Below are 226,502 nucleotides of genomic sequence, written 5' to 3' on the forward strand. Positions count from 1 at the left end.
CTCACCATCGAGTACAACACGAAGCCGAACACGCCGAGCGGCATCACGATCACGAGTCCCACGCGCGCCTGTGGCACGAGTGACGCCAACAGCGCGTTCGTCAACAACGCAGCCCAGCCCATCACGTTGCAGGTCAAGGCCAGTGATCCCGATGGTGGACTCGTGCGCACGACCTTCCACGTCATGCGCTCCGACGACCCGGACACGATCGCCTGGTCGGACGGCGTCGACCTGACGAGCGCAGGGCCCCAGAGCGTCCAGATCCCGAAGGGCGCCCTCGCTGACGGCCACTACATGTTCCGTGCGAAGAGCAACGACGGTACCGACTGGGGCGGCTGGACGGGCTGGTGCTACTTCTCCTCCGACAGCACCGTGCCGAACCCTCCGACCGTCTCCGGGCTGCCCGCCTCGTACAGGGTGGGCACGAAGGTGACCGCCACGGTGACCGCCAGCACCAAGGACAAGGACATCCGCGGGTTCCAGTACTGGCTCTCCGACGGCGGCAGCCTCCAGCCGGTCCAGCCGGTTTCGGAAGCGGTGTCCACCGCGACCGGGTACCACTCGTGCGACCTCCGTGACGGCATCGTCGTCTACGTCTGCGCAGATGCCAGCGGTACGGCGAAGATCAGCTTCACACCGTCCGACAGCACGAGTCGACTGTGGGTGAAGAGCATCGACAAGGCCGCCAACGTCTCGACCGCGTACGCCGGGAGCGGCAGAGACGGCCTGGTGGTCCCCGGCAACAGCGTGGCCGCAGATGACGATCCCCGTGTCGGTACCGGTCCCTCGAACGCAGGACACGCCTGGTCGGGCCAGCAGGGCGAATCAGTGTCGGGTCGCGGAACCGTCGCCTCGCCGACCGTGATCGGCGACGACAGCTCGTACGCCGGCACCGGTGCACGTGCCGCGCAAGCGCTGACGCTCGACCCCACCACGAGCACGACGCCACTCGACGTCGGGGCGATCCCGTTGGGGGCCCCCTCCATCGAGCAGGACGACGTCGTTCGCGTCAACCGCTACAAGGGTGGGGGTGCGCACTCGACGTCTGCGACCGGCAAGACCTACGAGATGGGGCTCGGCGGACTGCAGGTCTACGGGCGGTCGGCTGACGTCCCGTCGAACATGATCCAGGTCAAGACCTGCACGAGTGGCATCTACACGGCCACGGTCACCGGCGCGTGCCCATCTGGTTTCACCATGCAGGTCGGCGCGGACGGGAAGCCCAAGGCGCTCGGGTACGCCTGGAAGACGGCAGCGGACGTCCCGACCAAGTGGAACGGGTCAGCCGAGGTCTTCCAGTGCCTGTCCGGTGAGGACTACTTCCTGTCGCGCGACACCGCGTGTGAGGGCAAGACGAAGAAGTGGAGCCTCGGCTACTGGGCTGCCCTCTCCGGCTTCAACCGCACCGCCTCAGCGCCGATCGACACGACGAAGAGCTACACGGTGTCCGCCTGGATGAAACCGTCGGCGGCGCAGGAGGGTCGGTACGGAACTGCCGTGTCGATGGACGGACCGACCGGGTCGGTCTTCTACCTGCAGTGGGCGGGAGACGACTACCGCTTCTGCGTGAAGTCGCAGCCCGACCTGACGAGCGGCACGTGCGTGTCACCAGCGCGGACTCGGGGGCTGACGGACCAGTGGACGTTCGTCACCGGCGTCTGGGACGCGGACAACCAGCAGATCCGGATCGTGGTCAACCACGACGCTGCCGGCGAAGGCGTCGCCTACCACTCCCTGGGCGCCGACGAGCAGGCGAGCACCGGGGGGCTCCGCGTCGGTGGCGCAGTCAGCAGCGGCGGCCCGTCGGACACCTGGACCGGCGCGATCGCGATGCCGACGATCAGCCAGGGTGTCGCAACGATGACCCAGCTCCGGGTGTACTCCGTGCAGGGCACCTACGCGTACTGAAGCGGGGCACGATCACCTGATCGACAGATCGATCGCGACGACGCCGAGCACGAAGGTCAGGACGATGACCACGAGGCCGATCGCTGGCGTCACTACCCGTCGCCGCACCGTGGGAACACCGGACGCTCCGATGACCCAGGTCGTGATCGTGACGATGAGTGCGACCAGCGGTACGAGGAACTGCGCGGTCTCCCCGACGGCGTACGAACACTGCAACGTCACGTCGGAAGCGCAGGGCGTGTACTGCTCCAGTTGCGCGGCGACCATCCCCGGCAGCGAGCCGATCGTCGCGAACACCTCGAGGAACACGAGGGAACAGAGCGCGAGCCCCAGTCCCCACGAACCACGCGGACGGCGCTGCCCCTCGTCGTGCACGGATGACCGCTTCATGTGGCCTGACCGTAGCGCAGGGGTGACACGGAGCACGGACTCGTAGGGTCGAGTCGTACCGACCGCACACCCGGGTGGGTCCGTGCCCCACAGCGGACCTGACGACGGGAACAGATCGTCCCTGTTGCCGGTTGCACCACACGGTGTCGCAGCCAGTGACACGAGAGCCCAGGAGGCCACCATGACCACCACCGAGACCGCCATCCTCGCCGGCGGATGCTTCTGGGGAGCGCAGCAGCTCCTCCGTCGTCGTCCCGGCATCGTCAGCACCCGCGTCGGCTACTCCGGCGGCGACGTGCCGAACGCGACGTACCGCAACCACGGCGACCACGCCGAGTCGGTCGAGATCGTCTTCGACCCGTCCCAGATCTCGTACCGGGACCTGCTGGAGTTCTTCTTCCAGATCCACGACCCGTCGACGAAGGACCGCCAGGGCAACGACATCGGTCGCAGCTACCGTTCGGCCGTCTTCTACACGACCGACGAGCAAAAGCAGGTCGCGCTCGACACCATCGCGGACGTCGATGCGTCGGGCATCTGGCCCGGCAAGGTCGTCACCGAGGTCACCGCGGCCGGCCCGTTCTGGGAGGCCGAGGACGAGCACCAGGACTACCTCGAGAAGAACCCGCACGGCTACACCTGCCACTTCGTGCGTCCGGGCTGGAAGCTCCCGCACCGCGATGAGGCGACCGCGGCCGTCTGACCTGACGAACGCGGCGGATCAGCGTGATCCGCCGAGCAGTTCCAACCAGTCCCCGGGACGGCGATCCGCCGACCCGGGGACTGTCTGCATCACGGGGTGACCGGCCGGCCATGGCTCCGCCATGCCTGTGAAGGACCACATGCGGACGGGAGGCACGGGGCGGGCCCGCACCGCGCCTCCAGGCCGTCGTCGGGTCGCGTCCAGGGCGAGGCGTGGGGCGGTCGTGCGGGTGGCCGGGCCAGGATGGTTCTGGGGCCGACAGCCGATCGGCTCGCAGAGGGAGGACACCGTGGACACAGCGCCGTACTCGCAGCCGTTGCGGGAGTACATCGAACAGCTGCGGACCGAGGGGTACAGCGTCGCGGGCGGCCAGACGGCCGACCCGGACCTGATCGACCCGCACGGCAACCCGGTGCTGACCTGGCAGGACGACTACCCGTACTCGGAACGCCTGCCGCGGGACGAGTACGAGTACCAGAAGTACCTGCTGCAGATCGAGCTGCTGAAGTGCCAGTACTGGCTCGAGGACACCGGGCAGAAGGTCGTCGTGCTGTTCGAGGGGCGTGACGCCGCGGGCAAGGGCGGCACGATCAAGCGGTTCACGGAGCACCTCAACCCCCGGACCTCGCGGGTGGTCGCGCTGAGCAAGCCGACCGAGCGCGAACGCGGTGAGTGGTACTTCCAGCGGTACGTGCAGCACCTGCCGGCCGCCGGTGAGATGGTCCTGTTCGACCGCTCCTGGTACAACCGTGCCGGCGTCGAACGGGTGATGGGGTTCTGCGACGACGACGAGTACGAGTCCTTCATGACCCAGGTGCCGCAGTTCGAGCGGATGCTCGTCGACTCCGGCATCCACCTGACGAAGTTCTGGTTCTCGGTGACCCGGCGCGAGCAGCGGACCCGGTTCGCGATGCGGCAGCTCGACCCGGTGCGGCGGTGGAAGCTGTCCGACATCGACCTGCTGTCGCTCGACCGGTGGGAGGACTACACCGAGGCGAAGATGGCGATGTTCACCCGGACGAGCAAGCGGTACGCGCCGTGGACGATCGTGCGGTCGAACGACAAGAAGCGCGCACGGCTCAACGCGATGCGGTACTTCCTGACGCAGTTCGACTACCCGGACAAGGACGCCGACGTGATCGGCAAGCCGGACCCGCTCATCGTCCGCCGGGGCAAGCGGGACGTCGACATCGAGTGATCCCCCGCGGCGGCTGAACCGCCCGCCGACTCGGAACGTTTACACGCCGCCGCTTCCCGTCACGCACTCGAAACAGACGGGCAACGGCGCCGACACAGGGCCGCAAGACACTTGTCGCACTACCTGTCACCCGACAGGTACTCCGCGAAAGGTCTGCAGTCATGCGTTCTCCGCAAGCACCGCTCCACGCACCGCGCGCCACGTCCGACGTCGACACGCAGGGGCTCGCCCGCCTCGGCTACGAGCAGGAGCTCCACCGCGGGGTCGGCTCGTTCTCCTCCTTCGCGGCGGGCTTCTCCTTCGTCTCGATCCTCACCACGGTCTTCCAGCTGTTCGGACTCGGCTTCGGGCTGGGCGGTGCCGCGTTCTTCTGGGCGTGGCCGCTGGTCTTCGGCGGCCAGCTGCTGGTGGCGGTGAACTTCGCGCAGCTCGCGGCCCGCTGGCCCATCTCGGGCGCGATCTTCCAGTGGTCGAGCCGTCTGGCCGGAGCCCGCTTCGGGTGGTTCACCGGCTGGACGATGATCATCGGCCAGATCCTCACCGTCGCGGTGGCGGCCATCGCCGTGCAGGCCGTGCTCCCCGCGATCTGGGACGGGTTCCAGATCGTCGGCGGTCCGGGCGCCGACCCGTCCGTCGCGTCGCCGACCGGTGCGGCGAACGCGGTGGTCCTCGGGCTGGTGATGCTCACCGTGACCACGATCGTGAACATCACGAGCGTCCGGCTGATGGCCCGCGTGACGAGCTTCGGCGTGCTCATCGAGATCGTCGGCGTGGTCGTGCTCATCGGCGCCCTGTTCCTGCTGCCGCACCGCAGTGCCTCCGTGGTGTTCACGACCGCCGGCTCGACGAGCACCGAGCCCTACGTGTGGGCGTTCCTGGCGTCCTCGCTGATGGCCGCGTACGTGATGGTCGGCTTCGACTCCGCCGGTGAGCTCGCGGAGGAGACCCACAACCCGCGCCGGACCACCCCGAAGACGATCGTCCGGGCGCTGACGGTCTCCGGCCTCGGCGGCGGGCTGCTCATCATCGGCGCCCTGGTCGCCGCGCCGAGCCTGACCGACGGCAAGCTCGCCTCGCAGGGCCTGGCGTGGGTGATCACCTCGACCCTCGGCGACGTCTTCGGTCGGCTCCTGCTCTGCACCGTCGCAGTCGCCGTCTTCGCCTGCACCCTGGCCGTGCAGACCGCCGGCGCCCGGATGGTCTACTCGATGGCCCGCGAGAAGGCGCTGCCCTTCCACCGCACCCTCGCCCGGGTCTCGCCCCGCACCGGCACCCCGATCGCCGCGTCGATCGTCGTCGGGGTCGGCGCCGGGCTGGCCCTCGCCGTCAACATCGGGCAGTCCGCGATCTTCACCGCCCTGTCGAGCCTGTGCATCGCGATGCTCTACCTGGCCTACCTCGGGGTCACCGGGCCGCTGCTGGTCCAGCGCATCACGCTCCGCCGCACGGGCCTGCCGACCGGGGTGGACGAGGACGGCAAGCCGCTGTTCACGCTCGGCCGCTGGGGCATCCCGCTCAACGCCCTGGCCGTGGCGTTCCAGATCGGCATGGCGATCAACCTCATCTGGCCCCGGCCGGAGATCTACGACCTGACCGGCACCTCGTGGTGGCTGCAGTACAGCGCCCTGCTGTTCATCGGCGGCGTGCTGCTCGTCGGCTGGGCGTGGTCGAGCTGGCGGCACCGGGTGCACGGCCCGATCACCCTGGCCGAGGTCCCCACCACCGCGGCGGTGCCCGTCCCCGCAGCCGCGGCTGCCGCGAACCCGGTGGCCGAGGCCCCGGCGTCCGCCTCCGCCTCCGCCTCCGTCGAAGCCTGACCCGGAAGGAACCCCATGCGCGACCTCCACCAGACCGACAGCGTGCTCGCCTCCCGGTCCGACGCACGTGCCCAGGCCGGCTCGCAGTCCGAGTACATGCCGTACCTGCCGGCGTCGTCGTCGCCGTTCGCCCCCGCGGGCGTCGACCCCGCGCAGCTCGTGTGGGCGGAGACGGTGGCACCCGGCGGGTACACGCACAAGGTGCTGGCCCGCGGGTCACGGCTGCGGTTCGACGACCCGACGGGTGACGCCTGCGCCAACGTCCTGGTGTGCAACGCGCTCGAACCGTGGGAGCGGCTCAACGTCGCCGACACCCAGAAGATCCCGTGGCAGGCGTACCTGGGCCAGGGGTCGCCGCTGCTGAGCGGGGACGGCCGGGCACTGGCGACCGTGCTCGAGGACACCTCCGGGCACCACGACGCCTTCTGCGGCACCTCGACCGACGCGTGGAACGAACGGAAGTACGGCGACGCCGCACCCGAGGGACGCTCCCCGAGCGGTCGGTCGCTCTTCGCGAAGGCCGCCGCCAAGCACGGACTCACCAAGCGTGACCTGCCACCGAGCGTCTCGTTCTTCCAGGGCGTGCGGATCGACGACGAGGGGGCGATGACCTTCACCGGTTCGGCCGGAGCGGGCACCCACGTCACGCTCGTCGCCGAGCTGCCGCTGCTCGTGCTGGTCGCCGACGTCGCGCACCCGATCGACCCGCGACCGGACTACGTCGTCGGACCGCTCCGGGTGCACGCCTGGCGCGGGACCCCGACGACCGCGGCCGACGAACGGTTCACCGCGACGCCGGAGCTCACCCGCGCCTACCTGAACTCGATCGACTACGCGGAAGCCCGAGGCCTGTGATGACCGGTACGACGACCCACACCCACATCCGCACCTCCACCGTCCCCGTCGGGGCCGTCCACGACCCGGACGTCGCCCTCGACTGGAGCGAGTCCCTGGTGCCCGGCGCGGTGGTCCGCGACGACCGGGTCGCCCCGCTCGCACCGTGGTCCGCCGTGGTCCGTGCCGGCCAGGTGCTCACCATCGTCGACGTCGGCGGCAACCAGAGCGCCGACTGCCTGCTCTACGACGCCCACGACCCCGACGAGCGGTACAGCGTGCCGGACACCCTCGCCGCACAGGGCAACGCGTACGTCCGGACCGGCACGGTGCTGATGTCGAACGAGGGCCGTCCGCTGATGACCGTCGTCGCGAACGAGATCGACCGGCAGGACACCATCGGCGGCGCGTGCTCGAAGGAGTCGAACACCCTGCGGTACGGGCACCACACCCAGTACCAGCACGGCTGCCGCGAGAACTTCCTGGCCGAGGCCGGCCGCCACGGACTCGGTGCCCGCGACATCGTGTCGAACCTCAACTGGTTCATGAACGTGCCGGTCGAGGCCGACGGCGCCCTCGGGATCGTCGACGGCATGAGCGCCCCCGGCAAGCGGGTCGCGATCCGTGCCGAGCGGGACGTGCTCGTCGTCGTCTCGAACTGCCCGCAGATGAACAACCCCTGCAACGACTTCTCCTGCACACCGCTGCGCATGATCGTGGTCCAGCCGTGACCGCCGCGCCCGACCCCACCGGGACCGCCACCGTGAACCAGACCCCTGCCCTCAGCACCGACACCGTCCTCGTCGCGAACCGCGGTGAGATCGCCCGTCGCATCATCCGGTCCGCCAAGGCACTCGGCATGCGCACCGTCGCCGTCTACTCCGACGCCGACCGCGCGGCACCCCACGTCCGCGAGGCCGACACCGCCGTCCGGCTCGGTCCCGCACCCGCCCGCGACTCGTACCTGCGCATCGACGCCGTGGTGCAGGCCGCGAAGGACACCGGCGCCGGACTCGTGCACCCCGGCTACGGGTTCCTGTCCGAGAACACCGAGTTCGCCCGCGCCTGCGAGGACGCCGGCATCCGGTTCGTCGGACCGACCGCCGACCAGATCGTCCGGTTCGGCGCGAAGCACACCGCCCGCGAGCTCGCCGCGGCCGCCGGGGTCCCGATGCTCGCCGGCACCGGGCTGCTCGCCAGCGTCGACGACGCCGTGACCGAGGCCGAGCGCATCGGTCTGCCCGTCATGCTCAAGGCCACCGGGGGTGGTGGTGGGATCGGCATGCAGGCCTGCTCGACGCTCGACGAGGTCCGCGAGGCGTACACGAGCGTCGTCCGGCTGGCGACGGCGAACTTCGGGTCGGCCGGCATCTTCCTCGAACGGCTCGTGCGGCCGGCCCGGCACGTCGAGGTCCAGCTCTTCGGCGACGGCGAGGGCCGCGTCGCGGTGATCGGCGACCGCGACTGCTCCCTGCAGCGCCGCAACCAGAAGGTCATCGAGGAGGCCCCGGCACCGGCGCTGCCCGAGCACGTCCGCGCCGAGCTGCACGCGTCCGCCCGCCGCCTGGCCGAGAGCGTCGGGTACCGGAGCGCCGGCACCGTCGAGTTCGTCTACGACCCGGTGCGCGAAGAGGCGTCGTTCCTCGAGGTGAACACCCGCCTGCAGGTCGAGCACCCGGTCACCGAGGAAGTGTTCGGCGTCGACCTCGTCGAGCTCATGCTCCGCCTGGCCCGCGACGGTGCCGCCGGCATCGACCCCGACGTGTTCGACCGCACCTGGAACCCGAACGGCCACGCCGTCGAGGCCCGCGTCTACGCCGAGGACCCCGCGAAGGGCTCGCTGCCCTCCAGCGGCCTCGTCACCCAGGCGGTGTTCCCGAGCGCGACCACCGCATCCGGCGAGCGCACCGGCATCCGCGTCGACGGCTGGGTCGAGACCGGCTCCGAGGTGTCCGCGTTCTACGACCCGATGCTCGCGAAGGTGATCGCGACCGGGGAGACCCGCGACGACGCCCTCGACCTGCTGCGCGACGGGCTCGCGACCACCCGCATCGACGGCATCGTCACGAACGCCGGGCTCCTCCGCGCGCTGACCGACGACCTCGAGCTCCGCACCGCCACGCACTCCACCTCGACGCTCGACGCGACCGAGGACCCGGACCCGCGCATCGACGTCGTCGCGCCGGGCACCATGACGATGATCCAGGACCTGCCCGGCCGGGTGGGGTACTGGCAGGTGGGTGTGCCGCCGAGCGGCCCGTTCGACGCGGCGTCCTTCGCCGAGGCGAACCGCGCGGTGGGCAACCCGGACGGCGCCCCCGCGCTCGAGGTCACCGCCACCGGCCCGACGCTCCGGTTCTCGGCCGCCTCGGTGGTCGCGCTCACGGGTGCCCCGGCCCCGGTCACCCTCGACGGCGAACCCGTGGCGCTGTGGGAGCCGGTCGAGGTCGGCGCCGGCCAGACCCTGGCGATCGGCACGGCCCCCGGTCCGGGCCTCCGCACCTACCTGGCGGTCCGCGGCGGCTTCGACGTGCCGACGTACCTCGGGTCGACCGCGACCTTCACGCTCGGTGGCTTCGGTGGCCACGCCGGTCGGGCACTGCTCGCCGGCGACGTCCTGCGCCCGGGCTCCCCGGACTCGGACGCCCCGCACCCGGCGTTCCCGTCCGGTACCCGTCTGGGTCTGGTGGGCGGGCCGACCCCGGCCGACCGTCGCACCGCCCTGACCGACGCGTGGGAGATCGGCGTCACCGAAGGCCCGCACGCGGCCCCGGACTTCTTCACCCGCGCCGACCTCGACGTCTTCTACGCCACCGACTACGCCGTCCACCACAACTCGGCGCGCACCGGCATCCGGCTCATCGGCCCCCGACCCGAGTGGGCGCGGACCGACGGCGGCGAGGCCGGTCTGCACCCGTCGAACATCCACGACACCCCGTACGCGGTCGGTGCGATCGACTTCACCGGGGACACCCCGATCATCCTGGGGCCGGACGGGCCGTCGCTCGGCGGCTTCGTCTGCCCCGCCGTGGTGGCCAGCGGCGACCTGTGGAAGCTGGGCCAGCTCCGACCCGGTGACACGGTCCGGTTCGTCCCCGTCCGCGAAGCCGACGCCGCCGCGCTCGACGCACACCGGGCCTCCAGGACGGTGCCGCGCACCGGGAGCGACGGCAGCACCGGAGGCGACGGCGACGACGGCGTGATCGCCCGCCTGGACGCGACCGACGTGCGGCCGAGCGTCGCGTACCGACGCGACGGCGACGACAACGTGCTCGTCGAGTACGGCGACATGACCCTCGACATCGCGCTGCGGATGCGCGTGCACGCGCTCATGACGAAGCTGCAGGAGCACACGCCGAAGGGGATCCTCGACATCACGCCGGGCATCCGGTCGCTGCAGGTGCACACCGACGCGTCCGTGCTCAAGGCGCGCGACGTGGCGGGGCTGCTCCGCGAGCTCGAGGACGAGATCCCGCCGACCGACCAGCTCGTCGTGCCGTCGCGCACCGTCAAGCTGCCGCTGTCGTGGGACGACCCGGCCACCCGCCTGGCGATCGAGCGGTACATGAACGGCGTCCGGAACGACGCCCCGTGGACGCCGTGGAACATCGAGTTCATCCGTCGGATCAACGGGCTCGAGAGCGTCGACGACGTCTTCCGCACCGTGTTCGACGCGAGCTACCTGGTGCTCGGGCTCGGTGACGTGTACCTCGGCGCCCCGGTCGCGACGCCGCTCGACCCCCGGCACCGGCTGGTCACGACGAAGTACAACCCGGCCCGCACCTGGACCGCCGAGAACTCCGTCGGCATCGGTGGCGCGTACCTGTGCATCTACGGCATGGAGGGTCCTGGCGGCTACCAGTTCGTCGGCCGCACCGTGCAGATCTGGAACCGGTTCCGCCGCGGTGGGCTGTTCCAGGAGGACCCGTGGGCGCTGCGGTTCTTCGACCGGATCGAGTGGTACCCGGTCGGCGCCGACGAGCTGCTCGAGCTGCGGGCCGAGACGGACGCCGGGCGGGGCTCGTTCGAGACCGTCGAGGGCGAGTTCTCGATCGCGTCGTACAACCGGTTCCTCGCCGACAACGCCGGGTCCATCGCCGACTTCCGGGCGCAGCAGGCGCAGGCGTTCGGTGAGGAGAAGGAGCGGTGGCGGGCATCGGGCGAGTTCGACGTCCGTGACGAGCCGGCCGCCGTGGTGGCCGACGCCGTGACCGTGCCCGAGGGGTCGACCGCCGTGTACGCCCCGTTCACCTCGACCGTGTGGCAGGTGGACGTCCGACCGGGCGACCGGGTGGACGAGGGGCAGAAGCTGCTGGCCGTGGAGGCGATGAAGATGGAGTCGATGGTGCACGCACCGGTGCCGGGCCACGTGCTCGAGGTGTACATCAAGCCGGGCGACCAGGTCGCGCCGGGGCAGGTCCTCGCGGCGATCGGAGCGGCAGCGTGAGCGGGACCGCCGCCGCGGCCGCCACGACGTCCGCCGCGGCCCGCGTCCGCGACGCCTTCGCCCGCATCGACGCCGTCGACCGCCCCGAGGTCTGGATCACCCTGCGCGACCGCACCGACGTCCTGGCCGAGGCCCTCGCCGTCGACCCGTCCCTGCCCCTGGCGGGCCTGCTGTTCGCCGTGAAGGACAACATCGACGTCGCCGGCCTGCCCACGACCGCCGCCGCCCGCTCCTACGCCCACGACCCCGCCGCCGACGCGACCGCCGTCGCCCGGCTCCGCGCCGCCGGCGCCGTCGTCGTCGGCAAGACGAACCTCGACCAGTTCGCCACCGGCCTGGTCGGCACCCGCTCGCCCTTCGGCGCGGTCCGGAACGCCTGGGACCCGACGCGGATCTCCGGCGGCTCGTCGAGCGGTTCCGCCACGGCGGTCGCCCTGGGCATCGTCGACTTCGCGCTCGGCACCGACACCGCCGGGTCCGGCCGGGTGCCCGCCGCGCTCGGCAACCTGGTCGGGGTGAAGCCGACGAAGGGGCTCGTGCCGAACACCGGGGTCGTCCCCGCCTGCCGCTCGCAGGACTGCGTCACGGTGTTCGCCCGGTCGCTCGACCTGGCGCGCACGGCGGCCGAGCTGATGGCCGGTCCGGACGGCGTCGACCCGCTCGCACGGCCCGACCTGGCCCTCGCCGACCTGCCCGCCGTCCCGCGCATCGCGGTACCGCTGCCGTCGCAGCTCGAGGGGCTCGCACCCGGCTGGGCCGAGGCGTTCGCCGCCGCCGTCGAACGGTTCCGCGCGCTCGGACACCAGGTGGTCGAGGTCGACATCGCACGCCTGCTCGACGCCGCGTCGCTGCTCTACGACGGCGCGTTCGTCGCCGAGCGGTACGCGGCCGTCGGCGCCCACATCGAGGCCCACCGCGACGAGGTCGGTGCCGACCTCGACCCGTCCGTCGCCGCGATCGTGCTCGGCGGTGCACGACCGACCGCCGCGGAGCTCTTCGCCGACCAGGAACGACTCGACGCGTTCGGGGCAGCGGGTCGCGCCGCACTCGAGGGCACGACCGCCCTGCTCACCCCGACGACGACGTGGCACCCGACGCTCGAGCAGGTCGCGACCGACCCGATCGGCGCGAACAGCCGGATGGGTCGGTACACGAACTTCGCGAACCTGCTCGACATGGCCTCGCTCGCCGTACCCGCCGGCTTCGTCGACGGGCTGCCGTTCGGCGTGATGCTCACCGGTCCGGCGTTCAGCGACCGCCGCCTGGCGGCGTTGGCGACCGCGTTCGCCGCCCCGACCCTCGACCTGCTGGTCGTCGGGGCGCACCTGCGCGATCAGCCGCTGAACGGACAGCTGGTCGCGTCCGGCGGATCGTTCGTCCGGGAGGCCCGCACCGCGTCCGACTACCGGCTGTACGCCCTCGACACGATGCCGCCCAAGCCCGGGCTGGTCCGCGTGGGTCCGGTCGCGTCCGGCGCTGCTGCACCGGGCTCCGGCATCGTCGGGGAGGTCTGGCGCCTGCCCGCCGCCGGCTTCGGCACCTTCGTCGCAGCCCTGCCAGCACCGATGGCGATCGGCACCGTGGCGCTCGACGACGGCACCGAGGTCACCGGGTTCCTGGTCGAGCCGTTCGCGGTCGAGGGCGCCGAGGACATCACCCACCACGGTGGCTGGCGCGCGTACCGGGAGCAGTCGTGACGGACGCCGGCTGCCAGGATGGGGGCATGACCCCCGACGACCGGCCCGTGCGCCCCGGCCGACCTCGGGCCGTGCCGAACGCCGACTCCGCGCTGAGCCCCCGCGACCAGATCCTCGACGCCGCCGCCGCGCTGTTCGTCGAGAACGGCATCAGCGCGACCTCGACCCGGGCGATCGCTGAACGGGTCGGGATCCGGCAGGCCTCGCTGTACTACCACTTCGCCGGCAAGGACGACATGCTCGTCGAGCTGCTCACGACCTCGGTGCGTCCGAGCCTCGAGCTGGTCCGCGGCCTCGAGCAGCTCGTGCCGGAGTCGGCCTCGGCAGCCGCTGCCCTGGCCGCGCTGGTCGTCGCCGACGTGGACACCCTCGCCCGCACGCCGCACAACATCGGCACGCTGTACCTGCTGCCCGAGGTGCAGGGCGAGCGCTACGACGGCTTCCGGGCCGAGCGCGTGGAGCTGCAGGAGGCCTACGGGCGCCTCGGCTCGCGCGCCGCCACCGCGGAGGTCGCAACCGGCGTCTCCCCGTCGCGCCTCGGTGCCGTGCTCATCCAGATCGCCGAGACCGTCATCCAGCTCCGCCGGTCCGGGCCCGTGCAGGACGCCGACCGCGACGCCCTCGTCGCGACCTGCCTGCGCGCCTGCGGCCTCGACGCCGCCGCGGTGGCCGGGGCCCGGCGGGACGCCGAGTCCCTGCTGGCCGCCGTCGCGGTCTGACCGCTGCTCCCGCAGCTCCTGCTCCCCCGACCTCTTTCTTCCCCAGCGAGGAACACCATGACCACGATCACCCCCGCCGCACACCGTCCGCTCGCCGACGCACTGCTCCCCCGCACCGCGGTCGTCAGCACCGCCCTGGTCCTCGGTGGCGCACTGCTGACCGCCGGAGCCGCGCAGGTGTCCGTCCCGATCTGGCCCGTCCCGATCACCGGGCAGACCCTGGCCGTGCTGCTCGTCGGCAGTGCCCTCGGTGCTCGCCGCGGTGCCATGTCGATGCTCGTCTACGCGCTGCTCGGCGTCGTCGGGCTGCCGGTCTTCGCGGACGGTTCGGCCGGGGTCGGCGTGCTCGTCGGTCCCTCGGGCGGGTACATCGTCGGCTTCGTCGCCGCCGCGGCCCTGGTCGGCTGGGTCGCCGAGCGCTTCGGCGACCGCCCGCTGCGGAACGCGCTGCTGTCCTTCGCCCTGGGCACCGTCGTCACCTTCGCCGCCGGGATGGCGTGGCTCGCGGTGGCACTCGGCCTCGACCTGCAGCAGACCCTGCAGTACGGGCTGTACCCGTTCGTCCTCGGTGGCGTGGTGAAGACCCTGATCGGTGCCGGCGTGATCTCCCTCGGGTGGACCGCAGCGCTGCGCTCGGCCCCCCGCCGGTGAGCACTCCGTCAGGACTCCGCCGCCGGCCGTAGGGGTTCCGTCAGGAGCCCTTCCGCGCCGTTCGAGCGCGCGAGAGCGTGTGGTCGTGACACTGACTGCGATCATGCCGACGCTCCGCGCGTCGCTCCCCGATCCGATGGACCCGTCCCTCTGGCCGGCCCACACCGTCGCGACCACCGACGACCTGCTCGTCTCGGCCATCTCGATGGTCCGGCTCGCCGACCTCACCGGCACCCCGACGGTGCACACCGCCGAGCAGTCCCCGCCGCGGTACCGGCCGCGCGGCTGGGTGGCCCGCGACGTGAGCGTCGCCGTGGCGTCGGTCACCCGCGTGCGGCGACCGCGCCCCGGCGTGGTGCTCCTGGAACTGGACGCGGTCCTGCCGACCTGCGCCGTGCTCGACCAGGTGCGCCTGATCGGACGCCGGAGCACCGCTCCCCTCTCCCCGATGTACGTCGTCACCCGCTGTGACGGTCAGGCCGACGGTCCGTTCCACCGCCTCCCGGCTCCGTTGCCCGCCGACGTCCGCGAAGGTGACCTGGTCTGCTTCCCGTGCCTGGCGACCGTCCGGCACCGCGACGTCGTCGAACCGGTCCGGGCGGAACTCGCGCCGGTGCGCGCGGAACTCGCGCCCGCCCGGACCGAACTCGCGCCGGTCGACCGATGACGACCGCGCTGCCGGTCCGCACCCGGCTGCTCGACGGCACCCACCTGTGGGGCCGGTACACGATCCGGCCCGTCGGCCGGACGCTGTGGAGCTCGCGGACCCTGGTCGTGTTCCCGCCCGGCACGAACACCGGCGAGCGCCTGCTGCTGCGCGCCTGGCACGTCTGGCCAGCCGTCGGGGCGCTCGTCGCCCTCGCCGCCCTGGTGCTCGCCGTCTCGGTCCCCGCCGTCGGCACGACCACCGCGCTGCTCGTCTACGGCGGAGGCTTCGCGGTCCTCGCCCGTGCCACCCGCGCGCTCCGCCCACGGGTGCGGTCCGTCACCGTGACGACGTTCCTGGGCGACGGCCGCCGCGAGGTCCACGGCGACGAACGCCTGCTCACCGGCTCCCTCGACGCCCTGTCGATCCTGGAGCAGGCGCTCCGGTCGGACCGCATCAGCGCCGTCGACTTCGAGCTCGTCTGGGCGGACGTGTGGAACGCCCTGGAGTCCCCGGACCCGGACCACCGCGCGCAGCGGTCATCCTGAAGCCGGTTCCCGCGCCCCGCGTTTGTATGGGTCCGGGAAGGAGTACGCGATGAAGCACATCCACTACGACGCCACCACGATCCTGGTCGGTGACGACGTCGCCGACGCCGTGATCGAGTACGCCGCGGCCCTCGCCGGAGGCGACCGGGCCGACACCGTCGACGTGCCGGCCGTGGCCGACGACGGCACCATGACGACCACGAAGGTCCTGATCGGGCCCGCGAGCGAGATCGTCGTCGCGGACGCGGAAGAGGACGAACTCGAGATGGACAACCGGGAGTTCGTCGGGCGGCTGCGCGCCGCCGCGAAGACCTTCGGGCACAGCGAGCCGATCCACGCGAACACGCGGACGGACCTGGCGGACGCGGCGGAGGCTACCGAGGAGTCCTGACGCCTGGGCGTCGCGCTGCAGCGTCGAAACGGAGAGGGTCTCCTGTACTGTGGTGATTCCGGAGAGCCTCTCCGGTACTCGACGCCACAGCCTGGAGGCCCGCCATGCCCGAGCAGACCGCTCCCGCCGGGCGCGCGCCGCGTTCACTGCACTCCCCGCGTCCCGCGCGGGCTGACGCGCTGCGGAACCGGGACCACATCCTGCGGGTCGCCGAGCGCGCGTTCACCGAGCACGGCGCCACCGCATCGCTCGACGCGATCGCCAAGCAGGCCGGCGTCGGCGCCGGCACCCTCTACCGGCACTTCCCCACGCGCGAGGCCCTGCTCGCCGAGCTCCTCGCCGCGCGCGACGAACACCTGGTGGCCCGTCGCGAAGCCCTGCGCGACGGCTCCCTCGACGCCGCCGACGCCCTGCACGGCTGGCTCGACGCCGTCACCGAGTGGGCGGGCACGTTCTACGGACTGCCCGAACCGCTCCGTGCCGCCGCGTCGTCCGACTCGTCGCCGCTCGCCATGACCTGCCAGGGGTTCATCACCACCACGGACGAGTTCCTCAGTGCCGCGCAGCGTTCCGGTCGCGCGCGTGCCGACGTCCGCGCAAGGGACCTGTTCCTCGCCGCGTTGGCGACCAGCTGGGTCCGGGGTGCCGCGATGGCCGACGACTCGTCGTCCGCTGCCCTCTCCGCCCTGTCGCGGCGCGGGTGGGAAGCCCCCGCTCTCCCCTGACCTCCCCACTGTTGAAAGGGCACCACATGAACCGCATCGGCATCATCGGCAGCGGAGCCATCGGCACCGCGATCGCACGCCTGGCCGTCGCCGCCGACCTCGACGTCCTCATCGCGAACTCGCGCGGCCCCGAGTCGCTGCAGGACCTCGTCGCCGAGCTCGGCCCGCGCGCCCAGGCCGGCACCGTGCGACAGGCCGTCGAGTTCGGCGACGTGCCCGTCCTCGCCATCCCGCTCACCGCCTACCCGGCACTCGCACCCGACCTCGATGCCTTCGCCGGGCGGACCGTGCTGTCGACGGGCAACTACTACCCCGGTCGCGACGGGCGGATCGAGCAGCTCGACAGCCTCGCGACGACCACGGCGGAGTGCGAGCAGACGCTCCTGCCCGGCACCCGGATCGTCAAGGCGTTCAACAACATCGTCGCGCACCACATCCCGAACCTCGCCGACTCCGCGCCCCGCACCGCACTGCCGATCGCGGGCGACGACGAGCAGGCCAAGGCCGTGGTCGCCGAGCTCGTGCAGCTGCTCGGATTCGACACCGTGGACGCCGGGACCCTGGCCGAGTCGTGGCGCTTCGAGCCGGAGTCCGGGGCGTACACGGGGATCTACGCGGCGAGTGCCGAGGGGTTCGCGGCGGACTACCTGGCGGATCAGGGAGCACCGTTGCCGGCGGAGCGGCTGCGGGACGTCCTGGCGGTGTCGCACCGGGCGGATGTGGCGAACCGGCAGTTCTGAGTCGTCGCCCCTGCGCATGACCGCGTGCAGCGGCCTCGCGCACAGGGGGTGCACGCGAGGCCGTCCGCCTGCCTGATCCGATCAGGCGGTCTTGACACGCCCCCGGAGGAAGAGCGCGACGGCGACGGCGGCGGCGATGCAGATCCCGCCGTTCACCCAGATCGCGGTCGTGACGCCGGTCAGCACGGCCTCGGCCTGCGGCGCGGTGCTCGCGAGGGCCACTGCCGTGAAGACGGCACTCATGATCGGGGTGCCCATCGTGATGCCGACTTGCTGACTCATGGTCGTGAGCCCCGTCGCCATGCCCTGCTCGCTTTCCGGGAGCCCGGACGTCGCGGTGACCATGAACCCGACGATGACGACGAGGTTCGCGACTCCTCCGACGAACGTGGCCGCGAGGACCAGCCAGATCGACGATGCGTCGTCGGAGATCAGCACGAGCGTGAGCGTCGCGATCCCCTGGACGACGAAGCCCCCGACGATGGCCGCCTTGTTCCCGAACCGGCCGATGACCCGCGGACCGACGAGACCACCGAGGACCGTCCCGATGCCGAGCACGGCGAAGGACAGCCCCGCTGCCAGTGGCGTGTACCCGAGCACCTTCTGCAGGTACAGCGTCAGCAGGAAGACCAACGAGGTCTCGGTGACGAACGCGAGCATCCCGGCGATGTTGCCCCAGGACACGCTGGAGCGCCGGAGGACACCGAGCGGCACCAAGGGGAACGACGCACGCCGTTCGATGAACGCGAAGGCGATGAGCAGCACCACTGCGGCAGCGAACGACACGATGACGACCGGGTCGATCCAGGACGTCTCAGCAGCGGTGGTCAGCCCGAACACCAGGGCGAGCAGGCCGAGCGTGACCGTGATGGCGCCCGGGACGTCGAGGCGCGTCCGCTGGGCGGCTCGACTGTCCTGCAGCACCATCGGTGCCACGACGAGCACCGCGACCGCGACCGGGACGTTGATCAGGAACGCCCACCGCCAGGACAGCAGGTCGGTGAGCAGCCCGCCGAGGATCGCGCCGGTGGTGAACCCGGCGGCCATCAGCGAGCCGTTCAACCCGAGCGCCTTGTCCCGGGCGGCGCCTTCGGGGAAGGCGCTGAGCAGGAGTGCGAGGGCAGCGGGAACGACGATCGCGGTGGCGAAGCCCTGTGCGATTCGGGCGACGAGCAGGAGTTCCGGAGTCGTCGCGAGCCCGCCCGCCAACGAGCCCGAGCCGAGGAGCACCATCCCGATCAGGAACATGCGGCGACGACCTGCGATGTCGGCCACTCGACCCATCAGGAGGGTGAATCCGGCGGCGCACAGTGCGAACGCCGTCGCGATCCACTGCAGGTTCTCGATCGCGAACCCGACGTCGGCCCCGATGGTCGGCAGTGCGACGTTGAGGATCGAGAAGTCGACGGCGAGTGTGAAGCTCGCGGTGAGGAGCACGGTCAGTGCGACCCGCTGCTTCGTCGTCATCGCCCTGCCGTCGCCCGTCGTCGACGTGGTCGACGTGACGTCCGTTGCGTGTTCAGTGGTCACGGTGGCCTCTCTTCGTGCCCGGTGGATCAGGTTCGCCAGGGTTCTGACGTGTTCCAACCATCGCCACCACCCGATCCACCAGCCACACCCCGCCGTGCCTGTCACTGACAGTGACAGGACAGATCGGTCTATCCGGCAGCAGAATGAGCAGATGAACGGTCCGAACGAACTGGGGAACTTCCTTCGCGTCCGTCGCGCCGCCCTGCAGCCCGAAGACGTCGGGCTGCAGGGCTACGGTGTGCGCCGGGTTCCGGGACTCCGCCGCGAAGAGCTCGCCATGCTCGCCGGTGTCAGCCCGACCTACTACTCGAGGCTCGAGCAGGGTCTGAGCACGAACGCGTCAGAGGCGGTGATCGCTTCGATCGCCCGTGCACTCAACCTGAATGACGACGAGCGTGCACACCTCTTCAACCTCGCGCGTCCCGAGCACTCGACGCCGAAACGGCGATCTGCCGCGAAGCCGGACCACGCCCGGCCGGGCACCGTCCGGCTGATCACCTCGCTGGCATCGACGCCGGCGGTCATCATCGGCAAACGCAGTGAAGTACTCGGCTGGAACGCCCTCGGGCACCGCCTGGTCGCCGGGCACCTCGACTTCGAGAGCCCCGAGCGGATGGGTGAGCGGCCGAACATGACGCGCATGCTCTTCCTCGATGCCCACACCCGCGAGCTGTACACGCGGTGGCAGGAAGAAGCTGTCCGGGCGGTGTCGTCCCTCCGGGTCCTCGGCGGGAAGAGCCCCGAAGACACGCAGCTGACCGCGCTCGTCGGGGAATTGACCGTGAAGAGCCCGGAGTTCGGCACGCTGTGGGCGAAGCACCCCGTGGAGAACTGCGTGTCCGGCCTGAAGTCGTTCCGCCATCCGGAGGTCGGCGACTTCGACCTCAACTTCGAGGTGCTCACACCGCCGGACGACTCCGGCCACCGCGTCCTGATGTACACGCCGGACGCCGGATCAGCTGCAGCCGGTGCGCTCGAGCTGCTCGGACGCGGAGTGGAGGAACGGGTCACGAACGCTGCTCCGGCTGTGCGCTGAGCGCGCAGCGAGAAGGCCCGACCCCGCTGGGGTCGGGCCTTCTCGCTGCTCACACCGTCGGCGTCGCCACTGCCGGCTCGGGCGCCGGGAGTAACTTCCGACGAGGCCGTGCGAACCGATCCATCATGGGTTTCTCGACGAGCGCGTAGAGCGCCCAGCCGCCGAGGATCGTCAGACCGAAGAACGCCGCGATGAGCAACAGCGCCACCGGCGTCGAGAAGGTCGCGTTCTGCATCATCTGGCGGACCCAGAAGATGACGACGCCCTGACACAGGTAGAACCCGAACGACGTGTCACCGAGCCACTGCATCGGCCGAGACCGCAGGAAGGTCGGCCTACCGGCCGCGTCACCGCTGGCCGCCGTCGCGATGAGCATCGCGATGGGGACGATCGTCGCCACGTTGAACGTCCACACGAAGGGCACCACGTTGGCGAGCGCGTAGCCAGCGGCGCACGCGAGCAGTGCCTGCCACATGCGCACGGCGGGCCAGCGGTGCTCCATGACGATACGGGCGAGGAGCGATCCGAGGATGAACTCGAACAGGCGTGCCGGCGGGAAGATGTAACCGAACCAGAACTGGAACGAGGACACGGGGGTGAGCGCGGATCTCGGGCTGTCCGGCACGACCGTGAGGTTGATGATCTGCACCAGGATCATCCCGACGACCATCATCGCCGCCCAGAACCACAACCGGTTCCCCGGGATCTTCCGCAGCCCGATGATGATGAGCGGGAAGAGCATGTAGAACAACAACTCGCTGCAGAGTGTCCAGGATGGTGGGTTCACGGCGACGTTCACGGCGCCGTCAGGAGAGTACGAGTTGAGCAGGAAGAAGTTTAGGACGACTGCGTGGGCGGGCGTGATCGAAGCGGCGAACAACACCATGGCGAGCACCCACATCACCAGGTGGTTCGGGAAGATCTTCACGAGCCGGCGCCGCCAGAAGGACGTCATCCGTTCGCCGGGCTTCGCGGCCCACGCGAGCAGGAACCCGCTGAGGACGAAGAAGAACGAGACGCCGATGTAGCCCGTGGTGACGAAGATCCTCTCGGCGGTGTCCGCGACCCGCTCGTCCGCGAAGAGGTTGATCGGATCGTTCGGCGGTATCGGAGACGCGGACAGCGTGATGTGGAACCCGAAGACCAGCAGCGCGGCGAAGAACCGCAGACCGGTGAGCGACGGCAGCTTCGGTGGCCGCTTCGTGGTGGGGGCTTCGATGGTCATCGGTTCCCGTCCTTCCTCGGCGGGAGCTCGACACCGAGCTTGTGCGTGAAGTGATTGGCGGGGTCCCATCGTCGCTTCGCGCGCTGCAGCCGCGGGTAGTTGCCCTTGTAGTACAAGGTCGACCACGGCACACCCGACCGGTTGCGCTTCGGATCCGCCATGTCGTTGTCTGGGTAGTTGATGTAGCAACCGTCCATCTGATCGCCGGGAACCGGCGCACCACCGGTCTCCGGGAAGAGCCCCTCGAAGGTCTCCCGTTCCCAGCCGAGGTAGAAGGCGTCGTCCTTCTCGTCCTGCCAGAAGGTCTGCAGGCAGATCTTGAAGATCGTGTCGCGTTGCGCGTTCGCGGTGGCGTCCTCGGCGACGGCGTTCACTTGGCCCCCGAAGGAGAACAAGACCATCATCGTGTCCGGGTTGGTGAAGTCGGTCCGCGTCATCTGTTTCCACATGACGCCGAGCTGTCGGTCCGTGAACCCCTTCTTGAAGTAGGCGCTCTTGTGCGCGCCGCGACTGGTCGGGTTCGTGATGGTGGGATTGTTCGTGCCGACCGTCCGAGTTGCCTGCATCCATGAGATCTGCTTGGTCTCGTAGAAGTCCGGGAGCGCAGGGAGCTCACCGCTGGGAGCGGTCATCGGCTCCGAGCTGACATCGACGCCGGCGGTGATGGCAGCGATGAACCGATGCAGCACACCAGCGGCGTCCGGCGCATCCGCGTCGATCTGGGTGAACATCCCCAGGCTGCCGTGTGCCCGGTGGTTCAGGTTGAACAGGCTCGACAGGTTCGATTCCGGCGTGCCGGGGTCCTTGTACCGTTCGTGCCAGGTGTTCCAGTTGGTCATGAGCCGTCGGAAGGCGGTCTCGTCCACCTGGTCCCAAGGGAACGACAGCGCACTCACGAGCACGCGGGACGGTGCCTTCACGAGCAGGTCCGACGGGTTCGTCCCCGTCGCGCCGGGGGATCGGAACCAGTACTTCGTGACGATGCCGAAGTTCCCCCCACCACCGCCGGTGTGCGCCCACCAGAGGTCGCCGAGCGCCCCCTTGGACTCACGAGTGGCCACGTGCGTCGAGACCGTGCCGTGCTCGTCGACGGTCACGACCTCGACCGCGTGGAGGTGATCGACCACCAGGCCGTGTGCACGGGTGAGCAGGCCGTACCCACCACCGGCGATGTGGCCGCCAGCGCCGACGCTGTAACAGATGCCTCCCGGGATCGTGACACCCCATCCCTTGAAGAGCTTCTCGTACACGTTCAGCAGCCGTGCACCGGGCTCGACGGCGAACGCGCGCATCGCGGGGTCGTAGTACACGTCCGTCATCGTGGAGAGGTCGAGGATGACCTCGACCTCCGGGTTGCACACGAAGTCGGCGAAGCAGTGGCCGCCGCTGCGGACGGAGAGCTTCTTGCCGGCGCGGACTGCCGATCGGACCGCACTCTCCGCGTCCTTCGCCGAACCGATGAGCCGGATGTAGTCGGGCCGAGCGACGAATCGCACGTTGTTGCCCGTCATCATGTCCAGGTACCGGGAATCACTCGCCGTGATCGTGGCCCCTGCCACCGTGCGCGCATCGTGGTTCGTCTCGGACGCCATCGCTGCGAGCGGGTTGCCGTTCTCGAGCGCCATCATCGCCCCGGCCGCGGCTGTGCCGGCAGAGCCGAACAGGAACCCCCGTCGGCCGACCCTGTTCTTCGGGGGAGGTACTTCGGTGCTGGTCTTCGCCTGCATGGTTCAGCCTTCCTGGGGCGTGCGGTTGCGGTGGAGGGTGATCTCGGCCTTCGGCGCGACGAAGTAGTGCGGCACCGAGTACGAGATGGTGGCGAAGTCGTCGATCCCGCGGCCTTCGAAGTCACCGGCGACGATGCGGGCGATGGATTCGCTGGACACCTTCCACTTCACGAACAGCCCCTTCTCCAAGTCGACTGCCTTGTAGTAGTAGGCGCCCTGCCAGGGATCCGGCCCGCGGAGGCCGATCAGGAACTCGTCGTCGCCGTCACCGTCGAAGTCACGACACATCACCGTGTGGCCGGGGCCCTCACCGTTCTCGTTCGGGTCGCCGTAGATGTCGAGGAGGTGCCGCTGCCACGTCGACGCCGTGGCGTCGGCGGTGGTCCGCGTGTACACCGCGACCGTGTTGCCGTGGAACGGTTCGATCGCGGCGACGTACGCCAGGGGGTCGTCCCCGATCCGGCCCCCGTCGACGTCGCCGGAGCCCTTGAACGTCGTCTGCTCGAACTGGCTCGACTCACCGTCGCCGATGTGTTCCCAGGCGAACCGTCCGGTCACATCGTCGTAGTAGAGCCAAGTGACGCCTTCGTCGGACGCCATCAGGATGGTGTCCAGAGCGGAACCGGGGATGAGACCGGGTTTGCTGGCGACGCCGTGGATCATCCGGAAATCGGTGCGGCTGATCACTTCGGCGTCCCATTCCGCAGTGGGGTCGTCGGGTTGGGTGAACAGCATCACCGGGAGGACCGCGTGCACGTCCTCGACCGCGACGATCGGGAACCCGATGATCTGGACGCGGTCCGTCCGGGAGAAGTGCCCGACACGGAGGCGATGCATGCCGGTCGCCCGGCCGACGTAGTGTCGCTTCCAGTTCTCGGTGGCCGTGGCCGGGTCACCGGGGTTCTCCAGCCAGTCGATCTTGCCGCCGCCGCCGTCGGCGTGGTGGATGGTTCCGCCCGGACCGTACAGCTGGTAGCAGACGACCAGGTCGGGCAGCCCGTTGCCGGTGATGTCGCCCGTGTCGGCACCGACCGGTTCCTTGATCCGGTCGACGATGAGGTGCTTCTCCCACGTCGGGGACTTGTACCAGTAGATCTCCCCGACGGTCAGGCCGTAGCCGATGAGGTCGAGGTTGCCGTCGCCGTCGACGTCGGCTGCTTCGAGCCAGTAGCCGTCCCGGAGGAAGTCGGTGACGGTCTCCGAGTCGAACGACGGCGGGGTGAGCGCCAGGGCCGGCGACGCGGGGCGGAGTGCTTCGAGTGTCATGAGTGTGCCTTCCGGTTCAGGAGGGGATGGTGACGGGGCGTGGAGCCGCTGTGGGAGACGATGCGGAGCGGCGCCGATGCGCGCTCGCTGCCGCGATCATGAGGATGAGCGCCGTGGTGGCGAGCGCAGCGCCGACGATGATCGGCGACCGGTAGCCCAGACCAGCGGTGATCGTGAGACCGCCCAACCAGGCGCCGATGGCGTTCCCCGCGTTGAAGGCGGAGATGTTGACGCCCGATGCCAGGGTCGGGGCCGCAGAGGCGAACTCGAGGACGCGCATCTGCATCCCCGGTACGGACGCGAAGCCGACGGCACCGAGCAGGAAGAGTGCGAGGCCTGCTGCCCACGGTGTGCCCGCGACGATCGCGAAGCCGACGAGGACGACGATCAGTGCGCCGAGCAGCACGAGGAGCGTCCGGTCGAGCTGCACGTCCGCGGCGCGTCCACCGACGATGTTGCCGACGAACAGTCCGCCACCGAACAGCACGAGCATCCACGGAACCGCTGCGTCAGGGAAACCAGCGACGTCGGTGAGGATCGGTGCGACGTAGGTGAACGTGCCGAACATCGCGCCGAAGCCGAAGACCGTCACGAGGATCGACAGCCACACTTGCCCGTTGCGGAACGCCGAGAGCTCTCGGCGGAACTGTCCTGCCGGTCGCTGTTCCGCGGCCCGCGTCGGGATGAACGCCAGCAGGCCGAGGAGCGCGATGATGCCGATCGCCGTGATGGTCCAGAACGTCGACCGCCAGCCGTACGACTGTCCCAGGAACGTGCCGAGCGGAACCCCGAGCACGTTGGCGATCGTGAGTCCGAGGAACATGATCGAGATCGCTCGCGCCCGTCGGTCCGCCGGGACGAGCGAGGCGGCGAGCACCGAACCGATCCCGAAGAACGCGCCGTGGCACAGGGCCGCGATGATCCGGCCCACGAGCATCACTCCGAACCCGCTCGCCACGGCGGAGACGAGGTTGCCGACGATGAAGAGCACCATCAGGGTGCACAGCACCGTCTTCGGTCGCATCGACGCCGTGACCGCCGTGACGAAGACACCGCCGAATGCGACGCTGACGGCGTAGCCGGACACGAGGTACCCCGCCTGGGGGATGGAGACGGCGAAGTCCGTCGCGACCTCGGGGAGCAATCCGAGGATGACGAACTCGGTCAGGCCGATGCCGAACCCACCGATCGCGAGCGCGACGAGACCGGCGGGCACCCTCGCCGTCGAAGGCGTGGTCATGCGAGCGAGGGCACCACGTCGGCGCCGGGGACGAAGGGCATGACGGCCGGCCCCATGCCGAAGTAGTTTGCGATGGCCGCGATGGTCCGGTCGGTCGCGCGTCCGTCACCGTACGGGTTGATCGCGTTCGACATCTCCGCGTAGGCCTCCGGGTCGTTCAGGAGGCGCTGCACCTCAGCGACGATCTGGCCACGATGCCGGCTGACGAGGCGGGACGAGCCGGTGAGGATCGACTCGCTGCGTTCCGTGACCTCACGGAGCACGAGCGTCGGCTTCCCCAGGGCGGGGCCTTCTTCCTCAGCCCCCGAGCTGTCCGACAGGATGACGTCACTCCGACGGAGCAGTCGGCAGAACGACAGGTACGGCAGCGGGTCGACGAGGTCCACGTTGTCGATGCCCGACAAGACCGGGACCAGCACCGAGCGGACCTTCGGGTTCAGGTGCAACGGCACGACGATGCGGACGTCGTCGCGGGTCGCGATGTCCGCGAGGGCCTCAGCGATCTCGAGCATCGGCTGTCCGTGGCTCTCTCGGCGGTGCGTGGTCGCGAGGATGACGCGTCGGGGATCCGTGTCGAGGTCCTCGAGACGGGGGTCGCCGTAGGAGCGGAGGTTCTGCATCCCCCAGGCGAGAGCGTCGACGATGGTGTTGCCCGTGACCGTGATCGCGCTCTCTCGGATTCCTTCTCGGATGAGGTTCGCGTGGTTCCCCGGTGTCGGCGCGAGATGGAGCGCGGCGATCTGACCGACGAGCTTGCGGTTCGCCTCCTCTGGGAACGGTGACGAGTTGTTGCCGGAGCGGAGACCCGCTTCGACGTGGATGACGGGGACCTGCGCGTGCAGTCCGGCGAGCGCGCCGGCGAGGGTCGTCGCGGTGTCTCCGTGCACGAGCACTGCGTCAAGGCCGTCGAGGTGGTTCCCCGAGCACAGACCTTCGAGGATCCGGTGCGTGACCTCGGACAGGCTCTGCCCGTCCTTCATGACCGCGAGGTCGACGTCCGGCGTGATGCCGAACTCGTCGAGCGTGCTGGTGAGCATCTCCCGGTGCTGACCGGTGGAGATGAGCACGGTGCGGAAACGCTCGTCGCCTCGGAGTGCGTGGATGAGCGGTGCGTACTTGACGGCTTCGGGGCGAGTGCCGAAGACGATGCCGATGGTCTTCATGGTGGAGCTCCTGCCTGGTTTCGGGGACGCCGGACGAACCGGTGACGAACCGGTCGGCGTCGGTGGTGGTGGGCGGTGCTGGATCAGGCCGCGTGGAACTCGAGTGCGAGCCAGAGACAGTCCGAGTCGGCTCGGTACTGGTGCCACGGGTAGGTGAAGGTGCCCTCGACGTCGACACAGAACGGGATCGGGTTCGTGGTGCCCGGACTCAGCATCTGGTCCTCGTACAGGGATCGATGGGTCTTCTCGTCGAACTTCTGCATTCGCCCGAGTCCGCTGATCTGTGTGTGCACTTCGATGAACGGATGGACGTTGTGGATGCCGCAGTCCGTGCCGGCCGGGCTGAACCACAGGTTCGCCTTGACCGTGAACCGTTCGGGCCGCGACGGAAGCGCCGGCTGGTGGAGCACCGTGCGCCGGTCGATGAGCACCGTTCCGATCACTGCTTGCGGCGACTTCAGCAGAACCGGCCCGCCCTCACCGTAGAAGTCGTGCCAGCCGATGGCGCGCGCACGCCGCTCCTGTTCATCCTCGGATGCCGCCGCGACGGCGAGGATGAGCTCGCCGGTGACGACCCCTTTGACGAGGATCGTCGAACTCAGCGGAGGAAGAGGAGCGAGCTGCGTCGTACCGGTGAATGCATCGGTCTGCGCCAGGTTCACGATCACTGTGCGTTCGGTGATCGGAAAATCGACGGCATCCCGGATGAGCGCGACCGTCGCGAGTTCGCTGTCGAAGTTCAGTTTCTCGGCGATGGTGTTTTCCATGCTGACCCCCCTGAGTCATTTGATGCCAGGCAAGGGCGCTCCTGCCGAACCCCCACTCTGAACAGGAAAAACTGCGGGATGAAGAAGCCGGTTGACTGACCGTGTGGCACTTCCTCGTTCCGCAGTGAGGCAATGACAGCAGTTGCTCAGCCAAAGCATCCACTCCCTGACAGTGACAGGCTGCTTCCGCGTTTCTCTTGACCTAGGTGAGATCTGCGCGCTAGGGACGCGCGCGTTGCACCGCCGTTCTCGCTGCACGACGAGCGCGACGTAACAAATCGATTTCCAGATGATGAAGATTGCCGGAATCTTGTTCCGCAGGATCAACACCGTGCGGCGCATCCTCATGGAGTCGCCTAACGTGAGCGAACCGATCGCAATTCTTTGGGGGAACCTTGCGGGGACGAAACCATCAGCTCCTCACCGCAGCGGCGGGCGTGGTCTGCATCGCAGTGGTCACCGGATTGTCCGCATGTGCCACGCCTGGGGCTGCCTCTGGGCCGGAGCCCGATGCGCTGAGCGCGGCGCGAGCGGAGAACATCCTCGACGCGAACGCCGATCAGGCATGGCAGCTGGTCGCGTCACGCCATCCGGGGCTCGAGCGGCCGGTGGTCGGCCGCGTTCGGACCGTCTCGCACGCCGACTGGGCCCCGACGCAGGAACGGTGCATGACCGCCGCGGGATTCCCGCAGGCGAAGGCGATGCCCGACGCGAGCCTCGCCTCCGGACAAGTCCCGGCGGAACAGTCCGAGCCGTTCGCGGTCGCCGAGTACACGTGCGGGGTCGAGTACCCCATGGCCGCGAAGTACCAGACTGCCTTCAACGAGTTACAGCTGGAGTGGCTCTACCGCTACTCCACGGGCGAGCTCACGAAGTGCCTGCAGGACCACGGCATCGCGGTGAAGCGCGGCCCGAGCGAGCAGGAGTTCGTCGACAGCGACGGGGCGTGGTCGCCGTACCGGTCGGTCGATCTGCCGCAGTCCCAGTACTACGAGCTCGTCACCGCCTGCCCGGAGATCCCGGACTCGATCTACGGCTGAGCGGCTCGGAAGAAGGGCCCCGAGACCCCGCTTGTCCGAGCTGCCCACCCAGGGAGCCGAGGAGTGCGACGACGAAGCCGACGATCTGCAGCGGCGACAGCGCCTGGCCGAGGACGACCCACCCGAGCACCGCAGCGGTCAACGGACTGAGGACGCCCAACAACGCGATCCGGGCCGACGGCAGCGCCCGTGCGCCTCGGAACCAGACGCTGTAGGCCAGGGCCCCACCGACCAGCGTGAGCCAGGCGTACCCCGCGTACCCGGCGGCGGTCGGCTGCCACGGCCCGCTGTCGACGATCGGGATGAGCGGGGCGATCACCACGCCCCCGACGATGAGTTGCCATGCGGTCGAGGTCAGGGGGCGTGTGCCCTCCGGGGTGCCCCACCGACGAGTGAGCAGGAGCCCCAACGCCATGGACACCGTTCCGAGCGCCGCCGCCGCGAGCCCGAGCACGTCGAACACGGCACCTCCGCTGAGGGAGACGAGCGCGACGCCCACCAGGGCCACGACTCCCCACGCCACGTGGGTGATCGCGGGCCGCCCCCACCGCAGCGCCAGGGTCAGGGCCACGACGACGAGCGGCTGGAGCGCACCGACGATGGCCGCCAGGCCTCCCGGCAGTCGGTCGGCCGCGACGAAGAGCAGCGGGAAGAAGCACCCGATGTTGAGCATGCCGAGCACGAACGTCCGGAGGCGCCAGCCCCGCGGTGGGACTCCCGGCCGGAGCGCGAGCAGCAGCAGACCGGCGGGGAGTGCACGCAGGACGCTCGCCGTCATCGGGTGATCAGCGGGCAGGAGCTCCGTGGTGACCACGTAGGTGGATCCCCAGACGATCGGCGCCACGGCCGCGGTGAGCGTGATGCCGGCCGACGCGGACGTGGATCGGGAGCGGTCGGTCATCTGCACACCGTGTTTCCTTCAGGCTGAACTTCTCAACGTTGAGACATTATGGCCCCGATAGGCTCGTGTCAAACAGTTCAGCGTGAAGGAGTGCTCCGATGGAGGATGCCGTCGATCGAGTCCTGGCCCAGTGGAGCCGGGAGCGACCAGACCTCGACGTCCGCGCGATGGCCGTCATCGGGCGGATCGGGCGCGCCGAAGCGATCCTCGACCGCAGGGTCGGTGCCGTCCTCGCCGAGCACGACCTGCTGCCGGGCGAGTTCGACCTCCTCGCGACCCTCCGACGTGCGGGATCACCGCACCGACTGGCCGTCGGACAGATGCTCGCCTCGACGATGGTGACCTCCGGGGCCGTCACGAACCGCTTGAACCGGCTCGTCGCGAAGGGCTTCGTCACGCGGCAGACCGACCCCGCGAACCGACGCAGCGTGCTGGTCACGTTGACCGATCACGGGCTGACGGTGGTGGACGCAGCGTTGGCCCGGCACGTCGAGAACGAACGGGAGCTCCTCGGCACGCTGAGCAGCGACGAGGAGCAGCAGCTGGCCGGGCTCCTCCGGAAGCTGCTGCTCGGCCTCGGCGACGGGGCGGACTGAGCACAGCCCGCCGTGGCCACCGGCCCCGGAGAGTCGCCTGACGCGCTCCGTCTCAGGCGGCGCCGTGGCCCCGGCCGTGGCCGTGCTTCGTCGCGTTGGCGTTGACGAGGTGCAGTTCGTTGCCGTGGCGCTCCAACACGGGCTTGTACCCGGCGGGCAGGCCGGCGACGCGGACCCTGCTGAAGCTCGAGCCCTTCGCGATCCGGTCCGCCGTGATCAGGACCACGTCGTTGGACACGGCCGTGCCCTTGGCGACGTGCACCCGCAGCGTCCCGCCGAACGACGCCGTGCCGTCGACGCGCATGGCTGGACGGGGCCCGGAGACGCTCAGCGACAGTGCAGCGTGCGAGCGCTGCGTCAGGTTGCCGCCGATTCGGATCACCCTGGTGCTGGCATCGGCGAGCGTGCCGGAGACAGTGGCCACCGACCCCTTGCCCAGGGCAGCAGCGGAGTCCGCCGTCAGCGTCCCACCGCGGACGATGGTGCCCCCGGTGTAGCGGTTCGAGCCGGCGAGGGCGAGGCTGCCGGTACCCCGCTTGGTCAGTGACCCGTTCCCGCCGATGTTGTTGCGCCAGGTGTCGGCGGCGTCCAGGCCCTTCTCGGCGGCGTTCATCGACACCGACACCGCGCTGTCGAACGCTCCGTAGCCGGACGCTGCCGAGAACAGATCGAGTCGCCCCCACCCTTCCGCATCGTCCAGCAGGGGGTAGCCCGACGGCAGCGCGGTCGTCCGGAGCACCTCTCGGATCTGGGCGTCGCTGAGGTACGGCAGGCGGGTCCGCAGGAGCGCTTCAGCACCCTTCGGCACCGTGGCCGGGGTGGTCTTTGCGCCGGTGCGCGCGAACCCGTACGTCAGACGTTTGCGGTAGTTCTTCTTGTCCGCTGCGTAGTCCGCGTACCGATCGACCGCGCTCGGGCCGGCTGCGGCGAGGACCTTCTCCGCCTGCTGGTGCGCCTGCTGCTCGAGCTGCGTGTTGGCCGGGTCGTTCAGGACGGCCGCTGCCAGCGCAGTCGCCAGGACCCGTCCGCCCATGACGTCGAGCGGCGAGTGCATCCCCGCGACGATCCGACTGTTGCCGATCTCCGAGCCGTTGGTGAGGAGCTCGGTGTACTTCTCCGGGTACGCGTACGCGAAGGCCAGAGATGCCAGGTAGCCGGCGTTGGTGTGTCCGCTGGGGAAGCCGCCGTCCGTGGCGGGCGTCGGGGACTTCTCGGGGACGAGCTGCGGCAGCACCTTGACGTCCTGGCTCTGCCGGTACGGCCGCGGGTACTGGTAGTACTTCTTCGCGTTGCTGGCAGAGGAGTAGTCGCCCCGCAGCGTGTTCACCAGCTGGACGACGTCGCCGAGCTCCGAATCGGTGTCCGCCCACGCGCCCTTCGCGTTGCCCTGGTCGGCGTACTGCTTCGTCGTGGCGTCCGCCGGGATCTCGTCGGGGATCGTCGTGCCCGCGTTCGTCGCGGTCCGCACCGCGTCGGACAGGTCACCGAAACCCGCGATGGCCGAGTAACTCTGGTTCCGTCGGTCGATCAGGTACGCCTCGTGCCCCTGCGCATCCGTCCGGGTCTGCGTGGTCCGCGCTGCCTGCGCGATGTTCGAGTCCAGGATCCGCTGCGCTGCAGCGCTGGTGGCGACCCCGTTGTCCCACGACGATCCCGGGCGCCACAGGGTGCCGAACTGCGACAGCACCCCGGTCGCGGCGTTCGTCTCCGGCGTCGTGGCGGCAGGGGTGTTCGTCTTGTAGGTGTCCACGAAGTACCCGTAGGCGCCTGGACGCGGCGCGGTCCGGGATGTCGCCGCAGATGCGCCCGCCGGAGCGATCAAGGACACGGCGCACGCCACCGCCAGGACCCCCATCACCGTGCGGGCCCGACGTCTCGGAACAGCGATCAGGAACCGGCGCATGGCGTTCTCTCCACTCGAAGCGTGGTCACACGATTCGGTGACACAGAGCAGAAGCGTGGCGCAGGCGCGTGAACCGGAAGTGGCACCTGCGTGAACCGCTGCCGTACTCGCTGCTGCTGCTCACCACGGACCCCGCCGGGTGCAACAGCGACGCCACGAGAGCGCGGCCTTCGCCTCCCCCGAGGGGCCGGTCACGTGCCTGAGACGGCTGACGAGACGGACTGGAGGCGCGGTGCGGGCTGGCACCGCGCCTCCAGTCCGTCGGTCGACCGTCACGGGCGGGAGGGGCGGGAGGGGCGGGGTACCCGATCCCGCCCCTCCCGCCCGTCGATCCACCCGCGCCGTGCGGCGCAGGGCGCTCCACCAGACCCGAAACTGGTGAAGTCCTCAGCGGCGCAGGGTGTCGCGCGCCAGGACGGCGAAGTCGCGCAGGAGAGAACGGCGCTGGCGCGTCCGATGGGACCGCCATCACCCAAAGCGTTCGGTCACCGCGTCGCATCCGATGCGGTCCCGTGGGGTCGAGCTTGATGGTTTCGTGCGTGCGCCGGGCATCGAGAGTGTGAGTGGCCATGACCTCGTCAGATGCGGCGAATCAGAGCTATTGCGCGAAGTTGTACCAGAGAATTGCGTTGCCGACAGCAGCGGCGGCAAGCATCAACGCGAGAGCATCGTGCAGCGTAAAGAACTCCCGGTGCGCCTTGATACTGCAGCGCTCCGCAATACCGGAACGCCAGTTCCCGCACAACCGCCCCGTTCTCGTGTGCTTGGACCGGCACTTCGCCACATACCCGCCGGCAGTCACCAGCGGCAACCCAACACCCGCAGCCAGCGCGACGAGGAGACCGATGCCTTCTGGCTGGCCAAGCCACTGGACAAGAGCCACGACGCCGGAGACCACAACGACGATGAACGCGAAGACCGTCGCACGAGCACGTTGGACCTGCATTCGCGGAGGAAGTTGGCCGGGGAAAGACTGATAAGACACTCGACAGAGTCTCACATAGAGTGCGAGCGCCCCTGTCCTCTCGACATACCCCCGAACAGGGTGCGACGGGATGCCGACCACGCCCGAGCACCTACGCTCACGGTGTCCGCTGGCGACGTCGCCACGTCGATCGTCTTCCCGTGGCCGGCGGCGGCGCCGTGTATCCGGTCGTGAAGGTCCTCGAGGTTGCATTGTTCCCCGTCCCCGCGGAGGCCGCGGCGTCCAGACAGGCGCACCTTCGCGGGACCCGTCAGACCATTTCAGTCTCATCCCACCCGGTGAGAAGGCCACCTCCGGTTTGGAACCTCAACGAACCAAGTGTGGACATTCGAGCGGTGAGACCTGTGAGGTCCCCGAAACGGAGCAGATGCGTTGGTCCGCTTCCGCGCGAGTAATCCGAACCCTGATAGCGCTTCGGTGCGACGAGTTGCGCTCGCACATCAGGGTGAAGTTCGCAGAACAACGCCGCGGCCAGAGTTTGCATCTTCGACCCGAACGGAATCACAGTCAGGCGTTGCTTCCCGAACCCCTCGTTGTAAGCCTTCTCGAGCCGGTCCAGCGTCTCCATGTAGTGCAGAGTGGACGCGTCGTGGAAGTCGAACGCCGCCGGCTCCTCCGGATACGCATTAATCTGTTTCATCACCGTCAGCCGCCAGGCCAGATCCTTCGCTGGCGGTTCACCAGCAATGTAGGTCACACCGCGGTGCGGGACATCGGCATTGAAGGCGGGGTCTACCGCGTCCAGAGCAACGCGGACCCGGTTCGCGTTGAAGCCGCAGATCACCACCGCGTGCTCCGGTAACCCTTCGGCTGACTGTCCGATGTACTCAACATCTGCGCCACTGGAATCTGCGTCGTAGTCCGGACCAACCGCAATAGGCGCGGATGGCGAGACGCCCTTCAGCAGCTCGGCTCGTGCTCGAAGCTGATTGAGGATGTTCTCTGCGTCAGCCTGCGTGGGCGCGTACTCGGTCGCTTCGGTGTAGGCGACCGTCAAGTTAATCGAAATACCCTCACGGGCCAACTCGAAGAGACACCGCATCACGCGCAGAATGATCCGACCGCTTGCACCGCTTACGTCGAAGGTTAGTCTCAGGCGCCCGCCATCGTTCTCGGACCGCTCGGCGGCAGCGCGCACAGAGGGCGCAAGCTTCGACGAAAGGTCCGCGACGTCGATCGTCGTCATCCGCGTACTCAATTGCTGTAATGACACCGTCAGGTCCGTCATCTGCGCTTCGTTGTCATCACGGTTTGTTGCGAATTTCAGGACGACTGCCTCAACGACGTTCGCGCTCCCGCCTGCCAGAAGTGATGCGTACCTGGTGCTGCGTTCCTCGAATCCGTTCACCACGATCAGGAGATCGGTTACCGGAGCGACGGTGAGCGGTTCCAATTTGGGGAACGCATCGTGCATGTCAACGAGCTCGACCCTTCGGAACCTCACGAGTTGAGCCCCTCACCGTCGAACAGCGTCAGCTGCACATCCGAAGGTTGCTCCTGCGCTGGGTCAACCACCGCCCGTCGTCGCTTCTCCAACTCCGGCTCGAGAATCAGCTTCGGCTGCTCGAGCATGAGTTGGAATTGTTGGGGGCTGATCTTCACTGCATCGTTCTTGTACAGTCCGGCCCGGAATACTGGGAGGTAGATGCGTCGGAAGTGCCAGCGTAGCGTGGACAACCGTGAATGACGGCTGCGCCCCAGAGTGAGTTCAATGAACACTGAACGTCGGAGCAGTTCCTTGATCAATTCAAACTCCCCGCCGGGAAGTTCCTGCTCCATGCCGAGATTGCTTTCCACCTCGATGCGGGGAATCTCGACCGGAACAATCTGACTGTGCTCCCGGATACCCTTCCCGTCCTGCAATGCAGCTCCGACGAACGTTCCGAATTCGCGCGCGAACATGAGCAGTCGATCCCCGAGAGGACGATGATGCACTACGGCATTCAGGAGGAGGCGGCTCACTTCCTCCACCGCATTGTGCTGCGCCCGTGCCGCTATTACTTTTCGTGACGTTTTGTTGCTCTTCGAGAGGATGCGCCGATAGAGCATGAGTAGGGCGGCGATGTCCCCGCTGCACAACATTGCCAGCACGTCAAGGCCATAGTACGTTGCCTTCAGCTTCCCGCTTGCACGCAGGTTCGCATTCATCGCCTTGTGATCGAGTGAGTCCCCGATCAATTCCTGCGCAGTGCCGACCCAGCCTGCCGCCTTCAGGCGCCGGTCGAGGAGATTCTGAATGAACCTCTTATTCGGTGCACCATACCCGGCCTTGGTGTCGTCGAGGAATTCCGCACCGCAATCGATCTCGATTCGTTCGCGGTCCGGGTCGGAGGTGAGCCCTGACCAAGAGTTCACTGTTCCGTATTTCTCACTCGACACCTTGAAGTGATGGCTTGGCTGACGTCCCCAGACAATGTTGAAGACGAGTTCCTGGACAGCCTCGCTGACACGATGCGTGCTGAAGTCGTCGAGGAGAAAAGCGATCGGGTGGGCCTGAAAGAACGGCATGATCTGCACGAGGTCCGCTGTTACGTCGCCGATCAACGTGACAGGTGCCGATGGCGCGCTCTTGCGCTCGTGAAGTCGCCGCTGGCTTCGGAAGAGTTCCCGTTCAACCAGGTGCGTTGCCGACGCGAGCGGGTTCGGGTTGAATCGGACGGTCGGCGCCGCCGGAGTCAGGTGCTTCTCAATCAGCTCATAGATGCGCGCCGCTTCGTCCTTACCGAGCCCGAACACTTCCTGCGCATCGCCCCGCTGCGCAACGACGCCGAGCGTGCGAACCAATTCAAGGATATGCAGCAGATTGAAGAAGAAGACGATTTCCTCCTCCATGCCGTCGACGTCGTCGCGTGTTTGGAAGGCACTGAGCCGGGTCTGCACGTCGCTTGCGCAGCTGACGTAGATGCCACTCACGTGAAGATCTTCCATCGGTACGCGGCGGTCAACGCTCGCATGCGTCCGCAGCGCCAGCCACCGCAGCACCATGCTCTTTCCGCAGCCGCGAGGCCCAGTCAGGAGGACGGCGTCACCCGAGGTGAGCTGACTCAGCCAAGTCGTCTCCGCGAAGAGGTCCAGGAGGAGTTCGTCGTTGCGAATCTGCTCCGCGTTGATCAGTTCGAATGGCTCCTTCAACTCCTGACGTCCGCCGAGGGACAACGTTGCGTCCCGCGCGACGACACGGAGCGCTTCACGGATCTCTGCGCCGGTGCGGATGCTGCGGCCGGCATCATCGTCGGTCATCTGATTGAGCAACGGCTCCAGCAGGTGCAACAATCGCCGATCGTCGAGGCTCAGGTCTCGTCGCCGTCGAACGACGTTGTGCATGACCGCGATGTGATGCGCGATGTGGTCGACGTCCGAAAGCTTCTTCTTCGTCGCCGATGTGGGCTTCAAGCTTCCCGTATCGACCACGACAAGCTGGAAACCGGCCCCGGCGGGGTCGTGCGCTGCGACCTCTCCCGGTCGAGACGGGCGCAGCATGATGTTACGGGCGTGCAGATCATCGTGCTCGAGCTGTTCTCGCTCGAGCGCGTCCAGCACATCAGTCATCTGCAGCGCGAAGCTCATGATGGTTGCTGTGGTGATTTCGTCGGAGCGCTTCTCCACCAGGTCCTGCAACGTGAACCCGTCATCCACCCACTGCTCGACGATGACAACGAACGCTTCGGGCATGCCCTCAGCGGTGAAGGCACCGACGTCCTCGCATGTCGTAAACAGCGGCGGTTGCAGGCCGAGACGCAGCCGGAACTCGTCCTCAATCCCACGATCCGGTGATGCATAGTCCTCGGCCAGCGCGATCTTCGCCGCGTACCGGCGTCCGCGCCGGTCGACGACCTGCCACACCACCGCTTTTCGGCCGTTCGCGACACAGCTGACCGGGATAAAGGTCCGATCGGTCGTCTGCAGCACGCCACCGGAAAAAATCGACGAGTCACGCAGCAGCGCGAGCTGCTCCTCTGAGAGGTCGCCGGAACCCGGTTGAGGACTATTCACCCTCTATGTATAGCCGGTCGAGGCCCACTCCGGGGACGCTGAAGCCGGACGCGGAGACGTGAATAGGCCAGCGACGTCCTAAGCGACAGATAGCTCCAGACGGTCGATCGGCAGCTCCACCTGCCCACCATGGGTACGAATGCCAACATACGAATGCACTGTCTCCAAGAGCGTTGCAAGTTCTGCCTCAGCGCCCAGGAGCCGTCGTTCGTCCGTGGACGAGTGGCTACGCCGTGCACCTTGTAACGCCGCTGTGACAGCGCGCTTCCGTTCGATCAGCACGTTCACCAGAGTCTCAAGCGTGGAAGCGTCGAACGCGTCGGCCCGTCGAGCGAACCCCATCCGTTCCAGCACCTGAGCTTGATGCTCCGCCAGCAACGTCGCCGGCGTCGCGACGTTCGCCGACCGAGGATCCACATCGAACGACTCTCCACACGAGCAGGTGTAGGTACTCGTGCCGTGCTCCTGCCGCCAACCAGTGGCGCTCACCAACCGGTGCGAGTGCAGCGCCGACGTGATCTCTGCCTGAATCAAAGCTGCCATGACAAGTTTTCGTCTCAATCTCTCCCGGAACGAACGCTGTCGTTCTCAGATGCGGCGAACCGCCCGGCGCGTCGCTCCCCCGAGCCACGCACCAGCGTGATAGTAGAGGACCATCCTACGGCGCGACGCGTCCCGCGTCGACGAACGCCCGGTGGGTGATCGGCATGAGTTGCGCAAACTGCGTCTCCAGCTGCGTGGCGACCATGTGAATCTCGCGCTGCGGCGCGCTCGGGAACAGCGCATCTGGCGCCTGGACCCGGAGCGACAGGAACGCCATCAACGAACGAGCGTTACAGGTGGCATACATCGAGGAGTACGTCGCGACGGGAAGGACACCACGAGCGACCTCCCGGGCAACTCCAGCGTCGAGCATGCGGGCGTACGCGTCGTAGGCGACAGTCACCGACCGCCGGGTCTCGTCCACAACGACCGCGTGCTGCTCCGGACTCCCGGGAGTGAACTCGTAGTGGCCGGCTTTCCCGGTCTGCAACAATGGCCGGTCATCGTCCGGGAGGTAGAACACGGGAGCCAACCGCCGATACCGCCCAGACTCCTCGTTGTACGACCAGCCAATCCGATGCCGGTGGAACTCGCGGAAGACGAAGATCGGTGCCTGGATGTAGAACGTCAGCGAGTTGTGTTCGAAGGGAGTGCCGTGCCGGTTCCGCATGAGGTACCGGATCAGGCCTTCAGAGCGAGCCGGGTCCTCATCGAAAGCGGCTCGGGACTGCTCTCCGACGGTGGACACGCGAGCAGCCCAAACCACATCGGCATCAGACGCCTGGCTGCGGACCAGTTCCGCCGTCACATCACTGCGAAATGTTGGGGCAAGAGCCGCTTCGGACTCGTCACCGTCTGACGGGTGCACCGTTGACGGACGGTTCGGATCTCTCATCAGTGCGCGTCTTCCCGTGCTCGCTGCTGCGACTCGCTGGTTCGGTTCAGCGTACTGAGCAACCGTTCGGCGGAGCAAGACCGCCCGTCATCGTCGTTCATTCGGCTCCGTAGAGCTGCCAGCTCTCGGCGCGGAAGTCGCGCCAGCTGGTCTCCCGTCCAGCACGCGGGACCGCCCAGCGGTGCTTCCACCATTCAGCGAGTTCGTCAACCGTATTACCTGCTCTCCCACCCAAGGTGCCTGCCTCCCCGCGAAGGAATTCCTCGGAGTTCTCGGCAGTCGCTCCGAGGAACAGCTGTCGTTGCACCCCGTGCGCGCGCAAGCGCCGGCCGTCTAACCCCAATTCCAGCAGCGCGCGTTGAACAACCTCACGTCTGTTACGGAAACTCGTTCCACCCCACTGCTGGTGACGTTGCGTCGCCTTGCCATCCAGTGCCGCTGCCGCCACTTCGACCAACCGCTCATAGATGCCGCCGGTGAAATGAAAGTCGCCGGTACCAGAGGAGTACCCGACCGGACGCATCGAAAGCGAGCCGTCCTGCCGCCGAAGACGGTTGTAAACAGACGAGCGCCCCAGAGCAGACGACGTCGTCACCGCAGCGAGCTGGGCATGGCGTGAAACGCCGGAGATACGACTCGTCGCCGTCCGATACTTCTGCTCGAACACGGAACGAACATCGTTGCTGGTGGCGAGCAGCGCCATCAATTTCCCGGCAAGGATCCCCCGATACGGGGGCACCGCGCCGAGCACGAATGCGTCCATCAGGTGGATCAGGCCGTCCCGGCGCTGCTGCGCGTCCCAGCCGATGGCGCCGTCCCTGGCCCGCATTGCAAAAACCGGATCGGTCAGGCCGACCAGTCCCATCAGCCGCCCGTCGTGACCGTCGTCGACGACAAGGAAACGAAGACGGCGACCGTATCCGCTCGATACGGGAATGGACCAGTGCAGCGTAGCCCAGCGCCACAGCAGCCCGTCCTCGCTTCGGGGCGAAGTCACCTCAACCAGGCGAGGCCTGATGCGCTCTGGGACGACGCTGGCACCGTCAGCAAGACGGGCGACGAACCGATTCTCATAGCGGGCGAGCGACGGCAACGCGTGGGCGACCTTCGCTCGCACTGCTTCACGATGCAACGACCGCAATGCGGACTTGTCGTCGACGTGCGGCGCAGCGAGGCCACCGTCTACAAACTGGAACCCCTGCCGGTGAAGGTGCTCCAACACATCTCTGCGTACTTCGCGTGCGAACGCGGTCAACGGTTCCCCGCGAGAGTTCACGTCCGGGAGGCCAGACACCATCACTTGGTTCGAGGTGTCGCTGGATGCTCCGTTCGTCGCCTCGACGACGAGATGCGTCACCGGGGCGGAGGTCATCCAACGAGTATCGCAGGGGGCCACCGCGCCCGGAGCGCCGTGCGCCGTCGACGGCCAATCAGTCAACGGGAAGCGGGCCCCATCCAGAATCACGCTCCGGGATCGCACCACTTCACCCAGGGGCAACGCTGGACGCAGCGCCATCGCAGATGCCATGTAACCCCAAATGATGGGAGCTCCACCGCGGCATCCAGCGCGCCGACGGGTGGCCTCGAGCCGAGGCGCGCCCCTTGTCACACTTGCGGGCCGGGTGGGTGCTACGCCTGCAAGCCGGGCGGGCGCGGCCATCGATATCTGTTTCATCGTGTGGCCTATGCGCGGAGCACCCTCAGCCGAGGTTCCCGCTGCGCAGGGCCGCCGAAGTCATCACCGCGTGCCGTCTCGCGCCGTGGGAGGGCGCGGCTCTGCCGTAGGCTCCGATCAAAGATGAGGGGATGTCCAATGCCGAAGTGGCTGCTCGTGCCGATTCTCGCCGTCGCGAGTACCAGCGTCGCCATCGCCATGGTGGTCTCCGCGATTTGGCCGAAGTGGTCCCTGCCGGATGTGCCAACGTCAACGCTGATAGCCGTCGGTGCCGTCGCACTCCTCGCCATTTACGCCGTCGGCCAGCTCCTCAGCCGCACCCGACCGATCAGCCTGGGCTCGCGGCCTTCCCCACTAGCAGACGTCTCCTCCGCCGATGTCGACGCGCTGGCGAGGAACATGGCGGGGACCGGCGCGCAGTATCAGTTCTTCCTCAAGGCCCTCCTTCTGCCCAACGACGTGTTCTCTCGCATCAGTGAACGAGTCGAGCACGCATCACGCAGCGTGAAGACAACAGGGTCGTACTCAGTTGTCATCCCACCCCCACCGAAACCCACGCGACGGCAGCGCAAGGAGGCAGCCGCAGCACCAAGTGACTACCTGCTTCCGCTGTTCGTGCCTTCCAGGCACGAGATAACGAGCGGCCTGCGCATTGCTGATGGCGGCGGCAAGCGACTCTCAACGGTCGACTCCCGGCGGGTCGCTCTGTACATCGCGCTCTGCCTCCGCCACCTGCTTCGACCGCTCGGAAGGCGAACGCTCGAGCAGTACACGGACCCGTCCCATGGGTTGGAAAATGACCTACTCCGCACGCTCACCCGCACCGGCACCATCGAAGAGTCTGAAATCGACCGGCTCCGGACGGCTCTCGCGGCGCTCTGCGGTCGAGACGACACACTCGCGGACGTCGCGGCGAACGTTGTCGAGCTTGTGCTGCGACAGCAGGTGATCGCCGTTCCAGTTCCCCATGAAGACGTCGATGAGCGAGCGTGGCCGTGGACGCATCGGTTCACGGTGGAGTCCAGCGTCGTTGCAGTCAACGAGCTCCCCTCCCCTGGCACGCCGCGCCTTCAGCAGCGTCTCGTGCGACTACTCGACATGCTGCGACTCGGGCTCGGTGTCCCTCCCCTGAGGCTCTATCTCCTGCCGACGAACGCAGTCCGCACCCCGAGCTACCACGCGGAGCTCGCCGGTCCGGAAGGCACGTACTTCACAGACTTCAGCATCTACTCAGCGGACGCAACGAACGCCACCGGAGCCGACATCACCTACCAGGACCGTCGAGGCCAGCGACGGACGCATATCTACATCAGAAGTGTCGCGTGGGACCGAACACCCACGCTGGTCACCAGCTTCACCGAACGCGCTCCCGGAAGCTTCGCCAGCACCAGCATCACAAGCATTGTCGCCGCGATCATCCTTGGGCTGCTCAGCCACCACGAGCTTGAGCTCGCCGGCAAGGCGCTGCAACAAGCGTGGTTGCTCCCGTCCCTCCTTGCCGTGCCGGTCGCCGCCGTCGGCCTCGCCGGACTCGACGGTGGACGTGCTTCACGCCACCCGTCGCTGCTCTCGCGAGCGCTGAACCTCGGCACGGTCATGCTCTGCCTGACCGGTTTCGTCGCAGCGACACTGAACACTGGCTCGTTCACCACCCCTGATGTAGTGTGGGTCCTCCTTCGGGAAGCTATCGCCGCATTGGCGGTCGTGAGTACGCTGACGTTTGTCATGCGCCTCATCGTTGAGTTTTACTTCACGCGCAAGAGCGGCGAGAAGCGTTGAACAACCTGCAGGACATCGGAAGGAGCGACACCATGACGACGTTCTCCGTACGACGAGGTGAACCGATCAAGCAGAGCCGAGTCTGGGGACTGGGTGTGATCGTCGGCGACCGGCAAAAGACGGTCGTGCGCAACGAGGACCGCCCGCGAGTTCGCGCTGCCCTCGAGCAGGCTGCCGCATACAGCCGCCAACACGGTGAGGCCAGCAAGAAGCGATAGACGACACGCCGCTACCCCGCCTGACGGCAGTCGCATGCAACGCGGAGCATGACCTGCTGGATTGTGAGCTCACTAGGCGCCGGCCCGCTCGCAGTGCCGAAAAGATCGCGGGGCGCTGGCCCCGAGGCGCTGGCCGATTCCGGTCTTCGTCGCCTTCCGGTGCTCGGGACGCGGCCGTCGACACCGGCATCGGATCGAGGACGCTTCGGCGATGACGCGGCTCAGACGTGGCATGAGTCGTTGAGAATGCCGCACGACGTCTCGTTCGTGCAACACCGTGCGGCGAAGGCTCATTGGGCCTCGCAGCAAGGCATGCGCGGTAGAGCAGGGTCGCGTTCGCCAACCCGGTTCGGCTTCGCGCTGACCTCGACACGGACCAGCTCCGACCGCGAGTGGCTTGTCCCGGACAGGAACACGTCATGTCAGCCGATGCGGCCGCTCGTCCGTCGGAACCAGCCGACCGCAAAGTTCACGCAGGTCGCGGCACCGACCACGACAGCGACGACAGACCCGATGAATTTCCAGTCCGCTGTCGCGAGAAGACCCACTGACACTGGGGAGCTGAGGACCCCAATAGTGGCAGTGGCGACGGTCAGTCCCCACAGCCCGAGAAGCGGAATACGGAGAAGCGGGTCCGGCACCGCCGAGGAGTCCGCTCCCACGGCATCTTCGGCTGGTAGTGATGCTGTCGTGAGTACTAGCGCGGATGCTGTTTCGACCCAATCGGTGAACCAGGCTGTAGGCGGCGTTCCGTCGGAGGCAAGAAGTCGCTGGGCCCGCGCCTTCAGTAATGGCAGCAGGCGCACATCCCATGTACGCGCGGCGATCCGCTCTGATGCGCCGACCGGCTGCACCTCGAACCGGTTGCGGAGCAGTCGCTCGAGCCTGCGGGACGCCGTCATAACACGCTTTTCGAGGACCTCCGCTTCGACAGCGTCCCGCCGGCTGCGGCGGATGAGGTTCATATGAGCTCCGACTTGCAGGGTGAACTGCCACTCGAACGGCGCCCGCCGCCTCCATGCGCGCTGCTGCAACGCGACCGTGGATGCGAACCGGCTCGGCACTGGCGAGAAGCTCGGCACGGCACGGTGTACGGGCGCCGCGATGCGCCTCTGTGGAGCCGCGACGTGCGGCGAGTTACTCCGTTGTCAGAGGTGAATCATAGAGTTAGAATCTGATTCACAAGGAGGAACTGATGACCGTCAACGTCGCCAAAAGGATCGAACAACATCGCGCCGCACTCGGATGGAACCAGCGCGCAGCTGCCGGCCGTGCCGACATCTCACAGGCGACGTGGTCTCGCATCGAGAGCGGTGAGAAAGAACCAACGCTCGGACAGCTGTCCGCAATCGCCATCGCACTTGGCGTCACACTCGAGTCCCTGACCGATGCGAACCCGGTGCGGGAGCGGCTCCACCACGCTGCGCGCCTGAACAAGCGGAACCTCAGCGAAGAAGACCGCACCCAGCTCGAAGCGGCACAGGAGCGACTTCGATTCGTCATGGAGGTGAACGCGCACCTCCGTTACATCGGGGTGGGCATCCACCATGCTTGAGTGGGAAAGGCCAACCTCCCTCCGACGGGAGGACGCCACCGAGGCGGCCGGCCGCACCGCCGCTGAAGCCTTCCGCACGGAACATCAGCTCGGAGTCGCGCCCATCAAGGATGTGTCCGACCTCGTGGAGACGACGGTGAACGCTGATGTGACCATCGTCGAACTCCCCGCGTTCGTTGACGGCCTGATGCTCGTCGACGACGTCGCGAAGGCAACACTCATCGCCGTTGCCACGTCACACAACCCCGAGCGTCAACGGTTCTCCATCGCCCACGAACTTGGTCACAAAGTGTTCGGGGAGTTCACCGATCACACAGCCTCGAGCGACGACAGGGACCCTGAGGCCCGAGCACACGCGTTCGCCCGAAACCTGCTCCTCCCCGAAGCCGGGATTCCGGAGTTCTTCCAAACGACGACCGTGCGCGCGGGATCGGTCACCGAACGGGACTTGTCGAACCTTGTTGCCTTCTTCGAAGTGTCGGTCCAGGTCGCTGTTCTCCAGCTGCTTCTCACCTCATGGATCGACGAGGACACCGCGGACAGTTGGTGGCCCACCGAAGCGAGCTATCTCGCTCGACGGTACGGCTGGTCTGCGGAGCGTTCTGCCCGCGTCGTCGAATCATCCACTCAGCGTCCAGCGCGGCGAATGCTCGACAACGCCACGGAGGCATACGTAGACGATCTCCTCAGCATCGAAACGCTGGCGCATGTGGACGGCACAACCACTCCGGAACTCCTCCGAGCCGACCTCCAAGCCGCCGGCGTGCTCCGCCGTGACGTCACGCCCAGCCCGTTCGACCTCGACAGTCTTGACTGACGCAGCAACCCCGAAACCGTTCAACGCCTCCATCCTGGACACAGGCGCCAGCTTGAACTTCTTCGCAACAGGTCAAGCGGACCTGCTCATCAACGTGCTCGGGTCCCTGAGCGTGCAACTCCAGATGCCGGAAGACGTCATCCAGGAGATCCTGGACAAGGAGAGCGAAGACGCGCGGTTCCGTCGAGTGGACCGTCCGTTGAACTGGGCGCTACGTTCCGGCCACATTGAACGGCTCGACTCCCGATCAGGCATCGATCCGGACCTCGACCGGAACGTCGCCCGACTCACCGGCGTGCCCTGGGAACAACGTCAGGCTCGAGCGAAAGACCAGGGCGAACGGATGGTCATCGCACACGCCCGGACACGAGCAGGACGCGGCGAACAGATCATTGCGTTCATCGACGACAAGCCTGCGCAAGCGCTCGCTCATCGAAATGGTGTCAACTACACCGACACCCCTTCGATCCTCCGTCAGGGAGCTCGCCTCGGATTCATCGAGAACTGGGGCATCATGCGCGCCATGTACCTTCGAATGCGTCCCGAGGACGGAAGCAGGCAGCCGACGATCGACCACGGCCTACCGCGCCTGGACAACCCAGACCTTCAACGCAAACTGCGCGACCCAGCCATCTACGAAGAAGGCGCCGCCCGTCGCGCTGCACGACCCGGACCGCACACCGAAACCACCGGGTGACGTGCCGTTGCAACGGGTGCAACACGTCGGCTGACCCGTCGATGTGATCACTGCAGGCGCGACAGTCCGAAGTTCTTCTCGGAGACGCTCGCCCCAGCTACTCCTTCGGTGCGTTGTTCACCGGCCGAGCAACCGGTGCCGGCGAGATACCCGACGGCGCGGTCGGACCAGTCGGAAGCACGACACGCGCCTGCGGCGCGGCCGCACCCCGCGCCCCCTCAGACACCCGCCCCGTTCGCGCACCGAAGTGCCCTGTCGCACCAGCGCCATGGGTAAGCGAATTCGAGCCGTCGTTTTCAGCCATCTTGCTTCTCCTGCAGTTCAGTTGCTGTGTAAGAAGGTTCCAGAAACTCAACGATGTGCTCGTCGCTGATCCTCAACCACAATCCTGCCGTACCAGGCAGCGGACCAGCGAACGAACCGTCATCCTTCATCTCGTACTGGTGACTCAGGTAGAGGTCTCGGGGCTCCGGATAGGTGCTTACGTACGACCCCGGACCGAAGAACCCGCCGACGAAGCGCCCGTCCGTGAGCCGCACACGGACGAGCCGCTGCGACGGATTCGTCGCTGCCCAGTCCCACGCCGTTGGAACGGAGTCGTAGTACACCATTCGGTGGAGCCGTACAGGCATCCGCCGTCTGATCTGTTGCAGACGTCGGGTCACGCGCCCTACTTGCGCGCCCGCACCCTCGCGGAACGCTTCGTTTCGTTGAAGCCGCAACGGGCTGTAGCGAAGCGCGGCTAGGAAAGCGGGCACACAGATCGCCCCAACGAGAACAGCAAGTCCAACCGGAATTGGCGCTCCGATGACAACCTCGGAACCCGAGATCGTCACCACTGAGGTGAGCCAGGTACCGACGGCAACAAGGTAGACGGCGTCGAGTGAAACGCTAATGACAAGGGCTTGCGCGATACGCGCATCAAGAGTCAGGTCGTCGTACTGAAAGCCTCGCAGGCCGCGACGAACCAGGCCGTACACCAGCCCCGGTATGAGCATCACGACGATGACTGCCACACCGAACGCGGAAGTCGGCAAAGGCATTACGGACCCCCTCCCCCGACGACATGACGCCGAACCACCAGACTACTGGGAAGCCCAACGGCGCCGAACCCGTCCGCAGTTCAGCTGCGACGGTTACGGAGTTGCTGCAGTCCCAACATCCGTGACCTCCCGGCGTCGCCGCATCGACATGAGCATGACCGGCGGGGCAACACTCACGAAAGCCCTCTGGGAATCCCGAGGGCCTTCAGCGACAGGTTCAAGGGCCTGCCCCCTGTCAGTAGGTGGCCGAGATGGCAAACTCCGGACCACCCAGTCACGGTCATCTGATCGCGTTGCGTTCGTGGCACGGCGACGACAGGTTGGAACGTTGGGCGCGCACAGGCGCCGTCGAATGCTGACACTGCCAACGAAGGCCCCCGGGGAATCCCCGGGGGCCTTCGTTGCGGGCTTCACGAGTTCCGTGAATCTCTTCATCTAGTTCCGTGAATCGCCCTGTGGCGGTACCGGTGGGATTTGAACCCACGGTGGAGTTGCCCCCACACATGTTTTCGAGACATGATCCTTCGGCCGCTCGGACACGGTACCGGGAAAGAGTTTACACGATCCGGGAGGCCCGTGATGACACCCCGGGTCGGATCGCCCTCCACAGGCGGTCACCTGCAGGGCTCTCCCCACACCCACAGGTCCTCCTCGTCTCCGGCAAGACCGGCGGGCGTACCGTCCACGGCATGAGATCCCGCACGCTCATCGCACTCCTCACCTCCGTCATCGGCAGCCTCGGCGTCGTCGGTGCCGCAGCCGTCGGTGCCCGCGCTGGCGTGAAGGGCCAACGGGCAGCGGCGCAACGGGTCGTCGACATGCTCCCGATCCACGCCGACTGGTGGCGGGAACGACAGCAGCACGAGGGGCAGCTGCTCTACGTGGCGATCGGTGATTCGGCGGCACAGGGCGTCGGCGCGACCGCCCCCGGCCGCGGCTACGTCGGGCTCCTGACCCGGCGCATCCGGCACCGCTCGCACATGTCCGTGCGGGTGGTGAACCTCAGCGTCTCCGGTTCGACCACGTGGGGCGCGAAGCGTGACCAGCTGCCGAAGCTCCGGCACTACGCGCCCGACATCTGCACGGTGTCGATCGGGGCGAACGACATCGCCGACTTCGACCCGGACAAGTTCGAGCGGAACATCCGGGCGATCTACGGGGCGGTCCCCTCGCACGCAGTGGTGGCCGAGTTGCCGTGCATGTTCGTGCCGGACCGGGAGCGCAAGGTGGCGGTGGCGAACGAGATCGTGCACCGCGTGGCCGACGAGTTCGGGCTGACGGTGGCGCCGCTGCACACCATCACGAAGCGCGTCGGTGTCCGCCGCACCTTCTTCAACAGCTACGGCGACCTCTTCCACCCGAACGACCGCGGCTACGAGGTCTGGGCGAGCGCGTTCGAGCCGGCGGTCGACGCCCGGGTCGACACCGTGGCGGCGATCCGGCACTACCTGTCCGTGCGCGAGGCTGAGAACCTCGGTCGTGAAGCCGGGGCGGTGGCGAACGCCCGCGCCGAGCAGGACACCGACGGCGCCGAGGCGCTCGACCACGCCTCACGGCAGGCTCCGGGACCGGTCGAGCGCCTGCGCCACCGGATGACGGGGTCGATCGCGGTCCCCGACGACGGCGACGAGTCGGGCGGACACGGCGGACCGGACGAGCCGGGCGACCGCGCCGGTGATGTCGGCCGTACGGCCTAGCCTCGACGACATGGCGCGCCCGCAGTCCCTCTACCGTTGCACCGAGTGCGGCTGGACCAGCATCAAGTGGGTCGGCCGGTGCGGTGAGTGCCAGACCTGGGGCACCGTCGAGGACAGCTCTGCGGCGTCGGCGAGCACACGGGGCACGTCCGCGGTCGCCGTCACCGGCGCCCGGGCCGCACGACCGATCACCGAAGCCCGCGGCACCTCGGTGCAGCGTTGGCAGACCGGCATCGGCGAGTTCGACCGCGTCCTCGGCGGCGGCGTGGTGCCGGGTGCGGCCGTCCTGCTGAGCGGCGAGCCGGGTGTCGGCAAGTCGACCCTGCTGCTCGAGGTCGCCTCGCGAGCCGCGGCCTCGGGCAAACGCGTCCTCTACGTCAGCGCCGAAGAGTCCGTCGACCAGGTCCGGCTCCGTGCCGAACGCACCGGGGCGATGCACGACGACCTGTACCTGGCGAGCGAAGTGGACCTCGGCGTCATCATCGGCCAGATCGACCAGGTGCAGCCCGACCTGCTCATCGCCGACTCCGTGCAGACCATCTCGTCGAGCTCGATCGACGGCATCGCGGGCGGCACGTCCCAGGTGCGCGAGGTCGCCTCGACCCTGATCCGCATCGCGAAGGACCGCGCCCTGCCCGTCCTCATCGTCGGCCACGTCACGAAGGACGGCACGATCGCCGGCCCGCGGCTGCTCGAGCACCTGGTCGACGTCGTCTGCCACTTCGAGGGCGACCGGCAGACCGCCCTGCGCTTCGTCCGGGCGCTCAAGAACCGCTTCGGCCCCACGGACGAGGTCGGGTGCTTCGACATGGGCGGCGACGGCATCCACGAGGTCCCCGACCCCAGCGGCCTGTTCATGTCGAAGAACACCACCCCGGTGTCCGGCACCTGCGTCACCGTCGCACTCGAAGGGCGTCGAGCACTGCCGGTCGAGGTGCAGGCCCTCATCGTCCCGAGTTCCGCGCCGCAGCCACGCCGGGTCGTGAACGGTGTCGATGCCTCCCGTGTGGCGATGCTGCTCGCGGTCCTCGAACGACGCGCCGGCCTGAAGCTGTCCGACGCCGATGTCTACGTGTCCACGGTGGGCGGCATGAAGCTCACGGAGCCCGGCGCCGACCTGGCGATCGCGCTGGCCCTCGCGAGCGCCGCACGAGACCGTCCGTACCCGCACACGCTCGCAGCCGTGGGCGAGATCAGCCTCGCCGGCGAGATCCGTCCGGCCACGGGCACGAAGCAACGCGTGAACGAGGCCACCCGCCTCGGGTTCACCACGGTGCTCGGCTCGGACTCCGGGCACCTGCGCGAGGCCCTGCGGGTGGCCTTCTCGATGACGCAGTCCCCGCGCGAACGCGAGCTCGACCGCGCGTTCTGAGGCGCTACGCGCGCAAAGCGGCCAGCAGGTCCGCCGGTGCAGCCTGCATGGTGTGCGGGCCGGCGATGTCGAAGAACACGCCCTCGAGCATGTCGAGGTGGGCGGCCAGGAACTCCTCCAGCCGCGGTCCGTCGTAGACCATCACCTGCCGGATCTTCTCGTCCGGCACCATCGCCGTGTAGGCGTCCGCCGACGAGAACAGCAGCAGGATGCGCTTGTCCGACCCTTCACGGCCGAACACCCGCACCTGCATGTCCTTCTTGCCGGTGACGAGCCGGGGGACGATCACGATGTCGTGGCGGAGCGCGAACGCCACCGCGGCGACGTCCTGCTTCGCGAGGGCTTCCTCGAGCTGTTCGCTGCGGAAGCGCTGTTCCTTGTCTGCCATCAGCTCAATTCCACCAGATTTTCGACGTTCCGGGACGCACGGGTAGCCAGTCGGCCCAGAGCACGCTAGCCTGATGGAACCGCTTCGGCGGCGCTCAACGTCCGGGCGAGGTGGTTTGCCCCTCAACCCGGGCCCCAGGGTCACTGGCCGACAGGCCTGACCCCGAACCCGTCCCGCCGGCACCTGCCCGCGTGGCGCATTACCCCCGTCGACGTACGTCGGGGTCTCCGTCGGTGCATCTGCACCTTGGCGGAAGCAAGAAAGCTAAGGAAACGCCATCATGGCATCTACCGGTACCGTCAAGTGGTTCAACAACGAAAAGGGCTTCGGCTTCATCGCCCCGGACGACGGCAGCGCTGACGTCTTCGCGCACTTCTCTGCGATTGCTGGCAACGGCTACAAGTCGCTCGAGGAGAACCAGAAGGTGGAGTTCGACATCACCGAGGGCCGCAAGGGCCCGCAGGCGGAGAACATCACCGTCCTCGGCTGATCACATCAGCTTGAACAGGCCCCGTCGTCTTCGGACGACGGGGCCTGTTGCTGTTCCCGGCGCCCCTGATCGGCACAGCGCAGCGGAAGGGAACGGATCGCGAACCGCGTACCGCGAACCGCGAACCCGCCGCCTACTGCAGGATGAACTGCGCCGAGGTCTTCGACACGAGGTTCCCGACGGCGACCTGCAGGTGGTAGCTCGCTCCCCCGGCGGTGACGGCCGGCCGTGACGAGTCGCACGTCGACGTGGACGAGCGGGTGCGGTCCCACGCGATCGCGGGGGTCGTGAGCGTCTGCCCGGACTTGATCGTGACGTCCTGGTTCGTGCCGCCGGTCTGGCAGTCCTTCGACGACCAGTACTGCTCCTGGCCGGAGCTGATCGTCAGCACCTGCTGCGCCGACCCGAGGTCCAGGTGGCAGGAGTTCGTGCCCGAGTTCTTGATCGACATCGCGATCTTCGGGTCCTCGGTGGGGCCGTACGCCGACTTGTCGAGCACCGGGGTCAGGACGATCTGGTCCTTCGTGCAGGTCGAGCCGTCGGCAGCAGCGGGCTTCGTCGCAGCAGCCGAGGCGGACGACTTCGGCGCCGCAGACCGCGAGGACCCAGAACCGGAACCGGCAGACCCGGCAGACGACGCACCGGCACCAGACCCGGCACCGGCAGAGGCCGACGCACTCGGCGCCGCCGAAGTGGCCCCGCTCCCCCGCCCGACGACGATGAGCACCACGACCAGGACGACGACCAGCAGCGCCCCGAGCACGAGCGCCCGGCGACGCCAGTAGACGACCGGCTTCTCGGGTCCGACGGGGTGACGCAACGACGACATGCGCACAGGGTAGACAACGGCGCGGGCCACGCACGGCCACCCCGCCGGGCGGCACGAGAAAGCGTCAGAGGTTCTTCAGCATCCGGGTGTTGCCGAGGGTGTTCGGCTTGACCCGGGCGAGGTCGAGGAACTCCGCGACCCCTTCGTCCGACGAGCGGACCAGTTCGGCGTAGACCTCGGGCGGGACGACGCTCTCGCCGATCTCCAGGTACCCGTGCTTCGTGAAGAAGTCGACCTCGAAGGTCAGGCAGAAGATCCGGGCGACGCCGAGTTCGCGGGCGTCGTGTTCGAGCGCCTCGAGCATCCGGTGCCCGACGCGCTTGTGGATCCACTGCTCGTCGAGGGCCAGGGTGCGGACCTCGGCGATGTCGTCCCAGAAGACGGCGAGCGCGCCGCACCCGATGGGGGTGCCGTCGGGACCCTCGGCGATCCGGAACTGCTGGATCGAGCCGTACAGGGCGACGTTCTCCTTGCCGAGCAGGATGCGCCGGTCGACGTAGGGGGCGATGAGTCGCTGGATGTGCGGGACGTCCGACGCGAGCGCCGGACGCACGAGGATCCCGTGGTCGTCGCGCTCGTGGAACGCGTGCTTCCCGTGCTCTGTCATCCGCCCCACACTACTGGTGTCGCAGGGGGACAGCGCTGCTGAGTGCCGCCCAGGTCGATCGGCCTACCGTCCGGTACATGCCTCAGATCATCGAAACCGTCGACGTCAACGTCCCCGTCCGCCCGGCCTACGACCAGTGGACCCGCTTCGAGGAGTTCCCGCACTTCCTCGACGAGGTCGAGAAGATCGTCCAGGTGGACGACAAGACCACCGACTGGACCGTGAAGGTCGCCGGCCAGGAGCGCGAGTTCCGTGCCGTGATCACCGAGCAGCACCCCGACGAGCGTGTCGCGTGGACCGTGAAGGACGGCGAGACCGACCACGCCGGTGTCGTCACCTTCCACAAGCTCTCGGACGACGAGACGCGCGTCACCGTGCAGATCGACTGGGAGCCGTCCGGCTTCCTCGAGAAGCTCGGCTCCGCCGTGGGCGTCGGCGGCCACGCCGTCAAGAAGGACCTGCAGAACTACAAGGAGCGCGTCGAGAACGCGCCGACCCAGCCGGGCTGGCGCGGCGACGTGCAGGCGTAGTCCGCACCACACGACGAACGGGAGGCGCGGTGCCAGCTGGCACCGCGCCTCCCGTTCGTCGTCCCCCGTTCGGCATCCCCCCATCGAAATGCCGACCTGACGAGCGAGCGCGAGCCTGGCAGAGTGGTGACACCGGCTGACGCGCTGGATCAGTTTTATCATGTCTGAGACAGATGTGAGAGTGGGGACACGTGATCGAGTACAACGACGACGACGCACACCGTCGGGAACTGTCGCGCAAACTGCAGCTCCTGATGGACGTCGTCGAGGCCAACTCGGGTCAGCGACCCCCGTACAAGGAGATCGCCGCCGAGATCGAGGCGCAGGGTGCGTCGATGAGTCGACCGCGCTGGGGCTACATGCTCGGCGGCAACGGTCCGGCCGTCCGTGACCAGCGACTCCTGGCGGCCCTGGCGGCCTACTTCGGCGTCCCGGCGGAGTACCTGACCGACGCCGCCGGCAACACGGACGTGCCCGAGCGGGTGCAGGCGCAGCTCGAACTCGTGCTCGAACTGCGCAAGCGCGAGGTCGTGGCGTTCGCCACCCGGCGTCTGGGCGAGTTCGCCTCGGCGGACGAGATCCGCGACTTCACCGACCACCTGCGTCGGCTCGACGAGTCGGGCGGCACCCCGTGAGCGGGTACCGCGACCGGTTCGGCGCCCTGCGCCGGCAGACCGAGGCCCGTCGTCGCGTGCAGCGTCTCGGGCTCCCCCGCCGGCTGACCCTGCCGGAACTGACCGCGCGGGCCGAGGCGGCGCTCGGCAAGCCCATCCACGTGCGCACCACCGAGCTGCCGGGCGACCTGTCCGCGCGGCTCATCCAGCGCACCGACCACGCCCTGCTCGAGACGCGCCCCGGGCTGTCCGAGCGCTCCCGGGTCGCCTGCGTGCTGCACGAGCTCGCCCACGTGTTCATGGACGACACCGGCTGCGACCACCAGGCGTACACGGGGCTGCTCACCGGCCGGACGGCGTTCACCCGTTCGCTGGACACCCCGCACGAGCAGGCCGTCGAACTCGTCGCCGACCAGCTCGCGCTGCGGATCGGGCTGCTCGACCCCGAGGGTCACCCCGGGATCTTCCGGTGATGCGATGACACTGCACGTCTGGGGATCGATCCCGGTCTGGCTCATCCTGGCGGTCCTGGTCGTCCGGCTGTTCCTCGTGCGCACCCAGTCGGCCAGCGTCACCTGGCTGATGGTCTGCTGCAGCTGTGTCGCGGTGGGGCTCACGATCAACCAGCCCGACGTCACCACGTTCCTCGCCGGCGTGACGAACGTGCCGAACATCGCCGACCTGATCGGCCGCTGCCTGATGGTGTGCGGCATGTTCGCCCTCGCGCAGTCCGTCGAGGCTGCGGCGCGCTCCGCCAAGCTCCTGCGCGCCAGCCGCATCATCGGCTGCGTGCTCGTGCTCGTCGCCCTCGTCGTGCTGTTCAGTCGCATCGACGCACCGACCCCGACGGCGCAGTTCATGGTGGTCTACGGCGACCAGCTGCCGACCGCGCTGTACTCGGCCGTCGAGATGACCTACATCGCCATCGTCATCGCCCGGTCGGCCGTCGCCGTGCTGCGCGGGTTCCGGAGCGGGGACGGGCTCGGCCGCCTGTACTGGCTCTTCGTCGTCGGGGCAGCCGGTCTGGTGCTCCTCGCCGGCATCGCGATCGCCCTGGACGCCGTGCACGTCGCCGGTGCCGACGGCGCGGTGGGGGTGCTGTCGAAGCTCTACACGCCGGTGTTCCTCGGCTCGATGGTCCTGCTCGCCATCGGTGCGGCCGGTGGTGTGCTGCCCGACGCCGCTCGGGAGTTCCGCGACTGGCGGGCCGCCCGACGCCGGTTCCGCGCCCTCGAGCCGGAACTCCGTCGGCTCGAGACGGCTTCGGGCAACACCGGGCTCTACTTCACGATCGTGTGGCAGCGTCGCCAGTGGCGGAGCCGGCAGCACCGGCTCTCCGTCGAGATCGAAGACCGCGCGCGCGAGGCCGGGCAGGCAGTGCCGGCCGCTGCGACGCTCACCACGGCACGACTCAGGGAGATCACATGACCGGCGCACGCATCACGGCACTCGGCACCGCAGCGGGGGCGGTCGGCACGCTCGGCCTCAGCGCCTTCGTCGCACGGCGGCTGCTGTTCCCCACGCCCTACACGGCGACCGCCACGGTCCGCCGTGCCACGGACACCGAGGTCGAGCTCACCGCCACCCGCGACACCCGCCTGCCGGGCACCTACGACCTGCAGCGGGACGGTACCCGGGTGCAGGTCGGCGCGATCACCACCGCGAGCACCCAGGACGGGGCCAGCGGCGACGGCGACACCGTCCGACGCAGTGCGACCGGCCCCGTGCCGACCGGCGAGTGGGCCTGGGACGCCATGCGGTACGACGGACCGGACGACGTGCCCGGCTCCGAGCCCGAGGCCCCCACGACCCACGTGGTCCACGTGCACGGACAGTCCCTCGGCCCGCGCCAGGTGCTGCGGGGCGTCGGGGTCTGGCGTTCGCTCGGTGCGTCGTCCCAGGTCATCGACACCACCGACCTGCCGCTCCGCTCCCTCGATGCCGGGGCCGCCGACCGCATCGTCACCGCAGTCCGCGCCGCGCGTGCGCGCGGTGCCCGACGCGTCGTCCTGCAGGGCTGGTCCGCCGGAGCCCTCGCCTGCTCCGTCGCCGCCGGCCGGGTGGACGTCGACGGGATCGTCGCCGTCTCCCCGCTGCTCGACGTCGCCTCGGCACTCCGCGGCGCCGTCCGTGGTGCACGCCTGCCCGCCTTCGTCGGGACCGTCGCCGGCCGCATCGCGACCACGAACGTGCTGTCCCGTCTCGCCGGGGCCTCGATGCCCGTCACGACGACGACCTGGCAGGACTCCGCGACGCCGACGCTGCTGATCCACTCCGAGGCGGACGCCCTGGTCGCCGCCGACGACGTCGCCACGGTGGCTGCACGGTCGGGTGCCACCACCCTCGCCTTCCGCACGGCTCCGCACACGCTGGAGTGGAACGAGGACCCGGAGCGCTGGGAGCGCGCCGTCCGCGACTTCGCCGCACAGCTGCCCGACGCCGCCTGACGCGGCGGACGCCCGCCCGCACGCACGGCCGACCGCAGGCACCACCGACCGGAGGCACCACCCCTGAAACGTGCAACGGCCCCGGTCTGCGAACAGACCGGGGCCGGCTGCGTCTCGACCCGTTGGGGGGAACCGGTCGAGCGCGACGCGCGAGGAGTTGGGGGGAACGTCTCGCGCGTTGCCACAACAGTACCCCCGGACGGGGGCCGATGGGCGCACGACGCGCAGATCGGCGGGTGGAGATCTGGACGCGACCCGAGAACGGACAGGAGGCCCGGTGCCAGCTGGCACCGAGCCTCCTGTTCGTGGAGTGTCAGGTCCTAGGACTCGATCTCGCCCTGGGGCGTGTCGGTCGCGGCCTCGACCGCGGCTGCACCGGCGAGGACCTCTTCGCGGCCCGGCTGACGCCCGGTCTCGAAGTGGAACGCACCGTCGACGAAGTCGACCTTCACGTGGTCACCGGCGTTGAGCTCACCCTGCAGGATGTGCTCGGACAGCTGGTCCTCGACCTCGTGCTGCATCGCGCGACGCAGGGGCCGAGCACCGAGGGACGGGTCGAACCCGACCTTGATGAGCTGCTCCTTGGCCGGCAGCGTGAGCTCGACGGTCATGTCGCGGTCGAGCAGGCGGTCGGCCAGACGCTTCACGAACAGGTCCACGATCTGCAGCAGCTCGGGCTGCGACAGCTGCGGGAACACGATCGTGTCGTCGACACGGTTCAGGAACTCGGGCTTGAAGTGCTTCTTGAGCTCCTCGTTGACCTTGCCGCGCATGCGGTCGTAGCCGACGGCCGAGTCGCCCTCGACCTGGAAGCCCACCGGGCCACCGGCGATGCCCTGCGAACCGAGGTTCGTGGTCATGATGATGACGGTGTTCTTGAAGTCGACGACGCGGCCCTGACCGTCGGTGAGACGGCCTTCCTCGAGCACCTGCAGCAGCGAGTTGAAGATGTCCGGGTGGGCCTTCTCGATCTCGTCGAACAGGACCACGGAGAACGGCTTGCGGCGCACCTTCTCGGTGAGCTGGCCGCCCTCTTCGAACCCGACGAACCCGGGAGGGGCACCGAACAGGCGGGACACGGTGTGCTTCTCACCGAACTCCGACATGTCGAGGGAGATCAGCGCACCCTCGTCGTCGAACAGGAACTCGGCGAGTGCCTTGGCGAGCTCGGTCTTCCCGACGCCCGTGGGGCCGGCGAAGATGAACGAGCCGGAGGGACGGTTCGGGTCCTTCAGGCCGGCGCGGGTGCGGCGGATGGTCTTGGACAGGGCCGAGATGGCCTCTTCCTGACCGATGACGCGCTCGTGCAGTGCCTTCTCCATGAAGACGAGACGCGACGTCTCCTCTTCGGTGAGCTTGAACACCGGGATGCCCGTGGCCTGCGCCAGGACCTCGGCGATGATGCCCTCGTCGACGGTGCCGGACGCGGCGACGTCACCGGCACGCCACTGCTTCTCGAGGCGGAGACGCTCGCCGAGGAGCTTCTTCTCCTCGTCGCGCAGGCTCGCGGCCTTCTCGAAGTCCTGCTCCTCGATGGCGGCTTCCTTCGACCCGCGGACCGTCGAGATCTTCTCGTCGAACTCGCGGAGCTCCGGCGGCGCCGACAGGATCGACAGGCGCAGGCGGGCGCCGGCCTCGTCGATCAGGTCGATGGCCTTGTCGGGCAGGAAGCGGTCCTGCACGTAGCGGTCCGCCAGGTTCGCCGCGGCGACGATCGCACCGTCGGTGATGGACACCTTGTGGAACGCCTCGTACTTGTCGCGCAGACCCTTGAGGATGTTGATCGCGTGGGGCAGCGACGGCTCGTTGACCTGCACCGGCTGGAAGCGACGCTCGAGTGCGGCGTCCTTCTCGAAGTGCTTGCGGTACTCGTCGAGCGTGGTGGCACCGATGGTCTGGAGCTCACCGCGGGCGAGGAGCGGCTTGAGGATCGACGCGGCGTCGATCGCGCCCTCGGCTGCACCGGCACCGACGAGCGTGTGGATCTCGTCGATGAAGACGATGATGTCGCCGCGGGTGCGGATCTCCTTCGTGACCTTCTTCAGGCGCTCCTCGAAGTCACCGCGGTAGCGGGACCCGGCGATGAGTGATCCGAGGTCGAGCGAGTAGAGCTGCTTGTCCTTCAGCGTCTCGGGCACGTCGCCCTTGACGATCGCCTGGGCGAGGCCCTCGACGACGGCGGTCTTGCCGACGCCGGGCTCACCGATCAGGACGGGGTTGTTCTTGGAGCGGCGGGAGAGGATCTGCATGACCCGCTCCATCTCCTTCTCGCGCCCGATGACGGGGTCGAGCTTGCCGTCGCGCGCGGCCTGAGTGAGGTTGCGACCGAACTGGTCGAGGACCTGCGAACCCTGCTGCGCGTTCTGCTGCTGCTCGCCGCCGACGGCGACCGCTTCCTTGCCCTGGTAGCCGGACAGGAGCTGGATGACCTGCTGGCGCACCCGGTTCAGGTCGGCGCCGAGCTTCACGAGGACCTGGGCTGCGACACCCTCGCCCTCGCGGATCAGGCCGAGCAGGATGTGCTCCGTGCCGATGTAGTTGTGGCCGAGCTGCAGCGCCTCACGCAGGGACAGCTCGAGCACCTTCTTGGCGCGCGGCGTGAACGGGATGTGCCCGGTCGGCTGCTGCTGGCCCTGCCCGATGATGTCCTGGACCTGCTCGCGCACGGCGTCGAGCGAGATGCCCAGCGACTCCAGCGCCTTGGCGGCGACGCCCTCGCCCTCGTGGATGAGGCCGAGGAGGATGTGCTCGGTGCCGATGTAGTTGTGGTTGAGCATCTTCGCTTCTTCTTGAGCGAGGACGACAACACGACGGGCCCGGTCGGTGAATCTCTCGAACATGTGCTCTCCCTTGGCCCCTGATGAGCGGAGCCGACGCTGTGCCGGTCTCGTGTGAGTCCGGCCAAGTACTTCGAGAGTAACCAGCGCTCCCCCCGCGGGCTGCCCCTGTTCGCCGTGGGCGTGACCGACGTGCGTCTTGTGCGCAGTGAGCGAACGACGAGACGGACCGGGCCCCGCCGCCGGTACCGAACCGACGCGCCAGCGGCGGGTCCGCCGTACAGCCGGGAGGCCCGTGGCGATCCCGCCACGGGCCTCCCGTCTGCTCTGTGGCCGCGCTGGGTCAGGCGCGCCGCACCGCGCGACGCAGGTCACGTCGGAAGCGGCGCGGGTCGACGCCGAGGGCGTCGAGGACGTCGTGCGCCGATCCGGCGAGCGGGTCGTCGACGGCGTCGAGCACGGCGAGCACGACGTGCGGCGGCCGGATGCGTTCCGATCGGCCGGCGATCGTCGCGGCTCGGGCGAGCACGCGCATCGCAGCGGGTGTGCAGGCGACCCGGTCGTGCTCGCCGGGGCAGGTGGTGTGCGCCCCGACGAACGCGCGGATGCTCGCCCGGACGGCGTCGGGCGAGACCCGGTGGGCGTCGAGGACCGGCCGGAAGCGGGGCGTGCCGGCACACAGGGTGACGGCCGCGAGGAGCAGGTGCTCGGCGTCGACGAACCCGAAGCCGGACTCGTGGGATTCGAGGTCGGCGAGCAGCACGATCTCGCGGCCGTGCCGGACGGAAGGGAGGGCGACGGAGAGCTGAGCGGTCTGCATGTATTCAGAATATCGCATACCTGTTCGATCGACCAGCCCGTATCGGAGGTCCGCTCGGTACGATCCGCTCATGGAGCAGCCCGTCGTCGGCCTCGTCGTCCACCCGACCAAGAACGTGCAGGAGTCCGTCACGACCCTGCAGCGCTGGAACGCGTCCGGCCAGGGCGAACTGCTCGCCCGCCGCGCGGACGCCCAGCGCATCGGTGGCGGGGTCGAGGTGGTCGACGACGACGACTTCACCGACCGCGTCGACCTGGTCGTGGCGCTCGGCGGCGACGGCACCATGCTCGGCGCGATGCGGCTCGTGGCGAGCCGCCCCGTGCCCGTCCTCGGCGTGAACTACGGCAACGTCGGGTTCCTGGTCGAGATCGAACCGCCCGAACTCGAGAGCGCGCTCGACCGGTTGTCCGCCGGCGAGTACCAGCTCGAGCCGCACCACGCGCTCGAGGCCCGGCTGTCCTGGGGCGGCGCCCGCACCGACTACCTGGCGTTCAACGACCTGACCATCGTGCGGCGGCCCGGCTCCGGGCAGGTCTCGGCCGACCTGAGCGTCGGCGGCCTCGGGTACGGGTACTACCGCGCCGACGCCATCGTGGCCGCCACTCCGGCGGGCTCCACCGCGTACAACTACGCCGCCGGCGGCCCGGTGCTCTCCCCCGCACTCTCCGGCTCCGTGGTGACCCCGGTCGCGCCGATGGCGGGGATCGACCGCTCCGTGGTGCTCTCCGCGCGCGAGCGCTACCGGTTCGACATCGCCGAGGGCACCAGGAGCGCAGCGCTCGAGGTCGACGGGCTCGTGGTCGGCGAGGTCGCGACCGGGGCGCAGATCGACATGCGGCTCCGCAAGGACGCCGGCAGCGTGGTGCGCCTCGACGCCGAGCGGCACGGGCGCACCGGCCGCGTGAAGCTCAGCCTGCTCGACCTGCCGGTGCGGCCCGACCAGCTGGTCGAGCTCATCCCGAGCGACCTGCGGCAGAAGCTCCGGCGCGAGATCGACGACTGACACCGCGGGCGGGTGCCCCGGGGACGTGAATGGCCCGCTCGAGCAGTGCTCGAGCGGGCCGTCCCATCACCCCACCGGATCGTCTTCCCACAGAACGACCCGGTTTCCCCGCGCCGACACGGGTGAGCGTGCCGGCCGAAGTCCACTGACCTAGTCGGTCAGGTACAGCTGCATGTCCTGCGAGACCGCCTTGGCGAACAGGCGGAGCTTGGCGCGCGACTCCACCCGGCTGACCGCCTGGCGGGTCGTGTGCACGATCTTCGAGATCTCGTCGAGCGTCATCGGCTTGTCGTCGTCCAGGCCGTAGCGCATGCGGATGACGTTGGCCTCGTCGCTCGGCAGCTCGGAGACGATGGAGCGGATGTCGCGGTGCAGCAGCGTCGTCTCGGTGAGCTCGTTCGGGCTGGCGGCGTCCTCGTCCTCGATGAAGTCACCGAGTTCGCTGTCGTCCGAGTCGCCGACGACCGTGTGGATCGAGACCGGCTCGTGCGAGCGGCCCTTGAGGTCGACGAGTTCCTCGACGCTCATGCTCAGCTCGGCCGCGACCTCTTCCGGCATCGGCGCGCGGCCGAGGTCGACGGTCAGGTCACGCTCGGTGCGCGAGATCTTGTTGATGAGCTCGACGGTGTGCACCGGGATGCGGATCGTGCGCGCCTTGTCGGCGAGACCACGCGAGATCGCCTGGCGGATCCACCAGGTGGCGTAGGTCGAGAACTTGTAGCCCTGCGTGAAGTCGAACTTCTCGACCGCGCGGACCAGGCCGAGGTTGCCTTCCTGGATGACGTCCATGAAGGGCAGGCCGCGCTGCGAGTACCGCTTGGCGATGCTCACGACGAGACGGAGGTTCGAGGTGATCATGCGCTCCTTGGCGCGCTCACCGTCGCGGACGAGCCAGCGGAGTTCACGCTGCAGGGTCTTCGCCAGACCCTTCTCGGTGGCGAGCTTCTCTTCGGCGAAGAGCCCGACCTCGATGCGGCGGGCGATCTGCGCTTCTTCCTCGGCGGTGAGGAGCGAGAGACGGCCGATGTGACGGAGGTAGTCGCCGACCTGGTCGACCGAGGCACCGCGGACACCGGCGAGCTGCTCGTCGGCCTCGACCTCGGTGTCGAGGGAGGTGGTGGCGGACTCGGCGGTCGCGGTCTTCGATGCCGATGCCTTCTTGGTGGCGGTGCGGCGGGTGGTGCTGGGTGCAGCCGTTGCGATCGTCATGGTGTTTCTCCCTGCGTTCGACGGTGATGGCTTCGTGGGGTGGTACCGGGGGGTGCTGATGAGTAAAGCGGCCCGGAGGTGTACCCCACAAATCGTTCGGAGCGATTCTCAGGGATCTCCGTGCTTCACCCTCGGCAGCATCCCCAGCGGGGTACAGCACACCGCCAGTCTGGTCCCCCATCAGGCCCCGGATCAAGCCGGAACTGCCGTGTTTCCGGCGTTGCAGACGTGTTTCACCAGCGTTTCCAACCGTGTACCCCGAGGGACTGCGTACTCCGGACATGCAAAAGGGGTACGTGCGACCCGATCAGTGTGATCTGGTCGTCGTACCCCGAACAAGGGATGGGTGGGGGTCACCAGGAGGGTTCGAGCCACCCGTCCCGGCGCTTGGACACCTCGAGGTCGGCGTCTCGGTCGAACTCGTCGTACTCGCTCTCGATGTCCCCGACGAGGCTGCGGCCCGTGAAGGGATGTGCGGTGGTTGCCATGCGGACGATGCTCACCCCGGCACGCGTCGGCGAGGTGAACGGTGTGTGACGGTCGGTCGGCGCTCAGACGTCGAGGTCGTCGACGTCGCCCTCGTCGTCGAGGGCTCCACCGTCGGCGACGCCGGTGGCTCCGCCGGGTCCGTCCGTGCCGTTCGGCGCGCCGGACGTGCCCGACACCCGGTGGCCGAAGGCGTCCTCCACGTCGAGGTCGTCGAGGTCGTCGACGGGATCGGGGGAGGTCGGCATGCGCGACAGGATCACACCGCGCGGTGAACACGGGGTGAAGTGGATCGTGCGCGGGCGGCTACTCGCCGGGCGTCGGAGCCGGCGCGGGACGACCGTGCTCGCGCTCGAAGCGGGCGCGCTCTTCGGCCTCGACCTTGGCGTACGCGGCACGCTCGGTCCGGTCGGCACGCATGATCGCGCGCATCACGAACCAGAAGATCAGGCCGACGACGATGGTCGGCGTCAGGGCGAAGACGATCCCGCTTACGACTCCATCAGGCACCCGAGCATCGTACCCCGGTGGACTCGGAGTTATTTGACCAGCGGGAACAGGATCGTCTCGCGGATGCCGAGACCCGTGATGGCCATCAGCAGGCGGTCGATCCCCATGCCCATGCCGCCCGACGGGGGCATCGCGTGCTCGAGCGCCCGCAGGAAGTCCTCGTCCACACGCATCGCCTCGAGGTCGCCGCCGGCCGCGAGCTTCGCCTGCTCGACGAAGCGCTCCCGCTGCACGACCGGGTCGACGAGCTCGGAGTACGCCGTGCCGAGCTCGAAGCCACGGACGTACAGGTCCCACTTCTCGACGACGCCCGGACGGGTGCGGTGCTGCCGGGTGAGCGGCGAGGTGTCGACCGGGAAGTTCATCACGAAGGTCGGACGGTCGAGCGAGTCGATGACGAAGTGCTCCCAGAGCTCCTCGACGTACTTGCCGTGCGTGGCGTGGGCGACCTCGACGCCCTCGGCCTCGGCGAGCGCCTGCAGCTCGGACAGCGGGGTCTCCGGGCTGATCTCGCGCCCGGCGGCCTCGGACAGCGAGCCGTACATGTCGATGCGGGGCCACTCGCCACCCAGGTCGTAGGTGCTGCCGTCGGGCAGGGTGACCTCGAGCGCACCACCGGTGACGGCGCGGGTCGCGTTCTGCACGAGCTCCTGGGTCAGGTCGGCCATCTGCTCGTAGTTGCCGTACGCCTGGTACGCCTCGACCATCGCGAACTCGGGCGAGTGCGACGAGTCGGCACCCTCGTTCCGGAAGTTGCGGTTGATCTCGAACACCCGGTCGATGCCACCGACGACGGCCCGCTTCAGGAACAGCTCGGGGGCGATGCGCAGGAACAGCTCGGTGTCGAAGGCGTTCGAGTGCGTCACGAACGGTCGGGCCGAGGCGCCGCCGTGCTGGGTCTGCAGCATCGGGGTCTCGACCTCGAGGTACTCGTGGGCGGTGAAGGTCTGGCGGAGCGACGCCATCACGGCAGCTCGGGCACGCACGGTGGCGCGGGCTTCGTCGCGGACGATGAGGTCGAGGTAGCGCTGGCGGACCCGCGTCTCCTCGTTGAGCTCGTTGTGCAGGTTCGGCAGCGGCAGGATCGCCTTCGCCGCGATCGCCCAGTCGTCGACCATGATCGACAGCTCGCCGCGGCGCGAGGAGATCACGCGGCCGTGCACGAACACGTGGTCACCGAGGTCGACGAACTCCTTCCAGCGGGCGAGGGAGTCGTCCCCCACCTCGGCCAGGGAGACCATCGCCTGGATGCGTGCGCCGTCGCCGGACTGCAGCGACGCGAAGCAGAGCTTGCCGGTGTTGCGCGAGAACACGACACGGCCGGCGATGCCGACGACGTCCTGGGTCTCCTCGCCGGTCTCCAGGTGCGCGTACTGCTCGCGCACGGCCGGGATCGTCGTGGTGAGGGGGAGCTCGGCGGGGTACGCCTCGATGCCCGACTCCAGCAGCTTCGCCCGCTTGTCGAGCCGGACCTGTCGCTGCTCGCTGGTCTCCTGCTCGGCCAGTGCGGCGGCGTCGGTGATCGCGGTGTCGGGGGTGACGGTCTCGTCGGTCATGCGGGTGCGGCTCCGATGGTCGTGGGGGTCGGGGGAAATGCTACCCGCGCCACGCTCCCGCCCCGGAACCGTGCCCGCCGGACCAGGAGCCGAGGCCGCGGTCACAACACCCCGCACGCGTCACGCCCGCCGGTCACGATCTGTCGGCCGGAGCGCTCGCAACCGACCGGTCGTGACCACTCGGGGGAACTGAGCGGGGAGTCATGACCGACCGCCGACCGACCGCGACCCCGACCCCGACCCCGACCCCGACCTACAGCTTCGACTGCCCGTCGGCCGCGGTCAGCGCGTTGTCGACGGCGGAGCGGACGAGCGCCCCGAGGACGCGACCCGGGTGTTCGACGCCGATGCCGGACAGGGTGCCTGCGGACTGGTCGACGATAGCCGTCGAGAAGCTCACGGCCGCCCGCACCGCATCGGCGTACGCGGGCCGGTCGCCCTCCGCCACGACGAACGGCTCGGCGCCCATCTCGACCACCAGTGCCTGCGCGATGGGGAGCACGGGTGCCGGGGCGGTCACCGCGCAGTACGCGTCACGGAGCCGTGACAGGTCGACGCTGGTGCCCGTGAACGCCATCGCAGGGTGGATCGCGAGCGGGATCGCGCCGGCCGCCATCGCCGGGGCGAGGATGCCGACGCCGTGGTCCGGGCTGGTGTGCACGACGAGCTGCCCGGGCTGCCAGATGCCGGCGTCCGCCAACCCCTGCACGAGCGAGGCGAGCTGGTCGTCCGGCACCGCGAGCAGGACGAGTTCGCTGCGCTCGACCAGGTCGGGCGTCGCGAGCACCGGGGCGCCGGGCAGCATCGCCTCGGCACGGTCGCGGCCCTCTTCCGACACGGCGGTCACGCCGACGACGGCGTGCTCCGCGTTCGCCAGGGCTGCTCCGAGGACGGGTCCGACCCGTCCGGCGCCGACGATGCCGACCCCGAGACGCCCGGCCCTCATCGTGCGGCTCCGGTGGGCGGGACGTCGCCCCACCCCGGGCCGGGAGGCGCGGCGTCCTGCCGGTGGGCCGCGGCGGGCCCGGCAGGGGCTCCGGACCCGGGCCACGGTGCGTCCGCAGCGCGTGTGGCGGACGTGGGGCGGGCCTCCCGTTCGCGCCAGCGGTGGGTCGTGTCGACGGCGGCGGCATCGACGGCGCGCTGGGTGGTCTCGGACCAGAAGCGCTGCGCGTCACGCGCGTCGAGCGCGCCGATGCGTGCCGAGACCGGACCGGCGACGGTGTGGACGTGGACGGTCGCGAGCCGCAGGGCACGCTCGAGCGGTCCCTGCTCGACCTTGACGCTCTGCACGCGGGGCAGCGGCACGATGACGAGCGACCGCCAGACGGCGCCGAGCCGCAGCAGCACCGCGCCCTGCACGAACCGGTAGCCGTTGCGCCGGAACGCGAACGGGCGGAGCCACGCGCCTCGCCGTGGGGAGTGCACGAAGCCGCCGCGGTCACCCGAGGTGGTGAGGCTGTCGTCGACGACGTCCACGGCTTCGGCCGCGCCCTCGCGCAGGGCTTCCGGCGAGGCCTCGGGGCCGGCGACGACGGTGCCGACGAGCCCCGGCAGGATGATGTCGAGGACCTCGCGGACGTCCGCCGTCGTGCCCACGGGCAGCACGATCGAGGACACCTGCTGGTTGCTGGACGCCCCGTTGCCGGCGCTCGTCGCACGGTTGATGCGGATGTCCCACCAGCCGAACGGGCGCCACAGCAGCGGCTGCGCGACGCTCACGGCGTGGATGCGCCCGGGCGGCAGCGTCTCGTTCGACGTCGAGACCAGCCCGAAGCCGATCCGGATGCCGTCACGCGTCTCGGCGATCGTGTACTGCAACGAGCGGGAGAACTTGCGGACGTAGTACCCGCCGGCACCGAGGACGGCGGGGAACAGCCCGAACAGCACCGCGAACTCGCCGGTGAGGGCGACGCTGACGATCATGCCGGCGATGACGAGCAGCAGGAACAGCGTCGTGCCGGACAGCAGCATCGACGCGATCAGCCGCCCCGGGCGCACCTTGACGATGCGGGTGGCGTGCACGGCCGCCGGGTCGAGCTCGGGCGAGAACATCTCGTCGACGCGGTCTTGCAGTGCGCCGTGCGACTGCCGCGACGGACCACCGTGGCCGTCGTCGTCCTTGGCGCCGGACGCCAGCACCAGGATCCGCTGCCGCAGGTCGTCGGCGGCGCGGACCCCGAGGTAGGCGAGCTGCACGTTGGCGTCGTTGCCGGCCTGCGCGATCTCGAGCTTGGCGGTACCGAACACCCGGGGCACGAGCGGCCGCTGGATGTTGATGCCCTGGATCCGGTCGAGCCGGGCCTTGCGGTGGTTCCGGAACAGCACGCCGGAGCGCACCTCGACGATCTCGCCGGTGACGCGGAACTCGTGCATGCGCCAGGACAGGTAGAACAGCCCGATCAGCACCAGGAGCAGCACCACGATGCCGAGCAGGACCCAGCCGACGACGCCGTGCTCGTACACGTACCGGACCGGGTCACCGTCCTCCTGCTGGTCGCCGGGGATGAAGAACTCGACGAGCTGGTCCCGCAGGCTGTTCAGCACGTAGCCGAGGACGACGATGAGGAAGATCCCGCCCTTGAGCAGCGGGGTGAGCGGGTGCAGGCGGTGCCACTCGCCGTCGGTCAGGGGTGCCGCGGCGGCCGCGTTGCCCCCGGTGGGCGGCGCGGGCGGAGCGGGCGGCGGGGTGCCGGGTCGGAAGGTCACGAACGGCCCCTACAGTCCGGCGCGACGGGACTCGGCGAGCTCGACGAGGCGGTCGCGCAGCTCGTCGGCGTCCGCTGCCGGCACACCGGGGATTCGCACGTTGGTCGCGGCGGCGGCGGTGACGAACTTCAGCTCGCTCATGCCGAGCGCCCGGTCGAGCGGGCCCCGGGCGACGTCGACGAGCTGCATCCGGCCGTAGGGCACGGCCGTGAAGCGCTGCCACATCAGCCCGCGGCGCACGACCAGGTCGTCGTCGCGGAGCGCGTAGCCGATGGCCCGGACCCGTCGGGGCGTGAGCGCGGCGGTGATCGCCGTGGTGACCGCGACCGCGATGCCGACGGAGAGCCAGACGGTGCCGGCCCCGGAACCGAACCCGTCGTTGACGACGCCGATGAGCACGAAGCCCGCGGTGAGCACGACACCGATCACGAGCGTGGCGATGAGTTCGGTCCACACGAGCTTCGTGGACACCCGGTGCCAGGAGATCCCACCGAGGCCGAGGCCCGGCTCGTCGAGTCGTTCACGCGGCATCGCGGGCCTCCTGGGGTTGCTCGGTCAGTTCACCGTCGTCGAGCCGTTGCGGGGATCGTCACGGTCGTCGTCGTCACCCGGGGGTGCGACGCACATCCGTTCCGCGACCAGTGCGCAGACCGTCAGGACGATCCCGCCCCCGACGGCGATCACGTTCGGCAGGGTCGAGCCTAGCGAAGGCGTCGCGGAACGGGTCAGCAGGTACAGCACCAGGCCCAGGGCGAACCCACCGAGCAGCGTGCCGCAGATGCTGGACGCCTTCGCGAGCACGACGACCCGCGTCGCGTAGAGCGGGTCGACGGGCCGCTGCCGCCCGGCGCCCTCGCGTGCGTGGCGGCGCACCGGCCTGGCCATCAGCACGACGGCGACGCCGATGAACGCGAGCGTGATGCCGAGCGGGAGCGAGAACAGGAACGTCGGCAGCTGGCGCGACGCCAGGACGGCGTCGAGGGCGAACCCGGCGGCCACCGTCACGACGGCGATGCTGAGCAGCGTGGAGGCGCGGGTGGGCTTCATGCGCTGGTCGCGCTCCCCGCCGGTCGGGAGGCCCGTGCCGGCTCCGCGAACAGGCGCGGCTCGTCGACGCGCTCGGTGTCGTCCCCCACGGCGGCGAGCAGGTCGGCCACCGGTCCGGCGCCCGGCAGGACGGCCTCGGGGTCGGCGTCGAGCCACGGGGCGAGCACGAAGGCGCGCTCCGCTGCCCGGGGGTGCGGCACGACCAGGGTGTCCGTGGCGATCCGCAGGTCGTCCACGGCGACGACGTCGAGGTCGAGGGTGCGGTCACCCCACCGGACCTCGCGCGTGCGGCCGTGGGCGTCCTCGATGCCGTGCAGGACGTCGAGGAAGGGCTGCGGCTCGAGGTCGGTGTCGACGACCACGACGGCGTTCCGGTACCGGGGTTTCGAGGTGTCGAGCCCGTCCAGGGTCACGGCGACCGACTCGACCTCGCGGCTCGAGGCCACCGGCACCACCCCGGGCAGGGCGGCGATCGCGGTGGCCGCCGCGCGGAGGGTGCTCCCCCGGTCACCGAGGTTCGCACCGAGGGCGACGACGACCCGGTGGGTCATTCTTCTTCCTCGTCCGGCACCGTGGCGCCGCGGCTGCGGTGGATGGTGATCGAGACGTCGGTGAACGGCACGGTGATCGGTGCCTGCGGCTTGTGCACCGTGACCTCGGTCGCCAGCGCGGCACGGTGGGTGAGCACGGCCGCGGCGATGCGCTCGGCCAGCGTCTCGATCAGGTCGACGGGGTCGCGTTCGATCTCGGCGACGACCTGCTCGGCGAGCACGCCGTAGTGCACGGTGGCGTCGAGGTCGTCGCTGCCCGAGGCCGCACGGGCGTCGAGCTCCACGGCGACGTCGACGACGAAGTCCTGGCCGTCCTCGCGCTCGTGGTCGAAGACGCCGTGGTGTCCGCGGGCGCGGACCCCGGTGAGTCGGATGGTGTCGTTCACGATCGAGCTGCCCTCCAGGCGTCCCAGACGTCGAGCACGGCACGGGTCGGTGCCGGGTCGTGCACGCGCACACCCCACGCGCCGCGTTCGGCGGCGAGCAGGCTGATGGCGGCGGTGGCGAGGTCGCGCTCCCTGGGAGGAGCGCCCTCGGGGCTCCCGACACCGTCGAGGAACCGCTTGCGTGAGGCGGCGACGAGCACCGGCAGGCCGATGGAGGCGAAGCGCTCGTAGCCGGCCAGGATCTCCCAGTTCTGCACGCCGTGCTTGGCGAAGCCGAGGCCCGGGTCGATGACGACCTGCTCCTGCCGGACGCCGAGCACGATGAGCTCGGCGACGCGGAGCTCGACCTCGCGACGGACTTCTTCGACGGCGTGGGTGTACTCGGCGTTGCGGTACATCCGGTCGCTGTGTCCCCGCCAGTGCATGACGACGAAGCCGACGCCCGTGGACGCCACGACGCGGGCCATGTCCGGGTCGGCGAGGCCGCCGGAGACGTCGTTGACGATGGCGGCACCGAGGTCGACGGCACGCTCGGCCGTCGCGGCGTTCATCGTGTCGACACTGACCGGGATGCCCTCGGCGACGAGCTGCTGCACGACCGGCAGCACGCGTTCCTGCTCGACGGGCACGGGCACGCGCTCGGACCCGGGCCGGGTGGACTCGCCACCGACGTCGATGACGTCGGCACCGGCGGCGACGAGGTCACGTGCGTGCTGCACGGCGGCGTCGTAGGCCTGGTGCAGACCGCCGTCGCTGAACGAGTCGGGGGTGACGTTGAGGATGCCGAGCACCCGGGTGCGCTCCTCGGCCGGACCACCGCGGTCACGGCGACGGCCGGTCACGACCTCGGGCACCGGCTGGGGTGCACGGAGGTCGATCGCGACCGTCGCCGGTTCGGCGGCGGCGGCGCGGGCACGACTCACCTCGGCGAGTCGACGCTCTCGTCGCGTCGGCAGCTCGGACATGCGGGCCTACGCGGGGGCGATACCCGGGTTGCCGAACGGGCGACGACGGGTCTTCGAGGTCGACTCGGAGTCCGTCGGGTCCGCTGCGGTCGCGGCGGCCTTGCCGGGCACGTCGATCGCGGGCAGGTTGCTGACCGGGCGCTTGTCGCTCGAGAGCCACTGCGGGCGCTCGGGCAGCTTGCGGACGTCCTTGAAGATCTCAACGAGCTCCGGGGCGTCGAGCGTCTCCTTCTCGAGGAGCTCACCGGCCAGGCGGTCGAGGATGTCGCGGTTGTCGTTGAGCACCTGGTAGGCCTCGTCGTGCGCGGCCTCGAGCAGGGCGCGGGTCTCGGCGTCGACCGTCTGGGCGATGTTCTCCGAGTAGTCCCGACCGGTGCCACCGCTCATGTCACGGCCGACGAACGGCTCGCTGGACCCGGAACCGAGCTTCACGGACCCGACGGCCTGGCTCATGCCGTACTCCGTCACCATCTTGCGTGCGGTGCCGGTGGCCTTCTCGATGTCGTTCGAGGCGCCCGTGGTCGGGTCGTGGAACACGATCTCCTCGGCGACGCGACCACCCATGGCGTAGGTGAGCTGGTCGAGGAGCTCGTTGCGGGTGACCGAGTACTTGTCCTCGAGCGGGAGCACCATCGTGTAGCCGAGGGCACGGCCGCGGGGCAGGATCGTGATCTTCGTGACCGGGTCGGTGTGCCGCATCGCCGCTGCCGCCAGGGCGTGGCCGCCCTCGTGGTACGCGGTGATCAGGCGTTCCTGGTCGGACATGATCCGGGTGCGGCGCTGCGGGCCGGCCATCACGCGGTCGACGGCCTCGTCGAGGGCACGGTTGTCGATGAGCTGCGCGTTCGAGCGGGCGGTCAGCAGGGCCGCCTCGTTCAGGACGTTCGCCAGGTCGGCGCCGGTGAAGCCCGGCGTCTTGCGGGCGAGCAGCTCGAGGTCGACGCTCGCGGCGAGCGGCTTGCCCTTCGCGTGCACCTCGAGGATCTGCTTGCGGCCGGCGAGGCCCGGGGCGTCGACGCCGATCTGACGGTCGAAGCGGCCGGGGCGCAGGAGCGCGGGGTCGAGCACGTCGGGACGGTTCGTCGCGGCGATGAGGATGACGTTCGTCTTGCCGTCGAAGCCGTCCATCTCGACCAGGAGCTGGTTCAGCGTCTGCTCGCGCTCGTCGTTGCCACCGCCGATGCCGGCACCACGGTGACGACCCACGGCGTCGATCTCGTCGATGAAGACGATGGCCGGCGAGTTCGCCTTAGCCTGCTCGAAGAGGTCACGGACGCGGCTCGCACCGACACCGACGAACATCTCGACGAAGTCCGAACCGGAGATCGAGTAGAACGGCACACCGGCTTCACCCGCGACGGCGCGGGCGAGCAGGGTCTTGCCGGTTCCGGGAGGGCCGTAGAGCAGCACGCCCTTGGGGATCTTCGCCCCGACGGCCTGGAACTTCGCGGGCTCCTTGAGGAACTCCTTGATCTCGTGGAGTTCCTCGATCGCCTCGTCGGCACCCGCGACGTCGGCGAACGACACCTGCGGGTTCTCCTTGTTGTTGATCTTGGCCTTCGACTTGCCGAACTGCATCACCTTCGAGCCGCCGCCCTGGGCGCTCGAGAGCAGGAACCAGAACAGGGCACCGATGATCAGGAACGGCAGCAGGATGCTGAGCAGCGACAGGAACCAGTTGCCCTGCTGCACGGTGTCGTTGTAGCCCTTGGGCAGGTTGGAGTCGTTCACCGCCTGGATGACCTCTTCGCCGCGGGGCGTGGAGTAGTAGAACTGCTCCTGCTTGTCGCCGTCCTTGAGGACGAGGTCGACCCGCTGCTCCGTGGAGTTGACGGTCACCGACGAGACCTTGTCGTCGGCGAGCTGCTCGAGACCCTTCTGGGTGTTGATCTCTTGCGTGCTGCCCTGGCTGATGACGCTCCAGCCGATGAAGATGCCCGCCAGCGCGATCAGCACGTAGAGGTACGGGCCGCGGAAGATGCGCTTGAAGTTCATGTGATCCGGGCGCGAGTGCCCGACACCTTTCTCTGCCGAAGTTGCGTGCAGGTCAGCATACGGCCGCGATTCTGTGGCGAGAATGGGTGTCCTCTGCGGGCGAACTCACCCCCGGGCCAGAGTCGGCCGAGTGCGACCCGCGCGCAGCGGGTCGCTCGTCGGTCAGGAGTAGACGTGCGGGGCGAGGACGCCGACGCCGCGCAGGTTGCGGTAGCGCTCGTCGTAGTCCAGGCCGTACCCGACGACGAACGCGTCGGGGATGTCGAAGCCCACGTACTTCACGTCGACCTCGACCTTGGCTGCCTCGGGCTTGCGCAGCAGGGCGACGATCTCGACGCTCGCGGCACCACGCGACTGCAGGTTCTGCTTGAGCCACGACAGGGTCAGGCCGGAGTCGATGATGTCCTCGACGATCAGGACGTCGCGCCCGTGCAGGTCGGTGTCGAGGTCCTTGAGGATCCGCACCACGCCGGACGACTTCGTGCCGGAGCCGTACGACGACACCGCCATCCAGTCCATCCGCGCCTGCATCTTGAGGTGGCGCGAGAAGTCCGCCATCACCATGACGGCACCCTTGAGCACCCCGACGAGCAGCGGGTCGCGGCCCGCGTAGTCGGCGTCGACGACCGCCGCGAGCTCGGCGAGCTTCTCGTCGATCTGCTCGGGGGTGAAGAGCACTTCGGACAGGTCTGCCTGGACGTCGGAGAGTTCCACCAGGCCAGCCTAACCGGCGCTGAACTCGATGCGGTCGCCGGTCCGCGTGGCACGGACGCCCGGCAGGTCGATCGGGCCCTGTCCGCTCCAGTCCGCGACGAGACGACAGACCTCGAGCGTCTGCACGCGGGACAGCGTCACCCCGAACTCACTTTCCACCGCCAGGCGCACGAGCCGCTGCCGGAGTGCCGGCGGGTTCGCCCCGAGCGCCCGCACCGACAGCGAGATGCCCGCCTCGGAGTGCTCGGCGATGTCCTCCGCGATCTCCTCGGCGAAGTGGTCGAGTGCCGCGGAGTCCTCGCGCAGCTGGTCCGCCGTCCGGGCCAGGGCCTCGGGGACCCCGGCGCCGAGCTCCCGTTCGAGCACCGGCAGCACGGTGTTCCGCACCCGCACCCGTGCGTACGCGGGGTCGTCGTTCTGCGGGTCGTGCCAGGGCGCCAGCCCCGCTGCGGCGCACGCCTGCCGGGTCGCGTGCCGCCGGACCGTCAGCAGCGGACGGCCGTACGCCGGACCGGCGTCACGCCGGGCGAGCGGCTGCATGCCGGACAGGCTGTCCGGCCCGCTGCCGCGCAGCAGGCCGAGCAGCACCGTCTCGGCCTGGTCGTCCAGGGTGTGCCCCAGCAGCACCAGGGGTGACCCGGTGGCGGCCGCGACCTCGGCGATCGACGCGTGTCGGGCCTCCCGGGCGGCGCCTTCCGGGCCACCGTCGGAGCCGACCGCGACCCTGCGGACCGTCACCGGGTCGAGTCCCAGCTCGGATGCCTGCCGGGAGGCGCGGCTCGCGACCGCCTCGGAGCCCGCCTGGAGCGCGTGGTCGACGACCACCGCCCCGGCCCGGAGACCCTGCTTGCCCGCCTCGAACGCGGTGGCCGCGGCGAGGGCGAGGGAGTCCGGTCCGCCGCTCAGTGCGACGAGGACCAGGTCGCCTTCGGCGACCACGCCGCCGTCGACGGCTGCGGCGAGCAGGTCGCGGACGGCCAGACGGGTCTCGGCGACGGCGGGGTCGAGCCGGGGACGCGGAGAGTTCACCCGGTAACGTTAGCCGCGCTTTCGCAACACACGACAGTCCCCGAAGCAGACACAGGAGCGCAACATGGCCGCGTACGACGTCGTCGTCGAGATCCCCAAGGGCAGCCGCAACAAGTACGAGGTGGACCACGAGACCGGTCGCGTCTACCTCGACCGCGTGCTGTTCACCTCGTTCGTCTACCCCACCGACTACGGGTTCTTCGAGAAGACCCTGGCCGACGACGGTGACCCCGTGGACGCCCTGCTGCTGCTCGAGTTCCCGACGTTCCCCGGCGTGGGCGTCAAGGTCCGCCCCGTCGGCGTCTTCAAGATGAGCGACGAGGCCGGCATCGACGAGAAGGTCCTCGTCGTCCCCGCCAAGGACCCCCGCTGGGCGCACATCCAGGACATCGCGGACGTGCCGGAGCAGACGAAGGCCGAGATCGCGCACTTCTTCGAGCACTACAAGGACCTCGAGCCGAACAAGTGGGTCAAGGCCGAGGGCTGGGGCGACGCCGCCGAGGCCGAGCGCATCGTGCAGGCCGGTCAGGCCGCGTACGTGCCCGGTTCGCACTGACGATCCCCTGACGACGAACGGCGCCCGCTCTCCATCCGGAGGGCGGGCGCCGTTCTGTGCTGGTGCCTGCTCCCGCAGCCGCTCTGGGAGGGAACGGGCACACCGGGAGCTGGCTACAGGGAGCCGCTCGGGCGGGCGACGTACGGCATGAGCTGGTTCGGCAGCCAGATCGCTCGCTCGACGACGCCGACGCCGGGCCGTGCAGCCTCGACCATGGTGCCGTAGCTCGTCACGATCGAGTCGTGGTACGCCCCCGACGACGTGCCGTTCGACGAGTAGAACAGGATGTCGCCGGGCTGGCGCTGGGACAGCGGGACGAGGCGACCGATCGACTTGAAGTAGTTGTACTGCCAGACGACGTTGTGCCCGCCGGTCGCGATGCCCTGCGAGCTGTAGGCCATCATCACCAGGCCGGAGCAGTCCCAGGTGTTCGGGCCGGCACCGGTCAGCACGTACGGCTTGCCGAGCTGTCCGCGGGCGAACGCGATCGCACCGGCGGCCTTCGAGGGGCTGCTGGGCGCGGGCGCCGGGGCGGGGGCTGGAGCAGGAGCGGGAGCCGGGGCCGGTGCAGGGGCGGGGTTGCTCGGCCGCGTCGGGGTGCTGGGCTTGCTCGGGGTGCCGGGGTTCGACGGGGTGCTGGGCTGGGCCGGAGTGGAGGTGCCGCTGCCGCTGCCGGAGCCGCTCCCGCCGCCGGTGCCGCCGGTGGTGCCGGAGTTGCTGCCGCCGCCGGTGCTGCCGGTGCCGCCGGAGGAGCTGCCGGTGTTGCCGCCACCGGAGTTGCGCGTCTGCTTCGCGATGGCCGCCGCGGCTGCCTTCGCCTGCTGGGCGCTCCAGTACGCGGTCTCCGTCGCGACGCTCGTGCCCTTCAGGTACGCGAGCTGGCGCAGGACCTCGCCCTGCTGCTCCTGCTGCTTCTGCACCCGTTCCTGGGCGCCGGCAGCGGCGGCGTTGGCCGTCGCGAAGGTGGTCTTCGTCGCCTTCGTCGCCTTGCTCAGGGCCTTCTCGGCGGCGGACTGCTGGGCTGCCAGGGACTCCACGGTCTTCTGGTCGGCGCGGGCCTCGGCCAGGACCGTCGCGGAGCGCTCGGACAGGTGCGACATCGTGCCGACCCGGTAGAGCAGGTCCTTGGAGTCCGACGAGTCCATGAGCATCGTCGTCGACAGGTCGCCGCCACCGGTGCGGGACAGCTCGACCACGAGCCCGGCCACCTGGCCGGCGGAGTCGTCCGCCCGGGCCTTCGCGCGCTTCGACTGCGCGGACAGGTCGGCGAGGTCGTCCTTCGCCTCCTGCTGCTGCGACGCGGCAAGGGCGTACGCCTGCCCGGCCTGCTGCTCGGCGACGCCGGCCTGGTCGGCGGCATCCTGCAGCGTGCTGAGCCGGTCGCTCAGCTCGTCGACCGTCTGCTGGGCGTCGGCCGCGTCGGACTTGGCGGCCTTGACGTCGTCCCAGGAGGGGCCCGAGGGCGCGGCCTGGGCCGGTCCGGCGATGACGACCGACAGGCCGATGCCGAGCACGGCGATGGTCGCGATCCCGCAGGAGAACGAGCGAGCGGAGGTGGTCATGACGTGGGACGACTCGTTCCGGTGGCGCTGATGCTCATACCGAGATCCCCCGCGCTGCCATGAAGGGGACCGGGTCGACGGCAGCGCCGTTGATCCGGGTCTCGAAGTGGAGGTGGCACCCGGTCGACCAACCGGTCGAACCGATCTTGGCGATCTGCTGCCCCGCGGTGACGTGCTGGCCGGCGGTGACCATGATCCCGCCGTCGACGACGTGGCCGTACGCGGTCGAGATGCCGCCGCCGTTGTCGAGGATGACCTCGTTGCCGTACCCGCCACCGTTGCCGGCGAAGGTGACGGTGCCGTCGTGTGCCGCGTAGATCGGGGCGTAGCAGGCCGGGGCCAGGTCGACGCCCGCGTGCAGGGCGCTGATGTGCGTGTACGGGTCGACGCGGTAGCCGTACGGGCTCGTCTGGAACCCTCCGGCGGGGCGGACCCACCCGGCGGGGTTGGCGCTGCCGCCGCCGGTGCCGCCCTGGCTGGTCGCCGCGGCCTTGGCTGCTGCCTTCGCGGCGGCTGCGGCGAGGCGGGCCTGGCGGGCCTTCTCGGCGGCGACGCCCTTGCGGTAGTCGGCCTCGACGCCGCGCTGCTTCGAGGTGAGCGCGGTCAGCTGCGCCTCGAGCCGGGATTCGTTGTCGTTCTGGGCGTCGACCGCGGTCTGTGCGGCGTCGGCTGCGCCCTGGGCCTGCTGCATCTTCGACTGCGCGGCGTCGGCGAGGTCCCCGAGGGCCTGCTTGGCACGATCGGCCTTGTCAGCGAGCCCCTGGGCCACGCCACGGTCCTGCGAGGCCTGTGCGTAGATGCCCTCGGACTGCTCGCTGAGCTTCGACATGGCGCCGAGCTCGTACAGCAGGTCGCCCGAGTCGGACGGGTGCGTGAGGATGTCCGTCGTCACGTCGTCGCCGCTGGTGCGACCCAGCTGGGCGGCGAGCTGGCCGGCCTGCGCCTCGGACTGCGCGGCGGTCTGCTTCGCATCGTCGGCCTGCGACTGGAACTTCTTCTGCTTGAGCGTCGCCTCGTCGTACTTGTTCTGCGCTGCCTGGTACGCCTCACCGGCGGCCTGCGCGGCCTTCTGCTTGGCGGCGGCCTCGCTCTTCAGTGACGAGATGAGCGACTTGATCTCACTGACCTTCGCCTGCTGGGCGCTGGTCGACGACTTCGCCTGCTGCACCTCGTCCCAGCTGGGGTAGCTCGCAGCGCTGGCGGACGACGTCGGGGCGAGGGCCGCGAGTGTGCCGGCCGTGAGCGCGACGGCGACCGCGGCGGCGATCAGGCGGCTGCGGGTGCTGAGGGAGAGCGGAGTGGAGGTCGACATTTATCTCGATTTCGTAACAGCGCGGCAAGGCTCACGCACGTAACACTGTTAACAGTTGCAACAGTAACAACACCGGTCGCAGGCGCGACAGCCCCTCGGACGAGGGGCGCGACCGCCGTCGATGCTCGCACCGACCGCTTCGGAGACCCGTGCACGGTCGGCGCGACACGCCGGGGATGCACGGTTGGCGAGGTCGGATTTGTGAAACCCCGAGGGCATCCGTATGCTTGTCCATCGGTAGCGCGATGCACTGCTTGCGGCCCTATCGTTTAGTGGCCTAGGACACCGCCCTTTCACGGCGGCAGCACGGGTTCGAATCCCGTTGGGGTCACTCCTTGAGTGAGCGAGCAAGTAGTACTGAGCAACACCACAGCAAGACACAACACAATATGGCCCTGTAGCGCAGCTGGTTAGCGTGCCGCCCTGTCACGGCGGAGGTCGCGGGTTCAAGTCCCGTCAGGGTCGCCACGGCTGGATAGCTCAGTTGGTAGAGCGTTCGACTGAAAATCGAAAGGTCCACGGATCGATGCCGTGTCCAGCCACCGGTGAAGGCCCCCTGCTTCGGCAGGGGGCCTTTTCCGTTGTCCGGCCAGTGTGACCTGCTCGCAAAACACCGGTGTTCGCGCATCGAGCCGCGGCATGCGCGTGTTCAACGGGCGAACACCGGTGTTTCGCGGAGGGCCTACGCCTCGCGGGTCTTCGGGCTGCTGTCGTTCGTCTTCGCCGGGTCGCGTTCGACCACGGCGCCCAGGGCATCGTCGATCCGCGACATGAGCTCCGCCGGGATCGTGACGCCGGCAGCGCCCGCGTTGTCGTGGACCTGCTCCGGGCGCGATGCCCCGATGATCGCCGAGGCGACGTTCTCGTTCTGCAGGACCCAGGCGACCGCGAGCTGCGCCATCGACAAGTCGAGCTCCTTCGCGATCGGCTCGAGCTCCTGCACCGAGGACAGCACCTCGTCGCGCATGAAGCGCTTGATCATGTCCGCGCCGCCCTTGTCATCGGTTGCACGGGAACCCTCGGGCAGCGGCTGACCCGGCTTGTACTTGCCGGTGAGCACACCCTGGGCGATCGGGGACCAGACGATCTGCGAGATGCCGAGCTCCTTCGAGGTGGGGACGACCTCGTCCTCGATGACCCGCCACAGTGCCGAGTACTGCGGCTGGTTCGAGATGAGCTGGAAGCCGAGGTCCTTCGCGAGCGCAGCACCGGCCCGCAGCTGGTCCGCGGTCCACTCGCTGACGCCGACGTACAGGACCTTGCCCTGGCGCACGATGTCGGCGAAGGCCTGCATCGTCTCTTCGAGCGGGGTCTCGTGGTCGTAACGGTGCGCCTGGTACAGGTCGACGTAGTCCGTCTGCAACCGCTGCAGCGAACCGTCGATCGACTCGAGGATGTGCTTGCGGGACAGGCCGGTGTCGTTGTGGCCCTTCGGACCGGTCGGACCGAACACCTTCGTGGCGATCTCGAGGGACTGGCGCCGCTCCCCCTTGAGCGCTTCGCCGAGGACCGTCTCCGCGCCGGTGTTGGCGTAGACGTCGGCGGTGTCGAACGTCGAGATGCCGACCTCGAGGGCCGCCTTGACGCAGGCGATCGCAGCGTCGTTCTCGACCTGGGATGCGTGGGTGAGCCAGTTGCCGTAGGTGATCTCGGAGACCTTGAGGCCCGAGTTGCCGAGGTAGCGGTACTCCATGTGCGTGTCACTCCTGTCGTGGGGCGCGTCGGTGCGACCCGAACCGTGACGGTAGTCGGCTCGGACGGTGCAGGATCACATGGGACGACGGCGCAGGGCTGCGCCGCGGAGAGCGAGGGAGCATCCATGACCGGGGCGAGCGTGTTGTTCATCGGCGGGAGCGGCGTCATCAGCGCCGCCTGCGTCCGGGAAGCCGTCGAGCAGGGATTCGACGTGACCGTGCTCAACCGGGGGACCACCGGGGGCAGGCCGATCCCGGAGGGTGTGACGCGCCTCCAGGCCGATGTGTCGGACCGCAGCGCCCTGGCGGACGCACTCGGCGACCAGCGGTTCGACGTGGTCGTGAACTGGATCGCCTTCACGCCCGACCAGGTGCAGGCCGACGTGGACTTCTTCGCCGGGCGGACGCGGCAGTACGTGTTCATCAGCTCTGCCTCGGCGTACCAGACGCCGGCGACGCACCTGCCGATCACGGAGTCGACGCCGCTGAAGAACCCGTACTGGCAGTACTCGCGCGACAAGATCGCGTGCGAGGAACTGCTGATGCAGGCGTACCGGGAGCAGGACTTCCCGGTGACGATCGTGCGGCCGTCGCACACCTACGACGAGACGAAGCTGCCGCTGACGGGCGGCTGGACCGCGGTCGCTCGGATGCGTGCCGGCAAGCCGGTCGTCATCACCGGCGACGGCACGTCGCTGTGGACGCTGACCCACAGCCGCGACTTCGCGGTCGGGTTCACGGGGCTGCTCGACCGGGCCGAGGCGATCGGTGAGCCCTTCACGATCACGAGCGACGAAGCCCCGACGTGGAACGCCATCGCGCACGAGATCGCGGCGGCGGCCGGGGTCGAGGACCTGCGGATCGTGCACGTGCCGGCGGACGCGATCAACGCGGTGGACCCCGAGTGGGGCGCGGCGCTGCTCGGCGACAAGGCGAACTCGTCGGTGTTCGACAACAGCAAGATCCGGTCGCTCGTGCCGTGGTACCGGCCGCGCACGACCTACCGGCAGGGTGTGCGCGAGGTCATCGCCTGGTACGAGGCGCACCCCGAGGAGCAGGTGATCGACGAGCGGCTCGATGCCCTGATGGACGAGCTGGCGGCGCGCTGGGCGGTGTGAGCCGCACTTGGTGACGCGCGCCGGCGCACGCAAGACACCGGTGTTCGCGCTCCGCACCGCGGCATGCGGGGGTTCAACGCGCGAACACCGGTGTTTTGCGGATCAGGTCAGGCGCGCGGCGAGCACCTCGGCCAGGGTTCCGATCGCGAAGCGCACCTCGTCGTCGGTGACGACCAGGGGCGGTGCGAAGCGGATCGTCGACCCGTGGGTGTCCTTCACCAGGAGCCCGCGGTCGGCGAGGTCCTTCGAGATCGTCTTGCCCGTGCCGAGCGCGGGGTCGATGTCGATCCCGGCCCAGAGTCCGGCGACCCGGTGCGACACGACACCCTTGCCGAGCAGGTCGTCGAGCAGGCCGCGCAACAGCGGCTCGCCCTCGAGGGCCCGCTGCTGGAACGTGCCCTCGCCGAGCATCGCCACGACCTCGGCACCGACGGCCGCCGCGAGCGGGTTGCCGCCGAAGGTCGATCCGTGCTCGCCGGGGCGCAGGACGCCCAGGACATCGCGCGAGCCCACCACCGCGGACACCGGCACGATGCCGCCGCCCAGGGCCTTGCCGAGCGTGATCAGGTCGGGACGCACCCCGACGCGCTGCACCGCGAGCGTGTGCCCCGTGCGACCGAGGCCGGACTGGATCTCGTCCGCGATGAACAGCGCACCGAACTCGTCGCAGACCGCGCGGACGTCAGGAAGGTACGACTCCGGCGGGATGACCACGCCGCCCTCGCCCTGGATCGGCTCGAGCAGCACGGCGACGACGGTCTCGTCCATCGCCTCGCGCAGCGCCGCAGCGTCGCCGTACGGCACCGTGCGGAAGCCGGGCGTGAACGGCCCGAAGTCGTCGTGGGCCGACGGGTCGTCGGAGAACGAGATGATCGTCGTGGTGCGCCCGTGGAAGTTGCCGGACGCGACGATGATCGTCGCCCGCTCGGCCGGCACGCCCTTGACGCGGTAGCCCCAGGCGCGGGACACCTTGATCGCGGACTCGACGGCCTCGGCACCGGTGTTCATCGGCAGGACCATCTCGGTCTCCGTCAACGCCGCCAGTGTTGCGGCGAACGGCCCGAGCTGGTCGTTCACGAACGCCCGGCTGGTCAGCGTCACGCGGTCGAGCTGCGCCCGTGCGGCGTCGAGCAGCCGCGGGTTGCCGTGGCCGAAGTTCACCGCCGAGTACGCGGCGAGGCCGTCCAGGTACCGCTTGCCGTCGACGTCGGTGACGGTCGCTCCCTGACCCGACGCGATGACGACGGGCAGTGGACTGTAGTTGTGCGCGAGGGCGCGGTCCTCGACGGCGAGCGCCGCCGCGGTGTTGACCCCGAGCGACGCTGCCGCAGACATCAGCTGACCCCGAGCGAACGCGCGACCGAGGTGCCGGTGCCGACCGGGTGCAGATCGAGGGTGCAGCACTTCACGCCACCACCGCCGAGCAGCAGCTCGGACAGGTCGACGCCGATCGGGTTGTAGCCCTTCTCGCGCAGCTGCTCGGCGAACCGAACGGCCCGGGCGGCGATCACGACGTTGTACCCGTCGGAGTACGAGTTCAGGCCGAGGATCGCGGCGTCTTCTTCGGTGGCGATGATCGCGTCCGGGAAGCGCTCGCGCAGGATCGCCAGCGACGGCTCGTCGAAGGCGCTCTCCAGGTAGGCGATGTTGCTCGTCCCGTCGACGGCGGGCTCGGGGTCGAGCACGGCGATGGCGGTGTCGAGGTGGTAGAAGCTCGGGTTGATGAGCTTCAGCGTGACGACCTCGCGGCCGTAGATCGTCGCGAGCTCGTCGTGCGAGGTGCTGTCCGACCGGAAACCGGTGCCGGCGAAGATGGTGTCACCGATGAGCAGGAAGTCGCCCTCGCCCTCGTTGATCTGCTCAGGCTCGGCGACCGTCAGGCCGGCCTGGCGGAACCAGTCCATGTACGCGGGGCCCTCGGGCTGGCGCTCGGGGTACTGGAACTTCGCGCCGTACGCGATGCCGTCGAGGACGAACCCGCCGTTGGCCGCGTAGACCATGTCCGGCAGGCCGTCGATCGGGTCGATGTACGAGATGTCGAAGCCGAGCTGCTCGTAGACGGCGACGAGCGACTCCCACTGCTCGACGGCCTTCGACGTGTCGGTCGGCTCCTCCGGGTGCATCCACGGGTTGATCCGGTAGCTCACGGTGTAGAAGTCCGGCTTGCACATCAGGATCGTGCGCTTCGTGGCGACACGGGCCGGGGTGGCGACGGACTCGGGGGCGGGTGCGGTGTTCGACATCAGTCCTCCTGGAAGGGACCGGGGCCCGAGCCTGCCAGGAACCGAAACGGAACGAGGAGAAGAGCTCCGGTGAGATGCAGGCTCACTCACCGCAGCGGACCAGGTCGACGCCGGGTCGATCCTTCCACAGACTCACCGCAGCGGAACAGTGACACTCAAGCATCGACGCCACTCCGATCCTGACACACACCGTCCAGCAAGTGCAGTACGGGGGCCCCGACGGCGTGACACCCGTTCGGGTGACGCACGTTTCGTGCGCGAGACCCACCGGCCTCGCAACAAGTCCGCGTACGATAGGGGACAAATGGACACGCTCGACCACCGCATCCTGGATCAGCTCCGGGACAACGCCCGCGCCGGCTACGGCGACATCGGGTCGGTGGTCGGACTCTCGGCCTCGGCCGTCAAGCGCCGCGTCGACCGGCTGGTCGGTGACGGTGTCATCCAGGGGTTCACGATCAAGGTCGACCCCGCCGTCGAGGACCGCGGCACCGAGGCCTGGGTCGAGCTCTATTGCCGCGGCACCGTGTCACCCGACGAGCTGCGTGCCCTGCTCGACACCGTCCCCGAGGTCATCGACGCCGGCACGGTCACCGGCAGCGCCGACGCCGTCGTGCACATGCGTTCGAAGGACCTGTCCGCGCTCGAAGAGGCGCTCGACAAGGTCCGCCTCGCTCCCCAGGTCGACCACACCCGCTCCGCGATCGTGCTCTCCAAGCTCGTCAGTCGAGAGACCGCGTAACGTCCCACGCATGGGACGGAAGACGGCCGGGAGGCGCGGATCACCGCCCACGGGATCGCGTCCGGCCCGGCAGCTGGTCACCGCTGCGGGCCTCGCCTACGTCGCGAACTGCCTGTGGGGCACCGCGGTCGCCGTGCGGCTGATCCGCACGAAGAAGCTCCGCGTCGTGCACCACGGGCTGTTCGTCGTGACCGCGACCCTGACCGGTGTCGCCGCGACGACCCCCGTGTGGACGCGCGACCGGACCGCCCTGTTCCTGCTGCCAGCACTCGTGCCGCTGGCGGTCGCTCCACGCACGAACCCGCGCGCCGGAGCACACTGGAGGGTCGCGGTCGCCGCAGCACCGTCCTACCTGGGGGCCGTGCTCGCCCGCAGGCGATCAGAGAGGTGAGCAGTGGAGCTGTTCGAGGCCATCCGACGACGACGCACGACGAACGGGCCGTTCCTGCCCGATCCGGTGTCGGAGGAGCACCAGCGGCTGCTCATGGAGCTCGCCGGACGGGCGCCGTCGCAGCTCAACAGCCAGCCGTGGCGCTTTGTACTGGTCGAGGAGCGCGAGACGATCGACCGCGTCGCCGAGATCAGCGGCAGCTCGATGACCCGCACCATGGCCGCGGGCACGTTCTTCGAGCGGTACAAGCCGTACTTCCGGTTCTCGAAGGCCGAGATGGACGAGCGGCGCGACGGGATGCTGTTCGACAAGCTCCCCGGGCCGCTGCGGCCGTTCACGAAGCAGGTGTTCACGAAGCGCGGGCAGCTGCTCATGAACACGCTCCGGGTGCCGCAGACCCTGGGTGAGGAGAACCGGAAGCTCGTCGCCGGGTCGCCGCTGCTGCTCGGCGTGATGCTCGACCGCCACGAGTACCGGAAGGAGGAGCTGTCCGGCTTCTACTCGGTGTTCAGCATGGGCGCGGCGATGGAGAACATCTGGCTCGCGACGACCGAGCTCGGCCTGGGGATCCAGTTCGTGTCCTTCCCGATGGAGACCCCCGGCGCGTGGGAGGAGATCGAGGGACTGCTCCGCGTGCCCGAGTCGCTCGAGCTGATGGCCGTCTACCGGATCGGGTACCTGCCCCCGGAACGACGACGGCCGGCCATCGACTGGACGTCGAGCGAGCGGAAGCGTCCCTCGCAGTACGTGTTCCGCGGCACCTGCGACACCCCGCAGCGCGGGTGGGACGACGCACCCGTCGCAGCCCACATCGAACCGGAGGCGACCACATCGTGACCGACACCCGACCCACCCAGAGCGCCCCGGGCCTCCAGCCCGTCGCCCCCGGCCTGCCGGGCCGTCCCTGGATCTCGCAGGACTGGCTCGACGTCGTCTTCGTGCACTGGCGCGTCGACGTGTCGGCGGTGGCGCCGCTGCTACCGGCCGGCACACGGCCCGACACGATGGCGCTCGACGGCACCGACGACGGCGTGACCACCTGGGTGGGCCTCATCGCGTTCCGGTTCGAGGACACCCGGTTCCCGCCGTTCTCGACCGGGAGCATCGGCGACTTCGTCGAGCTGAACGTCCGCGTCTACACGGTCGACGAGCAGGGACAGCGCGGGGTGGTGTTCCTGTCGCTCGACGCCGGCAAGCTCCTGCCGACCATCGGGGCGCGAGTCGCGACGGGCCTGCCGTACCGGTGGGCGGTCGCCGAGTCGCGCAGCGGTGACGGCCGCGTCGGGTACGCGATGCGTCGGCACGGCACCCACCTGCGGTCGATGCTCGACATCCGGGTGGGCGAGGCACTCGACGAGCCAGGGGCCCTCGAGACGTTCCTGACGGCGCGGTGGGGCATGCACGTGCACCGCGCGGGGCGGACGCGCTTCTGGCCGAACGAGCACGAGCCGTGGCCGTTGCACCGGGCCTCGGTGGTGTCGCTGCGGGACGACCTGGTCGGAGCGGCCGGGCTGCCCTTCGGGCTGACGGAGCTCGAGCCGGACTCGGTGCTCTACTCGCCGGGGGTCACGACGCGGTTCGGTCGGGGGCGCTGAGCGGATCGGTGCCCGGCTCCGGTCTTGGTCGCTGACCCTCGACGGCCTCCGCCCCGTCGAGGTCGGGCTCGGCCGTCCTCGACGCGGCTCGCCAGTTCAGCACCGCGACGACGACGGCGACCGGGATGACCAGGACGCTCCACCCGATCCACAGCGATGCGTGCGCTTCGTCGACGACCGGGACCGTCAACGCCACGACCGCGAACACGGCCGCCACCACCGCGACGGCCGCCGACGCCACCGCACGACCGCGCCGCTCGAACCGCGTCGGGTCGTCGCGTCGCATCGTGTAGAGGCCCGTCGCGGCGACCAGGTACCCGATCAGGAGCGTCCGTGCTCCCACCGCGAAGGCGAACACCGACAACGCGACGCCTACCGTGTTCCACACGACGACCCGGGTGCGGTGCAAGCGCCAAGCCGCCGCGTGACTCGGGTACCAGTACGCACGCCGACCGGCGACCGCGAGCACGAACGCACCGACCAGCACCACGGCGCCGACCGGGATCACCACGGGCAGGGCGGGACGCTGCAGCCAGATGCCGATCGCCACGATCGCCAGCGCCCCGACCGCCAGAGCCGTCGGCGGACCCCACCACTGCTCGGGGAGGATCGGCGTCCGTCGGATCCAGCGCGGCTGCGGCTCCGCGTCCGGCTGGGGTTCCACGGGGTCGTCTCGCGTGTCCACACCACCAGCATGCTCGGCCACCGCCCTGAGGCACGGGTCGTCGGGGGACAGCGGCTGAGTGGTGCACGGGCGACCGCAGGTACAAGGGAGCCATGACTCGAGTGGCAGTGGTGACCGGTGGATCCGCAGGACTGGGACGGGCGACCGTCCGGGAGCTCGCCGCACGGGGGTGGGACGTGGCCGTCCTGGCCCGCGGGCAGGAGGGCGTCGACGCCGCCGTCGCCGAGGTCGAGGCCGCCGGGCGACGCGGGCTGGCCCTGGTCGCCGACGTCTCCGACCGCGACGCCGTCGAGGCCGCGGCCGACCGGGTCGAGCGGGAACTCGGACCGATCGACCTGTGGGTGAACGGCGTGATGGTCGGGGTGTTCGGGAAGTTCCTCGACACCGCCCCGGAGGACTTCGAGCGGGCGCTGCACGTGACCTACCTCGGCTTCGTGAACGGCACCCGGTCGGCGTTGTCACGGATGGTCCCCCGCGGTCGTGGGCACGTGATCCAGGTCGGTTCGGCGCTCGGGTTCCGCGGAATCCCCCTGCAGGCCGCGTACTGCGGCGCGAAGCACGCGATCGTCGGGTTCACCGAGTCCGTCGTCTCCGAGCTGCGCGAACAGGGCAGCAAGGTCAAGGTGTCCCGCGTGGACATGCCGGCGCTCAACACGATCCAGTTCCAGTGGGTGAAGTCGAAGCTGCCGCACCACCCGCAGCCCGTCGCCCCGATCTACCAGCCCGAGGTCGGTGCCCGGGCCATCGCCGCGGTGGCCGAGCGGCCGCGCAGCCGCACCTGGGTGGGCGAGTCCACGGTCTACACGATCCTCGGCAACCGGATCAGCGGACGCTTCGCCGACTGGTACGCCGCCAAGACCCTGGTCGACGGGCAGCAGGCTCCGGACAAGGACGGTCTCGAGATGCGGGACAACCTGTACGAGCCGGTGCCGGGCGACCATGGTGCACACGGGGTCTTCGACGAGTCCGCGCACGCGTGGTCGCCGCAGACCTGGTGGGTGGAGCACCGCCGGGTCGGCAACGGGATCATCGGGGCGGTGCTCGGTGCCGCCGGGGCCGTCGCCCTCGTCGCGGGACGCCGACGATGAGCCGCCGGTCGTCGACCGTGTCCGGAGCAGCCGTCGTCGAGCTGGCCCGAGCTGGGCTCGGCCTGTGGCACCTGAGCCGTGCGGCCCGAGGGTCGGACCAGGCGGCGCTGCACGGCGTGCTCGGGATCCGACAGCTCGGACAGGCCGTGCTCGTCGCGCGGGCGGGTTCCGGCAACGCGCACACCCTGAGCGCCGTCGTGGACACCCTGCACGGCGTGACGATGGTGCCGCTGGCCGTCGCCGATCCCCGTCGCCGCCGGTTCGCGCTCGACCAGCTCTGGATCGCCGCCGCCCTGGCGATCGCCGAGGCAGCGGTCGTCGGTCGCGGCAGTCGGCGCTGAGTGCTGTCGGGGGTGCTCGGTAGCGTCCCCGGCATGAGCACGATCTACTCCGTCGCATCCTCGCTGGACGGCTTCGTCGCCGCGCCCGACGACGACCTCGACTGGCTGCTGCAGTTCGGCTTCGAACCGTTCCAGGAGCACCACGACCGGTTCTACGCGGGCGTCGGCGCGATCGCGATGGGGTCGACGACGTACGAGTGGTTGCTCGAGCACGACGACACGTGGGCGTACCCGGACCTGGCGACGTGGGTGTTCACGACCCGTGACCTGCCGGTGCCCGACGGCGCCGACGTGCGCTTCGTCTCGGGCGAGGTCGGCGACCACCAGGCCGACCTCGAGCGCGTGGCCGCCGGCGGTGACGTCTGGGTCGTCGGCGGTGGACTGCTCGCGGCGCAGTACCAGCAGGCGGGCATCCTCGACGAGCTGCGGGTCACCGTGATGCCGATCGCACTCGGTGCCGGAGCCCCACTGCTGCCGGTCGCCGCACCGACGCCGGTGTACGAACTCGTCGGCACCACGCAGTTCGACGGCGGGGCGGTCGAGCTCCACTACCGTTCCGCAGCAACCGCGGCGTAGCGTCCGGAGCATGAGCGACAACGAGCAGACCGAGCCCGTCATGGACGGTGCCACCGATGCCACGAACCACGAGAAGCTGCAGGGTCTGATCGAGCAGGTCGACCACGACCACGCCGGTGAGGGTGCGGGCGCGATGGCGGACCACCTGCGGGACCGCATGGCCGAGACCGGCGTCGAGGACGAAGAAGCGGGTGACGCCGAGGACTGATCCCCGGGGCACTTCGTGAGCAGAAGAGGTCGGGTCCCGTCTGGGGATCCGACCTCTTCTGCTCACGAAGCGAAACGCAACGCGCGGAACTGCTCAGACGCGCAGCTCGGAGAACTCGCTGTCGACGTCGCCGAACCGGTGCGCGGTGATCGACACCGACTGCTCGCGCAGGTACGGCAGCATCTCGATCACGCCGGCCTCGACCACGGGGGCGTCGTGGATCGCGACGTCGATGCTCGCGCCCAGTGCTTCTTCGAGAGCCTGGGAGTCGCCGCCGAGCAGCCGGATGCGGGCCCCGGGACCGCCGAACGCCGTGTGTGCCGGGCGGTCCTGCCCCTGTGACAGCACGGCCTCGAGCGCGTCGACGGGCTCGTCGTCCTGACCGCTGGACCAGTCCGCCTGGAACACCGCCCCCGACGACGCGCGGGCGTGGAACTCCTGGTCGGACTCCACCAGGTGGTCGACGACGTCGAGCGGCGACCGGTTCCCCGCCAGCAGCTGGGTGAGGGGGCCGGGCAGCGGCCGAGCCGTGCTCAGCAGGACGTGCGCCCGTGCCGAGGTCGCGGCGACGAGCGTCCGGACGAGGTCCACGGTCGAGGCGTTCTCGGCCTGGCGCACGATGACGGACTGGGGACGGTGACGCAGCACGTTCCGCTGCACCACGAGTCCCGCCAGGTCCTGCGAGCGGAACAGGGTCTCGCGTGCACGGACGTCGCTCAGGGCACCGGCGCGCACACGGTCGAACTCCTCGAACGACAGCCCGCTGCGTGCGGCCTCGATCACCGCGGTCACGCGCGGGGGCAGGCCGTGCAGCTGGATGCTCCGGTGCACCGTGCGGGGCGTGGGCAGCCACCGGCCGAGCGTCGCGACGTACATCGGACCGCCGGCCTTGGTGCCGGTACCGACCGACGAACCCTTCCAGCCGCCGAACGGCTGGCGCCCGACGACGGCACCGGTGGTGCCGCGGTTGACGGAGAGGTTGCCGGCGCGGACACGGGCGAGCCACTCGGACACCTCGTCGACGTCGAGCGAGTGGATGCCCGCCGTCAGCCCGAAGTCGGTGCCGTTCTGGATCGCGATGGCCTGCTCGAGGGTCTCGGCCCGCATGATGCCGAGCACCGGGCCCGAGTACACGGTCTGGTGGAAGTCGCTGCCGGGGCGGACACCGTCGCGGATGCCCGGCGACCAGAGCCGACCGGAGTCGTCGACCGCCTCGGGCTGCACGAGCCAGGACTCCCCCGGGCCGAGCTCGGTCAGACCCTGACGGAGGGCGCCCTGCGGCTCCGTGATGAGCGGGCCGACCTGCGCCGTGGGGTCGTCGGGCCACGCCACCCGGAGCGTGCGGGTGGCGTCGACGAGCTGCCGCTGGAAGCGCTCGCTCTCGCCCACCGACCCGACCAGGATCACCAGCGACGCCGCCGAGCACTGCTGTCCGGCGTGCCCGAAGGCGGACCGCACGATGTCCTGCACCGCCAGGTCCAGGTCGGCGCTCGGCGTGACGACGATGGCGTTCTTGCCGCTCGTCTCGGCGTTGAGCGGCAGCCCGGCGCGCCACCAGCGGAACGAGCGGGCGGTGTCGGACGAGCCGGTCAGGATGATGCGGTCGACCGTGGGGTGGCCGACGAGGTCGCGGCCGAGTTCGTCCTCGGCCAGGTCGACGAGCTGCAGCAGCGAGTGCGGCACCCCGGCGTCCCAGAGCACGTCGGCGAGCACGGCCCCCGAGCGCTTCGCTTCGGGTGCGGACTTGAACACGACACCGCTGCCCGCGGCGAGCGCAGCCAGCACGCCCCCGGCGGGGACCGCGACGGGGGAGCTCCACGGTGACACGACGACGGTCAACCGTGGCGGCACGTACTGCGCGCCCTCGACGTCCCCGAGGCGCCGAGCGCGCTCGGCGTAGTAGTGGGCGGCGTCGACGGCGTCGGTCACCTCGGTGTCGGCCTCGGTGAAGGTCTTGCCGGTCTCGGCGGCCATCACCTCGATCAGGTCGGCGCGGCGGGTCTCGAGTTCGTGTCCGATGAGGTCGAGGAGCTCGGCGCGGTCGGACGGGTCCTGTCGGCCCCAGTTCACGCCGGCCTGGGCGGTCCGGGCCATGATCCGCTCGAGCTTGGAGCGGTCGGCGACCTTCGCCCCACGGATCGTCTGCGCACCGAGCTGCGAGCGCGGCACCCGGCGCAGGACGTCGAGTGCCCAGGCCCGGTTCGCGGCGACGGACGGGTCGGTGTCGGGGGCGTTCCGGAACGCGTCCCGCAGGACCGGTTCACCGAGCGCGCGGTGGCGGTCCTGGGTGCGGTGGCTGGCGGGGACGGGTTCGTCGAGTGCGGCGACGGATGCCAGGAACCGGCTGTGCTCCCGCTCGAACACGCTGGCGTCGTGGTCGATGTCGGACGCGGCGGCGAGGAAGTTCTCGGGGCTGGCGCTCTCCTGCAGGCGGCGCGCCAGGTACGCGATGGCGGAGTCGAACTCGTCGGGCTGGACGACGGGCGTGTAGAGCAGGATCTGCCCGACGTCGGCGCGGACGGCCTGTGCGTGGGTGGACGCCATGCCGAGCAGCATCTCGACGTCGACGGCGTCGGTCACCCCGCGCCGCTGGGCGAGCACCCACGCGGTGGCGAGGTCGAACAGGTTGTGCCCGGCGACCCCGATCCGCACGGCGTCGGTGCGTTCCGGCGTCAGCGCGGCGTCGAGCATCCGGAGGTAGGCGGTGTCGGTCTCGCGCTTGCTGCCCCAGGTGGCGAGGGGCCACCCGTGCACGATCGCGTCGACGTGTTCCATCGCGAGGTTCGCGCCCTTGACGAGCCGCACCGTGATCGGGGCTCCGCCGCGCGACCGGCGTTCCTGCGCCCACTCGGTCAGCGCGTCGAGCGCTCCGGCGGCGTCGGGCAGGTAGGCCTGCAGCACGATGCCGGCCTGCAGGTCGGCGAACTCGTCACGGTCGAGCAGCGTCCGGAACACGGCGAGGGTGACGTCGAGGTCGCGGTACTCCTCGATGTCGAGGTTGATGAACTTGGCGGGGCGTCCGGCGGCCGTCGGCGCCGCGGCCAGGCGGTACAGCGGGACGAGCCGGTCGACGACGCGCTCGACGGTCTGGTCGAAGGCCCACGGCGAGGTCTGCGGCACGACGGCGCTCACCTTGATCGACACGTGGTCGACGTCGTCGCGGGCGAGCAGGTCCATCGTGCCCTGCAGGCGTCGGTCGCTCTCGGCGCTGCCGAGGACGGCTTCGCCGAGCAGGTTCACGTTGAGGCGGGTGCCCGGTCCGCGGAGCTTGGCGAGCGCGGGACCGAGCTTGCTCGTGCTCGCGTCGATCACCAGGTGCCCGGTCATCCGGCGCAGGATCCGGCGCGCGGTGGGGATCACGGCCCACGGCGCCATGGTGGCGAACCCGCCACCCAGCGTCACCGCACCGCGCAGGTACCAGGCGAGGAAGTCGGGGACGTCACGGCTCAGCTGCTCGAGGTTGCGCGCGGCGACCCGGGGGTCTTCGGGGCGGACGACCTTGTCGACGAAACCACGGGTGAAGTCGAGGCCCTGCTCGTCGCGCAGGACCTGGGCCAGACGGGCCGCACCCGGGTCGGGCTTCACCCCGGCGGACGCCGCCAGCCACCGGCGCACGAGCGCGACGGCGTCATCGGTCGTGTCCTGGAGGCGAGCACTCGGCATCCCCCGATCGTATGCCGCACGTCCGACGCGACCTCGGAGCACGCCGTACGTCGGCCAGGAGTCATCCGAGCGGATGAAAGCACCCGTGGCGCGGTCCGATGCCCCGCCCGGTGGATACGCTGGTCGGCATGTCGACGGAGGGCAACGGTGGCCACGACTGGGTCACCTGGGACGCGTACCACGACGCCTGGCGACAGCTCGACCGGGCGCTCGACCGGGCCGTCCAGGCGGGAGCCGGCATCTCGGTCCCCGAGTTCGAGATCCTGATCGGCCTGCACCGCGACCCCGACCACCGTCTGCGCGTCCGGGACATCGCCACGGGGATCGGCTGGGAGAAGTCGCGCGTCAGCCACCAGGTCACGCGGATGGTGGCCCGCGGCCTGGTCGAGCGCGCCGACTGCCCGAGCGACGCGCGCGGCAGCTGGGTGGTCATGACCGCGGACGGTCGGCGAGCGGTGCTCGCCGGCATCCGCGCGCACACCGGTGCGCTGGAGGACCTGTTCTGGAGGCCCGTGGGGACCGACGCCGAGACGCTGCGGTCCGTCAGCGCGCGCGTCCAGGACGCCGTCGGCCCCGACGACGCTGCGGACGAGGCCGACGCCGGCTAGAGCGTGACGACGGCGAGCGCGCCGCGCTCACCGCGCAGCCGCACCTGGACGCTCCTGATGTCGTCGCGCGGGATGTCCGTCGAGGCCGACAGCCCGCGCGCATCCGCACCGGCAGCCGTCCACGAGCCGACGGTCTGCGTCGTGCCGTCGTTCCGGACGACGACGAGGTCGTAGAGGATCGACCCGTCGGGGGACCACGCCTTGCCGCCGTACGAGCACCCCCAGTCGAAGCGGGTGCCCCACTGCTCGCCGCTGACGGCCAGCTTGACGTCGAGGCCCTGCACGCCGCTCATGTCGTACCGGTCGGCTGTGGCCGCAGCGGTCGGCGCGGAGCCGGCCTGCACCGTGGTGCGCTCCCCCGCTGCCCCGACCGCGAGCCCGCCCAGGACGGCGGCGACCACCGCGAGCCCGGCGGTGGCGGCGACCCAGACCCGGCGACGGCGGCGACGGTGTCGGACGCGGTGCGCGACGGAGGCGAGGTCGCTCTCGGAACGGGTGTCGGGCCTCCCGTCCGGTTCCGCGATCTCGATCGCCTGGTCGGCCGGCAGCTTGCCGAGCAGACCCGGCAGACCGACCAGCTCGGCGACGGCGGCCGCACAGCGGTCGCAGTTCTCGATGTGTCGTTCGTACTCCAGGCGCTCGCTCGCCGGGAGCGACCCGAGGACGTACGCCGCATCCCACTCTGCGTACTTGTCGTCGCTCATCGGGTCACTCCTCGTTCCTGCAGTGCGAGCCGGAGGGCTCGCAGCCCGTAGTGCAGCCGCGACTTGGCGGTGCCCTCCGGGATGTCGTGTCGTCGTGCGATCTCCGGCACCGTGTGCCCGAGCCAGTACGCGTCGACCACCACGCGGCGGTGGTCCGGGGTCAACGACGCGAGTGCGTCGGCGACCACGATCCGGTCCAGCACGGCGTCCGTGCTGTCCGACTCGATCCGTTCCACCTGGTGTTCGGTGCCGTGCTCGCGCCGGTTGTGTGCGGAGCGCGCCTCGTCCACGACCAGGTTGCGCGCCACCGTGAACAACCACGCCCGTGCGCTGTCGGGTGCCCGTTCGAGCACGGCCGGGCGCTGCCAGGCGCGGACCATCGCCTCCTGCACGACGTCCTCGACCGTCGAGCCGTCCCGCGTGAGGTGCCGGACGTACCGCGTGAGCGCGTCACCGTGCTCGCGGTACAGCGTCGCGAGCAACTCGTCCGCGGAACGGCTCGTCACGGTCACTTCCCGAGGTCGAGGGAGAACTCGACGGAGCCCTTCCCGTCCACGGTGACGAAGCCGAGCGAGGGGGCCTTCACGCCGTAGTCGGCGAAGGTGATCGGCACGGTGCCGGCGACCTGGACGGTGCCGCCCTTGCCGACCGCGACCTGCGCGTCGGCCGTGACCGGCTTCTCGACGCCGTGCAGCTCCATCGTGCCGGTCAGGGTGACGTCCTGCGTGGAGCCGTCGAGCGCCTTCGTGACGTCGACGGGCTTGGTGAGCTCGAACGTCGCCGTCGGGTACTTGTCGGTCTGCAGTGCGGTGGAGCGGAAGTACTCGTCGCGTGCGGCTTCGGGGGTGCTGATCTTGCCGACCTGCACGGTGACGGACGCCTTGGTGAGCGAGCCGCCGTCGACGACGGCAGTGCCCTTGACGTCCTTCGTGCGACCGACCACGTTCACATCATTCCCCTGCAGGACCTCGTGCACCCGGTACCCGGCGTACGAGCTGCTCTTGCTGGTCCAGGTGCCGTCGGCGTCCTTCGCGTCGAGGGTGCCGGACGAGGACGCCGACAGCGAGGGTGCTGCCGCGGCCTGGCCGTTGACGGTGTTCGCGTAGATGACCGGGCCGGCGATGACGGCTGCTGCCGCCACGACGACGACGCCGGCGGAGATCCCGATGATGACCTTGGTGCGTTTGCGGAGTGCCATACCCAGACAACGAGGGAGCGGAGCGGATCGTTCAAACGGGTTTTCAGTCCGAGGTCCGGGCGGGGTCCTGGTCGGCTCGGTCCTGGTCGATCTCGGCTGCGCCGTCGTCGGTCGCGGGGGTCTCGCCGCGCATGCGCACGAGGCTCGCCAGCGTGGACACGGCCATCGCGGCGACGATCACGAGCAGGGACACCCACGTGTTGATCTCCGGTGCCCACTCGATGTGGTGGCCGCCGTTCAGGAACGGCAGCTCGTTGTCGTGCAGCGCGTGCAGGACGAGCTTCACACCGATGAAGGCCAGGATCACGGCGATGCCGTACTTCAGGTAGACCAGGCGCTCGAGCAGGCCGCCGAGCAGGAAGTAGAGCTGGCGCAGGCCCATCAGGGCGAAGACGTTCGCGGTGAACACGATGAAAGGACTCTCGGTGATGCCGAAGATCGCCGGGATCGAGTCGAGCGCGAACAGCAGGTCGGTGGTGCCGATCGCGATGAGCACGACGAGCAGCGGCGTGAAGTGCCGGACGCCGTCGTGGTGGGTGCGGAACTTCATGCCGTCGAACGTGTCGGTGAGGCGGACCCGGCGGCGCAGCAGCCGGACGATGAAGCTGTCCTTCTGGTCGTCCTCGTCCTCGCCGCGGAGCTGCTGGATCGCCGTCCAGATCAGCCAGGCACCGAAGATGTAGAAGATCCACGAGAAGTTCTCGATGAGCTGCGCGCCGACCAGGATGAAGATCCCGCGGAGCACGAGCGCGATGATGATGCCGAGCAGCAGCACCTCTTGCTGGATCTTCTTCGGCACCGAGAAGCGCGCCATGATGATGACGAACACGAACAGGTTGTCGATGCTCAGGCTGTACTCGGTCAGCCAGCCCGCCAGGAACTGCCCGGCCGAGTCGCCGCCGGCGAAGACCAGCATCAGCACCGCGAAGACCAGCGCCAGCCCGACGTAGACGCCCACCCAGATGCCGGATTCGCGCAGCGTCGGCACGTGCGGACGACGCGCGACGATGAGCAGGTCGGCGAGCAGGATCGCGACCAGGGCGATCATCGAGCCGACTTCGAACACGACGGGGAGCTCGGGCATGCGGAGCCTTCCTTGCTGGTGGTGAGGCGGGCCGCTTCGTGAGTGGCCCGGACCAGTCTCCGGCATGATCCGGGCGGTGGCGAACCCCGGGGCTGCGTGCGGCGGACAGTGCTGTTCACCTCGCGGGGGTCCGCAGCTGTTCACCTCGCAGGGTCCGCACGGACCGGGAGCGGCCCTAGCCTGGGCACGTGGGGACTCCGCGAGCGATCGGCTTCGACCTGGACGGCACGCTGTTCGACCACCACGGGTCGGCTCGGGCAGGCGTGACCCGGTTCCTGCAGGGCTTCGGCGTCGAGGCCACGGAGGCGGTCCTCCGCGACTGGTTCACGGCCGAGGACGAGCAGTTCGAGCGTTGGCGGTCCGGGGCGATCAGCTTCCAGGAACAGCGACGCGCACGGCTCCGCACGGTCCTGCCGCCGCTGGGTGTCGTGGTCCCCGAGGACGACGCCGGCCTGGACGCGGTGTTCGACGACTACTCGGGTGCGTACCGGGAGGCGTGGCGGCTCTTCCCCGAGAGCCTGCCGCTGCTGCACGAGCTGCGCGAGCACGGACACCGCCTCGGGCTCCTGACGAACGGCACGGAGACCCAGCAACGCGACAAGCTCGCACGGACCGGCCTGGCCGACGCGTTCGACGTCGTCTGCACCTCGGAACGCATCGGGTTCCAGAAGCCGGACGTCCGCGCGTTCAGGGCCCTGGCGGGGGAGCTCGGCGTGGACCCAGCGGACTGTCTCTTCGTGGGCGACGACCCCGAGCGCGACGTGGTCGGTGCCAGGGCGGCCGGGATGCGGGCGGTGCTGGTCGACCACGGGCAGCCGGAGCGCCCCGGCATCCGGGAGCTCGTGCTGTCAGCGCTCTGACGTCACCGCCGGTCAGCGTTCTGACGTCACCGCCGGTCAGCGCTCTGACGTCACCGCGTCCGCGACGGCGCGGGCGACCTCGGTGGCCGGGGTGTCGGTCGCGTCGATGACCTCGGCCTCGGCGTGCAGCCAGCCGCGCGCCGCTTCGGCGTAGGCGTCGACGTACGCGAACCGGAACGTCGACGGGCCCACGATCGGGTCGTGCTGGATCCGGTCGCGGAGCGTCGGCTCGTCGACGTGCAGCACGAAGTGCCGGACCGGGATGCCGTGGGCTGCGAGTCCCGCGGCGATCTCGCGCCAGTAGGCCTCGACCAGGACCGTCATCGGCATGATGAGCGGTCCGCCCACGTAGTCGTGGACCCGGCGGGCGGTCTCGACCACGAGCGGCCGCCACGGGTCCCAGTGCTGGAAGTTGTCACTGGCCGGCAGCCCCGGCGTGACGTCCATCAGCACCTCGCCGACCTTCTCGGCATCGAGGACCCGCGAGCCGGGCAGCAGCGGCTGGAGCAGTCGGCTCGTCGTCGTCTTGCCCGCCCCGTGTGTTCCGTTCAACCAGACGATCACACCAGGACCCTAGCCGCCGACCACCCCGTGGGGCGGTCGGCGGCCGGTTGTCGATCGACGAACGATCAGCGACCGCTGAGGTCGTACGGGCTCATCGTCGAGTCGACCGTCGTCATGTACCCACCCCCGGCGAGCGCCGTGGGCAGCGTGATGGTGCGGAGCACCGACGGCGTCGCACCGGCGGTGTCGATCTGGGTGATCTTCCCCTCGTCGCCCCGCGTCACGAACACACTGCGGCCGTCGTCGGTCGCGGCGGTGAACCGCACCGACGCCCCGGTGGCCGGCTGTCCGGCGACGGGACCCTTGCGCAGCGGCGTGAGCGCGACCGAGGTCGTCCGGCCGGAGTAGACACCGTCGGCCTGCTTGCGCACCAGGACGAGCGAGTCGCCGGTGCCCGACGTCAGCGCGACGGCGGCGAACCGCGCGGTCACGGCGACCCGGGTGAAGGAACCGGTGCCGAGGTCGACGCTGCTGATCCTTCCCGACGACGTCGACGAGGTGGTCAGGTAGGCGGGGACGGCGTTCCACGGGGTCCCCGCGGCCGTGGTGCCGGCCTGGGTCCCGACCACGGTCGTGCCGTCCGGTGCCATGCGGGGCCGGTAGCTCTGCACGCTCGGCTTCGGGTAGGCGACGGACCGGGAGCCCGTGAAGCCGGTCCGTGTCACCCGGACGGTCTGCACGCCGGCGGCCAGGTCGGAGCCGATCACCGTCCCGGTGGCGTTGACGATCGGGCCGTGCGGGTAGGCGCCGAGGGGCGTGGTCGCGACGGGGCGCGGGTGGGTCGCACCCTGCATGATCGCGGACACGGAGTAGGCGTCGAGTCGTCCGCCCGCGGTGACCACCAGGCGCAGGGGGCTGCCGACCAGGAACGTCTCGACCTCTTCGGTGCCGCGCTTGCCCGTCGTGGCGAGCTGCACGGCCGAGGTGTCGATCCGAGCAGTGTGCTCCGTCTTCCGCCGCAGGTCGATCACCGTGACCCGCTGGCGCTCGGAGCCGTCGAAGTCGGACCCGACCGCCAGGTGACGCCGCGCCGTGTCGGTGGACAGCCAGCCGGCGCGCTCCCACCGGCCGTCGCCGTTCGGGATCGCGTAGTGCTGCGCGATGCGGGCCGTACCGCGGGGGCCGATGGCCAGGACGTCGAGCTGCGGCTTCGACTCGTCCATGAACGCGATCTGCCCGTGGCCGAGCTGCACCGAGCCCGCGTGGGTGCCGAACTCGATCCCGCTCAGGGTGGCGGTCCGCCTGCCGGTCACGGCGTCGTTGACGTACACGCGCTTCGCGGTCGGGTCGGCCGTGACGAGCCAGCTGTGGTGGGCGGTCCGGGTCACGGTGGGTGCAGCCGAGGCGGGGACGGTGATCGCGGTGGCGACGAGTGGGACGAGCCCCGCGATGACGAGTGCCGGGAGGAGACGTGGAGGTCGAGCGGACATGGAGCTCCTGAGTGCAGTGCGGATGAGGGTCATCTAGACGATAACCGTTCTCATCTAGGCGAGACGCTCCAGAACTGTACGAAGACGCTCAGCATCCCGACGAAGGGGATGGCACCCACGGCCACCGACAGGGCAGCGAAGCAGATCGCCGGCGTCCTGGCTTCGAGTCCGCGGAGCCGCACCGCAGCGACGAGCGCGCCGACCGCGAACGGGAACGTCCAGAGCACGGCGTACAGCGGCCACGACAACGGCGCCCACGACGCAGCGCTCTCCCCCACGGCTCCGACGGAGACGATCGAGCCGGCGACGACGAGCGCGATCTCGACGAACGGGGGCACGGCGATCGCCACGTCACGCACCACCCGTCGCCGCTGCCGCCCCATGCGCTGACCCTAGTGATCCGTGATGTGCGCGCCTCCCCGCCTTCCACCAACCGGCCGTGCCAGTGTCGAGCCGTGCAGAACTCCACGACAGTCGTCATCGCCGGGTGCGGCGACCTCGGGACCGAAGCCGGCCTGTGCTTCGCCGACCAGGGCCACCGCGTGATCGGACTCCGCCGCCGCGCCGAGCTGATCCCCGCTCCTATCACCGGCCGGAGCGTCGACCTGCGCCACGAGGTCCCCGCGATCCCGGCCGACACGAGCGTCGTCGTCGTGGCCTTCGCCGCCGGCAGCCGCGACGTCGACGAGTACCGCGCCACCTACGTCGACGGTCTGCGCAACGTGCTCGACGGCATCGACGCCTCGGACGCCGACCCCCGGGTGCTCGTCGTGTCCTCGACCGCGGTCTACGACGTCGCCGACGGCAGCGAGGTCACCGAGGAGACCCCGGCGCGTGGTGCGACCCCGACCGCCGAGGTCCTGGTCGAGGCCGAGGTCCTGCTGCGCGAACGGGCTCCCGGCGCCGTGCTGGTCCGGCTGTCGGGCGTCTACGGCCCCGGCCGCGAGCGACTCATCGACCAGGTCCGGTCCGGGTCCGCGCGACTGGCGCCGGGCACCTCACCGCACACGAACCGCATCCACCGCGACGACGCTGCCGCCGCACTCGTGCACCTGGCGGCGCTGCCCGACCCGGCACCGCTCTACCTGGGTACCGACGACGAGCCGAGCCGACTGGACGACGTGCTGCGGTTCCTGGCCGACGAGCTCCACGTCGCCGAGCCGTCCACCGGCGAGGGCGACGCACGGCAGGCCGGCGGCGACAAGCGCCTGTCCAACACGCTGCTCCGGTCGACGGGGTGGACACCGCAGTACCCGACGTTCCGCGAGGGCTACCGCGCCGTCCTGGCCGGCGAGGGCACCCGCCACCCCTGACACCCTGCGAGACACCGGTGTTCACGCTCCGAACACGCGCGTGCCGGTGTGCGACGCGCGAACACCGGTGTTCTGCGGACGACCGCTCAGTGGCCGCGGTGGTCCTGGATCGTGATCCGCGGCCCGAACGACGGCTTCCGGAACCCCGAGCCGGCGATCAGGCGCACGATGCGCTCCCGGTGCCCGCGCCAGGGCTCGAGCAGCTCGAGCATCCCGTCGTCGTCGACCGGCGAACCGGTCAGCGCCCACCCGACGAGCGCCGGCACGTGGAAGTCCCCCACGCTCGGTGCGTCCGGGTCGCCGTGGGATCGCTGCGCGGTCTCGGCGGCGGTCCACCGGCCGACCCCGGGGATCGACTGCAGCTTCGTGGACACGGCCTCGCCGCCGCGGCCGTGCGCCAGGGTCCGCTCGAGTGCCGGCGCGAGCTGCACGGCGCGCATCACGGTCGCCGAGCGCCCCGGTTCGATGCCGGCCCGGTGCCACTCCCAGCTCGGGATCCGAGCCCACGTCCGGGCGTCGGGCGGCACCATCATGCCCGCGGGTGCCGGGCCGGGCGCCGGGGTGCCGTGCCGACGGAGCAGGTACCGCCACGCGCCCCACGCCTGACGCGAGGTCACCTTCTGCTCCATGATCGCCGGCACGAGCATCGCGACGACGGTGTTCGTGCGGAGCAGCCGGAGCCCGGGCTGCCGGTGTCGTGCCGCGGCCAGGAAGTCGTTGCCGGAGACGTCGAACGACGACCAGTCGTCGCCGCGACCGAGCAGCTCAGGAGCGTGGGAAACGGCCCAGGGCGCTCCGCTCCCCCACGCCGAGACCGCGATGGTGTCGCCGGCCCGCCGGATCGCGACGGAAGCGGGGCCGGAGGGCGTCTGCAGCGCGAGCCACACGACACCGCCGGCCACGTGGAAGGCCGGGTCGCCGGAGCCGCGCTGCAGGGGCCGCAGGGTCGACGCGACGTCCACCGCGCCTCCAGGCCGGTACACCGTGTCGACGCGCGACGCGTCACCGGACGCACCAGCCGCGTCGACGGCGGCGGCGGAAGCGAGCAGGGACACACGGGGATGGTAATGCTGAACCACCGTCAGTCATGATGGGCAGTGATCCCCACCACCCGACGACGGAGTTCACCATGCGCATCGGCATCCTCACCTCCGGAGGCGACTGCCCCGGCCTGAACGCGGTCATCCGCGCGATCGTCCTCAAGGGCATCGCCATCTACGGCCACGACTTCGTCGGCTTCCGCGACGGGTGGCGCGGCGTGGTCGACGGCGACATCGTCCCGCTCGGCCGCAAGGACATCCAGGGCATCGCGAAGCAGGGCGGCACCATCCTCGGCACCAGCCGCACGAACCCGTTCGAGGGCCCCAACGGCGGGGTCGAGAACATCGAGCGGATGCTCGAGAAGCACGGCATCGACGCCATCGTCGCGATCGGCGGCGAGGGCACCCTGGCCGCCGCGAAGCGCCTCACCGACGCCGGGCTGAAGATCGTTGGCGTGCCGAAGACCGTCGACAACGACCTGGGTGCGACCGACTACACGTTCGGCTTCGACACCGCCGTCGCCATCGCGACCGAGGCCATGGACCGCCTGCGCACCACGGGCGAGTCGCACTCGCGCTGCATGGTCGCCGAGGTGATGGGCCGGCACGTGGGCTGGATCGCGCTGCACTCCGGCATGGCAGCGGGCGCGCACGCGATCCTCATCCCCGAGCAGAAGACGAGCATGGAACAGATCGCGAAGTGGGTGCGGGCCGCCTACGACCGCGGTCGTGCCCCGCTCGTGGTGGTGGCCGAGGGCTTCGTCCCCGACCACGAGGACACCGCGCACACCGAGCGTGGCCTCGACGCCTTCGGGCGCCCGCGGCTCGGTGGCATCGGCGAGCGCCTCGCGCCGCTCATCGAGGAGATGACGGGCATCGAGACGCGGGCCACGACCCTGGGGCACATCCAGCGCGGCGGCACGCCGACGGCGTACGACCGGGTGCTGTCGACCCGGCTCGGCCTGGCGGCGATCGACTCCGTGGTCGAGGAGCGCTGGGGCCGGATGGTGGCGCTCCGGGGCACCGAGATCGAGCACGTCTCGTTCGAGGAGGCGCTCGGCGAGCTCAAGACGGTGCCGCAGGCGCGCTTCGACGAGGCCGCCATCATGTTCGGCTGAGCGGGCTGGGCCGGGCTGGGGGCTGGGGGCTGTTCCGGGCGCACCTGGTCGAATCGGGCGTACCCCGTCGGTTGTTCCGCCCCGGTACGCCCGATCCCACCAGCCATCGCGCACGTTCTGGGAAAGAGCGGGCAGACCGCCGGGCGCGACCGGCTCGGCGATGACGCGCCAGCGGCATGCCAGGCGCGCCGACCGAGCCTGCGAGGGAGGGGGGTAGCGTCCGGCGCATGACCCGCGCCGTCCTCGTGTCCAGTGCAACCCCGCCCACCGTCACCGACGTCGACCTGCCGGACCCGGCCGAGGGCGAGGTCCTGGTCGACGTCACGTACTCGAGCGTCAACTACAAGGACGGGCTGGCCCTGGCGCGGAACCCCGGTGTCGCTCGGCTCGACCCGCTCGTTCCGGGGATCGACGTCGTGGGCACGGTGTCCGGGCTCGGTCCCGGCGTGCACGAGGTGGCGATCGGCGACCGGGTGGTGCTGAACGGTGCCGGCCTGGGTGAGAGCAGGCACGGGGGCTGGGCGGCGCAGGCGGTCGTGCCGTCCGGATCGCTCGTCGTGCTGCCCGAGACGATCGACGACTCGTTCGCGGCGGCCATCGGCACGGCGGGGTTCACCGCGATGCTCAGCATGCTGGCGCTCGAGCGCTTCGTCGCGCCGGACGACGGGCCGGTGCTCGTGACCGGCGCGTCCGGCGGGGTCGGCACCGTGGCGATCGCCCTGCTCGCGGCCCGCGGGTACCGGGTGACGGCGTCGACGGGTCGCTCGGCCAACACGGACTCGCTCCGCCGGCTCGGTGCCACCGAGGTCATCGAACGCGGCACACTGTCCGAGCCGGGCAAGCCGATGCAGCGTGCCACGTGGGCCGGAGCGGTGGACAGCGTCGGCGGGGCCACCCTGGCGAACGTGCTGGCCTCGACCCGGTGGGGTGGCGCGGTGACGGCCTGCGGGCTGGCGCAGGACTCCGCGCTGCCGACGACCGTGCTGCCGTTCATCCTGCGGTCGGTCTCGTTGCTCGGCATCAACTCCGTCGACGCCCCACCGGAGCTCCGCCGTCGAGCGTGGGACCGGCTGGCGACCGACCTCGACGCGGCGCTGCTGGCCGACGTCACCCGCACCGTCACGCTCGAGCAGGCGATCACGGTCGGCGCCGAGGTGGTCGCAGGGCGGGTGCACGGTCGCACCGTGGTCGCCATTGCGGGCTGAATCCCGGCGTTTTTTAGCAAACGTTTGCATATTGGCACGCTAGGATTTCGAGTGTCGATTTCGTCCTCGAGGAGATGACATGCCGGTCCCCAAGTCCACCGTGGAGAGCTCTCCCCGGAAGCTCCTGCGCGACGTCGTCTACGACAAGATGCTCGCGGCGCTCCGTGACGGCACGCTGCAGCACGGCGAGCGCCTGAACGACGACGAGCTGGTCCAGTGGCTGGGTGTGAGTCGCACCCCGATCCGTGAGGCGATCGCGAAGCTCGTCGACATCGGCCTGGTCGAGATGGAGGCGAACCGGTACACCCGCGTCGCCACGCCCACCTTCGACGACTGGGTCACCGCGACCCGCGCGACCGCAGGGTTCTTCGAGCTCAGCCTGCGCTGGGGCGTCCCCGAGTACAGCGACGAGGACGTCGAAGCCCTCACCGCGTTGCTCGACAAGGCCGACCGCATGCGCAAGGTGCGGGACTACGGCTTCAGCGGCGCCCTCACCGAGATCATCGAGTTCGCAGTCGAGCACTCCGGCAACCCCCTGGTGCAGAACGCGGCCGTGGGTGCCATGGAGCGGGTCCGCTTCACGCTCAACCCGACGCCGCCGTTCGAGCAGTACGGATCCGAGGCGTTCTTCTCGATCCTGCGCGAGGCCCTCACCGAGCGTGACGGTGAAGGGGCCGCCGAGGCCGGTCGAGCCCTCACCCGCAACTTCGAACAGCACATCGAGGCGGTCCGCGCCGACCGCGGCTGACCCGTGGTCGTCGGCGAGTGGGGTGACGCCGACCCCTGGGCGGCGGCGAACGACGACGCCTACGCGTCCCTGCTCGCCCACGTCCGCACCGGCCCGCGTGGACCGGTGCCCGTCGACCTCGACGCACTGGGGTGGGAGTGGGGCACGCCTCGCGGCCGGGTCCGTGCAGCGGCGGCTCGCCTCGAGGACCTCGGCATCCTGTCCCGGCGCCCGGACGGCTCGTGGTGGTACGACGAACTGTCCGACGCCGACCTCTCGGACACGCTCGACTTCTGGGTCGCGCTGGTCGGCCCGGCCCTCCGCGCGACCATCCCGGCGCTCACCCCTGAGCTCCGCGCCGAACTCGACCGCCGGGTCGCGCGGGCTCGCACCACTGCGGCACTCCGGTTGCCGGAGTACCCGACGGCGTTCTCCGCCGCCTGCCAGTTCTGGTTCGAGCACTCCCCGAACACCCTGGTGCGCAGCCTGGGCCTGCGTGCGTTCGAGCGGATGCGGTGGGCCCGGGTCCCGACGCAGCTCTGGTCGGTCCACGAGGTGCACACCTGGTTCGCCACCACGTCCCGCGCGGTGGAGTCCGGTGACCCGGCCGTGGCGACGGCGGCGGCCGAGGTCATGGACGGGTTGTTCGAGGTCCACCGGCGGAACGTCGGGATCCCGCGGACGCACCGCCCGGCGGACGACACCACCGAAGACCGCGTCGGTCCGGTCGGCCGTACCCTGCTGCGAGACGTCCGCTCCGGCGCGTTGGTGGTGGGGTCCACGCATCGGCTCGAGGACCTCGTGACACGGACCGGTGCCACGCCCGAGCAGGTGCACGGAGCATTGCGCTGGCTGCACGACCTGGGGCTCGTCGACGACGGCGACGGCCGGTACCGCGTCGGGCAACCGTCGCTCGCAACCTGGCGCGACACGATGGAGCTGCTCACCGGCGTCTTCACCCACGGCGCCGTCCACGTCCTGCCCGGCCTGCGGGGCCCCGCGCTCGAGGAGTTCCGCATGCTCGTCGCACGGGCACGCGCGGACGGCCAGGTGCGCGATCACCGGTACACGGAGAGTTCGTTCGCGGTCACACGCTTCCTGTCCGAACAGTCCGGCAACCGCTGGGTGCGTGAGGCCCTGCGCCTCGCGATGGCCCGGCTCGCCTACGCGTTGCCCGAGGCACCCGCGTTCCGGCAGTGGGACGCAGAAGCGCTCTGGCTCACGCTCGACGCGGCGGCCGGCAGCGGCGACGTCGAGACCGCCCGAGCCGCTGCCCGCCGGTTCGTCGACGTCGCACGAGCCCACGTGGACGACGTCACGGCGCGGTGGGGCACGATGGGGTCATGACCGACGCGCGCGACGACGTCCTGATCCACGCCACCGGGGTCCGCGTCACGCGCTCCGGCCGCGACCTGCTGCACGACATCGACCTGACCGTCCGCCGCGGCGAGCACTGGGCGCTGCTCGGACCGAACGGTGCCGGCAAGTCCACCCTGCTCGCCGTCCTCGGCGCGACCGGACACCCCACCGCGGGCACGGTCGAGGTCCTCGGTCGCCGACTCGGACGCGTCGACGTCCGCGAACTCCGTCAGCACATCGGCCACGTCGACCCCCGACACCGCATGCTGTCGCCGCTCACCGTCCTCGAGACGGTGCTGACCGGCCTGACCGGCACGACGGACCTCATGATGCGGTGGGAACCCTCGGCCGAACAGGTCGCCCTGGCCGAGCAGCACGTCGCCGACGTGGGGCTCACGGCGCGACGGGACGCCCGGTGGCCGGTGCTGTCGCAGGGCGAGCGGGGCCGCGCCCTCATCGCCCGGGCCCTGATGTCCGAGCCCCAGCTGCTCCTGCTCGACGAGCCCGCGACCGGGCTGGACGTCGCCGCCCGCGAGCACCTGCTCGAGACCGTCGACGCCCTGCGGCACCGGCACCCGGGCCTCGGCAGCGTCATGGTGACCCACCACCTGGAGGACCTGCCGGCCTCGACGTCGCACGCGATGCTCCTGCGCGACGGCGCCGCGGTGGCCCAGGGCACCTCGGACCAGGTCATCACGTCGTCGGCGGTGTCGCACGCGTTCGACTTCCCGCTCGCGATCCTGCGGGCCGAGGGGCGCTGGGCCGCACGCCGATCCGCCTGACGCGTGCTTGAATGGGCGTTCCGTGTCCGCGGCCCGTGTCGGGGAGGGACCCGGCACCGCACCACGGTGTCACGCCGCTGACCGTCACCAGGGGGAACCATGACGAACACGCCGCCGCCCTTCCCGGGGTCCGAGCCGCAGCCGAACGACGGCCAGCCGAACACCGGCCAGCCGAACGGCCAGCAGTACCCGCAGCAGCCCGCCGGGCCGCCCCAGCCCGACGGCCAGCCGTCCGCGCAGCAGCCGCCGCAGTACCAGCAGCAACCCCCCGCCGGCCAGCAGTACCAGCAGCAGCCGTACACCGGTCAGCCGCAGGCCCAGCAGCCGTACGCCCAGCAGCCGTACGCCCAGGCAGCCCCGGCCGGCACCGCACCGTACGCTCCCCCGCCCAAGTCCTCGTCCCGCGGCAAGCGCGTCCTGATCTCGGTGCTCGGCGTCGTCGTCGCCGTCGTGGTGGCGTTCCTCGTCCGCCAGGGCCTGAACGCGGCCTTCAGCGACTCCACCGAGGAGAAGGTCTCGAAGGCGGTCGAGCAGATCCGCGAGCAGAGCGACCTGCCGAAGCAGGTCGACTCCGTCACGACGTGGACCGGGATCGAGGCCGAGGGCGCCGCGATCCACTACGACTACACGGTGTCGGCGAACGTCGACCCGGCCTCGATCACCGAAGGTGCCATCCGCGACGCCGTCGGGCCGAACCTCTGCTCGAACAGCGAGACGAAGAAGCTCCTCGACGAGGACGTCGACATGCGGTACACCTACAAGTTCGAGGGCTCGTCGAAGACCGTCGACACGACCTTCACCAAGGCCGACTGCTCCTGAGTCGCACTGCCCGTCACGCGGTCGCGGCGGCAGCAGCCCTCGCGGCCGCGGGCAGGGCGTCCAGGATCCGTCCGACGGCGCGGTCGTCGTGGGCGGCGGTGACGAACCACGCCTCGAACACGCTCGGCGGCAGGGTCACCCCGGCGTCGAGCATCGCGTGGAAGAACGGCGCGTAGCGGAACACGTCCTGTGCCCGCACGTCGTCGTAGTTGCGCGGTGCCTGCTCGGTGAACGCGAACGAGAACAGGTTGCCGGCGTGCTGCACGGTGTGGGCGACGCCCGCGGCCGACAGTGCCTGGCTCGTGGCGGTCGCGATGGTCGACGCCGTGCGGTCGAGGTGCTCGTACACCTCGGCCGTCGCGGCGCGGAGCGTGGCGGTACCGGCAGCGACCGCGAGCGGGTTGCCGGAGAGCGTGCCCGCCTGGTACACCGGCCCGAGCGGGGCGAGGAAGTCCATGACCTCGCGCCGACCACCGAGGGCGGCGAGGGGCATGCCACCACCGATGACCTTGCCGAACGTGATGAGGTCGGGCTTCCACCCGGCGCCGTCCGGCACGACCTTGGACGCCTCGAGGCCCCACCAGCCTGCGGCTCCGACCCGGAACCCGGTCAGGACCTCGTCGACGATGAGCAGCGCCCCGTGCGCCTGCGTGATCTGCGCCAGTGCCCGGTTGAAGCCGCGCTCGGGAGCCAGGACGCCCATGTTCGCGGCGGCCGACTCGACGATCACGGCGGCGATCCGCTCGGAGTGCTCGTCGAAGGCCCGGCGGACGGCGTCGAGGTCGTTGTACGGCAGCACGAGGGTCTGCGCGGCGGTCTCGGCGGTGATGCCCGCGCTGCCCGGCATGGCCAGGGTCGCGACACCCGAACCGGCCTCGGCCAGCAGGGAGTCCGAGTGGCCGTGGTAGTGCCCCGCGAACTTCACGAGCAGGTCGCGGCCGGTGTACCCGCGGGCCAGTCGGATCGCGGTCATCGTGGCCTCGGTGCCGGTCGACACCATGCGGAGCTTCTCGATGGGGCCGTCGCCGTCCACCGACACCCGCTGCTTCACGAGTTCGGCCAGCTCGGTCTCGCCCGGGGTCGACGCCCCGAACGACAGTCCGCGCGCGGCGGCCTGCTGCACGGCCTCGACCGTGCCGGGGTGGGCGTGCCCGAGGATCGCTGGCCCCCACGACGCGACGAGGTCGACGTACTCGCGACCCTCGGCGTCGGTGACGTAGGCGCCCTTCGCGGACACCAGGAAGCGCGGGGTGCCGCCGACCGACCCGTAGGCGCGGACCGGGGAGTTCACGCCACCGGGGATCGCGTTCTTGGCGCGGCCGAAGAGCTGGTCGTTCGTGGTCATTCGGGGGCCTTCCCGGTCGAGGCGATGCCGGCGACGTCGGCGGTGCTGCCCGAGGTGCGGAGGCCCGCTTCCTCGTTGAGCTTCCGCGCGATGTCGACGGCGAAGTAGGTCAGGATCGCGTCGGCACCGGCGCGCTTGATGCCGACGAGCGACTCCATCGCGGCTGCGTCGCGGTCGATCCAGCCGTTCTGCGCTGCTGCGGTGATCATCGCGTACTCGCCCGAGATCTGGTACGCCCAGACCGGGACCGGCGAGGTCGCCGCGGTCTCGGCGAGCACGTCGAGGTAGCTCATCGCGGGCTTCACCATCACGATGTCGGCACCCTCGTCGACGTCGAGTGCGACCTCGCGCAGGCCCTGACGACCGTTCGCGGCGTCGATCTGGTAGGTCCGACGGTCACCGACGAGCGACGACGACACCGCCTCACGGAAGGGACCGTAGAACGCCGAGGCGTACTTCGCGGCGTAGGCGAGCAGCGCGGTGCCGCTGTGCCCGGCACCGTCGAGGGCGTCACGTGCGGCGGCGATCTGGCCGTCCATCATGCCGCTCATGCAGACGAGCTCGGCACCGGCCTCGGCCTGCGCGACCGCCATGTCGCGGTAGCGCAGCAACGTGGCGTCGTTGTCGACGGAGCCGTCGGCGGCCAGCACGCCGCAGTGCCCGTGGTCGGTGAACTCGTCGAGGCACAGGTCGGACTGCACCACGAGGGCGTCCCCCACCTCTTGCCGAGCCACGTGGATCGCCACGTTGAGGATGCCGTCCGGATCGGTCGCACCGGAGCCGTCGGCGTCCTTCGTGGTCGGCACGGCGAACAGGTTCACGCCACCCACACCGACCGACGCGGCGTCGACCAGCGCACGGCGGAACGAGTCGAGGGAGTGCTGCTGCACACCCGGCATGCTCGAGATGTCCACGGCGTCGGTCGCGCCTTCGCGGATGAACATCGGCAGCACGAGCTCGGCGGGGTGGAGCCGGGTCTCGGCCACGAGTCGTCGCATCGCAGGGGTGGCGCGGAGCCGACGGGGGCGGACCTGGGGGAAGCGTCCAGTCACGGGTGACCTTCCTGGTGGGGGGTGGTGGGGTTCAGTGCCGCGACGACGGCGTCGAGCAGGGCTTCTGCGGACCGGTCGTGTGCGACGGCGTGCACGGGCAGGCCGGCGGCACGTGCGTCGGTTGCGGTCCCGGGGCCGATGCAGGCCACGGTGGTGCGGGGGTCGAGCGGGGTCATCCGGCGGGCGATCTCGCGGGCGACGCTGCCGCTCGTCACGAGCACCGCAGCGGGCGCCGTGTCGAAGGTGATCGGCTCGTCGCCGGTCCCCACGGTACGGTACGCGACCACGTCGTCCACGTCGATGCCGCGGGCACGCAGGCCGTCGACGAGCGTGGGTGCCGCGATCTCGGAGCGGGGGAACAGCACGGTGCCGTCGGTGTCCGGCAGCTCCTGCACCAGTCCGGCGGCGGACGTCTCGGCCGGGACCAGGTCGACGACCCAGCCCGCAGCGCGCGCGGCACGGGCGGTCGGCTCGCCGACCGCGGCGACGCGCACCCCGGCCGGGAGGCCCGCCACGCGTCCCGCCAGGACCGTCACGGCCGTCGCACTGGTCACCACGACCCATGCGTAACCAGCCACGTTGGTTCCGTCACCGACAGAACCGGGTGATCCGGGCCTCCCGGCCGCACCGGAGGCGACCAGTCGCCGGACCGCAGCGTCGAGCGCGGAGGGGTCCGACGGCGGAGCGTCCGTGATGAGGGGGACGACGACGGGGGCGAGCCCACGGGCCCGGGCGGCCGCGGCGACCCGGTCCCCCCACGCACCGCCACGCGGGACGAGGACGACCGGGGGTCGCGCCTCGTCCGTCGCGGTGGTGGAGGGTTCCGTGGTGACCGCCTACTCGGCCGGCGTCGCCAGGCCGGGGCCGGCGGTGTACGGCCCGTCCGTGGTGTCCTCGGCGACGGTCGTCGCCAGGTCGGCGAGCTCCGCAGCACCGTTCTCGAGCAGCTCGGTCGCCACGCGGCCACCGACCGCGAGCGCCTCGTCGAGACGGTCCTGCGCCGAACCGTCGAGCACGGCCGCGTGCGATGCGGTGCGGTACTCGGTGCCGTCGGGGCGGTAGACGGTCGCGGACACGAGCAGGAGCTCGGCGTCCACGACGGCCGTCGCACCGATCGGAGCGGAGCAGCCGGCCTCGAGCTTGGCGAGCACCTCGCGCTCGGCCGTCACCGTCAGGCGGGTGGGGGCGTGCTCGATCTTGCGGAGTGCCGCGAGCAGCCCCCGGTCGGTCTCGTCTGTGCGGATCTCGACCGCGAGCGCACCCTGCCCGGGAGCACTCGGCCAGAAGCCGAGGTCGAGCAGTTCGGTGGCGGCCGACAGGCGGTCGATGCGCCCCAGGCCGGCGGCGGCGAGCACCACGGCGTCCAGGTCGTCGTCCACCCGACCGAGGCGGGTGTCGATGTTGCCGCGGATGTCGACGACGTCCAGGTCGGGCCGTGCGGCACGGAGCTGCGCGGCACGGCGCGGCGAACCGGTACCGACCTTCGCGCGGTCCGGCAGCGTGTCGACGGTCGCACCGTTCCGGGCGACGAGGACGTCGCGGGCGTCCGCCCGCTTCGGGACGGCACCGATCGTCAGACCCGGGTACGGGGCGGTCGGCAGGTCCTTCAGCGAGTGCACGAGCACGTCGACCTCGCCGGCGACCAGGGCTTCACGCAGAGCACTGGCGAAGACACCGGTGCCGCCGAGCGAGGCCAGGGACGCACGGTTCGTGTCGCCCTCGCTCGTGACGGTGACGAGTTCGACGGGTCGCCCGGCCGCCTTCGCCAGGCGGTCGGCGACGTCCTGCGACTGCGCGACCGCGAGCCGGCTGGCACGGGTGCCGAGCCGGATCGGGGCCGGGCCGTCGGGGGACGTCGTGTTGGGGTCGTTCACGGGTGCATCGGTCACGGGGCGACGCCGGCGGCGGCGGGCTTGAACCCCGCTCGCACGTTCTCGCAGCAGCCCGGACGGCACACGTCGTACCAGGGGCCGATGTCGGTCATGTGCGGACGCTCGGCCTTCGGCGTGCCGTTGACCCGCTCGAGCACCAGGTCGACGAGACCGGACACGTAGGCCGGGTCGATGCCGGGGGTCTGCGTGCGGAGCGACCAGAAGCCGAGCTCACCGGCGGTCTCGGTGGCTTCCTCGTCGAGGTCCCACATGACCTCCATGTGGTCGCTGACGAAGCCGAGCGGGACGATCAGCACGGCACGCGTCGGGCCGCCCTTGAGGTCCTCGTTCATGTAGTCGTTGATGTCCGGCTCGAGCCACGGCTGCGTCGGGGGGCCGGAACGCGACTGGTAGACGAGCTTCCATCCGGGCTTCGACGTGCCCTGCAGGTGGGCGTGCTCGGGCTGCTCGAGGAGCTCGGCCCAGGCCTGGTCGAGCACGACCTCGCCCACGGCGAGGTGCTGCGCCTCGTACGCGCCGTGCTCGTCGAACCCGCGGTAGTCGGGGCCGGAGCGGGCGGCGTCGGTCGAGGGGATCGAGTGCGTCGAGAAGAGCACCTGCAGCTCGGTCGCGACGTCCAGGCCATCGTTCTCGGCGATCGCGCGGGCCATGCCGTCGCGGACACCGTCGATGAACGGGCGGACGAAGCCCGGGTGGTCGAAGAACTGGCGGACCTTGTCGATCTGGATCGTGTCGATCAGACCGGTCTCGTTGAGCACGCGGGCGTAGTCCTCGCGGTACTGCCGGCAGCTCGAGAACGACGAGTACGCGCTCGTGGCGATGGCGACGAGCTTGGTGTAGCCCTTGTCCGCCGCCTCGGTGAAGGCCTCTTCGAGGTAGGGCGCCCAGTTGCGGTTGCCCCAGAGGACCGGCATGTCGATGCCGCGCGACGCCAGCTCGGCCTCGAGCGCGGCCTTGAGCGCACGGTTCTGCGCGTTGATCGGGCTCACGCCGCCGAAGTGGCGGTAGTGGTGCGCGACTTCTTCGAGACGCTCGTCCGGGATCCCGCGGCCGCGGGTGACGTTGCGCAGGAAGGGGATGACGTCGTCCTGGCCCTCGGGGCCGCCGAAGCCCGCGAGCAGGATCGCGTCGTACGCGGTCGGGGTCTCGACGTGCTCGGGTCCGGACGCTGCCGCTGGGGTCGCGGCGAGGACCTGGCCGTTCGTGATCATGCTGGTGTCGGTCATGACAGCACCTCCGGGAGTTCGGCGGTCGTCACGCGACGACCCGTGAAGAAGGGGACCTCTTCGCGCACGTGCATGCGCGCCTCGGTGTAACGGAGATCGCGCATCAGGTCGACGAGGTCGACCAGGTCCGGGCTCTCGAGCGGCAGGATCCACTCGTAGTCGCTCAGGGCGAAGGTCGCGATGGTGTTCGTGAGCACGCGGCGGTACTTCGCGCCGGCGATGCCGTGGTCGCGGAGCATCTTCGAGCGCTCGTCCTCGGGCAGCAGGTACCACTCGTAGGAGCGGACGAACGGGTACACCGTGATCCACGCCTCGGGGTCCTTGCCGCGCAGGAACGCGGGGGTGTGCCGCTTGTTGAACTCGGCTTCGCGGTGCATGGCCATCACGTGCCACACCGGCTCGGCGTCCTGGAACAGTCCGGTGCGGCGGATCTCGCGCAGCACGGCCTGGATCGCCTGTGCGTCGTCGCCGTGCAGCCAGACCATGACGTCGGCGTCGGCGCGGAAGGCCGAGACGTCGTAGAAGCCACGGATCGTGACCCCGCGCTCGGCGGCGCTGGCGATCACGGTGTCGAGTTCGGCCACGGCGTCGTCGCCGACGCGGTGGATCGGACCGAGGGGCCGGCGGAACACTGCCCAGAGGGCGTACGCCGTCAGCAGGTTCGGGTCGATCCCGGAGTCCGGGTGACCGGTCTCGGCGGGTTCGGCGTGGGGGTGGTCGTTCGCGGGCACGGGCGCGTCGGAGCTCATGGATCCATTGTCCTATCGGTTGCCAGGGTGGTGGCCGCCCCGCCTCCGGTGGACCGCGCTCGGGCGGTCTACCGCCGTCGGAGCACCATCACGACGATACCCCCGACCACTGCCACGCCGGCTGCGAGACCGGCCAGGTAGGGGACGGGCTGCTCGTCGAGGCCGCGCTTGAACCTCGACGCGGCGATCCCGATCTGCTTCGGGACGTTGAGCTTGTCCTCGATCGCGTCGAGGGTGTCGAACAACTGGGCGCGGGTCGCGGCGACGCGGGCAGCGAGATCGTCGTGCGGGTCGGTCACGGTTCCTCCGTCGGTGGTGCGGCTGTCGGGGCTGTCGGCGCTCAGGAGCGGCTGTCGACGTCCGGCTTGCGGCTGCCGTACTGCGTCGGCGGGGTCGGCTTCTTGCCGAGGCCCTTGACCGCGTTGATGTCGTTCTTGACGCTGTCGATCGTGCGCTTGGGCGTGAGGGGCAGGCCCTTCTTCAGGCGCTTCCAGCCGACCAGGCCGAGGATCGCGGCGATGACGAGCATCACCACGGCCACCACCAGTGCGGCCAGCCACGCCGGCATCACGGTCGCCAGGCCCATCACGGCTGCGGTCAGCAGAACGCCGATCGCGTAGAGCACCACGACGAGCGCACCGACCAGCAGCCCGGCTGCCAGACCGAAGATCTTCGCCTTCGCGAGCATCTCGGCCTTGAGCAGGTCGATCTCGCCCTTGACCAGGCCCTTGACGAGCTTCGGGACGTCACCGACCAGGCCGAACAGCGAACGCGACTTGCGATCGCGGGTGTCCGTCATGAGGTGGTGGTGTCCTTCTTCTGGCCGACCTTGCGGACGGCCTTCTTGGTGGTCTCACCGATGAACTCGGCGACGTCCGGGGTCTTGTCGGCGATGAAGTCTTCAGCGACGTGCACGCCCTTCTGGACGCCGTTGCTGTTCCAGACCTTGCCGCTGACGGTCTTGATCTGCTCGTACCGCGCCCGTCCGGCTCGCGATCCCAGGACGTACCCGAGTGCGGCGCCGGCGACGAACAGGAGCTTTCCGCGCATGTGCGATTCCTCCGTGCATTGGTTGTGCGGTGGTCATGCACCGAACGGAATACGTCCGGCGGTCTCACCAACAGTAGCCCTCAGGGGCTGCGCGGTCCGCTCAGGAACGAAGGAGCTCGTCGGCTGCCTTCCGGGCCGCGCCGATGATGCCCGCCAGGCCGCGTCCGGTCGAGGCCTCGCCGATGCCGACGACGCCCTCGGCCAGCCCGGCTGCGGTCAGGTCCGGCCCGTACCAGCCGACGCGTGCGGCCCCGCTGACGCGGTCCGCCGTGATCGGCACGCCGAGCAGCGTGGAGGCGTCCTGCAGGGCACGGCTGCCGACGGGGTCGGCCGGGTCGACCGGGAGGCTCGTGGCCACGCCCGCCGTGTCCGTCGCGCTGGTCGCGTAGCTGAGTCGCAGGACGTGGCGTCCGTCCGCCACGTCGGCCAGCCACGGCCACTTCACGGTGGCGTGCGTCAGGGCCTTCGCCGAGACGGCCTGCGCGTCCGGGTGCACGAGCATGCCGGTGCCACGCGGGGCCGCGTCGAGCTCCGGCTGGTCGACGACGAGCGTGACGAGCTGGATGCCCGTCCGGTCGGGTGCAGCCGTGCGCTCCGGGTCGGCGACGGAGGACAGGGTGTGCTGGGCCGGCAGCCGTTCGGTGGTGCCGTCGGCGCGGACGGTCTCCACCGCGTGCGCCTCGATCCGGGTCGCCCGGGTGTGCAGCCGGACGTCGACGCCGTAGGTGGCCATGTCGGCGACGAGTTCGTCCACGAGCCGCACCGTGCCATCGCGGATCCCCTGCACCGGGGTGCCGGCGGCCGCCCGTGCCCGCAGCGACAGGACCGCCCGGGCCAGGGAGCCCTCGCGCAGCAGTGCGGCGCGCAGGCCCGGAGCAACCCGGTCGGGGTCGAGCTGGTCGGGGTGGGTGGAGTGCACGCCACCGGCGATCGGCACCACCAGGTCGTCGAGCACCCGCTCCCCCATGCGCCGGCGGACGAGTTCGCCGAGCGAGGAGGCCTTGGCGCCCACCGGAGCCGGCAGCAGCGAGTCCATCTGGGCTCGCAGACCGCCCTGCTGTCCGACCACGGCCAGCACGTCGGCCGCCATCGGGGTGCTCGGGATGCCGAGGAGCCCGGTCGCGGGGATCGGCGAGGTCCGGCCGTCGCGGGTCATCAGCCACGCGCCGCGGGGGTCGGGGGCGACGACGTCGTTGCCCAGTCCCAGCTCGGTCGCCAGGCGGCCGACGGCGTCCGTGCGGGTGGCGAACGAGTCCGCCGCCATGTCCAGGTCGATCCCGCCGACGGTGTGCCGACGGATCATGCCCCCGAGCTCGCCCGAGGACTCGACGAGCACCACGTGGGCGCCGCCCTTGGCCAGGTCACGCGCGGTGACGAGCCCGGCGATCCCGCCGCCGACCACGACGACGTCGGTCATGCGCCGGCTCCGTCCCCGAGGGAGTGGACGAGCTCGACCACGCGGGTCAGGACGTCCGGGTCGGTCTCCGGCGGGACCCCGTGGCCCAGGTTCACGACGTGGGCCCGTGCGGCACCGCCCCGACGGACGACGTCGCGGACGTGCGCTTCGAGGACGTCCCACGGCGCCGAGAGCATCGCCGGGTCGATGTTGCCCTGCACGCTGACGCCGGTGCCGACGCGCTGGACCGCCTGGTCGAGGGGCAGGCGCCAGTCGACCCCGATCGCGTCGACGCCGACGGTGTCCGTGCCGAAGGTCGTCATGTCGGCCAGGACCTCGCCGCTGCCGACCCCGAAGTGGATGCGCGGGACCCCGAGCTCGGCGACGTACGACATGGCCCGGGCGGAGTGCGGCGCGACGTACCGGATGTAGTCGGCGCGGGAGAGCGACCCGACCCACGAGTCGAACAGCTGCGCGGCCGAGGCCCCGGCGAGCACCTGGGCCCGCAGGAACATCCCGGACACCTCGGCGGCCCAGGCGAGCAGCCGCGACCAGGTCTCGGGGTCGGCGTGCATGAGCGTGCGGGCGCGGATGTGGTCCTTCGACGGGCCGCCCTCGACCAGGTAGGCGGCCAGGGTGAACGGTGCCCCCGCGAAGCCGATCAGCGGGGTGTCGCCGAGCTGCTCGACCGTTCGGCGGACGGCCTGCTCGATGGGGGCGAGGGCCGCGGGGTCGAGCTGCTCGAGCGCGTCGACGTCCGCGGGGGTGCGGATCGGCGACGAGAGCACCGGACCACGACCTGGGACGATCTCGACGTCCACGCCGGCGAGCTTGATCGGCACGACGATGTCGCTGAAGAAGATGCCCGCGTCGACACCGTGCCGGCGCACCGGCTGCAGGGTGATCTCCGACGCCATCTCCGGGTCGAGGCACGCATCGAGCATGGCTGTGCCGATCCGAAGCTCGCGGTACTCCGGCAGGGACCGTCCGGCCTGCCGCATGAACCACACCGGGAGCGTCTCCGGACGGTCACCCCGCAGGGCCCGTACCAGGCGGGAACCACTCGTCCGCCCTGATGCCAGGGGGTGGGAGTCGGGGAGGGATGTGCTCGTCGCTTCGGTCACCGGATGATTCTCCCATCGAGCGCGTTACCATTGACTACGTGCTCATCTGTCTCACGGCGTCGCATCGCAACGCCAGCTTCGATCTCCTGGAGCGACTGAGCATCGGTGCACCCGCGGCAGCCAGCCGACTCGTCACGGATGCCGGCGTCCTCGACGGTGCAGTGGTCCTCGCGACCTGCAACCGCTTCGAGGCGTACCTGGACATCGCGGGCGACGAGAGCGACTCCGCCGTCTCCGCCACCGTGCAGGCCGTGGCCGCCGCGAGCGACCTCGACGCGACCGAGGTCCTGGACTCCGTCAACGTGCTCGGCGGCAAGGACGTCGTGCAGCACCTGTTCGCCGTGTCGAGCGGTCTCGAGTCCGTCGTCGTCGGCGAGACCGAGATCTCCGGCCAGGTCCGTCGCTCGCTCGAGGACGCCCGGTCGAACGGCACCACCACCTCGGACCTCGAGCGCCTGTTCCAAGAGGCCGCGCACACCTCGCGCGGCGTCAAGACCCGCACCCGAATCGGCGCCGCCGGCCGATCGCTCGTGCGCCTCGGCCTCGAACTCGCCTCGTCGCGCGTCACCGACTGGGCCCGCACCCGCGTGCTGCTCGTCGGCACCGGCAGCTACGCGGCGACCACCATCGCCGCGCTGCGCGACCGCGGTGCCACGAACATCCAGGTCTTCTCGCCCTCGGGTCGCGCGTCCTGGTTCGCCGCCAAGCACGACCTCGTCGCCACCCGTGACCTGCGCCAGGCCATCGGGGCGAGCGACGTCCTGATCACCTGCACCTCGAGCGAGGTCCCGGTCGTCGCACCGGCCGACCTCGACGACGGGGTCCGCCGCATCGTCATCGACCTCGGGCTCCCCCGCAACGTCGACCCCGCGGCCGCCGGCGTCGACGGCGTCGAGCTGCTCGACCTCGAGACGATCAGCATCCACGCCCCGATCTCCGAGCTGAACGCCGAGTCCGAGGCCCGCGCGATGGTCGACGACGCCGTGTCCCGGTTCCGCGCGCAGGCGATGGAGCAGTCGACGACCCCGGCGCTCGTGGCGTTCCGCAAGCACGTGTTCGACATCCTCGACGACGAGATCGAGCGGGCCAAGCGCCGCGCGGACGCCGACGGCGAGTCCGTCGAGCACACCGAGCGGGCGCTCCGGCACCTGGTCGGCGTCCTGCTGCACCGTCCGTCGGTCCGCGCCCGTGAGCTCGGTCGGGCCGGTCGCGGCGAGGAGTTCGTCGGGGCGATCGACTCCCTGTACGGCGTCCGCCCCGACGCCGAACCGGAGCTGCCGTCGCCCGTCGTCCCGCTGGCCGACCGCACGGCCCTGGACCCGACCACCCCGGGTCGCGACGACCAGGCGGACGCGAGCTGAGCCTCCAGACAGGCGCCCAACCACCCACACTGCGCGTGAGTGCGCTGCTGCTGGTGCGTGACCGACGTGTCCTGATGGTGCGCGCCCGGGCGCGCGACGTGCTCTACCTGCCCGGCGGCAAGGCGGAGCCGCACGAGACCGACGTCGAGGCCGCCGTGCGCGAGGCGTACGAGGAGACCGGCCTGCGGCTGACCGCCGCCGACGTCGAACCGTTCGGCGTCGTGTTCGAGCCCGCCCACGGGCAGGCTCCGGGGACGATGGTCGCGATGACGCTGTTCCTGGTCCGGCCGGGAGGCCCACTGGACTCCGCCACGCCCGTCGCCTCGGCCGAGGTGGACGAGGTCGAGTGGGTCACCTCCGCCGACGCGGGTCGCTGCCCGCCTGCGGGCGTGGAGACGCTCCGCCGCCTGGTGGCGGCGGAGCTGATGGACTGACCGTCAGGCCTTGTCGGTGTCGGTGTACTCGCCGACCTCGCCGTTCTGGGCCGGCTCGGCCTCGCCGGGGATGTCCGAGTCGACGTACTCGCCGTCGGGCCCGGCGCCGTTCGGACGGGTCTCGCCGGGGATGTCGCTCGAGACGAACTCGCCGACGGGCTCCGTCGACTCGACGTGCTCCTCGCCCGGGATCTCGCTGTCGGTGAAGGCTCCGGCGCGGGGCTCGACCCCGTCCGCGCGACCCTCGTCGCCTCGTGCCTGTTCGTGCTTGCCCGTCATGTCCGACCTCCGCTGCTCGGGTTGCTTGCCTCGGAGTGTGCTCGGGGTCCCTGGACGCCGACCGAACCGGATGCGGCGTTCGGTGGTTGCCTGTGCAGCATGCAACGCAGCAGCCGATCCAAGTTCCTGCTCGTCGTGACCGGGCTCGTCGCCGTCGGGACACTGGCGGGGTGTGCCTCGGACGGGCAGCCCGCCGCCACCGAGACGGTCACCGCGCCCGCGCCGTCGCCGTCCGCGTCCGCGCCGGCGTCCGCACCGCAGTCGTCGGACGAGTCCGCCTCGACGGCACCGTCCACCGGTTCCGGGTCGTCCGCCGGTTCCGGTTCTGCTTCCGGTGACCGGTGCGCGGTGTCGTCGCTGGCAGGACGCATCGAGGCCGGCAGCGGTGGTGCCGCCGGCAGCGTCATCGTGCACCTGGTGCTCGAGAACACCGGGTCGACGACCTGCACCGTGCAGGGGTGGCCGGGCGTCTCGTTCGTCGGGGGTGGCACCGGCAAGCAGATCGGTGCGGCCGCGACGCAGGAGAAGAACGCGCCGCACCCGACCGTGACCCTCGCACCCGGCAAGACCGCCGTCGCACCGCTCAAGATCGTCCGGGCCGAGAACTACCCGTCGGGTGACTGCTCGGCGAAGACCCCGGACGGCTTCCGCGTGTACCCGCCCGGGTCGAAGCAGTCCCTGTTCGTGAAGGACACGGACTACAAGGCCTGCGCGTCCGCCGACGCCTCGCTGCTGTCCGTGCAGGCGTTCGTGCCGGAGGGGCAGGCGACGTCGTAGCGGTCGGATGTTCGACGACAGCTGTCGGACGATCCGCTGGCACCGATCCCGGGAGTGGACAGGCCTGTTGCTCACGACGGAACTGACCTATGGTCGTCGTGGGATGGGGGTTCTCTCAGGTTGCCGCAGGTCGGCAGGACCGGAGAGTGCGCTCGTGCCGTGACCACCGCATCGATGCTCTTGGGGGAAACATGACGGATCACAGTTCGAAGAGCGGCCGGGGGATCTCGAGGCGAGGTCTGCTGCAGGGCGCTGCCGTCACGATCGGCGGATCAGCCCTGGCCGGCGCTGCGGCGTCACCGGCGACCGCGGCAGCCACCAAGCCGTTCATCCCGTCGGGACTGACCTACTCCGCGAGCGACCCGCTCGCCGGGTTCTTCCGCAAGGTCGCCGCCGGCACCGCGACCATCGTCACGGCGGGCGACTCGATCACGGAGGCGTTCGGCGCGGCCTCGCCGCAGAAGGGGTACCCGGCACGGGTGCGGGCACGACTCCGCAACGGTGCTGGGCAGGCACCCGGCGGGTTCGACTACGTCCCCGCCCGCTCGCAGTACGCCACGGTCGACAAGCCGCCGACCACGGTGACCTACGTCTCGTACACCGGAGCGAACGGTGCCGCGATCGACCTCCGCTCCGCCACGTACGCAGGCGCGCGGAGCACGAAGTCCGGACTCGGCCGACGAGCCGTCGCGCTGACCGGCACCGGCGTCCGGTCGGCGACGTTCACGCAGCGCTGCACGTCCTTCGTGCTGTCGTGGCGGGCGACGAGCACGCGAGACGCCGTCTCCGTCGCCATCGACGGCACCAAGGTCACCCTGCCGGCGGTCTCCACCGGTGAGCAGACCTGGACCAGCCCGAAGTCGGCCTCCGCGGTCCGCACCGTCACGGTGACGTGGCAGAGCGGCGAGCCGTTCCTCGAGGGCTGGCAGCTCTTCGACGGCGACGAGGGCGGTGGGTTCCACGTCCTCGAGGCATCGCAGTCGACCTCGCGCACCGAGGGGTTCTCCCTCGCGTCGTCGGCCGCCAACGGCAACGACACCTGGGCGGATGCGCTCCGTCGGTTCTCGCCCGACCTGATCACGTCGATGTGGGGAACGAACGACTACGGCGTGGTCACCCCCGCGGTGCTGACGCAGCAGACGGTCAACTACCTGGACCTGGTGCACGACCGGAGCCCGGACTCGGCGTTGCTCGTGATCATGCCGTACCAGCTGGGCAAGGCGTCGGCCGCCGAGTGGGCGAAGTACCGCGCCGCACAGCAGCAGGCGGTGACCACGTTCCGGTCCGCGAACCCGGGTGTCGCGATCGGGTTCTTCGACCTCGGTGCCTACGTGCCGCCGTACTTCGGGCAGACCGGCACGACGGGCAACACCTACATGTACGACGGGATCCACCCGAACGACACCGGCTACGACGTCATCGCGGCGATCCTCTACGCCTACCTGACGTCGAGACCGGCCTGAGCTGGGGCCCCGTCCGCGTGGTGATCGCGGGCGGGGCGCAGTCCGTGACGAGCGGGAGCTCCGGACCGTGGGCACCGCGAACCGCAGGTACGGACAAGCCAAGGAGCGCCGTCGTGGGGATTCGGGTCGACACGACGGCGCTCACACCACACGTCATCGTGTGCCAGGCGACGCTCGCCCCCGCGCGTCGCCAGCAGCGATGCTCGTCCGGATCCGACCGGGCGTCAAGGAACGATCGTGTACGTGCAGGACGTCCTCGTCGTGCCGTCCGCGCACCGGTCGGGCGTCGGCGGTGCACTCCTCGACGCGGTCCTGCAGCGGTACGCCGACGTTCGCCAGACGGTCCTGCTCACCGACACCGAGGCGGGGCAGCGGGCGTTCTACGAGTCGCGTGGCTTCGTCGAGGCCCACGACGTCGAACCCCAGCCGCTGCGCTCCTTCGTGCTCCTGCGCTGAGCGGGGATGGGTCCCGCGACCGATTCCGTGCGGCACCACGGCGTTCCTAGACTCGGACGCATGGGGGCTCGCGCACGGACACGTTCAGCAGGAGCGCTCGCGACCGCGCTCACCGTCGTGCTCACACTCGCCGCGTGCACGTGGTCACCGCCACCGCCGACCGGATCGGAGTCGGCGCTCGCGAAGCTCATCACCCGGATCGAGCGGTTGCCCGGCGTCGACACGGCCGAGGGCGAGGTCCGTCAGGTCGACGCGAAGGACGACCCGCACAACTGGATCACGTCGCTCGAGGTGCGGGCCGACACGACGGACCTCGCGGTCGCCGAACGGATCCGGAACACGGCAGCGCGGGGTGTCACCGGCACGACGCTGTCGGTGACCGTGGACGTGCCCCGCGGCCGGGCGTCGGCGCCGGTCGCAGTCGACCCGATGGACCCCGACGTCGTCGAGCTGGCCGGTCGGTTGCGTGCGGAGCCCTTCGTGCGTCGGCTGTGGCTGACGCCGTCCAATGCAACGATCCGGCTCGTGCCGGGCATCAGCTTCAGCGACGCCGTCGCGCAGGCCCGGCCGATCGTCGACGATCACCCGGCCTCCCTGATCCGTGGTGACGTGTCCGTCGGCATCACTGCGACGCACCCCGGGCGAGCACTCCTGCGCACGATCGACGGGTTCGACCGCGACGGTGACCACGACGTCGAGGGCCTGTACTACTCACCGGGCACGACCTACGCCGACGCTGCGCAAGCACCCGCAGACGAGTACGGAGCGGCTGCCGAGCCCGAACGGCCTTCCCTGTCGATCGACGGCGAACGACTCGGCGCCGTCGCCGACGTCCTCGTCCGGACGAAGGACGAAGCCGCCGATGCACACCGCGCTCCGCGCACCGCGTTCTCCGTCGGCCTCGACGGGACGAGCGGCTGGCTCGGACTCCCCCTCGACGCCAAGAAGCCGCAGGACGCCACTGCCCCGGGCACCCCGACGTCGGGCCCGTCGCCGACCCCCTGGGTGGCCGCCGACGTCAGCGACCGGGCCGCGACGCTCCGGGCGTTCCTCGAGCGCTCCGCCGACGCTGCCGGGGTCCCGGCGACCGTGACCACGGGCACCGAACAGTGCGCGCCACCCGGATCGAGCTGGTCGCCCGACGCGACCGGCACCCGCGCGACGGCGTTCAGCATCGTGCCCGTGTTCCAGATCGTCGACGACGCGCAGGCGCCGTTCGACGCCGTGACCGCGCTGTGGACTTCCGAGGGCTTCGAGGTCAGCGGCCGGGCGATGGGCCGGGACTACTGGTCGTCGTCAACGGATGCGGATCCTGCCACGGCGAGCATCCGGGGCACGGTCGACGGCCTGAGTCTGCGCGCGGAGTCGGTCTGCGTCCCGCGGCCCTGACCCGGCGACACCGCACCCGCCACCGTCCGTAGCGTCCGCGCTCCCCGAGTCTCGGCCCCGCGGACAGTGTCGCCGTTGCTGCGCCCGCGATCTGTCCGCCGGACCGAGACTTGGCACGAGCAGCGGCAGCGGCAGCGGCAGCGGCAGCGGCAAGCGCGCTCAGCGACGAGCCGGGGCGTGCACCGCCTCGAGCACCTCGGTGCCCATGGTCCGCAGCGCCTCGACCACGGCCAACCGCCGCTGCAACGAAGCGTCGTCGAACGTCACCGTCACGGCGTAGCTGACCGACGACCCGGGCCCCCGCAGGATCCCCGCCTCGGCCCGCACGCCGGTGCTCGACCCGGTGACCGCGACGACCTGCAACCCGTGGTCGAGTGCCCGGTGCGCCAGGGGGTCGAGCCCGAAGGAACCGGCGACCAGGTTCAGGTCACTCGCCAGGGACAGCCAGCCGAGCACCCGGTTCGACACCGCCTCGTCGACGACCTCGCCGAGCGCCAGGCCGCGCATCACCCACGACAGTTCCCCGGTCGGTGCGACGGACGCGTCGGGGGCATCATCCGGCCCGCGGCGGTCCCGCACGCGGTCGATCAACGCCGTGCGCTCGATGCCCAGGGACTCCGCGCGCTCGCGGACGGCGTCGATGCCCACCGTCGTCAGCAGCGCGTTCATCGCCCAGGCATCGGCGGTGGCCCCGACCAGGGTCGCCAGGTCGGGTACCTGCATGGTCGGCTCCTGCAGGAACTGCCACAGGCCGGCGCCGGTCGCGGTGTCGCGGGCCATCCGCTGCAGCCGGTCACCGTGCAGGCGGCCGTCCTCGAGCTGGGCGGCGACCTCGATGAGCAGCAGGACGCGGCCCAGGCTCGCGACCGGCTGCACCAGGGTGTCGTCGATCCCGAGCAGTGCCTTGCCGCTCGACGTGTCGATCACCGAGGCACTCACCCCGGCGCCCTCGAGCGCGAGCGCACCGAGGGCCTCGGTGGTGGCGGTGAAGCGGTCGTCGGCCCGGCCGCTGTGCCGCCCACGACCGCGGCCGCCACCTGCTGGGCGGTCGTCCGGTCGCCGGCGGCGCGACGACCGGGCCGCGTCCGACTCCGTCATCACCAGATGGCGACGCGCTCGGCGGGGTCGAGGTACATCGCGTCCTGCTCGGTCACGCCGAAGGTGTCGTACCAGACGTCGATGTTGCGGACCACCTGGTTGCAGCGGAACTCGTTCGGCGAGTGCGGGTCGATCGACAGCAGACGCGCGGCCTCTTCCGGTCGGATCGCCATCCGCCAGGCCTGTGCCCAGCTCAGGAAGAAGCGCTCGGCGCCGGTCAGTCCGTCGACGACCGGGGGCTCCTGACCGTCGAGCGACAGCAGGTACGCCTTCCACGCGATCGACAGGCCACCGAGGTCACCGATGTTCTCGCCGATCGTCAGGGCACCGTTCACGTGGCTGTCGGGCACCTCGGTCGGCACCAGGGCGTCGTACTGCGCGATGAGGGCCTTCGTGCGCTCCTCGAACGCCGCGCGGTCCGCTTCGGTCCACCAGTTCTCGAGCTTGCCGTCGCCGTCGTACTGCGACCCCTGGTCGTCGAAGCCGTGACCGATCTCGTGCCCGATGACGGCACCGATCGCGCCGTAGTTCGCGGCGGCGTCGCGGTCCGCGTCGAAGAACGGGAACTGCAGGATCGCGGCCGGGAACACGATCTCGTTGAAGCCGGGGTTGTAGTACGCGTTGATCGTCTGCGGGGTCATGAACCACTCGTCGCGGTCGATCGGCTTGCCGATCTTGCCGAGCTCGCGGTCGACCTGGAACGAGGCGACGGCGCGGACGTTCGCGACCAGGTCGTCGGCGCGGACGGGCAGCGCCGAGTAGTCGCGCCACTTCACCGGGTAGCCGATCTTCGGCGTGAACTTGTCGAGCTTGTCGAGCGCACGGGCACGGGTCTCGTCGGTCATCCAGTCGAGCGCCGTGATGCTCTGCCGGTACGCCTCGACCAGGTTGGCGACGAGGTCGTCCATCTTCGCCTTCGAGGTCTCGTCGAAGTGCTCCTGCACGTAGATGCGGCCGACGGCCTCGCCCATCGCACCCTCGACCAGCGAGACGCCACGCTTCCAGCGCTCGCGCTGCTTGGGCGCACCGGTGAGTGCGGTGCCGTAGAACGAGAAGTTCGTGGCCGAGAACGCGCTCGTCAGGTACGCGGCGGAGCCACGGATGACCTGCCAGCGCAGCCAGTCCTTCCAGACCTCGAGCGGCTGGTCGTTCAGCAGGTCGGCCAGGCCGGTGATGAACGAGGGCTCGCGCACCACGACGGTCTCGAACGCGCCGGCGGGGGCGTCGATGGCCTGCCACCAGGTCTGCAGGTCGACGCCCTTCGCGAGCGCGGCGACCTCGGCCCAGGGCAGCTTGTTGTAGGTCTTCTGGCTGTCACGCGTGGTGACGTTGTCCCAGTGCTTCGACGCCAGCGCCGTCTCGAGTGCGACGACGTGCTCGGTGCGGGCGCCGCCGTCGTCGAACCCGGCGAGCGGGAACATCGCCGCGACGAACTCGCGGTACTTCTCGCGGATGTCGGCGAACCGCTCTTCGCGGTAGTACGACTCGTCGGGCAGGCCGAGGCCGGACTGCTCCAGGAACACGACGTAGGACTCGGGGTCGCCCGGGTCGTTGTCGACGAAGAGCTGCAGGAAGCTCGGCAGGCCGAGGCGCTCGAAGCGGCCCACGGCGGCGATGACCTCGGGCACGGAGTCGATGGCGGTGATCTCGGCGAGCAGGTGCTCGATCGGCGCGGTGCCGAGCTCCTCGAGGCGCGCTTCGTCGGTGAACGAGGTGAAGAGGTCACCGACCTTGCGCTCCTCGGTGCCGGGCGCGGCCTGCTGCGAGCGCTCGATGATGTCGCGCACGGCGATCTCGGCGGCTTCGGCGAGCACCGTGAAGGAGCCGTACCGGGCCTTGTCGTCCGGGATCGGCGTCGCCTCGATCCAGGTCCCGTTCACGTGGCGGTACAGGTCGTCCTGGGGGCGCACCGCTGGGTCGAGTTCGTCAGTGTGGATGCCGGAGGCACGTGCGACGTCGGTCATGCGGTCCACGATAGCCACCGACCCCATGGGGCAGGTCGATCCGGGTCGTCACCGGCACACGGCTGCCGGTACGGTCATCGCATGGGACTTCCGTGGAAGCTGCACGGCGACGGCAAGACCGTCTCCGCGACGACGATCGTGGCACCCGACGAACGGCTCACCTGGCCCCGGACGATCGGCCTCGGTGTGCAGCACGTCGTCGCGATGTTCGGCGCCACGTTCCTGGTGCCCCTGATCACCGGGTTCCCGCCGTCGACGACGCTGCTGTTCAGCGGCATCGGCACGATCCTGTTCCTGCTCATCACGGGCAACCGCCTGCCGAGCTACCTCGGCTCGTCGTTCGCCTTCATCGCCCCGATCGGTGCGGCGACCAAGATCGGCGGCATCCCGCTCGCCCTGTCCGGCATCATCGTCGTCGGCGCGCTGCTCGCGATCGTCGGGCTCGTCGTGCACCTGGCCGGCGCCGGGTGGATCGACCGGCTGATGCCCCCGGTGGTCTCCGGCGCGATCGTCGCCCTGATCGGCTTCAACCTGGCGCCGTCGGCCCGGAAGAACTTCACGGAAGCCCCGGTCATCGCGGTCATCACCCTCGCGACGATCATCCTGGTCACGGTCGTGTTCAGGGGCCTGATCGGCCGCCTGTCGATCGTCATCGGTGTGCTCGTCGGGTACGTCGCCGCGCTCATCGGCGGTCAGGTCGACTTCTCGAAGGTCGGTGACAAGGCGTGGATCGGTCTGCCGGACTTCACCGCTCCCGCGTTCGACCCGTCGCAGCTGCCGATCTACCTGGCGTTCGTGCCGGTCGTCCTGGCGCTGGTCGCCGAGAACGTCGGCCACGTCAAGGGCGTCGGGCAGCTGACCGGCCGTGACCTCACGCCGCTCACCGGTCGCGCGCTCTTCGCCGACGGCATCTCGACCGTCCTGGCCGGCATCGGTGGCGGCTCCGCCACCACCACCTACGGCGAGAACATCGGCGTCATGGCCGCCACCCGCGTCTTCTCCACCGCCGCCTACTGGGTCGCCGCGATCGCGGCCGTCCTGCTCGGCCTGTCGCCGAGGATCGGCGCCGTCATCTCCTCGGTGCCCGCCGGCGTTCTCGGGGGCGCCACCACCGCGCTCTACGGCCTGATCGGCATCATCGGCATCCGGATCTGGGTCGAGAACCGCGTCGACTTCTCGAAGCCGAAGAACCAGCTGACCGCCGGAATCGCCCTGATCATCGGCATCGCGAACTTCACGTTCACCTTCGGCCAGGCCAGCTTCGGCGGCATCATCGTGGGCACCATCGCCGCGATCGTCGTCTACCACGTGATGGACGTCATCGGCCGGGCCCGCGGCACCGACGAGCCCTCGACCGAGGTCGCTGACCCCGCACACGCCGCCACCGGCGCCGTCCCCGCGGAACCGCGCGCCGACTGACGCGAGTGGTCGGCCGGCCGTCGCCACGCGCCTGACGACGTGGGACCACCGGACTGGAGGCCCGTGGCGGCGCCGCCACGGGCCTCCCGTCCGTCCCGTTCTGCGTTGCGGACCGGAACGCCCCCCAGTCGGTCGCTCCGGTCCGCAACGCGCTCCTCGCCCGGTTCAGCGCGGCGCGCTGGGCGACGGGGTCGCGGTCTGCACGGACTCCTGCTCGTCGATGTACCGCTGATCGAGCGGGACCTCGTCGGCGACCCCCGCCGTCCACTGCCCGACCACGGTGGTGCCGTCGGACTCGTACACATCGCCGCCGTCCGGCTCGCTCCACAGGACCCAGCCCTCGCGGCCGTTGTCCGCCCTCCCGGGGACCAGATCCGGGTGACCCGACGCGTTCGGGACCCCGTAGGTCTGGCCCTTGTCGTTGACCGCCCAGTCCGACGTGACCGCGTTGGCGTACTGCAGCGTCGCCGTCCACCGCGTCCCCGCCGACGCTTCGATGCTGAACGTCGTCGTCCCTCGCTCCGGGAGCCGGCCGTCGACGACGCGCATCGTCCCTTCGTCCCGACAACTCAGGCCGGATGCGCCACCTCCGACGGTGGGGACTCGGACCATGCCGACGTCGTTGCGGCACGTGATGTCGACGATCACGGCACCCGCGGTGTCGGGAGCCTGCCCGATGTCGACCAGTGCGGGACCGGTGTGCGTCGCAGTGGTCGTGCGCCCGACTGCTGCCGTCGTCGTGGTCCCCGGGAGCCCGGCGACGACCAGGGCGGCGGCGCTCGTCGTCACCGCGATCGCTGCGACGGAGACGATCGAGACGCCGATGCGTGCACGTCGTTGCTGGCGCTGCAGGGCGCTGGGTCGTGTCCCGATGGCGGCCAGCTCCGAGCGGACCGCTGCAGCGGCGTCGGGATTCATGTCGATGCTCATCAGTAGGTGCCTTCCGGTGCGTTGCGGACACTGGGACGGAGGTCGTGCAGGTCGCGTTGCAGGCGCTGGCGCATCCGGTGCAACCGCACGCGTGCCGCCGGCGGTTTGAGACCGACCGCCTGCGCGGCCTGCCAGACCGGCATCTCCTCGACCCCGGTGAGCACCAGCAGCGCGGCATCCTGCGGCGCGAGGCCCCGGATCGTCGTCCTGAGGCGTTCGCGGGCCTCGAGGTCTTCGGCGTCCGTGGCAGGAGCGTGGGGATCGTCCCGAGGGAGCGCGTCGAGGAGTTTCCGGTACCGCGCCGCCGCGCGTCGGTGGTTCTGGGTCAGGTTGACCGTCGTGACCAGCAACCACGGAGCGACGGAACCCGCCACCAGAGTGACGCTCTTGCGCTTGCGCCAGAGCTCGTAGAACGCCGCCGCGGTGATGTCCTCGGCGTCGTGGGAGTGCTCCGTCAGGCTCAACGCCCGTCGGTAGATGCGTGGTCGGTGCCGGTCGAACAGCGCGGCGAACGCAGCCCCGTCATCACGGACCGCTCGCGTCCACAGCGGGCCGTCGTCCTGTTCGTCCTTCACACTCTGGAGTGTCCGGTCACGGCTCCAGCGTTACAGACGCCAGCGGATCGGCTCGTCGCGCAACGAGGTCGTGCGGGGCGCAAGCCCGAGGACGTGGGACCGCCGGACTGGAGGCCCGTGGCGGACACGGCCACGGGCCTCCAGTCCGTCCCGGGGTCACGCCCACCCCGCCTGGTGACCACGACGGGTCGGCATCGCCGACAGAATGGGTCGGTGCACCGACCGACGCGACCCGCTGTGACCGCTGAGCGGCGCGCGGTCGACCGCGACATCGTGCGGCTGGCGGTGCCGGCGCTCGGAGCGCTCGTGGTCGAGCCGCTGTTCCTGCTGACCGACACCGCGCTCGTCGGGCACCTCGGGGCGACGCCGCTGGCGGCCGTCGGGCTCGCGAGTGCCGTGCTGTCGACGGTGACCGGGCTGCTGGTGTTCCTGGCGTACTCGACGACCCCGGCCGTGGCACGGGCACTCGGTGGTGGCGACCGTCGCGGAGCCGTGCACGCGGGCATCGACGGGATGTGGCTCGCGCTCGTGCTGGGGGTGGTGCTGGCACTGGTCGGGTGGCCGCTCGCCGGGCCGCTCGTCGACCTGTTCGGCGCGTCCGCCGAGGTGTCGGCGGCGGCGACCGCGTACCTGACCATCTCGCTGATCGGGCTGCCCGGCATCCTGGTGGTGACGGCTTCGACCGGACTGCTGCGTGGGCTGCAGGACACGAAGACCCCGCTCGTCGTCGCGACCGTCGGGTTCGTCGCGAACGGGCTGCTGAACGCGGTCCTGATCTACGGCGCCGGCTGGGGAGTCGAGGGATCCGCCGCCGGCACCGTCATCGTGCAGTGGGCGATGGCCGTCGTCTACGTGCGCATCGCGGTGCGGGCCGCTCGGTCGTCGGGGGCGCCGCTGCGCCCGGGCGCCTCGGGCGTCGCACGGGCCCTGCGGTCGGGGGCATGGCTGTTCCTGCGGACCGCGTCACTGCGGATCGCGATGCTCGCCACCGTCGGGGCCGCCGCCGGGCTGGGGACCACCGGGCTGGCGACGACGCAGGTCGGGCTGACCGTCTTCTCGACGCTGGCGTTCGCGCTCGACGCCCTGGCGATCGCCGGGCAGGCGCTCGTCGGACACGGACTCGGCGGACGTGACCCGGAGCGGGTGCGACTGGTGACACGACGGCTCGTGCTGCTCGGGATCGCCGGCGGTGTGCTGCTCGGGGTGCTGACCCTGGCGGTGAGCGGGGTGCTCGGGCCGGTGTTCTCGGACTCGCGGGCGGTGCAGGACGCCCTGCCCGTCGTGCTGGTGCTCATCGCCGTCGGGATGCCCGTCGCCGGGTACGTCTTCGTGCTCGACGGGGTGCTGATCGGTGCCGGTGATGCGCGGTACCTGGCCATCGCCGGAGGTGTGAACCTCGTCGTCTACCTGCCGCTGCTCTGGTGGGCCGGCGGGACGCTCGCGGGGCTGTGGGCGGCCTTCGCCCTCGGGTACATCGGGGTCCGGGCGGTGACGCTCGGGGTGCGGGCGCACCGGCGCGGCTGGGTGGAACAGGCGTTGGCGCGGTGAGCGGGTCTTCTCCGGCTGGGCCCGCTTCGTCTGCTGAGCCTGCGGGCCCGTCGTCCTCGGTGGCTTCGTCGGCCGTACTCGCCACGGTCGGCATCGGGGTGCAGGGTGTCGCGAAGCTGCTCGTGACCGTCGTCGTCGGTCGGGTGTTCGGCACCGAGACCCTCGGGCAGACCACGGCGCTGCTGTCGCTCTCGGTGTTCGTCGCCCTGCTCTGGCCGAACGCCGCGGGCAACACCGCATCGCGGTTCCTGGCGATCGCGCTGCGGGGTCGGCGGTCGGACGCCGCGGTGAACCGGCTGCTCGGGGTGTCGATGCTGGTGTCGAGCGTGGTGCTCGCCGCGGTCACCGTGCCGGTCGCGCTGGCCTGGGGCAACGGCCCCGGCATGGTGCTCGGCGGTGCCGCGGTCGTCGTCGGCTACGGCCTCTACTGCTATGCTCGAGGCGCGCAGCTCGGCTACGACCGGGCACCCCGGGTCGCGCTCTGGGACTCCGTGACGAGCGTGCTGGCGCTCGGGCTGCTCGTGGTGGCGTGCGTCGCACGGCTCGAGCCCTTCGTGCTGCTTCCCCTGGCCATCGGGTACACGGTGTTCGCGATCGCGTGCTGGCCGCGGGGCAACGGCTTCGCGCCTGCTTCACACGAATCCGCCGCCGGGGTGCTCGGGTTCGCAGCATGGAACGTGCTGGCGGTGGTGACCTCGAACGGGTTGCTGCAGTTGACGATGATCTCCGCGCAGGTGACGTCGTCGGCGCACGACGCCGGTGTCTACGCGGCCGCCTTCACCCTGGCGACGCCGGCGTCGATGCTCGGGCAGGCGTTGGGGCAGGTGCTCGTGCCGGCGTTCGCGCACCGGACCGATGGTGGATCGCTGCGCTCCCGCGGAGCGCTGCTGCTCGTCGTCGGGTTCGCTGCGGCATCCGCCGTCGTCTTCGGTCTGATCGCCCTGCTCGCCGGGTGGTTCCTGCCGATCGTCTACCCCGCCGAGGGCGCAGCTGCCGTCGCCGACCTGCGGTACCTGATGGTCGCGGTGTGGGTGTTCACCGTCGGGCTCGTGCCGGCGGCGTTGCTCCTTGCCGCTGGACGCTCACGGCAGGTCGCACTGGCTTCGGTCGCGGGGTTCGTCGTCGGGGCTGGACTCATGGCGGTGCTCGGGCCCGTCGCCGGTGTCGCTGGTGGGACCACGGGGTTCTTGGTCGGGAGTGCGGTCAACCTGGTCGCGGTGGTGGTGCTCGGGGTGCGCACCAGCGCCGTGCCTCGACGATCCGTTGGGAATGTCGCATGAAGCTCGCACGGAACCACTCGCGGACCCCGCTGCTCACGAGCATCGGGATCGTCGCCGCGGTCGCGTTGGCCGGCTGCTCCGGACACAACGTCCCGACCGATGTCGGAGGCGAACCCTCCGACGCCTCGGAGACCGCCGCGAGACAAGCAGCGGTCGAGGGTCTCGAGGAGCACGACGAACACCGCTTCGTGTCGGCGGTGGGACAGGATCAGCGTTCCGGCGCGGTCAGGGCGTGGAAGGTCTGCGAGCCGCTCCTGACACCGGGTGCGAAGGTCACCTCCAACGACGCGGTGGTGACGACAATCGTCGGCGTCTTCGTGCACCCTGCCGACAAGCGGGCGAAGGACTGCTGGGTCACGCTGTCGTGGGCAGAAGGTCAGGGGTGGAGCATGACGGCTGAACTGTCCGCCGCCGAGGACTAGGCCGCACACGCTTCGTGCGCGGGAGCCCGTGGCCGTGGCCGTGGTGCGGCGGGCTCCCTCGACCCCGCCGGTCAGGGGGTCGCTGCTGCGCCGCTACGGGGCCAGTTCGAGCACGCCGTCACGTTTCCGGATCGAACCGTGCTCGGGGATCCACACCTGGAGCTCGTCCACGGTGAAGTGCTCGAACTCGTCGTGGTGGGTGCGGAGGAACGACGCCACCCCCGGCTGCATCGGGAACCGCCCATCCACGCCCTGGACGACTGCAGTGACGTCGTCGGCGTCGCGCTCCCAGGTCCCACGGGGCGGTGGGAAGTACGGCTTCCACGCGACGATGTTGTACCCGCCGAACAGGACGGTCCCGTGGTCGACGCCGCGGGCGCGCAGCTCCGCGTCGAGCCGAGCGATGCCGGCGACACGAGCCTGCGCCACGGCGGCGCCGAGCCGGACGACGGGGGCGACGGCGAGTGCGAGCACCAGGCCCACAGCGGCCACACGGAACAGCGCCCGCCGCCGGCCGGGATGCTGCGCCGGCCAGCCCGCACGCCCGAACCCGATCCCGGCGAGGGCGATGAGGAGCGGCATCCACGCGTAGTAGTAGTGCCCGAGCGCGACGTGGGACGACGTCAGGAACACGACCTGGGCGCCCAGGCCGATGGCCAGGTACGCCACCAGGCGGTCCGGACGGAACACGAACGCTGCGACCAACCCGATGACCAGGACGAGGACCAGCCACCGACTCGTGCCCTGTGCGAAGTACACGAAGTTCGCCCACCACGGGGCCGACTGGTACTCGTGTCCGAGCAGCCTGATCGTGTGTCCCGTCGCGCTGTGCTCCGACTGGAACTGGAGCATGTGCAGGAAGCCACGACCGAACCCCAGCGGCGCGTACAGCAGGACGAACGCGACGATGAAGGTGCCGGCAGCGATGAGTCCGCCAGTCAGCAGGTCCGACCACCGGCGGAACAGCATCGGCAACGCGATGATCGCGAGCACGATCACGGCCGGCGTCACCTTCGAGGTCACCGCGAGTGCGAGCAGCAACCCGGACGCGGCAGCCCAGAGCCAGCGCCGGCGGTCGACGCCGTTCACCCACCGCCACGCCGCGTACATCGCCGCCACCGCGAAGAACATCATGACCGGCTCGAGCAGGGCCGTGCGGTCCATCCTCGTCGCCACACCCGACCCCGGATCCGCCCAGGCGATGCCGTTGGCCCGTGGGGTCAGCCACCAGAGCGCAGCCGTGATCAGCGCCGCCCAGAAGCCGACGGACCGCCGGAACCACAGGAAGAAGACCAGTCCGATGCCGAACGAAGCGGTCGCTGCGACGTAGCGCGGGCCGAGCGGTCCAGGCCCGCCGAGGGCGAGTTCGGCGAGCCCGAACAGGTACTTCGCGGTCGGCGGGTGCTCGAGGTTCCGGATGAAGACGCCGTGGACGTACTCCCACCCGGAGACGACGTACACGTCCTCGTCGACGTCCACACGCTGCCGACCGACGTGCCAGTACGCGAACACCAACGCCACACCGACCACGATCACGAACGTGACGACGCGCAGGAGCTGTTGGCGATCGAGCGATCGTCGAGTGCGATGAGGAGCCGTCACGACCGTCTAGTCTTCCACGCACGCCGACCGCAGCAGCCACGCCACCCGACGGACGGACCCGTTTACCGACCGGCACGACTGCTCGAGCGGCCGGATCAGCAGAGCCGTCCGCGACGCGTACGACGCCCCACACCGACGCCACCCCCGACACGATTCAGCCGGCCATTCCTTCGGGTGACCGGCCGTTCTCGTTGATGCCGACGAAGCGATTTTCTGTGGAAGCAGCAAGGTTCGCGGTGCGCCGGGAGAACCGGCTACTCTCCAGCCGAGACGACAGTTCACACCGAGGGGCGGTGTGGCTCGTCCGTGAAGTGGGGAAAAGTGAATACTCCGTTCGTGCTGCCGAGATCGAGAACTCTCTGGCGGTCGCTCGTCCTGATCGTCATGGTCGTCGCGCTTGCACTCGCCTCGATCGTGGCGATGTCGCCACCTCGAGCCGAGGCAGCTGGCGCTTGTGGGACGGCTTGCGACGACATCTCTGCCGACCCGGCAACGCTCGCGAAGCAGCTCGGGGGCTTCGTCACAGCGGGTACCTTCACCGCGACCGCGAACGGCGCCGGCGACACCAACGATCTGTACCGAAACGAGATCCTCCCGATCGCGAACGGGAACCCGACGCCGGGCTGCCAGCTCGACACTCGGGTCCTCCAGACACTCGTCATCGTGACCAAGAAGTTCGGATCGTTGCGGGTCAATGACCTGAACCGTCGTTGCCCGACGATGACGCACCCCGTCTCTTGCGCGAGCAACGAGAGCTCCCTGCACTGCATCGACCCGAGTGTCGCGATCGACTTCGGTTCCGTCGGCGGGTCCACTGTTCAGGGTCCTGACGCACGCACGCACGAGTTGCTGGACTTCCTCGACACCTTCGTTCCGAAGGGGACGCAGGCCGGGCAGTCACAGTGCAGGCCCACCTGGTCCTTCACGAACATCACCCGCCAGTTCGTGGACACCTGCAACCACCAGCACGTCGACTTCAGCAACGTGACCAGCCCGCTGTCGATCTCACCGTCGTCGTACTCCAACGGCACCGCCGTGGCGGTGCGTGCGAACACCGGCACACTGTGGACGTGGACCGGCAGCGCCGGCACCCCGGGCTTCGCCGCGAACTCGGGCCGACAGATCCAGGACGGCACCTCCCCCGCACTTGCACGGGACGGCTCGAACGCCGCAGCCGCCTACGTCGACCCCAGCGGGACGCTCTGGACCTGGAAGGGCAAGGCCGGCACGACCGGCACCGCCGCTTCGGCCGGGGTCGGCGTCAAGCCAGGCACCAGCCCGGACATCGTCTCGCTCGGCGATGGAAACTTCGCCGTCGCGTTCCAAGCGAACACCGGGGATCTCTGGACCTGGAAGGGCACCGCTGGCTCAACGGGCTACGCGCAGTCCACCGGACAGGGCATGAAGGACGGCACCAATCCGTCCATCACCACCGTCGGCAGCGGCGTGTCCGTCGCCTACCAGGCCGAAAGCGGAGGCCTCTGGACCTGGTACGGCCCGGCCGCGACCACCGGCACCGCCAAGAGCGCAGGCCTCGGGATGAAGGACGGGACAAGCCCGGCGATCACACGGGTCAACGGGTCCACCGTCGCCGTGTCCGCGCAAGCGAACACCGGCAAGCTCTGGGTCTGGAGCGGCACACCGCGGACGACCGGGCTCGCCGTGCAGACCGCTGTCGGCATGAAGGCGGGCACCAGCCCGTCGATCACGCTCGTGGGGTCGGAACTCGCCGTGGCAGCGCAAGCGAACACCGGAGACCTCTGGACCTGGCACGGAGCTCCGGGCGCTGCTGGGTTCGCACACTCGGCGGACGTCGGTATGAAGACCGACACCAGCCCGTCAGCAGCGACCGAGGGCGACCACCTCGCCGTCGCAGTCCAGGCGAACACTGGCTCGCTCTGGACGTGGACCGGCGACGCCGGCACGGACGGCTTCGCTTCCGCCGGCAACGTCGGTATGCGGAACGACCCCGGGATCGGCTAGACCCGAAACACCGGACCGAAGAAACGCCCTGTCTCCACGCACTCGGAGACAGGGCGTTTCCCGTCCAACCGCGCCCCCGCTCGACCTGGTCGGTGAGATCCGCCGCGATCAGGCCGTCCGCGGCTTCCAGGCCTGCGGCACCGCCATCGAAGCGTGACTACCCCGCGCTCCAGACGCTGGCCTGAGCGGCCCCCAAGACGAGCAGGGTGCGCCGCGCCCATGCAAGTCCCGTTCCCCGTCGGACCGGACGGTTGCTCGTCGGTCAGGACGTCGGCGCGACCCCGAAGGCCGAAGGGCTCCTGCCGATGGCGTGCAGCAGCCCGCGGACCTCCCATGTGCCGGACCCGACCTCGATCGCGTGTTCGGCCGGCGTGTCGATGCGGCCAGCGATTGTCCGGTTGTTCGTCCGCGTCACTCCTTCCCAGAGGACGGGTTTCCCGCAGTCCTCCGTGGTGATGACGACCCGCGCATCCTGTCCACCGATGCCACGGTTCGACGATCCGCGGGTGATGCCCTCGGCCGACGTGACGTCGCAGCGGAGCGTGACCCGGTGGCCGAGGTCGTACGAGCGCAGCGCGGCTGGAGCGATCAGCCCGGCCACGACGATGACGGTGATCACGCCGATCCCGACGACGAAACGGACCACGGCACGAGCCCGTGCGCGAGCCGCGGCCGTCGTCGGTGCGTTCAGCGCGCGATCAGCTCGATGGCCGGTCATGATCATCCTCTCGCCGGGTGGCCTGTCCATGTTGCCGGACCGCTGGCGTCAGAAGCTGTCCGTCTGAGACGTCCGCTCCTGTCAAACCGCCTTCGACTCGGAGCCACGAGCGAGCGATCTCGACCGCCTCATCCCCAAAGCGTGATGGCGACAGCGCGCATCCAACAGCGTGGTCGTCCACAACACCCCGGGCTGTGCCGGAGCCCCATCTGCCACCGCGAACAACGAACGCAGCACCGAGCCGACATGACGCTCTTATGTCAGAACCCGGGGGGCACCGTAAGGAAAGCCGACAGCCCATAATTCTCGCTGATTCTCACCAAACGATCCAGTTACCGACTGGAGTCGGCCAGAAGCCTTCACCCTAAGTTAACAAATCAGCATGCTCGACATCGTCAACCGCAAAGCCATAACGACGGTTCAGCAAGTCCCGCATATATCCACTATCAGTGCGCTCACCTCTACTTCGTATATCCCAACTTCGCGCGACCGCAAGGGTCTGTAGGAGGAGGTTTTGATCAAGAGTAGTTTGAATATATTCAACAGGAATGCGGGGATCAGTTTCCTCCTCAGGGCGGGATGCTAATTCGTACATTTCGGCCGGGCTTAACTGACCAGGCGTGGCTGTCTCGCGCTGAGCACGCCAATTTAGCCCGACGTTCTGGAAGGCCATTAGGATTTGCCAATCTAGCCAGCCATTATCACGAAGATCCGCAATAGCTTCACGCCCACGCTCGTCCTCAACAAAGTTTTTGAAGGACAATTGCCAGGCCTCTGCCGCAGTGTACCGTTTTGCTATCGCCTCAAGCGAGACTATGCGATCGTATCCGGGCCCTTGCGAGATCGACGGGGCGAGCGAATCATGAACTTTAGGGAGGAAGGACACGGATGAGCTTGGTCGCTGTGCCCCAGCACATCTTTCATAATGCTCATCGGACAGAAAATCGGCAGATTCAACATACGGTCGCCCTACCAGTATCTTGTTCACAAGACCCTCCTGCATAGCTGCGTTCAGCACAGACAAGAGATCAGCATCAGGACGAGGGTGCACTTCACTCAATAGTTGCATACATGTAGCCACGAGCCAGCGCGAAAGCTCGGCCATATTTGACGGAGGGTTATGTAGAACCAACCGCGCTTCAACTTCTTCTCCGGATTGCTCGATCGTGAGGTCACTCTGTCCCACGTCGTCGTCTCCCACATACGAGATAATAACCCGCGCATTTGCCCCTATAATCACTGGTTCAAAACGTGCAACATCAGCAAGAAATACCTGAAGGGCGGCCACAAACTGTTCGGCGAGAAGCACGGCGACTCGGTCGTTGTCGAACTTGAATGCCCATCCGACACCAAGAGCCGAGAAGGCGATTTCCCGCGTCGGACCGAGGTCGCCAAGGATGGGACCGTAAAACTGATCTCTCGCGAGCTCCTGATACTCGCGCTCATCGAATGGGAGTGCAGCCCCGGGAGCCGATGCTTGCTCGGCTAAATCGTCGAACCAATCCCTAGTTGTCGAGTGTGAATCGCGCAATAAGCACTCGCGATCGCGCCAAAACGCCCGGGTCGCCAACAGTGCCATCAATTCGTTGAGTGAGCGGGCACTCAGGTCGTCGTGTTTCGATGCGTCGAATGCATTCACGGAATAGGAGTTGTGTGCAAGTAGCGCTACTTCGGTCAAGGCTGCGGCGTCGACCCAGCAACCCGACGAATGCGCCAGTTCGGCAAGCTCAAATAAGGCCTTGGGCACCTGCGCTTTGAGGTCGACATCAGCACTTCCGTGCGCGAACATTATAGCGCTAGCCGCATACATCTTGCCTGCGTACACGAAACCGATACTCGCGTAAAGCTTTGCGATATAGCGGGCGGCAACGACGGCACCGTGCATCGAGTCGCCATGGAACCACTTAACTTTGGCAGAATGCATCTCAGCTAGTGCCTCTAGGGGTTTTCCTGCCCTCGAAAACCCTATTGCGCGATCTCGGCATCGTTCGGCCAGAGAGCCGTCACCTTCAACGGTCGAGACCGCGACATCAAGAGCGTCCCGAATCTTCGCATAGTTTGTGCGCGACGAGAGAGCAGGTGCGAATAGGTCAAACAACTGCGCGAGACTGCTGATGGGGAACGCTCGTGCTTCAGGAATCAACGACACAAGCTGATCGAGATACATCATGGCCCTGTCAAGGTCCAACAGCCCAAACTCGGCAAAAGCCGGATCAACAGACATAGGATCAAGTCGTTTCCCAGCGTGTGGAGCCCGCTCCACCTTACGAGGAGTGAACCCGCGGTCTTCTAGACGCTCCCATTTTGGTTGAAAGTGCATGTAGATCAGAGTGGCCAGCAGAGAAGATGCACGCACGGGGTATTGCACGCGATCGGTAGCTTGCAACTGAAGCCTGATGTGCTCAAGCAACGCGTGCTGCCTACCCGATATCTCTCCGGCGGTCGAGCTCGAAACTCCGGTCATCCACATGTTCCCCCAATAAAACATAAGGGTGGATGCGTCATCGAGGACGCTCGGTGATGTAACAGAACCTGCGTAGTCGACTGCACGTCGAATCAACGCCTCGCTCGCTCCAGCGAAACCCATACCGCGGAACTGTGCGACGGAAATCTCGTAGCAAGCGCGAAATTGGAGTTCGCCGGAGGTCTCCGGGTTTAGAAAAGCCTCCATAAAGCTCAGCCACTCGGGTAGATCAGCGCTAGCAGTTGGGTCGAAGGTCGCGTACCGGAGCCCCTCCGAGATCTCACCTTGGGTGGCTGGAGTCAGAGCGACAGGTCCCCCGTAATTGCGTAGGTTTGTGAGTAATTTCCCATACCAGCTCGGTGTGGCCTCTGTATCAGGCGGTGGCACCATGGACGAGGGCACTTGCAGATGATGTTGCGCAACCCATACCAAGTCTGGTTCAGCAAGCAAGGTTGCAATCTTCATGCCGCTATAGACGTCAAGAGTGACTCCATAGTCTTCACGTGCTTTCTTTTGCAGCTCGTGAGTAACCGCCTCGGCGATCGAGGCAACACTGAAAAATGCGACCAAATCAACGGGGGATGCACCTTCGCTGCAAATCCCAGCTAGGTCAGCCAGGATCTTGCCTTTGAGTCCCGTCTTTTGCACGGTGCAGGCCACGACAGTCGCCGAAGTAGCCGCGGAGGCAGCAAATCCAGCAGCATTGGGTAGTTCGTCCGGAATGCGTGTCGTGTAGGATTCTGCGTCCCGTTGTTGATCACCACCGGCACTTACGGGACCATTAGCTACTACTATATTAGCGCTTATCCGCTTACGAGCGATGCGAGTTGCGATCTGCTCAAACTCATGATGCTCGTTCCGCTCTCCGAGTTGGTGCAGCCGGAATGCTATATACGATTCGAGTTCGGGAAGCGAGGAGCTCATAGGTCGATCATCCCGCAAGTGGCACACTGCCGGGCGCCTATAGGCGTCTTGTGCGATCTTTCTAGCTGAGCCGCAGCGGAGCGCTTCGGCCATGACCCGGTCGGCTCGCCGCTTGTCGGCTCGAAGGCCTTCACGGTACACAAGCGCGAGGTCGGCGGATCTGGCGCCTATGCGGCGCCGCGGACCACCTCGCCCGCGCCTCGAGCCGCCGTGGTTCTCGGCCATACCTCGACACCACGGCGTTGGAAGCACCGACGAGTGTTGTTCTGGGCTACGTCACATCACCTTCGCGACAGAAGCGTGCAAGGGTCCAGACCTGATGCCACACGCAGCCGGGGCGGTGCCTGCGTTAGTCGGTACCCGAGGCTGTCGGCGGCCCCGTCGTGTCCCCCACCCGCAACTCCGAGGTGAACGACGCGGGTTGCGGCTCCGCCCCCTCGAGCATCGCCAGGGCGGCACGGGCGGCGGCTTGGCCCTTCTGCACGAAGGGCTGCACAAGGGTGGTCAGATGCCGGATCGGGGTGCGGTGGAGCAAGCTGTCGTCCACCGTGATGCCGTCGAAGCCGACGATACTGACGTCCTCGGGGACACGGAGTCCGGCATCGAGTGCGGCCGAGATCACCCCGACGGCGATCAGGTCACTCTGGGCGATGACGGCGGTGGGGCGGGGGCCATCCGGTGCGAAGAGCTCGGTGCCGGCGAGACGCCCCTCTTCGACCGAGCTGCCGGCGGTCTCGATCGCGATGGCGTCCGGGTAGACCTGGCGCACACCACGCAGTCGCTCGAGCGTGGTGAAGGCGATGCCCTCGTCCTGACGGGCTGCGTCGATCGGGCCACGGCGGCGTGCGGCGTCGAGCGGCAGCGTCACGACGGTCACGGCAGAGTGCCCGAGCCCCTGCAGGTACTCGGCAGCACGGCGTGAGGCATCCCGGTTGTCGAGCTGGACGGGGACCGCGCCCTCGATCTCGTCCGCCTCGATCGCGACGACGGGGATCTGCCGACGGCGCAGCACCGCGACGGCGGGGTCGATCCGGACGTTGCACCCGACGAGCACGACGGCGTCCATCGGGGCATCGACCAGCGGGCCGGCGCCCTGCTCGTCGTCGAGCGGACTCCGGACGAGCAGCAGGGACACACCTGCGGCACCGGCGACCTCGGCGATGCCGTCGAGCGTCAGGACGTTGACCGGGTCACGGAAGGCATCGCTCAGGCGCTCGTCCATCACGACGCCGATGACGCCGGAGCGACCGCGGCGCAGGGAACGAGCACGGGGATCGGGACCGCCGTAACCCAGGTCGGCGGCAGCGGCGAGCACGCGGGCCTTGGCGTCCTCGGACACCGGGCCGAGACCACTGAAGGCGAGCGAGGCCGTCGACGGCGCGACACCGGCGGCACGGGCGACCGCGGCCAGCGTCGGGCGCGACGAACGGGTGACGCCGCCGCGGGAAGGCGACGCGCCGGGTCCTGTTGCCGGTTCGTCCATCGCCCGTTAGCGTAGCCGGAACAAGCAGTCGAATCGATTCGACAACCGCAACACCAGCACCAGAACGCGCAGCACCGAGCGCGTCGCAGCACGATGGGAACCACCATGACGACGCCGTCCACCCGCACCGTCCCGACCACCAAGGCCTGGATCATCGCGGTGTTCGTGGTGTTCGCCCTGTCCGGGCTCGACATCGCGACGTGGCTGGGCCGGATCCCGAGCGTCCGCGACTCCCTCGGGGCGAGCACGTTCGAGATGGGCCTGCTCGTGCTCGGCATGGCGGTCGGCTCCATCGGTGGGCTGACGTTCGCCGGACACATCGTCGCGAAGCTCGGTGCGAGGCGGGGCGTGCAGGTGGCTGCGGCATGCCTGGCGCTCGGCATGGTCTTCGCCGGGGTCGCGGTCACGCTCGGGTGGGGCTTCGCCGCCATCTGGATCGCGCTCATCGCGTTCGGCTTCGGCAACGGCCTGTGCGACGTGTCGATGAACGTCTCCGGCGCCGCCGCCGAGAAGGCCGGCGGACGCACGATCATGCCGCTGTTCCACGCCGCGTTCAGCCTCGGTACGCTCGCGGGTGCAGGCCTCGGCGCGCTGGCCGAGAAGCTCGAGATCCCGGTGTCGTGGCACTTCATCGTGCTCGTCGTCGTCACGAGCGCCGCCATGCTCGTCGCCGTCGCGAAGTTCCAGGACGAGCACCGCTTCGAGCAGCCGGTGTCCACCGACACCAGCCCGGTCGCGACCCCGCTCACCCGCTGGCAGGTCTGGGCACAGCCGTCCACCCTGCTCATCGGCGTGATCGTGCTCGGCATGGCGCTGGCCGAGGGGTCCGCGAACGACTGGCTGCCCCTGGCGATGATCGACGGCCACGGGCTCGACAACGCCGGCGGGGCTGCCGTGCTGACGGTGTTCCTCGCCGCGATGACCGCCGGCCGCGTCGCCGGCAGCCCGCTGATCGACAAGTTCGGCCGCGTGCCGATCCTGCGCATCAGCGCCGCCGTCGCGGTGGTCGGCCTGGGCATGCTCATCTTCATCGACAACGTGCCGCTCGCGATCGTGGGCGTCGTGCTCTGGGGCCTCGGTGCCAGCCTCGGCTTCCCGATGGGCATGTCCGCCGCGGCCGACGACCCCCGCACCGCGGCCGCCAAGGTCAGCGCCGTCGCGACGATCGGCTACGTGGCGTTCCTGGCCGGGCCGCCCCTGATCGGGTTCCTCGGCGAGCAGATCGGCCTGCTCGGTGCGCTGCTGATCGTCTTCGTGTTCATCATCGCGGCCGGCCTGGCCAGCGGCGCAGCACGCGAGACCGGCGCAGCAGCCCGACCCACCCGCGAGACCGAGCAGGCCGGCAACCGCAGCTGACGCACCCCGCCCTCAGCCGCCGTCGCCCGCCCGCGCCCGCGTCGCCAGGTGCAGGGCGAGGCGGGTCTCGGGGTCGGACAGGTCGACCCCGAGCAGCCGCTCCACCCGCGCGATGCGGTCGGACACGGTGTTCCGGTGCACGCCGAGCACCGCGGCGGTCTCGGCGATCGACGACTCCGCGTCCAGGTAGGCGGCGAGCGTCGTCAGGAGCGCCCCGCCACCGCGTTCGAGCGGTGCGAGCAACTGCCGTGACGCCGGCAGGAACGTGTCCGTCTGCGTCCACGCGAGCAGCAGCTGCGCGAGCCCGAGCCGGTCGACGTGCACGAAGTGCCCCGACTCCGGACGGCTGGCAGCCAGGCGGGCGGCGTCGCCGGCCTCGCCGAGCGTCCGCACCAGCCCGGCAGGGCCCGCCTGCAGACTGCCGACGCCCACGTTGGTCTCCACGGTGGTGCGGAGCGTGTTCTGCGCGCGGCGCAGCCGACCCGCGATGTCGGCCACTGCCTCCCGGCCTGGTTCGTCGGGTTCCGACAGCCACAGCACCCAGCCGTCCGCCTGTTCGACGACGACCGCGTCGAGTCCCTCGGCGCGCACCGCGGCGTCGACCTGCTGGCGGAGCGCGACCAGGTCGACGCCCTGCCGCGCGACCACGCGCGCGCCGACGTGCCAGGCGTCCAGCCGCCACCCGGCGGCGATGGTCCGCTGCACGAGCTGCGGGGCGGGCGCCCCGTCGGCCGCCCGGAGTTCGTCGAGCATCGCCATCCGGTAGCGGGCGTCGCGCTCGTCGTCGAGCCGGGTGAGCAGCAGCCGGTGCCCGACGGCGACGGCGGCGACCTGCAGGGCGCTCGCGACCACCTGCTGTTCGGCGGCGATCGGGACGGACAGACCGACGGCCAGCCAGGCGCGCGGTCCGATGCCGGTGCCGACCGGGATCGCGACGAGCGTCTCGTCGACACCCTCGGCGATCAGCATGTCGCTCGTGCCGGCGCGGCGGACGAGCACGGCGCGCGCCGTGTCGTCGACGGCGGCTCCGCGGAGTGCCAGGCCCGACGCGTCGAGGAACCGCACCGGGTGGCCGAGCGACCGGTCGAGCCGGGCGAACAGGTCGTCGAGTTCGGGGCCGGCGTCGAGCGCGACGCGGGAGGCGTCGAGGGCCGCCCGGGCCGCCGGGCCCATCCCGGTGCCGATCAGTTCGTGCAGGCGGACCGAGGTCGCCCACGGGTCCGGGGTGGCGAGGACGGCGACGCCGAGCCGGTCGGCGAGCGTCGTGGTGCCGGGGCCGAGTTCCAGCGATCCGTCGACGACGAGCAGAGCGGTGCCGGTCGCGGACGCCCGACGCAGCAGCACGTCGAAGCGTGCGTCCGCACGGTCGACGGGGGTGAGCAGCACGACGACGTCGTCGCCCTGGGCGAGCGACCGGCCGACCTGGTCGGGGGTCCCCACCACCCCACGGACGCTCCGGACCGCCGTGCTGCCGGGGCCGACGAGCAGGCGGGTGCCTGCTGGCAGGAGCGGCAGCAGGTCGCCGACGGCGTTCACGCGAGCACCTCGGGCACGGCCTCGGGCACGACGTCGGCGTCGATGCCGAACGCCCGCGGTCCCATGTGCGCGGTGCGGTCGGGGTCCGCCCACCACCACGGCGCCGACGGCAGCACGAGCACCGCGAGCTCGTTGCCGACCCGCGTGCGGTCGGTCGCCACCGGCGCGAGCGAGCGCGCGTCGACGACGGTGATGACGCTCGGCGTGCTGGCGACCGGCAGGCCGTCGACCAGGCAGTGCACGTACTCGCTGCCCGCCTCGACCCGGGCGACCGCACCGGTGCCGGCGTCGCGGATCGCCAGGCTGCTGCGGACGAACGCGAGCGCGTCCCCCTCGCGCTGCACGTCGATGACCCGGCCCTGCGCGACGACCCGGCCGCCGATGAGCGCGGCGAGTTCCGCCGCGTCGCGTGCGCCGCCCGCGGCGCGTCCGATCCGGAGGGCGCGCTGCACGCTGCCGACGACGGCCCGCTCGCGCAGCAACGCCACCGGGACCGGACCGATCGCGAAGGCCGCCCAGCCGCCGCTGTGCGAGACGGCCTCGCGCCAGACCGTCTCGACGTCGTGGGGCTGCCGGGCGTCGACGACGATCCGCAGCCCGCTCGTGGTCGCCGCGGCGGCCGTGACCGTCGTGGTCGGGCCAACGAAGACCGACAGCTGGTCGATGCGCGGAACCGCGCGGCCGACCAGGTCCGCGTCCACGAGCGGCAGTCCGGCGGCGTGGGCGGTGAGGGCCGCGGCCGGTCCGGTCACGCCGCCGATCTGCGCGGCGACGACGGCGTCGGCACGGACGCCCGTCCAGCGTTCGATCGCCGCGAGCGCGGCCGGCAGCTCCTCGCCGCTCGGCATCTTCTCCTCGAGCACGTTGGTCGACCCGATGATCCCCACGGCCACCACCGAGCCGAGTGCGGGGTCGTCGAGATCGACGACCGGCACGCTGCGGTCGCCGAGCGCGAAGCGGAGTGCGCTGACCATGTGGTCGACGCGGCCGCCACCGCCGCACCCGAGCAGGGCGGTGCCGCGTCCGAAGACGGTCGCGTCGTCGGCCTGGAGGCCCGCCACACCGCCGCCCCGCCGCTCACCCTGGTCCATGGGTCCATTCTGCTGCCGTGGTCGCGTCCCGGGGCCGGGCCCCGGGGTCGGCGCGGGACCGTTCGTCAGCCGACCGCCGGGGCGGCCGGGCGGACGTGCTCGTGCAGGTCCTCGACCGGGACGAACGGCTCGTCGAGCCCGAAGCACGACGGCCCGAACACGGCGAGCGCCTCCGGGGTCCGCATCAGGTCGGGGGTCGAGATGCCGATCACCCGGACGCGCTGCCCGAACCGCAGGCGCTCGGTGGTGATCGGCTCGGCGGTCTCGGCGTCGAGGACGCAGATCAGGTCGGGCACGACGGCGACGAGCTGCCCGTCCCGCCGGGCGACCAGGTTCTCGTTCTGGAACCGGAGTTCGAGCTCGGAGCCGTCGGTCCCCTGCACGGTGGCGCGACCGCGGGCGAACCCGTCGACCGTGCGGCGCTCGACGTCGACGACCTTGCCGTCGAACAGCTCGCGCAGGTGCGTGTAGATCGTCGTGCCGAGGGCCTCGGCGAGCGCGTCGATGGGGTCGCGGTGGGCTTCACGGGCGACCCGGATGGCCCGACCGACGGCGAGTGCCAGGGAGAGCGTGCGCGGGACGGCGGTCTCCTTCACCTGGCGGCCGGACATGGCGTACTCGGCGATGTAGGCGACGCCGCCGAGCCGGATGGTGACCCCGCGGGCGAGCCACTCCATCTTCTTGTTGTCCGTGCCGGTCTCGATGATGACGCCGTGGCCGTTCTCGTCGCTGATCGCCAGCGGGCTGCCGGGGACCCCGTAGACCGAGAACGTCTCCATCTGCAGCTCGGGGAACGCACGGCCCATGCCGTCCGCGTCGACGACGGGCAGGCCACCGGTGGCACCGACGAGCAGCGGGATCATCGAGTTGATGCCACCGCACTCGATGGGCATCGTCGCGGTCGCCGTCCGGCCCAGGTGGGCTTCGAGCCGACGGAGGGCGCCGAGGGGTTCCGGTCCGGCGGGGATGCGTTCGAGCACCACGGTCGGTGCGCCCATCTGCGCGGTGGGGATGACGAGGGCGTCGTCGGGCACCTCGGACGGGTCGAGGATCGTGACAGGGCCGTGCTGTTCGATCGCGGCACGGACCAGGAGCATCCCGATGGTCGGGTCGCCTCCGCCGCCGGTGCCGAGCAGCGCGGCGCCGCGGGCCAGGTCGGGCAGGTCGTCGACGTCGAGGATCCAGCTCATCGGTTCTCTCCCGTGCTCGGTTCCCCCGCGCTCGTGGTGCCGTCGTGGCGGACCGCGGGGGTGTCGTAGCCGAAGTACCGCGGGCCGGCCAGGCGCAGGCCGTCCGGGGAGTGCCAGCGCTCGTCGGCCGGTGCCGTGACGATCCGGATGCGGGCGCCGAACCGCAGGGCCTCGGTGGTGATCGGCTCGCCGGTCTCGGCGTCCAACGTGATGATGAGGTCGGGAGCCGTGGTGCGGACCTGGCCGGCCACCTCGACCAGCAGGTGCTCGTTCTGGAACCGGAGCACCGCCTCCAGGCCGGTGTCGCTGCCGGAACCGGCGATGCGGGCTGTGCCACGGGCGAACCCGGTGACGGTCTTGCGCTCGATGTCGGCGACCTTGCCCTCGAACACGACCGTGCCGCCGAGCACCTCGGTGACCGCCGTGACGGGGTCGGCGTTCTCGCTGCGTGCGCGCACCAGCGTCTCGCCGAGCCGGACGCTCAGCGACAGGCTGCCGCGGACGAACGACTCCTTCACCTGCGCGCCGGACATGGCGTACTGCGCCGTGATCGCGGAGCAGCCCATCTCGACCGTCGCCGTGCGGGCGAGCCGTTCCGCCCACCGGTTGTCCACCGTGTCGAAGACCACGGTGTTGCCCTTCTCGTCGGCCAGGGCCATCGGTGTCGCACTGACCCCGGACAGGGTCGGCAGCACCATCTGCACCTCGGGGAACGCACGGCCCATGCCGTCGCCGTCGACCAGGGGCAGGCCGAGCTCGGCAGCGGCGACGATCGGCGTCGTCGAGTTCACGCCGCCGACCTCGATGCAGGCCAGGTGGGTCGGGGTCACGTTGAGGAACGCCGACAGGCTGCGGATGGCCTCGGCGAACTGGCCGGCGGACGGCAGCTTCTCGACCATCACCGTGGGAGCGCCGATCATCGCGACCGAGAGCACCACGGCGTCGTCGGGCAGGTCCTCGACCTGGACGATCTCGACCGGGCCGTGGGTGCGGACGGCGGCCTCGGCGAGCAGGCGGCCGATGTAGGGGTCACCGCCGCCGCCGGTGCCGAGGATCGCGGCGCCGCGGGCGAGGGCGGAGCAGTCGGCGCCGATGGCGGTGAGGAGGGGTGCTGTGGTCGTGGCGCTCATCGGACCAGCGCCCCGAGTGCCAGGTCGCCGACGGCCTTCGCGCGGATCCGCGTCGCGTTGCCCGGCAGGTACGGGATCGGGACCTCGTCGAAGTCGACGATGTCCACCGAGCCGGGGTCGGCGCCGGCCGCGATGGCGCGGTCGACGGCCTCTTGCCGGGCCTCGTCGACCACGGCGGACCGTCGGCCGTCGCTGATCGCGTAGACCTTGTCGACCTCGCCGCTGACCTGCGCGATCGCCGCACCGATGGCGTTGGCGACCGAGTAGTGCTCCGGGCGGTGCACGGTGCCGAGTCCGGGCAGGGTGTCCGGCAGCAGTACCGAACCGCCACCGACCGCCACGACGGGCAGCGGGTCGGACGAGGTGCGCATCCGCTCCACGATGTCGGCGACGCGCTCCGCGATGACGTCGAGCGCGCGGGCGGCGACCTCGGCCGGCACCCCGGCGACGAGCGACGGGTCCCCGATCGCGCCACGACCACCGCGGACGGCCACGTCGGTCGCGGTCAGGGTGGTGCCGCCGAAGACCAGGCCCTCCTCGGTCAGGCGGTACCCGACGGAGTCCGGCCCGACGACGCTGCCGTCCTCGCGGATGCGGGAGCCGCCGCCGATGCCGACGGACAGGACGTCCGGCATCCGGAAGTTCGTGCGGATGCCGGCGACGGCGACCTCGCCCGTGGCCTCGCGCGGGAAGCCCGCGGTCAGGACGCCGACGTCGCTCGTCGTGCCGCCGACGTCGACGACCGCGCAGGTGTCGAAGCCGGACAGCACCGCGGCGCCGCGCATCGAGTTGGTCGGGCCGGAGGCGAACGTCGCGACCGGGTAGCGACGGGCGTACTCGACGTCCATCAGCGTGCCGTCGTTCTGGCTCAGGAAGAGCGGTGCGTCGATGCCGCTGCCCGTGACGGACCCGGACAGCCCGTCGACGATCCGGTCGGCGAGCTCGCGGAGCGCCGCGTTGATGATCGTCGCGTTCTCGCGCTCGAGCAGCCCGATGCGACCGATCTCGGACGACAGCGAGAACGCCACGTCGGGCCCGAGCTCGGTGGCCATGATCTCCTGCGCGCGCTGCTCGAACTCGTCGTTGATCGGCGAGAACACCGACGAGATCGCGACGGACCGGATACCCGCGGCCGCGATGGCACCGGCGTGCCGCTTGAGTTCCTCGGGGTCGAGCTCCGAGATGACGCGGCCGTCGAACTCATGGCCGCCGTGGGCCAGGAACGGCTGCGCGTGCACGGCCGACACCAGGTGCGCGGGCCAGTCCGTGAACGGGGGCAGCGACGCCGTCGCCGGCAGACCCAGGCGGACCGCGGCGGTCGGGGCGAGGCCGCGTGCCTCGACCAGGGCGTTGATGAAGTGGGTGGTGCCGATCATCACGCCGTCGATGTCCGTGGGGCCGAAGGCGTGCTGCTCACGCAGGCCGTCGAGCGCGGCGACGATGCCCGAGGTGACGTCGGGGGTGGTGGACCGCTTGACCGCCGCACGGACGGAGCTGCCGTCCATCAGGACGGCGTCCGTGTTGGTGCCGCCGACGTCGATGCCGATGCGCATGGGGGTTCCCTTCGGTGGTGCGGGTGCGGTGGTGCGGGTGCGGGGTCTTCGCGAGGGGTGTTGCTGGTTGGTGGGGACCGGCCGCGCCGTCGCGCGGATCAGGGGTGCGGCGACGCGACCGGCCGTTCGGGGAGCGCCCGGGTCAGGCGGCGGGGGTGGCCGGTGCTTCGGCGACCGGGGCCTCGGTGGCGGCCGGCGCAGCCTCGGTCCGACTCACACCGACACCGCGGATCAGCCCGGCCTTGCCGGCGACCACGTAGAGCACGAAGGCGATGACCACGGAGTTGATCGACGGGATCCCGACGGCGACGAAGTACCCGATGAGCGAGGCGACCGCCCAGATCACCAGGGTGGCCGGCACCCACGTGGGCGAGGTCGCCGGGATGTTCTCGGCGTCGCTCAGCTCACGGCGCCAGCGCTTCACGACGAAGTACTCCGCCACCATGATCCCGGCGATGGGCGGGAAGACGACTCCGAGCACGGACAGGAACGGCGTCAGGGCCCCGAGGAACCCGACCGCGGCGAGCACCGAGCCGACGACGCCCATCACGAGCGTCACGAGCCCGCGGTTCACCTGCTTGCCGAACACCGCGTCGATGAAGTTCGTGACGCCGAGACTCGAGCTGTAGATGTTCCAGTCGTTGATCTTGAACGTGCCGAGCAGGATCACGAGGATGCCGACCCAGCCGACGCTCGACGTGATCACACGGGTGATGTCCGCGGAGCCGACGGCGTGGGCGAGCAGGACACCGGCCAGGCCGATGACGTACTCGCCGAGGGTCACGCCGAGCAGCGTCTGCTTCACGACGTCGCCGACCGACCGGTTGAAGCGGGTCATGTCCGGCGTGATCACCGCACCGACGATGAACCCGCCGGCCACCAGGGTGGTGCCGGCCACGAAGCTCAGCTCCGGACCGGCCGGGGCACGCGCGGCGAGCTCGGCGATCGAGTGCCGGCTCAGCTCGACGATGACCGCCCAGCCGACGAGCACCAGGAACAGCGGCACGGTCACGTTCGCCAGCCACTGCATCGAGTGGAACCCGCGCAGCACGATGGCGGTGACGAGCAGCCCGAACACGAGCGACCACGCCCAGGCGGGCAGGATCGGCAGGATCGAGACCAGCCCGGCAGCCGAGACGCCCGACTGGATGCCGAACCAGCCGATCAGGCTCAGCCCGATCGCCAGTCCGACCAGCGCCGAGCCGGCCTTGCCGAACCCGGTCCAGCGGGCGATGACCGAGGTGTTCAGGCCCTCCTTGACGCCGATGACGCCGACGAGCACCGAGACGATCTCCAGGATCACGGCGCCCAGGGTGATCGCCCAGAAGGCGTCCCAGAAGCTCATGCCGAAGCCGAGCGTCGCACCGAGCAGGAACTGGGACAGGGCCGAGATCTGCCCGAAGCGCTGCACGGCGACCTGGAACCAGCCGTAGCGTGCGGACATCGGGACCCGGCTGAGCGAGTAGTCGTCGACGGCGACCGACTCGGAACGGGGGGTTCGTGGTGCTGACACTGCGGTCTCGCTGGCCATCGTGGCTCCTCGGGGAGGGGTGTCGGCGTGGGCCGATCGGGGTGTCAGCCACGGTAGGGCGGCATCGGATTGCGGTACATGTGCAGAACGTCGTTACCGGCATGTGAATCCATGCGTGCTGCACAGGTCGATTCTCCGCGGCGAGCGCTCCAACAGGAATTGCCCCTTGCAACGGTGAAGTATCAGGTGCAGAGTTTCGCCATCGGCAACGACGCTCGACAGGAGAACCCATGAAGCTCTGCACCGTCCACCCCGTCCGCATCGCCCTGGTCGCGATCGCAGCCGCAGCGATCAGCGCCTCGGCGCTGGTCGGCAGCCCCGCCATCGCAGCGGAAGCTGATCCGGACGAGTCGACCTTCTTCTCCGCAACGGATCTCGATGAACTGGCTCCGAACGGCAGCGCAGCAATCGATCCGGCCGTCTTCCTCGAAGGGCTCGAGGAGCTCGAAGCGTCGTCCGTCCGCCGCCAGGCGGTCACCGAAGCCGGCCTCACCTCGTACCGGTACATCGTCGACGAAGGAACGCTCACGCTCCCGAGTGCCGCCGACGTCAGGGCGGCCATCGAGGAGGCAGACGAGACCGGATCGGCCGGCACGATCTCGCCGTTCCTCGAGGCTCGCTTCTCGGGGATCAAGACAGCGATCGGGTTCAACACGGTCGACCAACAGGCTCTCGCCGCGGGTGGTGGCGCAGCCGTCGGTGCCGCCATCTGTCTCATCCCGGGCGTCGGCTGGGCAGCCTGCGCCGTGATCGGTGTCGTCGTCAGCGTTGCAACCACCTACGTGTTCCAGCACGGCATCTGCAGCGGCGGGCGGAAACTGTGGTGGTACGACGTCAAGGGTGGCTCGACCGTCGGTTGCCGGTCATCGGCACCGTTCTGAGCCGAGGACGGGGAAGGACGACAGCATGCGGTCATGGCTCCTGTACATCACGATCGTCATCGCTGCCCTCGTGGCAGTCCTGCTGATCGCCAACTGGTTGCCAGCTGCTTCGTCGGGCGTGTTCGTCATCGGCACCCCCGTCATCGTGATCGGCGCTGGGCTGGGCGCGAAGTACGTGAAGGAACGACGCAAGGGCCGACGTGCGCACCAGCGATGACGAGACAGCGGCGGCGGCGAGCCCTCCGCCCGGTTAGGCTTCCGGGGTGCGTCTCGTCATCGCCCGGTGCTCCGTCGACTACGCGGGCCGGCTCTCAGCCCACCTGCCGCTCGCGACCCGCCTGCTCATGCTCAAGGCGGACGGCTCCCTGCTCGTGCACTCCGACGGCGGCAGCTACAAGCCGCTGAACTGGATGAGCCCGCCCTGCTCGATCGAGATCACCGAGCCGGACGAGGAGCAGTCGGTCGCCGGCATCACCCAGGTGTGGACGGTGACGCAGAAGAAGACGCAGGACAAGCTCATCGTCTCCCTGTACGAGGTGGTGTCCGACGAGACCCACGACCTGGGCGTCGACCCGGGCCTGGTGAAGGACGGGGTCGAGGCGCACCTGCAACAGCTCCTGGCCGAGCAGATCGAGCTCCTCGGTGACGGCCACACCCTGGTCCGCCGCGAGTACATGACGGCGATCGGGCCGGTCGACATCCTGGCCCGCGACGACGCAGGGGCGAGCGTCGCCGTCGAGATGAAGCGCAACGCCAACATCGACGCGGTCGAGCAGCTCACCCGCTACCTCGAGCTCATGAACCGCGACCCGCACCTGCGTCCGGTGCAGGGCGTGCTGGCGGCGCAGACGGTGGCACCGCAGGCACGCACCCTGGCCGAGGACCGCGGCATCCGCGTCCTCGTGCTCGACTACGACGCGATGCGCGGCATCGAGGGCGGCCACACCCGCCTGTTCTGAGCCGCGTCGGCCCGTCCGGCCTGGAGGCACGGCGCACCCCCGCCCCGCTGCCGACGGAACCCGGATGGTCGCCGCCACGTCCCGGCTAGGGTGGGCAGGACATGACCAGCCCGTTCTCCGCCATCCTGTTCGACCTCGACGGCACCATCAGCGACTCCGCGCCGGGCATCCTCGAGAGCCTGACGCACACCTTCCGCACCGTCGGCGTCCCGGTGCCGGACCGCGACACCCTGATGTCGTTCGTGGGCCCGCCGATCATGGACACGTTCCGGATCGCGATGGGCATGGACGACGAACTGGCCGACCGCACGCTGGCCGTCTACCGCGAGCACTACTTCTCGCACGGGGCGCTCGACTCGGCGATGTTCCCGGACATCGACGTCGTCCTGCGCACCCTGCACCAGGCAGGGCTGCCGATCTCGACGGCGACGAGCAAGCCGGAGACCCCGGCGACCTACATCCTCGAGCACTACGGGCTCACCGGGGACATCGACATCATCACGGGCGCGAGCGACGACGAGGTGCGGTCGAGCAAGGCCGACGTCGTCGAAGAAGCACTGCGACGCCTCGAGGCCCACGGCTTCGACACCAGCCGCCCGGTGCTGATCGGCGACCGGAAGCACGACGTCGAGGGCGCGACCGTGCACGGCGTCCCGGTCGTCTTCGCCGAGTGGGGTTACGGCTCCCCCGACGAGGCCGAGGGCACCATCGCCACGGCTGCGACCCCGCTCGACCTGCTGCCGATCCTGCTGCCGTCCGCGACGCCGTCCGCATGAACGACGTCGCACGACGGGGCCTGCGCGGCGCCGCCTGGCTGCTGCCCGCTGCCATCGTCCTCATCGCCCTGAACTTCCGCGGCCCGATCGTCGCCACGGCCCCGGTCATCGGTGACGTCCGAGCCGACCTCGGCCTGACCGCGACGATCGCCGGGCTGCTGACGACGATCCCGGTGCTCTGCTTCGCCCTCGCGACGCCGTTCGCCAGCTGGGTCATCGCGAAGGCCGACCCCGAGCGCGCGGTGTCCCTGTCGCTCGTCATCGTGCTCGCCGGCACCGTCGTGCGCTCGATGCCCTCGTCGGCGGCGCTGCTGATCGGCACCGCGGTCATCGGCATCGGCATCACGATCGGCAACGTGGTGATCCCGGTGGTCATCCGGCGGGACACCTCGCCGGAGCGCGTCGGCCTGGTCACCGGCGTCTACACGTCGGCGCTCAACGTCGGGTCGATGATCACGTCGCTCGGCACCGCTCCCCTGGCGGCCCTGTGGGGCTGGCCGGTCGCCATCGCGATCTGGGCGGTCTTCGCGCTCATCGCCGCCGCTGCCTGGACCTACGCGGTCGGTGCACGGGCCGCCTGGCGACGCCCGGGGCCGTCCGACCACGACGGACCACTGCCGATCACCGGTCCGATCGACCAGGTGCTCGACACCGGGGCGATCCGCACCGCGCGCGCCGCCGAGGCCGCACGGGTCGCCGCCGCCGAACCGATCCGGCCGGCACGACGGCTCATCACCTGGGGCCTGACGCTGGCGTTCGGCGGCCAGGCGTTCTCGTACTACGCCCTCACCGCGTGGATCCCGACCCTGCTGCACGACGAGATCGGCTTCTCGAAGGCGTCGTCGGGCGCGAGCTCGTCGGTGTTCCAGATCCTGGCCGTCGTCGGGGCGCTCGGCGTCCCGCTGCTCGCGACCCGGTGGCGTCCGGCGGCGATCATCGCCCTGGTCGGCACCCTGTGGCTGGCGATGCCGCTCGGGCTGCTATTCGCCCCGCAGCTCTGGCTGCTGTGGTCGGTGCTCGGCGGCGCGGCCCAGGGCGGCGGCATCACCGTGATCTTCATCGTCATCGTGCGGATCGTCTCCAGCGACGCCGATGCCCGCCGGATGTCCGCGTTCGTGCAGGGCGGCGGCTACCTGATCGGGTCAGCGGGGCCGCTGCTCGCCGGGGCGCTGCACGGTGCGACGGGTACCTGGACCGCACCGCTCCTCGTCGTGCTCGTCGCGGTGCTGACCCTGGGTGTCGTCGGGACGTTCGCCGCGCGACGGGTCTCCTGAGCGCGGAACCGACGGCCGTCCTGAACGCCCGCCGCCCGGCGTCCTGACCCCGAACCCGAGCGCCGGCTGAGACCCCGCTCCGGCTCGACCCCCGAGGCGCTGACCGACGGGGGCCGCACCCGCACGACCCCTCAGCGCGCGGACCGGCTTCGCGGCCAGCTGGCGGCACGGTCCCGGCCCATCGTCATCCCGGACGGCCAAGGTCCGGAGAGTGGACATCCGACGACCCGCCCGGTGGCGGGACCAGCCGCTCGCGGCACGGCTCACCCTGCTCGTGATCGCGGGCGGCATGACCGTGCTGCTCGCCTGGAACCTGGGCCGTGGTGGGGACTTCGGCTTCTACCAGGCGTCGGCGCGGTCGATGTCCGAGTCGTGGCCGGCGCTCTTCTCCGGCGCGTTCGACCCCTCGGCGACGGTGACGCTCGACAAGCTCAGCGGCTTCGCGGTGCCGCAGGCGCTGAGCCTCCGGTTGTTCGGGCACTCCACCGCAGCGCTCGCGTTCCCGCAGGTCATCGAGGGGCTCGTCACGCTGTGGGCCTGCTCCCTGGTCGGACTCCGCTGGGCCGGTGTCGGGACGGGCCTCGTCGCCGCCGCGGCAGCCGGGTCGACGCCGATCTTCGTGTCGATGTTCGCGCACCCGATGGAGGACGGCATGGTCACCGCCGCGCTGGCGGTCGCCCTGCTGTGCTGGCAGCACGCGGCACTGACCGGGCGGTGGTGGCCGCTCGTCACCGCGGGCCTGGCGGTCGGCGTCGGGTTCCAGGCGAAGATGGTGCAGGCCTGGTTCGTCCTGCCGGCGCTGCTGCTCGGCACGCTGCTGGCCTCGGCCCGGCACGACGGCCGTCCCTTCCGCTTCGGCACCCGGGTCATCCGCGCCGGAGTGCTCGGGATCGTCGCGGTCCTGGCATCGGTGTCATGGGTGACCGCGCTGGCGCTCACGCCGTCGGGTTCGCGGCCGTGGGCGGACGGCTCGACGACCGACAGTCCGCTCGCCATGGTGTTCGGGTACAACGGCATCGACCGGTTCCTGCCCGGCGCGGTGCCCGGGTCCGTCCGGTCGTTCACGGTGCCGTTCGGCCCGCACACCTGGCGCGGTGGTGCGGCCGGGTTCGGCAAGCTGCTCGAACCGCACCTGGCGTCGCAGGTGGCCTGGCTCCTGCCCGCGGCGGTGTTCGGCGTGGTGGTCGCGGCCGTGGTGCTGGTCCGACGGCGAGCGCGGAGGATCACGCCAGCGTCGACACGCACAGCCCACGACACCGCCGGCACCCCCTTCGGGCACGCGTTCGACACCCGTGCCGGAGCCGCCACCCTGGCCGTCCTGGTCGTCTGGCTCGGTACCGCGGCGCTCGTGCTGTCGGTGGCCGCGGTGCCGCACACCGCCTACGTCGCGGCGATCGGCGTCCAGCTCGCCCTGCTCGCGGCCCTCGGGTGGCGCGGTGCGGTCGGCCTGGTCCGGGCGCAGTCTCGGGTACTCCGGGCGCTCCCCGTCGTCCTCGCCGTGGCGCAGCTCGGCTGGGTGGTGTTCCTCGCCCAGGGCACCGCGATGCCACGCGTGCTCGCCGGGCCCGCGATCACCGTCGCGACGGTCGCCGTCGTCGCCGGCGTGGTGGCGCTGTGCTGGCGACCCCGCTGGGAGGCGACCCGCGGGCCGGGCTGGCACCGGGCCTCCCGGACGACCATCGCGCTCGCAGCCGGCCTCGCGCTGGTCGCCGGACCGGCCGCGTTCTCACTGCAGGCGCTCGACGCAACACGCGACGGCAGCGGCGTCGACGCATCCGTCGGGCCGTGGCCCGCGCGCTGGCCGATCCCGGCCGGCACCCCGGACGTGTTCCACGTGTCGAGCCCGGACCCGTGGGGCGGATCGACCCCGTACCCGCGTGCCCTCAGTCGGCTCGTCGCGACCGCGCGACGCCTGGAGGGGTACCGGCACGACGAACCGCTGTTCCTGACGGACACGTGGCACATCTCCGCGCCCGTGATCGACGCGACCGGGCTGCCGGTGCTGACGGACGGCGGGTTCTCGGGCACCGTGCCCGTCTTCACGACGCACGAGATCCGTCGCCGGATCGCCGACGGGCTGCGTGTGCTCGTCGTCGAGGCCCACGCGCCCCGCACCGACCCGGTCCTGCGTGCCGCGCTGGCCGGCGGCTGCCGAGCACTGTCCCACGGCACCCGGCACGCACGCCTGCCGATGCAGCCGCGCCGGGCGAACGGCATCACCTGGACCGTGTGGCACTGCGGGCTGCCCGGCCCGTCCGTCGGACCCGGAGTGCACCACGGCCACCGCGGCCACCACGCGTCAGCGGGCGGCGAGCACCTCGCGCAGGGACATCGGCGTGCGTCCCGTGATGCGTTCGACGTCGCCGGACACGTGGGCGAGCGCACCCTCGGCGATGGCCGTGTAGGTGCTCACCCAGGCGTCGGCCTGCCACGGCTCCGGGTTCCACTGCGCACGTGATGCGTACGCCTCGTCGAGGGTCTCGGGGTGGTAGCTGACCGTGCGGCCGCGGACTTCGGACACGATCGCGGCCGCCTGGGCCAGGGTGATCGCCTCGGGGCCGGTCAGCTCGTACGTCTGGTCGCGGTGCGCGTCCGGGTCGTGCAGCACAGCGGTCGCGACGCGGGCCACGTCGGCCCGGGCGACCGCCGCCATGGCGCCGTCGCCGGCCGGGCCGCGGATCACGCCGTCCTCGCCGACCAGGTCCTCGACGAAGTCCAGGTAGAAGCTGTCCCGCAGGAACGTGAACGCCATCCCGCTCTCGCGGATCGCCTGCTCCGTCGCCCAGTGGTCGCGTCCGAGCGTGAAGGTCGCGTCGGGAGCCGCACCGAGGAACGACGTGTAGACGACGTGCCGCACGCCGGCGTCGGCCGCCGCGGTGACGAAGGCCCGGTGCTGGTCGAGGCGGTCCTGGGCCTCGGCGGCGGACACCATGAGCAGCACGTCGACGCCCTGGAGCGCCGTCCGGCTCGCGTCGACGTCGGCGAAGGTCGCGACCGCGACCTCGGTGCCGGGCAGCTCCGGCGCACGCGCGGCGTCGCGCACGAGCATCCGGAACGGCACGCCGTCCGCGGCGAGCGCCGCGCTCACGGCGCCCCCGATGTTGCCGGTGGCTCCGGTGATGGCGATGGTCATGGTCGCTCCTCGTGTCGGTGTCGCGTGGTGGTGGTCCGGGTCACGTGGTGGTCGGGGTGGCCTGGTGGTCGTCGACGGTCACGTCGGTCGGCGGTCACGTCCACACCGTCCTGGAGGCCCGGATCACCGTGGGCGCGACCCTCACGGCGTTCACGCCGTCCACCTGGACCGCCCACGCGCGGGCGGCGTCGTGGTCGCGGCCGTGCCGCATGTGCCGGCCGACCAGGCGGTCGAGCCGCACCCCGTCGTCGACGGCGCAGAACCAGGTCTCGGTGAAGAGCGCGGGCAGCGCCGACCACGGAGCGGTGTCGTCGAGCAGGTAGTTGCCCTCGGACACCACGAGCCGGGTGGCGCGGGGTACCGCGATGCTGCCCGCGACGGGTTCGTCCACGCGGCGGTCGAAGTCCGGTGCCCACACCACGTCCTCGTCGGCGGCGACGAGCCGGCGGACGAGTGCGACGTAGCCGTCGGCGTCGAAGGTGTCCGCCGCACCCTTGCGGTCGTGCCGGCCGAGGGCGTCGAGCGCCGCGTTCGACAGGTGGAAGCCGTCCATCGGGACCTGCACCGCCGTGCCCGCGCCCAGGCGTTCGTCGACGGCGGTGACGATGCGGCGGGCGAGCGTGGACTTGCCGGCACCCGGTGCTCCGGCGATCCCGAGCACGGTGCGGTCGCTGCCTGCGGCCAGCTCGACCGCGCGCTCGACGGCTTGGTCGACGGTCGTGCCGGAGTCGCTCACGGCTTCATCCTCGCAGAGCGCACCGACGCCGGACCGCGGTGGTTCACTTGCCGCATGGTCGATGCGACGACGGCGTTCAGCGGGTACTCGGTGCGCGACGTGCCCGAGGCGAAGGCGTTCTACGAGGACGTCCTGGGGATCGAGGTCACCGAGGACCACGGCATGCTCTTCCTGCAGCTCGGCGGTGGACACCAGGTACTCGTCTACCCGAAGGGTCCGGGTCACGAACCGGCGGCCTTCACGGTGCTCAACTTCCCGGTGCCGGACATCGACGCCGCGGTCGACGAGCTCACCGCGAAGGGCGTCGTGTTCCTGCAGTACGAGGGGATGACCGACGACCGGGGTGTGAACCGGCAGGGCGGGCCGCTCATCGCCTGGTTCACCGACCCGTCGGGCAACGTCCTCAGCGTCATCGAAGGGTGAACATGTTGTATTCCGAAAGCTCGCGTCGGCACTGCTGATCGTCCTACCGTCCTCTCACCGACGAGAGGACGGCCATGACGAAGGTGCTGGGACGGCAGTGGACCCGCGAGGAACTCCTGGCGGAGCGGGCGCGGGTCCGCGCGGAGTGGAACCTCGACGATCGGGAGTTCGCCCCGACCGAGCAGTGGCGGGACCTGTTCACGGACGAGTACCTCACGCAGAACTGGCTCGACAGCATCTCCGCCCTGCTGGGTGAGCGATGAACGAGCAGGCCGCGTCGGCGGCGCGGCACCAGGCGACGATCGCGCAAGCGCTCCTGGACGGAGCCCTGCCCGAGCACGGTGCGTCGATCGACTACGCCCTCGACGAGCGCAGCGGAACCTTCATCATGCAGTCAGTCGCCGCGACCGGAAAGGGTACCCCGGTCCGTTTGACCGTGGGCGATGTGCACACCGCGGACCTGGCCCCGTGGATGCGGTTCCGATGGGTTGATCACCTCGATGCTCTCGTGGTCAGCGAGAGCAGGTACGCCGTTCTGCTCGCGGACGAACGGCAACCACTCGTCCGCTTCGAGTTCCAGGAGGCGTTGACGGCCACGCCCCGGTCGCACTGGCACTTGCACGCCGAGCGCGGAGCGTTCAGTTCGCTGCTCGCCCGAGCGCGCGATCACGGCTCGGGCCGACGGGATGCGGCACGGTTGTCCTCGTTGCACTTCCCGCTCGGCGGCCCGCACTTCCGGCCGAGCCTCGCCGACGTGGTCGAGTTCGTCATCGTCGAGTGCGGCGTGGACGCTCTGCCGACGTGGCGGGACGCGGTGCAGGGGTTCCGCAGCCGTTGGCGCCGCGCAGAAGCCGAGGCAACCGCTCGGCAGTTCCCGGCAGAGACCGCGCAGTCGCTCCGCAACCTCGGGTGGGGTGTCCAGCCCCCGGAACCCACCGCGGTCCCACCGCAGTTCGCGGTGCTGCGCGTGGGATGACGCCAGCGGTCAGCGGGACAGGGCACCCGCCCAGCCGAGGGCGATCGGCACGAGCAGGCCGTGGCGGTGGTGCGGGAGCTCGGCGACGGGGATCCACCGCGACTCGTCGGTCGAGCCGTCGAGCTCGTGACGCAGGGCTCCCCCGGTGATCGTCGCCCGGAACACCACCTGCACGGCCTTCATCGGGCGGCCGTTGGCGTGGATGCGGCGCTCTGCGGGGACGATGTGGTGTCGGACCCCGAGCAGGGCACCGGCCTGGGCCTCGTACCCGGTCTCCTCGCGGATCTCGCGCACGACGGCCTGCTCGACGGTCTCGTCGAACTCGACCCCGCCGCCCGGCAGCGTCCACGTGCCCGCGTCGGGCTGGCGCAGCTTCGCCAGGAGCACGCGGTCACCGTCCGTGATCACGCCGTAGGCGGCGAGCCGGGTGTCGTAGTCCGTGTACTCCATGGGCCGACCATGCCAGGTGGGTGCACCGACGTCGACCAGCCGCGCCGGGCCTCCAGGCCGTCGACCGGAGCGCTGCGGACGCTCCACCAGCCCGCTGACCGGTCACGACCCCCCGCGGTCCGCACGCCGGGCGGTCACAGACCGTCGGCCCCGCCGCCCGCAGACGACGGAACGTGACCACGCGACGCACCCCGTGCGGTGTGTCGCGACCACCCCGCGGGCCGGGAGGCGCGAGTCGCCGCCGCCACGGGCCGTGCCGCGGGTCAGCCGCGGTCGAAGGTCAGGGTCTCGTCGTCGGGCGCACGGACCTCGCCGGTGCGGGCGAAGTCGGCCCAGATCGCCCGGAAGGCCCGGCCGCGGCGCTCGACCTCGGGCCAGTCGCGCTCGGGGACGAAGCGGGTGCCGGCCCAGGCCTCGCGCCCGCCGAGCAGCAGCGGCAGGTCGCTCATGTGCACGGCTCCGGTCGGGGCGCTCGTCACCCCGCGGTGCAGTCGGTACGAGGTCGCGCGGCCACCCGCACGTCGGTGCCGCTCGGTGAACCGTCGGGCATCGCGCCCGTAGATGACGTCGGACAGCGGGCGCACGACCCACCACCGCAGGGCCGACCGCAGCACGCGCGACCGGGTCACCCGGCGCAGCCCGGGCACGAGCGGCACGTACATGCCGGCCTCGTCCGAGCCGGACCCGATCAGCACGTCGACGTCGGGTGCGACGCGGCTCCACGCGGCGTCCAGGTCACGCTCGGCGGGCAGCGGGGCGAACCCGTACTGGGTGCCGAAGGGCATGCCGGCGGCCAGACCGTAGGGTGCGGCGGCCCGGGTGCCGAGCGCCTGGCGGTCGAGCAGGTCGTCGAGCGGGGTGTCGGCGTGCACGCTGCCCACCGCCCGGACCATCGCCCGGTTCATCCGCGCACGACGACGGGACAGCCCGAGCGGTGCGCTCTGGATGATCGCGCGGCGGAACAGCCCCTCGGCGCCGGCGCTGATCATCAGGTGCGCGGCCGCGTCCCCGCCGGCCGACTGCCCGAAGACGGTGACCAGCTCGGGGTCGCCGCCGAACGAAGCGATGTTCGCGCGCACCCAGCGCAGCGACTCGACCAGGTCGAGCAGCCCGAGGTTCGCCGGGATCGTGTCACCGTCGCCGAGGAACCCGAGGACGCCGAGCCGGAACGTGACCGACACCACGATCACGCGCTGCTCGGTCACCAGGTCGCGGGCGTCGTAGATCGGCAGGTCACCGCCGCCGATGACGTACGAGCCGCCGTGGATCCAGACCATCACCGGCAGCTGCTCGCCCGGAAGGACGTCGGCGGGCAGCGTGATGGAGAGCCGTTGGCAGTGCTCGTCGACCTCGATGCCCTGGATCGGGTTGAGCAGCAGGTCGACGAACTCCTCGTGCGGCTGCGGCGCGACCGGCGACGGGGTGGACGCGTGCAGCTCGCCCTCGACCGGTGGCATCGGCTGCGGCGGGGCGAACCGTTCGGCCTGCGCGTACGGGATCCCGAGCACCCGCACCACGTCCCCGTCGACCGTCCCGATGATGCGGCCGGCGGGGGTGTCGAACGGGGCTGGGGCGGCGGCGAGCATGGGGATCACGCTATCGGGGGCCGCTGACGCAACCAGGCAGACGGACGGGAGGCCCGTGGCGGCGTCGCCACGGGCCTCCAGTCCGTCTTCTGGTCGCGTTGCGACGGGCGCTACCGCACCCGCTTGATGGGGATCACGACGAGTGCGCCGATGAGGGCGATCGCACCGGCGGCCCAGCACATGAGCTCGTAGTTGTCGGCTGCTCCGTCGGACCCGACCTTCAGGAAGAACAGGGCGATCGCCGGAGCGAGCGACTGCGGCAACGCGTTCGCGATGTTGATGACACCGAGGTCCTTGCCGGGCCGGTCGGCGTTCGGCAGCACGTCGACGACGAGCGCCGTGTCGATGGCCGAGTAGATGCCGTAGGCGAAGCCCATGATGATCTCGGCGACGTAGAAGCCGGTGACCGTGTCGGCGTGTGCGAGCGCGACGAGCCCCACCGCGAACATGGCCGTCGATCCACCGACGAACACCTTGCGCCGACCGAGCTTGTCCGAGGCCCAGCCGGACAGCGCCGCGCTGATCAGCAGCGCGATCGTGTAGAGCAGGACACCGAAGGCGACGGCGGCCGTGGCGTCCTTCGGCTTCTCGATGCCGATGTGCTCCTGCATGTAGAGCAGGCGGTACGTCGTGAACATGAACGTCGCCAGGATGATGAGGAAGCGCGACCACCAGGCGAACGCGAAGTCCGGGTTCTTGACCGGGTTCGTCCAGAACGACGCGACGAGGTTCAGGAACGTGAACTTCTTGAGCGTGTAGGTCGGCAGGTCGTCGCGGGCCACCACGGCGTACACGGCCACCAGGATGATCGCCAGGATGCCCGGCGCGATGAACAGCACGGGCAGGTTCGCCACGAAGAAGACCGACAGGTACGTGCCGGCGAGCACGGCGATGTTCTGCGCCAGCGCGATGATGCTCGAGGACCGGCCACGCTGCAGCTGCGGCACGTTGTCGGCGAAGCTCGCGAGCAGGGTGGCGAGGGTGGCGTTCGCGGCGAGCTGGGCGAGCAGCCAGGCCAGCGTCAGGTTGAGGACGTCCGGCGAGTAGGCGATCCAGGCGAGGGCGATCGCGAAGACGACGACACCGCTGAGCAGCCAGGGGCGACGACGGCCCCAGCGCGTGCGGGTGCGGTCGGACAGGGCGCCAGCCAGGGGGTTCATGATGAGCGCACCGAACGCGCCGATCGGCAGCACCGAACCGATGACGTTCGCGGCGTCGTCGCCGACCAGGGCCTGCGCCTTGAGCTGCATGCTCACGTAGACGGGGGCCATGAGCGCGACGAAGAGGCCGAACTGCCCGAGGAACAGGGCGATCTGGTAGCCGATGCCCACCTTCACCGTGCTGACGGGCTGGGTGATGCCCTCTTCCGGGTTGAGCAGTGCCGGGCTGCCGGGTTCGGGTGTGCTCATGACGCCTCCTTGAGTCGATGAAAACCTTGCCTGGCAAGGTTTTTCCGACGCGAGCATACATCGACAGGTGTCGTCTGCAACACCGGGCCCGTCACGGGCCGTGAGGTGCGGGCCGTCCGGGCCGCGTCACACGGGGCAGCAAAAACTACACACCGGGTGGTTTTTGGGGTAGCGTCGTCATCGATCTCGCCGCGGAGCATCGCTCCTCGACGGGCCGCGACACCCAGACAGGATCGAAGGAGCCTCTGCAATGCCCACCACTTCTGTGCAGCTGTACTCGCTGCGCGACGCCATCGCCGAAGACCTCGACAAGGCCATCGCCCGTGTCGCCGAGATCGGGTACGAGAACGTCGAGCCCTACGCGTTCGTCGAGCGCGCCACCGACCTCGAGCGTGCGTTCGCGGCCACCGGCCTCAAGGCTCCGTCCGGCCACGTCGCCGTGATCGACGCCGAGGACACCGCGCCGATCTGGGACGCCGCCGAGCGCCTCGGCATCCACACCGTCATCGACCCCTTCATCCCGACCGACCGCTGGCAGACCGCCGACGACGTCGCGAAGATCGCCGAGCGCGTCAACGAGCTGACCGCCGAGGCCGCCGGCCGTGGCCTGCAGTTCGGGTACCACAACCACCAGTGGGAGTTCACGAACAAGGTCGACGGCCGCACCGTCTACGACCTGTTCGTGTCGCAGTTGTCGCCGGAGACCGTCCTCGAGGTCGACACCTTCTGGGCGACCGTCGGTGGCGCCGACGCCCCCACCGTGCTCACGGGCCTGGGCGACCGCGTCGTCGCGATCCACGTCAAGGACGGCAAGGTCGACGGTGACATCCGCACCGCGCTGCCCTCGTCCGAGAGCGCCCTGATCGTGCCCGAGGCACTGCAGCGCGCCTTCGAGAACCAGACCCCCGCCGGCCAGGGCGACGTCGACGTGGCCGCCATCCTCGCCGCCGCACCCGAGGCCATCCGCGTGGTCGAGTTCGACGCGTACAAGGGCGACGTCTTCGAGGGCATCACCGAGTCCCTCACCTGGCTCAAGGACAACGACAAGTGAGCCGCGTCGGGATCGGCATCATCGGTGCCGGCAACATCTCCACCCAGTACCTCGAGAACCTGACGAAGTTCGCCGACGTCGAGGTCCGCTTCGTCGCCGACGTGCTGCTCGACCGCGCTGCTGCCCAGGCGGCGGAGTACGGCGTCGCCGCGTCCGGCACGGTCGAGGAACTCCTCGCCCGCGAGGACATCTCGATCGTGATCAACCTGACGATCCCGGCCGCACACGCCGAGGTCGACCAGCAGATCATCGACGCCGGCAAGCACGTCTGGAGCGAGAAGCCGATCGCCACCGACCACGCGTCGGCCGCGGCGGTGCTCGAGTCGGCGAAGGCCAAGGGCCTGCGCGTCGCGACCGCTCCGGACACCGTGCTCGGCGCGGGCATCCAGACGGCGCTCCGTGCCATCGCCCGCGGCGACATCGGTGAGCCGCTCTCCGCGACCACGCTGTTCCACGTCCCCGGACCCGAGGCGTGGCACCCGAACCCGGACTTCCTGTTCGCCACCGGTGCCGGCCCCCTGTTCGACATGGGCCCGTACTACGTGACGACCCTGGTGCACGCGTTCGGCACCGCCTCGCGCGTGCAGGCCGTCTCGTCGAAGTCGCTCGACCGTCGCACGATCGCGTCCGGCCCCCGCGCCGGCGAGACGTTCCCGGTCGAGGTCCCGACGCACCACGCGGCCCTGATCGAGTTCGCCGGCGGGCAGTCCGCACAGTCGACGTTCTCGTTCCAGCACGCCCTGCCGCGCATGGGCTTCGTCGAGATCAACGGCACGCTCGGCACGATCTCGCTGCCCGACCCGAACACCTTCGAGGGCTCGTCGCAGCTCTGGCGCTACGGGCAGGACGAGCCCGAGACGCTCGAGGCGGTCGGCTCCACCTGGGGCCGTGGCACCGGTGTCGTCGAACTCGCCCGCGCCATCGCCGAGGACCGCCCCGAGCGTGCCTCCGGCGCCGTCGCGCTGCACGTGCTCGACGTCCTGCTCGGCATCCGTGACGCGGCCGAGTCGGGTTCCGCCGTCGACATCACGTCGACCGTGGACGCGATCCCGCCGCTGCCCGAGGACTTCGACCCCGCGGCAGCCGTGCTGACCGCGGGCGCGAACGCCTAGGAGCGCCGCGCGCACCACGAGCACCACTTCGTGAGCAGGAATGGTCGGGTCCCCACCGGGAACCCGACCATTTCTGCTCACCAAGCGAAGCCGCGCGAGCGCCCCGCCCGCGCGAGCGAGCCCGCGCGAGCGCCGCGCCCCGCGTCAGACCAGCGCGGTGAAGGACGCGTCGCGCACGAGCAGCGTCGCCGCGTCGCCCACCACGGCCTGGTCGGGGTCGCTCGACAGCCCGAGCGACCAGTTGCCGCCGCCCGGACGCTCCGGCAGCGTGAACTCCACCGTGGTGCCCGACGCGTTCAGCAGCACGGCCACGGTGTCGTCCCCCTGGTGCAGCACGAGCGTCACGGCCCGGTTGCCACCGTCCGCCCAGTCGCCGTCCTCGAACCCGGCGGCGTCGGCGCGGAGCACGCTCACCGTCGACTCCGAGTCACCGGGCGCGGTGCGGAACCACTCCGGACGCAGTGCCCGGTGCTGTCGACGGAACGCGATCGCCGCCGTGGTGAAGGCGAGCAGGTCGTTGTCGGCGGCGGCCCAGTCGAACCACGAGATCTCGTCGTCCTGGCAGTACGCGTTGTTGTTGCCGCCCTGCGACCGGGCGAGTTCGTCGCCACCCAGGATCATCGGGACGCCGGCGGAGAGCAGCAGGGTGCCGAGGAAGTTGCGGCGCTGCCGGTCGCGGTAGTCGTTCACCGCGCCGTCGTCGGTCGGGCCCTCGATGCCGCCGTTGAACGAGGTGTTGTCGCTCTCGCCGTCGTTGTTGTCCTCGCCGTTGGCCTCGTTGTGCTTGTCGGCGTACATCGTCAGGTCGGCCAGGGTGAAACCGTCGTGGGCGGTGACGAAGTCGACCGAGCAGAGCGGTGATCGGCGCGACCCCTCGTAGACGTCCGGGCTGCCCAGGACCCGCTGGACGGCGTCGCCCAGCGCACCCTCGTCACCACGCCAGAAGGAGCGCAGGTCGTCGCGGTACTTGCCGTTCCACTCGGACCAGTCGGCCGGGAACCCGCCCACCTGGTAGCCGGCGGTGTCCCACGGCTCGGCGATCATCTTGACCTCGCGCAGCACGGGGTCCTGGTGGATGATGTCGAGGAACGCGGAGTGCTTCTCGGCCTCGCCGTCCTGGCGGGTGAGGGTCGTGGCCAGGTCGAACCGGAAGCCGTCGACGTGCATCTCCTCGACCCAGTAGCGGAGCGAGTCCATGATCAGCCCGAGCGCTGCCGGGTGTCCGACGTTCAGGCTGTTGCCGGTGCCGGTGGTGTCGAAGTAGTTCGCCTCGTCACCCTCGACCAGCCGGTAGTACGACTGGTTGTCGATCCCCTTGAAGGACAGCGTCGGGCCCATGTGGTTGCCCTCGGCGGTGTGGTTGTAGACGACGTCCATGATGACCTCGAGTCCCGCGGCGTGCAGGGCCTTGACCATCGACTTGAACTCGGCGACCTGCTGCCCGGCGGTGCCCGAGGACGAGTACTCGTCGTGCGGCGCGAAGAAGCCGATGCTGTTGTAGCCCCAGTAGTTGCGGAGCCCCTTGTCGAGCAGCGTCGAGTCCTGCACGAACTGGTGCGTCGGCAGCAGCTCGACCGCGGTGACGCCGAGGTCGGTCAGGTGCTTGATCGCCGCCGGGTGGGCCATGCCGGCGTAGGTGCCGCGGATCTCCTCGGGGACGTCCGGGTGCTGCTTCGTGAAGCCCTTGACGTGCACCTCGTACACGACGGTTTCGGTGAGCGGGGTCCGCAGCAGGCTGTCGCCGTCCCAGTCGAAGGACCGGTCGGCGACGACGGACTTGGGCATCGCGCCGGCCGAGTCGGTGTCGTCGAGCTGCTCGGGGTCGTTCATGTCGTGACCGAAGAGCGCCTGGCCCCACTCGTACTCGCCGTCGATCGCGGTGGCGTAGGGGTCGAGCAGGAGCTTCGCGCCGTTGTGACGCAGGCCGTTCGCCGGGTCCCACGCGCCGTGCACGCGGAAGCCGTAGCGGGTGCCGACGGCCACGCCGGGCACGACGTCGTGGAAGGTGTAGCCGGTGCGGTTGCGGAGCTCGGTGCGGTGCTCGGTGCCGTCGTCGTCGAAGGTGCAGAACTCGACGCGCTCGGCGGTGCTCGAGAACAGGGCGACGTTGGCGCCCCCGTCGACGAGCGTGACGCCGAGCGGGGTGCGCGTGGAAGTGGTCATGCTGCCCTTCTACCGGCCGGTCGCTGTGCCACCGGCAGTCTGGCCGTACCCCTGGCCGCTCAGCGCACCGGCGGGACCAGCTGCTCCAGCAACCGCAGCACCCGTTCACCGTCGACGGCGTCGGGGTCGAGCAGCCACTGCACCTGCAGCCCGTCGGACGCCGCGATGCTCAGGCTCGCCAGGTCGACCGGGTCCAGGTCGGTGCGGATCCGTCCGCTCGCCTGGTCCGCCTCGATGAGCACGGCGAGTTCGGCGCGCAGCCGGGCGAAGCGTTCGCGCATGAAGTCGCGCGTGGCCGGGTGGCCTTCCTGCACCGCGTCGGCGGCGAGGGTCGTGTACAGCTGCACCAGCCCCGGCACGGCACGGTTGCGCGACGCGCTCTCGCGCATGTCGCCGATCGCCGACTTCATCCGGTCGGGTGCGCCCTGCTCGCGGACCTCGTGCTCCCGGTAGACGGCGAGCAGCAGTTCGTCGCGGCTCGGGAAGTAGTGGCGGAGTGCCGCGTGCGTGATCCCGAGGGCCTCGGCCACGGAACGGAGCGACGAAGCGTCGACCCCCTGTTCCGCGACCATGCGGATCATCTCGTCGAGGATCTGGGTGCGCCGCTCGGCGCCCTTGCGGTACCCGCCGCGGCGCGGCTGGGCCGCGTCGGCGTCGTCCGCGGGGTGGGTCATGCACCCAACTTACCGTTGGAAGGTTTTTACGCCACCGTCGGACGGGAGGCCCGTGGCGGGCGCACCACGGGCCTCCCGTCCGCATCGCGGTCGCGCCGCACCCGTCGGGTCGCGTCAGCCGGGCGCGCTCGCGTCAGTCCTGGTCGTCGACCGTGTACTCGTCGACCGGCGCGGGCGAGCCCGCGGCGAGCGCGTCGACGATCTTCGTGAGCGAGTCGGCGAGGACGGCGTTGTCCGCGTCGGGCAGCTGCTCGAGCACCTGGACGACGGCCTCGTGGAACCGTGCGTACGAGGCGTCGATCTTCTCGGTGGCCTGGTCCGTGGGGGCGAGCACCTGCGCACGGCGGTCCGTGGGGTGCGCCGCGCGGGACAGCAGCCCCTTCTGCACGAGCCCGTCGACGATCTTGGTGACCGACGCGTTCGAGACGGCGAGCATGACGGCCAGGTCCTTCGGGCCCGTCGTCCGGCCGTCCCGGTGCGCCTGCAGCAGGTACCGGACGGCGAGGAACTCGTTCTTCGTCAGGCCGCTCTCGATGCGGGCGGACTCGATCTGCTGGTCCTCGGCGTGCTGCAGGCGGAGCAACGCGTCGACGGCGGTCTTCGCGGCCCGCGACTCGGGTTCGCGGGTGTAGAGGTGGACGTGCTCTCGACGGACGACGGTCAACGGCATGGGGTCATGCGCTCCTTGCTATACGGCAGGCGTGGTGAAGAAGTCCGCGTAGGACGGCTCGGAGCGACCGGCGAGCAGCGAGGGGTCCTGGATGCGACGCGCGACGTACGCGTCGATGACCGCCGGGTCGGTGAGGCCGACGCGCGTGTGGCTGCTGCCGATCGTCGCGACCCGAGGCATCCCGGAGTACGTGCTGTGCATGTCCTGTCCCGCCCTTCTTGCTTGCCGTGTGTCCCGTTCGGACGGCTGAACTCTTTCACACAGTGAACGGTCAGTTCAACGAACCATTCGCGCTGTGTACGTTTTGCGCGCTGCGTGGTTCTCGGCGTCCTCTGAGCGTTCTTTTGGCACTCGCCAGGGTCGAGTGCTAAAACGGTGGCAGTTGAGTCGAGGGGACTCAACGAGAACCACGAAGGAGTTGATTTCGATGACGATGAACTTCGATCCGTTCCGCGAGCTCGACCGACTCGCGGGTTCGCTCCTCGGCACCGCCGCCGGCCCGCGCTCGATGCCGATGGACCTGTACCGCACCGGGGACCACTACGTCCTCGACGTCGACCTGCCCGGCATCGACCCGGGCTCCGTCGACATCGACGTGGACGGTTCCGTCCTGACCATCCGCGCCGAGCGCACCCTGGGCGCGCCCGAGGGCTCGCAGTGGCTCACCCGTGAGCGCCAGCCCGGCACGTACGTCCGGCAGCTGACGCTCGGCGACGGCCTCGACGCCGAGCGCATCACCGCCGGGTACGACAACGGCGTGCTCAGCGTCACGATCCCGGTCAAGGAGTCCGCGAAGCCGCGCAAGATCGCCGTCACCGTCGGTGGCGGGTCCGAGCAGCTCGCGGTCGGTTCCGGTGCCGCCGGTTCCGGCACCGCCGCCGAGTGAGGAGCTGAGCGATGACGTCCGTCCTGCTGCACGCGGTGGTCGCGGTCCTCGTCGTCACCGCGGCGCTCGCACTGACGAGCCTGGACCGGCGCACCGCCGTGCTCCTCGGGGCCACCGGCAGCCTGACCGGCACGTTCCTGGCCTGGCTCGCCGCTCCACGGCTCCTCGAGCAGTCGCTCCTGGCGCCCTGGGTCGCGTCGGTGCTCGGCACGGCCCTGCTGATCGCAGGGTGGAGCGCGGTCCGCGCCTACTCGGGCATCTTCGAGGCACCGCGCGACGAAGAACCCGAGACGGGGGCGCTGATGACCGTGGGCGGGTCCGCCCCGTCGGTGCGGTGACCACCTGACGGACAGGAGGCCCGGTGCACGTCGTGCGCCGGGCCTCCCGTCGTTCCGTGGGTTGCGGGACTACTCCTTGTGCAGCGTGTCCTGCACCAGGCCGGCCGTCTTCTCGACGACGTTCGGCAGCTCGGTGGTGCCGTACAGCCGGACGTCGGGGTGGGTGGGCGGGGGCATCGGGACCGAGGTCGTGGGGCCGTCGTGGTACGAGTACTCGCCCTTGCCGTCGAACGAGGGGCCGCTCGCCCACGGGCCGTTCTTCGCCTCGGCACCGTCGGAGAAGTTGAGGTACTGGTAGCTGACCTCCTGGTTCTCCTTCGACTGCGGGAAGTTGCTCGGCACGGGGAAGCCCTCGACGCCCTGCTCGCGCAGCTCAGCGGCGGCGGTCGCCCACATGTTCTGGTGCATCGTGTCGCGGGCGATGAGGAAGGACAGCAGGTCCCGCACGCCGTGGTCGTCGGTCATGTGGTAGAGCCGGGCGGCCTGCACACGGCCCTGCATCTCGGCGTTCTCGTTCGCCGTGAAGTCGGCGAGCAGGTTGCCGCTGGCGGTGATGTACGAGCCCTGCCAGGGGTTGCCGTTGCTGTCCACTGGACGGGCGCCCGCACCGGCGACGATGGCGTGCTGGACGTCCGTGCCACCGACGATCGCGGCGACCGTGGGGTCGTCCTGCACCGCGTCCTCGGTGATGCCGAGCGGGGACTTCTCGAGCAGCTGCGCGATCATCGTCGCGAGCATCTCGACGTGGCCCATCTCCTCGGCGCCGATGCCGAACACCATGTCGCGGTACTTGCCGGGGATGTGCATGTTCCACGCCTGGAACTGGTACTGCATGGCGACGGAGATCTCCCCGTACTGGCCACCGAGCACCTCCTGCAGCTTGCGGGCGTAGACGGCGTCGGGCTTGTCGGGCGTTGCCGTGAACTGCAGTTCCTGCTTGTGGAAGTACACGTGGCTCTCCTTCACTCCAGCGGGTGCCCGTCGATCGAGCGGGTCCGTGTGCGATGGTCGGCGCGACCGCCTCAGCGCCGCCTCAAGGAAAGCCAGATCGCGCAGACGGGCGTCAGCGTCCTCTCCCGCGTCGACGCAAGGCGACGACCCCGGCCCACACCGTGCAGCCGGTGAACCCGAGAACGAGCACGGACACGACGGGGATCGCGAACCCGTCTCCGATCGACTGCTGTCCGCGGAGCCAGACGACGACGAGGAGCAGTACCAAACACCCTGCGGCGATGATCGTCGCGACATTGCCAGCTGATCGTGAGCCCATGTCCACCTCGTTCCGTTGCGATACCCACCGCATGCACACCTGACGGCTTGCTTGTGATTCCTCAAGAGTAAGTTCGTTGGACGAAGATCTGACCACCGGAGCTCCTGCCCCCATCGGGTGGGGGCTCCGGTGCGCGACGGGCGGGCAGACCGCACCGTCCCGGCATAGCGTGGCCGCGTGGACCTCGAACTCAAGAACCGTGTCGCACTCGTCGTCGGAGGCAAGGGGTACATCGGTACCGCCGTCGCCGACCGCCTCCGCACCGAGGGGGCGACCGTCGTCGTCGCTTCCCGCAGCGCCGAGGACTCCGACGGCAGCGTGCCGATCGACACCGCCTCGCAGGAGTCGGTGGACGTTGGCATCGCCGCCGTCCTCGAGCGGCACGGGCGCATCGACGTGCTGGTCGTGACCGCTGCCCCGAGCGCGAGCACCCTCGACCCGGCCCGGAAGTCCGACCCGGAGCAGGTCCTCGACGCGATCGACGGCAAGGCGCTCGGGTTCCTCCGCGTCGCGAACGCCGTGCTCCCCGCCCAGCGCGAGGCCGGATTCGGTCGCGTGGTCGTGGTGAGCGGGCAGAACGCCTACTTCTCCGGCAACATCACGGCGTCGCTCCGGAACACTGCGGTGAGCGTCATCGCAAAGAACCTGGCCGACGACGTGGCGGGCACCGGGGTCACGGTGAACGTCGTCAACCCCGGGACCGTGACGGACACCCCGTCCGCCGAGGTCCGCCCAGGTGGCCCCGGCGACTCGACACCGCAGCAGATCGCCGACCTCGTCGCGTTCCTGTCGTCGCCGCTGAACGCGGTGTCTGGCGAGTCCGTCTCGATCGCGCACCGGCAGCTGGGATCCGTCGTCGTCTGATCCCCGAGTACCGGGTGATCGCCCCTCGCTTCACCCGCAGGGACGAAGCGCTTCGCCCCTGCGCCCGATGCCCCGGCGACTCCGCGCCACGAGTCTGGTGACATGGAGTCCTCGACGAAGCACACGATCGCCACGCTGCTGCTCTGCGCCGCGATCGTCACCACGACCGTCATCGCCCTCGCCGCCATGACCGCGGGCGCGTGACGTCGGTCCGCGCTGCACGGCGTGGGCGGCATGCGATGATCGAGCCGTGACCGAACGGGGCAGGTTCCTCCGGCCGCTCGCCACCCGGTCGATCGCCGTCGACGTGGCCTGGGCGGCCCTGGCGGCGTTCGTCTTCCTGCTGCCCATCGACCTCGAGCTCGAGCACGCGAGCCTCGCCGCGGTGCTGTCGGCCTCGGTGGCGATCGCCCTGCGCCGCATCTCCCCGTCCGCTGCGATGGCGATGGTCGTCGTCCTCGGGGTGATCCAGGTCGGCGGCGGCGAGCGCCCGTCGCTTGTGGACCTCGCGATGTTCGTCGTGATCGGGACCGCCGCGGTCGTCGGCACCCGCACCGAGGTCGTCGTCTCCGGTGTGCTCGCGGTCGTCGCCGGCGCTGGGGCGACGGTCTACCTGGCGTCGACCGGCTTCCGGTTCCTCGTGCTCATCAACGGTCCCCGCGACCAGGCGTTCCTGGCGATGGCCGCCCCGGTGACCGCGCTGCTCGGTGTCTGGGCGGGCGGGGTCGCCGTCCGCGCCTTCCGCTCCCGCGACCGCGAGTCGGAGCGCCGTGCCGACGCCGAGGCCGCAGCCTCACGTGCCGAGGCCGTCGCCACCGAGGCCGAGGCCACCGCCACCCGCGCGATCGACGTCGCCGAGTCCGAACGCATCCGCGCGGACATCGCCCGCGACGTGCACGACGTCGTCGGCCACTCGCTCGCGGTCATCATCGCGCAGGCCGACTCGGTGCCGTTCCTGGCCGACGAGGCGCGCATCCGAGCGGTCAGTGCCACCATCGCGAGCACCGCCCGGAGCTCCCTGGTCGAGGTCCGACAGGTCCTCGGGCACATCGACGGCTCCGCTGAGGCGACCGGTCCGGGCTCGCTCGAGGAGATCGTGCAGGGCATCCGCGACGCCGGGGTCGACGTCGACCGCACGGTGCGCGGGGTCCCGCTGGCCCTGCGCCCGGACACCGGCACCGCTGCCCGCCGCGTGCTGCAGGAGATGCTCACGAACGCCCTGCGCCACGGCGCCCCCGGCAACCCGGTCGTCGTGCGGGAGACCTGGCGGAACGCCGACCTGGTGCTCGAGGTCGAGAACGTCGCCGGTGACGGCACCACCGCCGGCTCGGGCCGCGGGATCGACGGCATGGACTCGCGCCTCGGCGCCCTCGGTGGGTCGTTCGACGCCGCCGTGCTGGACGACGTGTTCACGGCACGCGCCCGCATCCCGTTCGACGTCCAAGGGGGACCCGTCCGATGACCGAACCGATCAGGATCCTGCTCACCGACGACCAGGCGCTGTTCCGCGCCGGGCTCCGGGTGGTGCTCGATGCCCAGGACGACATGCGTGTGGTCGGTGAGGCCTCCGACGGGGCCGAAGCGCTCGCGCTCATCCCCGAGGTGCGGCCCGACGTGGTGCTGCTCGACATGCGGATGGCCGGGATGGACGGCGTGGAGACCGTCCGGCAGCTCTACTCCGGCGCCGTCCCGGGTCCGCTGCCGCGCGTCGTCGTGCTCACCACCTTCGGGCTCGACCCGGCGGCGGCGACCGCGATCCGGCTCGGCGCCAGCGGGTTCCTACTCAAGGACACCACGCCGCCGTTCCTGTTCGCCGCTGTGCGGGCCGTGCACGAGGGCAGCTCGGTCATCGCACCGAACGACCTCGCGCAGCTGTTCGGCACCGACGTCGCTCGGGCCCCCGCACCCCAGCCGCCGGAGTTCGCGACTCTGACCGAGCGGGAGCGCGTCGTGTTCGGGTGGGCGTCCCGCGGCCTGTCGAACGCCGAGATCGCCACGAAGGAGTACGTCACCGAGTCGACGGTGAAGACCCAGATCTCGAGCATCCTGGGCAAGTTGTCACTGCGCGACCGGGTGCAGCTCGTCGTCTACGCACACGACCACGGGCTGGCGGGCACCCGCGAGGACTAGTCCGCGGCGACCTCGTCGAGGATCGCCTCGACCGCTGCCGGGTCGTGGGCGAAGCGTCCGAGGAACAGCCCGCCGATCCGGCCCTGCCCCCGCGTGAGCAGGCCGGGTCCGGCGCTGCCCCCGTAGAGCACGGTGCTGCCGTGCAGCTCCGGCCGGGTGGCGAGGTGCTGCTCGATCCCGGCGAGCACCGCCACGATGTGGTCGTCCGGTGCGGGTACCGGGGCGCCGATCGCCCACACCGGTTCGTAGGCGACGGTCAGGGGTCCGGCGCGCCCGTCCGCGACGGCGGTCGACACGGCCCGGTCGAGCTGCGCGGTCACCGCCGCCACGGCCTCGGTCGGATCGGAGGCCCGGTCCGGCTCCCCGACGCAGACCAGCGGACGCAGGTGGTTCCGGAACGCCGCGTGCACCTTCCCCGCGATCGTCGCGTCGTCCTCGTGGAACAGGGAACGCCGTTCGGCGTGCCCGATCTCGACCAGGTCGACACCGATCTCCCGCAGTTCGGCGCCGGAGACCTCGCCGGTGAACGCGCCCGCGTCGGCCCACGACAGGTCCTGCGCGGCGAGCTGCACACCGGTGCCGGTGAGCAGCTCACGCACCGGGACGAGGGCCGGGAACGTCGGCGCCACGAAGAGCGACGCCGCACCCGAGCGCACCGCGGGGTGTCGCCGGGCGATGTCGGCGACCTCGGCCGCCCACGACAGCGTCCGGGCGTGCGAGAAGTACGTCTTCAGCGACACCCCGACGGTGATCACGGGGCGACCGTCTCCACGACGAGGGCGAAGGACAGCGCACCGGGGTCCGCGGTGCCGACGGCCTGGTCGGCGTGCGTCCGCGCCCGGCCCATCCTCGGCACCAGGGACTCGGTGGCGTCCGCTGCCTGACGGGCGGCACGGGCCGCGTCACCCCAGGCCTCGGCGAGCGCCGCCCCGGCGTCGAGCCGGGTGCGGAGCACCTCGTCGAACGGCACCAGCGCGTCCACCATCGTCTTGTCACCGACGGTGGCGCCGAACGCGAGCACGGCCTCGGTGGCCGCGCGGACCCCCTGCGCGACGGTGGCACCCGACGGACGCGAGTCGTCCCCGACCACGCGACCCAGTGCCTCCAGGGCGGCACCCCAGATCGCACCGGACGTGCCGCCGGCCTTGTCGGACCAGGCGTCCGCGGCGACCAGCAGGACGGTGCCGGCACCGGCACCGCGGCTGACCGCGTCGGCGGCCGCGACGTCGGCGGCGTGCGATCCGCGCTGCATCCCGATGCCGTGGTCGCCGTCACCGGCCACGGCGTCGATGCGCCCGAGTTCGTCGGCGTGCTCGTCGAGGACGGCGCGGACCGCGGCGAACCCGGCGGCGACCTGCTCGGCGACCGCACGGGACTCGTCGGTCGCCTGGCCGATGCCGACGCCCTCGGCGTCCGCCGCCACGGTGGACGGGTCGACGCGCTGTTCGGCGACGGCACCGCCCTTGCGGTAGGCGGGGGTGTCCGCGGGTGCTGCCCAGAGTTCCTCGAGCTCGTCGTCGAGCCAGAACAGCGTCAGGGAGACTCCGGCCATGTCGAAGCTCGTGACGAGTTCGCCGACCTCGGGCTCCACGATGACGACCCCGGCGTCCGCCAGGCGCCGCTGCACCGAGCGGTAGACGACGAAGAGCTCCTCGTACTTGACCGAGCCCAGACCGTTCAGGATCGGGACCACCCGCTGGCCCTCGAGTGCCACGCCGTCGGGCAGTTCGTCGAGCAGCCGGCACACCAGCAGCTCGGCCAGCCCGTCCGCGGTGGGCACGTCCGTCTCGTCGATGCCACGCTCGCCGTGGATGCCCATGCCGACCGCCATCCGGCCCTCGGGGACCGTGAACAGGGGTTCTTCGGCACCCGGCAGCGAGCACCCGGAGAACGCGACGCCGAAGCTGCGCGTCCGGTCGTTCGCCCGCTCGGCGACGGCGGTGACCGTGTCGAGGTCGTCCCCGCGCTCGGCGGCGGCGCCGGCGACCTTGAAGACGCAGAGGTCGCCCGCGATGCCGCGGCGCTTCGCGCGGTCGTCGGCCGGGGCGCTCGTCACGTCGTCGGTGACGCGGACCGTCCGGACCGGGATGCCGTCGGCCTCGAGCGTGCGGGCAGCGGCGTCGAAGTTCAGGACGTCTCCGGCGTAGTTGCCGTAGCTGAGCAGCACCCCACCCCCGTGTTCCGCGGCCTTCGCGACGCCGGTGACCTGCTGGGCGCTGGGGCTGGCGAACAGGTTGCCCATCGCGGCACCCGCGGCCAAGCCGTGTCCGACCAGTCCGCCGAACGCGGGGTAGTGCCCCGAGCCGCCGCCGATCACGACGGCGACCGTGCCGTCGGGGCTCGTGGTGGCGCGGGCGACGCCGCCGTGCACCTTCCGCACCCACCGTTCGTTCGCGGCGACGAAGCCGTCGGTCGCCTCGTCGGCGAAGTCCGCCGGGTCGTTGAACAGTCGGGTCATCGCTTGCTGCCCTTCGGGTCGGTGGTGCGGACGTGCGAGGTGTCGAGCAGCTCGTCGGCCTTGGCCCCGCGGAAGAACTTGGTGCAGAAGATCATCACCGCGGCGACGAACGCCAGGACACCGAGCGAGACGATGCCGAACGCACCGCTGTCGGTGGGCACCACCTCGTTGATCGCGGTGCGCATGATCGGGGCGACGAACCCGCCGAGGTTGCCGAGCGAGTTGATCAGGCCGATGCCCGCGGCGGCTGCGGCACCGGTCAGGAACGCCGTCGGGTACGCCCAGGTGATCGGGCCGACGGACAGGAAGCTCGCGACGGCCAGCGTGATGAACAGGATGCCGAGCACCGGCTGCCCGTTCGCCCCCGCCCACGCCGAGCCGAGGATCGACAGGCCGGTCGTGACGTAGAACAGGGTGCCCCAGCGCCGGCGTCGGCCGACGGAGTCCGCCCGCGACCCGATCAGGTAGCAGGCGACGAGCCCGACGAGCCACGGGATCGCGGTCACGAGCCCGACCTGCCAGCCGACGTCCTGCCCGAGCAGCGAGGACACCTGCTGCGGCAGGTAGAACGTCGTGCCGTACACGGCGACCTGCAGGCAGAAGTAGATGATCGTGAAGTACCAGACGCGCCCGCTCGCCATCGCGCGCCAGATGCCCTTCGGGCCGTCCTCGGTGCGAGCGGTGTCCTCGCGCTCCATGGCCGCGGTGAGCGACGCCTTCTCGCCCGGTTCGAGCCACTTCGCCTGCTGTGGACTGTTCGTCAGGAACACCAGGGCCGCGACACCGGCCAGCACCGCGAGGATGCCCTCGCCGGCGAACATGACCTGCCAGCCGTGGAACGGGGTGACCTGGTCACCGACGCTGATGAGGCCGCCGGACAACGGGGCGCCGATCATCTGCGAGAACGGCTGCGCCAGGTAGAAGATCGCGAACATGCGCACGCGCACCTTGTTCGGGAACCACTCGGACAGGTACATGATCACGCCCGGGAACAACCCGGCCTCGGTCACACCCAGGATGAACCGCAGGATGATGAACATCGTGTCGTTCGTCGTGAAGGCGAACAGTGCGGCGACGATGCCCCACGTGACGGCGATCCGGGCGAGCCAGAAGCGCGCACCGAACCGCTTGAGCAGCAGGTTCGACGGGATCTCGAAGATCGCGTAGCCGATGAAGAAGATGCCGGCGCCCAGGGCGAAGGCGGCGTCGGAGATACCGCGGTCGACGCGCAGGGCCTCTTCGGCGAAGCCGACGTTCGTGCGGTCGAGGAACGCGACGAAGTACAGGATGACGAGCATCGGCATGAGGTGCTTCGTCGCCTTGCCGATGGCGGACTTCAGGCCGGGGTCGTTCGTCGACCCGAGCGCGGGGGCAGGGGGTAGTGACACGGGTTCGCTCCTTTGCGAGCACGGTGCGGTCGTTCTGGCGTCCGGCGGTCGGTTCGGTCGTCCGGACGGGAGGCACGGATCGCGTCGCCCGGTCGGCGCGCGTTCCGCGGGCGGCTGGCCCTAGTGCATGTACAGGCCGCCGTCGACGTTGAGCGTCTGGCCCGTGACGAACCCGGCGTCCTCGCTGATGAGGTACGCGATGGCGGCAGCGATGTCCCGCGGGGTGCCGATGCGCGGCAGCACGCCGTCGGCGGCCATCTCGGCCTTCCGCTCCTCGGACAGGGTGCCGCCCATGATGTCGGTGTCGATCGGACCGGGGGCGATCGCGTTGACCGTGACGCCGCGTGGGCCGAGCTCGCGTGCCAGACCACGGGTGAGGCCGATCACGCCGGCCTTCGCCACCGTGTACGGGGTCTTGCTGAAGGTGCCGCCGCCGCGCTGGGCGGAGACCGACGACAGGTTCACGATGCGCCCGTAGCCGGACCGCACCATCGACTCCGCCGCCCGCAGGCTGGCGAAGTGCACGCCGTCGAGGTTGATCGACAGCACACGGTGCCACTCCCCCTCGGGCAGGTCGAGGTAGGCGTGCGCGGACGAGACCCCGGCCAGGTTCACGAGCGCGGTGATCGGCCGGAGTTCGGCCTCGATCGTGTCGAAGGCCGCACGGACGGCGGACTCGTCGGCGACGTTCGCACCGACACCGACGGCCCGCACGCCGTGCTGTTCGCGGATCTCGGCGGCGACCTGCTCGCTCGCCGTCTGGTCGAGGTCGACGATCCCGACGTCCCACCCGGCCTCGGCCAGGTGGTGGGCGGTGGCGCGGCCGATGCCCCGCGGTGAGGCGGCCCCGGTGAGGACGACGGTGCGGGTCTGTTCGGTCTGTTCGGTCTGGGGGTTCTGCGTGCTCATGGTTCGTGCTCCGGGCTCAGTGGATCGGTGCCGGGCCGAGCTCGTCGAGGAGCTTCTGCATCGCGACGTACGCCTTGTTCCGGTAGGCCACGAGCTCGGGCGTGCGGTCGGCCAGCACCTCGAGGTACCCGGCGCCGGACTTCGTGCCGAGTTCACCGGCGTCGACGTGCTGCTGCAGCGACGGCGGGGTGGCGAAGCGCTCGGGCCAGCGGGTCTGCAGCGACTCGAAGCAGAAGGCGTAGACGTCGAGCCCTGCCATGTCGGCGATCGCGAACGGGCCGAAGAACGGCAGGCGGAACCCGAACGTGGTCCGCACGATGGTGTCGATGTCGTCGGGGCTCGCGATGCCCTCGTCGGCGATCTTCGTGGCCTCCTCGAACAGCGCGTACTGCAGGCGGTTCAGGACGAACCCGGTCGAGTCCTTCACCCGTGCCGACTGCTTGCCGGTCGCGGCGACGACGGTCTCGCCGACCTCGATCGCGTGCTCGTTGGTGGTCGGGTGCGGGATGAGCTCGACGCCGGGGATGAACGGAGCCGGGTTCGAAAAGTGCACGCCGAGGAACCGCTCCGGGCCCACGACGGCCTCGGCCAGCGACTCGATCAGGATCGTCGAGGTGTTCGAGCCGATCACGGCGTCGGGGCGGGCGGCCTCGCTGATGCGGCGGAGCGTCGCGTGCTTGATCTCGAGCTTCTCGGGCACGGCCTCCTCGATGAAGTCCGCGTCGGCGACGGCGGCCTCGATCGACTCGGCAGCGCTCAGGTGTGCGCGGACCCGATCGACGGCGTCCTCGGGGAACAGCCCGTCGGCGACGAACTGCGCAGTCTCGGTGAGCAGCCGCTCCAGGTTCTGCTGGGCGATCTCGGCCGAGACGTCGGCGATCCGGACCGTGTGGCCGGCGAGGGCGAGGACCTGGGCGATCCCGCCGCCCATGTAGCCGGACCCGACGACGGCGATGTCGAGGGTGCTCATCGGATTGCTCCTTCGGTGCTGGTTGCTGCAGTCGGGGTCGCCGTCGCGTCGAGCTTCGTCGTCGCGAGGACGGATCGGATGTACTGCTGGTTGGTGGCGCAGACGCCGAGGCTGTCCCCGCCGTACTGCTCGGTCATGACGATCCCGCGGAACCCGTCGGCGACGGCGTCGCGCAGGACCTGGCGGTAGTTGATGAGGCCCGTCTCCATGGTGCTCGGCGCACTCGTCGCCCAGCTGCCGTCGCCGGCCTCGTCACGCGTGTAGTTCTTCACGTGCAGGTAGTTCGTGTGCGGCATGGTCTTTGCGAACAGCTCCCGCCAGTCCTCGACCGGACGGTGCAGACGGATGAGGTTGGCTACGTCCGCGTTCAGGCCGACGTTGTCGAGCCCGATCTCCTCGACCAGGCGGACCGCGCTGTCGGCAGTGCCGAGGTACGTGTCCTCGTACAGCTCGAGCGCCATCGGCAGCCCGACGCTCGCAGCGTGCTCGCCGAGCTCCCGCAGTCGCTTGACCGCGGCGTTCCAGACCTCGGGGTCGTCGGGGTCCTTCGGGCCCGGCGCCGTCCAGAACCACAGCGCCCGCTTCTGGGCGTCGGTGAACGGCTGGTGCAGCCCGGTCGAGAACACCTGCATGCCCCACTCGGCCGCCGCGTCGATCGTGCGGTGGGCGTAAGCGAGGTTCTCGTCCTCGTGCCCGGGCTGGATGACGCTCTTGCGCTGCAGGTGCACCGACGGGATCCCGATGCCGTGCGACTTCGCGACGGCGAACAGCTCGTCGCGGCGCGAGGCTTCGAGGTCAGCGGGCCGGATGTGGCTGTCAGCGAGTTCGGCCAGCGAGAAGCCGACGGCCTCGATCTGCCCGAACACCTCGTCCCACACCTCGGCGGGGGCGTCGTGGAATGCCGTCCCGTCGCGGGTGACCTGCGCGAACCCGTGCAGGCACGCGGCGACCGGCCAGGTCTCCGACGTCCAGGTGGTGGGGTCCCAATCCTGGTCGACCCAGTCCTGTGGAGTGGTCACGGAATGCTCCCTTGCATGTCGTGGTGGTTCAGCCTTGAACCTCTTTCCTATAGGAAAGATACTCGCACGACGCCGGAACGCAACCCCTCCGCCTCAGCTCGTGTGGGACGCGTCCGCGCGCGAACGCAACCGGACGGCGTCGATGTGGAGCCGCATCGCGGCGACGGCCGACGTCGGGTCCGCAGCGAGCGCCTCCAGGATGGCCCGGTGTTCCTGGACCGCACGATCCGTGTCGTCCCCGCCGCCCTCGACGATCTGCCGCATGCGGTGCACGCGCGTCGTGATGATCTCGGACATCTCTTCGAGGAACGGGTTCCGTGTCGCGTCGAAGATCAGCTGGTGGAACTGCCAGTCGCTGCGGAAGAAGCGGGCCATCAGCTCTTCCGGCGCGTGCGCAGCACCGACGGACGCGACCTCGGCGGCCACCGCCGCCTGCTCGTCGAGCGCTGCCGCCAGCCGCTCGCGCAGGCCGTCGACGTCGCCGCGGGCCGCGAGTTCGACGGCGCCGCTCTCGACGATGAGCCGGGCGTCGAACAGGGCCTCGAGCTGGTCGCCGGCCAGGGGCGGGGAGACCCGGTACCCCTTGTTCGCTTCACGGGTGACGAGGCCGGTGCGTTCGAGTTGCACCAGGGCTTCGCGGACCGGGGTCGGCGAGACCCCCAGCGAGCGAGCGAGGCCGTCGATCGACAGCCGCATGCCCGGTTCGACGTCGTGACCCATCAGGACCTCGAGCACCCGGTCGTAGACGCGGTCGCGCAGGCCGAGCTGCGTGATGCGCTCCGTCCCGAAGCCGGGCATGGTCGTGGACATGGGTCGATCCTAGAGAATCCACGACTCGGGCTGAGTGCGAGGGCTCCGACCAGGCTGCGCTGCCATCGGCCCCCCACTCTTGCGAAATCGACTCACCCGCATGATCGGGCTCACGATGGACTTGCTCGCAGACATTGCGGCCTTCCAGTCCCCTTCACCTGATCGACCATGCGCCCTTGCCCCGACACGACGCCCGAATGTCGTGGTTTCTCCGTCAAAGGCCGCTCACGTCCTAGTTCGTCAGGACAAGGAGGATCAGCGCCACCCCGTCGATCAACGCGACGATGATCCCACTCCAGAACCATCGCCCTCCGGCTCCGCGATGGAGCTTTCCGTCGCGCCATCCTTCTGTGGAAATTGTTCGCTGGACACCCACTCCAACGAGCACCAGTGCGCCGACTGCAATAACCAGCAGGACTGTCCATGTGATCCAAAAGCCCGACATGTTGCGGCCCTCCTAGCCACGCGGCAGGTACTTGATCAGCTTGCCGGCGATGCCACCGCCGAAGCCTCCAATAGCCCCGCTTACCGTTCCTTCGAGTGCCGCCTGCCCATAGTTATCTCCACCTTCAACTGCTTCCTGGGCGATACCGCCAAAACCTCCGAACACTCCACCCAAGACCACTCCACCCACCAAGCAACCGATTCCTGCGGTTGACGCGCAAACTGCGGCGGTCCCGACGGCAGCGATTGTCGCCACACCCGCATTGACGGCCGCTCCCCCGACGCTACGACCCGAGGAATCTGACTTATTGATGGGGTCAGCTCCCGCGAACGCGTAGCGGTTGGCATTACTCGGGCTGAGGGGCGCGTCGAGAGTGTCACGTTCGATCCACCCGCCCGTGACGCTGGACTGCCAGCGGTACCCGAACTTGGTGAGCCCGTTGTCGGTGCTGGACGAGCGGAGACCACTCTTGAACCCGTAGGGGTTCTGCTTCCACTGCGCGCTGTCGCCGCCGACGGTGACGGTTTCGACGCCGTACGGGTCGTACGAGACGGTGTACGCCGTCTTCCCGCTGTCGGCGATCGCGGCGACAGGGTTGCCGGTGCCGTCGATGACCCACATGCTCGTGGTGCCGTCGGTGGTCTGCAGGTCCAGCGGCTGCCCCGTGCCCGGGTCGCTGATTTGCCGGTGCTATGCAACGCTATATCTCGGTGAGCACCCAAACCATCAGCGATGCTTAGTGCGACTTGGGAACGCTAAGCCTATCGCAAAATATCCGAGGAGAGCAGCACTCACTACGGCTAGGGAGCCACGCCATAAACTACCCTCTACGAAAGAAAGCACAGCGTAAATTCCAATGATCACGGCCGCTACGCCCATCACCCCAGCCACTAACTTCTGTTCGTTTTTACTTCGTGTCCTGTTGATGATTCACACCCCTATTATCGCAGCTGGTCCGAGAACGGGTTCTGGCACGGAGCTACGTAATCACTCTGCCAACGATATCCCGAAGCCCTGTCAGCATCTACTGCGGCGTCGCACTCGGCTGTCTGCGCGAATGCATCCTCGCAGGTGGCAACAGCTCCAGCACCACCGGCTACGAGCGACTTCCATCCGGATACCGGGGCTGTAGCAATACCCGCGGCACATCCCAGGCTGGTCCAGTCCTTGGGCGACGTACCCGAGCAAGGGTAGGGACGGCATGGGAATCTTGGACTCCGTGGCCAAGGCGCTCGGCAGTCTCCGCCCCTACAGCGACGACGAACTGGAACAGAGGCGCGAGGCGATACGGCTGCGCAATATCGCAGGCAATGACCGATACGACGAGCTGCGGCGTTACGACGCAGAGATGACGCGACCGTCGAACGAGGCGTACGACCGAGAGCACCCCGACCCGCCGACGACGCGACACCGCGAGCACGGCTGGTACCTGCCGAACGACGACTGACTCGCAGCCGCTGTTGAACGATCGTCCCCCGGATCGCGGGTTCAACCGCGGCCGAGTGATCGGTTGTCGGAGGAATCGAGGAGGATCGCTACACGGGTGAAACGCTCCGCGCGCGACTGCACCGTTCGATCGGGGGAGCAGCCGCGACGGCTGGCGCCCTCGCGTAGATCTGACCGTGGCGCTCGGCACGGGCGCGTCGGATCGCGGACTGTTGCCGGCGCCATCGTGTTCCTAGGGCTACGGTCGCGCGCAGGGGTCGCACCAGCTCCTGTGCGGACCGGAGTCGAGACGAAGCTCCTCCGGTCCGTTCCACACCCCAGTGGGGTCGCGCAGACCGTGCGGTGAACGACCGGCTACCGGACAGCCCAAGCCTTGATCGCTTCGGCGATGGTCGCACCGTCCTCACCCGGCGACCGCTGGACCAGTAGTGGAGGTCTCAACCGATGGAGCGGTCGCTCGCACCAACTACTGCGAATCGTCCGGTGTTAATTTGAGCACAACCAAGATGGGCGGCAAAACGGCTACTACGAAAGCGCCAAGAATGATCAGCGCAAACACTATGTCAACCTGTTGCAGTCCGACAATTAGTCCAATAACGAGGACACCCACAAGAGCAGGCGAAATCGCGACAATGCGATCGCGTTTCGGGTTGGATTGTTTTTTACTCACTATAACCTCCAGCAAGGGACGCGCCGAGCACGAAACCGGCACCGAATATTGCACCCAACGCAGTGCCGATTGCAGCCCCCGGTCCTGCACCTGGCCCACACCCAATTGCGATGGTGGCGATGCAACCGACCGCAGCCCCGATCCCCGTTCCGACGCCTGTTGCAAGAAGGAAGTCCGCTCCCGCCAGCCTCCAATTATAGAGGCCAGTCGGATCACTGCCGTTGATCGGATCGGCACCCGCAAAGGCGTAGCGGTTGGCGTTCGTTGAGCTGAGGGGTGCATCGAGGGTGTCGCGTTCGATCCATGCCCCAGTGATGCTGGACTGCCAACGGTAGCCGAACTTGGTGAGCCCGGTGTCGGTGTTGCTCGAGCGGAGCCCGACCTTGAACCCGTAGGGGTTCTGCTGCCACTGCGCACTGTCGCCGCCAACGGTCACGGTTTCAACGCCGTAGGGGTCGTAGGAGACGGTGTACGCGGTCTTCCCGGTGTCGGCGATCGCGGCGGCCGGGCTGCCGCTGCCGTCGATGACCCACATGCTCGTGGTGCCGTCGGTGGTCTGCAGGTCCAGCGGCTGCCCGTTCCCCGGGTCGCTGATGACCGACGCAGTCCCGGTGCCCGCGATGGTGCGGCTGGTGATCACGGGGACACCGTTGGAGTCGGACGTGCCATACGTGTAGTCGTACTCGGTTCCCCCGTCGGTGGCCTGCGAGAGCAGCTTGTTCATGTTGCCGCCGGCGTACTCGTAACGGGTGGTGACGCCGTCCTTCGTGGAGGACGTCATCTGCTGCGCCCCGTTGTAGGTGAACGTCTGCCCGGGCGCCTTCACCAAGTTGCCGACACCGTCGTACGCGTAGCCGTCAGAGGTGATCTGCCCGACGGTGTTGTAGGTCAGCGTCTGCGAGCTGGTGACGTCGCCGCCGCGCTTGGCGGTGAGCCGGTTCCCGGCCGCGTCGTAGGTGTACGCCCACGTGATGTTCGTCGCACCGCCGGCCTGCGCGGCCTTGGTGAGGCGACTGTTCGAGTCGTACGTGTACGTGGTGGTCTGCTGGGTGATGTTGTCCTTGACCCACTGGATCTTGTCCGTGGCGTTCGCACTGTTCGTCGCCGAGCAGTCGCCCCCGGCGTCGATCCCGGTGATGTAGCAGTACGTCAGGCTCACGACGGGCTTGGACGGGTCGTCGGCGTTCACGGCGCGAACACCGGTGACGTGGTCGGACACGCCGTAGGTGATCGTCTGGTGCGCCTGCCACGACGTCGGGTCCTTGGTCGGATCCGTGTTCTCGACAGCGCCGAGCCAGGCGTCGGTGCGGCGGCCGTGGTCGTCGTTCTTGTAGACCTGCTTCGCCGTACCGCCGTTCGCGGTCGGGTAGGTGGTGCGGGTCAGGACATTGGCGACGTCGTAGTCGTGCGTGACGGTGCCGTGGGCGTCGGTGACCTTGGCCGTGTTGCCGGCGAGGTCGTAGCCGTAGGACACGGTGCCACCGCCGGCGGTGTTCACGGTCGAGGTGAGCCGGTTCCGCTGGTCGTAGGTGTTGGTGATGGTGCCGGTCGCGGATTGCTCGGTGAGCTGATTGCCGTTCCCGTCGTAGGTGTTCGTCACCGTTGCGGTGCCGTCATCGAACGAAGTCGTCAGCAGCCGGTCGTCGTTGTCGTACGAGTACGTCGTGACGCCGCCGTCACCGTCGGTGTGGTTCTTCACACGGCCGAAGTCGTCGTAGGAGTACTTCTGTTCCCCGACCGTGTTGGCCGGCGCCGTGATGGCGAGCAGCTGGTCGTGGGTGTCGTACGAATACGTCGTCTTCCGATCACCGTCGCCGGGAGCCGTCGCGGACTTCACCGCACCCCACGCATACGGGTCGGTGCCCTTCTTGTTGTACTCGAGCTCTGCCTTCGCCGCCTCCGGACCGGAGCCGCCCGTGGCGGTCGACGTTCGGTTGCCGGGGCCGTCGTAGCCGTAGTTGGTCTCATTACCCGAGCTGTCGGTGACCTTTGACGGCAGGTAGGCAGCCGATCCGGAACCGTACGTCGCCGAGTTCTTCGTGCCCGCGCCGGACTCCGACTGCGTCAGCGACTGCTCGTTGTTCGCCCCGTAGGTGTTCTTCGACGTCGATGCGCTTGCGCCCGCGCCGACACTCGAGTTCTCGACGCCGTTGTTCGTGGACTTGTAGGAGCGGGACTGTTCCCGCTTCGCGGCGTCGACGACGTTCGTGACGAGATCGTTCCCGTCGAGGGTGTAGTTGGTGTACTTCGTGTCCGCCACAGCGACCGACTGATCGGACCGCGGGTCAGCAACCAGCGTGGTGGTGTCGTCCTTGAACGAGAATCGCGTCACAGCGGTCCCCGGCGAGCCGGCAGTGGTGTTGCGCTGTTCGACCTTCGTGACCCGGTCGGACGAGTCGTACGTGAACGCCGTCACGCCACCCTCGGGCGCCGTGATCGAGGTCAGGTTTCCGCTGGTGTACGCGAACGTGGTCTTCTTGCCGAGCGCGTCCGTGTACATGGTGATGTCGCCGGTGCTGTTCTTCGTCCACGACACGCTCCGCGAGCTCGAGCCACTGGTCTGCGAGAACGTCTGCACACCGTTGGCGTACGACGAGTTCGCCGTCCGGGCCCCGGTGACACCCGCGGTCGAGACGAGGGACTTCAGGGTGAAGCCCGGCTCGTCGGAGTTGAAGCTGATCTGGTTCTTGTTCCGGTCCACGATCGAGGTGGGCTGACCCGCGAGGTTGAAGTGCGTCGTCGAGTTCGACGTCCACCCCTTCAACGTGTACTCGTGCGTCGTGCTGTTGTCGACGCGGGTCAGGGTCTGCTGCAGACCAGCCGGGCTGGTGAAAGCGCCCTGCGCCCCGGACGGACGGAACTGCCACGTCGTCCCGACGGCGTCCGTGTAGATGACACCGTCGGCGTTCGCGGTGAGGTCCCCAGCGCCGGCGAGGGCGTACTGCCACCGGTTCGCGTCCATCGTGTTGGTGTCACCGACGGTGGTGCTGCGCGAGTTGTACGCGGCGCCGATCGTGGTGTTCTCGGTCACTCCCGGCAGGCTCATCGCAGTCGTGCTGACCAGCAAGTTGCCGGTGCCGACGTCGACGGACGCGTTGGTCTGGTCCGTGATCGGGAACGGGAGTGTCGTCGCCGAGGTTCGTTTGCCGGTCCGGTTCGTCTCACCCGGGCCGCCGGGCAGCGAGTTGTACGCACCCTGCAGGTCCACGAGGTAGTCCATCGCCCCCTTGCCCATGTTCTTGATGCGGATCTTCCCGTTCGCCCCCACCGGAGCGACCACGGTGTTCGACACCTTCGAGGTCTTGTCACTGCTGATCGCCGACGAGGTCGGCTCAGCCGCACCATCGGCCCACATCTTCGCGTACGAGTCCGCACCGCTGTCGTTGACCGCAGTGAACGTCACCGCGGCAGCCGACAAGCCGCCCTCAACGGTCGGGGCGCCCTGGACGCCACCGACCTGCACCGTGAACGAGGCACCCGAAGCGATGCTCGCGGTCTTGCGGGTGTCGATGAGGCGACCGTTCAACGGGGTGAAACCACCGCCCGGGTTCGACTTGAGGAAGTAGCCCTGGATGTCGACGACGAGGTCGATCTTCCCGCCCTCCGCGGCGGTGTCGATGCTGAACTTCCCGTCGGCGTTCAACGCGACCTGCGCGTTCATCGCCGTCTCGAGGTCCTCATTCGAGTTGTAGTTGAGGACGCCGGTGCTCCGGGTCTCACCGGTGGGCGTCGGACGGACGTAGCCGGCCTTGCCCGATCGGTTGATGACGATGATGTTCACCGCGACCGCCGCGGCACCCTCGGGGATGCCGTTCGAGCCCGTCGCCTGGATCGTGCGCTGCGAACCCGCGGGGATCTGCCCCTGCGCGCCACCGATCCCGCCACGAGAGTCGAGCACGCGCGACGGGGACATCGCCACGAACCCACCGGCCGAGACACCGTTCTTCGTCGACGTGTAGTAGCCGGTGATGTCGATGATGACCTTCGACTGCGCCGTCTCGGTCCGCACCTGGATCGTGCCGTCGTCCGCGACCGCGAGCAGCCCGGTGTTCGACCGGTTCCCACCGACACCGGAGTTGTAGATCATCAGCAGCGTCGTCGTGTCGGCATCGTCGGCACGCACCTGCAGCTGCCCCGACCCCTTCGGGTCAGCGACCGTGACCATCATCGTCACGGCGCCGATCCCCGACGACGGGAGCCCGGCGGCTCCGGCGATCTTCACCGTGCGGAACGTCCCTGCCGACGTCGCACCTTCCAGCACGCGGGCGTTCGAAGGCATCGGCACGTACTGCCCGCCCGTCCCGGTCACCACAGCCTGTGCCGATGTCGGCTGCGACACCACCACCAACAACGAACCCAGCAGGGCGACCAACGCCACCACCGCCAGCATCACTCCACGAACACGACCGGACCACGACGCAGCGAACACGCTCAAGAAACCCCTCTTGCGGCTGCTGCAGCTCACCAGTCCCTGCGACGGTGCTGTGCAGCCACACAGCACGTTACGGAGCTTCGCTCACGCATGCTCCCCCACATCGGGGGGGTCGATAGTTGCATGATGGAACCGATAAGACCGGCCCAGAAACACCGGGGTTCCGCGCCCCCACGGCGCCGGACTCGGAACGGTGATCTTCACGGGTACTGCAACGATCCGCGCGATCCGGACACCGGACGCGGGCTGCAGCCTCCCGAGCTGTCGGAGCAGGACGGTAACGTGCCGCCATGCACTGGGGGGACACCGGACTCGATGACGACCAGATCGCGTTCGTGCAGGAGACGCTCCACGATGCCGTCGTCGTGGCCGATGACTCGTGGGGGCTCCTCGACACCAGGGTCCTGCACATCCGCGCTGGCGACGACGGCTTCACCGTGAAGGCCTCCGGCCCGACCAACACGCACTTCCCCCGCGAGCTCGAAGCGCACCGCACCGCCACCGCCGCGCTCCGAGCGAGCGGGGACACCGGTGCCCTCGTCGCGGCGAACGAGGAGCACCGCGTCCTCGTGCTCGAACGCGTCCCCGGGCACCTCGCCCTCGGGACCCCGGACGAGCACGATCCAGACGTCCACCGTCAGGCCGGATCACTGCTCCGACGACTGCACGACCAGGACACCCGCCAGGACCCGACGTTCCTGCAGCATGAGCAGGCGAAGGCACTGGCCGCCCTCGACGCACCGCACCGGATCCCCGACGACGTGGTCGCCCGCGCACGAGCGGCACTGCGCGCGCTCCCGAACGACACCTCGACGCAGTCCCTCGTCCCGACCCACGGCGACTTCCACCCGCGCAACTGGATCGTCGACGGCGGCCGACTGCGCGTCATCGACTTCGGCCGGTTCGGCTGGCGCCCCGCGTCCTTCGACCTCACCCGCCTCGCGGTGCTGCACTGGCAGCACGATCCCAGGCTCGAAGCGGCGTTCTTCGACGGGTACGGCGACGATCCGCGCACTCCGGACGCGTGGCGCTGGCTCCAACTCCGCGAAGCAGTGGGGACGGCGACCTGGGCCTACGCGGTCGGCGACGAGGGCTTCGAAGCCCAGGGCCACGACATGCTCCAGGGCGCCCTCGCCGCGTTCTGACCCGTCAGACCGGAACGCAGCTCACGGCACCCGCACGAACCGCGGCGCCCCACGGTCCCGCAGTCGGAAGCCGAGGTGCTGGTAGAGCCCGATCGCACCGGTGTTCCCGGCGGCCGCGTGCATCAGCGGGGTCTCGCCCCGCTCGCGGATCCCGTGCGCGACGGCGAGCACGAGCCGCCGCCCGAACCCCTGCCCCCGGTACGCCTCGTCCGTGCACACCGCGCTGATCTCGGTCCACCCCGGCGGGTGCAGGCGCTCCCCCGCCATCGCGACGAGCCGTCCGTCCCGCCGGATGCCCAGGTAGGTGCCGAGCTCGATCGTCCGCGGCAGGAACGGCCCGGGCTTCGTCCGCTCGACCAGGGCGGTCATCTCCGGCACGTCGTCGGGCGTCAGCACGACGGCCTCGAGGTCCGGTGCACCCTCGATCGCCTCACCGGTCAGCTGCACGCCGCCGGCACCCTCGACGAGCTCCCACCCCTCGGGCAGGACGGCAGCCGCACCGACGCCGAGCATCCCGCCCGACCCGAGCAGCGCCCGGACGTCCTCCCAGTCCTGCGCGGTCGGCTGTGCGGGGATCCCCGTCCACACCGACACATCGGTCTGGTAGCGGACGACGTCGCCGCGCCGCTCGGCGAACCGCGCGTGGTGGCTGTTCAGCGCGGCCATGGCGGGCGCGTCGAGCACCCGCGTCGGGGTGCCGTCGTCGGCGATCGTCAGGTCGAGGGTCCGGAGCGCCTCGCCCCGGGAGTCTCCGCCGCGGAACCCGAGGTCCTCGATCCGCCGACGATCGCCGTCCGCCCACCCGGCGGTGTCCGCGACCACGCCCGAGGCGTACTGGTTCGTGGCACGGTGGACGACCTGCTCGACGTCCGCTGCCGAGGCCACGAGGACCTCTCCGGGTCGCGTCAGATCAGTGGTCGTCATCCCACCATTGTCCGCCCGCGGCGAGCGCCGCCGGCGCATCGTTGCACCCGGTGACGGCACGGTGCGAAGTTGACCACCCGGTGCGAGGAAACAAGCTCGCACCGAGCGTGCAACCTCGCACCACGAAGAACCCGCGCGCGCACCAGACCAGCACCGAGCACCCCGCCCCGCCAGGCCTCACCCCAGCCGCGCCGCCACGAACTCCACCATCCGCCGCACGAGCAGCGCCTGCGACGCCGCCCGCCGGTACTCGTGCCCCTCACCCGCGAGCTCCAGGTACTCCACGTCGTGCGCCCGCTCCCGCAGCGCCGCGACCACCTGGTGCGCCTCACCGATCGGCACGTTCGTGTCGAGCTCCCCGTGCACGACGAGCAACGGCGCCGTGACGTCGTCGATCGCCCGCATCGGCGACAGGGCCGCGAGCAGGGCTTCGTCCTCGACGGGGTGGCCGTACTTCGTGGCGGCAGCGGCCGCGATCCACGGTTCGGTGTCCCGGTAGAAGGTCGCGAAGTCGCTCATCCCGCACACCGCGACCCCGGCCGCGAACACGTCGGGCGTGAACGCCAGGGACGCCAAGGTCGCGTACCCGCCGTACGAGCGCCCCTCGACGGCGACCCGGGAGCGATCGGCGTACCCGTTGGTCACCAGGAACCGCGCGCAGTCGACGACGTCGGCGAGCGCGTTCCACCGCAGCGCCAGGTCGTCGGCGTGCACGAACTCGTGACCGTACCCGGAGGACCCGCGGATGTTCGGCGCGAACACGGTCACCCCGGCGGCGGCGAGCGCCTGGTGCTGCGGCGAGAACGTGGGGCGTTCCTGCGACTCCGGTCCGCCGTGCAGGTGGACAAGCGCTGCGCGCGGGCCGGGAGGCACGGCAGCAGCAGCACGAGCGCCGACGGCCGACGACGTGGCCGGCTCCACGGCCCGGTACAGCCAGCCCGTCAGCTCCAGCCCGTCACGGGCGGCGAACCGCTCGAGCGTCGGCTCGACCAGCTGCACGTCGGGCAGCACCGGCACGTCGGTGACCCGGCTCCAGGTCAGCGCGTTCGTGTCGAGCCGCCACAGTTCGCGCGGCCGGGTCGGTCCCTCGACGGCGAGCAGCACGCTCCGGCCGTCACGGCTGAGCACAGGGTCGGTGACGATGTACCCGGGCAGGTCCGGCACGGGGGTGCGCGAGGCGTCGTGCGTGTTGATGAGGTCGAGTTCGCTGCGACCGTCGACGTTCCAGACGAGCAGCAGGGTACGGCCGGCGTCGTCGGCGTCCAGGTACTCGAGCTCGGCGTCGTCGCGCTCGACGATCCGCCGCGGTGTGCCACGCCAGCCGTGCGGGCCGACCGGCTGCGCGACGAGGCCGCGGCGGGGCAGTCCGGCCTCGGTGGCGACGTAGGCGACGAGCGGGCTGGTCTCGCTCGCGGGCGAGGGCCGCAGGAACGCGATCTCGGCGGACCCGTCGGGGTCGTCGGCGAACAGGGCGTGGCTCTCGTCGGTCAGCCGGTCGACCACCACGACGAACTCCTGGCCGCGCTGGCCGTCGCTCAGCACGACGAGCCGTTCCTCCACCGACAGGTCGAGGATGTGGATGAGCTCCCCCACGGCCAGGTCGTCGCGGTCACCGGTGACCGGGTCGACCAGGTACGCGCGGGCCGGCTGCTCGGGCTCGGTCGAGGGCAGGGTGATGACGACCCGGTGGCCGCTGCGGCTCCACGGCCCGAGTTCGGCGTGCTGGTACCGCGAGCCGGCGATCTGCGCGGCGTCGGTGCCGTCCGGCCGCACCACCCAGACCTGCTGCTTCACGCCGCCGTCGGTCGCGATGGCGACGGCGAGCCACTCCCCGTCGGACGACCACGACACCCGGATCACGGGGTCGTCGGACAGCGCGATCCGCACCGGTTCCGGCAGTTCACCGTCGACGACGACGTCCTGCACGAAGACCTCGGGGGTGCCGTGCCGGTCGCTCACGAACGCCACGCGCCGGGCGTTCCGGGTCATGGTCGGTCCCCACGACCCCCAGGCGGCGGTGAGCTGCGCACCCAGGCCGGCCGCGGCCCTGGTGGTGACCGACGGCTCGACGGTGGCCGACGACGCGACGCCCTGCGCGCCTCCAGTCCGGACGGCACCCACGGTCACCGCACCCCCTGCTGCTGCAGCCACATCTCGATCAGGCCGAGCTGCCAGAGCGCGTTCGCGCCGATCGCGGTCCTGGTGCTGTTCGGGTCCTGCAGCATCCGCTCGACGGTGGCGGGGTCGAAGAGCCCGCGCTCCCGCGCCTCGGGGGCGTGCAGCGCGTCCCGGACGCGCTGCAGGTACGGACCCTCGAGCTGCCGGATGGCGGGGACCGGGAACGAGCCCTTGCTGCGGTCGATGACGGCGTCGGGCACGATCCCGCGCGAGGCGCGCTTCATCACGCCCTTGCCGCCGTCGGTGAGCTTCATCGACGGCGGGATCGCGGCGGCGAGCTCGACGAACTCGTGGTCCAGGAACGGCACGCGGGCCTCGAGCCCCCACGCCATCGTCATGTTGTCGACGCGCTTCACCGGGTCGTCGACGAGCATGATCGTCGTGTCGCTGCGGAGCGCGGCATCCACGCTCGTCTCCGCGCCCGGCCGTGCGAACTGGCGGTCCACGAACGCCGACGGGGTGTCGTCGTCGCTCTTCCACCGCTCCCCGAGCAGGCCCTGCAGCGCCGGCCACCGGCGGTCCATGAACACGGAGCGGTAGGCCTCGGCGGCCTGGTCGCGCGGCACGTCGGCGAGCGGCGGGTACCAGTCGTAGCCGGCGAGCACCTCGTCGGCGCCCTGGCCGGACTGCACCACCTTGACGTGCTGCGAGACCTCCTGCGACAGCAGGTAGAAGGCGACGCAGTCGTGGCTGACCATGGGCTCGCTCATGGCGGCGACAGCACCGTCGATGCCGTCGAGCAGCCGCGACGAGGGGATGTGGATGCGGTGGTGGTCGGTGCCGAAGTGCTTCGCGACCTGGTCGGAGTACTCGAACTCGTCGCCGGATTCACCACCGGCCGCCTCGAACCCGATGCTGAACGTGGCGAGGTCCTGTTGCCCGGCCTCGGCGAGCAGCCCGACCACGAGCGAGGAGTCGATCCCGCCGGAGAGCAGCACCCCGACCGGCACGTCGGCGACCATCCGGCGCTCGACGGCGGTGCGGAGCGAGCCGATGAACGCCTGCTCCCAGTCCCGCTCGGACCAGTCCGCCCTGGCGGGGTCGCGCTCGAAGCGGGGCTCCCAGTAGACGGTGTCGTGCGCGGTGCCGTCGGGCTCGATCACCCGGACGGTCGCGGGCGGGAGCTTGCCGACGCCGGACAGGATCGTGCGGGGCGCGGGGACGATCGAGTGGAAGCTCATGTACGAGGCGAAGGCGACGGGGTCGATGGACGTGTCGATGCTCGACCCGTCGTCTCCTGCCAGGATCGCGGGCAGGGAGCTCGCGAACCGGAGCCCGCCCGGGACGGGCGCGACGTAGAGCGGCTTGATGCCCAGCCGGTCCCGCGCCAACACCAGCCGGCCGCTGGCGTGCTCCCAGATGGCGATGGCGAACATCCCGATCAGGTGGTCGACGAACCCGGTGCCCCACTCGGCGTACGCCAGGGCGATGACCTCGGTGTCCGACGTCGACGCGAACCGGTGCCCCTTGCCGTGCAGCTCGTCGCGGAGCTGCCGGTAGTTGTAGACCATCCCGTTGTAGGCGATCGTCAGCCCCGCCTCGGCCAGCACCATCGGCTGCGCGCCCGCGGTGGACAGGTCGACGATGGACAGCCGTCGGTGCCCGAGCGCGACCGGGCCGCGAGCCCACAGGCCGTCACCGTCCGGGCCGCGGTGCGTCATGCAGCCGGTCATCCGGGCGACCGCCCCGACGTCCGGCGCTCGGCCGTCGAACCGGATCTCGCCCGCGAGTCCACACATCAGCGCTCTCCCTCGGTGTCCGCCGGGGCGTTCCCGACGATCCACGTGTCCTTCGCGCCGCCGCCCTGCGACGAGTTGACGACCATGCTGCCCTCGGGTGCGACGCGGGTCAGGGCCACGTCGGCCAGGTGCACGTCGTCCGGTCCGGTCCCCGTCGCGTACACGAAGGCCCGCAGGTCCACGTGCCGCGGGTCGAGCCCGGCCGGTCCGATCGTCGGGTGCGAGGACAGCTGCACCACCTCCTGCCCCACCCACCCGGCGGGGTCCGCGGCGATCTCGCGCCGTCGTTCGGCGACCTCGGGGGCGCTCGCGCTCGGTCCGATCAGGACCCCGCGGCCGCCCTCACCGTCGACCGGCTTCGTGACGAGTTCCCCGACGCGGTCCAGGACCGACAGCCGTTCGACCTCGATGCTCGTGCGGTACGTCGGCACGGACGCCAGCAGGGGTTTCTCGTCCAGGTAGTACCAGATCAGGTCCGGCACGGTGACGTACATCGCCTTGTCGTCGACCAGCGCGTTGCCCGGCGCGTTCGCCAGGTAGACGCGACCTGCCTCCGCCGCGTCGAGGATCCGCGCACCGAGGTCGGGAGCGTGCTCTGCCGTCAGCGCGCTGACGTCGCGGTCGATCCGCAGGTACAGCCCGTCGAGCACGTCATCCGTCGTCGCGTCGACCACGCGTCCGTCGCGGACGTCCAGGTCGGACCCGGACACCAGGCGCAGCCCGGCCCCGTCGGCCAGCCTGCGGTGCTCGAACCACGCGCCGGCGGCGGGGCCGTCACTGACCAGCGCGATCACCGGGTCGGTCGCGCCCGTCACCGCGGTGGTGTTCGCGCAGAGGGTCCGGCGCAACCGGTCGGTCACGCCGTGCGGATCGCGCAGGTTCGCCGGCCGCGGGGCGTCCGGCACGACGTCGTCCATCAGCTCGCGCAGGGCGATGCCGTACGCGACGCCCGAGGGCGAGCGGACGTTGTCCTCGAGCACCCGCCAGCCGCCGAACTCGTTGCGCACCAGGTCGAACCCGAGCACCGGCGCACGGACCGCGGTCGCCGGCAGCCGGGTGGCGTCCGGGTCCCAGCCCTTCGCACCGACGAAGTGGTCCGCGTCCAGCACGCCGTCGGCCACGATCCGCCGATCGCCGTACGCGTCGCGCAGGAACAGTTCGATCGCGCGGGACCGCTGCCCCAGGCCACGCTCGAGCTGCGACCACTCGTACGCGCTGATCGTCCGGGGCACCAGGTCACAGCCGAACGCCTGCGCACCGCCGTCGACCACGAAGCCGACCTGGTGCTCGCGGGTCCAGGCGTCGCGGGCGGTGCAACGGTCGATCGCGGTCTCGGCGTCCCAGCCGTCGAAGAAGGCAGCCAGGTCACGGAACGCCGGTCGGGGTCGCGCCCCGGGGCCGACCGCCTCGTCGCCGGCACGGACGCGGTACCCGGGGAGCGGGACCACCGGGTCCTCGTCGCGTCCGGACGGCAGCCCCGCGGTGTCCTCCACCACCAGGGCGACGACGTCGTCGATCTCCCCGCGCTCGGCGTACGCGGTGCGCTGCCGATCGGTGGAGTTGCCGCGGGCCAGGGTGGCGTCGAGCAGCTCCGTCACCGTGCCCCAGTCGCCGAGCTCCTCGAGCTCCGGGCGCAGGCGGGACACGAGCTGGCGCACCGCGACCTCGGCGGGCAGGCGTTCGGGGTGCTGCCCGAGGCCGACCAGCTCGCCGCTCAGCCCGGAGCGGGCGGCCTGCCACATCGCCGCACGGTGCAGCGGTTCGCTGCGCGGGTGCCACTCGGCGCCGGACACGACCGACTTCTCGGCCTTGCGCACGGCGGCGCGGAAGAGTCCGGCGATGAGCACGGCGTCGTCCACCACCGGGGTCGCGTCGCAGACCCGCAGCTCGAGCGTCGGCGCGTGTGACGACGGCCGGACGTCGAAGTAGGCCATCTTCTTGTCGGCGATCACGCCCGAGGCGATCAGGTCGTCGAGCACCCGGTCGTACTCGGCGGCGTCCTCCACCGGGCCGAAGCTGCCGGCCGACGGCCACCGCTGCCAGATGATGCTCCGGAACGAGGCGTACCCGGTGTCCTGCCCGTTCCAGAACGGACTCGACGCACTCAGGGCCAGCAGCACCGGGAGCACCGGTGCCACCCGCTGGGCGATCAGCACCGCCAGGTCGCGGTCGCTCACCCCGACGTGCACCTGCAGGCCGCAGATGAGCTGCTCGTCGACGAGCATCCGGTACTGCTCCTGCATCCGGCCGTACCGCCCGCCGGCGCTCAGCTCGAAGTCGGCGTACTCCGACCTCGGCGCGGTGCCGACGGCGGCGATCGTGACCCCGGCCGGGGCGATCGCGGCACTGAGCTCGCTGCGCAGGTCGACGATCACCCGCCGCAGGTCGTCGAGGGTCCGCACCACCGGGGTGTTCGTCTCGATCGTCGTGCGCTGCAGCTCCGCGCCGAAACGGTCGGTGGGCAGCTTGGGCAGAAGGCGGGGGGCCTTCGCGGAAAGTCGGCCGGACTCGAGGTCGATGAGGTGCAGCTCTTCCTCGGCGCCGAGCGTCAGCTCTGCACTCATGGCTGGAACCTACGCGAGACGCCCGTGCCGTGTCTGCCGCGGCACTCCCCCGACTCACACTCGTAACACGCCCGCGGGGTGCGGTCACGGCACCGTGCGACACTCACTCCGTGACCCAGACCAGGACCGGCCCCCGACACGAACACCGGGCACCGGTCGCCGCGGCGGTGCTGGTCAACCTGGCGCTCAGCCTGTTCCTGCCCGACGAGGTGCTGTTCTTCCCGTCGTGGGTCGTGCCGGTGCTCGGCGTCCTGCTGCTCACCCCGCTGATCGTCTTCAACCCGCGGCGCCTGACCCGCGAGACCACCTGGTCCCGGTGGGTGTCCTTCGCGCTGGCGGGACTGCTGACCGTCGCGAGCCAGCTCACGGTGATCCGGACGATCACCGAGTTGCTGGGCGGCCACGCGGACGGAGCGGCCGTACTGCTCACCGCCCTGCAGGTGTGGGTGAGCACGATCATCGTGTTCGGGCTCGTCTACTGGGAGCTCGACCGCGGGGGTCCGGTGGCCCGGCGACGCCCCGAACTGTGGTCGAGCGCCGAAGCGGACTTCCAGTTCCCGCAGGAAACCGACCCGAAGACCGCCGACTGGCGCCCGGTCTACCTCGACTACCTCTACGTCGCGATGACGAACATGATGGCCTTCAGCCCCACGGACACGATGCCGATGACCGTCCGGGCGAAGATGATCATGGCGTACCAGGCGCTCAGCGGGTTCATCCTGCTGGCGCTGGTCATCTCGCGCGCGGTCAACATCATCAGCTGACACCGCGCTCCGGACCGGTGGAACCACGGACGGGAGGCACGGTGCCAGCTGGCACCGTGCCTCCCGTCCGTCGTCCGGTCGCCGCTACTGCGGGTCGGCGGGCTCGCCGCCCGAGTCGACGTCGCTGTCCTGCTGCGGGTCCTTCGTCGCGTCACCCGTCGACGACCCGTCCGGCAGGTCCTCGGTGTACTGCTGCTGGGTCTCGGTGGGATCGCTCGATCCGTCCGGTGTCGTCGAATCAGTCATGGCCCGGACGGTACGCGGACCGGCACCACGACCGTTCAGCGAGCGGACCCGCGCCGGAGCGCCACCCACTGCAGCAGCATGATCGTCTTGCCGTCGGCGATCCGGCCGTCCGCGACCATCGCGAGTGCCGCATCGAGCGGGAGCTCGAGCACCTCGATGTCCTCACCCTCGTCCTCCACACCGCCGCCGGCCTCGACCCGGTCCGCGGGCGTGTACGCGCCCACGTAGAAGTGGACCCGCTCGGTGACCGAACCGGGGCTCATGAACACGGCACCCAGGTGCTCGAGCGCGCCGAGCCGGATGCCGAGCTCCTCGGCGGCCTCGCGCCGGACGGCGGTCTCCGGGTCGTCCTCGTCGAGCAGACCCGCAGCGGCCTCGATCAGCATGCCGTCCGGGTGTCCGTTCACGTACGCCGGCCACCGGAACTGCCGCGTGAGCAGCACCGTGCCGCGCTCGGCGTCGTACGGCAGCACCGTCGCACCGTTGCCGCGGTCGTAGGTCTCGCGCTGCTGCCGGTCCCACCGACCGTCACGGCGCCGGACGTCCAGGGTCGTGCGGCGGAGCACGTGCCATCCGTTCGACACCACCTCGACGTCCCGCACGACGACGTCGGGGTTGCGGTCGAGGTCGCGGCCGACGGCGTCGAGCCCCGTCCGGCCACGATCGTCGGGGACGTCCACTCCGGGACGCTGGACGGTGGTGCGTTCGTCGGTCACACGATCACCGTAGCGAGGCACCCCGGCAGGACTCCGCCCCCTCGGTACGCTCGACGTGCCGCACCAGGGAGCGGCAGAGGACGGTGCAGCATGACCAGGACGTTCATCCTCCGACGACCGGACCGACCGCGGGTGGTCACCGTGTCCTTCGTGCTGTGGCTGGTGTGGGTGGTCGCCTGCATCGCTGCCACGGTGCTGCAGTTCTGGAGGCCGGACGCGGCGGTCGACCCGGCTCCGGTCATCGCCGGGATCGTCGCCCTGGTGCTCTGGGCCCTGGTGACGTGGGCGGTGTTCCGGACGGCAGCGGGATCCCGGGTCGCACGCATCGTGCTCGTCGTCGTCGCGGGCTTCCGCGCGGTCCTGAGCATCACCGGCGGACAGCTCGACGTCCTGACGATCGCACTGTCGGTCGTCGCCGCGGTCCTGCTCTTCCTGCCCACCGCGCGCCCGTACTTCGCCGCACGAGCGGCGTGGAGGACCGGCCACGGGTTCGACGGGACCGGCGTGTCGGGGCCGAGCCGTGCCTCCGCGCCGGATCCTGACCGCACGACGGAGGCGGACCGGTCCTGACGCCGGAGGTTCGACGGACGGCCCGGGGAAGCCCCTGGAGACCAGGCCCCGGAAACCAGGAAAGGCCCCGGATTCCTCCGGGGCCTTGCCTGTTCTTCGCCTGGTGCGCGAGGGGGGACTTGAACCCCCACGCCGTTTCCAGCACACGGACCTGAACCGTGCGCGTCTACCAATTCCGCCACTCGCGCCAGCCCCGAAACACTACCACGCACAGACGGGTGTCAACGCCAACCACTACCATGCAGTGGTTGACGACCGACGACACGGGAGACGCATGGGCCTGCTGGACAACTTCGAGCGAGGGTTGGAACGCGCCGTCAACGGCGCGTTCGCCAAGACCTTCCGCTCCGGGGTGCAGCCCGTCGAGATCTCGAGCGCCCTGCGGCGCGAGCTCGACACCAAGGCCGCGGTGGTCTCCCGCGAGCGCATCCTCGTGCCGAACGAGTTCACCGTTCGCCTAGCGCCGCCGGACTGCACGCGCATGAACGACGTCGGTCGTCCGCTCATCGACGAACTGACCCAGATGGTGCACCAACACGCCGTGGCGCAGAACTACTCGTTCTCCGGCCCGGTCACCATCCGGCTCCAGCAGGACGGCACGCTCTCGACGGGCATCCTGCAGGTCGACTCCACCACCGTCCAGCGCGACGTGGCCTGGATCCCCGTGCTCGACATCGGCTCCCAGCGGCACCGACTGCACCGCGGGCGCACGGTGATCGGGCGCGGCAGCGACGCGGACATCACCATCGCGGACACCGGGACGAGCCGGAAGCACGTCGAGGTCCTGTGGGACGGCAAGCACGCGCAGGCCACCGATCTCGGCTCCACGAACGGCTCGAAGCTGAACGGTCAGCACTTCCAGCAGGCGATCGTTGAGCCGGACTCCACCATCGAGATCGGTCGGACCCGTATGGTGTTCCGGGTGATCCCGGAGAACGACGGAGGTGCTCGATGACCACAGGCCTGACCCTGCTCGTCCTGCGCTTCGTGTTCCTCGCGGTGCTCTGGCTGTTCGTCTTCGTGATCGTGTTCGCCCTGCGCAGCGATCTCTTCGGCCAGCGCGTCCGCACGATCCCGACCGATCCCAAGTCGGCCCCGTCCGGGCCGAGCACCCCCACCGTCCCGGCAGCGGCGGCCCCCGGCCCCGCGTCCAGCGGCGCGTTCACGGACGTCATCGGACAGCCCGGTGGTGGGCAGCGTCCCGCCTCGTCGGCCGCGTCCCGCCTGGTCATCACCGAGGGTGCGCGCGAGGGCATGGAGATGCCGCTCGGTGGCGGCCCCATCACGATCGGGCGCTCGAGCGAGTCGAACGTCGTGATCCGCGACGACTACACCTCGACCAACCACGCCCGCCTCGACCTGCGCGCCGACGGCTGGCTCCTCACCGACCTCGAGTCCACGAACGGCACCTTCGTCAACGGTCAGAAGGTGAGCGCTCCCGTCCTCGTGGCAGAGGGCACGCCGATCACGATCGGGACGACGACGTTCGAGCTGCGGCGGTAACCCGGCATGACCGCTCGCACGCTGAGCGCCGCTGTGTCCCACGTGGGGCGCATCCGCGCGAACAACCAGGACTCCGGCTACGCCGGGGCGCACCTGTTCGCGGTGGCGGACGGCATGGGCGGCCACGCCGGCGGTGACGTCGCCTCGGCGATCGCGATCCGCCGCATCCGCGAGGTCGACCGCGAGTTCCCCTCGGCGCACGACGCCGAGTTCGCACTGCAGTCGGCACTCATCGCCGCGAACCAGCTGATCACCGAGACCGTGTTCGAGCACCAGGAGCTCACCGGCATGGGCACCACGGTGTCCGCGATGATCCGCGTCGGCGAGCAGATCGCGATCGCGCACATCGGCGACTCCCGCATCTACCGCCACCGCGACGGCGAACTGCAGCAGATCACGTCGGACCACACGTTCGTCCAGCGACTGGTCGACAGCGGCCGGATCACGCCGGAGGAAGCCGCGGTCCACCCGCGCCGCTCCGTGCTGATGCGCGTGCTGGGCGACGTCGACGCAGCACCCGAGGTCGACACCGCGATCATGGACATCCAGCCGGGCGACCGCTGGCTGCTCTGCTCCGACGGCCTGTCGTCGTACCTGGCCGAAGAGCGGATCCGGCACGCCCTGGCGTCGAACATGGACGCCAACCAGGTCACGCAGCGCCTGGTGAAGGAGACGCTCGACCACGGCGCCCCCGACAACGTCACCGTCGTGGTGATGGACGTCACGGACACCGAGCCCGAGGACGACGACGACGCGGCCACCACCGTCGGGTCCGCCGCGGCGCCCCTCACCTTCGAGGCGTCGACCGGCCGCAAGCCGATCCGCCTCCCCACGATCCTGCTCCACCCGCTCAAGGTCACCACCGCGCCCGAGGACTCGCACTTCGAGCCCGAGTCCGACCAGTTCTTCGCCGAGCTCATCGCCGAGGACCGCCGACGCCGCATCCGTCGTCGGGTGTCCTGGACCGTCGCGCTCGTGGTCGCCGTCGCCGTGCTCGTCGGCGCCGTGTTCGTCGGTTGGCGGATCACCCAGGACCACTACTACGTCGGCACCGACCGGGGCACCGTCGCGATCTACAAGGGCGTGCAGCAGTCGATCGGGCCGTTGGCGCTGTCGGACGTGTACGAGGACAGCGACATCACGGTCTCGTCGCTGCCGGACTACACCCGCGAGAACGTCCGCTCGACGATCAACGCGCAGTCGCTCTCCGACGCCCGTGACATCGTCGAGCGCCTGCGCAAGGCCGCCGCGACCGGTGAGGACCAGGCCGGCACCGGCGGGGACGGCAACGCGAGTCCGTCGCCGTCGCCCTCACCGACGCGATCGTCCTCGCCGTCGCCGAACCCGACGCGGAGCTCGCGATGAGCACCGCCACGGCCGCCCAGTCCTTCACGCAGGCGATCACGATCAAGCTCCGGGAGCCCGCCCGTGCGCGGAACCTCGAGCTCTTCCTGCTCGTCATCGCCTGCGGCATCTGCGCGGGCGCGATGGTGCTCGTGCAGCTCGGCACCAAGGGCCGGCTGTTCGACCAGTCGGTGCTCTGGGTGGGTGGCGGCATCCTCGGCCTCGCGCTCGTCATGCACGTGGTGTTGCGCGTCGTCGCGAAGAACGCCGACCCGTTCATCCTGCCGATCGCGCTCGTCCTGAACGGCATCGGCATCGCCGAGATCTACCGCATCGACGTCCACAACGGCCTGTCCGGCTGGGACGCCATCGGCGTGAAGCAGATCGTCTGGACGATGCTCGCGATGGTCCTGGCGATCATCACGCTCGTCGCCGTCCGGAACCACCGGTTCCTGCAGCGGTACCGCTACATCTTCATGGCGCTGACGATCGTCCTGCTGCTCCTGCCCATGCTGCCCGGCATCGGCACGAACATCGGCGGCGCGCGGGTCTGGATCAAGATCGGCCCGTTCTCGTTCCAGCCCGGTGAGCTCGCGAAGATCACCATGGCGCTGTTCTTCGCCGGGTACCTCGTCACCGCCCGTGACTCGCTGTCGATCGTCGGCAAGAAGTTCCTCGGCATGACGTTCCCGCGTGCCCGCGACCTCGGGCCCATCCTGGTGATGTGGGGCGCCGCGATGGCCGTGCTCGTGTTCCAGCGCGACCTCGGCACCGCCCTGCTCTACTTCGGCCTGTTCCTCGTGATGATCTACGTCGCCACGGCACGGGTCAGCTGGGTCGCGATCGGTCTCACGCTGTTCATCGGTGGCGCCCTCGTCGCACAGAGTCTCCTCGAGTACGTCCGTGGCCGCTTCGAACAGTGGCTCGACCCGTTCAACCAAGAGGTCTTCAGCCGCGACACCCAGGCGAGCTACCAGCTCGTGCAGGGCCTGTTCGGCTTCGCGAACGGCGGGATCACCGGCACCGGCCTCGGCCAGGGCCGGCCGTACATCACCCCGGTCGCCAACGCCGACTACATCGTCGCGTCACTCGGCGAAGAGCTCGGCCTGATCGGTGTCTTCGCGATCCTCGCGCTCTTCATCGTGTTCGCGTCCCGTGGCATCCGCGTCGGGTTCATGGCGCAGGACGACTTCGGCAAGCTGCTCGGTGTGGGCTTCGGCTTCATCATCGCCCTGCAGGTGTTCGTCGTCGTCGGCGGCATCACCCGGATCATCCCCGTCACCGGTCTGACCACCCCGTTCATGGCCGCGGGTGGTTCCTCGCTCATCGCCAACTGGATCATCGCCGCGATGCTGCTGCGCCTGACCGACGCGATCCCCGCCGAACAGCGTGTCCAGCAGGGCGCGATCCCCGCCGCGAGCGGGCGGTCCGCGCGCGCGACCAGGAAGGAGCGTCGTCGATGAACCGACAGCTCCGCGGTGTCTCGACCGTCATCGTGCTCATGTTCGTCGCACTCTTCGTGTCGACGACCTCGATCCAGTTCTTCTCGGCAGACTCGTTGCGCGCCGACTCCCGGAACTCCCGAACCATCTTGGACAGTTACTCGACCAAGCGCGGCGCGATCCTCGTGGACGGCAGCCCGATCGCCGAGTCGACCCCGGTGAACGACCAGTACGAGTACCAGCGCAAGTACACGAACGGCGACCTGTACTCCGCGGTCACCGGCTACTTCACGATCGGCCAGGGCAACACCGGCATCGAGAGCGCGGAGAACACCGTGCTGTCCGGCAACTCGGACGCCTCGTTCTTCCAGAACCTCAACTCGATCCTCACCGGCCAGGACGTCCAGGGCGACAACGTCAACCTGACCATCGACCCGGACGTGCAGCAGGCCGCGTACGACGCCCTCGGCACGAACAGCGGTGCGGTCGTCGCGATCCAGCCCAAGACCGGCAAGATCCTGGCGATGGTGTCGAAGCCGAGCTACGACCCGAACTCGCTCACCTCGCACGACACGGCCGAGGTCAAGCGGCAGTACGACGCGCTGCTCGGTGCCGACACCGCCCCGTTGCAGAACCGTGCCATCGGCGGCGACCTGTACACGCCCGGATCGGTGTTCAAGCTCGTCGTCGCCTCAGCGGCGCTCGAGGGCGGCAAGTACAACCTCGACTCCACGTTCCCGAACCCGTCGCGGCTGCAGCTGCCGGGGACGAGCTCGTACATCAACAACGCCGAGGGCGGCACCTGCGGCGGCGGCGACAAGGTCAAGCTGCGCACCGCGATCCAGTACTCGTGCAACATCCCCTTCGCCGAACTCGGTCAGAAGCTCGGGTACGACGCGATCAAGGACATGGCCGACAAGTACGGCTTCGGCGACGCCATCGAGATCCCGATGGCCGCGACCGCCAGCCAGTACCCCGACGTCGACTCGACGGCCCAGCTCATGCTGAGCGCCTTCGGCCAGGCGAGCGTCCGGGTCTCCCCGCTGCAGATGGCGATGGTGTCGGCCGGCATCGCGAACGGCGGCAAGGTCATGCAGCCCTCACTCGTCGACTCGATCACCACGAGTGACCTGAAGACCGTCGAGTCCTTCTCTCCGAGGCAGTACAGTGATCCGCTGTCGTCCTCCGAGTCCGCTGACCTCACCGAGGCCATGCAGAGCGTCGTGAACGCGGGGACCGGTACCAATGCCAAGATCGACGGTGTCGACGTCGCCGGCAAGACCGGCACGGCTGAAGGCGGCACCGGCGATCCGTACACGCTCTGGTTCACGGGGTTCGCCCCCGCGAAGGACCCGGAGGTCGCCGTGGCGGTGGTCGTCGGGAACGGCGGCGGGCTCGGGCAGTCCGGAGTCGGCAACACGGTCGCGGCCCCGGTCGCGAAGAAAGTCATGGAGGCGGTGCTGAACAAATGAGACCCACCAGCGGACTCACCTTCGGTGGGCGGTACCAGCTCTCCTCCCGGGTCGCCATCGGCGGCATGGGCGAGGTGTGGCAGGCGACCGACCTCGTCATCGGCCGAACCGTCGCACTCAAGATCCTCAAGGACGAGTACCTCGGTGACCCCGGCTTCCTCGAGCGCTTCCGCGCCGAGGCCCGGCACGCTGCCCTCGTCAACCACGAGGGCATCGCCAACGTCTTCGACTACGGCGAGGAGGACGGCAGCGCCTACCTCGTGATGGAGCTCGTCCCCGGCGAGGCCCTGTCGACCATGATCGAACGCGAGCACACGCTCCCGGTCGACAAGGTGCTCGACATCGTCGCGCAGACCGCGAACGCCCTGCAGGCCGCACACGCGGTCGGCCTGGTGCACCGCGACATCAAGCCGGGCAACCTGCTCATCACGCCCGACGGTCGCGTCAAGATCACCGACTTCGGCATCGCCCGCATCGCCGACCAGGTCCCGCTCACCGCGACCGGTCAGGTGATGGGCACGGTGCAGTACCTGTCGCCCGAGCAGGCCAGCGGCCACCCCGCCTCGCCGTCGACCGACATCTACTCGCTCGGCATCGTCGCGTACGAGGCCCTGGCGGGTCGTCGTCCGTTCACCGGTGAGTCGCAGGTCGCGATCGCGATGGCGCACATCAACGAGCAGCCGCCGCCGCTGCCCGGGGACATCCCCGAGCCGGTCTCGGCCCTGGTCATCTCGTGCATCGCGAAGAAGCCCGCCGACCGTCCCGCGACGGCAGCGAACCTGGCCCGCGCCGCCCAGGCGCTCCGCCGGGGTGACGTCGCCGCCGCCACCGTGGCCGTCCCCGCCATCGCGGGGAACGGCACCGTCGCGTTCAACCCGCCCCAGGGCCAGGGGAACGACGCCGCGACCGCACTCATCGGCACCCAGGCAGGATCGATGGCCGGCGGACCCGGGGCCCCCCGCTCGCCCGTCAGCGACGAGCCCGAGGAACCGAAGAAGAAGCGTGCCTGGATCTGGTGGGTCGTCGGCATCGTCGTCGTGCTCGCCATCGCCGCCGGCACGGCGTACGCCCTGAACGCGAACAACACCCCGGAGCCCGAGCCCACGAAGTCCTCGAGCACGCCGAAGCCGTCCCGCACGCCCAGCGAGACGCCGTCCCCCGAGCCGACCGAGACCCGCGTCACGGTGTCGGCAGCCGACTACCAGGGGCAGAACGCCGAGGACGTCGCGAACCAGCTGCGTGCCCGGGGTCTGCAGGCCGAGGTCGTCGACGGATCGAACGCGACGACGTCCGACCAGGTCGGCACCGTCGAGTCGCTCAGCCCCGAGGGCAGCCTGGCACCGAACACGCTCGTCACGATCAAGTCCTACGGCGACGTGCTGACCGCACCGGCGCCCGAGCGTGCCACCGGTGGGACCGTCAGTGAGTCCGGTCGCGTGACCTTCAGCTGGCCGGCGTACACGAGCTGCCCCGCCGGGTACTCGGACGTCAGCTACACGTACACGATCGACAACGGCACCGTGACGTCGAACGGCAGCAGCTCCGGCTCCACCTCGGGCACCGCGGTGACCGTCGCCGGTGCCCAGTACGGCAAGGTCGCCCTGTCGTACAAGGTCACCTGCAAGTCGCCGCAGTCCGATGCCTCGGTCGTCTCGGCGTCCTCGCCGGGCGCCCAGGTCGAGTGGACCGAGCCCACGGACCAGGAGACGACGGACCCGGGTGACGGAACGGACCCCGGCGACGGGACCAACCCGAGCCAGCCCGGCCCGCAGGACGGCCAGTGAACGACCCCCGGACGGGGGCTGTCGACACCGTTCGGTAACGGTTCGGTCGACCCCTCTCCGGCCAGCGTCTCACCAGGTCGTGCTGCCGTACACTAGCCGGACGAACAGACGGAGGAGTACGTGCCAGAAGGTGTGACCGCGGGGATCACGCTCCTCGCCAATCGCTACGAGATCGGTGACGTCATCGGTCGGGGCGGCATGGCGACCGTGCACCTCGGCAACGACACCCGCCTCGGCCGCAAGGTCGCGGTGAAGCTCCTCAAGCCGAGCCTCGCCAACGACCCGGCCTTCCGCACGCGCTTCCGGCAGGAAGCCCAGGCTGCTGCGCGCATGGCACACCCGACCGTCGTGCGCGTGTACGACGCCGGCGAAGAGACGGTGTCCGAGCCCTCGGGTGCCGAGGTGCAGGTGCCCTTCATCGTGATGGAGTACGTCGAGGGCCGACCGCTCTCCGACATCATCGCCGAAGGTGCCGTCGCCCCGGACGAAGCCGTCCGCATCACCGAGGGCATCCTCACCGCGCTCGAGTACTCGCACCGCGCCGGCGTCGTCCACCGTGACATCAAGCCCGCCAACGTCATGGTCACGCACAGCGGCCAGGTGAAGGTCATGGACTTCGGCATCGCCCGGGCGATCACCGACACCTCGGCCACGGTGGCCCAGACCACGTCGATCCTCGGCACGGCCTCGTACTTCTCACCGGAGCAGGCCCGCGGCGAGACCGTCGACGCCCGCACCGACCTGTACTCCACCGGCGTCGTGCTCTTCGAGCTCCTCACCGGTCGCGCGCCGTTCCTCGGGGACACCCCGGTGGCGGTCGCGTACCAGCACGTCAGCGAGCAGCCGGTCGCACCGTCGACGATCTCGCCCGAGGTATCCCCGGCCCTCGACGCCGTGACGCTCCACGCCCTGGTCAAGGACCGCACGCGCCGGTTCCAGAACGCGGCCGAGTTCCGCGCGGACCTGCAGCAGGCCGCGGCCGGCCGGGTCCCCACCTCCACCAAGAAGCAGCAGCAGAACGCCCAGAACGATGCGTCGACCGTGCTGTTCGGCGTCGATCCCCGCACGACGACCAACGCCGCCTCGGCGTTCCGCGAGCTCGACGACGACACCGCCGAGCACCGCCCGCAGCGCACGCAGAACCGTCCGCCGGTCGCGTGGATCTGGGTGGGCATCCTGCTCACCGTCGCGGTCATCGTGGCCGTGGTGTTCTTCGTCGTGAACCTGCAGCCCGGCAAGCCCCCGGTGTCGTCCTCGGTCAGCGTGCCGAACGTCGCAGGGTCGACGTACAGCTCCGCGGCCAGCGCCATCGAGAAGAAGTCCCTCAAGCCGGTCAAGGTCGAGGAGAACTCCGACAGCGTCGACAAGGGCCTGGTCATCCGGACCGACCCGGGTTCGGGCGTGAACGTCGGACGCAACCAGAACGTCAACGTCGTGGTCTCCATCGGACCGGAGCGCGTCCCCGTGCCCGAGCTGAACGGGCAGTCGCAAGCCGCAGCGCAACAGGCGCTCGACAACGCCGGCTTCCGCTTGGGCGCGATCTCGAGCGACTACTCCACCGACGTCCCCGAGGGCACGGTCCTGAGCTCCGACCCCGAGTCGGGTTCCCTGCACACCAAGGGCATCGTGATCAACCTGACGGTCTCCAACGGCAAGGTGCAGTTGCCCGACGTGACGCAGCAGCAGTACTCGGCGGCGAAGGCCACCGTGGAGCAGCTCGGACTCACCGTGAACCCGGCGCCGTCCTACTCGTGCACCGGCGGCGTGGTCACGCAGCAGGACACCCCCGCTGGCGACGTCGCGCAGGGCAGTGCCGTCACGCTCACCTACTGCGCACGAGCTGCGGCGCCGCCGAAGGCACCGTCGTCGAACAACAACAACGACAGCGGCGGCAGCGGTGGTGACGGTGGGAACACCGACCGCGGTGGCGACGACGGTGGCGACGGCCGCTGAGCCGACCACGGGGCCGGGCGGCGAACCCGACCATCTCGTGACGGGGCCGTCCTGACGGACGGGTGACGGGCCTCCAGTCCGCGGACCGGCGTTGCGGACGCGTGCGCCGCGCCCGTTCGTCACGGCTCCTTCGTCACGGCGTGTTCGTCACGGCGTGTTCGTCACAGCCTGGAGGCACAGCGCACGCCCGCCCCAGAACGCGCGGCACGCAGGCGGCCCGGTCCAGTGCCAGGCACACGCCGGCGTGTCGGCGTGACGCCCCGCAACGCACGAGACGCCGCCGATTCCGGCGGCGTCTCGTGAAGACGACGGCGTCTGCCGCCGCGGAGGCTCGTCAGGCGCGGTGCGTCGCGATGAGCGGCCCGAGACCGGCGGCGCGCTCGGCCGCTCCGGACAGCCCGGTGGTCTCGAGCCAGTTGCCGACCATGCGGTAGCCGCCCTCGGTCAGGACCGACTCCGGGTGGAACTGCACACCGAACACGGGGTGCTCGCGGTGCTGGACCCCCATGATGACCCCGCCGCCGGTGCGCGCCGTCACGGTGAGTTCGTCGGGGACCGTGCCATCGACGATCGCGAGCGAGTGGTAGCGCGTGGCCGTGAACGGGTGGGGGACGCCGTCGAACAGCGGACTGCCGTCGTGGTCGACCTGGGAGGTCTTGCCGTGCATGAGCTCCTCGGCGTGGGTGACCGTGGCACCGAGGGCCTCGGCGATGGCCTGGTGCCCGAGGCAGACGCCGAGGAGCGGGACCTCGGCGGCGATGGCGGCGTGCACGGTGGGGATCGAGACGCCCGCGGCCGCCGGTGTCCCCGGACCCGGGGAGAGCAGCACGCCGTCGTACTCGGCGATGCGGTCGGCGATCTCGGACTCGGGGAAGGCGTCGTTGCGGACGACGTCCGTCTCGGCGCCGAGCTGCTGCACGTAGCCGTTGAGCGTGTAGACGAAGCTGTCGTAGTTGTCGACGACGAGGATCCTGGTCATGGCGGTCCACCGTACTCGTGGGCGATGTGTGCGGCGGTCCGCGGGCCGATCCACACACGTGGTCACGGTAGGATACCGGCCATGGCCAAGGACAAGGACCGCACCAAGCCCGCCCGGAGGACCCGAGCCGACTCGGTCGACACCGCTGGGGACGCCCCCAACCCGGTGTGGTTCAAGCCGGTCATGTTCGGCTTCATGCTCGTCGGCCTGGTGTGGGTGATCGTCTTCTACATCTCGAACGCCACCCTGCCGGTCCCGAGCCTCGGCTCGTGGAACATCCTGATCGGCTTCGGCATCATGTTCGTCGGCTTCCTCATGACCACCCGGTGGCGCTGACCTCCAGGCTGCCGCCCCCGACGCCCGTCACACCGCAAGGTGTGGCGGGCGTTCTCGTTCTCCACAAGCAGGAGCTCCTCCGGACCGCACATCCTCGACGATCCTGCTGTTCTCCACACTTCTCCCCACTCTCCACACGATCATCCACAGCACCGCCCCGGAGTTATCCACAGCTGTGTCCACAGTGGGGATAATCACACTGGTGTAACTCACCACCTTCTCCACACCTGTGGATAACTCTCGGTGGCGCTGTGGACAGCTGTGGACGAGCAGGGCACGGACAGCACCGGGAACGACGAACGCCCCGTCGCAGTGCGACGGGGCGTTCGAGGAGCGCGTTGTGGCGGTGTCAGCCGATCGTGACCGCATACCCGACAGCGGTGAGCGCGATGCCGAGCACCGCCGCGCCGATGATCAGGGCGATCTGCAGCGGTCGCTTCCGGACGTTGCGCGTCTGCGCGAAGACGAAGCCCATCAGGAACCCGCCGATGATCCCGCCGACGTGCGCCTGCCACGAGATGTTGACTCCGGGCAGGAACCCGATGACCAGGTTCAGTCCCATGAGCACGAGGAGTTGCACGGCGTTGTTCCCCAGGCTGCGCTGCAGCACGAAGAACGCGGCGAACAGCCCGAAGATCGCACCCGAAGCACCCAGCACGGTCGTCCCCGGCGCCAGGAAGGTGACGAGCATGGACCCGAAGATCCCGGTGATGAAGTACAGCGCCACGAACCGCCAGGTACCGAGCATGTTCTCGAGCATGCGACCGAAGATCCAGAGCGCCCACATGTTGAACAGGATGTGGAAGATGCCCGAGTGCACGAACAGCGAGGTCACCACACGCCAGGGCTGCGTCGGCAGCAGCAGCGAGTTGTAGGCGAGCAAGCTCGTGAAGAACCGTCCGCTGACCTGGTCGAGCAACCAGATCGCCACCGTGATCGCCACGATGACGGTCGTGCCCTTCTGGTCGAGCATCGCGAACCGACGCCGAGCGACCGTGAACCCGCTGGGGGCTCCGGACGCTCGGCGGTTCGCTGCGAACTGTGCGCGCTGTTCACGCACGCACTCCGGGCAGTGCACCCCGACCGCCGCCGGCGTCTGGCACTCCGGGCAGATCGTCCGCCCACAGCGCTGGCAGAGCACGAAGCTCTGCCGGTCCGGATGCCGGTAGCAGGTGTTGTTCGGGTTGTACGCCTGGTCGGTCACGTGCGGGTCAGACGCCTTCGACGTCGATGCTCTGGATGACGACGTCCTCGACGGGCTTGTCGCGGCCGTCGGTCGGCACGGCCTCGATCGCGTCGACGACCACGCGGGACTCGTCGTCGGCGACCTCACCGAAGATGGTGTGCTTGCCCTGCAGCCACGGCGTCGCCACCGTGGTGATGAAGAACTGCGAGCCGTTGGTGCCGCGGCCGCCCTGGATGCCGGCGTTCGCCATGGCGAAGATGTAGGGGTTCTGGAACGTGAGCTCCGGGGAGATCTCGTCGTCGAAGCGGTAACCCGGGCCGCCGATGCCCTGGCCGAGCGGGTCGCCGCCCTGGATCATGAAGTCCTTGATGATGCGGTGGAAGATCACGCCGTCGTAGAGCTTGTCGGTCGAGACCTTGCCCGTGCCGGGGTGGGTCCACTCCTGCTGGCCCGTGGCGAGGTCGACGAAGTTCTTGACGGTCTTCGGTGCGTGGTTGCCGAACAGGTTGACGCGGATGTCGCCCTTGTTGGTGTGGATCGTTGCGACAGCGGTGTGCAGAGACATGTTCCGATTCTCGCATGTACTCCTGACCGTGGACGGATCCCACAGCTACGGCTCCGTGACCTGTCAGGCAGTGTGGTGGCAGGATGGGGTCACGCCGATCCGATGGAGGTACCAGATGACGACGATCGAGATCCCGCGAAAGCGTCGGAAGCAGATCAAGAAGCTCAAGGGCCAGACCGCCTCGCTCCTCGGCGAGCAGCGCAAGGTCCTCGAGCACGCGAACGCGATCCTGGCTGAGGCCCGGACCAACGCCGCGGACGCAGCTCGCAAGGACATCGCACCCCGCGTGCAGAACGCGATCGACAACGGGATCCGTCCCGCGTTCGCGACCGGCGTGCACGCTGCCACCTCGGCAGCGCAGAGCGCTTCGCACAAGTTCCAGTCCGAGGTGGTCCCCGGACTCGTCTCGACCGCTGGTTCGGTGCTGAGCGTGACCGATCTCGCGAAGGACCCCCGGGTCAAGAAGATCGTGAAGAACGCCCAGAAGAAGGGCAAGAAGGCCAAGAAGGCCGCTGCGAAGTACGTCCCGTCGCAGCAGAAGAAGGGCCTCGGCTTCGGCGGAGTCGCACTCATCATCGTCGGCGTCGTCGCCGTCGCCGGTGCTGCGTACGCCGCGTACCAGACGCTCCGTGCCGACGACGACCTCTGGGTCGCCGACGACGCTGACACGGCGGAGAAGCCCGCCGCCTGACCTCCCGGTTCGTACGAAGGGCCCCGGCACCAGCCGGGGCCCTTCGTCGTTCCCGGGCCTGGCGACCACGCACCCGCGCACGGCGACGCGCCCTGAACGCGCCCGCCCACCCGCCTGGAGGCCCGCACCGGCCTGGCACCGCGCCTCCCGTCCGGCGGGCCGTCACGCAACACGCCCCGGGGCAGCCACCGACAGGTCGCATCCTGTCGTCCGGAGGACGCGCAGACGACAGTTCCAGCCACCTCGGCAAACCGCACGCGGCATGTCGTGACCACTCGACAAGAAGCAACCTGCAGGGAGAGTGGCGAACCCAACCATCGCGGAGCGGCGCGTCGCCGAAGGCGCGCAGACAAGCACGACGACCGAAGACGGCGGAGCGAGGAACGAGCGAAGCAGGACTCGTGCAGAGGGAGTGGAGCCTGGGAGAATCGAACTCCCGACATCCTGCTTGCAAAGCAGGCGCTCTACCAACTGAGCTAAGGCCCCGAGTGCCACCGAGGTGATCGGCGACAGGATCGGATTGTCGTGCTGTTCCGGAGAACTGGTGGGGCTACAAGGACTTGAACCTTGGACCTCTTCGTTATCAGCGAAGCGCTCTAACCGCCTGAGCTATAGCCCCTCAGACCGGATGAAAGCCTACCGTACCGATCCCAGAGAACGAAATCGAGCGGTCGGCCTCATCCGGCCGGGTGTGTCAGTTGTTCGTGAAGCCCACGAGCAGCCCGCCCGTGATCCGCACACTGAGGTTGTAGAGCACGCTCACGATGGCGCCGAGCACGGTGCCGACGACCACGTTGAGGATGCCCACGACGATGGAGAACCCGAGGACCTGGCCCAGCGAGAACTGGTCCATGATCGAGTAACTGTTCTGACCGGTGACGTCCTTCAGCAGGGCGTCGATCTGGGTGAACACACCCGTCTGGTTCAGGATGACCCACACCAGTGCCGTGGCGACCACGATCACGATGCTGCCGGCCAGGGCGATGAGGAAGCTCAGCTTCACCATCGACCAGAAGTCGACGTAGACCAGTCGCAACCGCACCTGGCGGGTGCCGACGGGTCGCTTCGCCTTCTTCTGGAGCTTCTCGGCGACACTACTCATTGCTTGACTGGTCCTCTCCGGCCTCGTCTGCGACGGGCTCGGTGTCGATGGGATCAGTGGAATCCGGGGCCGCTTCGGCAGGGCTGACCGTCTCCACCGGGCCCGCGGGCTCGATCTCGGCGTCGTCCTGGTCGTCCAGGTTCCGCTCGGTGTTCCGGGCCACCGCGATGATCCGGTCGTTCTCCGCGAACCTCGCGAAGACGACGCCCATCGTGTCACGGCCCTTGGCAGGGACCTCGGCCACGGCAGACCTTACCACCTTGCCCGATTGCAGCACGACGAGCACTTCGTCGTCCTCGCCGACGATGAGAGCGCCCACAAGATCGCCTCGGTCGAGCGCCAACTTGGCCACCTTGATGCCCAGACCGCCACGGCCCTGCACGCGGTACTGGTCGACTGCGGTGCGCTTGGCGTAGCCACCCTCGGTCATCACCCAGACGAACCCGTCGTCGGAGACGACCCGGGCCGCGAGCAGCGAGTCACCGTCGCGGAAGGACATGCCCTTCACACCCGAGGTCGATCGACCCATCGGACGCAGGGTGTCGTTCGTCGCGGTGAACCGGAGCGACATGCCCTGGCGGGACACCAGCAGCAGGTCGTCGTGCTCGTCGACGAGCAGCGCCTGGCGGAGCTTGTCGCCGTCGCGCAGGTTGATGGCGATGATGCCGCCGGTGCGGTTCGTGTCGTACTCGGTCAGCGCGGTCTTCTTCACCAGGCCGTGCTCGGTCGCGAGGACGAGGTACTGGGCGACCTCGTAGTCGCGGATGTCGAGCACCTGCTGGATCTGCTCGTCGGGCTGCATCGCCAGCAGGTTCGCGACGTGCTGGCCCTTCGCGTCACGGCCGGCCTCCTGCAGCTCGTACGCCTTGGCGCGGTAGACCCGTCCCTGGTCGGTGAGGAACAGGAGCCAGTGGTGCGTCGTCGTGACGAAGAAGTGCTCGACGATGTCGTCGGCGCGGAGCTGGGCCCCACGGACACCTCGGCCACCGCGGTGCTGCGAGCGGTACTGGTCGCTCCGCGTGCGCTTGACGTAGCCACCGCGGGTGATGGTGACGACCATCTCCTCTTCGGGGATCAGGTCTTCCATCGACATGTCGCCGTCGTAGCCGAACATGATCTCGGTGCGGCGGTCGTCGCCGAAGCGGTCGACGATCTCGCTGAGCTCGTCGCGGATGATCGAGCGCTGACGGCTCTCCGACGCCAGGATGTCCTGGAAGTCGGCGATCTTGCGCTCGAGTTCTTCGGCCTCGTCGTGGATCTTCTGGCGCTCCAGGGCCGCGAGGCGACGGAGCTGCAGCTCCAGGATCGCGCGCGCCTGGATCTCGTCGACGGACAGCAGGTCCATCAGGCCGGTGCGGGCCTCTTCGACGTCGGGCGAACGACGGATGAGCGCGATGACCTCGTCGAGGGCGTCGAGCGCAGCCAGGTACCCGCGCAGGATGTGGGCGCGCTTCTCGGCCTCGCGCAGCCGGTACTGCGTGCGGCGCACGATGACGTCGACCTGGTGGGCGACCCACGCCGAGATGAAGCCGTCGAGCGGCAGGGTGCGGGGCACACCGTCGACGATCGCGAGCATGTTCGCACCGAAGTTCTCCTGCAGCTGGGTGTGCTTGTACAGGTTGTTCAGCACGACCTTGGCGACGGCGTCGCGCTTCAGCACGATGACCAGGCGCTGCCCGGTCCGACCGGAGGTCTCGTCGCGGATGTCGGCGACGCCGGCGAGCTTGCCGTCCTTGACGAGCTCGGCGATCTTGATCGCCAGGTTGTCCGGGTTGACCTGGTACGGCAGCTCGGTGACGACGAGGCAGGTGCGCCCCTGGATCTCCTCCACCGAGACCACGGCACGCATCGTGATCGAGCCACGGCCGGTGCGGTAGGCGTCCTGGATGCCCTTGGTGCCGAGCACCTGCGCACCGGTCGGGAAGTCCGGGCCCTTGATGCGCTGCATGAGCGCGGCGAGCAGCTCTTCGCGGGTGGCGTCGGGGTTGTCGAGCGCCCACTTCGCACCCTCGGCGACCTCGCGCAGGTTGTGCGGCGGGATGTTCGTGGCCATGCCGACCGCGATGCCGACGGACCCGTTGACGAGCAGGTTCGGGAACCGGGCCGGCAGGATCGCCGGCTCCTGCGTGCGGCCGTCGTAGTTGTCCTGGAAGTCGACGGTGTCCTCGTCGATGTCGCGGACCATCTCGAGCGCGAGCGGCGCCATCTTCGTCTCGGTGTACCGCGGGGCGGCGGCGCCGTCGTTGCCGGGCGAACCGAAGTTGCCCTGGCCGAGCGCCAGCGGGTACCGGAGCGACCACGGCTGCACCAGACGGACCAGGGCGTCGTAGATCGCCGAGTCACCGTGCGGGTGGAACTGGCCCATCACGTCACCGACGACGCGGGAGCACTTCGAGAACGCACGGTCCGGGCGGTAACCGCCGTCGAACATCGCGTAGATCACACGGCGGTGCACCGGCTTGAGGCCGTCGCGGACCTCCGGCAGGGCACGACCGACGATGACCGACATCGCGTAGTCGAGGTACGAGCGCTGCATCTCGAGCTGCAGGTCGACCTGCGAGATGCGGTCACCGGAGACGACGATGTCCCCGCTGTCGCCGTGGACGATCTCGGGCTGCTCGTCGGCGCCGTTCTCGTTGTCGTCAGCCATGTGGCTTCGTTCCCTTTCTGGACAGCCTGGAGGCTGTGGTTCCGTTGGTCGCACCGGGCGCGACCACAGGTGGTCAGGACTGGTCGACGCGGCTCACACCGCGCCTCCTGGCCGTTAGATGTCGAGGAAGCGGACGTCCTTGGCGTTCTGCTGGATGAACTGGCGACGTGCGTCGACGTCCTCACCCATCAGCGTCGAGAAGGTGCTGTCGACCGCGGCTGCGTCCTCCAGCGTGACCTGCAGGAGCGTGCGGGTGTCCGGGTTCATCGTGGTGTCCCAGAGCTCCTTGTAGTCCATCTCGCCGAGGCCCTTGTAGCGCTGGATCCCGTTGTCCTTCGGGATGCGCTTGCCGGCGGCGAGGCCGGCCTGCATCAGGGCGTCGCGCTCCCGGTCGCTGAACACGTACTCGTGCGCCGAGTTCGACCACTTCAGGCGGTACAGCGGCGGCTGCGCGAGGTACACGTACCCACGCTCGATGAGCGGACGCATGTAGCGGAACAGCAGCGTGAGCAGCAGCGTCGTGATGTGCTGGCCGTCGACGTCGGCATCGGCCATCAGCACGATCTTGTGGTACCGGGCCTTGTCCGGGTCGAAGTCCTCACCGATGCCGGCGCCGAACGCCGTGATCATCGACTGGATCTCCTGGTTGGCGAGGGCACGGTCGAGCCTGGCCTTCTCGACGTTCAGGATCTTGCCGCGCAGCGGCAGGATCGCCTGGGTCATCGGGTTGCGGCCCTGCACGGCGGAACCACCGGCCGAGTCGCCCTCGACCATGAAGATCTCCGACAGGGTCGGGTCCTTCGACTGGCAGTCCTTGAGCTTGCCGGGCATGCCGCCCGACTCGAGCAGCCCCTTGCGACGGGTGGTCTCGCGTGCCTTGCGGGCCGCGAGCCGAGCCTGCGACGCCTGGATCGCCTTGCGGACGACGTCGCGTGCCTGCGTCGGGTTGCTCTCGAACCAGTGGGTCAGCTCGGTGCCGACGACACGCTGCACGAACGACTTCGCCTCGGTGTTGCCGAGCTTGGTCTTCGTCTGCCCTTCGAACTGCGGCTCGCCGAGCTTCACCGAGATGACGGCGGTGAGCCCTTCGCGGATGTCGTCACCCGTCAGGTTGTCGTCCTTCTCCTTGATGATCTTCGCCTCACGCGCGTAGCGGTTGACGAGGGTCGTGAGCGCGGCGCGGAAGCCCTCTTCGTGGGTCCCGCCTTCGTGCGTGTTGATCGTGTTCGCGAAGGTGTGGACGCTCTCCTGGTACGAGGTGTTCCACTGCATCGCGACCTCGAGCGCGATCTTGCGGTCCGGGTCCTCGGACTCGAAGCCGATGACGTCGGGGTGGACGAGGTCGGCCTTCTTCTGCGCGTTGATGAACTCGACGTAGTCGGCGAGCCCACGCTCGTACATGAAGGTGTCGTTGCGAGCTTCTTCCCCTTCTTCGGGGGCGCGCTCGTCGCGCAGGTTGATCCGCAGACCCTTGTTCAGGAAGGCCATCTGCTGGAAGCGCGTGCGCAGGGTCTCGTAGTCGAAGACGACGGACTCGAAGATCTCGGCGTTCGGCCAGAACGTGATCGTCGTCCCGGTCTCGTCGGCCGGTTCGTCCTTCGAGACGGGGGCCACGGGGACGCCGTCGGTGTAGCTCTGACGCCAGACGTGGCCCTGCCGACGGACCTCGACGTCGAGCTCGGAGCTCAGCGCGTTCACGACGGACGAACCGACGCCGTGCAGACCGCCGGAGACGGCGTAGCCGCCACCACCGAACTTGCCGCCGGCGTGCAGGACGGTGAGGACGACCTGCAGGGTCGAGACCCCCTCGGCCGCGTGGACGTCGACCGGGATGCCACGGCCGTTGTCGACCACCCGGACGCCACCGTCTTCACGGATGCTCACGTCGATGGTGTCGCAGTACCCGGCGAGGGCTTCGTCGACCGAGTTGTCGACGATCTCCTGGACCAGGTGGTGCAGACCGCGGGGACCGGTCGAACCGATGTACATACCGGGACGCTTGCGGACCGCCTCGAGCCCCTCGAGCACCTGAATCTGGTCTGCGCCGTAGGACGGTTCGCTCTGCGGGGTCTCCGCTTCGAGCGGGTTCTGCGGGTCGTCTTCAGATTCTGATGCCATGTCGAGCGTGCTCCTGCCTGCGCGCGGAACGCCCGCGCACTGCACCTCCCAGTCTACCGCAGAGCCCCCTCTTTCGAGGGCTCATCTGCCCCACAGACGGGCTTTTCTGGCACTCCAGGATGATTTCGTCGCCTCAACCGTAGGTGTCGCGAGGACCGCGCCCCTGGACCGTCCTGGGGCCGCGTTTCCAGGTGGGGGCGTCCGGGCCGGAAACCCTGATCGACTCGACCCCTGCTTCCGGGTGCCGTTCCGCGATGGTGGTCGTGACCGTTGCGCGCATCAGTCGGAGCTGGGTCGCCCAGGCCGTCGAGTCGCACCGGATGACGAGTGCGCCGTCGTCGATGGTCACCGGGCGGGAGTGCTTCGCCAGCTCCTCGCCGACGACGCTCGGCCAGTCCACGAAGAGCTCGGAGCGGGCGAGTGGTTCGGTCCACCCGAGCTCGTGGGCGAGCGACCCGACGATGTCGGCGAGGCCCTTCGGCTCACGGCCGCGCCCGTACGGCACGGTGTCGGCGTCGAACTCGCGAGCGCGTCGGCGGCGGGCATCGGTGCCGCGCTTGGACGGGTCGCCGAACACGGCGCGCAGGTGCCGGTACACCTGCGAGGGTTCGGTGGGCTTGCGGGGCTTCGGCATCAGGCGTCGGCTCCGGCGGGGGTGGGGTCGTCGTCGGTCGGATCGGTCGTGCTGTCGGCGCCCGCCTTGGTGTCGGCGTCCGACGGCTCCGTCGCGCCCGTCCGGTCCGTCCGGTCCGTCCGGTCCGTCGACGGACTGGAGGCGCGGGTCGCGTCCGCCTCGTCGGTCACGATCGTGCCCGCTTCGATCCGCACCGTGTGCGCCGCCAGCTTCGGGGGCACGTCACCGAACACCGCTGCCGTGATGAGCACCTGCTCGTAGTCGGCGACCGCGTTCGCCAGCCGTTCCCGTCGCGATTCGTCGAGCTCGGCGAACACGTCGTCGAGGATGATGATCGGGTCGCCCAGGTTCGACTCCGCGCGCAGGATGGACGCGCTCGCGAGCTGTATCGCCAGCGCGAAGGACCAGGATTCGCCGTGACTCGCGTAGCCGCGGGCCGGTAACCCGTTCAGTTGGAACAGCACGTCGTCCCGGTGCGGTCCGACGAGGGTGAGTCCGCGGTCGAGTTCGTCCCGCCGACGTCGTTCGAGCGCTGCCGCGAACGCCTCGGCCGCCGACGCGACGGTGACCGGTTCGTCGGGCGTCCCGAGCACGGGGTCGGTGGCCGCCGCGGACTCCGGGTCGCCACCGCGGATCGACAGGACCCCCGTGATCGAGGCGTCGTGGTGCTCGCCGGCGACGGTCGCGTAGGCCTCGGCCACGAAGGGGGCGAGGCGTCGGGTCAGGTGGTCGCGAGCCGCGACGATCTCGGCACCGAGCCCCACGAGGCGGTCGTCCCAGACATCGAGCGTCGACAGGGCGTTGGCCTTCGCACCCGTGGCGCGGGCCGACTTCAGCAGGGTGTTCCGCTGCCGGAGCGTGCGGTCGTAGTCGGCGAGCACACCCTGCATCCGCGGCGCGATCTGACCGAGCAGCTCGTCGAGCATCCGGCGTCGCCCGGCCGGCTCGCCCCGCACCAGGGCGAGGTCCTCCGGTGCGAAGAGCACCGACGTGCAGTAGCGCGGCAGCTCCCGCGGCTTGATCGCCGAACGGTTCACCTGCGCACGGTTCGCACCGGTGCGGTTGATCTGCACCTCGGCGAGGATGCTGCGGTCTTCGTGCGCGAGTCGAGCCCGGACGATCGCGGCGTCACAACCCTGGCGGACGAGCGCTGCGTCGGTGGGGACGCGGTGCGAGCCGAGGGTGGAGAGGTACCCGATCGCCTCGACCAGGTTGGTCTTGCCCTGTCCGTTGCGTCCGACGAACAGGTTCGGCCCGCGTGCGAGGGCGACGTCCGCCTCCCGGTAGTTCCGGAAGTCGGTCAGTTGGAGATGGTCGACGTGCACGCGGGCCGAGGCCGGGTTCCCCCGGGAAGTCCTAGGACTTCTTGACGGCGTGACCGCCGAACTGGTTGCGGAGCGCCGCGACGGCCTTCATCGTCGGCGAGGCACTGCCCTGGCGCGAGACGAAGCGCGCGAAGATCGACGCCGAGAGCGCCGGCATCGGCACGGCGAGCTCGATGCCCTCTTCCAGCGTCCAGCGACCCTCGCCCGAGTCCTCGACGTAGCCCTCGAGCTCGTCGAGCTTCGGGTCTTCGTTCAGGGCGAGGACCATGAGGTCGAGCAGCCAGGAACGGACGACCGTTCCGCGCTGCCACCCGGCGAACACGGCGGGGACGTCGGTGATCAGGTCCTTGGCTTCGAGGAGCTCGTAGCCCTCGCCGTACGCCTGCATGATCGCGTACTCGATGCCGTTATGGACCATCTTCGCGTAGTGGCCGGCGCCGATCGGGCCGGCGTGCGAGAAGCCTTCTTCGCGGGGGCCCTCGGGGCGCAGGGCGTCGAAGACCGGCATCGCGAACTCGACGTCCGCAGCGTCACCGCCGACCATCAGGCCGTAGCCGTTGTCCTTGCCCCAGACACCACCGGAGACGCCGGCGTCCATGTAGCGGATGCCGCGCGCACCGAGCTGCTCGGCGTGCTTGGTGTCGTCCAGCCACTTCGAGTTGCCACCGTCGATGACCAGGTCGCCCTCGCCGAGGACACCGGCCAGGTCAGTGATCACGTCGTCGGTGATCTTGCCGTGCGGGACCATGACCCACACGAGGCGCTTGCCCTCCGGGAGGGCAGCGGCGAGGGCGCCGAGGTCAGCGACGTCGGAGACGGCGGGGTTGGCGTCGTACCCGGTGACCTCGATCCCTGCGTTGCGGAGACGGGCACGCATGTTGTTGCCCATGCGACCGAGGCCGACAAGACCGATGTGCATGATTTCCTCTTCTGTTCGTCGTCGCGCTGATGCTGCCGGTGGTGTGCGCCAGCGCAGGTTGCCTGTTGCGCCTATCGCAGCAGCAGGTTGGGCTGCAGCAGGTACCGGTATCCATCGGTCGCTGCGGCCTCTTGCGAAGTCTGGCCGGTGATCAGCACCGGGCCCGGCTTGTTGGGGTTCTCCGTCTTGGTGAAGGAGATGCGGACGAACTCGGAGTGCACCGCGTTCAGCCCGTCCAGGAGGAAGGCGGGCTTCAACGAGACCACCGTTTCCTCGCCGGTCAACAACGCACTGATCGACTCTGACGCCTGCGCTTGTTCGGATCCGATCGCCTCGAGCGTGAGCCCGTCGACCGTGAAGGAGAACCGGAGCGCGGCTTCGCGCTCCAGGACGAGGGAGACCCGTCGGACCGCTTCGACCAGCTCCGCGGTGTTGATCACCGCGTGGTCGTTGACGGTCTCGGGGAAGAGCCGGCGGACCGGCGGGTAGTTGCCCTTGATGAGCAGCGACGTCACGGTCTTGTCGTCCGCGTGGAAGGCGATGAGCTCGCGGTCCGAGTTGCCGCTGATCGACACCGACACCGTCGACGCCGAACCGAACGTGCGGCCGACCTCTTGCAGGGTGCGGGCCGGGACCAGTGCGTGCAGGGGGTCCGAGCCGACTCGGCCGGAGTCCCACGCGATGGTGCGGACGGCGACACGGTAGCGGTCGGTCGCGATGAGGGACAGGTCGTTGTCGCCGACCTCGAGCTGCACGCCCGTGATCACCGGGGTGACGTCGTCACGGCTGGCGGCGACGGCGACCTGGGACACGGCTTCGGAGAACGCGTCGCCCGGGATGACACCCGTCTGCGGACCGATCTCCGGCAGCGTCGGGTACTCCTCGACCGGCATGGACAGCAGCGTGAAGTGTGCCGAACCGCAGGTGACCGAGATCTTCGCGTCCTCGGTGGTGAACGACACAGGGGCGTTCGGCAGCCGGCTCGCGATGTCGTTCAGCAGCCGGCCGGAGACCAGGACGGTGCCCGGTTCGTCGATCTGCGCCGAGATCGACGTCTGCGCCGAGACCTCGTAGTCGAACGACGAGAGCGTCAGGCGATCGCCATCGGCGTGGATCAGGACGCCCGACAGGATCGGCAGGGTCGTGCGCTGCGGGAGGAGCTTCACTGCGAAGGAGACGGCTTCGGAGAAGACGTCCCGGTTGACCTCGAACTTCACAGCTGGAACCCCTGTCGATCGGCTTGGACTGTCCGGCCGCCCCATTCTGGCACAGGCGGAGGAGCGCCGGATTTCTTGTCATCCCGCCGTCCACAAGGTTGTCCCGCGGAGATTGATCGTTAACCAGGAGTAATGGTGTTAACGCCTGTGCACACTGTGGATAACCCTGTGCATCCCGGTCCGGAGTAGGGAACTACACGCTTGTGACTTGTGAGCGGTGTGTGAGCGTTAACGGGATGAATGAATCTCATCTATCCACTTCCATCCCCAGTCTCCACAGGCGACCCCCCACCTGTGTACAACCGGGCGGCGTGTCCTCCACAGTTATCCACAGGCTATCCACACTGTGAGAACTCCGGCCCATGGAACCGTCTCAGATGGTGGATGGGTCCGGGAACCCGCCGATCTCAGCGGTAGCGGCGGTCCTGTTTGATGCGGCTGGTGAGCTCGGTGACCTGGTTGTAGATCGACCGACGCTCCTTCATCAGCTCGGTGATCTTCTTGTTCGCGTACATGACCGTGGTGTGGTCGCGGTTGCCGAACAGCTGCCCGATCTTGGGCAGGGACAGGCTCGTCAGCTCACGGCACAGGTACATCGCGATCTGTCGTGCCGTGGCGATCGCCTGGGAGCGGGACGAGCCGTAGAGGTCGTCGACGGAGAGCTTGAAGTACTCCGCGGTGTGGTTGATGATGTCCGTCGGCGCGACGACGTTGTCCTCGTCGAGGGTGATCAGGTCCTTGAGCACCGTCTGCACCAGCGCCATGTCGACGGCCGTCCGGTTCAGGCTCGCGAACGCGGTGACCCGGATCAGGGTGCCCTCGAGCTCGCGGATGTTGCTCGACACCTTCGACGCCATGAACTCGAGGATGTCGTCGGGCACCTGCAGATGGTCGGACTGCGCCTTCTTGCGGAGGATCGCGATGCGCGTCTCGAGCTCGGGCGCCTGGACGTCGGTGATCAGACCCCACTCGAAGCGCGACCGCATCCGGTCCTCGAACCCGGTCAGGTGCTTCGGCGCCACGTCCGACGTGATGACGACCTGCTTGTTGTGGTCGTGCAGCGTGTTGAAGGTGTGGAAGAAGGCCTCCTGGGTGGAGTCCTTCCCCTGCAGGAACTGGATGTCGTCGATCAGCAGGATGTCGATGTCGCGGTAGCGCTGCTGGAACTGGTTCGACCGGTTGTTCGCGATCGAGTTGATGAAGTCGTTGGTGAACTCCTCGCTCGACACGTAGCGGACGCGGATCCCCGGGTAGAGGCTCTCGGCGTAGTGCCCGATGGCGTGGAGCAGGTGGGTCTTGCCCAGTCCGGAGTCCCCGTAGATGAAGAGCGGGTTGTAGGCCTTGGCCGGTGCCTCGGCGACGGCGACGGCTGCGGCGTGGGCGAACCGGTTCGACGAGCCGATGACGAAGTTGTCGAAGTTGTACTTCGGGTTGAGCCGCGACTCCGGGCGCCCGCTGGTGCCGGGAGAGTCGATCTGGCTCGGGACGAACGGCGCCTCGATGTACTGACGCGGCGCGGCACTCTGCTCGACGGCTTCCTGCACGGGTTCGGCGTACTCCGGCACGTTGGGGTCCACCCGCGGCTCCGACGCCATGTCCGGGTTGACCGTGATCGCGAAGTTCGCGACCGAGTCGTCGCCGATGCGTGCGACGGCCTCGGTGATCGGGATGCGGATTCGCTGCTCGAGCATGCCGCGGGTCAGGTCGTTCGGGACCTCGAGATACAGGGTGCCGGCGAGCACGCCCTTCGGCTCGACCAGGTTCAGGAACCCGTGGAGCTGCGGCGTGATGCGGGGGTCCTCGGCGAGGATTCGGAGTACGGATGACCAGAGGTCCTCGACGGGGTCGGCCGGCATCGTCATGTCGCGCTCGTCTCCAGGGGTCGTGTCGTGCGTTCGCTGCCGGACGAGAGTGCGTCCCGCGGGGTCGGACATGCCGTGGCGTCCTCGGCGACCGCACTCGGGACAGGGTCGTCTCCGGCGGATCGTCGGTGGCTCCGGAGAGTTCTCCGAAGCCTCGTTGCCACGGAGGTTCCCACAGGGTTGTCCACAGTGTTGTCCACGACCGCTCCGAGTCGTCCGACAGGAGTACTTCCCTGTCGTACCGGGCCTTCGAGGCGATCGATCACACCACTGTAAAGGACCGGACCGAGTCCCACCGAACGGAAGTTGTCCCCAATGTGGAGAATGGGCTCGAGCGACACCAGCCACGGGTGTGACGGCACCACCTGTCCGCCTGGGGTTTGACCTGCCCGCCGCTGTCACGTACCGTTAACCAGTTGACTGCGGCCCTTTGGTCGCGCCCATCTGCGTCGTCCGCACCCGGACGACTACACATACGTGACGGCTCGCCGCGAGCAGCCGTGTGGAGAACATCATGAGCAAGCGCACCTTCCAGCCGAACAACCGTCGCCGCGCCAAGAAGCACGGCTTCCGCCTCCGCATGCGGACGCGTGCCGGCCGCGCCATCCTGTCGGCGCGTCGCGCCAAGGGCCGCACCGAGCTCTCGGCCTGATCAGGCTCATCCGCCTGATCCGGTCCTCGGTCTGACCCCGGCGTCGCAGTGTTGGCCAGCGCCAACCGCATCGTGCGCGGGGACGACTACCGGAACGTCGTGCGTCGTGGTCGCAAGAGCGCCACGGCGCACGTCGTCGTGTCCGTGGTCCGCCAACCGGCCGACCGCGACGGACCGACACGCTTCGGCTTCATCGTCGCGAAGACGGTGGGCAACGCCGTGACCCGGAACCTGATCAGGCGGCGGCTCAAGGCGATCGCGCACGACCTGCTCGTCGAGTGCCCAGAAGGGTTCGACGTGGTGGTCCGTGTACTGCCAGCCGCATCGCAGGCCGGATGGCCTACCCTGCTCGAAGACGTCACGCGCTCCTTCGCGCGCGGGGTGGAGAAGGCAGCATGAACCGCACTCTGTGGACCCGGCTGGCCTGGGTCATCGCGTTGCTCCCACGCAACGCGTGCGTCGTCGTGCTCCGGGCCTACCGTGCGGTGATCTCCCCGCTGTACGGCAACGTCTGCCGCTACCACCCGTCGTGCTCCCGGTACGCCCTCGACGCGATCCAGCAGTACGGCGTCGTGCGCGGATCCGCCATGGGCGCCTGGCGCATCGCCCGCTGCAACCCCTGGGCTGCCGGCGGCATCGACGACGTCAAGGAACGTCGTCACCCGTTCGTCGTCAACCGGTTCGGGTTCGTCCTCGCGCCGATCCCGCAGCAGCCGCACCCCGCGGTCGGAACGGCCCGGCCGGTCCTGCTCCCCCAGCGCACTCGAAAGGCGTAGCCGTCCCCATGGACATCATCGGATTCGTCCTCTGGCCGCTCAAATGGGTGGTCTCGGCCATCCTCGTCGGCTTCCACTGGATCTTCGAGAGCATCGGGATGGACCCGAGCGCGGGCATCACGTGGGTGCTCTCGATCATCTTCCTGACGTTCGTCGTCCGCGCGGCGTTGATCCCGATCTTCGTCCGGCAGATCAAGTCGCAGCGTCGCATGCTCGAGGTCGCGCCGCAGCTGAAGAAGATCCAGGACAAGTACAAGGGCAAGAAGGACCAGTTCTCGCGCGAGGCCATGAGCCGCGAGACGATGGCGCTCTACAAGGAGACCGGGACCAACCCGCTCAGCTCCTGCCTGCCGCTGCTCCTGCAGATGCCGATCTTCTTCTCGCTGTACTCGGTGCTGCACGAAGCGCAGATCAACAAGACCGGCATCGGCCTGCTGACGAACGACCTCGCGGCCTCGTTCGGCAACGCGGCGCTGTTCGGCGCTCCGCTGCACGAGACGTTCACGAACGCCTCCGGCTGGGAGGTCCGCGCGATCGCCGGCTTCATGATCGTCGTCATGACCGCGTCGCAGTTCATCACGCAGCTGCAGCTCGTCGCCAAGAACATGTCGCCGGAGACCAAGGAGTCTCCGATGTACCGCCAGCAGAAGATGATGCTGTACATCCTCCCGCTGGTCTTCGTGATCTCGGGCCTCAGCTTCCCCCTCGGCGTCATGTTCTACTGGCTCGCCTCGAACCTCTGGACGATGGCGCAGCAGTACTTCGTCATCCGCAGCATGCCGACCCCGGGTTCCGAAGCTGCTCTGGCTCGTGAAGCCCGCCTCGCCAAGAAGGCCCAGCGTCGCGGGACGGCCACTCCGGTCCTCGCCGAGGCCGGCGCCGGCGTCGGCGCGACGGAGATCGAGCCCGTGCGCGTCACCACCCAGCGTCAGCAGCCGGTCGGCAAGCAGCGCCAGAAGAAGAACGGGAAGAAGTAAGTGACCGAGCAGGACACCGCGGCCGCCGTCGAGACGACGGACACCGAGACCGAAGACGTCCGCGACGAAGCGGACATCGCAGCGGACTACATCGAGGAACTCCTCGACATCTGTGATCTCGATGGTGACATCGAGATCGAGGAACGCGGCGGTCGCGTGTACTTGTCGGTCACCGACGACGGAGAGGCACTTCGTGTCCTCTCGAAGCCCGACACGGTGACCGCACTGCAGGAACTCACCCGCATCGCGGTGCAGGCGGAGACCGGCGAGTTCAGTCGGCTCATCCTCGACGTCGGCGGCTCGCGCGACGCCCGTGCCGAGGAACTCCAGCGTCTCGTCGACGCCGCGGTCGAGCGGATCGAAGCCGGTTCGTCGACGGCAGCACTCCCCCCGATGTCGTCGTACGAGCGCAAGCTCGTCCACGACCTGGTCGCTGAGAAAGGCTTCCACTCGGAGTCCGAGGGTGAGGGTCGGGACCGCCACACGGTCGTCACCCGATGACGGACGAGCCAGTGGCCCCCACGGCCGCACCGGTGCTGGAGACCGAGCCTGCTGCCGCCGTGACGCTGTTCGGCGACCAGATCGAGGTGGCGCGGTCGTTCACGGACGAGCTGGCGCGACGAGGTGAGGAGCTGGGCCTGATCGGCCCGCTCGAGCTCCCCCGGCTGTGGACTCGACATATCCTCAATTCTGCGTTGCTGGCACCCCTCCTGGAGGCGCGTGGCCGGGTTGCGGACGTCGGTTCCG

At 69.8% G+C, this 226,502-nt stretch carries 212 protein-coding genes, 7 tRNA genes and 2 pseudogenes (1 of these 221 running past the window's edge); 101 read left to right on the forward strand and 120 right to left on the reverse strand.

Going from position 1 to position 226,502, the window contains the following annotated elements; translation table 11 throughout:
• On the forward strand, window positions 1-1,908 hold a 1,908-nt coding region (locus BIU95_RS00005; RefSeq protein ID WP_071249806.1), incomplete at its 5' end, for a LamG-like jellyroll fold domain-containing protein.
• Window positions 1,909-1,920: 12 nt separating this feature from the next.
• On the opposite strand, the gene BIU95_RS00010 is transcribed toward BIU95_RS00005, so the two are convergent.
• A complete protein-coding gene (locus BIU95_RS00010) occupies window positions 1,921-2,298 on the reverse strand; it encodes a hypothetical protein (protein ID WP_042536973.1) in 378 nt (125 codons plus the stop codon).
• Window positions 2,299-2,479: 181 nt separating this feature from the next.
• Here BIU95_RS00010 and msrA point away from each other — a divergent pair, with 181 nt between their 5' ends.
• From msrA to BIU95_RS00080, 14 genes are all read left to right on the forward strand, one after another.
• Window positions 2,480-3,001: a peptide-methionine (S)-S-oxide reductase MsrA gene (gene msrA, locus BIU95_RS00015; protein WP_017887623.1), complete on the forward strand. Its 522-nt coding sequence runs from the start codon at window positions 2,480-2,482 to the stop codon at window positions 2,999-3,001.
• A 289-nt stretch (window positions 3,002-3,290) separates the two neighbouring features.
• A complete protein-coding gene (ppk2, locus tag BIU95_RS00020) occupies window positions 3,291-4,199 on the forward strand; it encodes a polyphosphate kinase 2 (protein ID WP_017887624.1) in 909 nt (302 codons plus the stop codon).
• A gap of 161 nt (window positions 4,200-4,360) precedes the next feature.
• Window positions 4,361-6,016 carry an APC family permease gene (locus BIU95_RS00025; RefSeq protein WP_071249808.1) on the forward strand — a complete coding sequence of 552 codons (1,656 nt, stop codon included), beginning with the start codon at window positions 4,361-4,363 and terminating at the stop codon, window positions 6,014-6,016.
• 15 nt (window positions 6,017-6,031) lie between these two features.
• On the forward strand, window positions 6,032-6,871 hold the full coding sequence (locus tag BIU95_RS00030) for an urea amidolyase associated protein UAAP1 (RefSeq protein ID WP_071249809.1): 840 nt from the start codon (window positions 6,032-6,034) through the stop codon (window positions 6,869-6,871).
• Window positions 6,871-7,581: an urea amidolyase associated protein UAAP2 gene (locus tag BIU95_RS00035; RefSeq protein WP_071249811.1), complete on the forward strand. Its 711-nt coding sequence runs from the start codon at window positions 6,871-6,873 to the stop codon at window positions 7,579-7,581. The genes BIU95_RS00030 and BIU95_RS00035 overlap by 1 nt, the downstream gene beginning before the upstream one ends.
• A gap of 32 nt (window positions 7,582-7,613) precedes the next feature.
• Window positions 7,614-11,297 carry an urea carboxylase gene (gene uca / locus BIU95_RS00040; RefSeq protein WP_071250360.1) on the forward strand — a complete coding sequence of 1,228 codons (3,684 nt, stop codon included), beginning with the start codon at window positions 7,614-7,616 and terminating at the stop codon, window positions 11,295-11,297.
• The gene (locus BIU95_RS00045; protein WP_071249813.1) at window positions 11,294-12,994 is read left to right on the forward strand and encodes an allophanate hydrolase; all 1,701 of its coding nucleotides are present in this window, start codon (window positions 11,294-11,296) and stop codon (window positions 12,992-12,994) included. Before uca ends, BIU95_RS00045 begins: the two co-directional genes overlap by 4 nt.
• 26 nt (window positions 12,995-13,020) lie before the next feature.
• On the forward strand, window positions 13,021-13,713 hold the full coding sequence (locus BIU95_RS00050; protein ID WP_071249815.1) for a TetR/AcrR family transcriptional regulator: 693 nt from the start codon (window positions 13,021-13,023) through the stop codon (window positions 13,711-13,713).
• 57 nt (window positions 13,714-13,770) lie between these two features.
• Window positions 13,771-14,364 (forward strand): biotin transporter BioY, encoded by a 594-nt coding sequence (locus BIU95_RS00055; RefSeq protein WP_071249817.1) that lies wholly within the window; start codon window positions 13,771-13,773, stop codon window positions 14,362-14,364.
• Window positions 14,365-14,449: 85 nt separating this feature from the next.
• Window positions 14,450-15,031, forward strand: coding sequence for a hypothetical protein (locus BIU95_RS18475; RefSeq protein ID WP_156463869.1), 582 nt, complete (start codon window positions 14,450-14,452; stop codon window positions 15,029-15,031).
• On the forward strand, window positions 15,028-15,558 hold the full coding sequence (locus BIU95_RS00065; protein WP_071249819.1) for a DUF6611 family protein: 531 nt from the start codon (window positions 15,028-15,030) through the stop codon (window positions 15,556-15,558). The genes BIU95_RS18475 and BIU95_RS00065 overlap by 4 nt, the downstream gene beginning before the upstream one ends.
• A 49-nt stretch (window positions 15,559-15,607) precedes the next feature.
• Window positions 15,608-15,949 carry a hypothetical protein gene (locus BIU95_RS00070; RefSeq protein ID WP_071249821.1) on the forward strand — a complete coding sequence of 114 codons (342 nt, stop codon included), beginning with the start codon at window positions 15,608-15,610 and terminating at the stop codon, window positions 15,947-15,949.
• A 104-nt stretch (window positions 15,950-16,053) separates the two neighbouring features.
• Entirely contained in the window at window positions 16,054-16,674 is a 621-nt protein-coding gene (locus BIU95_RS00075) for a TetR/AcrR family transcriptional regulator (RefSeq protein ID WP_071249823.1), read from the forward strand.
• Window positions 16,675-16,700: 26 nt separating this feature from the next.
• Entirely contained in the window at window positions 16,701-17,414 is a 714-nt protein-coding gene (locus tag BIU95_RS00080; protein ID WP_071249825.1) for an NADPH-dependent F420 reductase, read from the forward strand.
• Window positions 17,415-17,495: 81 nt separating this feature from the next.
• On the opposite strand, the gene BIU95_RS00085 is transcribed toward BIU95_RS00080, so the two are convergent.
• Window positions 17,496-18,881: an MFS transporter gene (locus tag BIU95_RS00085; protein WP_071250362.1), complete on the reverse strand. Its 1,386-nt coding sequence runs from the start codon at window positions 18,879-18,881 to the stop codon at window positions 17,496-17,498.
• A 214-nt stretch (window positions 18,882-19,095) separates the two neighbouring features.
• Between BIU95_RS00085 and BIU95_RS00090 the strand changes: the two genes are divergently transcribed.
• Window positions 19,096-19,980: a helix-turn-helix transcriptional regulator gene (locus BIU95_RS00090; RefSeq protein WP_017887638.1), complete on the forward strand. Its 885-nt coding sequence runs from the start codon at window positions 19,096-19,098 to the stop codon at window positions 19,978-19,980.
• Between the two features lie 49 nt (window positions 19,981-20,029).
• On the opposite strand, the gene BIU95_RS00095 is transcribed toward BIU95_RS00090, so the two are convergent.
• From BIU95_RS00095 to BIU95_RS00120, 6 genes are all read right to left on the reverse strand, one after another.
• Window positions 20,030-21,205, reverse strand: coding sequence for an acyltransferase (locus BIU95_RS00095; RefSeq protein ID WP_017887639.1), 1,176 nt, complete (start codon window positions 21,203-21,205; stop codon window positions 20,030-20,032).
• Window positions 21,202-22,932: an FAD-binding protein gene (locus BIU95_RS00100; protein WP_071249827.1), complete on the reverse strand. Its 1,731-nt coding sequence runs from the start codon at window positions 22,930-22,932 to the stop codon at window positions 21,202-21,204. The genes BIU95_RS00095 and BIU95_RS00100 overlap by 4 nt, the downstream gene beginning before the upstream one ends.
• 3 nt (window positions 22,933-22,935) lie before the next feature.
• On the reverse strand, window positions 22,936-24,198 hold the full coding sequence (locus BIU95_RS00105; RefSeq protein WP_017887641.1) for a VCBS repeat-containing protein: 1,263 nt from the start codon (window positions 24,196-24,198) through the stop codon (window positions 22,936-22,938).
• 16 nt (window positions 24,199-24,214) lie between these two features.
• Window positions 24,215-25,438 carry an MFS transporter gene (locus BIU95_RS00110; RefSeq protein ID WP_228500592.1) on the reverse strand — a complete coding sequence of 408 codons (1,224 nt, stop codon included), beginning with the start codon at window positions 25,436-25,438 and terminating at the stop codon, window positions 24,215-24,217.
• Window positions 25,435-26,601, reverse strand: a complete 1,167-nt coding sequence (gene wecB, locus BIU95_RS00115) for a non-hydrolyzing UDP-N-acetylglucosamine 2-epimerase (protein ID WP_017887643.1) — start codon at window positions 26,599-26,601, stop codon at window positions 25,435-25,437. The genes BIU95_RS00110 and wecB overlap by 4 nt, the downstream gene beginning before the upstream one ends.
• 83 nt (window positions 26,602-26,684) lie before the next feature.
• Window positions 26,685-27,368: a hypothetical protein gene (locus BIU95_RS00120; protein ID WP_017887644.1), complete on the reverse strand. Its 684-nt coding sequence runs from the start codon at window positions 27,366-27,368 to the stop codon at window positions 26,685-26,687.
• Between the two features lie 668 nt (window positions 27,369-28,036).
• Between BIU95_RS00120 and BIU95_RS00125 the strand changes: the two genes are divergently transcribed.
• Window positions 28,037-28,408 (forward strand): hypothetical protein, encoded by a 372-nt coding sequence (locus tag BIU95_RS00125; protein WP_139179561.1) that lies wholly within the window; start codon window positions 28,037-28,039, stop codon window positions 28,406-28,408.
• Here BIU95_RS00125 and BIU95_RS00130 read toward each other — a convergent pair.
• Entirely contained in the window at window positions 28,368-29,309 is a 942-nt protein-coding gene (locus BIU95_RS00130; protein ID WP_031260024.1) for an EamA family transporter, read from the reverse strand. The two genes, BIU95_RS00125 and BIU95_RS00130, sit on opposite strands and share 41 nt — an antisense overlap.
• A 98-nt stretch (window positions 29,310-29,407) precedes the next feature.
• Between BIU95_RS00130 and BIU95_RS00135 the strand changes: the two genes are divergently transcribed.
• Window positions 29,408-29,905: a MarR family winged helix-turn-helix transcriptional regulator gene (locus BIU95_RS00135; RefSeq protein ID WP_017887647.1), complete on the forward strand. Its 498-nt coding sequence runs from the start codon at window positions 29,408-29,410 to the stop codon at window positions 29,903-29,905.
• A 52-nt stretch (window positions 29,906-29,957) separates the two neighbouring features.
• Here BIU95_RS00135 and BIU95_RS00140 read toward each other — a convergent pair whose 3' ends face one another.
• From BIU95_RS00140 to BIU95_RS00170, 7 genes are all read right to left on the reverse strand, one after another.
• Complete coding sequence (locus BIU95_RS00140) at window positions 29,958-31,655, reverse strand: phosphatase PAP2 family protein (RefSeq protein ID WP_017887648.1); 1,698 nt, start codon at window positions 31,653-31,655, stop codon at window positions 29,958-29,960.
• 751 nt (window positions 31,656-32,406) lie between these two features.
• Entirely contained in the window at window positions 32,407-32,754 is a 348-nt protein-coding gene (locus BIU95_RS00145; protein WP_017887649.1) for a hypothetical protein, read from the reverse strand.
• A 289-nt stretch (window positions 32,755-33,043) separates the two neighbouring features.
• Complete coding sequence (locus BIU95_RS00150; protein ID WP_139179563.1) at window positions 33,044-34,207, reverse strand: hypothetical protein; 1,164 nt, start codon at window positions 34,205-34,207, stop codon at window positions 33,044-33,046.
• Window positions 34,208-34,233: 26 nt separating this feature from the next.
• Window positions 34,234-36,786, reverse strand: coding sequence for a protein kinase (locus tag BIU95_RS00155; RefSeq protein ID WP_139179564.1), 2,553 nt, complete (start codon window positions 36,784-36,786; stop codon window positions 34,234-34,236).
• Between the two features lie 78 nt (window positions 36,787-36,864).
• Window positions 36,865-37,329, reverse strand: a complete 465-nt coding sequence (locus BIU95_RS00160; protein ID WP_017887652.1) for a hypothetical protein — start codon at window positions 37,327-37,329, stop codon at window positions 36,865-36,867.
• Between the two features lie 115 nt (window positions 37,330-37,444).
• A complete protein-coding gene (thyX, locus tag BIU95_RS00165) occupies window positions 37,445-38,197 on the reverse strand; it encodes an FAD-dependent thymidylate synthase (protein ID WP_051067397.1) in 753 nt (250 codons plus the stop codon).
• A 124-nt stretch (window positions 38,198-38,321) separates the two neighbouring features.
• Window positions 38,322-39,596, reverse strand: coding sequence for a Druantia anti-phage system protein DruA (locus BIU95_RS00170; protein WP_017887654.1), 1,275 nt, complete (start codon window positions 39,594-39,596; stop codon window positions 38,322-38,324).
• A gap of 441 nt (window positions 39,597-40,037) precedes the next feature.
• Between BIU95_RS00170 and BIU95_RS00175 the strand changes: the two genes are divergently transcribed.
• Together BIU95_RS00175 and BIU95_RS18015 are read left to right on the forward strand one after the other, a co-directional pair.
• Window positions 40,038-41,678, forward strand: a complete 1,641-nt coding sequence (locus BIU95_RS00175) for a hypothetical protein (RefSeq protein ID WP_017887655.1) — start codon at window positions 40,038-40,040, stop codon at window positions 41,676-41,678.
• Window positions 41,679-41,710: 32 nt separating this feature from the next.
• Entirely contained in the window at window positions 41,711-41,896 is a 186-nt protein-coding gene (locus tag BIU95_RS18015) for a hypothetical protein (protein ID WP_139179565.1), read from the forward strand.
• A 422-nt stretch (window positions 41,897-42,318) separates the two neighbouring features.
• On the opposite strand, the gene BIU95_RS18020 is transcribed toward BIU95_RS18015, so the two are convergent.
• Window positions 42,319-42,861, reverse strand: coding sequence for a hypothetical protein (locus BIU95_RS18020; protein ID WP_139179566.1), 543 nt, complete (start codon window positions 42,859-42,861; stop codon window positions 42,319-42,321).
• A gap of 230 nt (window positions 42,862-43,091) precedes the next feature.
• Between BIU95_RS18020 and BIU95_RS00180 the strand changes: the two genes are divergently transcribed.
• From BIU95_RS00180 to BIU95_RS18025, 3 genes are read left to right on the forward strand one after another with little or no spacing between them, the layout of a single operon-like run.
• Window positions 43,092-43,451: a helix-turn-helix transcriptional regulator gene (locus tag BIU95_RS00180; protein WP_031260028.1), complete on the forward strand. Its 360-nt coding sequence runs from the start codon at window positions 43,092-43,094 to the stop codon at window positions 43,449-43,451.
• The gene (locus BIU95_RS00185; RefSeq protein WP_017887656.1) at window positions 43,444-44,268 is read left to right on the forward strand and encodes an ImmA/IrrE family metallo-endopeptidase; all 825 of its coding nucleotides are present in this window, start codon (window positions 43,444-43,446) and stop codon (window positions 44,266-44,268) included. Before BIU95_RS00180 ends, BIU95_RS00185 begins: the two co-directional genes overlap by 8 nt.
• Before the next feature lie 52 nt (window positions 44,269-44,320).
• Window positions 44,321-44,965 (forward strand): hypothetical protein, encoded by a 645-nt coding sequence (locus tag BIU95_RS18025; RefSeq protein WP_139179567.1) that lies wholly within the window; start codon window positions 44,321-44,323, stop codon window positions 44,963-44,965.
• Window positions 44,966-45,261: 296 nt separating this feature from the next.
• Here the strand turns inward: BIU95_RS18025 and BIU95_RS00195 are convergent, their stop codons facing one another.
• Both BIU95_RS00195 and BIU95_RS00200 read right to left on the reverse strand, forming a co-directional pair.
• Window positions 45,262-46,008: a DUF6338 family protein gene (locus BIU95_RS00195; protein ID WP_139179568.1), complete on the reverse strand. Its 747-nt coding sequence runs from the start codon at window positions 46,006-46,008 to the stop codon at window positions 45,262-45,264.
• A 456-nt stretch (window positions 46,009-46,464) separates the two neighbouring features.
• Window positions 46,465-46,554 (reverse strand) — tRNA-Ser (locus BIU95_RS00200).
• Between the two features lie 143 nt (window positions 46,555-46,697).
• On the opposite strand from BIU95_RS00200, the gene BIU95_RS00205 reads away from it, so the two are divergent.
• Both BIU95_RS00205 and radA read left to right on the forward strand, forming a co-directional pair.
• Window positions 46,698-47,705, forward strand: coding sequence for an SGNH/GDSL hydrolase family protein (locus BIU95_RS00205; protein ID WP_071249833.1), 1,008 nt, complete (start codon window positions 46,698-46,700; stop codon window positions 47,703-47,705).
• Window positions 47,706-47,715: 10 nt separating this feature from the next.
• On the forward strand, window positions 47,716-49,077 hold the full coding sequence (gene radA, locus BIU95_RS00210; RefSeq protein ID WP_017887660.1) for a DNA repair protein RadA: 1,362 nt from the start codon (window positions 47,716-47,718) through the stop codon (window positions 49,075-49,077).
• 4 nt (window positions 49,078-49,081) lie between these two features.
• Here the strand turns inward: radA and BIU95_RS00215 are convergent, their stop codons facing one another.
• A complete protein-coding gene (locus BIU95_RS00215) occupies window positions 49,082-49,465 on the reverse strand; it encodes an SseB family protein (RefSeq protein WP_017887661.1) in 384 nt (127 codons plus the stop codon).
• Window positions 49,466-49,745: 280 nt separating this feature from the next.
• Between BIU95_RS00215 and BIU95_RS00220 the strand changes: the two genes are divergently transcribed.
• Complete coding sequence (locus BIU95_RS00220) at window positions 49,746-49,955, forward strand: cold-shock protein (protein WP_017887662.1); 210 nt, start codon at window positions 49,746-49,748, stop codon at window positions 49,953-49,955.
• Between the two features lie 133 nt (window positions 49,956-50,088).
• On the opposite strand, the gene BIU95_RS00225 is transcribed toward BIU95_RS00220, so the two are convergent.
• Both BIU95_RS00225 and BIU95_RS00230 read right to left on the reverse strand, forming a co-directional pair.
• Complete coding sequence (locus BIU95_RS00225; RefSeq protein ID WP_071249835.1) at window positions 50,089-50,784, reverse strand: hypothetical protein; 696 nt, start codon at window positions 50,782-50,784, stop codon at window positions 50,089-50,091.
• A gap of 64 nt (window positions 50,785-50,848) precedes the next feature.
• Window positions 50,849-51,391, reverse strand: coding sequence for an amino-acid N-acetyltransferase (locus tag BIU95_RS00230; RefSeq protein WP_042536938.1), 543 nt, complete (start codon window positions 51,389-51,391; stop codon window positions 50,849-50,851).
• Window positions 51,392-51,468: 77 nt separating this feature from the next.
• Here BIU95_RS00230 and BIU95_RS00235 point away from each other — a divergent pair, with 77 nt between their 5' ends.
• From BIU95_RS00235 to BIU95_RS00255, 5 genes are all read left to right on the forward strand, one after another.
• Window positions 51,469-51,921, forward strand: a complete 453-nt coding sequence (locus tag BIU95_RS00235) for an SRPBCC family protein (protein ID WP_071249837.1) — start codon at window positions 51,469-51,471, stop codon at window positions 51,919-51,921.
• Window positions 51,922-52,112: 191 nt separating this feature from the next.
• On the forward strand, window positions 52,113-52,556 hold the full coding sequence (locus BIU95_RS00240) for a hypothetical protein (protein ID WP_017887666.1): 444 nt from the start codon (window positions 52,113-52,115) through the stop codon (window positions 52,554-52,556).
• Window positions 52,553-53,008 carry a hypothetical protein gene (locus tag BIU95_RS00245; protein WP_071249838.1) on the forward strand — a complete coding sequence of 152 codons (456 nt, stop codon included), beginning with the start codon at window positions 52,553-52,555 and terminating at the stop codon, window positions 53,006-53,008. The genes BIU95_RS00240 and BIU95_RS00245 overlap by 4 nt, the downstream gene beginning before the upstream one ends.
• Before the next feature lie 4 nt (window positions 53,009-53,012).
• Window positions 53,013-53,963 (forward strand): hypothetical protein, encoded by a 951-nt coding sequence (locus BIU95_RS00250; RefSeq protein WP_071249840.1) that lies wholly within the window; start codon window positions 53,013-53,015, stop codon window positions 53,961-53,963.
• Window positions 53,960-54,982: a hypothetical protein gene (locus tag BIU95_RS00255; RefSeq protein WP_071249842.1), complete on the forward strand. Its 1,023-nt coding sequence runs from the start codon at window positions 53,960-53,962 to the stop codon at window positions 54,980-54,982. Before BIU95_RS00250 ends, BIU95_RS00255 begins: the two co-directional genes overlap by 4 nt.
• A gap of 320 nt (window positions 54,983-55,302) precedes the next feature.
• On the opposite strand, the gene BIU95_RS00260 is transcribed toward BIU95_RS00255, so the two are convergent.
• On the reverse strand, window positions 55,303-57,822 hold the full coding sequence (locus tag BIU95_RS00260; protein WP_027467068.1) for an ATP-dependent Clp protease ATP-binding subunit: 2,520 nt from the start codon (window positions 57,820-57,822) through the stop codon (window positions 55,303-55,305).
• A gap of 280 nt (window positions 57,823-58,102) precedes the next feature.
• A complete protein-coding gene (locus tag BIU95_RS00265; RefSeq protein WP_071249843.1) occupies window positions 58,103-58,579 on the reverse strand; it encodes a Clp protease N-terminal domain-containing protein in 477 nt (158 codons plus the stop codon).
• A gap of 70 nt (window positions 58,580-58,649) precedes the next feature.
• Between BIU95_RS00265 and BIU95_RS00270 the strand changes: the two genes are divergently transcribed.
• A complete protein-coding gene (locus BIU95_RS00270; RefSeq protein WP_017887672.1) occupies window positions 58,650-59,582 on the forward strand; it encodes an NAD(+)/NADH kinase in 933 nt (310 codons plus the stop codon).
• Between the two features lie 150 nt (window positions 59,583-59,732).
• On the opposite strand, the gene BIU95_RS00275 is transcribed toward BIU95_RS00270, so the two are convergent.
• The 15 genes from BIU95_RS00275 to tilS all read right to left on the reverse strand — a co-directional run bounded on the left by BIU95_RS00275 (window position 59,733) and on the right by tilS (window position 72,739).
• Entirely contained in the window at window positions 59,733-60,791 is a 1,059-nt protein-coding gene (locus tag BIU95_RS00275) for a sigma-70 family RNA polymerase sigma factor (RefSeq protein ID WP_017887673.1), read from the reverse strand.
• A 353-nt stretch (window positions 60,792-61,144) separates the two neighbouring features.
• A complete protein-coding gene (locus BIU95_RS19145; RefSeq protein ID WP_258320880.1) occupies window positions 61,145-61,279 on the reverse strand; it encodes a hypothetical protein in 135 nt (44 codons plus the stop codon).
• Window positions 61,280-61,342: 63 nt separating this feature from the next.
• A complete protein-coding gene (locus BIU95_RS00280) occupies window positions 61,343-61,525 on the reverse strand; it encodes a hypothetical protein (RefSeq protein WP_139179570.1) in 183 nt (60 codons plus the stop codon).
• Between the two features lie 58 nt (window positions 61,526-61,583).
• The gene (locus tag BIU95_RS00285) at window positions 61,584-61,787 is read right to left on the reverse strand and encodes a hypothetical protein (protein ID WP_017887676.1); all 204 of its coding nucleotides are present in this window, start codon (window positions 61,785-61,787) and stop codon (window positions 61,584-61,586) included.
• A gap of 29 nt (window positions 61,788-61,816) precedes the next feature.
• Entirely contained in the window at window positions 61,817-63,343 is a 1,527-nt protein-coding gene (lysS, locus tag BIU95_RS00290) for a lysine--tRNA ligase (protein ID WP_071249845.1), read from the reverse strand.
• Window positions 63,344-63,596: 253 nt separating this feature from the next.
• Complete coding sequence (locus tag BIU95_RS00295; RefSeq protein WP_071250364.1) at window positions 63,597-64,289, reverse strand: Rossmann-like and DUF2520 domain-containing protein; 693 nt, start codon at window positions 64,287-64,289, stop codon at window positions 63,597-63,599.
• Window positions 64,286-66,052: a PH domain-containing protein gene (locus tag BIU95_RS00300; protein ID WP_071249847.1), complete on the reverse strand. Its 1,767-nt coding sequence runs from the start codon at window positions 66,050-66,052 to the stop codon at window positions 64,286-64,288. The genes BIU95_RS00295 and BIU95_RS00300 overlap by 4 nt, the downstream gene beginning before the upstream one ends.
• Window positions 66,053-66,061: 9 nt before the next feature.
• Window positions 66,062-66,583 (reverse strand): PH domain-containing protein, encoded by a 522-nt coding sequence (locus BIU95_RS00305; protein WP_056072434.1) that lies wholly within the window; start codon window positions 66,581-66,583, stop codon window positions 66,062-66,064.
• A gap of 24 nt (window positions 66,584-66,607) precedes the next feature.
• The gene (locus BIU95_RS00310) at window positions 66,608-67,099 is read right to left on the reverse strand and encodes a DUF3180 domain-containing protein (protein ID WP_017887681.1); all 492 of its coding nucleotides are present in this window, start codon (window positions 67,097-67,099) and stop codon (window positions 66,608-66,610) included.
• The gene (folK, locus tag BIU95_RS00315; protein ID WP_071249849.1) at window positions 67,096-67,650 is read right to left on the reverse strand and encodes a 2-amino-4-hydroxy-6-hydroxymethyldihydropteridine diphosphokinase; all 555 of its coding nucleotides are present in this window, start codon (window positions 67,648-67,650) and stop codon (window positions 67,096-67,098) included. Before folK ends, BIU95_RS00310 begins: the two co-directional genes overlap by 4 nt.
• Window positions 67,647-68,036 (reverse strand): dihydroneopterin aldolase, encoded by a 390-nt coding sequence (gene folB / locus BIU95_RS00320; RefSeq protein ID WP_017887683.1) that lies wholly within the window; start codon window positions 68,034-68,036, stop codon window positions 67,647-67,649. Before folB ends, folK begins: the two co-directional genes overlap by 4 nt.
• Window positions 68,033-69,001, reverse strand: a complete 969-nt coding sequence (gene folP / locus BIU95_RS00325) for a dihydropteroate synthase (RefSeq protein ID WP_017887684.1) — start codon at window positions 68,999-69,001, stop codon at window positions 68,033-68,035. The genes folB and folP overlap by 4 nt, the downstream gene beginning before the upstream one ends.
• 6 nt (window positions 69,002-69,007) lie before the next feature.
• The gene (ftsH, locus tag BIU95_RS00330) at window positions 69,008-70,996 is read right to left on the reverse strand and encodes an ATP-dependent zinc metalloprotease FtsH (RefSeq protein WP_042537940.1); all 1,989 of its coding nucleotides are present in this window, start codon (window positions 70,994-70,996) and stop codon (window positions 69,008-69,010) included.
• A gap of 162 nt (window positions 70,997-71,158) precedes the next feature.
• Window positions 71,159-71,710 carry a hypoxanthine phosphoribosyltransferase gene (gene hpt / locus BIU95_RS00335; RefSeq protein WP_017887686.1) on the reverse strand — a complete coding sequence of 184 codons (552 nt, stop codon included), beginning with the start codon at window positions 71,708-71,710 and terminating at the stop codon, window positions 71,159-71,161.
• Window positions 71,711-71,719: 9 nt separating this feature from the next.
• Entirely contained in the window at window positions 71,720-72,739 is a 1,020-nt protein-coding gene (gene tilS, locus BIU95_RS00340) for a tRNA lysidine(34) synthetase TilS (RefSeq protein WP_071249851.1), read from the reverse strand.
• Between the two features lie 64 nt (window positions 72,740-72,803).
• Between tilS and BIU95_RS00345 the strand changes: the two genes are divergently transcribed.
• A complete protein-coding gene (locus BIU95_RS00345; RefSeq protein WP_017887688.1) occupies window positions 72,804-73,295 on the forward strand; it encodes an inorganic diphosphatase in 492 nt (163 codons plus the stop codon).
• Window positions 73,296-73,408: 113 nt separating this feature from the next.
• On the opposite strand, the gene BIU95_RS00350 is transcribed toward BIU95_RS00345, so the two are convergent.
• Together BIU95_RS00350 and BIU95_RS00355 are read right to left on the reverse strand one after the other, a co-directional pair.
• Window positions 73,409-74,857 (reverse strand): NlpC/P60 family protein, encoded by a 1,449-nt coding sequence (locus tag BIU95_RS00350; RefSeq protein WP_071249853.1) that lies wholly within the window; start codon window positions 74,855-74,857, stop codon window positions 73,409-73,411.
• 34 nt (window positions 74,858-74,891) lie between these two features.
• Window positions 74,892-76,169 (reverse strand): M23 family metallopeptidase, encoded by a 1,278-nt coding sequence (locus BIU95_RS00355; RefSeq protein ID WP_042537946.1) that lies wholly within the window; start codon window positions 76,167-76,169, stop codon window positions 74,892-74,894.
• Between the two features lie 258 nt (window positions 76,170-76,427).
• Here BIU95_RS00355 and BIU95_RS00360 point away from each other — a divergent pair.
• From BIU95_RS00360 to BIU95_RS00370, 3 genes are all read left to right on the forward strand, one after another.
• Window positions 76,428-76,500, forward strand: a tRNA-Glu gene (locus tag BIU95_RS00360).
• 60 nt (window positions 76,501-76,560) lie between these two features.
• Window positions 76,561-76,637 (forward strand) — tRNA-Asp (locus BIU95_RS00365).
• A gap of 1 nt (window position 76,638) precedes the next feature.
• A tRNA-Phe gene (locus tag BIU95_RS00370) sits at window positions 76,639-76,711 on the forward strand.
• A 140-nt stretch (window positions 76,712-76,851) separates the two neighbouring features.
• On the opposite strand, the gene BIU95_RS00375 is transcribed toward BIU95_RS00370, so the two are convergent.
• Window positions 76,852-77,862: an aldo/keto reductase family protein gene (locus BIU95_RS00375; protein ID WP_056072448.1), complete on the reverse strand. Its 1,011-nt coding sequence runs from the start codon at window positions 77,860-77,862 to the stop codon at window positions 76,852-76,854.
• Between the two features lie 126 nt (window positions 77,863-77,988).
• Here BIU95_RS00375 and BIU95_RS00380 point away from each other — a divergent pair, with 126 nt between their 5' ends.
• Window positions 77,989-78,981, forward strand: a complete 993-nt coding sequence (locus BIU95_RS00380; RefSeq protein ID WP_042537963.1) for an NAD-dependent epimerase/dehydratase family protein — start codon at window positions 77,989-77,991, stop codon at window positions 78,979-78,981.
• A 102-nt stretch (window positions 78,982-79,083) separates the two neighbouring features.
• On the opposite strand, the gene rocD is transcribed toward BIU95_RS00380, so the two are convergent.
• Both rocD and ddaH read right to left on the reverse strand, forming a co-directional pair.
• Window positions 79,084-80,316 (reverse strand): ornithine--oxo-acid transaminase, encoded by a 1,233-nt coding sequence (gene rocD, locus BIU95_RS00385; protein ID WP_071249855.1) that lies wholly within the window; start codon window positions 80,314-80,316, stop codon window positions 79,084-79,086.
• Complete coding sequence (ddaH, locus tag BIU95_RS00390) at window positions 80,316-81,224, reverse strand: dimethylargininase (protein WP_071249857.1); 909 nt, start codon at window positions 81,222-81,224, stop codon at window positions 80,316-80,318. Before ddaH ends, rocD begins: the two co-directional genes overlap by 1 nt.
• Window positions 81,225-81,528: 304 nt before the next feature.
• On the opposite strand from ddaH, the gene BIU95_RS00395 reads away from it, so the two are divergent.
• The 4 genes from BIU95_RS00395 to BIU95_RS00410 are packed head-to-tail and all read left to right on the forward strand — an operon-like array spanning window position 81,529 to window position 83,952.
• Window positions 81,529-81,966, forward strand: a complete 438-nt coding sequence (locus BIU95_RS00395) for an Lrp/AsnC family transcriptional regulator (protein WP_017887694.1) — start codon at window positions 81,529-81,531, stop codon at window positions 81,964-81,966.
• 10 nt (window positions 81,967-81,976) lie between these two features.
• The gene (locus BIU95_RS18030) at window positions 81,977-82,357 is read left to right on the forward strand and encodes a hypothetical protein (protein WP_017887695.1); all 381 of its coding nucleotides are present in this window, start codon (window positions 81,977-81,979) and stop codon (window positions 82,355-82,357) included.
• Between the two features lie 3 nt (window positions 82,358-82,360).
• A complete protein-coding gene (locus BIU95_RS00405; protein ID WP_017887696.1) occupies window positions 82,361-83,194 on the forward strand; it encodes a nitroreductase family protein in 834 nt (277 codons plus the stop codon).
• Window positions 83,191-83,952 carry a YqjF family protein gene (locus BIU95_RS00410; protein ID WP_071249859.1) on the forward strand — a complete coding sequence of 254 codons (762 nt, stop codon included), beginning with the start codon at window positions 83,191-83,193 and terminating at the stop codon, window positions 83,950-83,952. Before BIU95_RS00405 ends, BIU95_RS00410 begins: the two co-directional genes overlap by 4 nt.
• On the opposite strand, the gene BIU95_RS00415 is transcribed toward BIU95_RS00410, so the two are convergent.
• Complete coding sequence (locus tag BIU95_RS00415; RefSeq protein WP_139179571.1) at window positions 83,924-84,637, reverse strand: hypothetical protein; 714 nt, start codon at window positions 84,635-84,637, stop codon at window positions 83,924-83,926. The two genes, BIU95_RS00410 and BIU95_RS00415, sit on opposite strands and share 29 nt — an antisense overlap.
• Before the next feature lie 92 nt (window positions 84,638-84,729).
• Between BIU95_RS00415 and BIU95_RS00420 the strand changes: the two genes are divergently transcribed.
• Genes BIU95_RS00420 through BIU95_RS00435 form a run of 4 tightly spaced genes read left to right on the forward strand, consistent with a single transcriptional unit; the run spans window position 84,730 to window position 86,850 of the window.
• Window positions 84,730-85,725 (forward strand): SDR family oxidoreductase, encoded by a 996-nt coding sequence (locus BIU95_RS00420; RefSeq protein WP_071249863.1) that lies wholly within the window; start codon window positions 84,730-84,732, stop codon window positions 85,723-85,725.
• Window positions 85,722-86,066 (forward strand): hypothetical protein, encoded by a 345-nt coding sequence (locus BIU95_RS00425; protein ID WP_071249865.1) that lies wholly within the window; start codon window positions 85,722-85,724, stop codon window positions 86,064-86,066. The genes BIU95_RS00420 and BIU95_RS00425 overlap by 4 nt, the downstream gene beginning before the upstream one ends.
• 33 nt (window positions 86,067-86,099) lie before the next feature.
• The gene (locus BIU95_RS00430; RefSeq protein ID WP_071250366.1) at window positions 86,100-86,642 is read left to right on the forward strand and encodes a dihydrofolate reductase family protein; all 543 of its coding nucleotides are present in this window, start codon (window positions 86,100-86,102) and stop codon (window positions 86,640-86,642) included.
• A 10-nt stretch (window positions 86,643-86,652) separates the two neighbouring features.
• Window positions 86,653-86,850: a hypothetical protein gene (locus BIU95_RS00435; RefSeq protein ID WP_042537971.1), complete on the forward strand. Its 198-nt coding sequence runs from the start codon at window positions 86,653-86,655 to the stop codon at window positions 86,848-86,850.
• A gap of 93 nt (window positions 86,851-86,943) precedes the next feature.
• Here BIU95_RS00435 and BIU95_RS00440 read toward each other — a convergent pair whose 3' ends face one another.
• Window positions 86,944-90,513, reverse strand: a complete 3,570-nt coding sequence (locus BIU95_RS00440) for a bifunctional proline dehydrogenase/L-glutamate gamma-semialdehyde dehydrogenase (RefSeq protein ID WP_071249866.1) — start codon at window positions 90,511-90,513, stop codon at window positions 86,944-86,946.
• Between the two features lie 128 nt (window positions 90,514-90,641).
• Between BIU95_RS00440 and BIU95_RS00445 the strand changes: the two genes are divergently transcribed.
• Window positions 90,642-91,121 (forward strand): MarR family winged helix-turn-helix transcriptional regulator, encoded by a 480-nt coding sequence (locus tag BIU95_RS00445; RefSeq protein ID WP_056072473.1) that lies wholly within the window; start codon window positions 90,642-90,644, stop codon window positions 91,119-91,121.
• Here BIU95_RS00445 and BIU95_RS00450 read toward each other — a convergent pair.
• The 4 genes from BIU95_RS00450 to BIU95_RS00465 are packed head-to-tail and all read right to left on the reverse strand — an operon-like array spanning window position 91,118 to window position 94,107.
• On the reverse strand, window positions 91,118-91,825 hold the full coding sequence (locus BIU95_RS00450; protein ID WP_017887704.1) for a zf-HC2 domain-containing protein: 708 nt from the start codon (window positions 91,823-91,825) through the stop codon (window positions 91,118-91,120). The two genes, BIU95_RS00445 and BIU95_RS00450, sit on opposite strands and share 4 nt — an antisense overlap.
• Complete coding sequence (locus tag BIU95_RS00455) at window positions 91,822-92,331, reverse strand: sigma-70 family RNA polymerase sigma factor (protein ID WP_139179572.1); 510 nt, start codon at window positions 92,329-92,331, stop codon at window positions 91,822-91,824. The genes BIU95_RS00450 and BIU95_RS00455 overlap by 4 nt, the downstream gene beginning before the upstream one ends.
• Before the next feature lie 2 nt (window positions 92,332-92,333).
• Window positions 92,334-93,023 (reverse strand): YceI family protein, encoded by a 690-nt coding sequence (locus BIU95_RS00460; RefSeq protein WP_017887706.1) that lies wholly within the window; start codon window positions 93,021-93,023, stop codon window positions 92,334-92,336.
• Between the two features lie 43 nt (window positions 93,024-93,066).
• The gene (locus tag BIU95_RS00465; RefSeq protein WP_017887707.1) at window positions 93,067-94,107 is read right to left on the reverse strand and encodes a TerC family protein; all 1,041 of its coding nucleotides are present in this window, start codon (window positions 94,105-94,107) and stop codon (window positions 93,067-93,069) included.
• 188 nt (window positions 94,108-94,295) lie between these two features.
• Between BIU95_RS00465 and BIU95_RS00470 the strand changes: the two genes are divergently transcribed.
• Window positions 94,296-94,967 carry an HAD family hydrolase gene (locus BIU95_RS00470; protein WP_083389160.1) on the forward strand — a complete coding sequence of 224 codons (672 nt, stop codon included), beginning with the start codon at window positions 94,296-94,298 and terminating at the stop codon, window positions 94,965-94,967.
• Between the two features lie 36 nt (window positions 94,968-95,003).
• On the opposite strand, the gene BIU95_RS00475 is transcribed toward BIU95_RS00470, so the two are convergent.
• The 3 genes from BIU95_RS00475 to BIU95_RS00485 all read right to left on the reverse strand — a co-directional run bounded on the left by BIU95_RS00475 (window position 95,004) and on the right by BIU95_RS00485 (window position 97,344).
• Complete coding sequence (locus tag BIU95_RS00475) at window positions 95,004-95,531, reverse strand: AAA family ATPase (protein WP_071249867.1); 528 nt, start codon at window positions 95,529-95,531, stop codon at window positions 95,004-95,006.
• 65 nt (window positions 95,532-95,596) lie between these two features.
• The gene (locus BIU95_RS00480; protein ID WP_071249868.1) at window positions 95,597-96,961 is read right to left on the reverse strand and encodes a hypothetical protein; all 1,365 of its coding nucleotides are present in this window, start codon (window positions 96,959-96,961) and stop codon (window positions 95,597-95,599) included.
• A 50-nt stretch (window positions 96,962-97,011) separates the two neighbouring features.
• Window positions 97,012-97,344 (reverse strand): hypothetical protein, encoded by a 333-nt coding sequence (locus BIU95_RS00485; protein ID WP_071249869.1) that lies wholly within the window; start codon window positions 97,342-97,344, stop codon window positions 97,012-97,014.
• A gap of 72 nt (window positions 97,345-97,416) precedes the next feature.
• Between BIU95_RS00485 and BIU95_RS00490 the strand changes: the two genes are divergently transcribed.
• Window positions 97,417-98,274 carry an NAD-dependent epimerase/dehydratase family protein gene (locus BIU95_RS00490; RefSeq protein ID WP_071249874.1) on the forward strand — a complete coding sequence of 286 codons (858 nt, stop codon included), beginning with the start codon at window positions 97,417-97,419 and terminating at the stop codon, window positions 98,272-98,274.
• A gap of 86 nt (window positions 98,275-98,360) precedes the next feature.
• Here BIU95_RS00490 and BIU95_RS00495 read toward each other — a convergent pair whose 3' ends face one another.
• Window positions 98,361-99,329: a DNA-3-methyladenine glycosylase gene (locus BIU95_RS00495; protein WP_175470696.1), complete on the reverse strand. Its 969-nt coding sequence runs from the start codon at window positions 99,327-99,329 to the stop codon at window positions 98,361-98,363.
• A 74-nt stretch (window positions 99,330-99,403) separates the two neighbouring features.
• On the opposite strand from BIU95_RS00495, the gene BIU95_RS00500 reads away from it, so the two are divergent.
• From BIU95_RS00500 to BIU95_RS00525, 6 genes are all read left to right on the forward strand, one after another.
• Window positions 99,404-100,432, forward strand: a complete 1,029-nt coding sequence (locus BIU95_RS00500) for a 6-phosphofructokinase (protein WP_031260061.1) — start codon at window positions 99,404-99,406, stop codon at window positions 100,430-100,432.
• A gap of 227 nt (window positions 100,433-100,659) precedes the next feature.
• Window positions 100,660-101,637, forward strand: a complete 978-nt coding sequence (locus BIU95_RS00505) for an MDR family oxidoreductase (RefSeq protein ID WP_071249875.1) — start codon at window positions 100,660-100,662, stop codon at window positions 101,635-101,637.
• A 79-nt stretch (window positions 101,638-101,716) separates the two neighbouring features.
• Window positions 101,717-102,385: a GntR family transcriptional regulator gene (locus BIU95_RS18890; protein ID WP_017887715.1), complete on the forward strand. Its 669-nt coding sequence runs from the start codon at window positions 101,717-101,719 to the stop codon at window positions 102,383-102,385.
• A 3-nt stretch (window positions 102,386-102,388) separates the two neighbouring features.
• On the forward strand, window positions 102,389-103,711 hold the full coding sequence (locus tag BIU95_RS00515; protein ID WP_071249877.1) for a hypothetical protein: 1,323 nt from the start codon (window positions 102,389-102,391) through the stop codon (window positions 103,709-103,711).
• A complete protein-coding gene (locus BIU95_RS00520) occupies window positions 103,708-104,505 on the forward strand; it encodes an ABC transporter ATP-binding protein (RefSeq protein WP_017887717.1) in 798 nt (265 codons plus the stop codon). Before BIU95_RS00515 ends, BIU95_RS00520 begins: the two co-directional genes overlap by 4 nt.
• 99 nt (window positions 104,506-104,604) lie before the next feature.
• Window positions 104,605-105,324 (forward strand): hypothetical protein, encoded by a 720-nt coding sequence (locus tag BIU95_RS00525; RefSeq protein WP_071249879.1) that lies wholly within the window; start codon window positions 104,605-104,607, stop codon window positions 105,322-105,324.
• 13 nt (window positions 105,325-105,337) lie between these two features.
• Here the strand turns inward: BIU95_RS00525 and hemL are convergent, their stop codons facing one another.
• The 11 genes from hemL to hemE form a co-directional block, all read right to left on the reverse strand.
• Window positions 105,338-106,669, reverse strand: coding sequence for a glutamate-1-semialdehyde 2,1-aminomutase (gene hemL, locus BIU95_RS00530; protein ID WP_071249881.1), 1,332 nt, complete (start codon window positions 106,667-106,669; stop codon window positions 105,338-105,340).
• Window positions 106,666-107,721, reverse strand: a complete 1,056-nt coding sequence (gene hemB / locus BIU95_RS00535) for a porphobilinogen synthase (RefSeq protein ID WP_302846961.1) — start codon at window positions 107,719-107,721, stop codon at window positions 106,666-106,668. Before hemB ends, hemL begins: the two co-directional genes overlap by 4 nt.
• Window positions 107,718-108,299 (reverse strand): uroporphyrinogen-III synthase, encoded by a 582-nt coding sequence (locus BIU95_RS00540; RefSeq protein ID WP_231564045.1) that lies wholly within the window; start codon window positions 108,297-108,299, stop codon window positions 107,718-107,720. Before BIU95_RS00540 ends, hemB begins: the two co-directional genes overlap by 4 nt.
• A gap of 258 nt (window positions 108,300-108,557) precedes the next feature.
• Window positions 108,558-109,595 (reverse strand): hydroxymethylbilane synthase, encoded by a 1,038-nt coding sequence (hemC, locus tag BIU95_RS00545; RefSeq protein ID WP_071249885.1) that lies wholly within the window; start codon window positions 109,593-109,595, stop codon window positions 108,558-108,560.
• 11 nt (window positions 109,596-109,606) lie between these two features.
• A complete protein-coding gene (locus BIU95_RS00550; RefSeq protein ID WP_071249887.1) occupies window positions 109,607-110,839 on the reverse strand; it encodes a ferrochelatase in 1,233 nt (410 codons plus the stop codon).
• Window positions 110,836-111,588, reverse strand: coding sequence for a hydrogen peroxide-dependent heme synthase (gene hemQ, locus BIU95_RS00555; protein WP_017887724.1), 753 nt, complete (start codon window positions 111,586-111,588; stop codon window positions 110,836-110,838). The genes BIU95_RS00550 and hemQ overlap by 4 nt, the downstream gene beginning before the upstream one ends.
• Window positions 111,589-111,656: 68 nt before the next feature.
• Complete coding sequence (locus BIU95_RS00560) at window positions 111,657-111,887, reverse strand: DUF3618 domain-containing protein (RefSeq protein ID WP_017887725.1); 231 nt, start codon at window positions 111,885-111,887, stop codon at window positions 111,657-111,659.
• A 41-nt stretch (window positions 111,888-111,928) separates the two neighbouring features.
• On the reverse strand, window positions 111,929-112,387 hold the full coding sequence (locus tag BIU95_RS00565) for a phage holin family protein (RefSeq protein WP_017887726.1): 459 nt from the start codon (window positions 112,385-112,387) through the stop codon (window positions 111,929-111,931).
• Window positions 112,384-112,638, reverse strand: a complete 255-nt coding sequence (locus BIU95_RS00570) for a hypothetical protein (protein WP_017887727.1) — start codon at window positions 112,636-112,638, stop codon at window positions 112,384-112,386. The genes BIU95_RS00565 and BIU95_RS00570 overlap by 4 nt, the downstream gene beginning before the upstream one ends.
• Window positions 112,639-112,738: 100 nt before the next feature.
• On the reverse strand, window positions 112,739-114,055 hold the full coding sequence (locus tag BIU95_RS00575; RefSeq protein ID WP_071249889.1) for an NAD(P)/FAD-dependent oxidoreductase: 1,317 nt from the start codon (window positions 114,053-114,055) through the stop codon (window positions 112,739-112,741).
• The gene (gene hemE / locus BIU95_RS00580; protein ID WP_031260073.1) at window positions 114,052-115,158 is read right to left on the reverse strand and encodes a uroporphyrinogen decarboxylase; all 1,107 of its coding nucleotides are present in this window, start codon (window positions 115,156-115,158) and stop codon (window positions 114,052-114,054) included. Before hemE ends, BIU95_RS00575 begins: the two co-directional genes overlap by 4 nt.
• Before the next feature lie 38 nt (window positions 115,159-115,196).
• Between hemE and BIU95_RS00585 the strand changes: the two genes are divergently transcribed.
• Together BIU95_RS00585 and BIU95_RS00590 are read left to right on the forward strand one after the other, a co-directional pair.
• Complete coding sequence (locus tag BIU95_RS00585) at window positions 115,197-116,519, forward strand: glutamyl-tRNA reductase (protein WP_017887730.1); 1,323 nt, start codon at window positions 115,197-115,199, stop codon at window positions 116,517-116,519.
• Window positions 116,520-116,554: 35 nt separating this feature from the next.
• Window positions 116,555-116,953, forward strand: coding sequence for an NUDIX domain-containing protein (locus tag BIU95_RS00590; RefSeq protein ID WP_083389162.1), 399 nt, complete (start codon window positions 116,555-116,557; stop codon window positions 116,951-116,953).
• Between the two features lie 3 nt (window positions 116,954-116,956).
• On the opposite strand, the gene BIU95_RS00595 is transcribed toward BIU95_RS00590, so the two are convergent.
• Entirely contained in the window at window positions 116,957-117,232 is a 276-nt protein-coding gene (locus BIU95_RS00595; protein WP_071249893.1) for a hypothetical protein, read from the reverse strand.
• Window positions 117,233-117,331: 99 nt separating this feature from the next.
• Here BIU95_RS00595 and BIU95_RS00600 point away from each other — a divergent pair, with 99 nt between their 5' ends.
• The 4 genes and pseudogenes from BIU95_RS00600 (at window position 117,332) to BIU95_RS00615 (ending at window position 121,317) form a co-directional block, all read left to right on the forward strand.
• Entirely contained in the window at window positions 117,332-118,009 is a 678-nt protein-coding gene (locus BIU95_RS00600; RefSeq protein ID WP_056072520.1) for a DUF4232 domain-containing protein, read from the forward strand.
• A gap of 191 nt (window positions 118,010-118,200) precedes the next feature.
• Window positions 118,201-119,472 (forward strand): SGNH/GDSL hydrolase family protein, encoded by a 1,272-nt coding sequence (locus BIU95_RS00605; RefSeq protein ID WP_071249895.1) that lies wholly within the window; start codon window positions 118,201-118,203, stop codon window positions 119,470-119,472.
• 228 nt (window positions 119,473-119,700) lie between these two features.
• A pseudogene (locus BIU95_RS00610) lies at window positions 119,701-119,928 on the forward strand (GNAT family N-acetyltransferase); the annotation flags it as partial.
• 60 nt (window positions 119,929-119,988) lie between these two features.
• The gene (locus tag BIU95_RS00615) at window positions 119,989-121,317 is read left to right on the forward strand and encodes a hypothetical protein (protein ID WP_139179573.1); all 1,329 of its coding nucleotides are present in this window, start codon (window positions 119,989-119,991) and stop codon (window positions 121,315-121,317) included.
• Between the two features lie 159 nt (window positions 121,318-121,476).
• Here BIU95_RS00615 and BIU95_RS00620 read toward each other — a convergent pair whose 3' ends face one another.
• Window positions 121,477-122,415, reverse strand: a complete 939-nt coding sequence (locus tag BIU95_RS00620; protein ID WP_017887737.1) for a serine hydrolase — start codon at window positions 122,413-122,415, stop codon at window positions 121,477-121,479.
• Window positions 122,415-124,379, reverse strand: coding sequence for a M13 family metallopeptidase (locus BIU95_RS00625; RefSeq protein ID WP_031260081.1), 1,965 nt, complete (start codon window positions 124,377-124,379; stop codon window positions 122,415-122,417). The genes BIU95_RS00620 and BIU95_RS00625 overlap by 1 nt, the downstream gene beginning before the upstream one ends.
• An 81-nt stretch (window positions 124,380-124,460) precedes the next feature.
• Between BIU95_RS00625 and BIU95_RS00630 the strand changes: the two genes are divergently transcribed.
• The gene (locus BIU95_RS00630) at window positions 124,461-125,798 is read left to right on the forward strand and encodes a uracil-xanthine permease family protein (protein WP_071249899.1); all 1,338 of its coding nucleotides are present in this window, start codon (window positions 124,461-124,463) and stop codon (window positions 125,796-125,798) included.
• A 165-nt stretch (window positions 125,799-125,963) separates the two neighbouring features.
• Here BIU95_RS00630 and BIU95_RS00635 read toward each other — a convergent pair whose 3' ends face one another.
• Together BIU95_RS00635 and BIU95_RS00640 are read right to left on the reverse strand one after the other, a co-directional pair.
• Window positions 125,964-126,728 carry a hypothetical protein gene (locus BIU95_RS00635; protein WP_071249901.1) on the reverse strand — a complete coding sequence of 255 codons (765 nt, stop codon included), beginning with the start codon at window positions 126,726-126,728 and terminating at the stop codon, window positions 125,964-125,966.
• Window positions 126,728-127,303 (reverse strand): RNA polymerase sigma factor, encoded by a 576-nt coding sequence (locus tag BIU95_RS00640; RefSeq protein WP_083389165.1) that lies wholly within the window; start codon window positions 127,301-127,303, stop codon window positions 126,728-126,730. The genes BIU95_RS00635 and BIU95_RS00640 overlap by 1 nt, the downstream gene beginning before the upstream one ends.
• Window positions 127,304-127,540: 237 nt before the next feature.
• On the opposite strand from BIU95_RS00640, the gene BIU95_RS00645 reads away from it, so the two are divergent.
• From BIU95_RS00645 to BIU95_RS00655, 3 genes are read left to right on the forward strand one after another with little or no spacing between them, the layout of a single operon-like run.
• Entirely contained in the window at window positions 127,541-128,851 is a 1,311-nt protein-coding gene (locus tag BIU95_RS00645) for an MATE family efflux transporter (protein WP_071249903.1), read from the forward strand.
• 59 nt (window positions 128,852-128,910) lie between these two features.
• The gene (locus tag BIU95_RS00650; RefSeq protein ID WP_071249905.1) at window positions 128,911-130,131 is read left to right on the forward strand and encodes a lipopolysaccharide biosynthesis protein; all 1,221 of its coding nucleotides are present in this window, start codon (window positions 128,911-128,913) and stop codon (window positions 130,129-130,131) included.
• Window positions 130,128-130,553 carry a hypothetical protein gene (locus BIU95_RS00655; RefSeq protein WP_071249907.1) on the forward strand — a complete coding sequence of 142 codons (426 nt, stop codon included), beginning with the start codon at window positions 130,128-130,130 and terminating at the stop codon, window positions 130,551-130,553. The genes BIU95_RS00650 and BIU95_RS00655 overlap by 4 nt, the downstream gene beginning before the upstream one ends.
• A gap of 93 nt (window positions 130,554-130,646) precedes the next feature.
• Here BIU95_RS00655 and BIU95_RS00660 read toward each other — a convergent pair whose 3' ends face one another.
• Window positions 130,647-132,155, reverse strand: a complete 1,509-nt coding sequence (locus tag BIU95_RS00660) for a phospholipid carrier-dependent glycosyltransferase (RefSeq protein ID WP_139179574.1) — start codon at window positions 132,153-132,155, stop codon at window positions 130,647-130,649.
• Between the two features lie 336 nt (window positions 132,156-132,491).
• Between BIU95_RS00660 and BIU95_RS00665 the strand changes: the two genes are divergently transcribed.
• On the forward strand, window positions 132,492-134,138 hold the full coding sequence (locus BIU95_RS00665) for a hypothetical protein (protein ID WP_139179575.1): 1,647 nt from the start codon (window positions 132,492-132,494) through the stop codon (window positions 134,136-134,138).
• A gap of 262 nt (window positions 134,139-134,400) precedes the next feature.
• Here the strand turns inward: BIU95_RS00665 and BIU95_RS00670 are convergent, their stop codons facing one another.
• The 3 genes from BIU95_RS00670 to BIU95_RS00675 all read right to left on the reverse strand — a co-directional run bounded on the left by BIU95_RS00670 (window position 134,401) and on the right by BIU95_RS00675 (window position 139,727).
• Complete coding sequence (locus BIU95_RS00670) at window positions 134,401-134,856, reverse strand: hypothetical protein (protein WP_139179576.1); 456 nt, start codon at window positions 134,854-134,856, stop codon at window positions 134,401-134,403.
• Window positions 134,857-135,220: 364 nt separating this feature from the next.
• Window positions 135,221-138,244, reverse strand: coding sequence for a hypothetical protein (locus BIU95_RS18035; protein WP_139179577.1), 3,024 nt, complete (start codon window positions 138,242-138,244; stop codon window positions 135,221-135,223).
• 349 nt (window positions 138,245-138,593) lie between these two features.
• Complete coding sequence (locus tag BIU95_RS00675; protein ID WP_071249915.1) at window positions 138,594-139,727, reverse strand: substrate-binding domain-containing protein; 1,134 nt, start codon at window positions 139,725-139,727, stop codon at window positions 138,594-138,596.
• A gap of 105 nt (window positions 139,728-139,832) precedes the next feature.
• On the opposite strand from BIU95_RS00675, the gene BIU95_RS00680 reads away from it, so the two are divergent.
• Window positions 139,833-141,083 carry an MFS transporter gene (locus BIU95_RS00680; protein ID WP_071249917.1) on the forward strand — a complete coding sequence of 417 codons (1,251 nt, stop codon included), beginning with the start codon at window positions 139,833-139,835 and terminating at the stop codon, window positions 141,081-141,083.
• Between the two features lie 12 nt (window positions 141,084-141,095).
• Here BIU95_RS00680 and BIU95_RS00685 read toward each other — a convergent pair whose 3' ends face one another.
• The 6 genes from BIU95_RS00685 to BIU95_RS00710 form a co-directional block, all read right to left on the reverse strand.
• Window positions 141,096-142,619, reverse strand: a complete 1,524-nt coding sequence (locus tag BIU95_RS00685; RefSeq protein WP_071249919.1) for a helix-turn-helix domain-containing protein — start codon at window positions 142,617-142,619, stop codon at window positions 141,096-141,098.
• Entirely contained in the window at window positions 142,616-143,710 is a 1,095-nt protein-coding gene (locus tag BIU95_RS00690; RefSeq protein ID WP_083389166.1) for a DUF917 domain-containing protein, read from the reverse strand. Before BIU95_RS00690 ends, BIU95_RS00685 begins: the two co-directional genes overlap by 4 nt.
• A gap of 65 nt (window positions 143,711-143,775) precedes the next feature.
• Window positions 143,776-144,900: a DUF917 domain-containing protein gene (locus BIU95_RS00695; protein WP_071249921.1), complete on the reverse strand. Its 1,125-nt coding sequence runs from the start codon at window positions 144,898-144,900 to the stop codon at window positions 143,776-143,778.
• Window positions 144,897-146,030, reverse strand: coding sequence for a DUF917 domain-containing protein (locus BIU95_RS00700; RefSeq protein WP_071249923.1), 1,134 nt, complete (start codon window positions 146,028-146,030; stop codon window positions 144,897-144,899). Before BIU95_RS00700 ends, BIU95_RS00695 begins: the two co-directional genes overlap by 4 nt.
• Complete coding sequence (locus BIU95_RS00705; protein ID WP_071249925.1) at window positions 146,027-147,583, reverse strand: hydantoinase/oxoprolinase N-terminal domain-containing protein; 1,557 nt, start codon at window positions 147,581-147,583, stop codon at window positions 146,027-146,029. Before BIU95_RS00705 ends, BIU95_RS00700 begins: the two co-directional genes overlap by 4 nt.
• 142 nt (window positions 147,584-147,725) lie before the next feature.
• Complete coding sequence (locus tag BIU95_RS00710; RefSeq protein ID WP_071249927.1) at window positions 147,726-149,114, reverse strand: cytosine permease; 1,389 nt, start codon at window positions 149,112-149,114, stop codon at window positions 147,726-147,728.
• 230 nt (window positions 149,115-149,344) lie between these two features.
• Here BIU95_RS00710 and BIU95_RS00715 point away from each other — a divergent pair, with 230 nt between their 5' ends.
• The 6 genes and pseudogenes from BIU95_RS00715 to BIU95_RS19000 form a co-directional block, all read left to right on the forward strand.
• Window positions 149,345-149,995: a hypothetical protein gene (locus tag BIU95_RS00715; protein WP_071249929.1), complete on the forward strand. Its 651-nt coding sequence runs from the start codon at window positions 149,345-149,347 to the stop codon at window positions 149,993-149,995.
• 25 nt (window positions 149,996-150,020) lie between these two features.
• A complete protein-coding gene (locus BIU95_RS00720) occupies window positions 150,021-150,212 on the forward strand; it encodes a hypothetical protein (RefSeq protein WP_071249931.1) in 192 nt (63 codons plus the stop codon).
• Between the two features lie 46 nt (window positions 150,213-150,258).
• Window positions 150,259-150,954 (forward strand): endonuclease NucS, encoded by a 696-nt coding sequence (gene nucS / locus BIU95_RS00725; RefSeq protein ID WP_017887754.1) that lies wholly within the window; start codon window positions 150,259-150,261, stop codon window positions 150,952-150,954.
• A gap of 101 nt (window positions 150,955-151,055) precedes the next feature.
• A complete protein-coding gene (locus tag BIU95_RS00730) occupies window positions 151,056-151,730 on the forward strand; it encodes an HAD hydrolase-like protein (RefSeq protein ID WP_042538010.1) in 675 nt (224 codons plus the stop codon).
• A complete protein-coding gene (locus BIU95_RS00735) occupies window positions 151,727-153,004 on the forward strand; it encodes a CynX/NimT family MFS transporter (RefSeq protein WP_071249933.1) in 1,278 nt (425 codons plus the stop codon). Before BIU95_RS00730 ends, BIU95_RS00735 begins: the two co-directional genes overlap by 4 nt.
• 361 nt (window positions 153,005-153,365) lie before the next feature.
• A pseudogene (locus tag BIU95_RS19000) lies at window positions 153,366-153,911 on the forward strand (ArnT family glycosyltransferase); the annotation flags it as partial.
• A gap of 1,392 nt (window positions 153,912-155,303) precedes the next feature.
• On the opposite strand, the gene BIU95_RS17640 reads toward BIU95_RS19000, so the two are convergent.
• Both BIU95_RS17640 and BIU95_RS00745 read right to left on the reverse strand, forming a co-directional pair.
• Window positions 155,304-156,137, reverse strand: coding sequence for an SDR family oxidoreductase (locus tag BIU95_RS17640; RefSeq protein WP_082046845.1), 834 nt, complete (start codon window positions 156,135-156,137; stop codon window positions 155,304-155,306).
• A gap of 94 nt (window positions 156,138-156,231) precedes the next feature.
• A complete protein-coding gene (locus tag BIU95_RS00745) occupies window positions 156,232-156,873 on the reverse strand; it encodes a nucleoside/nucleotide kinase family protein (protein WP_071249935.1) in 642 nt (213 codons plus the stop codon).
• Window positions 156,874-156,927: 54 nt separating this feature from the next.
• On the opposite strand from BIU95_RS00745, the gene BIU95_RS00750 reads away from it, so the two are divergent.
• From BIU95_RS00750 to BIU95_RS00760, 3 genes are all read left to right on the forward strand, one after another.
• Window positions 156,928-157,296, forward strand: coding sequence for a VOC family protein (locus BIU95_RS00750; protein WP_071250378.1), 369 nt, complete (start codon window positions 156,928-156,930; stop codon window positions 157,294-157,296).
• A 74-nt stretch (window positions 157,297-157,370) separates the two neighbouring features.
• Window positions 157,371-157,559, forward strand: a complete 189-nt coding sequence (locus BIU95_RS00755) for a hypothetical protein (protein ID WP_017887761.1) — start codon at window positions 157,371-157,373, stop codon at window positions 157,557-157,559.
• Window positions 157,556-158,272, forward strand: coding sequence for a hypothetical protein (locus tag BIU95_RS00760; RefSeq protein ID WP_071249937.1), 717 nt, complete (start codon window positions 157,556-157,558; stop codon window positions 158,270-158,272). Before BIU95_RS00755 ends, BIU95_RS00760 begins: the two co-directional genes overlap by 4 nt.
• A 9-nt stretch (window positions 158,273-158,281) precedes the next feature.
• On the opposite strand, the gene BIU95_RS00765 is transcribed toward BIU95_RS00760, so the two are convergent.
• The 3 genes from BIU95_RS00765 to BIU95_RS00775 form a co-directional block, all read right to left on the reverse strand.
• Window positions 158,282-158,722 carry an NUDIX hydrolase gene (locus BIU95_RS00765; protein WP_056072589.1) on the reverse strand — a complete coding sequence of 147 codons (441 nt, stop codon included), beginning with the start codon at window positions 158,720-158,722 and terminating at the stop codon, window positions 158,282-158,284.
• 263 nt (window positions 158,723-158,985) lie between these two features.
• The gene (locus tag BIU95_RS00770; protein ID WP_083389191.1) at window positions 158,986-160,308 is read right to left on the reverse strand and encodes a carboxylesterase family protein; all 1,323 of its coding nucleotides are present in this window, start codon (window positions 160,306-160,308) and stop codon (window positions 158,986-158,988) included.
• Between the two features lie 110 nt (window positions 160,309-160,418).
• Window positions 160,419-161,717 (reverse strand): MFS transporter, encoded by a 1,299-nt coding sequence (locus BIU95_RS00775; protein ID WP_017887765.1) that lies wholly within the window; start codon window positions 161,715-161,717, stop codon window positions 160,419-160,421.
• 250 nt (window positions 161,718-161,967) lie between these two features.
• Between BIU95_RS00775 and BIU95_RS00780 the strand changes: the two genes are divergently transcribed.
• A complete protein-coding gene (locus BIU95_RS00780; protein WP_031260100.1) occupies window positions 161,968-162,768 on the forward strand; it encodes a sugar phosphate isomerase/epimerase in 801 nt (266 codons plus the stop codon).
• The gene (locus tag BIU95_RS00785; protein ID WP_056072597.1) at window positions 162,765-163,880 is read left to right on the forward strand and encodes a Gfo/Idh/MocA family protein; all 1,116 of its coding nucleotides are present in this window, start codon (window positions 162,765-162,767) and stop codon (window positions 163,878-163,880) included. Before BIU95_RS00780 ends, BIU95_RS00785 begins: the two co-directional genes overlap by 4 nt.
• Window positions 163,881-164,024: 144 nt before the next feature.
• On the opposite strand, the gene glgX is transcribed toward BIU95_RS00785, so the two are convergent.
• The 4 genes from glgX to BIU95_RS00805 form a co-directional block, all read right to left on the reverse strand.
• Window positions 164,025-166,043, reverse strand: a complete 2,019-nt coding sequence (glgX, locus tag BIU95_RS00790) for a glycogen debranching protein GlgX (RefSeq protein WP_071249939.1) — start codon at window positions 166,041-166,043, stop codon at window positions 164,025-164,027.
• Between the two features lie 59 nt (window positions 166,044-166,102).
• On the reverse strand, window positions 166,103-166,717 hold the full coding sequence (locus tag BIU95_RS00795) for a TetR/AcrR family transcriptional regulator (RefSeq protein WP_017887769.1): 615 nt from the start codon (window positions 166,715-166,717) through the stop codon (window positions 166,103-166,105).
• A 133-nt stretch (window positions 166,718-166,850) separates the two neighbouring features.
• Window positions 166,851-167,387: a MarR family winged helix-turn-helix transcriptional regulator gene (locus BIU95_RS00800; RefSeq protein ID WP_017887770.1), complete on the reverse strand. Its 537-nt coding sequence runs from the start codon at window positions 167,385-167,387 to the stop codon at window positions 166,851-166,853.
• A gap of 18 nt (window positions 167,388-167,405) precedes the next feature.
• A complete protein-coding gene (locus BIU95_RS00805) occupies window positions 167,406-167,588 on the reverse strand; it encodes a hypothetical protein (protein ID WP_017887771.1) in 183 nt (60 codons plus the stop codon).
• Between the two features lie 226 nt (window positions 167,589-167,814).
• Here BIU95_RS00805 and BIU95_RS00810 point away from each other — a divergent pair, with 226 nt between their 5' ends.
• Together BIU95_RS00810 and BIU95_RS00815 are read left to right on the forward strand one after the other, a co-directional pair.
• On the forward strand, window positions 167,815-168,273 hold the full coding sequence (locus BIU95_RS00810; RefSeq protein ID WP_017887772.1) for an Hsp20/alpha crystallin family protein: 459 nt from the start codon (window positions 167,815-167,817) through the stop codon (window positions 168,271-168,273).
• Between the two features lie 11 nt (window positions 168,274-168,284).
• Window positions 168,285-168,611 carry a hypothetical protein gene (locus BIU95_RS00815; RefSeq protein ID WP_017887773.1) on the forward strand — a complete coding sequence of 109 codons (327 nt, stop codon included), beginning with the start codon at window positions 168,285-168,287 and terminating at the stop codon, window positions 168,609-168,611.
• Between the two features lie 69 nt (window positions 168,612-168,680).
• Here BIU95_RS00815 and BIU95_RS00820 read toward each other — a convergent pair whose 3' ends face one another.
• A complete protein-coding gene (locus BIU95_RS00820; protein WP_031260104.1) occupies window positions 168,681-169,562 on the reverse strand; it encodes a manganese catalase family protein in 882 nt (293 codons plus the stop codon).
• Between the two features lie 112 nt (window positions 169,563-169,674).
• Window positions 169,675-169,881 carry a hypothetical protein gene (locus BIU95_RS18040; RefSeq protein ID WP_139179578.1) on the reverse strand — a complete coding sequence of 69 codons (207 nt, stop codon included), beginning with the start codon at window positions 169,879-169,881 and terminating at the stop codon, window positions 169,675-169,677.
• A gap of 177 nt (window positions 169,882-170,058) precedes the next feature.
• Between BIU95_RS18040 and BIU95_RS00825 the strand changes: the two genes are divergently transcribed.
• From BIU95_RS00825 to BIU95_RS00835, 3 genes are all read left to right on the forward strand, one after another.
• A complete protein-coding gene (locus tag BIU95_RS00825) occupies window positions 170,059-170,745 on the forward strand; it encodes an SDR family NAD(P)-dependent oxidoreductase (RefSeq protein WP_017887776.1) in 687 nt (228 codons plus the stop codon).
• Between the two features lie 250 nt (window positions 170,746-170,995).
• Window positions 170,996-172,207, forward strand: coding sequence for a sensor histidine kinase (locus tag BIU95_RS00830; protein WP_056072616.1), 1,212 nt, complete (start codon window positions 170,996-170,998; stop codon window positions 172,205-172,207).
• Window positions 172,204-172,875, forward strand: a complete 672-nt coding sequence (locus tag BIU95_RS00835; protein ID WP_056072621.1) for a response regulator transcription factor — start codon at window positions 172,204-172,206, stop codon at window positions 172,873-172,875. The genes BIU95_RS00830 and BIU95_RS00835 overlap by 4 nt, the downstream gene beginning before the upstream one ends.
• On the opposite strand, the gene BIU95_RS00840 is transcribed toward BIU95_RS00835, so the two are convergent.
• The 8 genes from BIU95_RS00840 to BIU95_RS00875 all read right to left on the reverse strand — a co-directional run bounded on the left by BIU95_RS00840 (window position 172,872) and on the right by BIU95_RS00875 (window position 181,495).
• A complete protein-coding gene (locus tag BIU95_RS00840; RefSeq protein WP_042538028.1) occupies window positions 172,872-173,630 on the reverse strand; it encodes a triose-phosphate isomerase family protein in 759 nt (252 codons plus the stop codon). The genes BIU95_RS00835 and BIU95_RS00840 overlap by 4 nt on opposite strands.
• Entirely contained in the window at window positions 173,627-175,333 is a 1,707-nt protein-coding gene (locus tag BIU95_RS00845) for a dihydroxyacetone kinase family protein (protein ID WP_056072624.1), read from the reverse strand. The genes BIU95_RS00840 and BIU95_RS00845 overlap by 4 nt, the downstream gene beginning before the upstream one ends.
• The gene (locus tag BIU95_RS00850; protein WP_017887782.1) at window positions 175,330-176,721 is read right to left on the reverse strand and encodes an MFS transporter; all 1,392 of its coding nucleotides are present in this window, start codon (window positions 176,719-176,721) and stop codon (window positions 175,330-175,332) included. The genes BIU95_RS00845 and BIU95_RS00850 overlap by 4 nt, the downstream gene beginning before the upstream one ends.
• A gap of 120 nt (window positions 176,722-176,841) precedes the next feature.
• A complete protein-coding gene (locus BIU95_RS00855) occupies window positions 176,842-177,630 on the reverse strand; it encodes an SDR family NAD(P)-dependent oxidoreductase (RefSeq protein ID WP_042538032.1) in 789 nt (262 codons plus the stop codon).
• Between the two features lie 16 nt (window positions 177,631-177,646).
• The gene (locus BIU95_RS00860; RefSeq protein WP_071249941.1) at window positions 177,647-178,600 is read right to left on the reverse strand and encodes a 3-hydroxyacyl-CoA dehydrogenase family protein; all 954 of its coding nucleotides are present in this window, start codon (window positions 178,598-178,600) and stop codon (window positions 177,647-177,649) included.
• Complete coding sequence (locus tag BIU95_RS00865) at window positions 178,597-179,619, reverse strand: sugar phosphate isomerase/epimerase (RefSeq protein ID WP_017887785.1); 1,023 nt, start codon at window positions 179,617-179,619, stop codon at window positions 178,597-178,599. The genes BIU95_RS00860 and BIU95_RS00865 overlap by 4 nt, the downstream gene beginning before the upstream one ends.
• 93 nt (window positions 179,620-179,712) lie before the next feature.
• Window positions 179,713-180,429, reverse strand: coding sequence for a GntR family transcriptional regulator (locus tag BIU95_RS00870; protein WP_017887786.1), 717 nt, complete (start codon window positions 180,427-180,429; stop codon window positions 179,713-179,715).
• 457 nt (window positions 180,430-180,886) lie between these two features.
• The gene (locus tag BIU95_RS00875) at window positions 180,887-181,495 is read right to left on the reverse strand and encodes an RHS repeat-associated core domain-containing protein (RefSeq protein WP_071249943.1); all 609 of its coding nucleotides are present in this window, start codon (window positions 181,493-181,495) and stop codon (window positions 180,887-180,889) included.
• A 598-nt stretch (window positions 181,496-182,093) separates the two neighbouring features.
• Here BIU95_RS00875 and BIU95_RS00880 point away from each other — a divergent pair.
• Entirely contained in the window at window positions 182,094-182,321 is a 228-nt protein-coding gene (locus BIU95_RS00880) for a hypothetical protein (RefSeq protein WP_200942699.1), read from the forward strand.
• 661 nt (window positions 182,322-182,982) lie between these two features.
• On the opposite strand, the gene BIU95_RS00885 is transcribed toward BIU95_RS00880, so the two are convergent.
• On the reverse strand, window positions 182,983-187,212 hold the full coding sequence (locus tag BIU95_RS00885) for an RHS repeat-associated core domain-containing protein (RefSeq protein ID WP_139179579.1): 4,230 nt from the start codon (window positions 187,210-187,212) through the stop codon (window positions 182,983-182,985).
• A 500-nt stretch (window positions 187,213-187,712) separates the two neighbouring features.
• On the opposite strand from BIU95_RS00885, the gene BIU95_RS00890 reads away from it, so the two are divergent.
• Window positions 187,713-188,567: an aminoglycoside phosphotransferase family protein gene (locus tag BIU95_RS00890; protein WP_056072670.1), complete on the forward strand. Its 855-nt coding sequence runs from the start codon at window positions 187,713-187,715 to the stop codon at window positions 188,565-188,567.
• 21 nt (window positions 188,568-188,588) lie between these two features.
• Here BIU95_RS00890 and BIU95_RS00895 read toward each other — a convergent pair whose 3' ends face one another.
• The 4 genes from BIU95_RS00895 to BIU95_RS00910 all read right to left on the reverse strand — a co-directional run bounded on the left by BIU95_RS00895 (window position 188,589) and on the right by BIU95_RS00910 (window position 195,972).
• Complete coding sequence (locus BIU95_RS00895) at window positions 188,589-189,491, reverse strand: GNAT family N-acetyltransferase (protein WP_071249947.1); 903 nt, start codon at window positions 189,489-189,491, stop codon at window positions 188,589-188,591.
• Window positions 189,492-189,668: 177 nt separating this feature from the next.
• Window positions 189,669-191,642 (reverse strand): prolyl oligopeptidase family serine peptidase, encoded by a 1,974-nt coding sequence (locus BIU95_RS00900; RefSeq protein ID WP_254783232.1) that lies wholly within the window; start codon window positions 191,640-191,642, stop codon window positions 189,669-189,671.
• A complete protein-coding gene (locus BIU95_RS00905) occupies window positions 191,615-193,408 on the reverse strand; it encodes an N-acetylglutaminylglutamine amidotransferase (protein WP_071249951.1) in 1,794 nt (597 codons plus the stop codon). Before BIU95_RS00905 ends, BIU95_RS00900 begins: the two co-directional genes overlap by 28 nt.
• Window positions 193,408-195,972, reverse strand: a complete 2,565-nt coding sequence (locus tag BIU95_RS00910) for a carboxylate--amine ligase/circularly permuted type 2 ATP-grasp protein (protein WP_042539996.1) — start codon at window positions 195,970-195,972, stop codon at window positions 193,408-193,410. Before BIU95_RS00910 ends, BIU95_RS00905 begins: the two co-directional genes overlap by 1 nt.
• A gap of 110 nt (window positions 195,973-196,082) precedes the next feature.
• On the opposite strand from BIU95_RS00910, the gene BIU95_RS00915 reads away from it, so the two are divergent.
• The gene (locus BIU95_RS00915; protein ID WP_042539994.1) at window positions 196,083-196,736 is read left to right on the forward strand and encodes a DUF1345 domain-containing protein; all 654 of its coding nucleotides are present in this window, start codon (window positions 196,083-196,085) and stop codon (window positions 196,734-196,736) included.
• 84 nt (window positions 196,737-196,820) lie between these two features.
• Here BIU95_RS00915 and BIU95_RS18485 read toward each other — a convergent pair whose 3' ends face one another.
• Together BIU95_RS18485 and BIU95_RS00925 are read right to left on the reverse strand one after the other, a co-directional pair.
• Window positions 196,821-196,982 (reverse strand): hypothetical protein, encoded by a 162-nt coding sequence (locus BIU95_RS18485; protein WP_156155365.1) that lies wholly within the window; start codon window positions 196,980-196,982, stop codon window positions 196,821-196,823.
• 35 nt (window positions 196,983-197,017) lie between these two features.
• Window positions 197,018-197,698, reverse strand: coding sequence for an NUDIX domain-containing protein (locus tag BIU95_RS00925; protein ID WP_017887795.1), 681 nt, complete (start codon window positions 197,696-197,698; stop codon window positions 197,018-197,020).
• Window positions 197,699-197,788: 90 nt separating this feature from the next.
• Here BIU95_RS00925 and BIU95_RS00930 point away from each other — a divergent pair, with 90 nt between their 5' ends.
• Complete coding sequence (locus BIU95_RS00930) at window positions 197,789-198,268, forward strand: hypothetical protein (RefSeq protein ID WP_139179580.1); 480 nt, start codon at window positions 197,789-197,791, stop codon at window positions 198,266-198,268.
• Window positions 198,269-198,369: 101 nt separating this feature from the next.
• Here the strand turns inward: BIU95_RS00930 and BIU95_RS00935 are convergent.
• Window positions 198,370-198,456, reverse strand: a tRNA-Leu gene (locus BIU95_RS00935).
• 86 nt (window positions 198,457-198,542) lie between these two features.
• On the opposite strand from BIU95_RS00935, the gene BIU95_RS00940 reads away from it, so the two are divergent.
• The 7 genes from BIU95_RS00940 to pknB all read left to right on the forward strand — a co-directional run bounded on the left by BIU95_RS00940 (window position 198,543) and on the right by pknB (window position 207,766).
• Window positions 198,543-199,223 (forward strand): DUF3662 and FHA domain-containing protein, encoded by a 681-nt coding sequence (locus tag BIU95_RS00940; protein ID WP_017887797.1) that lies wholly within the window; start codon window positions 198,543-198,545, stop codon window positions 199,221-199,223.
• Window positions 199,220-199,771 carry an FHA domain-containing protein gene (locus BIU95_RS00945; protein WP_042539989.1) on the forward strand — a complete coding sequence of 184 codons (552 nt, stop codon included), beginning with the start codon at window positions 199,220-199,222 and terminating at the stop codon, window positions 199,769-199,771. The genes BIU95_RS00940 and BIU95_RS00945 overlap by 4 nt, the downstream gene beginning before the upstream one ends.
• 6 nt (window positions 199,772-199,777) lie before the next feature.
• The gene (locus BIU95_RS00950) at window positions 199,778-201,136 is read left to right on the forward strand and encodes a Stp1/IreP family PP2C-type Ser/Thr phosphatase (RefSeq protein WP_017887799.1); all 1,359 of its coding nucleotides are present in this window, start codon (window positions 199,778-199,780) and stop codon (window positions 201,134-201,136) included.
• Complete coding sequence (locus tag BIU95_RS00955) at window positions 201,133-202,578, forward strand: FtsW/RodA/SpoVE family cell cycle protein (protein ID WP_017887800.1); 1,446 nt, start codon at window positions 201,133-201,135, stop codon at window positions 202,576-202,578. Before BIU95_RS00950 ends, BIU95_RS00955 begins: the two co-directional genes overlap by 4 nt.
• The gene (locus tag BIU95_RS00960; protein ID WP_017887801.1) at window positions 202,575-204,029 is read left to right on the forward strand and encodes a penicillin-binding protein 2; all 1,455 of its coding nucleotides are present in this window, start codon (window positions 202,575-202,577) and stop codon (window positions 204,027-204,029) included. Before BIU95_RS00955 ends, BIU95_RS00960 begins: the two co-directional genes overlap by 4 nt.
• Complete coding sequence (locus BIU95_RS00965) at window positions 204,026-205,813, forward strand: serine/threonine-protein kinase (RefSeq protein WP_042539987.1); 1,788 nt, start codon at window positions 204,026-204,028, stop codon at window positions 205,811-205,813. Before BIU95_RS00960 ends, BIU95_RS00965 begins: the two co-directional genes overlap by 4 nt.
• Window positions 205,814-205,933: 120 nt before the next feature.
• Window positions 205,934-207,766 (forward strand): Stk1 family PASTA domain-containing Ser/Thr kinase, encoded by a 1,833-nt coding sequence (gene pknB / locus BIU95_RS00970; protein ID WP_302846962.1) that lies wholly within the window; start codon window positions 205,934-205,936, stop codon window positions 207,764-207,766.
• A gap of 334 nt (window positions 207,767-208,100) precedes the next feature.
• Here the strand turns inward: pknB and BIU95_RS00975 are convergent, their stop codons facing one another.
• Window positions 208,101-208,745 (reverse strand): anthranilate synthase component II, encoded by a 645-nt coding sequence (locus tag BIU95_RS00975; RefSeq protein WP_017887804.1) that lies wholly within the window; start codon window positions 208,743-208,745, stop codon window positions 208,101-208,103.
• An 81-nt stretch (window positions 208,746-208,826) separates the two neighbouring features.
• Between BIU95_RS00975 and BIU95_RS00980 the strand changes: the two genes are divergently transcribed.
• Entirely contained in the window at window positions 208,827-209,081 is a 255-nt protein-coding gene (locus BIU95_RS00980; protein WP_017887805.1) for a cell division protein CrgA, read from the forward strand.
• Between the two features lie 349 nt (window positions 209,082-209,430).
• Here BIU95_RS00980 and BIU95_RS00985 read toward each other — a convergent pair whose 3' ends face one another.
• Window positions 209,431-210,285: a rhomboid family intramembrane serine protease gene (locus BIU95_RS00985; RefSeq protein ID WP_017887806.1), complete on the reverse strand. Its 855-nt coding sequence runs from the start codon at window positions 210,283-210,285 to the stop codon at window positions 209,431-209,433.
• A 7-nt stretch (window positions 210,286-210,292) separates the two neighbouring features.
• Window positions 210,293-210,832 (reverse strand): peptidylprolyl isomerase, encoded by a 540-nt coding sequence (locus BIU95_RS00990; protein ID WP_071249955.1) that lies wholly within the window; start codon window positions 210,830-210,832, stop codon window positions 210,293-210,295.
• 115 nt (window positions 210,833-210,947) lie between these two features.
• On the opposite strand from BIU95_RS00990, the gene BIU95_RS00995 reads away from it, so the two are divergent.
• Complete coding sequence (locus tag BIU95_RS00995) at window positions 210,948-211,523, forward strand: hypothetical protein (RefSeq protein ID WP_017887808.1); 576 nt, start codon at window positions 210,948-210,950, stop codon at window positions 211,521-211,523.
• Window positions 211,524-211,936: 413 nt separating this feature from the next.
• On the opposite strand, the gene BIU95_RS01000 is transcribed toward BIU95_RS00995, so the two are convergent.
• From BIU95_RS01000 to dnaA, 10 genes are all read right to left on the reverse strand, one after another.
• Window positions 211,937-212,009, reverse strand: a tRNA-Ala gene (locus tag BIU95_RS01000).
• Window positions 212,010-212,065: 56 nt separating this feature from the next.
• Window positions 212,066-212,142, reverse strand: a tRNA-Ile gene (locus BIU95_RS01005).
• 75 nt (window positions 212,143-212,217) lie between these two features.
• Window positions 212,218-212,625, reverse strand: a complete 408-nt coding sequence (locus BIU95_RS01010; protein WP_017887809.1) for a DUF3566 domain-containing protein — start codon at window positions 212,623-212,625, stop codon at window positions 212,218-212,220.
• Window positions 212,618-215,275: a DNA gyrase subunit A gene (gene gyrA, locus BIU95_RS01015; RefSeq protein ID WP_017887810.1), complete on the reverse strand. Its 2,658-nt coding sequence runs from the start codon at window positions 215,273-215,275 to the stop codon at window positions 212,618-212,620. The genes BIU95_RS01010 and gyrA overlap by 8 nt, the downstream gene beginning before the upstream one ends.
• Before the next feature lie 114 nt (window positions 215,276-215,389).
• Window positions 215,390-217,393: a DNA topoisomerase (ATP-hydrolyzing) subunit B gene (gyrB, locus tag BIU95_RS01020; RefSeq protein WP_017887811.1), complete on the reverse strand. Its 2,004-nt coding sequence runs from the start codon at window positions 217,391-217,393 to the stop codon at window positions 215,390-215,392.
• 133 nt (window positions 217,394-217,526) lie between these two features.
• A complete protein-coding gene (locus tag BIU95_RS01025) occupies window positions 217,527-218,027 on the reverse strand; it encodes a DUF721 domain-containing protein (protein ID WP_017887812.1) in 501 nt (166 codons plus the stop codon).
• The gene (recF, locus tag BIU95_RS01030; protein ID WP_071249957.1) at window positions 218,027-219,352 is read right to left on the reverse strand and encodes a DNA replication/repair protein RecF; all 1,326 of its coding nucleotides are present in this window, start codon (window positions 219,350-219,352) and stop codon (window positions 218,027-218,029) included. The genes BIU95_RS01025 and recF overlap by 1 nt, the downstream gene beginning before the upstream one ends.
• 31 nt (window positions 219,353-219,383) lie before the next feature.
• Complete coding sequence (gene gnd / locus BIU95_RS01035; protein ID WP_017887814.1) at window positions 219,384-220,271, reverse strand: phosphogluconate dehydrogenase (NAD(+)-dependent, decarboxylating); 888 nt, start codon at window positions 220,269-220,271, stop codon at window positions 219,384-219,386.
• A gap of 71 nt (window positions 220,272-220,342) precedes the next feature.
• Window positions 220,343-221,488, reverse strand: a complete 1,146-nt coding sequence (gene dnaN / locus BIU95_RS01040) for a DNA polymerase III subunit beta (protein ID WP_017887815.1) — start codon at window positions 221,486-221,488, stop codon at window positions 220,343-220,345.
• 407 nt (window positions 221,489-221,895) lie between these two features.
• Window positions 221,896-223,350, reverse strand: coding sequence for a chromosomal replication initiator protein DnaA (gene dnaA, locus BIU95_RS01045; RefSeq protein ID WP_017887816.1), 1,455 nt, complete (start codon window positions 223,348-223,350; stop codon window positions 221,896-221,898).
• Between the two features lie 514 nt (window positions 223,351-223,864).
• Between dnaA and rpmH the strand changes: the two genes are divergently transcribed.
• The 6 genes in view from rpmH to rsmG are tightly spaced (at most 48 nt apart) and all read left to right on the forward strand, a layout consistent with a single transcriptional unit that may run on beyond the window.
• Window positions 223,865-224,002 (forward strand): 50S ribosomal protein L34, encoded by a 138-nt coding sequence (gene rpmH, locus BIU95_RS01050; RefSeq protein WP_022889115.1) that lies wholly within the window; start codon window positions 223,865-223,867, stop codon window positions 224,000-224,002.
• Window positions 224,003-224,050: 48 nt separating this feature from the next.
• Window positions 224,051-224,401 carry a ribonuclease P protein component gene (gene rnpA, locus BIU95_RS01055; RefSeq protein WP_017887818.1) on the forward strand — a complete coding sequence of 117 codons (351 nt, stop codon included), beginning with the start codon at window positions 224,051-224,053 and terminating at the stop codon, window positions 224,399-224,401.
• On the forward strand, window positions 224,398-224,778 hold the full coding sequence (gene yidD, locus BIU95_RS01060) for a membrane protein insertion efficiency factor YidD (protein ID WP_017887819.1): 381 nt from the start codon (window positions 224,398-224,400) through the stop codon (window positions 224,776-224,778). Before rnpA ends, yidD begins: the two co-directional genes overlap by 4 nt.
• 8 nt (window positions 224,779-224,786) lie before the next feature.
• Entirely contained in the window at window positions 224,787-225,755 is a 969-nt protein-coding gene (gene yidC, locus BIU95_RS01065) for a membrane protein insertase YidC (RefSeq protein WP_071249959.1), read from the forward strand.
• A complete protein-coding gene (locus tag BIU95_RS01070; RefSeq protein WP_071249961.1) occupies window positions 225,756-226,256 on the forward strand; it encodes a R3H domain-containing nucleic acid-binding protein in 501 nt (166 codons plus the stop codon). It abuts the gene before it with no gap.
• Window positions 226,253-226,502: the 5' portion of a 16S rRNA (guanine(527)-N(7))-methyltransferase RsmG gene (gene rsmG / locus BIU95_RS01075; protein WP_071249963.1), read on the forward strand. The gene runs 410 nt beyond the window's last position; 250 of the gene's 660 nt are visible here — the first part of the coding sequence; the start codon lies at window positions 226,253-226,255; the stop codon falls past the right edge of the window. The genes BIU95_RS01070 and rsmG overlap by 4 nt, the downstream gene beginning before the upstream one ends.

The organism is Curtobacterium sp. MCBA15_007, from assembly GCF_001864905.1.
In the GTDB taxonomy this organism is placed as follows: Bacteria; Actinomycetota; Actinomycetes; order Actinomycetales; family Microbacteriaceae; genus Curtobacterium; species Curtobacterium poinsettiae.

Excerpts from the sequence above, each read along its gene's own strand:
- BIU95_RS00010 (WP_042536973.1), bottom strand. The coding sequence starts at position 2,298 with ATGAAGCGGTCATCCGTGCACGACGAGGGGCAGCGCCGTCCGCGTGGT.
- msrA (WP_017887623.1), top strand. The coding sequence starts at position 2,480 with ATGACCACCACCGAGACCGCCATCCTCGCCGGCGGATGCTTCTGGGGA.
- BIU95_RS00025 (WP_071249808.1), top strand. The coding sequence starts at position 4,361 with ATGCGTTCTCCGCAAGCACCGCTCCACGCACCGCGCGCCACGTCCGAC.
- BIU95_RS00030 (WP_071249809.1), top strand. The coding sequence starts at position 6,032 with ATGCGCGACCTCCACCAGACCGACAGCGTGCTCGCCTCCCGGTCCGAC.
- BIU95_RS00035 (WP_071249811.1), top strand. The coding sequence starts at position 6,871 with ATGACCGGTACGACGACCCACACCCACATCCGCACCTCCACCGTCCCC.
- BIU95_RS00050 (WP_071249815.1), top strand. The coding sequence starts at position 13,021 with ATGACCCCCGACGACCGGCCCGTGCGCCCCGGCCGACCTCGGGCCGTG.
- BIU95_RS00055 (WP_071249817.1), top strand. The coding sequence starts at position 13,771 with ATGACCACGATCACCCCCGCCGCACACCGTCCGCTCGCCGACGCACTG.
- BIU95_RS00065 (WP_071249819.1), top strand. The coding sequence starts at position 15,028 with ATGACGACCGCGCTGCCGGTCCGCACCCGGCTGCTCGACGGCACCCAC.
- BIU95_RS00070 (WP_071249821.1), top strand. The coding sequence starts at position 15,608 with ATGAAGCACATCCACTACGACGCCACCACGATCCTGGTCGGTGACGAC.
- BIU95_RS00075 (WP_071249823.1), top strand. The coding sequence starts at position 16,054 with ATGCCCGAGCAGACCGCTCCCGCCGGGCGCGCGCCGCGTTCACTGCAC.
- BIU95_RS00080 (WP_071249825.1), top strand. The coding sequence starts at position 16,701 with ATGAACCGCATCGGCATCATCGGCAGCGGAGCCATCGGCACCGCGATC.
- BIU95_RS00085 (WP_071250362.1), bottom strand. The coding sequence starts at position 18,881 with ATGACGACGAAGCAGCGGGTCGCACTGACCGTGCTCCTCACCGCGAGC.
- BIU95_RS00090 (WP_017887638.1), top strand. The coding sequence starts at position 19,096 with ATGAACGGTCCGAACGAACTGGGGAACTTCCTTCGCGTCCGTCGCGCC.
- BIU95_RS00095 (WP_017887639.1), bottom strand. The coding sequence starts at position 21,205 with ATGACCATCGAAGCCCCCACCACGAAGCGGCCACCGAAGCTGCCGTCG.
- BIU95_RS00100 (WP_071249827.1), bottom strand. The coding sequence starts at position 22,932 with ATGCAGGCGAAGACCAGCACCGAAGTACCTCCCCCGAAGAACAGGGTC.
- BIU95_RS00105 (WP_017887641.1), bottom strand. The coding sequence starts at position 24,198 with ATGACACTCGAAGCACTCCGCCCCGCGTCGCCGGCCCTGGCGCTCACC.
- BIU95_RS00110 (WP_228500592.1), bottom strand. The coding sequence starts at position 25,438 with ATGACCACGCCTTCGACGGCGAGGGTGCCCGCCGGTCTCGTCGCGCTC.
- wecB (WP_017887643.1), bottom strand. The coding sequence starts at position 26,601 with ATGAAGACCATCGGCATCGTCTTCGGCACTCGCCCCGAAGCCGTCAAG.
- BIU95_RS00120 (WP_017887644.1), bottom strand. The coding sequence starts at position 27,368 with ATGGAAAACACCATCGCCGAGAAACTGAACTTCGACAGCGAACTCGCG.
- BIU95_RS00125 (WP_139179561.1), top strand. The coding sequence starts at position 28,037 with ATGACCGCCGCGGGATTCCCGCAGGCGAAGGCGATGCCCGACGCGAGC.
- BIU95_RS00130 (WP_031260024.1), bottom strand. The coding sequence starts at position 29,309 with ATGACCGACCGCTCCCGATCCACGTCCGCGTCGGCCGGCATCACGCTC.
- BIU95_RS00135 (WP_017887647.1), top strand. The coding sequence starts at position 29,408 with ATGGAGGATGCCGTCGATCGAGTCCTGGCCCAGTGGAGCCGGGAGCGA.
- BIU95_RS00145 (WP_017887649.1), bottom strand. The coding sequence starts at position 32,754 with ATGCAGGTCCAACGTGCTCGTGCGACGGTCTTCGCGTTCATCGTCGTT.
- BIU95_RS00150 (WP_139179563.1), bottom strand. The coding sequence starts at position 34,207 with ATGCACGATGCGTTCCCCAAATTGGAACCGCTCACCGTCGCTCCGGTA.
- BIU95_RS00160 (WP_017887652.1), bottom strand. The coding sequence starts at position 37,329 with ATGGCAGCTTTGATTCAGGCAGAGATCACGTCGGCGCTGCACTCGCAC.
- BIU95_RS00170 (WP_017887654.1), bottom strand. The coding sequence starts at position 39,596 with ATGACCTCCGCCCCGGTGACGCATCTCGTCGTCGAGGCGACGAACGGA.
- BIU95_RS00175 (WP_017887655.1), top strand. The coding sequence starts at position 40,038 with ATGCCGAAGTGGCTGCTCGTGCCGATTCTCGCCGTCGCGAGTACCAGC.
- BIU95_RS18015 (WP_139179565.1), top strand. The coding sequence starts at position 41,711 with ATGACGACGTTCTCCGTACGACGAGGTGAACCGATCAAGCAGAGCCGA.
- BIU95_RS18020 (WP_139179566.1), bottom strand. The coding sequence starts at position 42,861 with ATGAACCTCATCCGCCGCAGCCGGCGGGACGCTGTCGAAGCGGAGGTC.
- BIU95_RS00180 (WP_031260028.1), top strand. The coding sequence starts at position 43,092 with ATGACCGTCAACGTCGCCAAAAGGATCGAACAACATCGCGCCGCACTC.
- BIU95_RS00185 (WP_017887656.1), top strand. The coding sequence starts at position 43,444 with ATGCTTGAGTGGGAAAGGCCAACCTCCCTCCGACGGGAGGACGCCACC.
- BIU95_RS00195 (WP_139179568.1), bottom strand. The coding sequence starts at position 46,008 with ATGCCTTTGCCGACTTCCGCGTTCGGTGTGGCAGTCATCGTCGTGATG.
- BIU95_RS00205 (WP_071249833.1), top strand. The coding sequence starts at position 46,698 with ATGAGATCCCGCACGCTCATCGCACTCCTCACCTCCGTCATCGGCAGC.
- radA (WP_017887660.1), top strand. The coding sequence starts at position 47,716 with ATGGCGCGCCCGCAGTCCCTCTACCGTTGCACCGAGTGCGGCTGGACC.
- BIU95_RS00215 (WP_017887661.1), bottom strand. The coding sequence starts at position 49,465 with ATGGCAGACAAGGAACAGCGCTTCCGCAGCGAACAGCTCGAGGAAGCC.
- BIU95_RS00220 (WP_017887662.1), top strand. The coding sequence starts at position 49,746 with ATGGCATCTACCGGTACCGTCAAGTGGTTCAACAACGAAAAGGGCTTC.
- BIU95_RS00225 (WP_071249835.1), bottom strand. The coding sequence starts at position 50,784 with ATGTCGTCGTTGCGTCACCCCGTCGGACCCGAGAAGCCGGTCGTCTAC.
- BIU95_RS00230 (WP_042536938.1), bottom strand. The coding sequence starts at position 51,391 with ATGACAGAGCACGGGAAGCACGCGTTCCACGAGCGCGACGACCACGGG.
- BIU95_RS00235 (WP_071249837.1), top strand. The coding sequence starts at position 51,469 with ATGCCTCAGATCATCGAAACCGTCGACGTCAACGTCCCCGTCCGCCCG.
- BIU95_RS00250 (WP_071249840.1), top strand. The coding sequence starts at position 53,013 with ATGACACTGCACGTCTGGGGATCGATCCCGGTCTGGCTCATCCTGGCG.
- BIU95_RS00255 (WP_071249842.1), top strand. The coding sequence starts at position 53,960 with ATGACCGGCGCACGCATCACGGCACTCGGCACCGCAGCGGGGGCGGTC.
- BIU95_RS00260 (WP_027467068.1), bottom strand. The coding sequence starts at position 57,822 with ATGTTCGAGAGATTCACCGACCGGGCCCGTCGTGTTGTCGTCCTCGCT.
- BIU95_RS00265 (WP_071249843.1), bottom strand. The coding sequence starts at position 58,579 with ATGCAGACCGCTCAGCTCTCCGTCGCCCTCCCTTCCGTCCGGCACGGC.
- BIU95_RS00270 (WP_017887672.1), top strand. The coding sequence starts at position 58,650 with ATGGAGCAGCCCGTCGTCGGCCTCGTCGTCCACCCGACCAAGAACGTG.
- BIU95_RS00275 (WP_017887673.1), bottom strand. The coding sequence starts at position 60,791 with ATGACGATCGCAACGGCTGCACCCAGCACCACCCGCCGCACCGCCACC.
- BIU95_RS19145 (WP_258320880.1), bottom strand. The coding sequence starts at position 61,279 with ATGGCAACCACCGCACATCCCTTCACGGGCCGCAGCCTCGTCGGGGAC.
- BIU95_RS00280 (WP_139179570.1), bottom strand. The coding sequence starts at position 61,525 with ATGCCGACCTCCCCCGATCCCGTCGACGACCTCGACGACCTCGACGTG.
- lysS (WP_071249845.1), bottom strand. The coding sequence starts at position 63,343 with ATGACCGACGAGACCGTCACCCCCGACACCGCGATCACCGACGCCGCC.
- BIU95_RS00295 (WP_071250364.1), bottom strand. The coding sequence starts at position 64,289 with ATGAGGGCCGGGCGTCTCGGGGTCGGCATCGTCGGCGCCGGACGGGTC.
- BIU95_RS00305 (WP_056072434.1), bottom strand. The coding sequence starts at position 66,583 with ATGCCGCGTGAACGACTCGACGAGCCGGGCCTCGGCCTCGGTGGGATC.
- BIU95_RS00310 (WP_017887681.1), bottom strand. The coding sequence starts at position 67,099 with ATGAAGCCCACCCGCGCCTCCACGCTGCTCAGCATCGCCGTCGTGACG.
- folK (WP_071249849.1), bottom strand. The coding sequence starts at position 67,650 with ATGACCCACCGGGTCGTCGTCGCCCTCGGTGCGAACCTCGGTGACCGG.
- folP (WP_017887684.1), bottom strand. The coding sequence starts at position 69,001 with ATGTCCGAGCTGCCGACGCGACGAGAGCGTCGACTCGCCGAGGTGAGT.
- ftsH (WP_042537940.1), bottom strand. The coding sequence starts at position 70,996 with ATGAACTTCAAGCGCATCTTCCGCGGCCCGTACCTCTACGTGCTGATC.
- BIU95_RS00345 (WP_017887688.1), top strand. The coding sequence starts at position 72,804 with ATGGCCGCGTACGACGTCGTCGTCGAGATCCCCAAGGGCAGCCGCAAC.
- BIU95_RS00350 (WP_071249853.1), bottom strand. The coding sequence starts at position 74,857 with ATGACCACCTCCGCTCGCTCGTTCTCCTGCGGGATCGCGACCATCGCC.
- BIU95_RS00355 (WP_042537946.1), bottom strand. The coding sequence starts at position 76,169 with ATGTCGACCTCCACTCCGCTCTCCCTCAGCACCCGCAGCCGCCTGATC.
- BIU95_RS00375 (WP_056072448.1), bottom strand. The coding sequence starts at position 77,862 with ATGGAGTACCGCTACCTCGGCAACTCGGGCCTCAAGGTCTCCGAGATC.
- BIU95_RS00380 (WP_042537963.1), top strand. The coding sequence starts at position 77,989 with ATGACCGGGGCGAGCGTGTTGTTCATCGGCGGGAGCGGCGTCATCAGC.
- rocD (WP_071249855.1), bottom strand. The coding sequence starts at position 80,316 with ATGTCTGCGGCAGCGTCGCTCGGGGTCAACACCGCGGCGGCGCTCGCC.
- ddaH (WP_071249857.1), bottom strand. The coding sequence starts at position 81,224 with ATGTCGAACACCGCACCCGCCCCCGAGTCCGTCGCCACCCCGGCCCGT.
- BIU95_RS00395 (WP_017887694.1), top strand. The coding sequence starts at position 81,529 with ATGGACACGCTCGACCACCGCATCCTGGATCAGCTCCGGGACAACGCC.
- BIU95_RS18030 (WP_017887695.1), top strand. The coding sequence starts at position 81,977 with ATGGGACGGAAGACGGCCGGGAGGCGCGGATCACCGCCCACGGGATCG.
- BIU95_RS00420 (WP_071249863.1), top strand. The coding sequence starts at position 84,730 with ATGACTCGAGTGGCAGTGGTGACCGGTGGATCCGCAGGACTGGGACGG.
- BIU95_RS00425 (WP_071249865.1), top strand. The coding sequence starts at position 85,722 with ATGAGCCGCCGGTCGTCGACCGTGTCCGGAGCAGCCGTCGTCGAGCTG.
- BIU95_RS00430 (WP_071250366.1), top strand. The coding sequence starts at position 86,100 with ATGAGCACGATCTACTCCGTCGCATCCTCGCTGGACGGCTTCGTCGCC.
- BIU95_RS00435 (WP_042537971.1), top strand. The coding sequence starts at position 86,653 with ATGAGCGACAACGAGCAGACCGAGCCCGTCATGGACGGTGCCACCGAT.
- BIU95_RS00440 (WP_071249866.1), bottom strand. The coding sequence starts at position 90,513 with ATGCCGAGTGCTCGCCTCCAGGACACGACCGATGACGCCGTCGCGCTC.
- BIU95_RS00445 (WP_056072473.1), top strand. The coding sequence starts at position 90,642 with ATGTCGACGGAGGGCAACGGTGGCCACGACTGGGTCACCTGGGACGCG.
- BIU95_RS00450 (WP_017887704.1), bottom strand. The coding sequence starts at position 91,825 with ATGAGCGACGACAAGTACGCAGAGTGGGATGCGGCGTACGTCCTCGGG.
- BIU95_RS00460 (WP_017887706.1), bottom strand. The coding sequence starts at position 93,023 with ATGGCACTCCGCAAACGCACCAAGGTCATCATCGGGATCTCCGCCGGC.
- BIU95_RS00465 (WP_017887707.1), bottom strand. The coding sequence starts at position 94,107 with ATGCCCGAGCTCCCCGTCGTGTTCGAAGTCGGCTCGATGATCGCCCTG.
- BIU95_RS00480 (WP_071249868.1), bottom strand. The coding sequence starts at position 96,961 with ATGTCCGCTCGACCTCCACGTCTCCTCCCGGCACTCGTCATCGCGGGG.
- BIU95_RS00485 (WP_071249869.1), bottom strand. The coding sequence starts at position 97,344 with ATGGGGCGGCAGCGGCGACGGGTGGTGCGTGACGTGGCGATCGCCGTG.
- BIU95_RS00500 (WP_031260061.1), top strand. The coding sequence starts at position 99,404 with ATGCGCATCGGCATCCTCACCTCCGGAGGCGACTGCCCCGGCCTGAAC.
- BIU95_RS00505 (WP_071249875.1), top strand. The coding sequence starts at position 100,660 with ATGACCCGCGCCGTCCTCGTGTCCAGTGCAACCCCGCCCACCGTCACC.
- BIU95_RS18890 (WP_017887715.1), top strand. The coding sequence starts at position 101,717 with ATGCCGGTCCCCAAGTCCACCGTGGAGAGCTCTCCCCGGAAGCTCCTG.
- BIU95_RS00520 (WP_017887717.1), top strand. The coding sequence starts at position 103,708 with ATGACCGACGCGCGCGACGACGTCCTGATCCACGCCACCGGGGTCCGC.
- BIU95_RS00525 (WP_071249879.1), top strand. The coding sequence starts at position 104,605 with ATGACGAACACGCCGCCGCCCTTCCCGGGGTCCGAGCCGCAGCCGAAC.
- hemL (WP_071249881.1), bottom strand. The coding sequence starts at position 106,669 with ATGACCACGAACGACCAGCTCTTCGGCCGCGCCAAGAACGCGATCCCC.
- BIU95_RS00550 (WP_071249887.1), bottom strand. The coding sequence starts at position 110,839 with ATGACCGACACCAGCATGATCACGAACGGCCAGGTCCTCGCCGCGACC.
- hemQ (WP_017887724.1), bottom strand. The coding sequence starts at position 111,588 with ATGAGCTCCGACGCGCCCGTGCCCGCGAACGACCACCCCCACGCCGAA.
- BIU95_RS00565 (WP_017887726.1), bottom strand. The coding sequence starts at position 112,387 with ATGACGGACACCCGCGATCGCAAGTCGCGTTCGCTGTTCGGCCTGGTC.
- BIU95_RS00570 (WP_017887727.1), bottom strand. The coding sequence starts at position 112,638 with ATGCGCGGAAAGCTCCTGTTCGTCGCCGGCGCCGCACTCGGGTACGTC.
- BIU95_RS00575 (WP_071249889.1), bottom strand. The coding sequence starts at position 114,055 with ATGACCGACGTCGTCGTGGTCGGCGGCGGGATCGCCGGGCTCGTCACC.
- BIU95_RS00595 (WP_071249893.1), bottom strand. The coding sequence starts at position 117,232 with ATGACGGGCAAGCACGAACAGGCACGAGGCGACGAGGGTCGCGCGGAC.
- BIU95_RS00600 (WP_056072520.1), top strand. The coding sequence starts at position 117,332 with ATGCAACGCAGCAGCCGATCCAAGTTCCTGCTCGTCGTGACCGGGCTC.
- BIU95_RS00605 (WP_071249895.1), top strand. The coding sequence starts at position 118,201 with ATGACGGATCACAGTTCGAAGAGCGGCCGGGGGATCTCGAGGCGAGGT.
- BIU95_RS00615 (WP_139179573.1), top strand. The coding sequence starts at position 119,989 with ATGGGGGCTCGCGCACGGACACGTTCAGCAGGAGCGCTCGCGACCGCG.
- BIU95_RS00620 (WP_017887737.1), bottom strand. The coding sequence starts at position 122,415 with ATGACGGAGTCGGACGCGGCCCGGTCGTCGCGCCGCCGGCGACCGGAC.
- BIU95_RS00625 (WP_031260081.1), bottom strand. The coding sequence starts at position 124,379 with ATGACCGACGTCGCACGTGCCTCCGGCATCCACACTGACGAACTCGAC.
- BIU95_RS00630 (WP_071249899.1), top strand. The coding sequence starts at position 124,461 with ATGGGACTTCCGTGGAAGCTGCACGGCGACGGCAAGACCGTCTCCGCG.
- BIU95_RS00635 (WP_071249901.1), bottom strand. The coding sequence starts at position 126,728 with ATGAGCATCGACATGAATCCCGACGCCGCTGCAGCGGTCCGCTCGGAG.
- BIU95_RS00655 (WP_071249907.1), top strand. The coding sequence starts at position 130,128 with ATGAAGCTCGCACGGAACCACTCGCGGACCCCGCTGCTCACGAGCATC.
- BIU95_RS00670 (WP_139179576.1), bottom strand. The coding sequence starts at position 134,856 with ATGACCGGCCATCGAGCTGATCGCGCGCTGAACGCACCGACGACGGCC.
- BIU95_RS18035 (WP_139179577.1), bottom strand. The coding sequence starts at position 138,244 with ATGAGCTCCTCGCTTCCCGAACTCGAATCGTATATAGCATTCCGGCTG.
- BIU95_RS00675 (WP_071249915.1), bottom strand. The coding sequence starts at position 139,727 with ATGGACGAACCGGCAACAGGACCCGGCGCGTCGCCTTCCCGCGGCGGC.
- BIU95_RS00680 (WP_071249917.1), top strand. The coding sequence starts at position 139,833 with ATGACGACGCCGTCCACCCGCACCGTCCCGACCACCAAGGCCTGGATC.
- BIU95_RS00690 (WP_083389166.1), bottom strand. The coding sequence starts at position 143,710 with ATGGACCAGGGTGAGCGGCGGGGCGGCGGTGTGGCGGGCCTCCAGGCC.
- BIU95_RS00695 (WP_071249921.1), bottom strand. The coding sequence starts at position 144,900 with ATGAGCTGGATCCTCGACGTCGACGACCTGCCCGACCTGGCCCGCGGC.
- BIU95_RS00700 (WP_071249923.1), bottom strand. The coding sequence starts at position 146,030 with ATGAGCGCCACGACCACAGCACCCCTCCTCACCGCCATCGGCGCCGAC.
- BIU95_RS00705 (WP_071249925.1), bottom strand. The coding sequence starts at position 147,583 with ATGCGCATCGGCATCGACGTCGGCGGCACCAACACGGACGCCGTCCTG.
- BIU95_RS00710 (WP_071249927.1), bottom strand. The coding sequence starts at position 149,114 with ATGGCCAGCGAGACCGCAGTGTCAGCACCACGAACCCCCCGTTCCGAG.
- BIU95_RS00715 (WP_071249929.1), top strand. The coding sequence starts at position 149,345 with ATGAAGCTCTGCACCGTCCACCCCGTCCGCATCGCCCTGGTCGCGATC.
- BIU95_RS00720 (WP_071249931.1), top strand. The coding sequence starts at position 150,021 with ATGCGGTCATGGCTCCTGTACATCACGATCGTCATCGCTGCCCTCGTG.
- BIU95_RS00730 (WP_042538010.1), top strand. The coding sequence starts at position 151,056 with ATGACCAGCCCGTTCTCCGCCATCCTGTTCGACCTCGACGGCACCATC.
- BIU95_RS00735 (WP_071249933.1), top strand. The coding sequence starts at position 151,727 with ATGAACGACGTCGCACGACGGGGCCTGCGCGGCGCCGCCTGGCTGCTG.
- BIU95_RS17640 (WP_082046845.1), bottom strand. The coding sequence starts at position 156,137 with ATGACCATCGCCATCACCGGAGCCACCGGCAACATCGGGGGCGCCGTG.
- BIU95_RS00750 (WP_071250378.1), top strand. The coding sequence starts at position 156,928 with ATGGTCGATGCGACGACGGCGTTCAGCGGGTACTCGGTGCGCGACGTG.
- BIU95_RS00755 (WP_017887761.1), top strand. The coding sequence starts at position 157,371 with ATGACGAAGGTGCTGGGACGGCAGTGGACCCGCGAGGAACTCCTGGCG.
- BIU95_RS00760 (WP_071249937.1), top strand. The coding sequence starts at position 157,556 with ATGAACGAGCAGGCCGCGTCGGCGGCGCGGCACCAGGCGACGATCGCG.
- BIU95_RS00765 (WP_056072589.1), bottom strand. The coding sequence starts at position 158,722 with ATGGAGTACACGGACTACGACACCCGGCTCGCCGCCTACGGCGTGATC.
- BIU95_RS00770 (WP_083389191.1), bottom strand. The coding sequence starts at position 160,308 with ATGCTCGCCGCCGCCCCAGCCCCGTTCGACACCCCCGCCGGCCGCATC.
- BIU95_RS00775 (WP_017887765.1), bottom strand. The coding sequence starts at position 161,717 with ATGAGCACACCCGAACCCGGCAGCCCGGCACTGCTCAACCCGGAAGAG.
- BIU95_RS00780 (WP_031260100.1), top strand. The coding sequence starts at position 161,968 with ATGCCCACCACTTCTGTGCAGCTGTACTCGCTGCGCGACGCCATCGCC.
- glgX (WP_071249939.1), bottom strand. The coding sequence starts at position 166,043 with ATGACCACTTCCACGCGCACCCCGCTCGGCGTCACGCTCGTCGACGGG.
- BIU95_RS00795 (WP_017887769.1), bottom strand. The coding sequence starts at position 166,717 with ATGACCCACCCCGCGGACGACGCCGACGCGGCCCAGCCGCGCCGCGGC.
- BIU95_RS00800 (WP_017887770.1), bottom strand. The coding sequence starts at position 167,387 with ATGCCGTTGACCGTCGTCCGTCGAGAGCACGTCCACCTCTACACCCGC.
- BIU95_RS00805 (WP_017887771.1), bottom strand. The coding sequence starts at position 167,588 with ATGCACAGCACGTACTCCGGGATGCCTCGGGTCGCGACGATCGGCAGC.
- BIU95_RS00810 (WP_017887772.1), top strand. The coding sequence starts at position 167,815 with ATGACGATGAACTTCGATCCGTTCCGCGAGCTCGACCGACTCGCGGGT.
- BIU95_RS00815 (WP_017887773.1), top strand. The coding sequence starts at position 168,285 with ATGACGTCCGTCCTGCTGCACGCGGTGGTCGCGGTCCTCGTCGTCACC.
- BIU95_RS18040 (WP_139179578.1), bottom strand. The coding sequence starts at position 169,881 with ATGGGCTCACGATCAGCTGGCAATGTCGCGACGATCATCGCCGCAGGG.
- BIU95_RS00835 (WP_056072621.1), top strand. The coding sequence starts at position 172,204 with ATGACCGAACCGATCAGGATCCTGCTCACCGACGACCAGGCGCTGTTC.
- BIU95_RS00845 (WP_056072624.1), bottom strand. The coding sequence starts at position 175,333 with ATGACCCGACTGTTCAACGACCCGGCGGACTTCGCCGACGAGGCGACC.
- BIU95_RS00855 (WP_042538032.1), bottom strand. The coding sequence starts at position 177,630 with ATGAGCACGCAGAACCCCCAGACCGAACAGACCGAACAGACCCGCACC.
- BIU95_RS00860 (WP_071249941.1), bottom strand. The coding sequence starts at position 178,600 with ATGAGCACCCTCGACATCGCCGTCGTCGGGTCCGGCTACATGGGCGGC.
- BIU95_RS00870 (WP_017887786.1), bottom strand. The coding sequence starts at position 180,429 with ATGTCCACGACCATGCCCGGCTTCGGGACGGAGCGCATCACGCAGCTC.
- BIU95_RS00875 (WP_071249943.1), bottom strand. The coding sequence starts at position 181,495 with ATGTGGGTCATCGACGGCACCGGCAACCCTGTCGCCGCGATCGCCGAC.
- BIU95_RS00890 (WP_056072670.1), top strand. The coding sequence starts at position 187,713 with ATGCACTGGGGGGACACCGGACTCGATGACGACCAGATCGCGTTCGTG.
- BIU95_RS00895 (WP_071249947.1), bottom strand. The coding sequence starts at position 189,491 with ATGACGACCACTGATCTGACGCGACCCGGAGAGGTCCTCGTGGCCTCG.
- BIU95_RS00905 (WP_071249951.1), bottom strand. The coding sequence starts at position 193,408 with ATGTGTGGACTCGCGGGCGAGATCCGGTTCGACGGCCGAGCGCCGGAC.
- BIU95_RS00910 (WP_042539996.1), bottom strand. The coding sequence starts at position 195,972 with ATGAGTGCAGAGCTGACGCTCGGCGCCGAGGAAGAGCTGCACCTCATC.
- BIU95_RS18485 (WP_156155365.1), bottom strand. The coding sequence starts at position 196,982 with ATGACTGATTCGACGACACCGGACGGATCGAGCGATCCCACCGAGACC.
- BIU95_RS00930 (WP_139179580.1), top strand. The coding sequence starts at position 197,789 with ATGACCAGGACGTTCATCCTCCGACGACCGGACCGACCGCGGGTGGTC.
- BIU95_RS00940 (WP_017887797.1), top strand. The coding sequence starts at position 198,543 with ATGGGCCTGCTGGACAACTTCGAGCGAGGGTTGGAACGCGCCGTCAAC.
- BIU95_RS00945 (WP_042539989.1), top strand. The coding sequence starts at position 199,220 with ATGACCACAGGCCTGACCCTGCTCGTCCTGCGCTTCGTGTTCCTCGCG.
- BIU95_RS00950 (WP_017887799.1), top strand. The coding sequence starts at position 199,778 with ATGACCGCTCGCACGCTGAGCGCCGCTGTGTCCCACGTGGGGCGCATC.
- BIU95_RS00955 (WP_017887800.1), top strand. The coding sequence starts at position 201,133 with ATGAGCACCGCCACGGCCGCCCAGTCCTTCACGCAGGCGATCACGATC.
- BIU95_RS00960 (WP_017887801.1), top strand. The coding sequence starts at position 202,575 with ATGAACCGACAGCTCCGCGGTGTCTCGACCGTCATCGTGCTCATGTTC.
- BIU95_RS00965 (WP_042539987.1), top strand. The coding sequence starts at position 204,026 with ATGAGACCCACCAGCGGACTCACCTTCGGTGGGCGGTACCAGCTCTCC.
- BIU95_RS00975 (WP_017887804.1), bottom strand. The coding sequence starts at position 208,745 with ATGACCAGGATCCTCGTCGTCGACAACTACGACAGCTTCGTCTACACG.
- BIU95_RS00980 (WP_017887805.1), top strand. The coding sequence starts at position 208,827 with ATGGCCAAGGACAAGGACCGCACCAAGCCCGCCCGGAGGACCCGAGCC.
- BIU95_RS00990 (WP_071249955.1), bottom strand. The coding sequence starts at position 210,832 with ATGTCTCTGCACACCGCTGTCGCAACGATCCACACCAACAAGGGCGAC.
- BIU95_RS00995 (WP_017887808.1), top strand. The coding sequence starts at position 210,948 with ATGACGACGATCGAGATCCCGCGAAAGCGTCGGAAGCAGATCAAGAAG.
- BIU95_RS01010 (WP_017887809.1), bottom strand. The coding sequence starts at position 212,625 with ATGAGTAGTGTCGCCGAGAAGCTCCAGAAGAAGGCGAAGCGACCCGTC.
- gyrA (WP_017887810.1), bottom strand. The coding sequence starts at position 215,275 with ATGGCTGACGACAACGAGAACGGCGCCGACGAGCAGCCCGAGATCGTC.
- gyrB (WP_017887811.1), bottom strand. The coding sequence starts at position 217,393 with ATGGCATCAGAATCTGAAGACGACCCGCAGAACCCGCTCGAAGCGGAG.
- BIU95_RS01025 (WP_017887812.1), bottom strand. The coding sequence starts at position 218,027 with ATGCCGAAGCCCCGCAAGCCCACCGAACCCTCGCAGGTGTACCGGCAC.
- gnd (WP_017887814.1), bottom strand. The coding sequence starts at position 220,271 with ATGCACATCGGTCTTGTCGGCCTCGGTCGCATGGGCAACAACATGCGT.
- dnaA (WP_017887816.1), bottom strand. The coding sequence starts at position 223,350 with ATGACGATGCCGGCCGACCCCGTCGAGGACCTCTGGTCATCCGTACTC.
- rpmH (WP_022889115.1), top strand. The coding sequence starts at position 223,865 with ATGAGCAAGCGCACCTTCCAGCCGAACAACCGTCGCCGCGCCAAGAAG.
- yidD (WP_017887819.1), top strand. The coding sequence starts at position 224,398 with ATGAACCGCACTCTGTGGACCCGGCTGGCCTGGGTCATCGCGTTGCTC.
- yidC (WP_071249959.1), top strand. The coding sequence starts at position 224,787 with ATGGACATCATCGGATTCGTCCTCTGGCCGCTCAAATGGGTGGTCTCG.